This is a genomic window from Comamonas sp. SY3, assembly GCF_041730275.1.
In the GTDB taxonomy this organism is placed as follows: Bacteria; Pseudomonadota; Gammaproteobacteria; order Burkholderiales; family Burkholderiaceae_C; genus Comamonas; species Comamonas sediminis.
In genome coordinates, this window is sequence record NZ_JBGTYN010000001.1 from 1 (window position 1) to 230,686 (window position 230,686).

General features: G+C 63.9%; 190 protein-coding genes, 1 other RNA gene, 7 pseudogenes and 1 riboswitch. Of the genes and pseudogenes, 129 read left to right on the forward strand and 69 right to left on the reverse strand.

The genetic code is table 11. The features are described from left to right. Positions 1-238 precede the first annotated feature (238 nt). Complete coding sequence (locus ACCQ08_RS00005; protein WP_373448478.1) at positions 239-2,992, reverse strand: DUF349 domain-containing protein; 2,754 nt, start codon at positions 2,990-2,992, stop codon at positions 239-241. Between the two features lie 390 nt (positions 2,993-3,382). Further along, on the reverse strand, positions 3,383-7,357 hold the full coding sequence (locus ACCQ08_RS00010; protein ID WP_373448479.1) for a DUF748 domain-containing protein: 3,975 nt from the start codon (positions 7,355-7,357) through the stop codon (positions 3,383-3,385). Positions 7,358-8,558: 1,201 nt separating this feature from the next. Here ACCQ08_RS00010 and ACCQ08_RS00015 point away from each other — a divergent pair. From ACCQ08_RS00015 to nrdR, 3 genes are all read left to right on the forward strand, one after another. Further along, positions 8,559-9,530, forward strand: a complete 972-nt coding sequence (locus tag ACCQ08_RS00015; RefSeq protein WP_239811586.1) for a lytic transglycosylase domain-containing protein — start codon at positions 8,559-8,561, stop codon at positions 9,528-9,530. Positions 9,531-9,655: 125 nt separating this feature from the next. Next, positions 9,656-9,818, forward strand: a riboswitch (ZMP/ZTP riboswitch). 57 nt (positions 9,819-9,875) lie between these two features. Further along, the gene (gene glyA, locus ACCQ08_RS00020) at positions 9,876-11,120 is read left to right on the forward strand and encodes a serine hydroxymethyltransferase (RefSeq protein WP_373448480.1); all 1,245 of its coding nucleotides are present in this window, start codon (positions 9,876-9,878) and stop codon (positions 11,118-11,120) included. 20 nt (positions 11,121-11,140) lie between these two features. Continuing rightward, positions 11,141-11,632, forward strand: coding sequence for a transcriptional regulator NrdR (gene nrdR, locus ACCQ08_RS00025; RefSeq protein ID WP_312408627.1), 492 nt, complete (start codon positions 11,141-11,143; stop codon positions 11,630-11,632). 77 nt (positions 11,633-11,709) lie between these two features. On the opposite strand, the gene aroC is transcribed toward nrdR, so the two are convergent. Together aroC and ACCQ08_RS00035 are read right to left on the reverse strand one after the other, a co-directional pair. Then, a complete protein-coding gene (gene aroC / locus ACCQ08_RS00030; RefSeq protein ID WP_312408625.1) occupies positions 11,710-12,813 on the reverse strand; it encodes a chorismate synthase in 1,104 nt (367 codons plus the stop codon). 48 nt (positions 12,814-12,861) lie between these two features. Next, entirely contained in the window at positions 12,862-14,337 is a 1,476-nt protein-coding gene (locus ACCQ08_RS00035) for a CoA transferase (protein WP_373448481.1), read from the reverse strand. 204 nt (positions 14,338-14,541) lie between these two features. Here ACCQ08_RS00035 and ACCQ08_RS00040 point away from each other — a divergent pair, with 204 nt between their 5' ends. Then, complete coding sequence (locus tag ACCQ08_RS00040; protein ID WP_373448482.1) at positions 14,542-15,876, forward strand: citrate synthase family protein; 1,335 nt, start codon at positions 14,542-14,544, stop codon at positions 15,874-15,876. 99 nt (positions 15,877-15,975) lie between these two features. Here the strand turns inward: ACCQ08_RS00040 and ACCQ08_RS00045 are convergent, their stop codons facing one another. After that, on the reverse strand, positions 15,976-16,428 hold the full coding sequence (locus ACCQ08_RS00045) for a CBS domain-containing protein (RefSeq protein WP_230771119.1): 453 nt from the start codon (positions 16,426-16,428) through the stop codon (positions 15,976-15,978). 139 nt (positions 16,429-16,567) lie between these two features. Between ACCQ08_RS00045 and ACCQ08_RS00050 the strand changes: the two genes are divergently transcribed. The 4 genes from ACCQ08_RS00050 (at position 16,568) to ACCQ08_RS00065 (ending at position 20,234) form a co-directional block, all read left to right on the forward strand. Further along, a complete protein-coding gene (locus tag ACCQ08_RS00050) occupies positions 16,568-17,866 on the forward strand; it encodes an O-acetylhomoserine aminocarboxypropyltransferase (RefSeq protein WP_373448483.1) in 1,299 nt (432 codons plus the stop codon). Further along, positions 17,866-18,288: a GNAT family acetyltransferase gene (locus ACCQ08_RS00055; RefSeq protein WP_373448820.1), complete on the forward strand. Its 423-nt coding sequence runs from the start codon at positions 17,866-17,868 to the stop codon at positions 18,286-18,288. Before ACCQ08_RS00050 ends, ACCQ08_RS00055 begins: the two co-directional genes overlap by 1 nt. Before the next feature lie 17 nt (positions 18,289-18,305). Beyond that, positions 18,306-19,139, forward strand: coding sequence for an alpha/beta fold hydrolase (locus tag ACCQ08_RS00060; RefSeq protein ID WP_373448484.1), 834 nt, complete (start codon positions 18,306-18,308; stop codon positions 19,137-19,139). Between the two features lie 231 nt (positions 19,140-19,370). Then, a complete protein-coding gene (locus tag ACCQ08_RS00065; RefSeq protein ID WP_312524913.1) occupies positions 19,371-20,234 on the forward strand; it encodes a PoNe immunity protein domain-containing protein in 864 nt (287 codons plus the stop codon). 106 nt (positions 20,235-20,340) lie between these two features. On the opposite strand, the gene ACCQ08_RS00070 is transcribed toward ACCQ08_RS00065, so the two are convergent. Then, positions 20,341-21,732: a YihY family inner membrane protein gene (locus ACCQ08_RS00070; RefSeq protein WP_373448485.1), complete on the reverse strand. Its 1,392-nt coding sequence runs from the start codon at positions 21,730-21,732 to the stop codon at positions 20,341-20,343. Positions 21,733-21,752: 20 nt separating this feature from the next. Here ACCQ08_RS00070 and ACCQ08_RS00075 point away from each other — a divergent pair, with 20 nt between their 5' ends. Both ACCQ08_RS00075 and ACCQ08_RS00080 read left to right on the forward strand, forming a co-directional pair. Next, positions 21,753-22,193, forward strand: coding sequence for a DUF2069 domain-containing protein (locus ACCQ08_RS00075; RefSeq protein WP_312524917.1), 441 nt, complete (start codon positions 21,753-21,755; stop codon positions 22,191-22,193). Positions 22,194-22,225: 32 nt separating this feature from the next. Continuing rightward, the gene (locus tag ACCQ08_RS00080) at positions 22,226-23,647 is read left to right on the forward strand and encodes an FAD-binding oxidoreductase (RefSeq protein WP_373448486.1); all 1,422 of its coding nucleotides are present in this window, start codon (positions 22,226-22,228) and stop codon (positions 23,645-23,647) included. Between the two features lie 70 nt (positions 23,648-23,717). On the opposite strand, the gene ACCQ08_RS00085 is transcribed toward ACCQ08_RS00080, so the two are convergent. Beyond that, on the reverse strand, positions 23,718-24,191 hold the full coding sequence (locus tag ACCQ08_RS00085) for a hypothetical protein (RefSeq protein WP_313332493.1): 474 nt from the start codon (positions 24,189-24,191) through the stop codon (positions 23,718-23,720). Positions 24,192-24,533: 342 nt separating this feature from the next. On the opposite strand from ACCQ08_RS00085, the gene ACCQ08_RS00090 reads away from it, so the two are divergent. Then, positions 24,534-25,514 (forward strand): thymidylate synthase, encoded by a 981-nt coding sequence (locus ACCQ08_RS00090; protein WP_312834369.1) that lies wholly within the window; start codon positions 24,534-24,536, stop codon positions 25,512-25,514. 52 nt (positions 25,515-25,566) lie between these two features. On the opposite strand, the gene ACCQ08_RS00095 is transcribed toward ACCQ08_RS00090, so the two are convergent. The 11 genes from ACCQ08_RS00095 to ACCQ08_RS00145 form a co-directional block, all read right to left on the reverse strand. Further along, a complete protein-coding gene (locus tag ACCQ08_RS00095) occupies positions 25,567-25,983 on the reverse strand; it encodes a DUF4124 domain-containing protein (RefSeq protein ID WP_373448487.1) in 417 nt (138 codons plus the stop codon). Between the two features lie 62 nt (positions 25,984-26,045). Continuing rightward, a complete protein-coding gene (locus ACCQ08_RS00100) occupies positions 26,046-26,918 on the reverse strand; it encodes a tripartite tricarboxylate transporter substrate binding protein (protein ID WP_373448488.1) in 873 nt (290 codons plus the stop codon). Between the two features lie 248 nt (positions 26,919-27,166). After that, positions 27,167-28,156 (reverse strand): Bug family tripartite tricarboxylate transporter substrate binding protein, encoded by a 990-nt coding sequence (locus tag ACCQ08_RS00105; RefSeq protein ID WP_373448489.1) that lies wholly within the window; start codon positions 28,154-28,156, stop codon positions 27,167-27,169. Positions 28,157-28,276: 120 nt separating this feature from the next. Beyond that, on the reverse strand, positions 28,277-29,296 hold the full coding sequence (locus ACCQ08_RS00110) for a Bug family tripartite tricarboxylate transporter substrate binding protein (protein ID WP_373448490.1): 1,020 nt from the start codon (positions 29,294-29,296) through the stop codon (positions 28,277-28,279). Then, positions 29,293-29,991, reverse strand: coding sequence for a carboxymuconolactone decarboxylase family protein (locus tag ACCQ08_RS00115; protein ID WP_373448491.1), 699 nt, complete (start codon positions 29,989-29,991; stop codon positions 29,293-29,295). Before ACCQ08_RS00115 ends, ACCQ08_RS00110 begins: the two co-directional genes overlap by 4 nt. Beyond that, positions 29,984-31,264 carry an SDR family oxidoreductase gene (locus ACCQ08_RS00120; protein ID WP_373448492.1) on the reverse strand — a complete coding sequence of 427 codons (1,281 nt, stop codon included), beginning with the start codon at positions 31,262-31,264 and terminating at the stop codon, positions 29,984-29,986. The genes ACCQ08_RS00115 and ACCQ08_RS00120 overlap by 8 nt, the downstream gene beginning before the upstream one ends. A 12-nt stretch (positions 31,265-31,276) precedes the next feature. After that, positions 31,277-32,047 (reverse strand): glucose 1-dehydrogenase, encoded by a 771-nt coding sequence (locus ACCQ08_RS00125; RefSeq protein ID WP_312455999.1) that lies wholly within the window; start codon positions 32,045-32,047, stop codon positions 31,277-31,279. After that, positions 32,044-33,015 (reverse strand): acyl-CoA dehydrogenase family protein, encoded by a 972-nt coding sequence (locus ACCQ08_RS00130; protein ID WP_373448493.1) that lies wholly within the window; start codon positions 33,013-33,015, stop codon positions 32,044-32,046. The genes ACCQ08_RS00125 and ACCQ08_RS00130 overlap by 4 nt, the downstream gene beginning before the upstream one ends. A gap of 4 nt (positions 33,016-33,019) precedes the next feature. Then, positions 33,020-34,219 (reverse strand): acyl-CoA dehydrogenase family protein, encoded by a 1,200-nt coding sequence (locus tag ACCQ08_RS00135; protein ID WP_373448494.1) that lies wholly within the window; start codon positions 34,217-34,219, stop codon positions 33,020-33,022. 37 nt (positions 34,220-34,256) lie between these two features. Then, positions 34,257-36,392, reverse strand: a complete 2,136-nt coding sequence (locus tag ACCQ08_RS00140) for an acetate--CoA ligase family protein (RefSeq protein WP_373448495.1) — start codon at positions 36,390-36,392, stop codon at positions 34,257-34,259. Between the two features lie 2 nt (positions 36,393-36,394). After that, on the reverse strand, positions 36,395-37,165 hold the full coding sequence (locus ACCQ08_RS00145; RefSeq protein ID WP_373448496.1) for an enoyl-CoA hydratase/isomerase family protein: 771 nt from the start codon (positions 37,163-37,165) through the stop codon (positions 36,395-36,397). Between the two features lie 304 nt (positions 37,166-37,469). On the opposite strand from ACCQ08_RS00145, the gene ACCQ08_RS00150 reads away from it, so the two are divergent. Continuing rightward, entirely contained in the window at positions 37,470-38,348 is an 879-nt protein-coding gene (locus ACCQ08_RS00150; protein ID WP_373448497.1) for an SMP-30/gluconolactonase/LRE family protein, read from the forward strand. A gap of 9 nt (positions 38,349-38,357) precedes the next feature. Here ACCQ08_RS00150 and ACCQ08_RS00155 read toward each other — a convergent pair whose 3' ends face one another. Further along, positions 38,358-39,263 carry a LysR family transcriptional regulator gene (locus ACCQ08_RS00155; protein ID WP_373448498.1) on the reverse strand — a complete coding sequence of 302 codons (906 nt, stop codon included), beginning with the start codon at positions 39,261-39,263 and terminating at the stop codon, positions 38,358-38,360. Positions 39,264-39,385: 122 nt separating this feature from the next. On the opposite strand from ACCQ08_RS00155, the gene ACCQ08_RS00160 reads away from it, so the two are divergent. The 4 genes from ACCQ08_RS00160 to ACCQ08_RS00175 all read left to right on the forward strand — a co-directional run bounded on the left by ACCQ08_RS00160 (position 39,386) and on the right by ACCQ08_RS00175 (position 42,602). Next, complete coding sequence (locus ACCQ08_RS00160) at positions 39,386-40,450, forward strand: LLM class flavin-dependent oxidoreductase (protein ID WP_373448499.1); 1,065 nt, start codon at positions 39,386-39,388, stop codon at positions 40,448-40,450. Positions 40,451-40,462: 12 nt separating this feature from the next. Next, entirely contained in the window at positions 40,463-41,257 is a 795-nt protein-coding gene (locus ACCQ08_RS00165; RefSeq protein ID WP_312525043.1) for a flavin reductase family protein, read from the forward strand. Positions 41,258-41,516: 259 nt separating this feature from the next. Next, positions 41,517-42,017: an SDR family oxidoreductase gene (locus ACCQ08_RS00170; RefSeq protein ID WP_373448500.1), complete on the forward strand. Its 501-nt coding sequence runs from the start codon at positions 41,517-41,519 to the stop codon at positions 42,015-42,017. 219 nt (positions 42,018-42,236) lie between these two features. After that, positions 42,237-42,602: an SDR family NAD(P)-dependent oxidoreductase gene (locus ACCQ08_RS00175; protein ID WP_373448501.1), complete on the forward strand. Its 366-nt coding sequence runs from the start codon at positions 42,237-42,239 to the stop codon at positions 42,600-42,602. A 6-nt stretch (positions 42,603-42,608) separates the two neighbouring features. On the opposite strand, the gene ACCQ08_RS00180 is transcribed toward ACCQ08_RS00175, so the two are convergent. Genes ACCQ08_RS00180 through ACCQ08_RS00190 form a run of 3 tightly spaced genes read right to left on the reverse strand, consistent with a single transcriptional unit; the run spans position 42,609 to position 46,004 of the window. Beyond that, the gene (locus ACCQ08_RS00180; RefSeq protein ID WP_373448502.1) at positions 42,609-43,541 is read right to left on the reverse strand and encodes an N-carbamoyl-D-amino-acid hydrolase; all 933 of its coding nucleotides are present in this window, start codon (positions 43,539-43,541) and stop codon (positions 42,609-42,611) included. After that, positions 43,538-44,974: an amidohydrolase family protein gene (locus tag ACCQ08_RS00185; RefSeq protein WP_373448821.1), complete on the reverse strand. Its 1,437-nt coding sequence runs from the start codon at positions 44,972-44,974 to the stop codon at positions 43,538-43,540. The genes ACCQ08_RS00180 and ACCQ08_RS00185 overlap by 4 nt, the downstream gene beginning before the upstream one ends. Positions 44,975-45,020: 46 nt before the next feature. Continuing rightward, the gene (locus tag ACCQ08_RS00190) at positions 45,021-46,004 is read right to left on the reverse strand and encodes a Bug family tripartite tricarboxylate transporter substrate binding protein (RefSeq protein ID WP_373448503.1); all 984 of its coding nucleotides are present in this window, start codon (positions 46,002-46,004) and stop codon (positions 45,021-45,023) included. Positions 46,005-46,126: 122 nt separating this feature from the next. Between ACCQ08_RS00190 and ACCQ08_RS00195 the strand changes: the two genes are divergently transcribed. Then, positions 46,127-47,104, forward strand: coding sequence for a LysR family transcriptional regulator (locus tag ACCQ08_RS00195; protein WP_373448504.1), 978 nt, complete (start codon positions 46,127-46,129; stop codon positions 47,102-47,104). Between the two features lie 53 nt (positions 47,105-47,157). On the opposite strand, the gene ACCQ08_RS00200 is transcribed toward ACCQ08_RS00195, so the two are convergent. Beyond that, complete coding sequence (locus ACCQ08_RS00200; RefSeq protein WP_239812669.1) at positions 47,158-47,391, reverse strand: hypothetical protein; 234 nt, start codon at positions 47,389-47,391, stop codon at positions 47,158-47,160. 283 nt (positions 47,392-47,674) lie between these two features. On the opposite strand from ACCQ08_RS00200, the gene ACCQ08_RS00205 reads away from it, so the two are divergent. The 4 genes and pseudogenes from ACCQ08_RS00205 to ACCQ08_RS00220 all read left to right on the forward strand — a co-directional run bounded on the left by ACCQ08_RS00205 (position 47,675) and on the right by ACCQ08_RS00220 (position 51,935). Further along, positions 47,675-49,066, forward strand: a complete 1,392-nt coding sequence (locus tag ACCQ08_RS00205; RefSeq protein ID WP_373448505.1) for a PLP-dependent aminotransferase family protein — start codon at positions 47,675-47,677, stop codon at positions 49,064-49,066. A gap of 21 nt (positions 49,067-49,087) precedes the next feature. After that, positions 49,088-50,188: an N-acetyltransferase family protein gene (locus ACCQ08_RS00210; protein ID WP_373448506.1), complete on the forward strand. Its 1,101-nt coding sequence runs from the start codon at positions 49,088-49,090 to the stop codon at positions 50,186-50,188. Between the two features lie 218 nt (positions 50,189-50,406). Then, positions 50,407-50,487: pseudogene (locus ACCQ08_RS00215) on the forward strand (hypothetical protein); the annotation flags it as partial. 5 nt (positions 50,488-50,492) lie between these two features. After that, entirely contained in the window at positions 50,493-51,935 is a 1,443-nt protein-coding gene (locus ACCQ08_RS00220; RefSeq protein ID WP_373448507.1) for an FAD-dependent monooxygenase, read from the forward strand. Positions 51,936-51,963: 28 nt separating this feature from the next. Here the strand turns inward: ACCQ08_RS00220 and ACCQ08_RS00225 are convergent, their stop codons facing one another. Together ACCQ08_RS00225 and ACCQ08_RS00230 are read right to left on the reverse strand one after the other, a co-directional pair. Then, complete coding sequence (locus ACCQ08_RS00225) at positions 51,964-52,362, reverse strand: hypothetical protein (RefSeq protein WP_239811526.1); 399 nt, start codon at positions 52,360-52,362, stop codon at positions 51,964-51,966. Between the two features lie 21 nt (positions 52,363-52,383). Beyond that, positions 52,384-52,866, reverse strand: a complete 483-nt coding sequence (locus ACCQ08_RS00230) for a hypothetical protein (RefSeq protein WP_373448508.1) — start codon at positions 52,864-52,866, stop codon at positions 52,384-52,386. Positions 52,867-53,381: 515 nt separating this feature from the next. On the opposite strand from ACCQ08_RS00230, the gene cobW reads away from it, so the two are divergent. From cobW to ACCQ08_RS00290, 12 genes are all read left to right on the forward strand, one after another. Next, positions 53,382-54,458 carry a cobalamin biosynthesis protein CobW gene (cobW, locus tag ACCQ08_RS00235; RefSeq protein WP_373448509.1) on the forward strand — a complete coding sequence of 359 codons (1,077 nt, stop codon included), beginning with the start codon at positions 53,382-53,384 and terminating at the stop codon, positions 54,456-54,458. Beyond that, on the forward strand, positions 54,458-58,276 hold the full coding sequence (gene cobN / locus ACCQ08_RS00240) for a cobaltochelatase subunit CobN (RefSeq protein WP_373448510.1): 3,819 nt from the start codon (positions 54,458-54,460) through the stop codon (positions 58,274-58,276). Before cobW ends, cobN begins: the two co-directional genes overlap by 1 nt. Beyond that, positions 58,273-59,370: an ATP-binding protein gene (locus ACCQ08_RS00245; protein WP_373448511.1), complete on the forward strand. Its 1,098-nt coding sequence runs from the start codon at positions 58,273-58,275 to the stop codon at positions 59,368-59,370. The genes cobN and ACCQ08_RS00245 overlap by 4 nt, the downstream gene beginning before the upstream one ends. 131 nt (positions 59,371-59,501) lie before the next feature. Continuing rightward, a complete protein-coding gene (locus ACCQ08_RS00250; protein WP_373448512.1) occupies positions 59,502-60,008 on the forward strand; it encodes a VWA domain-containing protein in 507 nt (168 codons plus the stop codon). A gap of 610 nt (positions 60,009-60,618) precedes the next feature. Then, entirely contained in the window at positions 60,619-61,032 is a 414-nt protein-coding gene (locus tag ACCQ08_RS00255) for a DNA-directed RNA polymerase subunit alpha C-terminal domain-containing protein (protein ID WP_373448513.1), read from the forward strand. Between the two features lie 431 nt (positions 61,033-61,463). Continuing rightward, entirely contained in the window at positions 61,464-62,741 is a 1,278-nt protein-coding gene (locus ACCQ08_RS00260; RefSeq protein ID WP_373448514.1) for an IPTL-CTERM sorting domain-containing protein, read from the forward strand. 3 nt (positions 62,742-62,744) lie between these two features. Beyond that, complete coding sequence (locus tag ACCQ08_RS00265) at positions 62,745-63,137, forward strand: hypothetical protein (RefSeq protein ID WP_373448515.1); 393 nt, start codon at positions 62,745-62,747, stop codon at positions 63,135-63,137. A 745-nt stretch (positions 63,138-63,882) separates the two neighbouring features. Continuing rightward, the gene (locus tag ACCQ08_RS00270; protein ID WP_373448516.1) at positions 63,883-66,066 is read left to right on the forward strand and encodes a TonB-dependent receptor family protein; all 2,184 of its coding nucleotides are present in this window, start codon (positions 63,883-63,885) and stop codon (positions 66,064-66,066) included. Positions 66,067-66,149: 83 nt separating this feature from the next. Beyond that, positions 66,150-68,321 (forward strand): TonB-dependent siderophore receptor, encoded by a 2,172-nt coding sequence (locus ACCQ08_RS00275; RefSeq protein ID WP_373448517.1) that lies wholly within the window; start codon positions 66,150-66,152, stop codon positions 68,319-68,321. Positions 68,322-68,363: 42 nt separating this feature from the next. Further along, complete coding sequence (locus ACCQ08_RS00280; protein WP_373448518.1) at positions 68,364-71,036, forward strand: PepSY domain-containing protein; 2,673 nt, start codon at positions 68,364-68,366, stop codon at positions 71,034-71,036. A gap of 44 nt (positions 71,037-71,080) precedes the next feature. After that, positions 71,081-71,548: a GNAT family N-acetyltransferase gene (locus ACCQ08_RS00285; protein ID WP_373448519.1), complete on the forward strand. Its 468-nt coding sequence runs from the start codon at positions 71,081-71,083 to the stop codon at positions 71,546-71,548. Then, positions 71,545-72,084, forward strand: coding sequence for a hypothetical protein (locus ACCQ08_RS00290; RefSeq protein WP_373448520.1), 540 nt, complete (start codon positions 71,545-71,547; stop codon positions 72,082-72,084). Before ACCQ08_RS00285 ends, ACCQ08_RS00290 begins: the two co-directional genes overlap by 4 nt. 172 nt (positions 72,085-72,256) lie before the next feature. Here the strand turns inward: ACCQ08_RS00290 and ACCQ08_RS00295 are convergent, their stop codons facing one another. Beyond that, positions 72,257-72,451: a hypothetical protein gene (locus tag ACCQ08_RS00295; RefSeq protein ID WP_373448521.1), complete on the reverse strand. Its 195-nt coding sequence runs from the start codon at positions 72,449-72,451 to the stop codon at positions 72,257-72,259. Between the two features lie 297 nt (positions 72,452-72,748). Here ACCQ08_RS00295 and ACCQ08_RS00300 point away from each other — a divergent pair, with 297 nt between their 5' ends. Together ACCQ08_RS00300 and ACCQ08_RS00305 are read left to right on the forward strand one after the other, a co-directional pair. Next, complete coding sequence (locus ACCQ08_RS00300) at positions 72,749-72,937, forward strand: DUF3606 domain-containing protein (protein WP_373448522.1); 189 nt, start codon at positions 72,749-72,751, stop codon at positions 72,935-72,937. Between the two features lie 268 nt (positions 72,938-73,205). Beyond that, the gene (locus tag ACCQ08_RS00305; RefSeq protein WP_373448523.1) at positions 73,206-73,352 is read left to right on the forward strand and encodes a hypothetical protein; all 147 of its coding nucleotides are present in this window, start codon (positions 73,206-73,208) and stop codon (positions 73,350-73,352) included. A gap of 185 nt (positions 73,353-73,537) precedes the next feature. Here the strand turns inward: ACCQ08_RS00305 and ACCQ08_RS00310 are convergent, their stop codons facing one another. Continuing rightward, positions 73,538-74,128: a hypothetical protein gene (locus tag ACCQ08_RS00310; RefSeq protein ID WP_373448524.1), complete on the reverse strand. Its 591-nt coding sequence runs from the start codon at positions 74,126-74,128 to the stop codon at positions 73,538-73,540. A 430-nt stretch (positions 74,129-74,558) separates the two neighbouring features. On the opposite strand from ACCQ08_RS00310, the gene ACCQ08_RS00315 reads away from it, so the two are divergent. The 9 genes from ACCQ08_RS00315 (at position 74,559) to ACCQ08_RS00355 (ending at position 84,229) form a co-directional block, all read left to right on the forward strand. Next, positions 74,559-74,732: a hypothetical protein gene (locus ACCQ08_RS00315; protein WP_256460965.1), complete on the forward strand. Its 174-nt coding sequence runs from the start codon at positions 74,559-74,561 to the stop codon at positions 74,730-74,732. 39 nt (positions 74,733-74,771) lie between these two features. After that, positions 74,772-74,978 (forward strand): hypothetical protein, encoded by a 207-nt coding sequence (locus tag ACCQ08_RS00320; RefSeq protein WP_373448525.1) that lies wholly within the window; start codon positions 74,772-74,774, stop codon positions 74,976-74,978. Positions 74,979-75,082: 104 nt separating this feature from the next. Further along, the gene (locus tag ACCQ08_RS00325) at positions 75,083-75,331 is read left to right on the forward strand and encodes a hypothetical protein (protein ID WP_373448526.1); all 249 of its coding nucleotides are present in this window, start codon (positions 75,083-75,085) and stop codon (positions 75,329-75,331) included. Positions 75,332-75,782: 451 nt separating this feature from the next. Continuing rightward, positions 75,783-76,310 (forward strand): sigma-70 family RNA polymerase sigma factor, encoded by a 528-nt coding sequence (locus ACCQ08_RS00330; RefSeq protein ID WP_373448527.1) that lies wholly within the window; start codon positions 75,783-75,785, stop codon positions 76,308-76,310. 1 nt (position 76,311) lies between these two features. Continuing rightward, the gene (locus tag ACCQ08_RS00335) at positions 76,312-77,361 is read left to right on the forward strand and encodes a FecR domain-containing protein (protein WP_373448528.1); all 1,050 of its coding nucleotides are present in this window, start codon (positions 76,312-76,314) and stop codon (positions 77,359-77,361) included. A 223-nt stretch (positions 77,362-77,584) separates the two neighbouring features. Next, the gene (locus ACCQ08_RS00340; RefSeq protein WP_373448529.1) at positions 77,585-80,080 is read left to right on the forward strand and encodes a TonB-dependent siderophore receptor; all 2,496 of its coding nucleotides are present in this window, start codon (positions 77,585-77,587) and stop codon (positions 80,078-80,080) included. Between the two features lie 213 nt (positions 80,081-80,293). Further along, positions 80,294-81,013 carry a DUF6088 family protein gene (locus tag ACCQ08_RS00345; protein WP_373448530.1) on the forward strand — a complete coding sequence of 240 codons (720 nt, stop codon included), beginning with the start codon at positions 80,294-80,296 and terminating at the stop codon, positions 81,011-81,013. Next, positions 81,010-82,092 (forward strand): nucleotidyl transferase AbiEii/AbiGii toxin family protein, encoded by a 1,083-nt coding sequence (locus tag ACCQ08_RS00350; protein ID WP_373448531.1) that lies wholly within the window; start codon positions 81,010-81,012, stop codon positions 82,090-82,092. Before ACCQ08_RS00345 ends, ACCQ08_RS00350 begins: the two co-directional genes overlap by 4 nt. A gap of 490 nt (positions 82,093-82,582) precedes the next feature. Further along, positions 82,583-84,229, forward strand: coding sequence for an IPTL-CTERM sorting domain-containing protein (locus tag ACCQ08_RS00355; protein ID WP_373448532.1), 1,647 nt, complete (start codon positions 82,583-82,585; stop codon positions 84,227-84,229). Between the two features lie 209 nt (positions 84,230-84,438). On the opposite strand, the gene ACCQ08_RS00360 is transcribed toward ACCQ08_RS00355, so the two are convergent. Further along, positions 84,439-84,795: a PRC-barrel domain-containing protein gene (locus ACCQ08_RS00360; protein ID WP_239811495.1), complete on the reverse strand. Its 357-nt coding sequence runs from the start codon at positions 84,793-84,795 to the stop codon at positions 84,439-84,441. A gap of 696 nt (positions 84,796-85,491) precedes the next feature. On the opposite strand from ACCQ08_RS00360, the gene ribA reads away from it, so the two are divergent. The 3 genes from ribA (at position 85,492) to ACCQ08_RS00375 (ending at position 88,825) form a co-directional block, all read left to right on the forward strand. Further along, positions 85,492-86,169 carry a GTP cyclohydrolase II RibA gene (gene ribA, locus ACCQ08_RS00365; RefSeq protein ID WP_373448533.1) on the forward strand — a complete coding sequence of 226 codons (678 nt, stop codon included), beginning with the start codon at positions 85,492-85,494 and terminating at the stop codon, positions 86,167-86,169. After that, positions 86,166-87,848, forward strand: coding sequence for a WD40 repeat domain-containing protein (locus tag ACCQ08_RS00370; protein WP_373448534.1), 1,683 nt, complete (start codon positions 86,166-86,168; stop codon positions 87,846-87,848). The genes ribA and ACCQ08_RS00370 overlap by 4 nt, the downstream gene beginning before the upstream one ends. A gap of 446 nt (positions 87,849-88,294) precedes the next feature. Beyond that, the gene (locus ACCQ08_RS00375; protein ID WP_373448535.1) at positions 88,295-88,825 is read left to right on the forward strand and encodes a hypothetical protein; all 531 of its coding nucleotides are present in this window, start codon (positions 88,295-88,297) and stop codon (positions 88,823-88,825) included. Between the two features lie 1,259 nt (positions 88,826-90,084). On the opposite strand, the gene ACCQ08_RS00380 is transcribed toward ACCQ08_RS00375, so the two are convergent. Beyond that, entirely contained in the window at positions 90,085-90,234 is a 150-nt protein-coding gene (locus tag ACCQ08_RS00380) for a hypothetical protein (protein ID WP_373448536.1), read from the reverse strand. 475 nt (positions 90,235-90,709) lie between these two features. Between ACCQ08_RS00380 and ACCQ08_RS00385 the strand changes: the two genes are divergently transcribed. The 11 genes and pseudogenes from ACCQ08_RS00385 to ACCQ08_RS00435 all read left to right on the forward strand — a co-directional run bounded on the left by ACCQ08_RS00385 (position 90,710) and on the right by ACCQ08_RS00435 (position 110,497). Next, complete coding sequence (locus tag ACCQ08_RS00385; RefSeq protein ID WP_373448537.1) at positions 90,710-91,192, forward strand: hypothetical protein; 483 nt, start codon at positions 90,710-90,712, stop codon at positions 91,190-91,192. A gap of 1,359 nt (positions 91,193-92,551) precedes the next feature. After that, positions 92,552-94,690 carry an autotransporter outer membrane beta-barrel domain-containing protein gene (locus ACCQ08_RS00390; RefSeq protein WP_373448538.1) on the forward strand — a complete coding sequence of 713 codons (2,139 nt, stop codon included), beginning with the start codon at positions 92,552-92,554 and terminating at the stop codon, positions 94,688-94,690. 105 nt (positions 94,691-94,795) lie between these two features. After that, the gene (locus ACCQ08_RS00395; protein WP_373448539.1) at positions 94,796-96,952 is read left to right on the forward strand and encodes an autotransporter outer membrane beta-barrel domain-containing protein; all 2,157 of its coding nucleotides are present in this window, start codon (positions 94,796-94,798) and stop codon (positions 96,950-96,952) included. A 241-nt stretch (positions 96,953-97,193) separates the two neighbouring features. After that, positions 97,194-97,436 (forward strand): annotated as a pseudogene (locus ACCQ08_RS00400) (hypothetical protein); the annotation flags it as partial. Positions 97,437-97,460: 24 nt separating this feature from the next. Further along, a complete protein-coding gene (locus ACCQ08_RS00405) occupies positions 97,461-98,996 on the forward strand; it encodes an autotransporter outer membrane beta-barrel domain-containing protein (protein WP_373448822.1) in 1,536 nt (511 codons plus the stop codon). Between the two features lie 1,245 nt (positions 98,997-100,241). Further along, the gene (locus ACCQ08_RS00410; protein WP_373448540.1) at positions 100,242-102,182 is read left to right on the forward strand and encodes an autotransporter outer membrane beta-barrel domain-containing protein; all 1,941 of its coding nucleotides are present in this window, start codon (positions 100,242-100,244) and stop codon (positions 102,180-102,182) included. A 282-nt stretch (positions 102,183-102,464) separates the two neighbouring features. Beyond that, complete coding sequence (locus ACCQ08_RS00415; protein ID WP_373448541.1) at positions 102,465-103,250, forward strand: hypothetical protein; 786 nt, start codon at positions 102,465-102,467, stop codon at positions 103,248-103,250. Beyond that, complete coding sequence (locus tag ACCQ08_RS00420; protein WP_373448542.1) at positions 103,235-104,107, forward strand: autotransporter outer membrane beta-barrel domain-containing protein; 873 nt, start codon at positions 103,235-103,237, stop codon at positions 104,105-104,107. The genes ACCQ08_RS00415 and ACCQ08_RS00420 overlap by 16 nt, the downstream gene beginning before the upstream one ends. Positions 104,108-104,847: 740 nt before the next feature. After that, positions 104,848-108,444, forward strand: a complete 3,597-nt coding sequence (locus tag ACCQ08_RS00425; protein ID WP_373448543.1) for a response regulator — start codon at positions 104,848-104,850, stop codon at positions 108,442-108,444. Between the two features lie 7 nt (positions 108,445-108,451). Beyond that, positions 108,452-109,294, forward strand: coding sequence for a protein-glutamate O-methyltransferase CheR (locus ACCQ08_RS00430; protein WP_373448823.1), 843 nt, complete (start codon positions 108,452-108,454; stop codon positions 109,292-109,294). A gap of 72 nt (positions 109,295-109,366) precedes the next feature. After that, positions 109,367-110,497 carry a hybrid sensor histidine kinase/response regulator gene (locus ACCQ08_RS00435; RefSeq protein ID WP_312409515.1) on the forward strand — a complete coding sequence of 377 codons (1,131 nt, stop codon included), beginning with the start codon at positions 109,367-109,369 and terminating at the stop codon, positions 110,495-110,497. A 177-nt stretch (positions 110,498-110,674) separates the two neighbouring features. Here ACCQ08_RS00435 and ACCQ08_RS00440 read toward each other — a convergent pair whose 3' ends face one another. After that, positions 110,675-111,043 carry a response regulator gene (locus ACCQ08_RS00440; RefSeq protein WP_239811484.1) on the reverse strand — a complete coding sequence of 123 codons (369 nt, stop codon included), beginning with the start codon at positions 111,041-111,043 and terminating at the stop codon, positions 110,675-110,677. Positions 111,044-111,541: 498 nt separating this feature from the next. Here ACCQ08_RS00440 and ACCQ08_RS00445 point away from each other — a divergent pair, with 498 nt between their 5' ends. The 5 genes from ACCQ08_RS00445 to ACCQ08_RS00465 all read left to right on the forward strand — a co-directional run bounded on the left by ACCQ08_RS00445 (position 111,542) and on the right by ACCQ08_RS00465 (position 117,400). Next, positions 111,542-112,174, forward strand: a complete 633-nt coding sequence (locus tag ACCQ08_RS00445) for a response regulator transcription factor (protein WP_133855691.1) — start codon at positions 111,542-111,544, stop codon at positions 112,172-112,174. Between the two features lie 153 nt (positions 112,175-112,327). Continuing rightward, complete coding sequence (locus ACCQ08_RS00450; protein ID WP_373448544.1) at positions 112,328-112,840, forward strand: sigma-70 family RNA polymerase sigma factor; 513 nt, start codon at positions 112,328-112,330, stop codon at positions 112,838-112,840. Between the two features lie 4 nt (positions 112,841-112,844). After that, the gene (locus tag ACCQ08_RS00455) at positions 112,845-113,864 is read left to right on the forward strand and encodes a FecR domain-containing protein (RefSeq protein ID WP_373448545.1); all 1,020 of its coding nucleotides are present in this window, start codon (positions 112,845-112,847) and stop codon (positions 113,862-113,864) included. Between the two features lie 97 nt (positions 113,865-113,961). Further along, positions 113,962-116,574 carry a TonB-dependent siderophore receptor gene (locus tag ACCQ08_RS00460; RefSeq protein WP_373448546.1) on the forward strand — a complete coding sequence of 871 codons (2,613 nt, stop codon included), beginning with the start codon at positions 113,962-113,964 and terminating at the stop codon, positions 116,572-116,574. Between the two features lie 37 nt (positions 116,575-116,611). Continuing rightward, positions 116,612-117,400, forward strand: a complete 789-nt coding sequence (locus ACCQ08_RS00465) for a nucleotidyltransferase domain-containing protein (protein ID WP_373448547.1) — start codon at positions 116,612-116,614, stop codon at positions 117,398-117,400. A gap of 323 nt (positions 117,401-117,723) precedes the next feature. Here ACCQ08_RS00465 and ACCQ08_RS00470 read toward each other — a convergent pair whose 3' ends face one another. Beyond that, entirely contained in the window at positions 117,724-118,119 is a 396-nt protein-coding gene (locus ACCQ08_RS00470) for a hypothetical protein (protein WP_373448548.1), read from the reverse strand. Positions 118,120-120,048: 1,929 nt separating this feature from the next. On the opposite strand from ACCQ08_RS00470, the pseudogene ACCQ08_RS00475 reads away from it, so the two are divergent. After that, positions 120,049-120,594 (forward strand): annotated as a pseudogene (locus ACCQ08_RS00475) (Ig-like domain-containing protein); the annotation flags it as partial. A 91-nt stretch (positions 120,595-120,685) separates the two neighbouring features. Here ACCQ08_RS00475 and ACCQ08_RS00480 read toward each other — a convergent pair. After that, positions 120,686-120,862, reverse strand: a complete 177-nt coding sequence (locus ACCQ08_RS00480) for a hypothetical protein (protein ID WP_373448824.1) — start codon at positions 120,860-120,862, stop codon at positions 120,686-120,688. Here ACCQ08_RS00480 and ACCQ08_RS00485 point away from each other — a divergent pair. Further along, positions 120,835-121,407: an IPTL-CTERM sorting domain-containing protein gene (locus tag ACCQ08_RS00485; RefSeq protein ID WP_373448825.1), complete on the forward strand. Its 573-nt coding sequence runs from the start codon at positions 120,835-120,837 to the stop codon at positions 121,405-121,407. The genes ACCQ08_RS00480 and ACCQ08_RS00485 overlap by 28 nt on opposite strands. Before the next feature lie 307 nt (positions 121,408-121,714). On the opposite strand, the gene ACCQ08_RS00490 is transcribed toward ACCQ08_RS00485, so the two are convergent. Next, on the reverse strand, positions 121,715-122,494 hold the full coding sequence (locus ACCQ08_RS00490) for a helix-turn-helix domain-containing protein (RefSeq protein WP_373448549.1): 780 nt from the start codon (positions 122,492-122,494) through the stop codon (positions 121,715-121,717). Between the two features lie 653 nt (positions 122,495-123,147). Here ACCQ08_RS00490 and ACCQ08_RS00495 point away from each other — a divergent pair. Both ACCQ08_RS00495 and ACCQ08_RS00500 read left to right on the forward strand, forming a co-directional pair. Next, on the forward strand, positions 123,148-125,049 hold the full coding sequence (locus ACCQ08_RS00495) for a DUF11 domain-containing protein (RefSeq protein WP_373448550.1): 1,902 nt from the start codon (positions 123,148-123,150) through the stop codon (positions 125,047-125,049). A gap of 121 nt (positions 125,050-125,170) precedes the next feature. After that, positions 125,171-125,839 (forward strand): DUF4375 domain-containing protein, encoded by a 669-nt coding sequence (locus tag ACCQ08_RS00500; RefSeq protein ID WP_373448551.1) that lies wholly within the window; start codon positions 125,171-125,173, stop codon positions 125,837-125,839. A gap of 63 nt (positions 125,840-125,902) precedes the next feature. On the opposite strand, the gene ACCQ08_RS00505 is transcribed toward ACCQ08_RS00500, so the two are convergent. Further along, positions 125,903-126,424: a hypothetical protein gene (locus ACCQ08_RS00505; RefSeq protein WP_373448552.1), complete on the reverse strand. Its 522-nt coding sequence runs from the start codon at positions 126,422-126,424 to the stop codon at positions 125,903-125,905. A 96-nt stretch (positions 126,425-126,520) separates the two neighbouring features. Between ACCQ08_RS00505 and ACCQ08_RS00510 the strand changes: the two are divergent. Continuing rightward, positions 126,521-126,877: pseudogene (locus tag ACCQ08_RS00510) on the forward strand (MFS transporter); the annotation flags it as partial. Positions 126,878-126,940: 63 nt separating this feature from the next. Here ACCQ08_RS00510 and ACCQ08_RS00515 read toward each other — a convergent pair. Continuing rightward, complete coding sequence (locus ACCQ08_RS00515) at positions 126,941-128,347, reverse strand: hypothetical protein (RefSeq protein WP_373448553.1); 1,407 nt, start codon at positions 128,345-128,347, stop codon at positions 126,941-126,943. Positions 128,348-128,707: 360 nt separating this feature from the next. Here ACCQ08_RS00515 and ACCQ08_RS00520 point away from each other — a divergent pair, with 360 nt between their 5' ends. Next, entirely contained in the window at positions 128,708-130,897 is a 2,190-nt protein-coding gene (locus ACCQ08_RS00520; RefSeq protein WP_373448554.1) for a TonB-dependent receptor, read from the forward strand. Positions 130,898-130,995: 98 nt separating this feature from the next. Here ACCQ08_RS00520 and ACCQ08_RS00525 read toward each other — a convergent pair whose 3' ends face one another. Then, positions 130,996-131,292, reverse strand: coding sequence for a hemin uptake protein HemP (locus ACCQ08_RS00525; RefSeq protein WP_312463068.1), 297 nt, complete (start codon positions 131,290-131,292; stop codon positions 130,996-130,998). Positions 131,293-131,464: 172 nt separating this feature from the next. Continuing rightward, entirely contained in the window at positions 131,465-131,728 is a 264-nt protein-coding gene (locus ACCQ08_RS00530; RefSeq protein WP_373448555.1) for a YlcI/YnfO family protein, read from the reverse strand. A gap of 563 nt (positions 131,729-132,291) precedes the next feature. On the opposite strand from ACCQ08_RS00530, the pseudogene ACCQ08_RS00535 reads away from it, so the two are divergent. The 6 genes and pseudogenes from ACCQ08_RS00535 to gudD all read left to right on the forward strand — a co-directional run. Next, a pseudogene (locus tag ACCQ08_RS00535) lies at positions 132,292-132,438 on the forward strand (DUF4236 domain-containing protein); the annotation flags it as partial. 198 nt (positions 132,439-132,636) lie between these two features. After that, complete coding sequence (locus ACCQ08_RS00540; protein ID WP_373448840.1) at positions 132,637-133,395, forward strand: hypothetical protein; 759 nt, start codon at positions 132,637-132,639, stop codon at positions 133,393-133,395. Between the two features lie 277 nt (positions 133,396-133,672). After that, positions 133,673-134,618 (forward strand): annotated as a pseudogene (locus ACCQ08_RS00545) (IS3 family transposase). Between the two features lie 455 nt (positions 134,619-135,073). Beyond that, positions 135,074-136,120, forward strand: a complete 1,047-nt coding sequence (locus ACCQ08_RS00550) for a LacI family DNA-binding transcriptional regulator (protein ID WP_312463063.1) — start codon at positions 135,074-135,076, stop codon at positions 136,118-136,120. Positions 136,121-136,327: 207 nt separating this feature from the next. Continuing rightward, positions 136,328-137,290, forward strand: a complete 963-nt coding sequence (locus ACCQ08_RS00555) for a Bug family tripartite tricarboxylate transporter substrate binding protein (RefSeq protein WP_373448826.1) — start codon at positions 136,328-136,330, stop codon at positions 137,288-137,290. 74 nt (positions 137,291-137,364) lie between these two features. Beyond that, positions 137,365-138,717: a glucarate dehydratase gene (gene gudD, locus ACCQ08_RS00560; RefSeq protein WP_312834608.1), complete on the forward strand. Its 1,353-nt coding sequence runs from the start codon at positions 137,365-137,367 to the stop codon at positions 138,715-138,717. A gap of 66 nt (positions 138,718-138,783) precedes the next feature. Here the strand turns inward: gudD and ACCQ08_RS00565 are convergent, their stop codons facing one another. Further along, a complete protein-coding gene (locus tag ACCQ08_RS00565) occupies positions 138,784-139,476 on the reverse strand; it encodes an IclR family transcriptional regulator (RefSeq protein ID WP_239812667.1) in 693 nt (230 codons plus the stop codon). Between ACCQ08_RS00565 and ACCQ08_RS00570 the strand changes: the two genes are divergently transcribed. The 9 genes from ACCQ08_RS00570 to ACCQ08_RS00610 all read left to right on the forward strand — a co-directional run bounded on the left by ACCQ08_RS00570 (position 139,475) and on the right by ACCQ08_RS00610 (position 147,742). Next, complete coding sequence (locus ACCQ08_RS00570) at positions 139,475-139,732, forward strand: hypothetical protein (RefSeq protein ID WP_373448556.1); 258 nt, start codon at positions 139,475-139,477, stop codon at positions 139,730-139,732. The two genes, ACCQ08_RS00565 and ACCQ08_RS00570, sit on opposite strands and share 2 nt — an antisense overlap. A 41-nt stretch (positions 139,733-139,773) precedes the next feature. Then, positions 139,774-140,778, forward strand: coding sequence for a Bug family tripartite tricarboxylate transporter substrate binding protein (locus tag ACCQ08_RS00575; protein ID WP_373448557.1), 1,005 nt, complete (start codon positions 139,774-139,776; stop codon positions 140,776-140,778). Between the two features lie 256 nt (positions 140,779-141,034). Beyond that, a complete protein-coding gene (locus tag ACCQ08_RS00580) occupies positions 141,035-141,721 on the forward strand; it encodes an RraA family protein (protein WP_373448558.1) in 687 nt (228 codons plus the stop codon). Further along, positions 141,718-142,647 (forward strand): NAD(P)-dependent oxidoreductase, encoded by a 930-nt coding sequence (locus ACCQ08_RS00585; RefSeq protein ID WP_373448559.1) that lies wholly within the window; start codon positions 141,718-141,720, stop codon positions 142,645-142,647. The genes ACCQ08_RS00580 and ACCQ08_RS00585 overlap by 4 nt, the downstream gene beginning before the upstream one ends. 140 nt (positions 142,648-142,787) lie before the next feature. After that, positions 142,788-143,795, forward strand: coding sequence for a tripartite tricarboxylate transporter substrate binding protein (locus ACCQ08_RS00590; RefSeq protein WP_373448560.1), 1,008 nt, complete (start codon positions 142,788-142,790; stop codon positions 143,793-143,795). A gap of 15 nt (positions 143,796-143,810) precedes the next feature. After that, positions 143,811-144,803 carry a Bug family tripartite tricarboxylate transporter substrate binding protein gene (locus ACCQ08_RS00595; protein ID WP_373448561.1) on the forward strand — a complete coding sequence of 331 codons (993 nt, stop codon included), beginning with the start codon at positions 143,811-143,813 and terminating at the stop codon, positions 144,801-144,803. Positions 144,804-144,850: 47 nt separating this feature from the next. Next, the gene (locus ACCQ08_RS00600; RefSeq protein ID WP_373448562.1) at positions 144,851-145,807 is read left to right on the forward strand and encodes a tripartite tricarboxylate transporter substrate binding protein; all 957 of its coding nucleotides are present in this window, start codon (positions 144,851-144,853) and stop codon (positions 145,805-145,807) included. Positions 145,808-145,867: 60 nt separating this feature from the next. Then, on the forward strand, positions 145,868-146,767 hold the full coding sequence (locus ACCQ08_RS00605; protein ID WP_373448563.1) for an amidohydrolase: 900 nt from the start codon (positions 145,868-145,870) through the stop codon (positions 146,765-146,767). A gap of 57 nt (positions 146,768-146,824) precedes the next feature. Beyond that, positions 146,825-147,742, forward strand: coding sequence for an SMP-30/gluconolactonase/LRE family protein (locus ACCQ08_RS00610; RefSeq protein WP_373448564.1), 918 nt, complete (start codon positions 146,825-146,827; stop codon positions 147,740-147,742). Between the two features lie 57 nt (positions 147,743-147,799). Here the strand turns inward: ACCQ08_RS00610 and ACCQ08_RS00615 are convergent, their stop codons facing one another. Together ACCQ08_RS00615 and ACCQ08_RS00620 are read right to left on the reverse strand one after the other, a co-directional pair. Next, on the reverse strand, positions 147,800-148,741 hold the full coding sequence (locus tag ACCQ08_RS00615) for an alpha/beta hydrolase (protein WP_373448565.1): 942 nt from the start codon (positions 148,739-148,741) through the stop codon (positions 147,800-147,802). A 7-nt stretch (positions 148,742-148,748) separates the two neighbouring features. Further along, the gene (locus tag ACCQ08_RS00620; RefSeq protein ID WP_373448566.1) at positions 148,749-151,241 is read right to left on the reverse strand and encodes a TonB-dependent siderophore receptor; all 2,493 of its coding nucleotides are present in this window, start codon (positions 151,239-151,241) and stop codon (positions 148,749-148,751) included. A 314-nt stretch (positions 151,242-151,555) separates the two neighbouring features. Between ACCQ08_RS00620 and ACCQ08_RS00625 the strand changes: the two genes are divergently transcribed. Further along, positions 151,556-152,491, forward strand: coding sequence for a restriction endonuclease (locus ACCQ08_RS00625; RefSeq protein ID WP_373448567.1), 936 nt, complete (start codon positions 151,556-151,558; stop codon positions 152,489-152,491). Positions 152,492-152,512: 21 nt separating this feature from the next. Next, positions 152,513-153,001: a DUF4124 domain-containing protein gene (locus ACCQ08_RS00630; RefSeq protein WP_373448568.1), complete on the forward strand. Its 489-nt coding sequence runs from the start codon at positions 152,513-152,515 to the stop codon at positions 152,999-153,001. 10 nt (positions 153,002-153,011) lie between these two features. On the opposite strand, the gene ACCQ08_RS00635 is transcribed toward ACCQ08_RS00630, so the two are convergent. Genes ACCQ08_RS00635 through ACCQ08_RS00650 form a run of 4 tightly spaced genes read right to left on the reverse strand, consistent with a single transcriptional unit; the run spans position 153,012 to position 156,262 of the window. Further along, entirely contained in the window at positions 153,012-154,232 is a 1,221-nt protein-coding gene (locus tag ACCQ08_RS00635) for a pyridoxal phosphate-dependent aminotransferase (protein WP_373448569.1), read from the reverse strand. Then, a complete protein-coding gene (locus tag ACCQ08_RS00640) occupies positions 154,229-154,867 on the reverse strand; it encodes an RraA family protein (protein WP_373448570.1) in 639 nt (212 codons plus the stop codon). Before ACCQ08_RS00640 ends, ACCQ08_RS00635 begins: the two co-directional genes overlap by 4 nt. Positions 154,868-154,870: 3 nt before the next feature. Then, the gene (locus ACCQ08_RS00645) at positions 154,871-155,533 is read right to left on the reverse strand and encodes an RraA family protein (RefSeq protein ID WP_373448827.1); all 663 of its coding nucleotides are present in this window, start codon (positions 155,531-155,533) and stop codon (positions 154,871-154,873) included. A 60-nt stretch (positions 155,534-155,593) separates the two neighbouring features. Beyond that, complete coding sequence (locus ACCQ08_RS00650; RefSeq protein WP_373448571.1) at positions 155,594-156,262, reverse strand: RraA family protein; 669 nt, start codon at positions 156,260-156,262, stop codon at positions 155,594-155,596. A 119-nt stretch (positions 156,263-156,381) separates the two neighbouring features. On the opposite strand from ACCQ08_RS00650, the gene ACCQ08_RS00655 reads away from it, so the two are divergent. Next, positions 156,382-157,305, forward strand: coding sequence for a LysR family transcriptional regulator (locus ACCQ08_RS00655; protein ID WP_373448572.1), 924 nt, complete (start codon positions 156,382-156,384; stop codon positions 157,303-157,305). Between the two features lie 9 nt (positions 157,306-157,314). Here ACCQ08_RS00655 and ACCQ08_RS00660 read toward each other — a convergent pair whose 3' ends face one another. The 4 genes from ACCQ08_RS00660 to ACCQ08_RS00675 form a co-directional block, all read right to left on the reverse strand. Next, on the reverse strand, positions 157,315-157,608 hold the full coding sequence (locus ACCQ08_RS00660; protein WP_373448573.1) for a hypothetical protein: 294 nt from the start codon (positions 157,606-157,608) through the stop codon (positions 157,315-157,317). Positions 157,609-158,058: 450 nt separating this feature from the next. Next, positions 158,059-158,967 carry an ABC transporter permease gene (locus ACCQ08_RS00665; protein ID WP_312409586.1) on the reverse strand — a complete coding sequence of 303 codons (909 nt, stop codon included), beginning with the start codon at positions 158,965-158,967 and terminating at the stop codon, positions 158,059-158,061. 20 nt (positions 158,968-158,987) lie between these two features. Further along, the gene (locus tag ACCQ08_RS00670; RefSeq protein WP_239811442.1) at positions 158,988-159,848 is read right to left on the reverse strand and encodes an ABC transporter ATP-binding protein; all 861 of its coding nucleotides are present in this window, start codon (positions 159,846-159,848) and stop codon (positions 158,988-158,990) included. A gap of 82 nt (positions 159,849-159,930) precedes the next feature. Beyond that, a complete protein-coding gene (locus tag ACCQ08_RS00675) occupies positions 159,931-160,887 on the reverse strand; it encodes an ABC transporter substrate-binding protein (protein WP_312410630.1) in 957 nt (318 codons plus the stop codon). A gap of 251 nt (positions 160,888-161,138) precedes the next feature. Here ACCQ08_RS00675 and ACCQ08_RS00680 point away from each other — a divergent pair, with 251 nt between their 5' ends. Together ACCQ08_RS00680 and ACCQ08_RS00685 are read left to right on the forward strand one after the other, a co-directional pair. Continuing rightward, the gene (locus ACCQ08_RS00680; protein ID WP_373448574.1) at positions 161,139-161,816 is read left to right on the forward strand and encodes a response regulator; all 678 of its coding nucleotides are present in this window, start codon (positions 161,139-161,141) and stop codon (positions 161,814-161,816) included. Continuing rightward, positions 161,817-163,304: a sensor histidine kinase gene (locus ACCQ08_RS00685; protein ID WP_373448575.1), complete on the forward strand. Its 1,488-nt coding sequence runs from the start codon at positions 161,817-161,819 to the stop codon at positions 163,302-163,304. It abuts the gene before it with no gap. Here the strand turns inward: ACCQ08_RS00685 and ACCQ08_RS00690 are convergent. Then, complete coding sequence (locus ACCQ08_RS00690) at positions 163,301-164,218, reverse strand: LysR family transcriptional regulator (protein WP_373448576.1); 918 nt, start codon at positions 164,216-164,218, stop codon at positions 163,301-163,303. The two genes, ACCQ08_RS00685 and ACCQ08_RS00690, sit on opposite strands and share 4 nt — an antisense overlap. 149 nt (positions 164,219-164,367) lie before the next feature. Here ACCQ08_RS00690 and ACCQ08_RS00695 point away from each other — a divergent pair, with 149 nt between their 5' ends. The 3 genes from ACCQ08_RS00695 (at position 164,368) to proP (ending at position 168,246) form a co-directional block, all read left to right on the forward strand. Next, positions 164,368-165,351 carry a DUF1852 domain-containing protein gene (locus ACCQ08_RS00695; protein ID WP_373448577.1) on the forward strand — a complete coding sequence of 328 codons (984 nt, stop codon included), beginning with the start codon at positions 164,368-164,370 and terminating at the stop codon, positions 165,349-165,351. A gap of 153 nt (positions 165,352-165,504) precedes the next feature. Then, a complete protein-coding gene (locus ACCQ08_RS00700; RefSeq protein ID WP_373448578.1) occupies positions 165,505-166,530 on the forward strand; it encodes a methionine synthase in 1,026 nt (341 codons plus the stop codon). Positions 166,531-166,674: 144 nt separating this feature from the next. After that, positions 166,675-168,246, forward strand: a complete 1,572-nt coding sequence (gene proP / locus ACCQ08_RS00705; RefSeq protein WP_373448579.1) for a glycine betaine/L-proline transporter ProP — start codon at positions 166,675-166,677, stop codon at positions 168,244-168,246. A gap of 209 nt (positions 168,247-168,455) precedes the next feature. On the opposite strand, the gene ACCQ08_RS00710 is transcribed toward proP, so the two are convergent. From ACCQ08_RS00710 to ACCQ08_RS00725, 4 genes are all read right to left on the reverse strand, one after another. Then, positions 168,456-170,102, reverse strand: a complete 1,647-nt coding sequence (locus ACCQ08_RS00710) for a hypothetical protein (RefSeq protein WP_373448580.1) — start codon at positions 170,100-170,102, stop codon at positions 168,456-168,458. 149 nt (positions 170,103-170,251) lie between these two features. After that, on the reverse strand, positions 170,252-171,208 hold the full coding sequence (locus ACCQ08_RS00715) for a FecR domain-containing protein (protein ID WP_373448581.1): 957 nt from the start codon (positions 171,206-171,208) through the stop codon (positions 170,252-170,254). Next, positions 171,208-171,711: a sigma-70 family RNA polymerase sigma factor gene (locus tag ACCQ08_RS00720; protein ID WP_312462035.1), complete on the reverse strand. Its 504-nt coding sequence runs from the start codon at positions 171,709-171,711 to the stop codon at positions 171,208-171,210. Before ACCQ08_RS00720 ends, ACCQ08_RS00715 begins: the two co-directional genes overlap by 1 nt. A gap of 124 nt (positions 171,712-171,835) precedes the next feature. Continuing rightward, positions 171,836-172,498: a TetR/AcrR family transcriptional regulator gene (locus ACCQ08_RS00725; protein WP_312409595.1), complete on the reverse strand. Its 663-nt coding sequence runs from the start codon at positions 172,496-172,498 to the stop codon at positions 171,836-171,838. A 258-nt stretch (positions 172,499-172,756) separates the two neighbouring features. On the opposite strand from ACCQ08_RS00725, the gene ACCQ08_RS00730 reads away from it, so the two are divergent. The 6 genes and pseudogenes from ACCQ08_RS00730 to ACCQ08_RS00755 all read left to right on the forward strand — a co-directional run bounded on the left by ACCQ08_RS00730 (position 172,757) and on the right by ACCQ08_RS00755 (position 179,850). Continuing rightward, positions 172,757-173,833, forward strand: a complete 1,077-nt coding sequence (locus ACCQ08_RS00730; protein WP_373448582.1) for an alcohol dehydrogenase — start codon at positions 172,757-172,759, stop codon at positions 173,831-173,833. A gap of 24 nt (positions 173,834-173,857) precedes the next feature. Then, positions 173,858-175,288 carry an NAD-dependent succinate-semialdehyde dehydrogenase gene (locus tag ACCQ08_RS00735; RefSeq protein WP_373448583.1) on the forward strand — a complete coding sequence of 477 codons (1,431 nt, stop codon included), beginning with the start codon at positions 173,858-173,860 and terminating at the stop codon, positions 175,286-175,288. Positions 175,289-175,368: 80 nt separating this feature from the next. Then, positions 175,369-177,849, forward strand: a complete 2,481-nt coding sequence (locus tag ACCQ08_RS00740; protein WP_373448584.1) for a biotin carboxylase N-terminal domain-containing protein — start codon at positions 175,369-175,371, stop codon at positions 177,847-177,849. After that, positions 177,798-179,009 (forward strand): annotated as a pseudogene (locus ACCQ08_RS00745) (recombinase family protein); the annotation flags it as partial. The gene ACCQ08_RS00740 and the pseudogene ACCQ08_RS00745, both read left to right, overlap by 52 nt. Next, the gene (locus ACCQ08_RS00750) at positions 179,009-179,380 is read left to right on the forward strand and encodes a site-specific recombinase resolvase (RefSeq protein ID WP_095558464.1); all 372 of its coding nucleotides are present in this window, start codon (positions 179,009-179,011) and stop codon (positions 179,378-179,380) included. The pseudogene ACCQ08_RS00745 and the gene ACCQ08_RS00750, both read left to right, overlap by 1 nt. After that, positions 179,377-179,850: a hypothetical protein gene (locus ACCQ08_RS00755; RefSeq protein WP_373448585.1), complete on the forward strand. Its 474-nt coding sequence runs from the start codon at positions 179,377-179,379 to the stop codon at positions 179,848-179,850. Before ACCQ08_RS00750 ends, ACCQ08_RS00755 begins: the two co-directional genes overlap by 4 nt. A 306-nt stretch (positions 179,851-180,156) precedes the next feature. On the opposite strand, the gene ssrA is transcribed toward ACCQ08_RS00755, so the two are convergent. From ssrA to ompA, 4 genes are all read right to left on the reverse strand, one after another. Beyond that, positions 180,157-180,534: a transfer-messenger RNA gene (gene ssrA / locus ACCQ08_RS00760) on the reverse strand. Positions 180,535-180,546: 12 nt separating this feature from the next. Next, on the reverse strand, positions 180,547-181,212 hold the full coding sequence (gene gph / locus ACCQ08_RS00765; RefSeq protein ID WP_312409629.1) for a phosphoglycolate phosphatase: 666 nt from the start codon (positions 181,210-181,212) through the stop codon (positions 180,547-180,549). Continuing rightward, positions 181,212-181,922, reverse strand: a complete 711-nt coding sequence (ubiG, locus tag ACCQ08_RS00770; protein WP_312409631.1) for a bifunctional 2-polyprenyl-6-hydroxyphenol methylase/3-demethylubiquinol 3-O-methyltransferase UbiG — start codon at positions 181,920-181,922, stop codon at positions 181,212-181,214. Before ubiG ends, gph begins: the two co-directional genes overlap by 1 nt. Positions 181,923-182,005: 83 nt before the next feature. Further along, entirely contained in the window at positions 182,006-182,662 is a 657-nt protein-coding gene (ompA, locus tag ACCQ08_RS00775) for an outer membrane protein OmpA (RefSeq protein WP_305852716.1), read from the reverse strand. Between the two features lie 228 nt (positions 182,663-182,890). Here ompA and gyrA point away from each other — a divergent pair, with 228 nt between their 5' ends. The 10 genes from gyrA to ACCQ08_RS00825 all read left to right on the forward strand — a co-directional run bounded on the left by gyrA (position 182,891) and on the right by ACCQ08_RS00825 (position 199,135). Beyond that, positions 182,891-185,752, forward strand: a complete 2,862-nt coding sequence (gene gyrA / locus ACCQ08_RS00780; protein WP_373448586.1) for a DNA gyrase subunit A — start codon at positions 182,891-182,893, stop codon at positions 185,750-185,752. A gap of 103 nt (positions 185,753-185,855) precedes the next feature. Continuing rightward, positions 185,856-186,959, forward strand: coding sequence for a 3-phosphoserine/phosphohydroxythreonine transaminase (serC, locus tag ACCQ08_RS00785; RefSeq protein WP_373448587.1), 1,104 nt, complete (start codon positions 185,856-185,858; stop codon positions 186,957-186,959). A 99-nt stretch (positions 186,960-187,058) separates the two neighbouring features. Next, entirely contained in the window at positions 187,059-188,159 is a 1,101-nt protein-coding gene (gene pheA, locus ACCQ08_RS00790) for a prephenate dehydratase (RefSeq protein ID WP_312409637.1), read from the forward strand. 22 nt (positions 188,160-188,181) lie between these two features. Further along, entirely contained in the window at positions 188,182-189,075 is an 894-nt protein-coding gene (locus ACCQ08_RS00795; protein ID WP_239812664.1) for a prephenate dehydrogenase/arogenate dehydrogenase family protein, read from the forward strand. A gap of 147 nt (positions 189,076-189,222) precedes the next feature. Further along, positions 189,223-191,310 carry a bifunctional 3-phosphoshikimate 1-carboxyvinyltransferase/cytidylate kinase gene (locus ACCQ08_RS00800; protein ID WP_239811408.1) on the forward strand — a complete coding sequence of 696 codons (2,088 nt, stop codon included), beginning with the start codon at positions 189,223-189,225 and terminating at the stop codon, positions 191,308-191,310. 202 nt (positions 191,311-191,512) lie between these two features. Then, entirely contained in the window at positions 191,513-193,195 is a 1,683-nt protein-coding gene (gene rpsA / locus ACCQ08_RS00805; RefSeq protein WP_021027334.1) for a 30S ribosomal protein S1, read from the forward strand. 126 nt (positions 193,196-193,321) lie between these two features. After that, positions 193,322-193,648, forward strand: coding sequence for an integration host factor subunit beta (locus ACCQ08_RS00810; protein ID WP_021027333.1), 327 nt, complete (start codon positions 193,322-193,324; stop codon positions 193,646-193,648). Between the two features lie 184 nt (positions 193,649-193,832). After that, positions 193,833-195,506 (forward strand): alkaline phosphatase, encoded by a 1,674-nt coding sequence (locus tag ACCQ08_RS00815; RefSeq protein ID WP_373448588.1) that lies wholly within the window; start codon positions 193,833-193,835, stop codon positions 195,504-195,506. A gap of 115 nt (positions 195,507-195,621) precedes the next feature. Further along, complete coding sequence (locus ACCQ08_RS00820; RefSeq protein ID WP_373448589.1) at positions 195,622-197,547, forward strand: gamma-glutamyltransferase family protein; 1,926 nt, start codon at positions 195,622-195,624, stop codon at positions 197,545-197,547. A gap of 208 nt (positions 197,548-197,755) precedes the next feature. Further along, on the forward strand, positions 197,756-199,135 hold the full coding sequence (locus ACCQ08_RS00825; RefSeq protein ID WP_373448590.1) for a YdgA family protein: 1,380 nt from the start codon (positions 197,756-197,758) through the stop codon (positions 199,133-199,135). Between the two features lie 130 nt (positions 199,136-199,265). On the opposite strand, the gene ACCQ08_RS00830 is transcribed toward ACCQ08_RS00825, so the two are convergent. Further along, complete coding sequence (locus tag ACCQ08_RS00830; RefSeq protein ID WP_239811403.1) at positions 199,266-199,850, reverse strand: DUF2242 domain-containing protein; 585 nt, start codon at positions 199,848-199,850, stop codon at positions 199,266-199,268. 347 nt (positions 199,851-200,197) lie between these two features. Between ACCQ08_RS00830 and ACCQ08_RS00835 the strand changes: the two genes are divergently transcribed. From ACCQ08_RS00835 to ACCQ08_RS00845, 3 genes are all read left to right on the forward strand, one after another. Beyond that, positions 200,198-201,076 carry a peptidoglycan DD-metalloendopeptidase family protein gene (locus tag ACCQ08_RS00835; RefSeq protein ID WP_373448591.1) on the forward strand — a complete coding sequence of 293 codons (879 nt, stop codon included), beginning with the start codon at positions 200,198-200,200 and terminating at the stop codon, positions 201,074-201,076. Positions 201,077-201,364: 288 nt separating this feature from the next. Next, complete coding sequence (locus ACCQ08_RS00840) at positions 201,365-202,201, forward strand: META and DUF4377 domain-containing protein (protein ID WP_239811401.1); 837 nt, start codon at positions 201,365-201,367, stop codon at positions 202,199-202,201. A 350-nt stretch (positions 202,202-202,551) separates the two neighbouring features. After that, on the forward strand, positions 202,552-203,832 hold the full coding sequence (locus tag ACCQ08_RS00845; protein ID WP_239811400.1) for an MFS transporter: 1,281 nt from the start codon (positions 202,552-202,554) through the stop codon (positions 203,830-203,832). Between the two features lie 20 nt (positions 203,833-203,852). Here ACCQ08_RS00845 and ACCQ08_RS00850 read toward each other — a convergent pair whose 3' ends face one another. Next, on the reverse strand, positions 203,853-204,761 hold the full coding sequence (locus ACCQ08_RS00850) for an MBL fold metallo-hydrolase (protein WP_373448592.1): 909 nt from the start codon (positions 204,759-204,761) through the stop codon (positions 203,853-203,855). Between the two features lie 89 nt (positions 204,762-204,850). Here ACCQ08_RS00850 and ACCQ08_RS00855 point away from each other — a divergent pair, with 89 nt between their 5' ends. From ACCQ08_RS00855 to ACCQ08_RS00885, 7 genes are all read left to right on the forward strand, one after another. After that, the gene (locus ACCQ08_RS00855) at positions 204,851-205,174 is read left to right on the forward strand and encodes a metalloregulator ArsR/SmtB family transcription factor (RefSeq protein WP_312834707.1); all 324 of its coding nucleotides are present in this window, start codon (positions 204,851-204,853) and stop codon (positions 205,172-205,174) included. 37 nt (positions 205,175-205,211) lie between these two features. Then, the gene (locus tag ACCQ08_RS00860; RefSeq protein WP_373448593.1) at positions 205,212-205,640 is read left to right on the forward strand and encodes a YeeE/YedE family protein; all 429 of its coding nucleotides are present in this window, start codon (positions 205,212-205,214) and stop codon (positions 205,638-205,640) included. 10 nt (positions 205,641-205,650) lie between these two features. Beyond that, positions 205,651-206,064 (forward strand): DUF6691 family protein, encoded by a 414-nt coding sequence (locus ACCQ08_RS00865; RefSeq protein ID WP_373448594.1) that lies wholly within the window; start codon positions 205,651-205,653, stop codon positions 206,062-206,064. A gap of 73 nt (positions 206,065-206,137) precedes the next feature. After that, positions 206,138-206,965 (forward strand): pseudouridine synthase, encoded by an 828-nt coding sequence (locus ACCQ08_RS00870; protein WP_373448595.1) that lies wholly within the window; start codon positions 206,138-206,140, stop codon positions 206,963-206,965. Positions 206,966-207,097: 132 nt separating this feature from the next. Further along, positions 207,098-208,288 carry an MFS transporter gene (locus ACCQ08_RS00875; RefSeq protein WP_373448596.1) on the forward strand — a complete coding sequence of 397 codons (1,191 nt, stop codon included), beginning with the start codon at positions 207,098-207,100 and terminating at the stop codon, positions 208,286-208,288. A gap of 127 nt (positions 208,289-208,415) precedes the next feature. Then, a complete protein-coding gene (locus ACCQ08_RS00880; RefSeq protein ID WP_312525413.1) occupies positions 208,416-209,612 on the forward strand; it encodes a M20 aminoacylase family protein in 1,197 nt (398 codons plus the stop codon). A gap of 63 nt (positions 209,613-209,675) precedes the next feature. Then, entirely contained in the window at positions 209,676-210,797 is a 1,122-nt protein-coding gene (locus tag ACCQ08_RS00885) for a TraB/GumN family protein (RefSeq protein WP_373448597.1), read from the forward strand. A gap of 79 nt (positions 210,798-210,876) precedes the next feature. Here the strand turns inward: ACCQ08_RS00885 and ACCQ08_RS00890 are convergent, their stop codons facing one another. The 3 genes from ACCQ08_RS00890 to ylqF form a co-directional block, all read right to left on the reverse strand. Continuing rightward, a complete protein-coding gene (locus ACCQ08_RS00890; RefSeq protein WP_373448598.1) occupies positions 210,877-212,850 on the reverse strand; it encodes an AAA family ATPase in 1,974 nt (657 codons plus the stop codon). A gap of 39 nt (positions 212,851-212,889) precedes the next feature. Beyond that, positions 212,890-213,135 (reverse strand): hypothetical protein, encoded by a 246-nt coding sequence (locus tag ACCQ08_RS00895; RefSeq protein ID WP_239811392.1) that lies wholly within the window; start codon positions 213,133-213,135, stop codon positions 212,890-212,892. Positions 213,136-213,581: 446 nt separating this feature from the next. After that, complete coding sequence (ylqF, locus tag ACCQ08_RS00900; RefSeq protein ID WP_312409663.1) at positions 213,582-214,526, reverse strand: ribosome biogenesis GTPase YlqF; 945 nt, start codon at positions 214,524-214,526, stop codon at positions 213,582-213,584. Between the two features lie 70 nt (positions 214,527-214,596). Here ylqF and ACCQ08_RS00905 point away from each other — a divergent pair, with 70 nt between their 5' ends. Then, complete coding sequence (locus ACCQ08_RS00905; RefSeq protein ID WP_021027316.1) at positions 214,597-214,848, forward strand: hypothetical protein; 252 nt, start codon at positions 214,597-214,599, stop codon at positions 214,846-214,848. Continuing rightward, entirely contained in the window at positions 214,845-215,072 is a 228-nt protein-coding gene (locus ACCQ08_RS00910) for an oxidoreductase-like domain-containing protein (protein ID WP_373448599.1), read from the forward strand. The genes ACCQ08_RS00905 and ACCQ08_RS00910 overlap by 4 nt, the downstream gene beginning before the upstream one ends. A gap of 22 nt (positions 215,073-215,094) precedes the next feature. Here ACCQ08_RS00910 and ACCQ08_RS00915 read toward each other — a convergent pair whose 3' ends face one another. The 3 genes from ACCQ08_RS00915 to ACCQ08_RS00925 form a co-directional block, all read right to left on the reverse strand. Next, positions 215,095-217,470 (reverse strand): FUSC family protein, encoded by a 2,376-nt coding sequence (locus ACCQ08_RS00915; protein ID WP_373448600.1) that lies wholly within the window; start codon positions 217,468-217,470, stop codon positions 215,095-215,097. 177 nt (positions 217,471-217,647) lie between these two features. Then, positions 217,648-219,180, reverse strand: coding sequence for a glutamate--cysteine ligase (gshA, locus tag ACCQ08_RS00920; RefSeq protein WP_312409669.1), 1,533 nt, complete (start codon positions 219,178-219,180; stop codon positions 217,648-217,650). A gap of 176 nt (positions 219,181-219,356) precedes the next feature. Beyond that, a complete protein-coding gene (locus ACCQ08_RS00925; RefSeq protein ID WP_373448601.1) occupies positions 219,357-220,274 on the reverse strand; it encodes an SDR family NAD(P)-dependent oxidoreductase in 918 nt (305 codons plus the stop codon). Between the two features lie 370 nt (positions 220,275-220,644). Between ACCQ08_RS00925 and ACCQ08_RS00930 the strand changes: the two genes are divergently transcribed. The 9 genes from ACCQ08_RS00930 (at position 220,645) to tolA (ending at position 227,399) form a co-directional block, all read left to right on the forward strand. Continuing rightward, complete coding sequence (locus ACCQ08_RS00930; RefSeq protein WP_239811386.1) at positions 220,645-220,935, forward strand: 2Fe-2S iron-sulfur cluster binding domain-containing protein; 291 nt, start codon at positions 220,645-220,647, stop codon at positions 220,933-220,935. A 166-nt stretch (positions 220,936-221,101) separates the two neighbouring features. Continuing rightward, on the forward strand, positions 221,102-222,223 hold the full coding sequence (gene ribBA / locus ACCQ08_RS00935) for a bifunctional 3,4-dihydroxy-2-butanone-4-phosphate synthase/GTP cyclohydrolase II (RefSeq protein WP_239811385.1): 1,122 nt from the start codon (positions 221,102-221,104) through the stop codon (positions 222,221-222,223). A gap of 3 nt (positions 222,224-222,226) precedes the next feature. After that, positions 222,227-222,688 (forward strand): 6,7-dimethyl-8-ribityllumazine synthase, encoded by a 462-nt coding sequence (gene ribH, locus ACCQ08_RS00940; protein ID WP_230771409.1) that lies wholly within the window; start codon positions 222,227-222,229, stop codon positions 222,686-222,688. After that, a complete protein-coding gene (gene nusB, locus ACCQ08_RS00945) occupies positions 222,685-223,221 on the forward strand; it encodes a transcription antitermination factor NusB (RefSeq protein WP_312409675.1) in 537 nt (178 codons plus the stop codon). Before ribH ends, nusB begins: the two co-directional genes overlap by 4 nt. 149 nt (positions 223,222-223,370) lie before the next feature. Continuing rightward, entirely contained in the window at positions 223,371-224,555 is a 1,185-nt protein-coding gene (locus tag ACCQ08_RS00950) for a pyridoxal phosphate-dependent aminotransferase (RefSeq protein ID WP_312462982.1), read from the forward strand. Between the two features lie 102 nt (positions 224,556-224,657). Beyond that, entirely contained in the window at positions 224,658-225,071 is a 414-nt protein-coding gene (gene ybgC, locus ACCQ08_RS00955; RefSeq protein WP_239811382.1) for a tol-pal system-associated acyl-CoA thioesterase, read from the forward strand. Continuing rightward, the gene (tolQ, locus tag ACCQ08_RS00960; protein ID WP_133858039.1) at positions 225,068-225,766 is read left to right on the forward strand and encodes a protein TolQ; all 699 of its coding nucleotides are present in this window, start codon (positions 225,068-225,070) and stop codon (positions 225,764-225,766) included. Before ybgC ends, tolQ begins: the two co-directional genes overlap by 4 nt. 17 nt (positions 225,767-225,783) lie before the next feature. After that, the gene (locus tag ACCQ08_RS00965) at positions 225,784-226,218 is read left to right on the forward strand and encodes an ExbD/TolR family protein (RefSeq protein ID WP_133858040.1); all 435 of its coding nucleotides are present in this window, start codon (positions 225,784-225,786) and stop codon (positions 226,216-226,218) included. Between the two features lie 11 nt (positions 226,219-226,229). Beyond that, entirely contained in the window at positions 226,230-227,399 is a 1,170-nt protein-coding gene (gene tolA / locus ACCQ08_RS00970; RefSeq protein WP_239811381.1) for a cell envelope integrity protein TolA, read from the forward strand. Between the two features lie 122 nt (positions 227,400-227,521). On the opposite strand, the gene ACCQ08_RS00975 is transcribed toward tolA, so the two are convergent. Genes ACCQ08_RS00975 through ACCQ08_RS00990 form a run of 4 tightly spaced genes read right to left on the reverse strand, consistent with a single transcriptional unit; the run spans position 227,522 to position 230,551 of the window. Then, positions 227,522-228,247 (reverse strand): SDR family NAD(P)-dependent oxidoreductase, encoded by a 726-nt coding sequence (locus tag ACCQ08_RS00975; RefSeq protein ID WP_239811380.1) that lies wholly within the window; start codon positions 228,245-228,247, stop codon positions 227,522-227,524. A 23-nt stretch (positions 228,248-228,270) separates the two neighbouring features. Continuing rightward, on the reverse strand, positions 228,271-229,245 hold the full coding sequence (locus tag ACCQ08_RS00980; RefSeq protein ID WP_373448828.1) for a Bug family tripartite tricarboxylate transporter substrate binding protein: 975 nt from the start codon (positions 229,243-229,245) through the stop codon (positions 228,271-228,273). A 39-nt stretch (positions 229,246-229,284) separates the two neighbouring features. Then, positions 229,285-230,022 carry an SDR family NAD(P)-dependent oxidoreductase gene (locus tag ACCQ08_RS00985; protein WP_312409680.1) on the reverse strand — a complete coding sequence of 246 codons (738 nt, stop codon included), beginning with the start codon at positions 230,020-230,022 and terminating at the stop codon, positions 229,285-229,287. 1 nt (position 230,023) lies between these two features. Next, complete coding sequence (locus ACCQ08_RS00990; RefSeq protein ID WP_133858044.1) at positions 230,024-230,551, reverse strand: 2,4'-dihydroxyacetophenone dioxygenase family protein; 528 nt, start codon at positions 230,549-230,551, stop codon at positions 230,024-230,026. Between the last annotated feature and the right edge of the window lie 135 nt (positions 230,552-230,686).

Below are 230,686 nucleotides of genomic sequence, written 5' to 3' on the forward strand. Positions count from 1 at the left end.
CAGGTACTAGCGGGTAACTCCGTGGAGGTTCGAGTCCTCTCCTGGGCACCAAACATCAAGCCATTGCACCCACGTGCAATGGCTTTTTTGTTGTCTGCTCGCGAGCAGGCTGCGGGGCCGCACAGGGCTCAGCATCCAGCCACCCTACCCGCTCCCCCGAACAAGCCCATCACCAGGCCCATGAAAAAACGCCCTGGCGTTCAAGCACAGGGCGTTGTTGAGGGCCGCCGCAGAAGCTTTACTTCTTCAACAAAGCCTTCAAGGCGTTTTGCAGACGGCGGGCCGAGGCCTCGTCGCTGCTGGTGGCCAGTACCTTGGCCACATCCTGCTGCCAGGTCTCTTGCGGCGAAGGGTCATTGCGGCGCGTCAGCAACTGCAATTGCAGCGCACGGCGGGCATTGATGTGCTCAGCTGGGGTGGGCACCTCGGCGGCCATCTCTAGTCGCAGCATCGCTTCGCTGCCATCACCGGCGGCAGGCGCGGCAATGGCCTGGCTCCAGCTGTTGCGCGAGCCGCCGGCCAAGCGGCCCAGATCCTGCGCCTGCGGCAGCAGCGCAGCATCGCGCTTGCTCCAGGCCTCCATCATCTGCGTCAGTGCCTGGCCGTGGGCCTGGGTGGCCAGCTTGCGCAGCGCTGCCTGGGCGTGCTCCACCGCATCGCGCTGGGCGCGGAAGGCGGCATCGCCCAGACGCGGGCCACGGTCTTCACGCGGCGCGCGGTCCATGCGGTCACCACGGCCAAAACGGTCGTCACTACCACGGCGCTCCTGGCCCCGGTCGCTGCGCGGGCCACGGCTGTCGCGTCCATCCCGGCCGTCACGGCGGTCGCCGCCGGGCTTGCCCGTGCGGCCAGCAGCTGCGGGTGCATCACGGCGCATGCCAGGGCGGTCATCGCCGCTGCGCTGGGCAATCACGGGCTTGGGCGGCACAGGTGCGGGGGCCGGAGCCGCCACTTCTGCGCCGCCCGCATCACCACCGTCTTCAGCGGCCGCTTCCTCTGCCGGAGCCGCCTCAGCAGCAGCGTCCGTATCTGTTGCAGGTACGGCTGCTGGAGCGGGTGCAGCGGCTGCCGGCTCCGCCGACACGGGCGCTTGCTGGGCCTGCAGCGCTTGCTGCAAACCGTCCAGCGCAGCCTGGATCCGCGCGGCATCGCCGCTGTGGTTGGCCGCTTCCAGCGCCTTGGAGGCATCGAGTACGGCCTGATCGCGGGCGCTCAGCTGGTGCTGCACGCGCTCGCGCTGCTGCGTCTTGCGGGCAAAGGCTTCATCGAGCGGCTTGCGGAAGGCATCCCAGAGCTTTTGCTCATGGCGGCGGTCCATCGGCACGGACTGGGCCTCGGTCTGCCATTGGCGCTGCAGCTCACGCACGGCGTCAATGTTCAGGTTGGGCGCAGCGGCCAGTTCCACCGCCTGGGCCACCATGGCTTCGCGGCGGGCAATGCTCTGTTTCTGGGCCGCATGCAAAGGCGCAGAGGCCTCGTGCAGCGCAGCCTTCCAGGCCTCTTGCAGTTCCGCATAGGCCTTTTCGCCCACATGGCCGCTGGCGCGCCAGCGGTCACCAAACTGGAACAGGTCCCGCTGAATGCGCTTCCAGTCGGTCGAAGGCTTGTGCGCTTCCACCCAGCCCTTGAGTTCGGCGATCAGCGCTTCGCGCTCGGCGCGGTGCTTGGCGCCCTCTTCGCGCACCTTGGCCAACCAGACCTCGACATGCTTGTAGGCGGCGTTGCAGGCCTCATCAAACTTTTTCCACAGCGCATGGTTGGTGGGGCCGCTTTGGTCAGCCTTCTTCCAATCCTCGCGCAGCTGGCGCAGCGCTTCTTGCAGCTTGCGGCCACCGAGCTCCTGGCCTTCGGGGCGGGCGAGCAGGCCCTGGGCCTTGGCCAGCAACTCTTCGCGCACCTTGTCGGCGCTCCAGCGTTGCCAGCCTTCCAGTTCACCGGCAGCAATCAGCGCGGTATTGACCTGGGATTCCAGATCCTGGTCGATCAGCTTGCCATGCTGCTTGAGGGCAGCACGCAGCTGCTGCGCCGCGCTGGACGCACCCTTGCCATGGCCTTCGGCCGTGTGGGCCTGCAAGGCTTTCAGCGCTTCCTGCACCACTTGCTTGGCGCGCTTGGATTCCTGCGGGTCGGCAGCGGGCTTGGCAGCGGCCGCACGGGCGGCGGCCTGCTCCACTTCGGTCGGCAGACCGCGGCCGGCGCGGATCTCGTCCGCCCAGACGGGCACCGTGGGCAGCGGCGCCTGCGCATCGTCAGCGGCGGCCAGCGTTTGCTTGAGGGCCGACTGGAAAGCATCCCAGACCAGCAGCAGCTGCGACTTGGAGGCCTCCAGCATGCTGGGGTAGCGCGCTTCCACACTGCCCCAGCTGGCATCGCCTTCCAGCACCGCAGCCTGGTCCTGCCAATGCTGCACATCGGTGGCCAGTGCCGCCTCGGCAGACTGCGCATCCTTGTAGGATTTGGTGGAGAGCACTTCGACGCGCTGGGCCAGCAGGACTGCCGCCTCACGCTGCACCTGCACGCGGTGCTGCAGGTCTTCAATCGTCTTGACACGGTCGGCCAGCTGGGTCTTGAGCGCAGACAGCGGCTCGCGCGACAGCGGCGCACCGGCCTTGGCGGCGTCGCGCTGCCAAGCCAGGGCGTCGGCAATGTTCAGCTTGGAGGCGCCCAGCAGTTTGTCGGCCTTTTCAGCCCATTCAGCAGCAATCGCTTCCTGGCCCTTGGCGCGGCGCATCTCGTCCATGCGCTCACGGATGGCCTTGGCGGCACCCTTGTCGCGGGCAGACAGCTCCTTGAACACTTCCTGCAGCTGCTCGGCACCGGGATTGGTGGCCAGCCATTCGCGCACCTTGGCTGCACGCTCGCCCGAGGTGGCAGCCGAAAAAGCACCACCGGTGACACCATCGAGGGGATGGGGGGCAGCGGCCGCCTTGGCGGGTGCGGGTGCGGGCTCAGGGGTTTCGGGCGTCTTGTTGCGCGAGATAAAGGGGAACATGGAGTCGGTTCAGTCGTAAATACGGCCTGCATCGCGGGGCAATGCAGCCATTGGCACATAAAAAAGAGGGCAGCAGGCATGGGCCCACCGCCAGGAATCCTCTGCATCCCCCCTCGCCCAGCGGCATGGACGGGGATCGGCATGCGACTAAGCGTCATTTGCAATCCATAGCCAGACGTTGACAACAAAGCCAACGCAGCGGATCGCCCGAGTCCGGCTTCAGGCCGGGGCAGGGAGTTGTGCAGAGGGTCCCTGGGTGCTATTTTGACCCGGTTTGGCGAGGACTCCAAGCACACGGGGCATCGCTATAAGGTAATTCAACCGCAGTATGGCCAAAAACAAAGGGCTGGCACCCTGCGGCCCAGCCCTTGATCGGTGGCGTATCAGCCCTCAGCGTGGCGCCAGACTCAGCTCGGCATGCGGCGTCCAGTCCTTGTCATCGCCAAAGCCCTCGGTTTTTGCATTGCCCAGGAACAAGCGTTCCAGCTTCACGCCCTTGCCGGCCAGGTAGTCGCGCACGGTCACGCCGCGAGCCAGCGCCAGCTCGCGCATCGCGTTGTCGGGCACGCTGATGCTGGTCAGCAGCAAGGTTTCCATCTCGGCCACGGGGATGTCGCTGGCCATGCCGACCAGGTTGCGCGGCTTCTGGATATCGGCACGTTTGTACACATCCTTGAGCAAGGCGGGGTACTCGGCAGCACTCACTGCCTGCACGTCTTCGGGCTTGCCGCCGGCGCGTACCGTGGCACGGCGCTTTTGCGCCAGCACCAGGTCATCGATGCGGGCCTTGCGCCAGCCGTCCTTCTCGCGCTCCAGGTCGGCCTGGCCGGAGACGGTCAGCTGCAGCGCCGGGCGCTCTTCCAACGCCTTGGCCACCTTGTCCAGGCTTTGCTTGCTGTCCGCATCCAGCACCGCGCTGCCGGGGGCAAAAGGCACATGGCTGGCCTCGCTGCTGCCACCGAAGGCGCCCGACAGCAGCGCGAACGGCGAAGTCACCGCCTTCATGATCAGGTTGCCAATGACCTTGAAGATGATCGGCGCGAGACGGAACTGCGGATCGTTGAGCGAGCCACTGATCGGCAGATCCAGGTCGATCACCCCATTGCGGTCGGCCAGCAAGGCCACGGCCAGCTTGACCGGCAGACTCGCCGGCGCACCTTGCACGGCATCACCAAAGGTCAGCTGGTTCAGCACCAGCTTGTTGCTCGCCGTCAGCATGCCTTCGGGCGTCACGTCGTACTGCACATCGACGCTCATCTTGCCGCGCTCGATGCCGTGGCCGGCGTACTTGATGCTGTAGGGCGTCAGCGGCGAGAGCTCCAGATCGCGCACCTTGCCATGGATATTCAGCGCCAGTGGCTTGACCAGCGGATTGAGCTTGCCGGTGATCTCCAGCGACGCGGTGCCCTCGGCCTTGCCGCGCAGCTCCAGCTCTGCCAATTGCAACTGGCCAGCGGTGGGCTCAGACGAGAAGGCGCCCATGCGGCCGGCCAGCTCGGACAGGTCGGCCGAGTAGTTGGGCCGCACAAACTGGTCGCTGAACTTGACGGTACCACCTGCCAAGGTGATCGGCCCCATGTCGATGATCGGCCCCGTGGCCGGCTCCGGGCTGGCTGCAGAGGCCGGAGCGCTCACCGCTGCACCGCCCGACGCTTCCACCACCACGCCTTCAGGCGCTGCCGCCTCACCCGCTGCAGCCGCAGCACGGCTTGCGCCCAGATCCTGGAGGTTGAGCTTGCCGTTCTCCTGCACCACCAGACGGGCGTAGAAATCGGTCAAGGCCGTCTCGCCGACCTGCACCTTCATGCGCTGGCCGGGCACCATGTCCACCGCCAGCGCGCGCAGACTCAGCAGCTTCCAGTTCAGCAGGTCGTCGCCTGCGCCCATCAGCCCCATGCGCAGCGTTCCGGCACCCCGGCTGGCGGCCGGGGCAGCTGCTTTACGCCCTGCGTCGCCTGCGCCGTTGCCATTGCCATCGTCGTCGCCCGCATCGTCTGCAGGCGCCGGGGATGCGGCGGCCACCAAGGGGCGCACACGCACATCATCGAGCCCGGCATCACCTTTGACATGCACCACCGGCCCCTTGTCCGTTTGCGCAAAATCCACCGTGCCCCGGAAATTGGCATCCGCCCGCATCAGCCGCACCGGCAGCAATGCCGCCGCATAGGGCTCAAACGCATGGATGGGCAGCTGGCTCACATTCAGCCGCCCCGCCGCCGACAGCGGCGTCATACCCAGGCTGCCTTCATAGGCGACCCGGCCCGGCTCGGCCCGGCCGCTGCCAATGCGGCCCGAGAGCTTCAGTGGCGAGGGCTTGGCCTTGGCCGCCAAAGGCGCATAGTCGCGCAGCTCCAGATCCCAGCCGGTCAGGCGAAAGGCCACCTTGCGGGCCGTGGACTCGTCCTGGAAAGCCAATTGCGCACCCTTGATGCTGACCAAGCCCAGCTGCACATCCCAGGGTTTGCCGGTGGCCGCCTGGGCGGCCGGCTTGCGGTCATCGGCTTTGCGGGCCTGCGAGGCCACCAGCCAGTCCTCAAACATCATGCGGCCGTCCTTGGCCCGCGAGACGCCCAGCACCGGCTCCACCAGCTGCACCGAGCCCAGCTTGACCTGCTGGGCCTCCGTGTCCAGCACGGCATCCTGGACCAGCAACTGGCGCAGCTCCAGCAGGCTGTTCTTGCCCTTGAGGCCGATGGCCGCACCATGGGGCGGCGCACAGTTGGCCTTGCTATTGCACTGCAGCGCCACATCGGACACGCGCATCTGCGCGAGCGTCAGCTTCAACGCCGTGCCCTGGCGGCTCAGCTGCATCTCGCTGTCTATCGTGCCCAGCAGGCCCGGCTCGATCACGCCGGTCAGATAAGAAGCGCCCAGCTGCAGCGGCAGGCCCGTGGTGCGCACATCCACCTCCGCCATCTGGTCTGTCGCCTTGCCCGAGAACACCAGACGGCCGGTGGACGGCACGACCTGGGCACCCGAGAGCCCTGATGAACCCTCAAACTGGAAAGGCTCCTTGAAGGGCCAGGCGATGTGCTGCGCCTCCATGCTGAAGTCATCGAGCTGCACGCGCGCTGGCAGCGGCACGCTTTCATCCACCCACACGCCTTTGAGGCGGCTGAGCTTGAGCGCATCGATCTGCACCGACCAGCTGGGCTGGCCAGTACTGGCTTTGCCTGCGGATGCGCCAGAGTCGGCCATGGGCACCTGCGGCTCTGCCTGGTCGTCCTTGGCGTCGCTGCTTGCAGCGTCTGCACGGGCGACGGAAGGACCAGGCTCCGCCTTTTCCGTGGCAGCGGCTGCTTCAGTCCGCCCCGGCAGCGCCTGGCCCTGGGCATCGAGCAGGCTCAGCTTGCCATTTTTGCCCCGTTTGAGCGACAGCTGCGCGCCATCCAGCGCCAGCTGGGCGATATGCACCTGCCCCAACAAAGGCTGCACATCGGCCAGTTGCACATCCAGCCGCTCCCAGCCCAGCAATTCACCGTTGGCCGCATCACGCACCTGCACGCCGCTGGCATGCACTTCGCCGCTCAGGCGCACCTGGGTCTTTTCTTGCTGCTCAAAGGCGAGCGCCAGATCGGCATTGAGCACACCGGCAGCCAGCTTGACCGGCAAGGACGCGGGGAGATAGGCCAGATAAGGCTGGAGGTCGAGGTCCTTGATCGCAAACTGGGCTTCTGCCTTTCGGTCGTCGGCAAACGGCGTGGCCTCGGCATGGCTCGCAAACTGGCTGCCATTGAGCACAAAGGCCAGCTGGGGCAGCACCTTGATCTCGCGCTTGGACTCCAGATTGCTCAGAAAGGGAATGCCCAGTTGCAGTTCCTTGAGTTCGTGGGTCTGGCCCACGGTGTCGTCGCGAAAGGCCACCTGCCCGTCCTTGAGCTCGATGTTGTAGAGCGCAAAATGCGCCGTCTTGCCGTCATCGGGCTGGGGCTGCGGGCTGCGCAGCTTTTGCAGCACCTCGTCAACATCAAACTCGCCGGGTGCGGTTTGCGCCAGGCGCAGCACCGGCTTGTCGACCTGGATCGCGTCGAGCACCGGCGCCAGCCGGAAAACGGACTGGATATCGGCATCCACATAGAGGCGCTCGACCGCGAGCATGGCCGGGCTGTCGGGCTGGGGGCCCGCGATCTGCAGGTCGCGCACCGTCAGTTCCAGCGACCAGGGCTTGAACTCCACCGCGCCGATATGCACCGCCCGCCCCAGCTTTTCGGTGCCCAGCTTCTCACCCTGGGTGCGCATCAGCCAAGGCAGCAGCAGCCACGACAGCGCCCACAGCAGCAGCAGCGCCAGCAGACACCATCCCAGCCGGCGCAACCAGCGCACCGCTGCGGTCTTTTTCTTGTTTGTTTCTTGCGTTTCGCTCACGGCGACGTTCCTCAATCAGCGCCCATACGGCCACAACAAGGCCGGTTGGCAGTACCAAGAGCCATTGTGCCCAAATAAGCTGCCGCAGCGGCATTGGCTTAGCACACAAAAGCGCGATCTGTGGCGGGTTCACAATCGTTCAAAACTGGCTGGCCTGTCCCAGAAGAATGCAAGCCTGCATATATATAGAGTAAAGACCTGGTTTCCATGGAGACCTGCAAGGGCTGCAGCGCGCCGGAGCGGCGGCGCCCTGCCCTGCCGAACGCGAAGAAGCTTGGCGGTGTGACCTGGCCGGTCCGGGCGCGACCGACCGGCCTGCCCGCCCGAGTCGCCTGCGAGCCGCCTGCGTGCTGCCGCACGCGACGCGGCCCAAAGGGGACGGCAAAAACACCACGCCGATGATGAATTTGGGCGTCCGCGCTATTTTTACCCAGACACAAATACCAAAAACCTGATGGGTTTCTGGGTTATTGTGGCTTTTAACCTGGTTTTTATACAGTTTTTTGGCAATTTACTGTGAAACCGGTGGCCGCTGCGATGACCGTTTGATGACGCGAGGCCCCTGACCCAAATCAAGTCAGCAATCGCCTTGTCGGCGCGGGTCCGACAACCCTGTCAGTCCCCCGCTTCGGCTGGGCGGCTGTCACCGCTGATACGCGAATGGAACCGCAGCTTTGCATAAAAACAGAGCAGAAAAGCTGCGCGGCATTTGATAAAGATTGACTTTTCACCGAATCATTCATGCCAATCACGATATTAAAAACATTAAATACAGACTATCAAGACCGATTCCACACGCCCTGATGGCACCCAGGAGGTGGTGCTTTTTCTGCCGGACATACGGCGCGCTGCGGCCCGGTCGCCACCGACCGGATCCGCGCCGGCAGCGCGCCGCTATACACGTTTTTTTATTACTTTTTTTTCTAATTTCGCCATTCAATAGTGTTGACTGTGTATTAAGCAAGCTTCTAGAATTCAGCCCATTGCATTGATTGCTGATTTTTTAGTCAACACCCTCCCGGTGTTTTGATCGTAGCCCCTGACACGCAAGAGCGTGCATGAAACGACAAGGGCCGTCTGCTGCGCAGATGGCCTGCCGGTGGCCGCACAGGACAGTGCGGCCCCACCCTGCCAGACCCCCGCCCGACGTAGAACCTACCGGGCGCTTGGAGGTGGCGGGACTTTGAAAGGAAAAAACCCTATGACGGCTCCCGCGCAAGTGGATGCCGGTGTGCGCTCGTTGAGCGCCACCATCAGCCGTGGTCTGATGACCATGGCACACAACAGTTTTGCTTTGATCGGTCTGGTGGTGGCGTTCTGCGCCCTCACCCTGGTGTCGCGTGATGACCTTCGCCATGCGGGCGAAGCGCAGTTGCGCAGCTGGTTGCAGGCACGCACGCAGGCGCCGGCGGCTGATGCCGCTATTGCCGATGCGGACGTCAGCGCCGCCGATGATGCGGCAATGATGGCCGCCGTGGACCGCGCCACTGCCAGCAATCCCCAGCAGTTGCCCCGCAACCAGGCCAATGTCGCCTACTGGCTGGCCAAGAAATACCGGGTCGCACCCGAGCCACTGGCCGTGCTCGTCTCTGAAGCCTACCAGGTGGGCAAGGACACCAAGCTCGACCCCACCTTGATCCTGGCGATCATGGCTGTGGAATCGAGCTTCAACCCCTTCGCCCAGAGCTCGGTGGGTGCGCAAGGCCTGATGCAGGTCATGACCAAGATCCACACCGACAAGTACGAGCACTTCGGCGGCCACTTTGCGGCCTTTGACCCGGTGACCAATCTGCGGGTGGGTGTCAAGGTGCTGCAAGAGTGCATTGAACGCGCTGGCTCGCTCGAAGGTGGCCTCAAGTACTATGTGGGCGCTGCCAACCTGCCCACCGATGGCGGTTACGCCGCCAAGGTGATGGCCGAGCATTTCCGCATCAAGCAAGTCGCCGAAGGCCGCAGCAATACCCCCAAGGCACCGGTGGCTCCCGCCGCCAAGCCATCGCTGTCTGCCCAGGCAGATATGCCGGCAGCAGCCGCTACCGTGGCCGACAAGGCCAAGGCGGCCAGCAACAGCGCTGCTGCCGCTGCCGCCGAGACGGTGGCGCTGGCTGACAAGCCCGCTGCGCTGCCTGCCGCTGCCAAGGCAGAGGCCACCGCCGTGGCCATGGGCTCCTGAGCGCGGGCTTTCATCCCACCCCCTGGCAAAGCACCCCTTGAGGGTGCTTTTTGCTTGGGGCCTGGTCTTTACTGGAGAACGCGATAAACCCATTGCCTCCAGCGCGCTGTGGCCTCGGCTACACTAGCCGGGTACGCGACTGGCGATAGACATCTGTATGACCGGATTGTTGACGTGGAATGCAGGCCCGGCCTGCAGCAACCACCGGGGAGCGTACCGTGCAGTGCCAGGGCGGGCCCATCGCCCCCCGCACCCGCCACGTGTTAGCCGTGCGCCTGGGCAGCCCCTGTTTTTGCCACCCTCAACGTTGGCAGGCAGGGCTCACTTCTGACTCCAACGACCGCCATGTACCAACGCAACATCCTTGTCGAACAGACCGACGCCGAACTCTTTGCAGCCATCCAGGCCGAAAACCAGCGTCAAGAGCAGCACATCGAGCTGATCGCCAGCGAGAACTATGCCTCCCCTGCCGTGATGTGGGCCCAGGGCACCCAACTGACCAACAAGTACGCCGAAGGCTACCCCGGCAAGCGCTACTACGGCGGCTGCGAATTTGTCGATATCGCCGAGCAACTGGCCATCGACCGCGTCAAGCAGCTGTTTGGCGCTGAAGCGGCCAACGTGCAGCCCCATTGCGGCGCCTCCGCCAACGAAGCAGTCTTCCTGGCCTTCCTCAAGCCCGGCGACACCATCATGGGCATGAGCCTGGCCGAAGGCGGTCACCTGACCCACGGCATGCCGCTGAACATCTCCGGCAAGTGGTTCAACGTCGTCTCCTACGGCCTGAACGCGAAGGAAGAGCTGGACTACGACGCCATGGAAAAGAAGGCGCACGAGACCAAGCCCAAGCTGATCATCGCTGGCGCTTCGGCCTACTCGCTGGAAATCGACTTCGCCCGCTTCGCCAAGGTGGCCAAGGATGTCGGCGCGATCTTCATGGTGGACATGGCCCACTATGCCGGTCTGATCGCCGCAGGCGAGTACCCCAACCCCGTGCCCCACGCTGATGTGGTGACGACGACGACCCACAAGAGCCTGCGCGGCCCACGTGGCGGCGTCATCCTGATGAAGGCCGAGCACGAAAAGGCCATCAACTCGGCCGTGTTCCCCGGCCTGCAAGGCGGCCCGCTGATGCACGTGATCGCTGCCAAGGCTGTGGCTTTCAAGGAAGCGCTGTCGCCCGAGTTCAAGGCCTATGCCCAGCAGGTCAAGACCAACGCCCGCATCGTGGCTGAGACCCTGACTGAGCGCGGCCTGCGCATCATCTCCGGTGGCACGCAAAGCCACGTGATGCTGGTGGACCTGCGCGCCAAGGGCATCACCGGCAAGGAAGCCGAAGCCGTGCTGGGCGCTGCCCACATGACGATCAACAAGAACTCCATCCCCAACGACCCGGAAAAGCCGATGGTCACCAGCGGTATCCGTATCGGTACGCCCGCGATGACCACCCGTGGTTTCAAGGACGAAGAAGCGCGCCTGACCGCCAACCTGATCGCCGACGTGCTGGACAACCCCCGTGACGAGGCCAACATCGCTGCCGTGCGCGCAAAGGTCAATGCCCTGACCGCACGTTTCCCCGTCTACCGTTGATCTGAGCAGCGCCCGCGCCTATGAAATGCCCCTTCTGCAGCCATCCCGATACCCAGGTGGTGGAGACCCGTGTTGCAGAAGACGGCGGCTTTGTACGGCGCAGGCGCCAATGCGGCCATTGCGAAAAGCGCTTCACCACCTACGAGCGGCCCGAAGTCAGCCTGCCGGTCATCGTCAAGAAGGACGGCCGGCGCATCGACTATGACCGCAGCAAGCTGCGCGGCTCCTTCAGCCTGGCGCTGCGCAAGCGCCCGGTTCCCATTGACAAGGTGGACATGGCACTCGAGCATGTCGAAGACAAGCTGCGCACCCTGGGTGCGCGCGAGGTGCAGACCCATCTGATCGGCGAGCTGGTGATGGCCGAGCTGCAAAAGCTCGACAAGGTGGCCTACATCCGCTATGCCAGCGTCTACCGCAGCTTCGAGGACATTGACCAGTTCAAGTCCATCGTCGACGAGGTGACCACCCCGCCGCCGCCGGCCAAGAAGGACAGCGCCCGTAAAAAGGACTGAGCGATAAAAAAAGCGAACCCCAGGGTTCGCTTTTTTTCGTGGGTGCGCCAGACCGGTGCCGGTCCGGCCCCTGCGCGTCAGGACTGCGGCGCCTCCGCAGCGATCGGGCCCACATCCAGCTGCACATCGCTGTTCTGCGCGCGGTGGCGCAGCGCATGGTCCATCAGCACCATGGCCAGCAAGGCCTCGGCAATCGGTGCGGCGCGGATGCCCACGCAGGGGTCGTGCCGGCCCTTGGTGATTACTTCGGTGCTGTTGCCCTCGGTATCGATGGACTCGCGGGGGCTGATGATCGAGCTGGTCGGCTTGATGGCGATGCGGATCTCGATGTCCTGCCCGGTGCTGATGCCGCCCAGAATACCGCCGGCATTGTTGCTGCGAAAGCCCTGGGGGCTGAGCGAATCACCGTGCGTGGTGCCACGCTGGCCCACGCTGTCAAAACCAGCGCCGATCTCCACCGCCTTGACGGCGTTGAGGCCCATCATCGCGTAGGCGATATCGGCATCGAGCTTGTCATACAGCGGCTCGCCCAGGCCCACCGGCACTCCGCTGGCCTGCACCCGGATCAGCGCGCCGCAGGAGTCGCCCGCCTTGCGCAGCGCATCCATGTAGTCTTCATAGCGGCTGACATCGGCCACCGGTGCAAAAAACGGGTTGTTGGGCACATGCGCCCAGTCCTCGAACGGCAGGGCCACCTCGCCCACCTGCAGCATGCAGGCGCGGAACGCGGTGCCGAACTTCTCCTTGAGCCACTTCTTGGCCACGGCGCCGGCCGCGACGGTGGGTGCCGTCAGCCGGGCCGACGAGCGGCCGCCACCACGCGGGTCGCGGATGCCGTACTTGTGCCAGTAGGCATAGTCGGCATGGCCCGGGCGAAAGCTCTGCGCAATATTGGAGTAGTCCTTGCTGCGCTGGTCGGTATTGCGGATCAGCAGCGCAATCGGCGTGCCCGTGGTCTTGCCCTCGTAAACGCCCGAGAGAATCTCCACGCTGTCGGGCTCATTGCGCTGGGTGACAAATTTGCTGGTGCCGGGGCGGCGGCGGTCCAGATCCTGCTGGATGTCTGCCTCGCTCAACGCCATGCCCGGCGGGCAGCCGTCAATCACGCAGCCAATCGCCGGGCCATGGGATTCGCCAAAGTTGGTAACAGTAAATAAGGTGCCGAAGGTATTGCCGCTCATAGCCCGCCATTATCACTGATGCCAGTGCCCCACACAGCCCCGCAGGGCTCACCAGCAGGGCTGGTCACCCCCGGGCGGCTGGCCGGCATGGGGCCAGCCACTGGGCAGGCCCTGCAGCACTGCGCTGTGGCGCACCGCGCGCAGCCGGCCAAAGCCGGTGTCCACCGTTTCCAGATAGGCCGCTGGCGGCACGCTGGCGGGTGCCGGCGCAGCCGATACCGGCCGCTGCCCCATGGATTGCAGCCACTGCGCCACGCGCGCCAGCGATACCTGCACATGCCAGCTGCCGCCTTGCGTCACCTGGCGGTACAAGGCCGCCTGGATGCCAAAGGCCAGCAAAAAGCCCGCGCTGTAATCCAGAATCTGCAGCGGCAGCGCCCGCAGCCCTGCACTGCCAAAAGCCTGGCCCTCGGCCCAGTTGATGCCGCAAACGGTCTGCACCAGCGAATCGAAGCCACGCCGGTCGGCCCAGGGGCCGCTGCGCCCATAGGCCGACAAGCTGGCATACACAATGCCGGGCCGCAGCCGGGCGACAGACTGCGGCTCCAGCCCCAGCGCATCCAGCGCGCCAGGCCGGTAGCCTTGCAGCAGCACATGGGCCTGGCCCAGCAACGCGGCCATGGTGCGCTGGCCTGTCTGCGTTTTCAGGTCCAGCAACGCCGAGCGCTTGCCCCGGCTCATATCGGCAATGGCGTCGATATTGGGCAGGCCCGGGCCATTGACCATCAGCACATCGGCCCCTTGCGCGGCCAGGCTGCGGGCGGCCACGGGTCCGGCCAGAATGCGGGTCAGGTCCAGCACGCGCAGGCCATCCAGCGGCCGGTGCCGGGCAGGTGCAGGCCAGTCACGGGCTGCGGCGGGCTGGCCGCTGTCCAGCGGCGTGATGGACACCAGGGGCTGCGCTGCCACCGCCGCACTTTGGGGGTGGGCCTGCCAGGCCTGCGGGCTGCGGGCGGCTGAGACCACCAGACCGAGCGCTGCGGCCCGCTCTTCCACCGCCTGCGCCGTCCAGCCTTTGAGCGCATCGGCCACCGCCTGGCGCGGGGTGGCTGCGCCGGTGGGCAGGCCCAGCAGCCGCAGCACGCCATCGCGGTGGTGGTCGAAATTGGCATGGATGCGCAGCCAGCCCGGCTCGCCCAGATCGGCGCCGCAGGCATACAGGCCAGAAATGGGGGCCCACAGGTTGGGCTGCTCGCCATCTATCGTGAAATAACCGCTGCATTCGGCCAGCACATGGCCCACATCCACATTGACCGGGGGCATGGGCTGGTGCTGGCGGTGCTGGTCGATCCAGGCGCTGGCCAGGCCGCTGGCAGCCACTGCAGCCGGGGCCGCCACATCGATGCAAAAGCTCGACGGGTAGGCCGTGCCGTTGCCGCTGAGCGCCAAAGCGCTTGGCTGCAAAGCCTGCGCTGGCAGACCCGCTTGCTGCCACAGCGTGTGCACGCTGGCCTGGATGGCGGCATGCAGCGGCAGCTGCGCCAGGGTGTGGCTGGTGGCGGTGTGGTTGCTAAAAGCGTGCAAGGCGTTCTCCTGGTTGGCACATGGGCGCCATTGCATACCCGGCGTCCCCTCGGGTCAATCTTGATTGGGCCGGTACATATAAGGGGCCCTCTGCAGAACTCCTTGCCGTGGTCTGAGCGCGGTCTCGGGCGATCCACGTCCATCCCATTCGGCGAGGGTTGTGCAAAGGCTCCCTAGTGACCCCGCACTGCAGTAGCATGGCCCATGGTCCCCGCATACCCCGCCCCCACCCCGCCTTCCGAAGACGACAGCCCCTGGCTCACCAGCCAGCAGGCCGCCGCGATGCTGGGCGTGCAGCGCGCCAGCCTCTATGCCTATGTGAGCCGGGGGCTGCTGCGGGCGCACAGCCAACCGGGCACGCGCGGCCATGTCTATGCCCGTATCGATGTGCAGCGCCTGGCGCGCCAGCGGCAAGCAGTACGCAACCCCGCGCAGCTGGCCCGCTCCACCTTGGATTGGGGCACACCGGTGCTGCGCTCGGCCATCACCCAGGTCAGCCAGGGCCAGCTGTATTACCGGGGCCGCCATGCGCTGCAATGGGCGCAGCATGCCAGCCTGGAGGACACGGCTGCGCTGCTGCTGGACCAGCCCATCGCGGCAGCACCTCCCAGCGCACCCATGCCAGGCACTGCAGGCACCGAAGGCACAGCAGCCGCCACACAGCCCGTGCCACAACCCCGCCCGCCTGAGCAGGCATTGCGCGCCTGGCACAGTCTGCCTGCTGGCGAGCCCACGCTGGCCCATCCTGGCTGGCCTGGGCCGCTGCTGCTGCAGATGCTGGGGGTGCTGACCGGGTGGCCAGCCACGGATACGGCAACATCTGCGGCCGGCGGGCCCATCCACCAGCAGCTCGCAGCCCTTTGGCAAGTGGATGCAGCGGGCGAAGACACCCTGCGCCAGGCCTTGGTGCTTTGCGCCGACCATGAGCTCAATGCCTCCAGCTTTGCGGCCCGCGTGGTGGCCTCTACAGGCGCCAGCCTGCATGCCAGCCTCGGCGCCGGCCTGGCGGCACTCAGCGGCCCGCTGCACGGCGGCATGACGGCGGTGATCGACCGGCACTGGGATGCCTGGCATGCGGCGCCGCAGGCCGACGGCACGCTGCCGCCCTCACTCGCCCAATTGCTGGCCGACACCCGCATCAACGGCAGCCCCCACTACTGCGCAGGCTTTGGCCACCCGCTCTACCCGGCCGGCGACCCGCGCAGCGAGCGGCTGCTGCGCCTGCTGCCTGCCGATGCGGCCCGCAGCGCCTTGCTGGCCAGCGTCCACCGCCACACCGGCCTGCACCCCAGTCTGGACTATGCGCTGGTGGCCATCCAGCGCGGCCTGGGCCTGCCAGCGGGCGCCGCCTTTGTGCTGTTTGCACTGGGCCGCACGGCAGGCTGGCTGGCCCATGCGCTCGAGCAGCGCGCCAGCGGCCAGCTGATTCGCCCCCGCGCGCAGTATGTGGGTCTGCCGGCTGACACCGCACCCCAGCGGGCGGACGCTGGCTCCACCGGAAACCCCGCCAGCATCCCGGGGCGGATCATCCGTTTCTGACCGGCACCCAAGCCCAGGCGCAAAAAAGCGGCCTCGCAGGCCGCCCGTGTTGCAGGTGTTGAGCAGAACCAGCGCACCGCAAGCTGCGCCGGCGGTGCATCAGGAATCGGTCTCGCCTTCCACCGGCCAGTCCCGGATATAGGCCTTGAGCATCTTGTTCTCGAAGTTCTGGCTGTCGACGACGGCCTTGGCCACGTCGTAGAAGCTGATCACCCCCATCAGCATCTTCTTGTCCATTACCGGCATGTAGCGCGCATGGCGGTCCAGCATCATGCGGCGTACCTCGTCCATGTCGGTCTCCATCGTGCAGGTCAAAGGTGCGTCATCCATCACGCTGCGCACCAGGATGCTGCCGGCGGTACCGCCGTTGTTGACGATGGCGACGATCACCTCGCGGAACGTCAACATGCCCACGACGTCGCCGTGCTCCATCACCACCAGCGAGCCAATGTCCTTCTCTGCCATGGTCTGGATCGCGTCGCCCAGAGGGTCATTCACGCTGGCCGTGTAGAGGGTGTTGCCTTTGAGGCGGAGGATATCGCTGACTTTCATGGGTGTCTCCTTGTACCGTTCTCCGATGCGGGTGGGACCCGCCTGCATGCAAACGCATCGGCGACAGGCCTGCCAGTCCGGGTCTGCTAAATATAGCCGACAATGCCCGTCCAGAACGACAACATCGCGGAGATACGCCATGCCCGGTTATACCGATCCCGGCTTTGACACCCTGAGTCTGCACGCCGGCGCCCAGCCGGACCCTGCCACCGGCGCCCGTGCCGTCCCCATCCACCTGACCACGTCCTTCGTTTTCGAGTCGAGCGACCACGCGGCCAGCCTCTTCAATCTGGAGCGGCCCGGCCATGTCTACAGCCGCATCAGCAACCCCACCAATGCGGTGCTCGAGCAGCGCGTTTCCGCACTCGAAGGGGGCGTTGGCGCGATCGCGGTGGCCAGCGGCCAGGCCGCGTTGCACCTGTCGATTGCGACCCTGATGGGTGCGGGCAGCCATATCGTCGCCAGTACCGCGCTCTACGGTGGCAGCCAGAACCTGCTGCACTACACGCTGGCCCGCTTTGGCATCGAGACGACTTTCGTCAAACCCGGCGATATCGACGGCTGGCGCGCTGCGGTGCGGCCCAACACCAAGCTGTTCTTTGGCGAGACCGTCGGCAACCCCGGCCTCGATGTGCTGGACATCCCCACGGTCTCGGCCATCGCCCATGAGGCCGGCGTACCCTTGCTGGTCGACTCCACCCTGACCTCGCCGTGGCTGATCAAGCCCTTTGCGCATGGCGCCGACATCGTCTACCACTCTGCTACCAAGTTCCTCTCCGGCCACGGCACCGTCATCGGCGGCATCGTGGTCGATGGGGGCAGTTTTGACTGGGAGAAGTCTGGCCGCTTCCCCGAGCTGACCGAGCCCTATGACGGCTTTCACAACATGGTGTTCAGCGAGGAATCGACGACCGGCGCCTTCTTGCTGCGCGCGCGGCGTGAGGGCCTGCGTGACTTTGGTGCCTGCATGAGCCCGCACAGCGCCTGGCTGATTCTGCAAGGCATCGAAACCTTGCCGCTGCGCATGGAGCGCCATATGCGCAACACCGAAAAGGTGGTGCAGTTCCTGGCCAGCCACCCGCTGGTCAGCCGCGTGGGCCACCCCCTGCTCGACGGCCACCCTTCCCACGCGCTGGCGCAGAAGCTGCTGCCGCGCGGCGCGGGCTCGGTGTTCAGCTTTGACATTGCCGGCAACCGCAACCAGGGCAAGAAGTTCATCGAGACGCTCAAGGTCTTCAGCCACCTGGCCAATGTCGGTGACTGCCGCTCGCTGGTCATCCATCCGGCCAGCACCACGCACTTTCGCATGCACGACGACGCGCTGGCGCAGGCGGGCATCAGCCAGGGCACGATCCGCCTGTCCATCGGCCTCGAAGATGCCGACGACCTGATCGACGACCTCAAGCGCGCGCTCAAGGCCGCAGAGAAGGCCGCATGATGGAAATCCGTGTCTATGCATCGCAGGATGCGCCAGCAGTGGTGCAGCTGTGGAACGACTGTGGCCTGACCCGCCCCTGGAACGATCCGCACAAGGACATTGCGCGCAAGCTCAGCGTCTCGCCCGAGCTGTTCTGGGTCGGTGTCGATGAGCAGGGCGAAGTGATGGCCAGCATCATGGTCGGCTATGACGGCCACCGGGGCTGGATCAACTACCTGGCCGTGCACCCCAAGCACCAGCGCCAGGGCCATGCGCGCCAGTTGATGCAGCGCGCCGAGGCCGAGCTGACCGCGCTGGGCTGCCCCAAGCTCAACCTGCAGGTGCGTGCCGGCAACGAGGCCGTCATCGCCTTCTATGAAAGCCTGGGTTACAGCGACGACCACACCGTGAGCCTGGGCAGGCGGCTGATTGCAGACATCTAGACCATCGGAGCACAGACATGCGAATCCAAGTTCAAGGTGCCGACCTGTATGCCTACACCGGCGGCAAGGCGCTCAATGCCAACCAGCCCACTGCCCTCTTCATCCACGGCGTGCTGTGCGACCACAGCGTCTGGGCGCTGCAAAGCCGCTACCTCGCCAACCATGGCTGGAATGTGCTGGCCATCGACCTGCCGGGGCACTGCAAGAGCGGTGGCGCCGCGCCGCAGACTGTGGAGCAGGCCGCCGGCACCATCGCCCAGCTGCTCGATGCCGCCGGGCTGGAGCGCGCCGCCCTCATCGGCCACAGCTGGGGCAGCCTGATTGCGATGGAAGCGGCCGCACGCCTGGGCGAACGCATCAGCCACCTGGTGCTGGTCGGCACTGCCGATCCGATGAAGGTCGCGCCCGCCTTGCTGGAGCAAGCGTTGAACGCCACTGACCAGGCCATTGGCATGGTGCAGACCTTCTCGCGCGCGACCTTGGCCCCCCCTTCGGGTGCCGGCAGCTGGGTGTTTGGCGCAGGCATGGCGCTGGCCCGCCGCGTGCAGGCGAGCAACAGCGATACCAACCTGCTGCACACCGGTTTTGTCGCCTGCGACAGCTACCGCAACGGCCAGCCCGCCATGGCCGCGCTGGCCTGCCCGGTGCTGTTCGTGCTGGGCGAGCAGGACCAGATGACCCCGGCCCGCGCCGCGCGCAGCCTGGTGGATGCAGCCCAGGCGGCCGGCAAGCAGGTGCAGGTCCGCATGGTGCCCTGCGGTCACAACCAGATGACCGAGTCGCCCGATGAGACCTTGTTCGCCATCCATGATTTTCTCAAGGCCCCGCCCGCCTCCCAGCGCGCCGCCTGAGGAAATGCTGCGGCGCAACAAGAGCCGCTCCCGATGGCGCCACCAGTTTTGCTATGGTGTGATTGCTTTTGTTTTTATAGCAGTCTATCCCGTATGTATCTGGCGTAAGAAGGCGTAAGCCTCCGCAGAAAATGCCGCATTCTAGGCAGCAAATGCGTTAGCCTATCCACTAGGCCGATGGAGGCCCAGACAGCTGCATCTGAAAAGCTGCAGACCGGATACATACGACTTATGCAATACAAGGCCCTTCCCTGTTTGCTGCAGCACTGCCAGGCGCAACCCTGGCACCTGTTGCGGCCACGCGTGGACATGGACCTGGAGCGTTGGGCGGAGACCTGGGCGGACCAGTTGTCAAGCCTGCATGAATTCTCCAGCCATGGCTACTATGGTCTGGACGTGCAGGATCTGGACGCCGACAGCCAACGCGCAGCGCGCGCCGGCTGGTGCCGGGCTGCGCTGCAGTCGCTGGCGCTGCTGGACCTGGCCTACAGCCGTGGCCTGCCCCCGCGTGCGATGGAAGGTCTGTTCGAGCACGTGTTGCACTGGTGCAATGAATACGCGGATTTCATGCGCAGCGCTGCGGCCACGCCTGCGCAGGCGGTGCAGCCCTTCAACCCCGCCTCCAACAACTACCCGGCTGCTGTGCAACTGCTCGCTTTGCCGATCCTGCTGGAGCGCCAGGAACTGATCCCCGGCATCGTCAAACGGCTGCTGGGCAACCGCTGTGACTGCCTGCTCGACTACCTCAGCGCCGTCGCCTGCGACAAGGACGAGGCCTCCGCCCAGGTGTTCTGCCCCAAACCTTATGCCGATCTGGCCGCCTTCTTCGAGCAGACCGAGCTGGGCACCGCGCCACTGCAGCACTATCTGGAAGAACACTACAGCAGCCAGCCCCACCCGACGCTGGCGGCCATTGGCCGGCTGATCGGCATGGGCGAACACCATCCACGTTGGGCCTGGGAGGTCGCCGCGCTGGTGGTGCTGTATGAACTCGACGACAGCGCACTGACCGCCTTCAGCTGCTACCCCGCCGACATGGTGGCGCTGGCGCGCCAGCGGCTGGCATTCAACGAGGCCAGCTTCGCCGTCCACTGAAGGGCGTGTAGCGCCCCTCCGCGCAAGCGGGTGCAGGTGGCGGCCGGCGCAGGCAAGCCAGCAAGCGGTCTGAAGGTCGCAGCACCTCCGGCCCCTGAAACAACGCTCAGGCCTTGGCTTGCACGGCCTGGTCCCCCTCATCACCCGGCGCCAGCGCCTGCGCTGGCGCTTGCACCTCGGGCTCCGGTGCCGCATCAGGCAGCCACTGGCGGCGCTCCAGCAGCGCAATCAGCACCATCTGGTCCAGGCCGCTGTGCCACCACAGCGGCTCGGTGGCTTCATTGCGATCGAGCATCAGCGCAGCCACCAGCGGCGCGGCCAGGGTCTGCGCAGGCTCGATCAGCAGCACATAGCGCATGTCATGCTGGCTCTCGGGCGCACCGGTGCCGGTTCGGTGTTCATCGACATCCACCACAGCGCCCACCCAGTCGAGTTGGCACAGCACATCGAGCGCGCGATGCAGCTGCACATCCTCCACCTGCAGGCGGGTGGCAAGCTGGTGCAGGTACAGGCCCTTTTCGGGTTGGTAGCGCATCAGGTTGAGCGCGCGCAGGCATTCCAGCGCCAGCTGAAAATCCCAGCTCTGCGCCAGCGGCAGCCGCGCCACGCCTGCCAGCAGGCTGGGCAGGTACGCGGCCACCACCGCGCCCAGCAGTACGATCACCCAGGCCACATAGATCCAGATCAGCAAGATTGGCAAGGTGGCAAAGGTGCCATAGATCGTCGAATAGGTCGGCACATGCACGAGGTACAAGGTCAGCACCTTCTTGGCCACCTCGATGCCCACGGCCACGAACAGACCGCCGGCCAGCGCATCGCGCCAGCGCACATGGGTGTTGGGCACATAGCGGTACATCGCAGTCACGCCCGATGCCAGCAGCACAAACTCCAGCGAATCAAAGGCCAGCCGGATCAGGTACGGCAGCTCGCCAAAGGCGCTGCGCGAGGCCGCCACCACCGACGACGTCAGCACCAGGCTGGAGGCCAGCACCAGCGGGCCCAGCGACATGGCCGCCCAGTAGATAAGCACGCGCTGGCCCAGCGGCCGCAGCTGGCGCACGCGCCAGATGTTGTTCAGGGTACGGTCCATCGTCAGGATCAGCGCCAGCGCTGTCACCAGCAAAAAGCTCAGCCCCGCCAGGCCCAGGCGGCTGGCCTTGGACGCAAACTGCGTGATGTAGCCCAGCACCTGGCTCGCAATGGTGCTGGGGATCAGGCTCTCGATCAGCCAGCGCTGCAACTGCGCCTCGACCGTCGCAAACATCGGAAAGGCGGTGAGCAAGGCCAGTGCCACCGTGAAAAAGGGCACCAGTGCCAGCATCGTGGTAAAGGTCAGGCTGCTGGCCGTCAGGCCCAGGCGGTCCTCACCGAAGCGCGTGCGCAAGGTGTTGACGGTATTGCGCCACGGAAACGCCGCAAACTGCTGCCACCACAGCGCCCATCCCTGGCGCCGATGCACCTGCAAAGATGCCGCGTTTTTCTCATCACTTACGTACATACCGATATGATGCCATTTCCATGCCTGTATCCACCCCTGATCCTGCGGCAAATCTGCCTGAATTGGTAACGCCTGCGCCGGCCGGCGCCGCTGCGCAATATTCGCGCTGGCTGGCGGTGGCGGCGCTGCTGGGCCTCGTCGTGCTGTGCCTGGCCTGGGAGCTGTGGCTCGCTCCGTTGCGGCCGGGCGGCTCCTGGCTGGTGCTCAAGGCCTTGCCGCTGTGCCTTCCGCTGGCCGGCCTGCTCAAGCACCGCATGTATACCTACCGCTGGCTGAGCCTGCTGGTGTGGCTGTATTTTGTCGAAGGCGTGGTGCGCGCCTGGGGCGATGCCGCGCCCAGCCGCTGGTGCGCGCTGGCCGAGATCGCACTGTGCCTGCTGCTGTTTGCCGCCTGCGTGGTGCATATCCGGGGCCGCCAACGCGCCGTGGCCCCGGCGCCCCAGCCGGCCGCCGCTTCCTAGACCTTTTTTCTTTTCATGTGCTGAGACCTCCAATGACCGACCTGATAGCGAGCTTGCGCCAGATAGTGGGCGATGCCCATGTGCTTACCGAGGGCGACCTGAGCGCCTACGAACAGGACTGGCGCCGCCGCGTCCACGGCAAGGCGCTGGCGGTGGTACGCCCCGCCACGACCGAGCAAGTGGCGGCCGTCGTCAAGGCCTGCGCGGCCAACGGCACCTCCATCGTGCCCCAGGGCGGCAACACCGGCCTGGTCGTGGGCTCCACGCCCGACACCTCGGGCCAGCAGGTGGTGCTGAACCTGGGCCGCATGCAGGCCATCCGTGCGATCGACAAGGACAACCTCACCGTCACGGTCGAGGCCGGCTGCATTCTGCAAACCCTGCAGGAGCGCTGCGAAAGCCAGGGCTACCTGTTCCCGCTGTCGCTGGCGGCCGAAGGCAGCTGCACCATCGGCGGCAACCTGGGCACCAATGCCGGCGGCACCCAGGTCGTGCGCTATGGCAATACCCGCGAGCTCTGCCTGGGCCTCGAAGTCGTCAATGCGCAGGGCGAGATCTGGAACGGCCTCAAGGGCCTGCGCAAGGACAACACCGGCTACGACCTGCGCAACCTCTTCATCGGCAGCGAAGGCACCTTGGGCGTGATCACCGCCGCAACGATGAAGATCTACCCGATGCCGGCGAGCCAGCTCACCGCCTGGGCGGCACTGCCGTCGTTCGATGCCGCCGTGCGCCTGCTGGCGCTGGCCCACCAGTACCTGGGCGCGGGCCTGACCGGCTTCGAGGTGATGAACCGCTTTGCGCTGACCTTGGTGGACAAGCACATGCCCCAGCTGCGCGTGCCCTTTATCGACAACCCCGCCTTCCCCTACGCCGTCGTGCTGGAAAACTCCGACAGCGAATCGGAAGAACATGCCCGCAGCCGCTTTGAGGCGCTGATGGAAGCCGCCTTCGAGCAGGAAATCGTGCTCGACGCCGTCGTGGCCGAGAACCTGGGCCAGGCCCACAACCTCTGGCATATCCGCGAGAGCATTCCGCTCGCACAGGTCGAGGAAGGCCTCAACATCAAGCACGACATCTCGGTGCCCATCTCGCGCATCCCCGAGTTTGTCGAGCATGCCACGCAGGTGCTCAACGACAAGGTGCCGGGCATGCGCCTGGTCAATTTCGGCCACCTGGGCGACGGCAATCTGCACTTCAATGTGCAGGCGCCCGAGGGCGTCGACGCCAAGCAGTTCCTCGATGAGCATGAGCACGAGGTCAACCACATCGTCTATGACGCAGTCGCCGCTTTCGGCGGCTCCATCTCGGCCGAGCACGGCATCGGCACGCTCAAGGTCGACACCCTGCCGCAGTACCAGTCGCCGGTGGCCTTGTCGATGATGCGTGCGGTCAAGGCCGCGCTGGACCCGCAGAACATCATGAACCCGCATGCGATGGTCACACGCGGCTAAATAAGCTGCACACCACCAAAAAGGGCGGCCCTCGATGAGGTGCCGCCCTGTTTTTTAGCGCGCCGAAGGATCAGGACGCCGGCGTGCCCACCGCGTTGCTGATCATCTGGTTTACATCCTTGGGCCAGGAGAAGGCCGCGCCCGGGTCCTGCACCACGCGGGGCTGGCCGTCCTGCAGCCACCAGATGCGCATGGTGTTGCTCTTGGCATCCAGGGCCACGGCGGCGGCATTCTGGCCACCATCGTGCTGGCGGTTGCCGGTGATGTAGTAGACGGAACCCTGCTTGCTCAGCGGCCCGGTCACCTGCAGGTTCTGCATGAAGGCCGCACGGTGCTCACCCAGCAGGTGCTGCATGCGCGCAGCCATCACGCCCTGCTGCAGGAAAGCGGCATCGTGCGGATACTGGCCCACCTGGGCCTGCAGCTGATTCCAGGCCTGCTGGCCGTTGGGGTCCATGCCAGCGGGCGCCGTCTGGCAGCCGGCCAGCGCCAGCGCCGCAGCTGCGCCCAGGGCCAGGCCCCATTTCTTCGTCATCGTCCACATATCGGTGTCCTTGTCAGCGTTTGCAGCGCCCTCTCCTGCGCCCGGCAAACTGTCGATGTCCCGGCGCCCACCGGCTTGGGCCACGGCGGTGTGCCGCCGGCTCCGGTGGGCCCGGGCGCCAAAGCCGACACCCTACACCAATTTTTGCGCGGCAATGGCCATCGCAGGTATCTCCCACAGGCGCTTATCCTTACGGCCTACGCAAGCAACGCGGCCGTCGTACAGTACATCCTTTGGGCCTTGCCACCTGTCCCGCCGCCTTGGCACGCATGCCCGCGCCGGGCCAGGCGCCCGCCCCCGGGCGGCGATGCGGCCAGGCCCCCCGAACAGCCCCAGAAGAACATGAAGCAATACCTCCAACTCGTGCAGAACATCCTGGACCAAGGCTCCTGGCAGACCAACCGCACAGGCATCCGCACGCTCAGCATGCCCGGCGCCATGCTCAAGTTTGATCTGCAGCAAGGCTTTCCGGCCGTCACCACCAAGAAGCTGGCTTTCAAATCCGCCATCGGCGAGATGGTCGGTTTTCTGCGCGCCGCGCGCAGCGCCGCCGATTTCCGCGCGCTGGGCTGCAAGGTCTGGGACCAGAATGCCAATGAAAACCAGGCCTGGCTGGCCAACCCCTACCGCCTGGAGGCCGATGACCTGGGCCCCGTCTACGGCGTGCAATGGCGCCAATGGCCGGCCTACAAGCTGATCGACCTGGCCCAGCCCCACAGCCAGGCCCAGGTGGCCGACGCGCTTGCCAAGGGCTACACCCAGATCGGCGAAGTGGCCGAAGGCGGCAAACGCCAGATCGTGCTCTACAAGGCCATCGACCAGCTGCGCCAGTGCCTGGACACCATCATGACCGACCCGGGCAGCCGCCGCATCCTCTTCCACGGCTGGAACTGGGCCCAGCTCGAAGAAATGGCCCTGCCCCCCTGCCATCTGCTCTACCAGTTCCTCGTCGACCAGAGCAAGCGCGAGATCTCGCTGTGCCTGTATATCCGCAGCAATGATGTGGGCCTGGGCACCCCCTTCAACCTGACCGAAGGCGCCGCGCTGCTGCACCTGATGGGGCGCCTGAGTGGCTACACACCGCGCTGGTTTACCTACTTCATCGGTGATGCCCACATCTACGAAAACCACCTGGACATGCTGCAGGAGCAGCTCAAGCGCGAGCCCTTTGAATCCCCCAAGCTGGTGCTGTCGGACCGCATCCCCGACTACGCGGTGACCGGCCAGTACCAGCCCGAATGGCTGGAAAAGGTCGAACCGTCGGACTTCTGGCTGGAAGGCTACCAGCACCATGCGCCGTTGACGGCGCCGATGGCCGTATAAACAGAAACGCCCGCTATCGCGGGCGTTTGCTCAGGTGGGAGCCATAGGGCCTTCAGCCCCCGCAGCGCGCCTTCAGCGCCTCAAACGACGCCCGCTTTTGCTTGCGGATCGGCAGCGGCAGCGCAATCGACTCAGCTTCGATCTGCATGCTCTTCATGCGCTCCGGATCGGGGCAATCGGCCGGACGCGGCTCGGGGGCATCCGCGGGTGCTGCTGCCGGTGGTGCGGACGCCGGTGGGTTATCCGCCGGGCGGCTGGTGACCGGGCGGTCATGCTCGCGCGGGTTGATGCCCTGGCTGGACGGTGTCACGATGATGGTCTCGGCCTTCTGCCCGGCCGCGCAGGGCTCGTCCTGAAAGCTGGTGCGGCCCTGGGCATCAACGCATTTGTTGATGGCCCATGCCGGTGCGCTCAAGCAGCACGCTGCCGCGAGCAATCCGGCAGCAAAGGTGGGGCGGGCGTGGGGCATGGGGCAGTCCAGACAAATGGCGAAAAGCCCATTATGCGGCAGCCCGCCCCCGTGCCTCCGGCTCAGTTCAACTCGATGCGCACGCCGCTCTTGACCAGGGCCTGCAGCTTTTTGGTTTCGGCCTGCAGGTACTGGCCAAAGGCCTCGGGGGTGGACAGCGCTACCAGCAAACCGGTCTTGGCAATCTGCGCGCGCACTGCAGGGTCTTCCACCGCGCGGTGCAGATCGGCATTGATCTGCTGCACCACCGCATCGGGTGTGGCAGCCGGTGCCAGCATGCCAAACCAGCTGCCGCTGACAAAGTCCATGCCCAGCTCCTTGAAGGTCGGAATCTCGGGCGCGTCCGGGTGGCGCTGCTCGGAGGCCATGGCCACCGCCGCCACCTTGCCGGATTTGACCAGTGCGTACGACGACATGCCGTCAAACATGCCATCGACCACACCGGCCATCAGATCGGTCATCGCCGGGCCCTGCCCCTTGTAAGGCACATGGGTAAAGCGGATACCCGCCTTCGTCGCAAACAGCTCGGCGCCCAGATGCGGGCTCGATCCGGGGCCGGATGAGGCCAGCTTCAGCGATCCGGGCTCGGCCTTGGCGCGGTCGATCAAGTGTTGCAGCGACTGCCCGCGCAAGCGGTTGGTGACCAGCAGCACATTGTGGCTGGAGCCCAGCAGGCCCACGGGCCGGAAGGCATCGGGCCCATAGGGCAGCTGGCGGCGCAGCACCGGGTTGGAGGTGTAGGCATAGCTGGTGAACAGCAGCGTATAGCCATCGGCCGGGGTGCGTGCCACTGCGCTGGTCCCTATGATGGTGCCCGCGCCGTCGCGGTTCTCCACCACCACCGGCTGGCCCCAGAGCGTAGCGAGCTTGGCCGCCAGCGACCGGGCCAGCGTATCGGTCAGGCCGCCGGCCGAATACGGCACCACGATCGTCACGCGTTTGTTGGGGAAAGCGGCCGTCGCCTCGGCCGCGGACGCGGACGCGGCTGCAGCGCAAAAAGCCAGACCCAGCCCCAGGGCTGTAGTGCGCCAAGAATGCCTTCTAAACATAAGACCTCCCTTGCCCAGCCTGTCTGCCGGGCAATTGCCAGACCGTTGCAAAAGTGGGCTGTACCGTTGCGGCACAGAGGATCCCTGGGCAGGACTGCAGCGCCTTCAGCCCTGCAGCTTGCCCACGGCGCCGCTCAATCGACCTTGAGCTTGGCCACCTTGGCCAGCTGCTGCCACAGCGCCATGTCGCGCTTGACGACCTGGCTGAACTCGGCGGCCGACTTGTGCGCAGGGATCAGCATGTTCTGCTCGGCAAACTTGGCCTTCATCTCGGGGCTGCCCAGCGCCTGGCCCAGATCGGCATTGAGTCGGTCGATGATCTTGGGGTCCGTCTTGGCGGGTGCGAACACGCCGTACCAGCCGTCGGCGTCGAAGGTGTAGCCCTGCTCGGTCAGGGTCGGCACATCCTGCAATGCAGGGCCGCGCGCCGATCCGGAGGCTCCCAGCGCACGCAGCTTGCCGCTGCGGACATGGGGGATCGGCGAGGCAATGTCCATAAAGCCCACGCCAATCGTGTTGGCCAGCAGATCGCCCAGCTCCACAGCGGTGCCCTTGTAGGGCACATGGGGCATGTCCAGGCCGTAGTGGGCCTTGATGCCTTCCATCACCAGGTGGCCGGTCGAGCCGCTGCCCCAGGAGCCATAGGCCAGGCGGCCTGGGTTGGCCTTGGCGTACTGCACCATGTCGGCCAGGTTCTTGAAGCCGGTCGCCGGGTTGGCCACCAGCAGGATGCCTGCCGCCCCGATCTGGGCCACCGGTGCCAGGTCGCGCATCGCGTCATAGGGCATCTTGGGCTGGATGATGGGGTTGATCGCAATCGACGACGACGGCGAGAACAGCAAGGTATAGCCATCGGCCTGGGCCTTGGCCACATGGTCATTGCCGATGATGCCGTTGGCGCCGGCCTTGTTCTCGACGTAGAGGCTTTCCTTCAGCGAGCTCTGCAGCGGCGGCAGCAGCAGGCGCGCAAAGATGTCGCCGCCTGACCCGGCCGGCCCGGGCACAATCATCCGGATCGCCTTGTTGGGCCAGGCGGTGTTGGCCCACGTTGCGCCCGCGCCCGCTGCAGCGAGCAGGCCCAGCAGCATCTGCCGGCGGTTGAAGCTTGCGTATGAATCGGTCATTTTTTTGTCTCCTGTTGATCGCGGATGGCCCGGCCCTGCCGCAGCTACCCCCTGGTTCCATCGCTGGCATGTCAGCGCTGCCCGGGCTTGTCGCGCCCGGTGCAGCGGCCAGCGCGCTCGTTACGGCATCTTCAGATCGGCCAGTTTGGCCAGGCCCCCCCAGATCTTCATATCGGACTGGATGGAGCGGGCAAACTCGGCCGCCGGCTTGACGGCCGGCAGCGCCATGTTCTGGTCTTCAAACTTTTTGCGGATATCGGCGCTTTGCGCCACCTGCGCCAGGGCCTGGTTGAGCCGCTCCACCATCTCGGGGTTGGAGGTGGCGGCCGGCAGAAACACGCCATACCAGCCGTCCGCATCGAACTTGAAGCCCTGATCGGTAAACGTGGGCACCTGCGGCGTGGCCGGTGCGCGCTGCGTGCCGGTCACACCCACGGCCAGCAGCTTGCCATTGCGGATATGCGGCACGGGCGACGCGATGTCCATGAAGCCCATCGCGATGTTGTTGCCGATGATGTCCGACAGCTCGGTGGACAGCGCCTTGTAGGGCACATGGTGGATGTCGATGCCGTAATGGGCCTTGAGGCCCTCCAGCGCCAGATGGCCCGACGAGCCATTGCCCCAGGAGCCGCAGGACAGCTTGCCCGGGTTGGCCTTGGCATAGCGCACCAGGTCGGCCAGGGATGCAATGCCGGTCTCCGCATTGGCCACCAGAAAAATTCCCGACAGCCCTATCTGGCCCACCGGCAGCAGATCGCGCTGCGTGTCATAGGGCAGCTTGGGCTGGATGAACGGGTTGATGACGATGGCCGACGACGGCGCAAACAGCACCGTGTGCGCATCGCTGCTTTTGGCGACAAAGTCATTGGCGATGATGCCGTTGGCGCCCACCTTGTTTTCCACATAGAAGGGCTGGCCCAGCGCTGCCTGCAGGCCGGGCGCCAGCAAGCGGGCAAACACATCGCCGCCCGATCCCGGCGAGCTGGTCACCACCAGGCGCACCGGCTTGCTGGGCCACGGCGCGGCCGCCCGCGCCAGGGGAAGTGCGGCAGGCAGAGCGGCAGCCATGGCCGCCATCAGCAGGGTGCGGCGTTCGCTACGCAACTGGTTCATCGTTGTCTCCTTGTCGTTCGATGTCATGCCGCCTCCAGCTCAGCCAGCACCGTGATGCCCAGCGCCGTGCCATGCACCGCCAGGTGTGCACCCATCTGGATGACCTGCGCCACCGCATCGCGCGCCACGCCCAGGCCATGGGCCTGCTGCAAGGCTGCGCGCAAGGCCTCGGGCTGGTTGGCGGTAAAGCAGGCATGCAGCGCAATCGTGATCAGGCAGCGCTCACCTGCGCTCAGGCCCTTGCCGCTTTCTGCCGTGCGGGCCAGCGCCTGCAGATGGCCAAAATAGGCCGGGTCCAGCACCTGCAGCCGCGCCCACAGGTCGGGCGGCAGGTCTTCCGCCGTGGTCTCTGCGCCGGGCAGCAGACCATACACCTGGGCTACCGAATCCAGCGCCGCCGCAGTCGCGCCTGCGCCTTGCAGGCAAACCAAGGTCAGCACATCGAGCAAGTCGTCATCGCTGGCGCCGCAGGCCAGCGCCTTTTGCATGTGCAGCTTCAAGCCGCTGGCAAACAAATGGCTGGCGGAGGCATCGAGCGCCACATAGACGAGTTCCACCATGCGCTCGCTCAGGCCGCCGCTGCGTGCCGGGTAACCGGCATAGTGCGCATAGGCCTGCAAAAATGCCGGGCGGCGCGCCAGCAGCTGCGCGTTCCAGGGCCGCCAGTAGCCACGCTCCTGGCGGTACAAGGCTTCAACGGCGGCGGTGTCCCATTCAGCCATGGTGGCTCTCCTTGGTGCCTGAGATATCCAGGCACTGCCCGGTTACAAACTGCGCCTGCGCCCCGGCCAGAAAACGGACCAGCGGCAGCAGTTGCGCCACAGCCGCCCCCGTGGCCTGTTCAGGCGACAGCAGCAGCGCATTGATGCGCAGGCCCTGGGTGGCCCATTCGCAGGCCAGGGTCGCCACCAGCATGCGCACGGCAGCCAGCGCCGTCTGGTGCTGCCAGGCAGGCACGCCGTGGGGCGCGCCAGCGGGCAGCAACAGCACCAGGCTGGCATCGCGCGCATGGGCAGCCGCAAACTGCTGGCCGGCGCTCAGCACGGCCTCCAGCAGATCGCCGCCAGCAGGCGCCAGCGCCTGGGTGCTGACCACCCCTTGGCATCGCTCCCCTGTTGCAGCCGCATGCGCAGGCGCATCCGCCTGCAGCGCTTGCAACCAGGCACCATCACAGGCGGCATTGCTGCCTGCTTGCAGCTGCAGATGCAGCGGCGTCTGCAACGGTGCAGGCACAGCCGGGTTCAGCGCGCAGCGGCTGCTGCCGCCATAAATGCCCGATCCACCATCCACCGAGACGACCTGGCCCGACAGCACATGCGCCTGCGGCTGCGCCAAAAACACCAGCGCTGCGGCCATTTCCTCGGGCTCGGCCAGGCGGCCCAGCGGAATCTTGGCAACGGCATCGGCCAGCGCCAGGCGGCCTGCATCCATCAGCCCTTGCACCAGCTCAGTACGCACAAAACCGGGGCACAAGGTGGTCACACCCAGCTGCGGGTAGCGCTGCGCCAGGCTGTGCGACCAGGCAATCAGCCCGGCCTTGCTGGGGCTGTAGAGGCCGCGCCAGGGAATGGCCTTCTGCCCTGCGCCGGAGGACACATTGACAATGCGCGCATCCGGCTTCAGTCGCGGCAGGCAGGTGTCGAACAAGGCCTGCGGTGCCTGCAGGTTCAGCCGCAGCAGGCGCTGCCACTGTGCGGGCGCCTGCTCGGCCAGCGGCCGGCCGCTGCTGTCCGAGATACCGGCGTTGTTGACCAGCGCATCGAGCGCTGGCAGCGCAGCCAGCTGGCGGCCCAGCTGGGCCAGCGCCTGTGCATCGGTCAGGTCCAGCGCAAAGGCCTGCGCACGGGCGGCGCCCTGCGCCAGGCAGTGCGCAGGCAGCGCGGCAATCGCAGGGCTGATGTCGACCAGCAGGCAGTCCCAGCCCTGCTGCGCAAACTGCAGCGCGGCAGCGCGGCCAATGCCGGAGGCAGCACCGGTGATCAAGACAGCGGGCATGGAGCGGGCGCCTCAGATGTTGGTGAAGGTAATGCCGCCGTCCACCACCAGCGCCTGCGCGGTGGTGAACTGCGCAGCATCGCTGGCGAGAAAGCAGATGGTGCCGGCGATGTCGTCCACCGTGCCCAGGCGCCCCATCGGCGTCCTGGCCACGCGGCCGGCATCGCGCTCGGCATTGCGGTTGCGTTGCGTGCCCTCGGTCGGCACGGCCGAGGGGCAGACCGCATTCACGCGGATATGGCGCTCACCCAGCTCTGCCGCCGCAGCGCGGGTAATGCCCAGCACGCCGGCCTTGATGCCTGAATACACCATCGAGCTGCCGGCAGAGCGCAGCGCCGCAACCGAGGCCACATTGATGATGGCGCCACCGCGCTCGGCATCCATGCGGGCCGCAGCGGCCTGGATGCCCCAGAGCACCGCCTTGAAGCCGATGTCCAGCATGCGGTCCACCGTCTCGGGCATGATCTCGCTCACCGATTGGTAGCGCACCCAGGCGGCGTTGTTGACCAGAATGTCCAGCCGCTGGTGGCGCGCATGGGCCTCGTCCACGGCGGCGGTCATCTCTTCCCGTGTGGCCACGTTCTTCACCACACCAAAGGCCTGGCCGCCCTGCGCGGTGATAGCGGCCACGGTTTCTTCCACCAGCGCCTCCTTCAAATCATTCACCGCCACGACTGCACCGCGCGCGGCCAGTTGCAGCGCGGTGGCGCGGCCAATACCGGCACCGGCGCCGGTGATCAGGGCCACACGGCCTTCCATGTCTCTCGCGATGGCCCTTGTCATGGCGTCACCTCACAACGGTCGATAAAGTCAGCGCCCACGGCGCGCATCAGCGCACCGGCACCCAGGCTGGCGTCCAGCTTTTTGTGCTCGCGCAGGCTGCGGTGCAGCCCCAGCTCCCAGGTAAAGCCCATGCCACCATGCAGGTGGATGGCTTTTTCCAGCACCCAGGCGCCCTGGCTCAACGCAGCGGCCAACGCGCTGTCCGCCTCGCGGGGGGCATCGCATGCGTCCGCACGCAGCGCACGCCAGGCCTGGGCGCTGGATGCCTCCAGCAGCAGGCACATGCGCGCCAGGTGGTGGCGCACCGCCTGTTTGGCCGACAGCGGCCGGCCAAACTGCACACGCGCTTGCAGGTAATCGGCAGTGCGCTCCAGCGCGCCGGCGCACAGGCCGTTCACATACTCGGCCCAGAGCAGCTTGGTGTCGGCACAAAAGGCCTGCGACTGCTGCGCATCCAGGCTCAGCAGCGGCGCGGCACCGGCGGTCGACACCCACAGCTGGGGCACTTCCGGGTCCAGCATTGCTTCGGCCTGGCAGCGCAAGTCCGCCTTGTCGTAGAGCGCAAAACCGGCACCGGTCTGCACCAGCGCATAGTCGGCCTGCTGGCCATTGCGCGCCACCCCGCTCCAGCCGCCAGCGGCCTGCGCAGCCATCACCACGCACAGCGATTTCTCGCCACGCAGCAGCTGGCCGCCGGCCTGCGTGCCCTGCAGCGCCTTGCTGGCGGCCATCTGCTCAGGCAGGGGGTAGGACAGTTGCATCTGCCCCGCCACGCGCACCACCGGCATCGCAAATGCCAGCGGCAGGCCCAGGCCGCCCTGCGCTTCATCGGCGCAAATGCCGAACAGGCCGGCATCGGCCATGGCGGCGGCCGCCTCGGACGGGCCTTGCCCTTGCAGCGCCGCGATGACCGCCTGCGCCGCCTGCCCAAACTCCTCGGGCTGCAGCTCTTCACTTTGCATCGTCATCCCCTCAGTCCTTGGTCAGCTGTTGAATGCGCTGGGCAATGACGTCCAGCTGCACTTCGGTGGTCCCGGCATAGATGCTCTCGGCGCGCGAGAACAGGTAGGCCTGCGTGAAATGGGCCTTGGCGCGTTGCGCCAGCGCGCTGTGGCCGGGGTTGATATCGGCCACCAGCGCCAGCGCCAGCGACGCAAAGGCCTGGTGGCATTCGGACCAGTACAGCTTGGTGAGCGATCCGCGCGCACCAATCGGCTCGCCGGCGTGCAGCTGCTCCACACTGCGCTCGACCAGGCCCTTGAGGCCATCGATCTGGCTGACCACCTGGCCAATCGCCTGGCGCAGGCCCGGCTCTTGCAAGCGGGCGCGCAGCGCGGGCTCGGACTGGTAGGCCCGCACCAGCTGGCGCAGCTCGCACTCAAAGCGCCAGGCGCGGTACATGCGGTTGGTGGCACGCTCGATCGACAGCACGCGAATCGCCGCGCTCCAGCCTTCATCGGCAGCGCCCAGGCGGGCCGAATCGGGCACGCGCACCTGGTCAAAAAACACCTCGGCGAACGACCGCTTGTTGTCGATGGAGCGGATCGGCACCACGCGGATGCCGGGCGTGTCCATCGGCACCGCAAACATCAGCAGGCCCCGGTGCTTGTCGGCCACCGTGCCGGTGCGGGTCAGCAGCAGGCAGTAATGGGCCTTGGCGGCGCCGCTGGTCCAGATCTTCTGGCCCTGGATCAGCCAGTCATCGCCATCGGGCGTCGCCTTGGTGCGCAGCCGCGCCAGGTCCGATCCGGCCTCGGGCTCGGAAAAGCCCTGGCACCAGTACTCGCGCATCTCCAGAATCGCGGGCAGAAAGGCCTGTTTTTGCGCCTCGGTGCCCACGGCCATGATGATGGGGCCGGCCAGCTCCTTGCCGATCGAGCTGACGCTCTCAGGCATGGCCAGCGCGCCCACTTCCTGGTTCACCGCCAAGTGCTCGCGCAGGCTCAGACCATGGCCGCCATAGGCGGCCGGCCAGGTCATGCCGGCCAGGCCCGCCTGGTACATGCGCGCTTCCCAGTCGCGGCACTCGTCCAGGCTGGGCGTGCGGTAGTCCACGCTGTCGGCGCGCATATGGGCGGGCAAATGGCTGTGCAGCCATTCACGCGCATATTGCCGGTAGGCGCCCGGGCCCGATGCGGCATCGGGGCGGGCGAAATTCTCTTCCTGTTTCATCGCATAGTTCCGATCAAAGTCTCCGTCGCGCTGTGCATCAGGCCTGCGGCGGGGCGGCCACCATCAACGCATCGACCGCAATCACGCCCTCCCCGGCGGGTTGGACCAGCACCGGGTTCAGGTCGATCTCGGCGATCTCGCCGGCATAGGCCAGTGCCAGCTCCGACAGACGCGCCACCGTGGCGGCCATGGCCTGCACATCGGCAGCGGGCTGGCCTCGCACCCCTTGCAGCAGCGGGTAGAGCTTGAGCGAGGAGATCATCTGCAGCGCCTCGGCCTGCGTCACCGGCGCCACCTGCACCGCCACGTCCTTCAGCACCTCGGCATAGATGCCACCCATGCCCACCATCACTACCGGGCCAAAGGCCGCGTCCTGCGAGATGCCGGTGATCATCTCGACACCACCACCCACCATCGGCGCCACCAGCACGCCATCGATCTGTGCCTGCGGCGCGCGCTCTGCCACCCGCGCCAGCAGCTGTGCATGGGCCGTGCGGGCCTGTGCGGCGCTGCGGATGTGGAGCTCGACGCCACCGACTTCGGTCTTGTGGGCAATGTCGGGCGAGACGATCTTGAACACCACCGGGAAACCGATCTGCTCGGCCGCAGCCACCGCTGCATCGGCGGACTGCACCACCTGCTCCTGCGTCACCGGCACACCGGCCCGCGCCAAAAAGGCCTTGGCATGGAACTCGTTGCGGAAAACTTGGGCATCCAGCGCCTCCCAGTTCTGCGCGGCAGCGGGCGCGGCTGGCGGCCGGCCCAGCGTCTGGCCCAGGCGCACCATACCGGCCAGCCCACGGGCTGCCGCATCAATGGTCGGGAAGATCGCAATGCCCGCGTTGGCAATGCGCTCGGTCACATCGGCTGGGCCCTGGCCGATCAGCACGATCAGGCGGTCGGGGTAGTCGCGCCGGATCTGGGCCAGCGCCTCCTGGTACACACCGCTCAAACGCGGGTTGTGCAAGGACAGCGACAGCAGCAGCACCAGGGTGCTGAGCGATGCGTCCTCCAGCAAGGCCGTCAGCAGCTTGTACAAGATATCGGGCCGGCTGGACATCTGCGCCGTCGCATCGACCGGGTTGCGGGTGCCGGCCACCGGCACGGCTTCCTGGATACGGGCACGGGTGGCGTCTGACAGCTCGGGCAGGTCCAGGGCTGCCTGCACCATCGCATCGGCCATCATCACGCCAAAGCCGCCCGATGCCGCCACCAGGGTCACGCCCCGGTTGCGCGGCAGCAGTGCCTGCGGCACCACCGACAGCGCCGCCGTCAGCTCCACCATGTCTTCGATGGATTGCACCGTCAGCGCACCAGCGCGGGTCAGCGCCGCCTCGATCACCGCGTTCGATCCGGTCAGCGCGCCGGTGTGCGAGGCGGCAGCCGCCTGGCCTTGCTCGGTCGCACCAATCTTGAGCACCACCACCACCTTGCCGGCAGCGCGGGCCGCTTCCAATGCCTGCAGCAGCTGGCTGCCATCGCGGCAGGTTTCCATGCAGCACAGGATGATGCGGGTCTGGCTGTCGCGGGCCAGCGCGGCAATGCCGTCGGCAATGTCCACATCCGCTTCGTTGCCCGTTGCCATGAAGCGGCTGATGCCCAGGCCCCGGCGCACCACCGATTGCATCGTGAAGCTGCCCAGGTTGCCCGACTGCGAGACGATGCCCACATGGCCTGCGGCGGGCAGCTTCTCTTCCAGCGCCACCGAGAACGAGCCAATCACGCGCTCCTCGATGCCCACCGCACCCAGGCAATTGGGGCCCAGCACGCGGATGTGGCGCTCCCGCGCAATCTGGCTCAACTGGCGCTGCAGTGCGGCGCCCTCTTCACCGGCCTCGATAAAGCCTGACGACAGCACAATCGCTGCCTGCACGCCTTTGTCAGCGCATTCGCTCAGCGCAGCGGGCGCCATGGCCGCCGGCACCGCGATGATGGCCAGCTCAGGCACCTGCGGCACATCGCGCACGCTGGTATAGGCGGGCAGCGACTGGATGCTGCCGCCCTTGGGGTTGATGGGGAACACCGCGCCGGCAAAGCCATGCTTTTGGAGCAGGTGGACCGGCCGCCCACCAATCTTGGTGGGGTCGTCGGAAGCCCCAATGATGGCAATCGCGCTTGCACTAAAAAACGGATCAAGGCCTGCACCAGGCTGCAGGCGGGTGGTCTGCAGCATGCTCAGCGTCCTTTGAAAACAGGGGCGCGCTTTTCCAGGAAGGCCATGCGCGCTTCCTTGGCGTCGTCGGTCTTGGCCAGCGCCATCGTGAACTCCTGCTCAAAGCGGTAGGCATCGCGCTGGGGCATCAGGTCCACCATGTTGGCGGCACGCTTGGCGTAGATCACCGCCAGCGGTGCCTTGGAGGCAATCTCGCGCGCCATCTCCATGGCCTTGGGCAGCAGCGCTTCGGGCGCCAGCACTTCTTCAACCACATTGCGCTGCAGCATCTCCTGGGCCGTCAGGCGCTGGCCGGTAAAGAACATGCGGCGCATCGTCGAGCGCCCCAGCAAGGTCTTGAGCATCGATGCCCCGCCCGCCAGGCCCACATTGATCTCGGGCATGCCAAAGGTCGCGTTCGACGAGGCATAAAGAATGTCGCAGGCCGCAGCCAATCCCATGCCGGCGCCCAGGGCCGTGCCGTTCACTGCTGCAATCACCGGCTTCGCGCATTCCTTGATCGCATTGCCGGTTTCACGGGTGACGCGGTTGTGCTCCAGAAAGTCGCCCGGCACATCGGCGCTGGGCCGGTCCTTCAAATCAGCACCAGCGCAGAACACCGAGCCGGCGCCGGTCAGCACCGCGCAGCGCACATCGTCACGCTCGGAGATGGCATCGAAGATCGCCACCAGCTCGCGCCGCATCGCCCGGTTGAGGGCATTGACGGGTGGGCGGTTCAAGGTCACCAGGGCCACGCCATCGGCGACTTCCAGCAAAACGGAGGGCTCAGACATGGCGGCCTCCCCGGGTGTGGGCCGCTACCGCAGTAGCCAGGGGGCGGACGGCGGCGCAGCGCGCAGCCTGCGCAATAGGCGCTATCACTTGCATGTTGTCTCCTTGGATCTTGGCCGCTCATGGCGAGCGCCTGTTTCGAATCTGTGTTTGATTCTAGGAAGGAACCCTGCAAATGATTTCCCCCCGATTGGTTGAATCTGTTCTGCGTTCCCCGGGATAGTGGCGCCCTGGGGCAACCCTATGATGGACAGCAACCTACGTGCAGCGCGGCTCCATCCCCGGAGCCCCAACCTGAAGCCCCCCATGCATATCGAGCCCCTGATCCCGCAACGCCTGGCCCTGGGTGAATGCCCCAACTGGGATGCCGCCACCGGCCAGCTCTGGGCCATGGACTGCCGGCGCGGCCATCTGCTGCGCATCGACCCGGCCAGCGGCCAGACCGAACTGCACCTGCTGCCAGCGCCCACGGGATCCTTTGCGCTGAATGCCGATGGCAGGATCGTCATCGCGATGAAGGAGGCGCTTGGCTTGTACGACCCTGCCAGCCGCCAGCTGCACACCCTGGCCGAGCTGGACGAGCACCTGCCCCATCTGCGCCTGAACGATGGCTGCGCGCTGCCCGATGGCCGCTTTCTGGTCGGCAGCATGCATCTGCATCTGGAAGCAGGCGAAGCGCCCAAGGGCGGCATCTATGTGTTGGAGCGGGATGGCCAGCTGGCGCGCATAGGCCCGGCGCTGAAGACCGCCAATGGACCGCTGATCCACCCCCACAACGGCCGCCTCTTCATTGCCGACAGCGCCGCGCAAAGCATTTATTCGTTCGATATCAGCAGCGGGCAAGCACAAGACCAGCAGCTGTTCATCAGTACCCAGCCCCAGCAATCGGCCCCCGATGGCTGCTGCTGGGACAGCGATGGCGGCCTGTGGACCGCCCTGGTGCGTACCGGCCAGCTCGCCCGCTACGATGCCCAAGGGGCGCTGAGCGAGCTGATCAGCCTGCCGGTAGCCCACCCCAGCGCGCTCTGCTTTGGCGGGCCGGATCTGGCGGAGCTGTATGTCACCAGCATCTCGGACAGCGGCCGCCTGCGCGCCAGCGGCCCGCTGGGCGGCGCCATCCTTCGCATCACCGGCCTGGGCTACCGGGGGCTGGCCAAGCCCCAGGCACGCATCCTGAACGATTAAAGCGACCAGTCACTGGGGCAGCGCAAAGCGCTGCGCCTCCCCCGCCACCTGGCTGGCGACAAAATCCAGAAACAGTTTGACCTTGGCCGGGATAATCGCTGAATCCACAATCGTGGCAAACATACCCTCCTCAAAGGTGGTATTGCTCACCACATAATCCGGTAAAAGCCGCACAAGATGGCCGGCCGCCAAATCGGGATAAACGGTGTAATCATCGAGCAGTGCAATCCCCTCACCCAACTTGGCCAATTCCAACAACGCAATGCCATTATTCGTCAAATGCCGGGGCGAAAATTGGATATCTTCCATGCCCGCATCATTCTTAAAATGCCAGATATGGTCCCGGCCCGGCAAATAATAGGCTAGGCATTGCGCCTGCAATAAATCAGCCGGCTTCTGAATGGCTGGCACCTTATCGACATAGGCAGGCGACGCCACCAAATAGCGCTGGCTGTGGAACAGCATGCGCCGTTTGACGCCCGCCTCGACCGGCGGCGATATTCTGAAATCAATATCGATATTATTCTTGACCAGGTCCACCTTGGTCTCGGACAGCAGCAGCTCCACCAGAATTTCCGGGTGGGCCTGGCGGAAGCGGGCGATCAGGCCGGGCAGCACGCGCTGGCCGAACATCGTGCGGGCGTGCACGCGCAGGCGCCCCTGCGGCGCCGAGCTGATGGCGGTGATGCGGGTGTGCGCCTGGTTGATGGTCCAGAGAATGCCTTCCAACTGGGCCGCGTACTCCTGGCCCGATTCGGTCAGCGACACCTGGCGCGTGGAGCGCAGCAGGAGCTTGACCTGCAGCCCGTCTTCAAACTCGGTAATCATTCTCGACACCGCGGTGGCCGAGATGCCAAACAGGCGCGCCGTCTCTGAAAAACTGCGGGTCTGCGACACCGACAGGAACAGCTCCATCGCTCTCAGACGGTCCATGATTCCTCCAGTTTGCGCAGTACTGAATCTCGAATTTCACGCATACAGATCTCCTGACCCCACCCCTAGAATGATTCCATATTGCCCATCATCAAGGAGACATCATGGAATTTGGCGTATTCATTCTGGCGCAGCAGCGCGGCTACCACCAGCGCTCACAGGACGTTATCAACAACTCCATCGAACAAACCGTGGTGGCAGAACAAGCGGGTTTCAATACCGCTTGGTATGCCGAACACCATTTCAATAATTATTCGCTGTCGCCATCGCCATTAATGACCGTGGCCCATGCAGCAGCGAAAACCAAAACCATTCGCCTGGGCACGGCGGTATGTATTTTGCCACTCTACCACCCGGCCCGCTTCCTGGCCGAGGTCGGCTTTGTCGACACCGTGTCCAATGGGCGACTCGAACTGGGCGTGGGCTCGGGCTACCAGCAATTTGAATTTGAGCGCTTTGGCGTCGAGATCGCCAATTCCGGCGCGATCTTCAACGAGTTTCTCGACATTATTCCCAAGGCCCTCACGCAAAAAATATTCGAATACCAGGGCGAGTTCCTGAATATCCCCCCCAGCTCCATCGCGGTGCGCTGCGTGCAAGACCCGATGCCCCCGCTGTGGGTCACCTCGGGCAACCCGGTCACCCTGGGCCGGGGCGTGCGCGAAGGCCACAACCTGTTTGTCACCGCGCTGCTCAACGGCAACGACGCCATTGCCGGCCTGCGCACCAAGCTGGAGAACATTGCAGCGGCCGAAGGCAAGGACCTGGACAACGATGTGAAGTTCGGCTTTCTGCGCTGCGGCTATGCCTCGGACAATGCATCGGAAATCAACGCCTACCTCGACTGCGCCCGGTTTCAGCGCCGCATTTCGGAGAGCCTCAAATTCCGCCGCGCCCAGTCCGAAGACGGCTACATGGTCAAGGAAGTGGCGACCGACACCGACCCGACCTTCGAGCAGCTGCGCAAGAACCTGCCCGTTGGCTCGGTCAACGAAGTGATCGACAAGCTGCTCGAAGAGATCAGCATCCTCAAGCCCAAGCACATTGCACTGCAGACCCAGCTGGGCGACTTCGACCAGAAGACCATGCTCAAGCAGATCGAGCTGTGGGGCGACAAGATCATTCCCGCTGTGAAAAAAGAAGTGGGCCAGGCCGTAGCGCTGGCTTGAGGAGACAGGGCCATGCGCGTTCACCTCAGCAACTGCGGCTCCATCAGCCTGATGGATGCCCACAATTTTCGGGCACTCGATGTGCTGATCGACCCCCAGCCAGAGCCCCAGCTCGCGCAGGCCCTGACCCGCATCGGCACGCGCGACGGCGACAGCCATGTCTGGCTCTTCCCCCAGGTGCTGCGCTTTTTGGCCGGCCAGGCTGCAGACAGCGCATGGGACACGGGCTTTGCCGCCATGCTGGCCTATGCGCAGCAGCACGGCTGGGTCAACGGCCAGGGCCAGGTGCGCGCGCATATCACCTTGGCTGCGGAAGACCAGGTCGTCTCGGTCGCCGACTTCAAGGCCGCGATGCGCGCGCTGCCAGCCGGCATCAGCGCCGTGACCACCGGCCAGGGCAAGGATGTCGCCGGCATGATCGTCTCCAGCCTCACTTCCATCTCGGCCGAGCCGCCGATGGTCGGCTTTTTTGCACACAGCGCCTCGTCGATGGGCGACACCTTGCTGCAAACCGGCAAGTTTGTGGCCAATGTGCTGGGTGAGGAGCACAGCCAGATCATCGCCAGCTTTCTGAGCCAGCCGCAAGGCGAGGCCCGCTTCAAGGAAGGCCGCTGGCACAGCAGCGAGCACCAGTTGCCGGTACTGAGCGATGCGCTGGCCAGCATGGAATGCGACATCGTCTGCACCCACACCCTGGGCACGCACAAGCTGGTGGTCGGCAAGATCCGCAAGTCGTCCTGCAACAGCGCGAGCCCGGTGGTCAACTTCAACGCCAGCACCCACAAACTGGTGCCCTTGGCGGCCTGATGCAGACCAGAAAGGCCCACGACATGGATTGGTTGCAATTGGACCAACGCATCTGCATCGTCACCGGCGGCGCCAAAGGGTTCGGGGATCCTCTGCAGAACTTCCTGCCGTGGTCTGAACGCGGACTCGGGCGATCCGCTACGTTGTCTTTCTTGTCAATAGCTCGCTATTGACTGCGAAAGACGCCTTGCGCCTCATCCCGATCCGCGTCCATCCCATTGGGCGAGGGTTCTGCAGAGAATCCCCAGGCTCCGGCATCATGCAAGCGCTGCTGGCCAGCGGCTGCCGTGTGGCCGTGCTCGACCACGACAGCGATGCGCTGGCGCAGCTCGCCGCCACCCATCCCGATGCCCGGCGCCTGCTGCCCATCCGCGCCGATGTCTCATCGCCCGCGGCCGTGGAGGCCGCCTTTCAAACACTGCAACAGCACTGGAGCGCCGGCCCCAGCGTGCTGGTCAACAACGCCGCCATCACCAGCGCCGCGCCGCTGGCCGAGCTGGATCCTGCTGTCTGGGAGCGACAGCTGCAGATCAACCTGGGCGGCTACCTGCGCATGGGCCAGGCCTTCTACCGCCATTCTGACGCCAGCCGGCCGCGCGCGATCGTCAACATAGCCTCGATCTCCGCCCAGAACGCCCAGCCGCTGAGCGGCGGCTACAGCATGAGTAAGAACGTGCTTACGATCTCCTCGCGCCGCGACAGTGGTTTTGCGGGATGGGATGCGAGGGGGGCGCCCAGCCGCGCAACACCGCAGCAATAGCCGCGCTATTGCGAGGATTTGCAACGACGCAGACCGCCCCTAGCCGGGCGCCCGCAAAACCACTGTCCCTACGGGTTGGAGTGAAATCGGGCGATTTCTGCGCGCTGGCCCTTGCTTGCACCCCGGTGCAAGCTGCGGACCATCGCTTCGAACTCATCCCGATTGCACTCCAACGCGGCTGCGTAGAGATCGTAATCACGTTCTCGGGCCGGTATCCGCATGCTGACTGCGCAAATGTGCCTGGAATGGGGCCCCGCCGGCATCCGTTGCAACACTGTCAGCCCCGGCCTTTTTGTGACCCCGCTGAGCGAGCGCTTCTACCGCAACCCCGACGACCGCGCCCGCCGCGAGCAGGTGGTGCCGCTGCGCCGCATCGGCCAGATCGACGAACTTGCCCAGGCGGTGGTCTTCCTCGCCAGCCCCAGGGCCAGCTATATCCATGGTGCGGATCTGGTGGTTGACGGTGGTTTCAGCCATTCGCTGATGACGCATATTCCTCGGGCTTATGGGCAAGGGGAGTGGAGCGCTGGGAAGGCGCAGCCTGGCTTGGAGCAAGCCACCAGTCCAGGTGTCAGCAACAGGTGATACCGGTCAGGGCAGCGGGTCGCCCGCACCCACCCGGTCCACAATCAGGCGGTAGTGCTCAGGCCTGCGGTGCTTGGCAAAATTGAAGACATGCTGGCGGAAATGTTCACCCAGCGACAGATCGGCGCTGACGCAAATCACCTCATCGTCCTCGGTCAGCGTGCGTGCCACAATCTCGCCGGTAGGTGCAACGATCACCGAGCTGCCGATCATGTGGTGGCCATCTTCCGAGCCGCATTTCCCAGCCGCTGCCACCCAGATCCCATTTTGGTAGGCATTCGCCTGCAATGAAACCAGGTGGGTGGTCGTGCGCAGATGCACTGGCTCATTCCAGTGGATATTGAGCGACGGGGTGTTGTAGCCCAACATGACCACCTCTGCACTTTGCAAAGCCATCACGCGGTAGGTCTCCGGCCAGCGGCGGTCGTTGCACAGGCACATGCCGTACTTCACGGATTCGGACTCGAACACCCTGAACCCCAGGTTGCCCACATCGAAGTACTTTTTCTCCAGATGCTGGAATGGCGCCTCCGGCTTGTGCTCCATATGGCCTGGCAAATGGATCTTTCGGTACTTGCCGGTGATTTCTCCCTTCCGGTTGACCAGTACCGCTGTGTTGTAGGGCCGCCCGTCTTCTGCCAATTCCGCATAGCCCAGATAGAAGCCCACGCCCAACTCACGGGCGGCATCAAACAGCGGCTGTACCTCCGCGTTGGGCATCTGCGCTTCGAAGAATCTCGCTTGTGCTTCCGCTTCTTCCATCCAGTAACGCGGGAAGAACGTCGTCAGTGCCAATTCAGGAAACACCACCATCTCAGCGCCACGGGCCTTGGCCTCGCGCAGCATGGCCACCAAGCGCCGGACCACGGCGCCTCGGCCATCCGACAAATGCACTGGCCCCATCTGAGCCACAGCCAAACCTAGTTTTCTCGTTGTCATTGCACGCACTCCTTTTGCGTTTTCTCTTGAGGCTCTGTTCGGCGAAGTACTTGCCCTGGGCGCGCACCTGTGGGTTGGCGGCCATCCCACACCTGGCGGCCATTGACCCAGACTTGTTCGATGCCCTGGCTGGCCTGCACTGGCGCTTCAAAGGTGGCCTTATCCGTCACACGCTGAGGATCGAACACCACCAGGTCGGCAAACCAGCCGGGAGCCAACCGCCCGCGCTGCTCCAATCCATATTGCTCTGCTGCCAGCCCCGTCATGCGATGGATGCCTTCCTCCAGCGACAGCAATCCAAATTCGCGCACCATGCGCCGCAGCACACGGGTAAAGGCGCCCCACTGGCGTGGATGGGGATGCGGATCAAAAGGCAGGCCATCGGATCCGACCATCGTGAGTGGGAACGCAAAGATGCGGTCCACATCGTCCTGGTCCATCAAGAAATAGATGGCCCCGGCCGGTGACAGCCGCGTCAGCAGCGCTTCATCGTCCAAGTCCCATTCCTTCTGCAGGTCGGCAAAGTCCCGCCCTTTCGCTTCAGGACAAGCGCTGGACCAGGTGATCATCGTGCGGCTTGCAAGCCGCACCCGGTCGAGCCGCAGCATGGTGGACGTGGCGGGATAGGGATGGCAGTCCATACAGACGGGTTGGTGACCGCTGGCCTCCCGGATCAGCGCCAGCGTCTCCTCCGACCGGCCATGGTTGCGCTCACCGGCCAGTTTGTGATGGGAGAAAACCACGCGGCAGTCTGCCTCGCGTCCCACCGCCAATGCTTCTTGCATCGCGGGGACGATGTCATCCGCCTCATCCCGCAGATGGGTGGCATACACGGCCTGCCGACCTCGCAGCGGCTGGCAGACCTCCAACAGTTCTCGTGTTGAGGCGTGGCGTGCTGGCGGGTAGAAGGTACCGGTCGAGATGCCGAAAGCGCCCTCATCCAGCGCTTCCGTCAGCAGGTCACGCATCTGCGCACATTCGTCATCGGTGGCTTCACGCTGGTGGTCGCCCATCACCTTGACGCGCAAGGTCGTATGGCCCACCAAAGGAACCACGTTCACTGCAGCCGGCTGCGCTTGCAAAGCTTGCAGCCACTCCCCAAAACGCCCAAAGCGAAACAGCTCGGGAGGTCCCAGCAAGTCCAGCGGCTGCGGCAGGCTTTGCTGCACCAGCGGCGCGAGGCTGATGCCACAGTTGCCGGTGACCACGGTCGTAATACCTTGGGAGACTTTGGGCACCATGTCGGGATGCACCAACAAGTAGCCATCGTCGTGGGTATGTGAATCAATAAAGCCCGGTGCAATGGCCAGCCCCTGCAGGTCGATAACGGTATCACCGGCTTGGGCCTTTACCGCTCCCACCTGGGCAATTCGGTCCCCATCGACCGCAAGGTCTCCGCTGAACGCCCGTTGGCCAGTCCCGTCGATCACCATCGCATTCTTGAATATCAGCACGTTTGCCTTCTCTTTCAGGGGCTGATCAGTTCAGCTTCTCGATCTTGCTGGACTGGATGATGTCCGTCCATTTCTTCGTCTCGCGGGCAATCAGTTGCTTGAAATCTTCGGGCGTGCCCCCTACCGGCTGGGCCCCCAGGCCATTGAGGCTGTCCCGCACAGTGGGCGTCTTCAACACCTTGTCCAGGTCGGCCGCCAGCGCCTTGGCTTGCTCGGTTGTCATCTTGCGATTGCCCACCACGCCGCCCCAGGAGACGATCTCGTAGCCCTTGACACCCGCCTCGTCCATCGTCGGCACATCGGGCAGTTGCTCGATACGCTTGCCCAGCTGGGTCACCGCCAACGCACGGACCTTGCCCGACTTGATCAGCGGCACTGCTTCAGAGCTATTGATGAACATATAGTCCAAGCGCCCGCCCATCAGATCCTGCAGTGCAGCCGGCCCACCTTGGTAGGGAACAAAAACCGTGTTCAGCTTTTCCAGGTGGTTGAGCAGCTCACCGCTCATGTGGCCAGTGGTGCCGACGCCCGATGCGCCGTAAGAAAGCTTGCCAGGGTTCTTGCGCGCTTCTGTCAGCAAATCCTTGACGGATTGGGCGCTGGATGCCGCTGGAACGATCAGTACGTTGTAGAGGTTGAAGAGATGCGACACCGGGACCACGTCCTTGTCCACGTCATAAGGCAAGGTGGAGAACAGCGCGCGATTCACCGCGAGGGTGTTGATATTTCCATAGCCCACGGTGAGCTCGTTGCCCCGGATCACCTGCACCATGCCGATATTGCCTGCTGCTCCAGGCTTGTTTTCGACAATCACGGGACGGTGGGCGTTCTGCGACCATTGGTTGGTGATGATGCGGCTCAGCACGTCCGGAGAGCCGCCGGCAGCGGAGGGCACGACAAAGGTGATGGCTTGGCCAGCGTTACCCTGGGCAGCGCTAGGGCCAGACTGCACAGCCCATAGAACAAGGGGCAACAGCAGGGCAAAACGGTTCAGAAGGCGGCGGTTCATGGCTTGGTTCTTTCATGGGTCTGAATATTGCTTGCAGCGTAAAGGACAAGCCCAGCACACCCAAATTGAAAAATGTCGGTGCATTCACAAACAAAGTTATATCGACCAGGGGTTAACACCACATGCCAAGCCATTCGCCGGAAGCCAGCACGCCCGCCATCCGCGCCCGCGCACTCAACATGCGGCAGCTGGAGGTGTTCCACGCCATCATGACCACGGGCACCATCAGCGGTGCAGCCTTGGCCTTGCATGTCTCGCAGCCGGCCCTGAGCCGCGCGCTCGCGCACTGCGAAGCCCGCCTGGGGTATTTGTTGTTTGAGCGGCAAGGAAGGCGGCTGCAACCCACGCCCGAAGCCCAGCGCCTGCACGAGGAGGCGCGCGATCTGTACCGAGGTCTGGACCGCCTCAATACCCTGGCCCAGCGCATCGGTCAGGCGGGTGTGGCCACCTTGCACCTGGCCTGCAGCGCCACGTTTGCCAACACCTTGATTCCGCAGGCGCTGCAGCAACTGATGCGCTATAGCCCACAGTTGCGCGTTGACTTTCGCACCGCGACCTATGACGAATTGCCGGAGTATTTGCTGTCTGGGCAGGCCGATGTCGGCGTTTCCCTGGTGGAGTCCAACCATCCAGGCTTGAAATCCCGCTTTATCGGGCGCCAGCACCTGGTATGCGTACTTCCGCCACAGCATCCGCTTGCGGACAGGGCGCTGGTTGATCCCGTGGAGCTGTGCGAGACGGCATGGATCGGATACCCCCCAGACACCCCGCTGGGACGGCTTTGTGCCTCAGCGCTAACTATGGATGTCAGCTCGGCGAGTATTCAGGTACGGTCGCCCGCCATTGCACTCAGCTGCGTACAGACCGGCTTGGGGGCCGCCATCGTGGACGCTTCGTGCATCCCACCCATTCCCCGAGACGACATCGTCGTCAGGCCGTTGACGGCTGATGTGTACTCCGACATCTGGGCCATCACCTCCGCCCGGCAGCCTTGCGCGGCAGCAGGCCAGCAGTTCATCGACGCGCTGCATGCGGTACTCAGGCAGCTGAGTGCCTCTGCACCTCAACCGCCCGCAGCCAGGAGGCCGGGCACTGCCTGAGGATTTTTTCAGGCCCCCGCGCCGGGATCGAAGGAGAGGCTCGGGGCTGGGCATCAAGAAAATGTCAAATCCAAGCCCATCGTTCGTACCAGGGTGAAAGTCAGCAGCCCCAGCAACATCAATGCCGCCATGAAAATGGCCGCCACCTTGCCACCAGCGCGCAGCACCGCGCGCGGGTTGCCGCCTTTTTTGCCCTGGTCGTAATGCCACTTGATGGCAAAGAACATGCAGGTGCTGAACATGCCCAGCTTGAAGATCACGAAGACTACGGGGATCCAATCGATCATTTTGCGAATTTCCAGCCAATGACTTGGCACTGTCCGGGCCTCTGCGAAGCAACAGGCCTCCACGCCAGCGATTGCCATACCAGCATGGGCCGCTGCACGTTCTGGTGCATATTACGCAAAAGCAATTTCCATACATGCGGACAAATTGTCCCAGGGACCGTTTGCAGTACCCTTGCCAAACGGAATGGAGCGGATCGCCGAGACCGCGTTCAGACCGGGGCAGTGCGTTTTGCAGAGGATTCCTGCACCCATCCATACATCCATACATTCGCAGAGCAAAACCATGCAAGAAGACGACACCCTCCGCTGGCTGCCGCGATTGGCCGCGCGTGGCGGGCCGCGCTTTTTGCAGATTGCCGATGCCTTGCAGAGCGCCGTGGCCGATGGGCTGCTGAAACCCGGGGACCGGCTGCCGCCGCAGCGCCACCTGGCAGCCTTGCTGGACGTGGACCTGACCACCATCACCCGTGCTTACGGCGAGGCCAGGCGCCGCCATCTGCTTGAAGGGCGTGGCGCCCGGGGTACCTATGTGGCGGCCCCCAAGGTCGAACTGACGGCGGTGCTCGACCTGGGCATGAACACCCCGCCGCCGCCAGCGGGCCTGGCTTTTGACGACCTGCTCAAACAAGGCCTGTCGCAGGTGCTGATGGGGGCAGATGCGGCCCTGCTGATGACCTACCACCTGGGCGGCGGCAGTGATGTGGACCGCCAGGCCGGCGCCCAGTGGCTCCAGCCGATGTTCGGGCCGGTCGATGCCGAGCAGCTGGTCGTCTGCCCCGGCGCGCAGGCGGCGATCGCTGCGTCGATTCTGGCGCTGACCGAGCCCGGCGATGTGATCCTGGCCGAGCCCGTGGGCTACCCGGGTCTGCGGTCGGCTGCCACGCAGTTGGGCCGGCAGCTCGTCGCCGTGACCACTGACCAGCATGGCATGCGGCCCGATAGCCTGGAACAGGCCTGCCGCCAGCACCAGCCGGCCCTGCTCTACCTCAATCCCACGTTGCAGAACCCCACCGCCATCACGATGCCGCTGGCCCGGCGCCAGGCGCTGCTTGCCATCGCGCAGCGCTGCAAGGTGCGCATCGTTGAAGACGATCCCTACTGGCTGCTGGCCGAGGCGCCACCGCCGCCGCTGGCACGCCTGGCACCGGAGCAGGTGCTCTATATCTCCACCCTGTCCAAATGCCTGACCCCTGGGCTGCGCGTGGCCTTTGTGCTGGTGCGCGATCCTGTGCTGCGCGAGCGCTTCCAGGCAGCCCTGCGCTCCTTTGCGCTGATGGTCTCGCCGCTGTCGGCCGCGCTGGCCACACAGTGGATTCTGGGCGGCTCGGCCTACGGGCTGATGGAGGGGGTGCGCAAGGAAGCGCGCCTGCGCCACCGCATGGCGCGCGATCTTCTCGCCGGCCGCTACAGCGGCGCGGGCGATGGTCTGCATGTCTGGCTGGAACTGCCCGGGTATTGGAGCCCTTCCCAGCTCGCGCAAGCGGCGTACAGCGAGGGCATCGCCATCACCCCGGCAGAGGCCTTCGCCACCGATCCAACCGACACCCACACGGTCCATGCCATACGCATCTCGCTGGGCAGCATCAAAGACAGGAGCCGCCTGCAGGCCGGGCTGCAGCGCCTGTCGCAGCTGCTGGCACGGCGGCCGGATGCGTTCAGCGCTGCCGTGGTTTAACGGCCTATCCAACCCAATCCCATGAACCTGCGCCCCGCCGATCACAGCGATCTTCCCACGCTCTTTGCCATCCACCGGTCGGTGTTCCGCGCGCACATCGAGCAGCTCTGGGGCTGGGATGAAGCCTGGCAGCGCCAGAACTTTGTGGCCGAGTGCGCAGCAGCCGTCACCTCGATGGTCGAGGTGGGTGGCCAGACCATCGGCTACCTGCAGGTCGTCGAGCAGCACAGCCACATCCACGTGCAGAACATCGCCTTGTCTGCGGACCACCAGGGCCAAGGCATCGGCAGCCAGTTGTTGAAAGACCTGCAATCGCAGGCCGCTGCCCGCCACTTGCCGCTACGTTTGGGCGCCTTCCGCACCAACACAGCGGCGCTCCGGCTGTACCAGCGCCTGGGCTTTCGGCAGACAGGCGAGACACCGACGCATACGGAGATGGAGTGGACCGCAGACGAGCCAGACATGCCCGCAGCGGAAGACAACAACGCCGTGCTCCAGCACTACTTCAACGCCTCTGCACCGCTGCTTGCACGCCACCCCCAGCTGCTTGCACCCAGTGAAGTGCTGGAACAAACCGCGCAACTCGGCTTCCACCCGCTGGTCCAACAGCTGGGCTGCTACGTGCTGGACGATGCAAACACCAGTGACCACCACTTTCTGGCCACCCGCTCACCACTGGCAGGCTGTGTGGTCTTCCTCAGCCACGATGGCGATACGCGTGCCGTCTTCGATTCGGCAACTGGTTTTCTCGCAGCGGTACAACAGGCACAAGCCAGCGGCCGTGAGGTTTCGGACCTGCATCCGGCGCTGTCCCCGCTGGCCCCGGACCAGGCTGCATTGGCGGCGTTCATACACCAGCTGCTGGACGAGGAGACTTGCAATGAGGTGGTGGCCGCGCTGATCCCCTCCCTCGACCTCGAAGACCACCACCTGCTGCGCAGGATGCTGGACGATGAGGACTTCTATCTCGGCGAGGCCGTGGCGATGGCCATCGAAAAACGCCCTAGCCCAGCACTGCTACCACTGGCCCACCAGGCCGCAGCGCATGCACACCCACAGGTTGCTAGGGCGGGAAAGATTGCCGTTCAACGGATCCATCAGCTGGGCCAGCGCCCTCGGTAAATCGCCTCTGCACTGCCAACGCTATAATCTGCCCGTCGAAAAAGGCAGACTTGGTTTGGTAAGCCCAAGTCCTTCCACACGGAAGCGCTGACTCTGCCCGCGCATGGGTCCCCGCGACGAACTTGCACCGCATCTCCATGCGGCCATCGGTTCGTCCCAGGGGTTCTCAAGACAAGGAATCACTCCGGCCGAACGGTCAACCGAGCGAGGACATGTCCATGCCTACGATCTCCCATTACGACGTCATCATTGTTGGCGCAGGCCCCGTGGGCCTGCTGCTCAGCTGCGAGCTGCGGCTCGCCCATTGCTCCGTGCTGCTGCTGGAGCAAGCGCCCGATCCGTACTCCCCCTCAAGCAGGCACCCTTTGGCATTCGCGGCCTCAACATCCCCTCGCTGGAGGCGCTGCAGCGCCGGGGTTTGCTGGATGCCGTTACCGCCCCCGTGCACAGCGACAGCGCCCCTTCTGCATCGCGCCCCCACTGGATGCAGCATGTGCGCCGGCCCGGCGGGCACTTTGCGGGCATGCAGTTCTTCCAGGACCAGATCGACTCCGCCGCCTGGCCCTACCGCCTGCCCAGCCGCGCCAGCGAAAGCATGCCCACAACGATGGAGCGCCTCGAATCGGTGCTGGCGCAGCGTGCGGCAGAACTGGGCGTCGAAGTGCGCCGAGGGGTGCGCGTGACCGATATGGCGCAGTGGCCCGACGGCGTGCAGGTGCAAGCCGGTGGTGCGCAGCTGCAAGGCCACTGGCTGGTCGGCTGCGATGGTGGCCGCAGCCTGGTCCGCAAAGCCGCCGGTTTTGACTTTGCCGGCACCGGGCCCGAGTTCACCGGTTACTCGGTAGAAGCCACGCTGGACAACAGCACCGGCCTCATGCCCGGCCGCCATTACACGGCCACGGGCATGTACACCTTCCAGCCGCCCGGCACCATCGCGATGGTCGATTTTGATGGCGGCGCGTTCCACGGCGGCACCCCCATCACCGCCGAGCATGTGCAAACGGTGCTGCGCCGGGTCAGCGGCATGGATGTCCGGGTCCCATCGCTGCAACTCGCATCCACCTGGACCGACCGTGCCCGCCAGGCCACAAGCTACCGCCAGGGCCGCGTGCTGCTGGCGGGAGATGCCGCCCATATCCACTCGCCGTTGGGCGGCCAGGGCCTCAACCTCGGCATCGGCGATGCGATGAACCTGGGCTGGAAGCTCGGCGCCACCGTCCGTGGCGGTGCGCCAGCAGGCTTGCTGGACAGCTATACCGCCGAGCGCCACCCCGTTGGTGCCCAGGTGCTGGACTGGTCCCGCGCCCAGGTCGCGCTGATGCGCCCCAGCCCCGCCACACGCGCCCTTGCCGATATCGTGCGCGACCTGATCGCCACCCGCGATGGCGCCACCTACTTCGCCGACCGCGTCTGGGCCGCCACCCTGCGCTATGACCTGGGCGACCCCCACCCCTTGGTCGGCCGCAGTGCGCCAGACTTTGCGCTGGCCGATGGCTCGACCCTTGCGAGCCATCTGCAGACTGGTCAAGGGCTACTGCTGGACTTGGATACCGCTGCACCTTTGCGTGGCCTGGCCATGGGATGGCAGGGTCGCCTCCGCTATATCGCCAGCCCTGCAGCTGATGAACTGGGCTTGAGATCGCTGCTGGTCCGCCCGGACGGTATTGTGGCCTGGGTGGCTGACGGTGGGGCGCAGTCGGAACCAGCCGCAGCAGCTATCCAGCGCTGGTTTGGCACCACCCCATAGCGCTACTGCACTGGCTGTGAGCCGGACCTCAATCCGGCTCCGGCCAGAACATCTTTCTGACTTTGTCGTTGAAGTAAGGCAGCATCAAGGTCAACCCACCCAAGGCATTGGCCAGAAAGTCCAGCACCTGGGCCCAGGACGACTCCACCGACAGCCAGTTGTTGCCGACGATGAACAGCAAGCCGCAGGCGGTCGTGACCAGGTTGAGCGCAGGCGCCCAGGGGCGAAAGCGCATGCAACCATAAAAGCCGGCGGTCCAACCCACGATGATCAGGCACAGCAGCACCACCATCTCCCCCTCCAGCGCCATCGGGTCCCGCAGCGGGTGTTGTGAGGACAGCAGCTCGGTGCGGAAATCCATGCGGATCGACAGCACCAACAGGAGGACGGTGGCGATGACGAGCAGGCGGTAGCGGTTTTGGGTCATGGGGTTCCATGTTGGGCTGGCTTATAGCTCGCAGGCATTCTTAATCCATTGCAGTGCTCGTTTGGAGCCTCGCATGTCCTGCGTCGCATCGACTGTACCAACAGAAATCATCACCTTGTTCGACGCCACCGCCTTGGCAAAGGCAGCCCCCTCCAAAGTCAGCACCCCAAAGTTCCGGGTGATGCCAGCAGCGTCATCCAATGGTGCAGGGAATGGCACGTCATCAAAGACAATCTTCAACACGCCATCCGATGGGACCGATTGCATAGGCGCACCCGCAATCGTCAAAGACCCATGCCTGAGCGTCGTCGCGCCCCCCACATGCCTCGCTACACAGTCCTGCTTGCCTGTTGCCGGGTCCATTGAACGCGCGAGCGTCCACCAACCCACTTTCTCAAGCGACTCTGCAGGCGCCGAATAGGCGCCTTGCACAAAGATGGCGATCACCACTGCGATGCCCATTCGCCCCATGGCAACTCCTCCGTAGTCAATGACAGCGGACATTGTGAAGGATGGGACTAGCGCCCAAAGCCTAAAACCAGCCATCCAGATACCCCGCGAGAACCCATTCCCGCGGCCATGGCGAGCCGCCGTCCCCCAAGGCAAAGGCAGTAGAATGGCCCGCACTTGTTGCAAAGAAGCCGGTGACAATCCGGCACGGTCGCGCCACTGTATCGCTGCCGCAGGCCCCGGGCTCGCCCCAGGTCTGCGCTGCCAAGTCAGACCTTTGTGCCAAGCCACCCCCTGAACCAGCTCCCACCGGCATCCGCCCGCTGGTTTGCCTAGGACGCGTTTTTCCTGGAGTTCCGATGCAGACACCTGCCCCCAGCCGCCGCTTGGCGCTGCCCCTTCCCCCTGCGCTTTGGCGCACCAGCCTGGCCTTGCCGTTGGCCCTGCGCTGCGGCCGTTAGGCCATCCGCGCCTCCCTTTTTTGTTCCAGACTGCCGCGCGCACCACGCCCACCGGCCCCGCCCCAGGCTTGCCCGGCAGCCCGCCCCCCTTTCCTTGGAGACCTCCCCATGCGCACCAGCCAGAAGATCCCTGCCACCATCGTCACCGGCTTTCTGGGCAGCGGCAAAACCACCTTGCTGCGCCACATCCTGTCCAACGCCAACGGCCGCCGCATTGCGGTGATCGTCAATGAGTTTGGCGAGCTGGGCATCGATGGCGAGATTCTGCGCGGCTGCGGTATTGGCTGCGATGACGACGGCGCCGAGCAGGCCGGCCAGCTCTATGAACTGGCCAATGGCTGCATGTGCTGCACCGTGCAGGAAGAGTTCTACCCGGTGATGCGCAAGCTCATCGAGCGCCGTGGCGATATCGACCACATCCTCATCGAGACCAGCGGCCTGGCGCTGCCCAAGCCCCTGGTGCAGGCCTTCAACTGGCCCGAGATCAAGAATGCCTGCACGGTCGATGCAGTGATCACCGTCGTCGATGTGCCCGCCGCCGCCGCCGGCCAGTTTGCCGCCAACCCCGCTGCGGTCGATCTGCAGCGCAAGCAGGACCCGAACCTCGACCACGAATCGCCGCTGCACGAGCTGTTTGAAGACCAGCTCATCTCCGCCGACCTGGTGGTGCTGAGCAAGCTCGACCAGGCCAGCGCCGCCGACCGCGCGGCCGTCGAGGCGCTGGTGCGCGAAGACATTCCAGCCGCTGTCAAGATCGTCGCTGCCGACCATGGCCGCATTGACCTGGATGTGGTGCTGGGCCTGTCCAGCGCGTCCGAGGAAAGCATCGAGTCGCGCAAGGGCCACCATGAGCACGAAGCCGGCCATGTGCATGACGAGCACGACCATGATGATTTCGACTCCGTCGTCGTGCAGCTGGGCGAAGTGGACCGCGAAGCACTGCTGGCCCAGCTGGCCGAGGTGGTTGCCGGGCAGACCGTCTACCGCATCAAGGGTTTTGTGGCCCTGCCCGGCAAGCCGATGCGCCTGGTGGTGCATGGCGTGGGCAAGCGCTTTGACAGCTACTTTGACCGCCCCTGGCGCGCCGATGAAAAGCGCGGCAGCCACCTGGTCTTCATCGGCCATGACCTGGACGAGCCAGCGATCCGCGCCCAGCTCGCCGCCAGCCCGGTCGGAGCGCGCTGATGCATTTGCTCGCGGTCCAGCCCGGTGGTTTTGTCGACGACGAGGCCTTTGTCTCCAGCCTGGGGCAAAGCCCGGCCGACATCGTGGTCCTGAGCGCCGCAGACACCACCCTGGCCCTGCTCGCGCAAGCTTATGAGCAGCTGCGGGCCGGCATGGATGGCGAGCAACTGCCCAGCGTGCGGCTGGCCAATCTGATGTACCTGCGCCAGCCCGCATCGGTCGATCTGTATGCCGATGAGGTGCTGCAGCATGCCAAGCTCATCATCATCGACCACCTGGGCGGCGAGAGTTACTGGCCCTACGGCACCGAGCGGGTCATGTCGCTGTGCCGCGCCCACAAGATTGCGCTGGCCATGTTCTCGGGCGACAGCAGCGAGGACCTGAACCTGCTGCAAAAAAGCACGGTGCCGCAGCAAGACTGCCGCACCCTGTGGCGCTACCTGCGCGAAGGCGGCCTGGCCAATGCGCGCGAGCTGTTCCGTTTTGTCTGGCACGGCCTGCTGGGCGGCCCGCATGCGGCGCTGCCGCCCCGCCCCTTGCCGGCGGTGGCCGTCTACCACCCCGGCAGCGACGAGGCCACGGCCGCCACCTGGCAGCAGCCGGGCCCGCTGCAGTGGCAGCCCGGCGCGCCGGTGGTCATGGTGCTGTTCTACAAGGCGCACCTGCAGTCGGGCAACACCCAGGTGTTTGCCGACCTGTGCCAGGCCTTGCTTGCCAAAGGCATGAACCCGCTGCCGCTGGCCCTGCAGTCGCTCAAGGATGCCGGCTGCCTGGTGGCCCTGCAGGCGCTGTGCGCCAGCGAAGAGGTCGCACTGATCCTCAACACCACCGCCTTCTCGCAGGCTTCGCTCGATACCCCGGGCGACCATGCGCTGGCCGGCGATATCCCCGTGCTGCAGCTGATCCTGTCGGGCAGCAATGAGCAGACCTGGCTGGACAGCACCCATGGCCTGCAGCCGCGCGACATTGCGATGCATGTGGCAATGCCCGAGGTCGACGGCCGCATCATCACGCGGGCCATCAGCTTCAAGGGCCTGGCTCACCGCAGCGATTTGACGCAGTCCGATGTGGTGCAGTACCAGGCCCATCCCGAGCGCATGGGCTTTGTCGTGGAACTGGCCCAGCGCTGGTGCCAACTGCGCCGCAAACCCAATGCCGACAAGCGCCTGGCCTTGGTGCTGGCCAACTACCCCAGCAGCGAAGGCCGCATTGGCAATGGCGTGGGGCTGGATACCCCCGCCTCCGTGATCGAAATCCTGCGCGCGCTGGCGGCCGATGGCTATGCCGTCGATGCGATGCCCGCCAACAGCCAGGCGCTGATGGAGCTGCTGCAGCAAGGCATCACCAACGCGCCCGATTCCTGGGCCACGCGCGCCGCCTGGCAAAGCCTGAGCCTGGACGACTACCTGCAGTACTTCAGCACCCTGCCAGCGGCCAACCAGCAGGCCATCACCGAGCGCTGGGGCGCGCCCGCGCAAGACCCGATGCTGCGCGAGGGCCGCTTCATGGTGTCCGGCCTGCGCCTGGGCCAGATATTTGTCGGCGTGCAGCCAGCACGCGGCTACCAGCTCGATGCGCTGGCCGCCTACCACGACCCGGATTTGGTGCCACCGCACTACTACCTGGCCTTCTACCACTGGCTGCGCAGCCAGTGGCAGGCCGATGCGATGGTGCATGTGGGCAAGCATGGCAACCTCGAATGGCTGCCCGGCAAGAGCGTGGCGCTGTCAGCCAACTGCTGGCCCGATCTGGTGCTGGGCCCCCTGCCCCACCTCTACCCCTTTATCGTCAACGACCCCGGCGAAGGCACGCAGGCCAAGCGCCGTGCGCAGGCCGTGATCATTGACCACCTGATGCCCCCGCTCACCCGTGCCGAGAGCTATGGGCCCACGCGCGATCTGGAGCGCATGGTGGACGAGTACTACGAGGCTGCGACGCTGGACCACAAGCGTGCGCAAATCCTGCGCCAGCAGATCCTCGCCCACATCGTGCAGCACGACCTGCACCAGGACCTGGGCCTGCAGGCCCCCGGCAGCGACGAGGAAGAGCAGCAGCTGCTCAACCGCACCGATGCCTATCTGTGCGAGCTCAAGGAAAGCCAGATCCGCGACGGCCTGCATATCTTCGGCGTCTCGCCCGCCGGCCGGCTGGAGACCGACACCCTGCTCGCGTTGGCACGCCACCCGGTGGGCGGTGGCAAGGGCGCGAACCAAAGCCTGGTGCGGGCGCTGGCCCGCGATCTGGGCCTGGACTTGGACCCGCTCGATGCCGACTGGGCCGCAGCCTGGACCGGCCCGCGCCCCGCCCTGCTTCAAGACCTCCAGGATCTGCACGACCAGCCCTGGCGCCACCACGGCGACACGCGCGAGCGCCTGGAGCTGCTGGCCTTGCAGATCCTGGCCCCAGGCGCCGCCCTGCCGCCAGTGCTGGCCGAGCTGACCGACGGCCACACCCAGGCCGTGCTGCGCCGGGTGCAGCAGGATCTGCGCCCGCGCCTGGCCGCCTGTGGCCCGCAAGAGCTGCAGCAACTGCTGCGCGGCCTGGCGGGGCGCTTTGTGCCCGCCGGCCCCAGCGGCGCGCCCACACGCGGGCGGCCCGATGTGCTGCCCACCGGCCGCAATTTCTTCTCGGTCGATACCCGGGCCATCCCCACGCAGACCAGTTGGGGCATGGGATTCAAATCTGCGCAATTGCTGGTGGAGCGCTATACCCAGGAGCATGGCGAATACCCCGTCACCATCGGCCTGTCGGTGTGGGGCACGGCCACCATGCGCACTGGCGGCGACGATATCTCGCAGGCCTTTGCGCTGATGGGCGTGCGCCCCACCTGGGCCGATGGCAGCTGGCGGGTCAGCGATTTTGAAGTGCTGCCGCTGCATGTGCTGGGCCGCCCCCGGGTGGATGTGACCCTGCGCGTCTCGGGCTTTTTCCGGGACGCATTCAGCAATGTGATCCGCCTGTTTGACGCCGCCGTGCAAAAAGCGGCGGCGCTGGAGGATGAAGACGCCGCGCAGAACCCGATCCGCGCCCGCGTGCTGGCCGAGGCCGCGCAACTGCAGCAGCAGGGGCTGGACGCCAAGGAGGCACGCCACCAGGCGGGCCTGCGCGTGTTTGGCGCCAAGCCCGGCAGCTATGGCGCCGGCCTGCAGGGCCTGATCGACAGCGGCCAGTGGCAAAGCGATGAAGACCTGGCCACCGCCTACCGCAACTGGGGCGCCTATGCCTACGGCCAGCACGACGAAGGCAGCCAGGTGCCCGAGACCTTTGTGCGCCGCCTGTCCGAGATGCAGCTGGTGCTGCACAACCAGGACAACCGCGAGCACGATGTGCTCGACTCCGGCGACTACTACCAGTTCCAGGGCGGCATGGCCGCTGCCGTGCGCCACTACAGCGGCCAGCAACCGGCCATGTACTTTGGCGACCACAGCAACCCCGAGTCGCCACGCATGCGCAGCCTGCAAGAAGAGATCAGCCGCGTGGTGCGCGCGCGTGCCACCAACCCCAAGTGGATCGAAGGCGTGCAGCGCCATGGCTACAAGGGCGCGTTCGAGATTGCCGCCACGGTGGACTACCTCTTCGCCTTCGATGCCACCGCCCGCGTGGTGCGCGATGACCAATATGCCCGCGTGACCGATGCCTTTGTCGCCGATGCCACGACGCGCGCCTTTATGCAGCAGCACAATCCGCAGGCCTTCCACGGCATGTGCGAGCGCCTGCTTGAAGCGATACAGCGCGGCCTGTGGCAGGAGCCCGGCGACTACCCCCAATTGCTGGAGACCCATTTGCTCGACACCGAACACCTGCTGGAGATGCGATGAGCACCCCCACTGATCTGCATTTTCCCTTCAGCGCCATCGAAGGCCAGGCCGCACTGCAGCAGGCCTTGCTGCTGCTGGCGGTCGATCCGCAACTGGGCGGCGTACTGGTCGAAGGCCCGCGCGGCACCGCCAAATCCACCAGCGCCCGGGCGCTGGCCGAGCTGCTGCCCAGCGGCCATTTTGTCAACCTGCCGCTGGGCACCACTGAAGAACAGCTGCAAGGCGCGCTGGATCTGGAAGCTGCCTTGCAATCGTCTGCCGTGCAGTTCCGCCCCGGCCTGCTGGCCCAGGCGCACCAGGGCATTCTGTATGTGGACGAGGTCAACCTGCTGCCCGATGGCCTGGTGGACCTGCTGCTCGATGTCAGCGCCAGCGGCACCAACCGCATCGAGCGCGATGGCGTCTCGCACCAGCATGCCGCGCGCATTGCGCTGATTGGCACGATGAACCCCGAAGAAGGCCAGCTGCGCCCTCAGCTGCTGGACCGCTTTGGCCTGTTTGTGCGCCTGCCCAATGTGCCCGATGTGGACACGCGCAAGCGCATTGTGCGCACCCGCATGGCCTTTGATGCCGACCCGGCCCGGTTCTGCGCCCAGCATGCGCAGGCCCAGACGCAGTTGCGCGCGCAGATTGCGGCCGCACGCACGCAGTTGCCCCATGTCGTCTGGCCCGATGCGGTGTTTGATGCCGTTGCGCAGCGGTGCCAACAATCCGGTGCCGAAGGCGTGCGTGCCGACCTGGTGATGCTGCGCGCCGCCCGCGCACAGGCAGCGCTGGCGGGCCATGACCAGGTGAGCCTGGCCGATGTGCAGGCTGTGGCGGAGTTGGCACTGGCCCACCGCCGCAGTGCCGATGCGGCGCAGCCGCCATCGCCCACCGGCCAGGCCAACGACCCCAACGGTCAACAAGACCAACATCAACTACCGCAGCGGCAACAGCCCAACCAGGCACCAGCCAGCAATACAGAGGCCGCCAGCAGCAGTAATAACGCCAACCACAGCCAGCCCGATGGCTGGGGCGGCATGGCCGCGCCGCGCTACACCGGTATCGAGCCCGTCAAGGCCCTGCGGCCCTTTACCGCAAAAAAAGCCTGACGCGCCCCAGCCTGGCCGGCCAGGCCAAGCTGGGGCGCGCGCAGAGCACGCAGCGTGCCGGCCGCCTGCTGGCAACGGCCAGCCAGCGCATCGACTGGCCCCGCAGCCTGGCCGCCAAAGGCCAGGCGCCATTGGCGCGCCCGCACCTGCGCTACCGCAAGCAACCGGCCGGTGCGCAGCTCATGCACTGCGTGCTGCTCGACACCTCCGCCTCCATGCTGCGCGGCCAGCAGCTCGCCCGCGCCAAAGGCTACCTGCAGGCCATTGCCGCGCAGGCCTACCGCCAGCGCGACCAACTCTGCGTGCTGGGCTTCAGCGGCGACAGCGCCTATGTGATCCAGGCAGGGGCCAAGGCGCAAGCCTTTAACGACGGCTGGATCCGCCCGATTGCGGGCGGCGGCGGCAGCCCGCTGGCCAGCGCCATCAGCTTGCTGGAGCGCCTGCTGCAGCACGCCCGCCTCCAAGGCCCCGTGCATGCCTGCGTCTGGCTGCTGACCGATGGCCGTTTCGCCCAGGTGCCCGAGCGCCCCAACGGTGCCGGGCAGATCACCGTCGTCGGTTTTGACCGGGGTGGCCTGCCCTTGCAGCTGAGCCAGCGCCTGGCAGCGCGCTGGCAGGCCGATTGGGTGCCGGCCTGAGCCAGTGCGTTGCGCCGCCATAGCGGCTCATTGGCCTTACTAATCCTGTTGCTGCATGCAAATGGAGAACCGACGCTCACGCTGCTATCGGTTCTTTGTGCGTGTCAGTTCTCCGTGGGTTTTGAATTCTTCTCACTGAAGTTTGAACTTGGAGCGCTTTGAGCTCACCCAGAGGGCATGCCGGGGCGACTTTCAGCCTGTCGCGGCCCGTGAGGTTGCAGCGAGGCTGCTGTTTCGCTTGGTCAATTTGAAGGTGGGATGGCTGCTATCGGCCAAGAGCGGTCAGCCGCTTGGTTCACTTCAAAGGCTGATGCAGGCTGATCGCAGTCTATGGACTCAATGAGTTCAATGACTGGTGACATACAGAGCAGTCATTGCAGTGAGTCCTCCTTGTATGGATGCTCTCGCTGGGCCGATGCGACTTGCCTAAATGGGCATTTCCCTAATTATTCTGCTGTGTTAGCCACACAACCTCGAGTCTGCTGCTATGGCTGCTCAATGTGCCCACAAACGAAAAAGAGCCTCCCCGGTGCCGTAGTGGCGCCGGGAGACTTGTTTCCTACGCGCACTCGCCTGTCGCAGCGTTCGCGACACCCCTATGATTCTCAACATGGCAGATGAACTTGAAACCGAAAGGCCCCTGGGCGACTTACTGCCCCTCCGAGTAAAAGTCCTCATTCAAAGGAATGGAGTCCACACGGTAGATGATGTGCGCAAGGCCTACCCGCATCAACTGCTCAAGATGTGGGGCATGGGGATGGTCCGGTTCAAGCAGATCGAAGCAGTCTTCTTCTTGGCCCAGTCGTTCACACCCAAAAGGGTCTACGCTCCGCTTCCACACATCAAAGGCTCATCTCTTAAGGGCACCCCTCTCCCCCGCCGCCGTCCGAGCCTCGGCGCGCGGGGGATTACTACTGTGGATCAACTGCTTGCCGCGGAGCGAAAGGATCTGATGAACATCAAAGGCCTCGGCGCGCTCAAGTTGAGAGAGATCGAGAAAGCGCTTCATCAGCGAATGGACTGAGTTTCCTTAACGCTCCTTCGATCAATCTGCTGAACAAGCCAGCGGAGGCAGAAGCGGCGCACGGCACCTTCGTCTCAATCTAGCACCACATCATTAAGTAGGTCGATACTAGCCTGGCTTCCCCTCGTCAACTAGATGACCGTATAGTTTCATAAGCCGGATGTGAGCAGAAGTCTTTGCATTTCAAAATTGTGCCGCAAGTAGAATAAATTTATCGGAATTTTTATCTATCGCAAATATCAGACATACGCAACTCCCAAAGAGCGGCGCAAGCAACATTTCGCCAAAAAAACTCAAAAATAAACCGCTAAGATCACAAAGCAAAAAAGATTTGTTTTTTCCAAAGAATTGCAATTTTCAACACTGATGAAATGTCAGCAGTGGGATATACGTTTTGCTGTTGTAACTTTGAAATTGCACTAAGGAAAACCATGCAAGCTGCCATCAATCATTTAACCAAAGCGGCGACTATTTCCATACTTGGGGCTACGGCACTTTATGCCCATTCCGCCCCAGGTATTCCACAAGCTCCAACAACGATTTTTACCGAAGACTTTCAGAATCAGCCCCCAGCTACTAGTGGCACGATCCTATCGGATTATATTGGCGCTACTGGACAAACGTACACAGCAAACCCTGCTTGGCTAACCGCTTGCAACGGTCTACTCTCCTCAGCAGATCAACCGCAAGCTGGCGCAGACGGACAAACAACAAGCTGTGGGTCCCAAGAGGCATGGAATGTTACACAGCAGCTGGCAAAAACTTTGGGGGCATACCAAAGCAGTGCAAATTCAGATTCAAATTTTGCTGTTTCCGCTTATACGTCGGCCGATCCTGGCGCCAATTTGGTAGAGTTTGAAACCGAAAATACCATTCCCTTGTCGAGTGCAAAACGATTCGTTGCCGCCAGCATTGATGTTGCTGCTGCCAATTGCTATAGAGCGAGTGCCCCCCTACTTCAATTTTATCTGTTAGATGGAGGAATTCCGTCTGCTGCGGGCAATCAGGTAGATGGTTGTACCGGTAGCCTAGCTGATATGCCCGCTCTAGGTGCTGCTGCCGCATCTACGGGCAGCCAGGGCGCAAGGGTGGGCACGTATCGAAGTGGAGGCGTTTTAGTGGAAGCTACCGCAGTTGGCCTTCGCATCACTAATGCCAACGGCAGCGGTACTGGAAATGATCATGCTTTTGACAATATTCTTTTATTAGATGTATCTCCAACACTTGATAAGGCGTTCAACCCGATCAGTCAGAATGTAGGTGGGAACACAACCTTAACATTTACCATAACCAATACGAGCGAACTCGGGCAAAAAGCGGGTTGGTCATTCACCGACTCATTACCATCAGGATTAGTTGTTGCCACTCCCCCAGCCATTTCGACTTCCTGCGCTGATTCAGTGGTGGCAGCTCCTGCAGGTGGATCTAGTATTGTTGTAGAGGCGACCCTGTCAGAAGGTATGAGTTCATGCAATGTTTCCGTAAATGTGACCTCAGCGACAGCTGGCAGCTATACAAACGGACCAGATAATATTGTCTCGGCCGGTCTGAATCCACCTCAAGTCTCGGTGGTTACCTTCACCCCACCAGTAGTGGTGAACCCACCATCTCCAACTCCTGTTCCGACGTTAGAACAATGGGGTTTGATCAGCCTAGGTTCGCTGTTGGCCATATTTGGAGTCAGCCGCTTGCGTAGGCGTCAAGGGTAAATAATGCAAACTTTGGGTTGCTATATGCAAAGGCGTTCGCAAATTCCGAGCGGGTTGCTGTATCTTCGCCCAGAAACTCCATCCCTAACCGCCTACGGGCGGTTTTTTAACGCTCGCGGCAGGCCAGTCTCTATCGACACCGTTCAGCCGTCGCTCGATGTTCACCTGGTCGCACAGTGCGGCTACTTCGGCATTCCGTCGCCAAAGATCGCCTCCGAGGTTTGCGACCACGCTGAGCCCTTCTGCAAGCTTGCGGTCGAGGGCTGCGGCATTATCTGCAAGATCGCTGCGGGCAGCGGCGTCGGTTTTGGCTTGCGCGCGATAAGTGTCGGCTCGGCTGTCGGTGTCGCTGCGCAGGCGCTCAGCACGGGCAAGCTCAACGCGCACATCAGCTAGTGTTGAGGTTCGCCAGTCGATCGGAGTTGTAGATCAAGTCTTGGACATGCTTGCTTTCCTTGATCGCGTTTTGGGTTTTCGTCGCTGCGTGTAGCTTCGACTCGTTCGACAGCAACCGCTAGTGGATTCAACTGATCAACGCAACTGACTCATTGAACATTTCAACAGCGGGTCAGTAGCGCCTATTTATCCGTTGCGATATTGGACTTCTAGCATTTACCTAAAGTGTCCTGACGGCCAGTGTCGGCTGCTGCTCTGAAAACAGCCCCAGAGTCGGTTCGAACATCGGTGAGCGGATGACCGCTATGCGATGCTGATGGGTCACGGACGATGGATCGATGGGCGGCAGCAACCGCCGCAAAGCAGGTATTGGCTGCTGAGTTGCCGATGACCACAATGGGTCGCAAGCCGCCATCGGAACGAGCTCGGCCAGCTGGCCAGGTGGATAGGATCTTTACGCAAGCTGACATCGACCAGTCCGTTGCCGCCCTGCCCTGGCACCCTGCTAAGAGTAGGGAAATGCCTGCCTAGTTGCTGCAACGCAACATGCCGCCCTGGCTACCCGCAGGTATCCACCCGGGATCCGCGCTTTTTCGGCGCCAGCGGGGCCGGACGTGTAGGACAAGCCCCGCTTTTAAATACAATTCGTTCTCATTCCTAACACCACCCCCTTGGCAAAACTCACTACGGCGCCTCCGGCTATCGGCGTTGCGTTGTGTGTGCCTCGTTGTTCGCTGCCCTCACCATGTCCGCATTCACCCGCACCTCGTGCACACCATCGGGCGCCCGTCCAGCGCTGAGCAAGATCACCGCAGCCATCCTGATCAGCCTGCTGCCGGCCGCCAGCGCGCTGGCCCAAACGGCCGAAGCAGCGGCTCCCGAAGCAGCGGCTGCCGATGCAGCGGCTGCCGATGCAGCGGCTGCCGACGCAGCGCCAGCCGCAGAAAGCACGTTGGAGACCATCCAGGTCTCCGGCGATCTGCTGGGCAGCGGTCTGCAAAACCAGCTCAAGACCTTTGCAGGGGCACGCACCATCGTCGACAAGGATGTGATCGAGAACAGCGGCGCCGCCAGCATTGGCGATGTGATGCGCCGCATCCCCGGCGTGCAGAGCAGCGACAACTCCGGCACCGCAGGCAGCGCGGTGTCGCTCAGCATCGGCGTGCGCGGTTTGACCGGCCGCTACTCGCCCCGCTCCACCGTGCTGCTCGATGGCGTGCCGCTGGCCGTGGCGCCCTATGGCCAGCCCCAGCTGTCGTTTGCCCCGGTGAGCCTGGCCAATATCGAATCCATCGACGTGGTGCGCAGCGGCGGCGCGGTGCGCTACGGCCCGCAGAACGTGGGCGGCATCATCAACTTCAACACCCGCGCCATCCCCACCAGCAAGGACATCACCGGCGATGTGACCCTGCGCTACAACGGCTTTGGCAAGGGCGGAGAGAACAACACGCTCTACAGCACCTTCCTGGGCTCGCAACTGGACAACGGCCTGGGCTGGGCGCTGCTGTACTCGGGCATGACGGGCTCCGAATGGCGCAAGGACAGCGATGAGCGTTTGAACGATGTGGCGCTCAAGTTCCGCTATGCGCTGTCGGGTACTTCCGAGGTCTACGGCAAGCTCTCGTACTACGATGTGCGCTCCAACACGCCTGGCGGCCTGACGGTGGCCCAGTACAACGCCAACCCCTTCCAGAACACCCGCCCCACCGACATGTGGGATGGCGAGCGCAAGGGCCTGGACCTGGGCTATATCAACACCCTGTCGGACACGCAGGAGTTCGAGATCCGCGCCTACTACAACGACAGCGCGCGCTCCAGCCGCCTGATCAATGCCGCGCAGACCCAGATCAACTACCAGCCGCGCAGCTACCAGACCCTGGGCATCGAGCCCCGCTACACCCAGCGCTTTGCGCTGGGCAGCAGCAGCCATGACGTGACCGTGGGCTACCGCTACATCCGCGAGCGCGGCGACGACAACAGCAGCCTGCTGAACCTTGCCACCGGCGTGATGGGTGCCACCACCTCGTTCGACAACGCCACCGATGCCCATGCCGGCTATATCGATGACCGCATCGCCATCGGCGCCTGGCGCATCACCCCCGGCGTGCGCTTTGAGCACATCCAATCCGAGCGCGATGACCGCAGTGCCGGGCAAAGCTTTGACACGCGCAACAACAAGTGGCTGCCCTCGGTCAGCGTGTCCTACCTGGTCAACCCCGCCCTCACGCTGTTTGCCAACTACACCACCTCGTTCGGCCCGGTGCAGAACCTGCAGCTGAACTCGCAAACCGCCGCCAACCCGCTGCGCCCCGAAGTCGCCAAGACCAAGGAGCTGGGTGCCCGCTGGCAAGACAAGCAGTGGCGCGCCGAGGCCACGGTGTTTGACCTGCGCTTTGACAACCAGATCCTGCAGACGCCCGGCGTCGTGCCGGTCACCTTTGCCAATATTGGCGCCACCAAGCACCAGGGGCTGGAGCTGGCACTGGAATACCGCTTTGACAAGGCCAGCGCGCTGGCAGGCACCACCGTCTACGGCAACTACACCTACACCAAGGCGATCCAGCAATCCGGCACCACCGCTGGGCTGGACGTGCCCTTCTACGCCCGCAACACCGACACTGTCGGCGTGCGCTATGAGCGCGATGCCTGGGGCTTCAACCTGTCGAGCACGCACCAGAGCAAGCAGTACGCGGACCTGGCCAACACCGAGGCCGAATCGGCCAATGCCAATGTGGGCCGCATCCCCGGCTTCCGGCTGTGGAACGCCCAGGTCAGCTGGAAAGTGCCGCAGTACAAGGGCAGCGAAATCATGGTCGGCGTGAACAACATCGCCGACCACCGCTACTACACCCGCAATGTCGACGGCAACCCCGGCCGCATGGTCGGCGCGCCGCGCACCTTCTATGTCCAGGGCCGCTACGCGTTCTGATCCACCTATACCTGGCCTCTGCAAAACAAGACCCTCGATACGGGTCTTTTTTGCCGGCGGTCCCGCCTGTTTGTGACCCTCTGATGACCCTTTCCCGCACCTCCGCCCGCTCCGTTTCCATCCACCCGCTGAGCTGCCTCAGCGCCATCCCGCTGGCGATCTCGCTGGCCATCGCCGCCTGGCCTGCAGCCGCCCAAACCGCGCCCGATGCCGCCGCCCCCGCCCCGGCCGCCGAAGCCGTGCTGCCCCAGGTCATCGTGCAAGAAAAGGCGCAGGAAGTCGGCTACCAGCCCAAGCGCGCCACCACGGCCACCCGCAGCGATGCCGCGCTGCGCGACGTGCCCCAGGCCATTGCCGTGGTGCCCGCCCAGGTGCTGCAGGACCAGCAGGTGCGCTCCATCGACGAGGCGCTCTACAACGTCAGCGGCATCACCCAGGCCAACACCCTGGGCGGCACGCAGGATGCGGTGATCAAGCGCGGCTTTGGCTTCAACCGCGATGGATCCATCCTGCGCGATGGCATCCGCACCGTGCTGGCCCGCAACCTCACCTTCACGACCGAGCGGGTTGAGGTGCTCAAAGGCCCCAGCTCGGTGCTCTACGGCACGATGGACCCGGGCGGCGTGATCAACATGGTCACCAAAAAGCCCCAGCTCAGCTTTGCCGGCCAGGTGGGCGCCTCGCTGTCGAGCTACGGCGGCGGCGGTGCCTCGGTCGATCTGACCGGCCCCCTCGGCGAGCAAGGCCTGGCCTACCGCTTCATTGCCGATACCAGTGATGTCGACTACTGGCGCAACTTCGGCAAGAACCGCCAGACGGTCATCGCCCCATCGCTGGCCTGGTATGGGCGCGACACCTATGTGCGCATGTCCTACGAGCACACCGACTACGAGCAGCCCTTTGACCGGGGCACCGTGATCGACAGCCGCACCGGCCGCCCGGTGGCCACCGACCGCCGCGAGCGCTTTGACGAGGCCTACAACCGCACCCTGGGCGATTCGGACTTCTTCACCGTGCAGGCCCAGCACCGCCTGAACACGCAGTGGAAGCTCAATGCCGCCTACAGCTACAACCGCAACGGCTATGACGACTACCAGGCCCGGCCGGTGTCGCTCAACCCCACGACCGGCATCCTCACGCGCCGCCCTGATGGCACGCGCGGCGCACTCAGCCAGCAGCATGTGGGCCAGATCAACCTGGAAGGCAAGCTGCAAGCGGGCGGCATGGCGCACGAGATCCTCGCCGGCTTCGACGCCGAGGACAGCAATATCTTCCGCCGCGACATCATCCGGGGCAGCAACAGCGGCGGCTTCAATGTCTACGACCCGGTCTACGGCAACCTGCCCAACGCCACCAGCATCGACGAAGCGCAAAGCGCCCAGAGCGACAAGATCCGCCAGCAGGCGCTGTTTGCGCAGGATTCGATCCGCCTGTCGCCGCAGTGGCTGCTGCAGCTGGCCGGGCGCTGGCAGCACTACGACCAGATAGCAGGCAAGGGCCGGCCCTTTGTGGTGGGCAGCGAATCGGATGGCAGCAAGTTCGTGCCGCGCGCCGGCCTGGTCTGGCAGCCCAGTACCGAATGGTCGGTCTATGGCAGTTACAGCGAATCCTTCAAGCCGCAAAGCAGCATTGGCAATGTCATTGGCACCTTGCCGCCCGAGACCGCCAAGGCCTGGGAGCTGGGCACCAAGTGGGAGTCGCCTGCCGGCATCACCGCTACTGCGGCGCTCTACGACATCCGCAAGCGCAACGTGGTGGTCAGCGAGACCATCGACGGCCAAAGCTATGCCCGCGCCGTCGGCGGTGCCCGCTCACGCGGCCTGGAGCTCGATGCCGCCGGCCGCCTGGGCAAGCAGTGGCAGTTGATCGGCACCTATGCCTACACCGATGCCGCCGTCACCGACGACCCGCAATACCAGGACAACCGCCTGGCCAATGTGGCCCGCCACACTGCCTCGCTCTTTGCCGCCTATGATTTTGCCGCCAGCAGCAGTGGCCGCTGGCGTGCCGGCGCCGGCCTGCGCCATGTGGGCCGCCGCGCCGGTGATGCGGCCAACAGCTTCAACAACGCCGGCTACACGGTGGCCGACAGCTTTGTGAGCTGGGAGCGCCCCTGGAGCGGCCGCATCGTCAAGCTGCAGCTCAACATCAAGAACCTGTTCGACAAGAACTATGTCAGCTCCTCGGGCAGCCCCATCTATGTGTCACTCGGCGAGCGCCGCCAGGCCCTGCTGCGCGCCGTCGTCGATTTCTGATCCATCGCCGACAATCAGCAGCTATTGATAACAAAGACAGGCATGTGGAGTTTTAAAAATATCTGGTTCCAGATCCACTGGCTGATCGGCATCACCGCAGGCACGGTGCTGATCGTCATGGGCCTCACCGGCGCGACCTACTCTTTCCAGGAGGAGGTGCTGGACTGGGCCAACCCCGGCACCGCCAGCGTTCCGCTGCAGCCCGGCCCGGCACTGACGCCGCCCCAGCTGGTGGCAGCGCTGCAGGCCGCAGGCGAGCAGCGCCGCATCGACCGCATCACCCTGTATGCCGAGCCCGGGCGCAGCGCCCAACTGGCCTTTGTGCCAGAAAAAGGCGAGCGCCGGGGCCAGAGCGTCTACCTCAACCCCTACACCGGCGCGCTGCTGCCGGCACAGCGCGGCCGCGAATTCTTTGAATGGAACGAACGCCTGCACCGCTGGCTGCTGCTGCCGCGCGACGATGGCAAGCCGATCACCGGCAGCCTCTCGCTGTGCCTGCTGCTGCTGTCGCTGTCAGGCCTCTACCTGCGCTGGCCGGCCAGGCCACTGTCCTGGCGCAGCTGGCTCACCTTCAACGTGCGGCGCAAGGGCCGGCCCTTTCTCTGGGGCCTGCACTCGGTGGCCGGCACCTGGGTGCTGGTCGTCTATGTGATGCTGACCCTCACCGGCATGTACTGGGCCTTTGATGCAGTGCGCACGCCGGTGGACCGCTGGATGGGCGCGCCGTCCCGCGCGGCCGCCCGCGCCGAGCAATCGGCCGCGCAAGAGGCCGCTCGCAAGGCCCCGCCGCTGGAGCTGGCGCCAGCCACCCTGGCGCCCGCCTGGCAAGGCTTTGCGCAGCTGGCCAGTGGCTGGCAGTTCGTGCAGATGCGCCTGCCCCAGCGGGCCGACCAGCCGCTGCAGTTCAGCTGGTGGGCGGCCAACGCCCCGCATGACCGCGCCCGCAACCAGCTCAGCCTGAACCTTGATGGCGCGGTGCTGCGCGATGACCGCTTTGCCGATCTGCCCGCAGGCCGCCGTGCGCTGGCGGCGATCTTCCCGCTGCACACCGGCACCTATTTTGGAATCACGGGCCGCATCATCGTCACCGTTGCGGCGCTGATGATGCCGCTGTTCGCCATCACCGGCTGGCTGCTCTACCTGCAGCGGCGCCGCAGCTCGCGCGCCGCCGGCCAGGCCCAGCGCGCGCTGCTGGCGGGCGATGGCCCGCAGCCAAGCCCCGCCACCGGTGCCCCCGCTGGCGCCAGCATTGCCGTGGTCTATGCCAGCCAGGCAGGCCATGCCCAGCAACTGGCGGTGCGCACCGTCGCGCGCCTGCGCAGCGCAGGGCTTGCCGCGCAGCTGCTGCCCGCTGCCAGCCTGGACATGGCCCAGCTGCAGCCGCAGCGCCAGCTGCTGTGGGTGGCCAGCACCTTTGGCGAAGGCCAACCGCCCGACAGCGCCCGCCGCTTGGCCCGCCTGCTGCAACAGACCGAAGGCAAGCCCCTGGCCCACCAGCGCTTTGGCATGCTGGCCTTGGGCGACCGCCAGTACAGCCAGTTCTGCGGCTTTGGCCTGGCACTGGCTGCGCAGCTCGAACGCCTGGGCGCCCAGCCCGTGTTCGCCCCGATCACGATGGACGCTGAAGACGACGCCGCCTGGCAGGCCTGGCTGCAGGCGCTGGCCGCGCATTGGGGCGTGAACGCTGCGCCCGCCACTGCGGCAGACAACGCCGCTGCCAGCGTGGCCGATTCCGATGCGCCCGATGCCCTCTTCCTGCCCGCCCAGCTGATCAGCCGCCACCACCTCAACCCCGGCAGCAGCGGCCAGCCGCTCTACCAGGTAGAGCTGGGCTTTGCGCCCGGGCAAGCGCCGCAGTGGCAGGCCGGTGCGCTGGTCGAGGTCAAGGCTGCGCACGCGCCCGCCCAGGTCGATGCCTGGCTGCAGGACCACCAGCTCGACGGCAACGCCGCCGTGCAGTGGCGCGGCAGTGCCAGCAGCCTGCGCGATGCGCTCAGCGCCTCCGAGCTGCCCACGCTCGCGGCCCCTGCAGCATCTGTCCAGGCCGTCGCCGACCAGCTGCACCCGCTGGCCCCGCGCAGCTACTCGCTGGCCTCCTTGCCCGCCGATGGCCGCATTCGCCTCTATGTGCGCCAAACCCTGCGCGCGCAGCCAGGCGCCGCCCCGCAGCTGGGCCTGGCCTCGGGCTGGCTCACAGTGCATGCGGCGTTGGGCAGCAGCATCGCGCTGCGCCTGGTCGACAACCCGGGTTTTGCGCCGTTGCCCGGCGATGCGCGGCCAGCGATCTTCATGGGCAATGGCTCGGGTTACGCCGGCCTGCGCGGCCACCTGCGCCACCGCATCGCCCAGGGCCAGTTTGACAACTGGCTGGTCTTTGGCGAACGCCGCCGCGCCCACGACTCCTATGCCGAAGACGAGGTCTGCGTCTGGCAGGCCCATGGCCAGATCGCGCGCGCCGACTATGCCTACTCGCGCGACGCCCGTGATGCCAGCCACCAGGCCCCTGGCCAGGGCCCGCACCGCTATGTGCAAGACGCGCTGCGCGCCGCCGCCGAGCCCCTCAAAGACTGGCTGGCCCGGGGCGCCGTCATCTACGTCTGCGGCAGCTATGACGGCATGGCCACCGGCGTGGACCAGGCACTGACAGAGCTGCTCGGTGAGGACGGGCTGAACGCCTTGAACGACGAGGGGCGGTACCGGCGGGATGTGTACTGACATAAGATGGCTGGCCCGCTGCGCTCGCAAGGGCCACCATCGCCATGCACCCCACGCCACCTCCTTTCGCCATCCGCCCCCTTGCCGCATCTGACCTGGCCGCGCTGCTCGCGCTGTACACCCATCTGCATGCGGCAGACGATGCGCTCCCCCCGCAGCCAGAGGTTCAAGCCATCTGGCAAGGCTTGATGGCGGACCCCCACCACCTGTATCTGGGCGGCTTTGCCGGTGCGCAACTGGTCAGCAGCTGTGTGGTGCTGGTGGTCCCCAATCTCACGCGCGGCTGCCGGTCCTATGCCTTGATCGAGAACGTCGTGACCCATGCCGGCTACCGCCAGCGCGGCTATGGCAGGGCGCTGCTGCATGCAGCCTTGGCGCATGCCTGGGGCAGGAACTGCTACAAGGCCATGCTGATGACCGGCAGCAAGGACGAGAACACCTGGCGCTTTTATGCCGGCGCGGGTTTTGATGCGCATGACAAGCAGGCCTTCGTAGCGCGGCCTCCCGCATGAGACCTTCCGCCCCCATCGTCCTCGCGGCCAAGGTGTTTGCGCTGGGCTTTATCGGCCTGACGGTGTACTGCGCTGTGGTCTACCTGCTGCTGCGTGATGTTGTCGGGCTGCGCATGGTGTTTGGCGGGCTCTACCGCATGTTCATGTACCACGCGCAACACCCCATGCAATACATCGCCCTCTTCTGCGCGGTGTATGCGGCTGGCCTGGCGTTGATCTTGGGTGCCTGGCCAACGGCCAGGCGGTGGCCGGCGTGGGTGCTGACGACTCTGGTGCTGCTGCTCACCGTACTGCTGGGCTCGGCCTTGGGTGGTGCGCTGTGGGCGCTGCACGATATGCAGGCGGGCTATTTTCCGCCCGGCGACCGCCGCTGGCAGCACATGAGGTGGGGCATGCAAAGTGGCCTGGAAGTCGGCTGGCTGGTGCTGCTGCTGTCGTTGCCGTTCAATGTGCTGTCTCTTCCGGCGTTTTACGCGGCTGGCCGTTATGGGTCACGGCAGTTTCATCGGCTCAAGCCTGAGCCACCTGCTCCATAGCGCGCGGCCTGGTCGTGAGGCCTGGCGGGGGTGCAGACAAGGCGTGGCACCATGGTGTCCACGCCTTTTGACGAGGGGCATCCCAAGCTCTGTGGGCTGCCCTCTCCCTCCAGGTCGGTGATGGCAGCACGCTTGCAGCGCAGTGGGCCTGCTGCCCGAGCCCTCGGCCCGCTCAACCCTCACGCGCCCCCCAACCCCCAGCCGTGAACGGGCGGGTCAGCTGGTCGATCTTCGCATCAATCACCGACAGCCGTGCTCTTGCATGCACATCGTCCTTGCCCGCATGCATCAACAGCTCGGCGCCTTCCGCCTTCAACGCCTTTAAATAGGAGTCCGGCGTTCCCTCATCTTCAGCAGAATCTGACATGCTTGTCTCCCAGGTCCCATCGTCAGAAATGTTAACGGGCCTGCAACAAAATACAAGCATTACGCACACGAAATTTAAGTTAAATCAATAACTTATTTCATTCCTAATTGCTCGACAATCGCTGCCGTTTGTCCGGTCGAAACCATTTGCTTGCGCAACAATCTGCAACGTCAACAGGCCCATCTGTAGGTATCTGCTGGCAATGGAATGGTGGCCCCTCTGGCCGCTGCAGCCCTACACACCGTGGAGGATGTGATGGAGCATGGCATTCCAAGCCATTGATAAAGGAGACCCTTCATGTCCGACGACAAGACCAAGCCCGGCGGCCAAGACCGCACGCGGATCAATGTAAACGAAGACTACGAACTGCGCGACTGGTCGAAAAAATTCAACGTCAGCCCTGAACAGCTGAAGGCAGCCGTCCAGGCAGTGGGAACCAGCGCAGCGGCGGTGGAGCAGCATCTGAAGCAGTCCAAAAAGGGATGACACCTGAAGGCGGCCGGTGACCGCCGGTACGCGCGCCGGCTGCAAGGCCGGCGTCCTTGCGTTCCACTGTGAAACGCAGTCCGTAGCCCCGATGCGGCCGCACACCAGGTTTCCTTGCAGGTCAGCCGTTCTTCGCCGGTGAAGTGAAGGCACACGGCAGCTTCCCCACGCATCAGCTCTCTAAAATGGCCGGACGTTCAGCATTTGGCCTAGCGGCAGCAATCACCATGCCCACTCCAACATGGGTTTTTTCGGGAGCATTCACCCGATGAAGGCCGTGCGGCTCATCGCTTTGCTGGTGGGTGCTGTTGCGCTTGTGGCCGTGGTTGTGGTCGTGGTGAAAGGGCTGCATTCCGCATGGGCTTTGCTGGAGCTGGCCTGGTCGGCGGTTCTGCGCTTTGCAAATCTCTTTTGATGTGAGGGGACGACAGTTTCCCCTCCCTATCCCCAACTGCCGTTGCGCGACACGGCCGTCTGGCAGACCCTCTGGACCTGGCCATGGCGGCCTCCACCGCTTCAAAGGCAGCGTGCGCGGGGTGGAGCTGCACGCATTCGGCAGGGGTGTCCACGCAAGGGATGCGGGCCGGGCACCTTCACTCGTCACACGTTTCGGCGGCGATAGGCGAGGACACCAAACAACGTCATCAACAGACCGATGCCCCATGTGCCCAATGCCGGCACCGCCTTGACACCGCTGACGCTTGGCGCTTGCACTGCGGTGATGGTAATGCTCTGCACCACCTGGCTAGCTGCCGGATACGTGACGCCTCCTACGACTCCTCCGGGTTGGTCGGCCGCCACCGTGCAGGTGCCAGCGGCCAATGGGGTCACGACATGGCCTGCGACGGTGCAAATGTCAGGGCTGAGACTGGTGTAACTAACAGGCAATCCCGCGCTGGACGTGGCGGCAAATTCGATCGGAAATGGGCCACCGTCTGTCTGGTGAGCAGTGGGTTGCGGCGGAAAAGTAAGGGTCTGGGCGCCAGAGAAGCTGATCTTCACCAGGCCCGGCTGACCCGGCTGGCCGCCCGCGCCGCCGCTGCCGGCGTCCGCACTGGGGCCTCCCGCACTGCCTCCATAGGCGCCAGCACCATCGGCGCCGCCCAGTCCTTCACCGCTGCATGCCTCCACCGCCAGCGGCCCTGCCAGGGTCTCGCCGTCAGCGCCTGCGGTGCCAGGTGTGCCGTCCATACCTGGATTGCCGTTGGGCCCCCACCCCTCCCCTGGGGAGCCTTCACCCCCTGTCCCCCCCGATCCGCCAAATCCGGCTGTTCCTCCGGCACCGCCTGCGCCGGGAACGGTACCAGCGCCCCCTGGGCCCCCATCGCCGCCATCGCTACCATCTCCTCCATCCCCACCCGCAATACCTGGGCCTATAAACACCCCATCCCAAGGTCCTCCGTCAGACCCCTGGCCACCATTGATTCCCACGCCACCCCTGCCCCCTACCCCTCCGGTAGCGCCTGCTCCGCCGCCTCCGCCAGGAGCCGATTTGTACGGACCGTTGTTGCCTCCATCACCTCCTGCGCCTCCGCTCACTGCAGTTGCACCGCGTCCTGGTTGGCCTCTCCCAAAATCGTAGTCGCTCCAAACCGTGCTTCCACCACCGCCACCTCCCCCATTGGCTGTCACACCACTGACACCCACACCGGTAACGGCGGAAAGCCCGCCACCGGTACTGGAGGTGCCAGGGCGCATCCAATCACCCGTGCTGGGCATACCGGCAGTGCCGCCCGTGCCTACCCGCACCGTCAACGTGCTCCCCGGCGTGACCTGGGATGTCACCTTGCAGTAGGAGCCCCCTCCACCGCCAACACCATTGCTTGGCTGGCCAATGGAATTAGCGTCCTTCGATCCGCCCCCGCCGCCGCCGCCCCAAACCTCAAAGACGGCTGTGGTGGCGCCCGCAGGCACGGTGCAGGTGCCCTCGGCGTTCATGCCGATCACGCAATCGGCAGCCCATGCCTGGGAAGCGGCCCCCAAAGAAAGCAATATAAAAACCTTTGAAAAACTGGTATTCATCATTTTTCCTAGCATTTGAGTTTCGCGGCAACGAAAACCATTCCACTGCTGGCGCGCTGGCCAAGCCTACCGATGGAGTGATATATATCAAATGCGTAGAAATTTGCAACAATCATTTAATAAATGTTGAAAACCCCCTGCCTCGGCGGGAATAAATACAAAGATTTATTAATAAAAGCAAATATTCTCCTACCACCGGGCGGTCACCACCATGGCGTGAATGCGTCGTCACGGTTGGTGCCACCGGACGCAGCGAAGCTGGCCGGGGCACCAACCTCGCTATATGCCATGCCGTTTGATCAGGCCAGTACGGTCGCGGTCAAGCTTTGCAGGACCGGCTTTTATCATTTGCTTTTTTTAATTTCTCATTGATTTATGAAAAATTCTAAAAAAGGATCTATTGAGGGAATGAAGTGCCATTTCTACCTGTTTGTTTTGGTTAACGGAAAGAATCCATGGTAGGGGGTGGCGCGCGGCAAAATGCAGCGCGCCCATGCGCAGTAATCGCTTGCGCCATCGCCAAGCCCTGGCAAGCACTGCAAATCCGTTGCAAGGGGCGTGGCTGTGTCATTAGTGGGCGTCAACATAGGGCGCACCCCGGCATGCGCCATGGACTGCGATAACCGTTTGGGAGGGTTCATCCAGCCGCACGGTTGCGCGGACGGGCAGCCACCAGCAGCAGGCCGTCACCTCCCAGTATTCCCGTAATCCCCATCCGCCGCCGCCGCGCACCCGGTGCAGACCGCCATCGACGCGTGTGCAGGCCAAACCTGGAGATGCCTATAATAAGAACCATTCTCATTTCGTAACCACCCGCCCCACCATGCCCTCCCGCAGCGGCCACCCGCCCTCTCCTTCCGTCGATCCGGTGCAGGCCCTGTACGAGGCGCACCACAGCTGGCTGGTCGCCAGGCTGCGGCGCAAGCTGGGCTGCGCCTGGGATGCGGCCGATCTGGCGCAGAACACCTTTGTGCGCGTGCTGGGCACCCAGCGCCAGCCACTGCAAGCGCTGCTGGAGCCGCGCGCTTACCTCACCACCATTGCGCAGCGCCTGCTGTCCAACCACCTGCGGCGCCGGCAGATCGAGCGCGCCTACCTCGATGCGCTGGCCCTGCTGCCAGAGCCCGTGGCCCCGCCGCCCGATGCGCAGCTGATGGTGCTGGAGACCCTGGTGGCGATTGACCGCCTGCTCGGCGGCCTGCCTGTTGTGGCCCTCCAGGCCTTTTTGCTGTGGCGGCTGGAGGATTTGACGCAGGAAGAAATTGCCCAGCAGCTGGGCATATCGCGCACCAGCGTGCGCCGCCACCTGGCCGCAGCCGCAGAGCGCTGCTATTTTGCGGACCAGGCCTGAGATGGCCGCACCCGACCACCTGCCCGGCGCGCTGCCGCTGGGCGCAACCCCGATGGCCGGTGCCATGCCAGCCACCATCCCCCCAGCCGTCGCCCGGGCCGCCGTGCGCTGGCTGCTGGATCTGGAGCCCGGCGACAGCTCCACCGCCCGCCGCAAGCGCCAGCAATGGCAAAGCTGGCTGGACGCGGACCCGCTGCATGCCCAGGCCTGGCAGCGCATCGCGCAGGTCGATGGCCAATTGCGCGGCGTGCCCACTTCAGTGGCGGTGCAGACTTTGGCCTCGCCCGCCTTGTCGCGCCGCCATGCAGTGCGTTTGGCGGTGGCGATCGGTGCCGGTGCCGGCGGCTTGCTGGCCCTGGGCCAGAGCCCGCTGGGCCAGCAGGCCTGGCGCAGCGCCAGCGCTGATCTAGCAACCGCCACTGGCGAGCAGCAGCGCACGGTGCTGGCCGATGGCACGCGCCTGCTGCTCAATACCGCTACCGCCGTGGACCTGCGCTACAGCAGCAGCGAGCGTTTGATCGTGCTGCGCGCCGGTGAGATCCAGATTGAAAGCGCTGCCGACCCCAGCCCCGACCCCGCGACTGGCCAGGCCCGCCCTCTGCGCGTACGCAGCCGCCATGGCTGGGCACGGGCCATTGGCACCCGCTTTACCGTGCGCCAGTATGCGGACGGCACCCTGGTGCAGGTGCAAGAGGGCCAGGTAGAACTGCAGCTGCGCAATGACATGCGCCAGACCTTGCGCCTGGCCGCCGGCGAGCAAGGCCGCATCACCGCCCAGCATCTGCTGCGCGAGGCCGCCGCCCCCGCTGCCGGCCTGGCCTGGACCCAGGGCATGCTGGTAGCCGACGATATGCGCCTGGGCGACTTCATCGCCGAGCTGGCCCGCTACCGCCCGGGCCATCTGCACTGCACACCCGAGGCCGCCGCGTTGCGCGTATCGGGCAGCTACCCATTGGCAGATACCGGCCAGGTGCTGGCAGCGCTCAGCCGCACCTTGCCGCTGCGCATCAGCAGCCGCACGCGCTGGTGGGTGACGGTCGATAAAAGCTAGGGACCCTTTGCCAAACGCCCTGCCAGGGTCTGAACGCGGTCTCGGGCGATCCGCGCCCATTCCGCTTGGCGAGGGTTGCAGATGATCCCTCGTTTCCCCACGCTGCCATTGCGCATTCAAAAAAAGTGGCCAATTGGCCCCGCCTGCGTGTCAAGCCCTGCAGAAGCGCCGCACAACCATTGCGGCGCGCTGTCAGCAGCTAGTACAACCCGGGACCCTCCGCATGCTCCGCCCTCGCTCCTTCGCCACCGCCCCCGCCACACTCCGTGGCACCGCGCTCTGCGCCCACCTGCTGTGCCTTGGTCTGGCCGCCCTCCCGCACACCGCGCAGGCCCAGCCCTCCGCCAGCACCTCTTCCAGCGCCACTGCCAGCGCTCCAGCCACCCGCAGCTACGCCATCCCCGCCGGCCCGCTGGCTGCAGCGCTCAACCGCCTGGGGCAAGAATCGGGCACCTTGATCTCCTTCGCGCCCGGTACCGTGGCCGGCCTGCACAGCCCCGGCCTGCAAGGCGCCACCGATGTAGGCCAGGCGCTCGGCAGCCTGCTGGCCGGTTTGCCGCTGCAGGCCCAGCGCGATGCCAGTGGCAGCTATCTGGTGCGCCGCGTGGCACAAGCCGCACCCCAGGCCGCAGCAGCAACAAGCGCCGCAGAAGGCGCAGACGGCGCGCCCAGCACCACCTTGCCCGAGCTGCGAGTGACCGCCCAGGCCGAGCGCAGCGCCACCACCGAAGGCACCGGCAACTACACCATCCGCAGCACGGCGGCGGCCACCGGCCTGCAGCTGTCGCCGCGCGAAACGCCACAATCGGTCAGCGTGCTCACCCGCCAGCAGATCGAGGACCAGGGCATCACCAGCCTGGGCGAGGCCGCGCGCCACATCACCGGCATCTCGGCCATCAGCTCCGACAGCGACCGCACCGATCTGGACGCGCGCGGCTTCTACATCGACAACTACCAGTACGACGGCGTGCCGACCTATGTCGCCAATGACTTCTTTGGCGCCTCGATGCTCGACCCGATCCTGTATGACCGCATCGAAGTGGTGCGCGGCGCCACCGGCCTGATGACGGGCGCCGGCAACCCCGGCGCCTCCGTCAACCTGGTGCGCAAACGCGCCAGCAGCAAAACCTTTACCGGCTCGGCCACGGTCAGCCTGGGCTCCTGGAACGAGCGCCGCGCCACCCTGGACCTGAGCACGCCGCTGGCGGATGACGGCCGCATCCGCGCCCGCGTGGCGGCGATGGCGGACGAACGCAACTCGCACCTCGACCGCTACCACACCCGCAACCGCGCGCTGTTGGCCACCGCCGAGGCCGATCTGACCCCCGACGCCACCGTCTGGATCGGGCTGGAGCACCAGGCCAAGCGCCCCACTGGCGTTACCTGGGGAGGCCTGCCGATGGTCTACCAGGATGGCAGCGCCACGCACTGGCCACGCTCCTTCAGCATTGGCGCCGATTGGACCGAGTGGAACACCACCAGCAACACCATCTACGCCGGGCTGGAGCAGCGCTTTGACAATGGCTGGTCCATCAAGGCCAACGCCAGCCGGTTGGATGCGGACTACACCTCCAAGCTCTTCTACCTGCTCGACGAGCCCGACAGGAACACCGGCCTGGGCCTGGGCCCCTACCCCAACTACTCGCGCCAGAGCTTTGCGCAAAACAGCGGCAGCCTGCAGGCCACCGGGCCTTTTGGTCTGCTGGGCCGCCAGCACGAGGCCGTCGTGGGCCTGACCGGCAGCCAATCCAACTACGCCTATGGCAACCATGCCTACACCGCCACCCCGGTAGGCAATATCTTTGAATGGGATGGTTCCTACCCCGAGCCGGTCTGGGGCGCCTTCCGCCCGCTGGGCGATGACCGCACCCGGCAGACCGCCGTCTACGGCGCGCTGCGCCTGTCGCTGGCCGATGGCCTCAAGCTCATCATCGGTGGCCGTGAGACCCGCTGGCAAAGCCAGAGCCTGACGGAGACCCGCAAGCACAATGTCTTCGCGCCGTACGCGGGCCTGCTGTATGACCTCAACCCCACCTACACCGTCTACGCCAGCTATACCGATATCTTCCAGCCGCAGAACTACCAGGACAGCCAGGGCCGCTACCTGGACCCTGTCACCGGCAAGTCGTACGAGGCCGGCATCAAGGCCGCCTACCTGGATGGCAAGGTCAACGCCTCGCTGGCTGTGTTCCGCATTGCCCAGGACAATGTCGCCGTGCAAGACGGTGACCACCTCGTTGGCGGCACCGGCAACCCCGCCTACCGGGGCGAGAAAGGCGTCACCAGCAAGGGCTTGGAGGCAGAAGTATCTGGCGAGCTGGCCCGGGGCTGGCAGCTGATAGCCGGCTTTGCCCGGGCCGATGCCCGCGCCGCGGACGACTCGCGCCTGCAATCGCAGCGCCCCAACAACATGGCCCACCTCTACACCACCTACCGCCTGCCAGGCCACTGGAACGCCCTCAAGGTCGGCGGCGGCCTCACCTGGAAAAGCGGCACCTACGCCACCACCACCACCACCTCGACCGATGTGCAAGCACGCCGCGACCAGGGCGCCATCACCTTGGCCAGCCTGATGGCCAGCTACGACATCTCGCGCCAGTTCTCGGTGCAGCTCAATATCAGCAATTTGTTCGACAAGACCTACTTTGACTTTGCCGGCAGCCAGATCTACTACGGCGCGCCACGCAAGTTCACGTTGACGGCGAAGTACGAGTTTTAAACGCCGATCCAGCGGAGGGCCAGACACCCTCCGTTGGATGGAGCCGAGTCTGCTCCGTCCATTCGGCCTTTGTGTTCATGGCTGCCGCGAGACGTATCAGCGACCGCCCCATCCAAAAGATGAGCCTCAAATGTCCGAAATATACATACAAATTTCGGACATTTTATTGACTGTTGTCCGAAATTTGTCTACAAATCCAGGACAGGAGGCTATATGCCAGCACTCAAACTTCATATCTCCGCACTGGTGAAGGCGGCGCAGACCGGACAGGTCTGGGTTCCTACCGACTTCGCGCACTTGGGTAACCGCGATGCCATCGACAAGGTTCTTCAGCGCATGGTGCAAGCAGGAGAGTTGCGTCGGATCGATAGAGGTTTATACGACAGACCCACGATCAACAGCCTGACCCAGCGACCAACGACTCCAGATTACCGGGCCGTTGTGGAAGCTATCGCTCGCCGAGATCAGCTACGGCTGATGGTAGACGGGATGACTGCCGCCAATGACCTTGGCTTGACCGATGCGGTGCCTGCCCATGTCACCATTCATACCGACACCCGCAGGCGTTCCATTCAGCTCGACAATCTGACCATCACGTTCAAGCAAACTGCGCCCAGTCGGCTCTACTGGGCAGGGCGACCAGCAATGCGCATCGTGCAAGCCCTGCACTGGCTAAAAGACACGCTAGCCACAGAGCGCACCTCCATTCAGAACAAGCTGGCCCAAGTAATCGCCCAGCCCGTTCATGGCCCATTGATCCGCCAGGATCTGTCCGAAGGATTCCATGCATTACCCGCTTGGATGCAAAGTGTAGTTCGCGAGCTCCCTGGTTGCGACCCACAAGCTGCGAGTACTGTTTCACCAACAAGCCTCAGCACGCTAAATCCTACACCTGCGCGCCGCCGATCACACCACGATGGGGAGACCGTGTGAATACCGCATTCAATACGATCATTGCAGCAAACGATGCCGAGCGCCGCGATTTGTTTCTGGGCGCCTCCACTCGTCTAGGTACTGCAGTGCAAAACATCGAGAAGGATTTCTGGGTCTGCTGGACACTCGATGCATTGTTTAACGGCATGGAAGCGGGTAGCCCGCGTTTGCTGTTCAAAGGAGGTACCTCGCTTTCCAAAGCCTTTGGGCTCATTGCACGCTTCTCAGAAGACATCGATGTCACCGTATTTCGTGATGATCTGGGACTAAGCACTCAGGTCACAGAACTGGATTCCTTAAGCGGCAAGCAGCGCCGTGCACGCTTGGATGCCATCCGTAATGCTTGCCAGGTTTACGTGGCAGGGCCATTGGCCTCGCGGTTCACCCAGATCGCCGCTTCTGTCATTCCCGAGCAGCGTTTTAGGATTGAACTGGATCCCGACGACAAGGATGGCCAGAGCCTGTTGTTCTGGTATCCCGCAGTCACAGGCACGCACAACGACTACATTCGCTCGGCAGTCAAAATCGAGGCAGGAGCCAAATCTGCACTTGATCCAAACATCGCAGCATCAGTCACTCCTTACATCCAACAAGAGCTGCCTGATCTGGACTTGGCAGTATCGAGCGTCATGACTGTGAAGCCCGAGCGGACCTTTTGGGACAAGGTCATCATCTTGCATGGACTACGCCAATGGCATGACTGCCGAGGGCAATTGCGATACGGTGGGCAACGCGTCTCGCGTCACTACTATGACCTGCACCAGCTGATGCAATCGCCATCAGGTGAGGAATGGCAAACCAACTACGAGCTTGCCAATGATTGCTCTCAACACGCGAGGCTATTCTTTGGCAGCCCAGATTTGGGGCTTGGCATTGCTATCCCCGGCACGTTCACCCTCACCCCCAGTCCAGCTATGCGAGAAGCACTGGAGAGAGACTATGAGGCAATGGCTGGAATGATTTTTGGCAACGTTCCCCGTTTCCAAGATGTCATGCAAAGTGCAGAGCACTTTGAGCAAATCGTCAACAGTGCCACGGGCACTACCAATAACGGCAAAAAAGGCAGTGAAGCTGAGTAGTTACGGCGCGCCACGCAAATTCACGTTGACGGCGAAGTACGAGTTTTAAAGGCCCTGCGGCCACACAACCGCCCGCTGAGAAACCAGGGGCTGACCCATCAGCGGGCTGATGGGCTGCCGCCGATAAAGCACAGTTTCAGCGCAGAGTTTCTCGCGCAACGGAGCCAGCGGCGGGTCTCGGAGGCGGGATACAAATCAGAGTTTCGCAGCATTACAGTCATTTTCATAATGGACGCCACCATTTGCTGCTTGCAAAATGGCGCATATGCTGGAGATACTGAATAGCCGCCGCACCCATAGCAGAAATAACACCAGCCTCATGCTTAAACATTTTGAATAACCAATATTCTTATAAAACTGCGTTTTGGATAAAAACCATAAGACTGACTTATGATTATCCACAAACGAAACCAATCGTTTAGCGGTTGATGCAGAAATTCCCATCCAAAATCAAGTCCTTGCAGAAATCTATAGCGCTTGCTATATCACATTGATTGCCACTGTTTTCATCTATTACACCGCAGAGGTTCAGGGTGGCATATGTTGGTATAAAACACATATCCGTTTGCCGCAGCCGTACAACGCTGTGTATAAATCTAAGGCGAAGGCGACCAGGAGCGCGCAACATATTCAACAGTGGCCAATTATCAATATAGACAATTGGTATCACCAGAACCTTGCCGCATCCCAGAATGCATGTCACCTCGATCGCAATCTTTTGAAATCTCCAAGGAAAGATATGTCATTCAACTACTTCAAGAAACATGTGCTGTTGGCTGGGATTGCATTTTTACCAGCGATAGCTTGGTCCCAGTTTGTCGTTCCACCCGCCTTCCGAAACGCCAGCGAGCCCCAATGGGAATTGACGGGTTCGGCGCGGCTGACGGCTGCGACGCCCCCGGGGTATGACGCCATTGGCTCGGGGTGGCTGCGGTTGACAGAGAACCTTGTATTGCAAAACGGTTCAGCGCTATACACAGGCGCAACTTTCTCTGCCGAGGAAGGCGTCATCATTGATTTTGATTACGTCATGTGGATGAAATACCCCAGTAACAACTTGGCTGCCGATGGCCTCTCCTTCTATCTTTATGACGCGGCGCTGGGTATGGGAGGGTCGAACGCGGGAGGAGATCTAGGGTATTGCGGGGGGGAAGGTGGTTATCTGGGTGTCGGCTTCGATGCTTTTGGCTATTTCTCAACCGATGCATCTTGCGGCGGTCCAGGTGGCCAGGATGTTCAACGCATACCCAATACCATCGCAGTTCGAGGGCCGGCATCAGCTGGCAACCCCTTTGTCGCCAACGTAGGGGTACCCGCGTTGAATAATCCAGATGCAACAGCACGCCCGGCGGACCGGTCTGCACGCATTATCTTGACCCCAACCGGCGACTCCAACTCTCCATTTTTAATCAGCGTGCTGGATGGCCCTTCTGGCATACCCGCTCCAGTCATTACCAACCAGCCCTTTCCCTATGCAGCACCTGCGCAGCTCAGCATCGGGTTTTCTGGCTCCACCGGTGGGGCGACCGAGATCCATGAAGTGCGCCTCAACAGGGTGGCGGTACCCGCCGATGTACAAATCGACCTGGCCATGACCAGCCCCAGCATCCGGCGCCGGGGGGATACCGTCAGTTATTCGCTCAGCGTCAAAAACAATACTTTGAGCAATTCTCCGCTGTCCGCCAAGATCGACGTTCCCGCCAGTGCGCCGCTGATCAATGACCGCGTTGACGCGCTCGTCAACAAAACCTGGACCTGTACCGCCACGGGCGCTGATACCAGCTGCCCTGCAGCCAGCGGCAGCGGTGATATCGCTGACCTCGGCCATTACACGATGGGGCAGGATGGAGCGCTGAACTTTGTCTTCCAGGGCGAGGTGGACCAGGACGCTGCCTGCAATGCATCGGTAGGCAATAGCGCCACCATCCACTTCGCAGACGACGCCGGCTTTATTGACCAGGACCTGAGCAACAACCGGTCCAGCAGTGCCGCGTTCGTGGTTGACTGCACAGCGCCACCCATCACCGTTAAGCCACCCCAGCCTATCCCCACCGTCGGCACCTGGGGATTAGGTCTGCTATCGCTGGGTCTGATGGGATGGGGTCTGCACAGCCAGCGCCGTGCGCGCAATCGCTGAGTACGTCCCAATGATCCCGTCTGACCATTGAGCACCCACGGAAAAAGCCCGCTGAAACAATCAGCGGGCTGTGGTGCAGAGGGCTCCAAGCAAATGCCCTACCCAGTCAGGGAACGGAGACAGCCCCTCAGACTAGGCGCCCGGGTATAGGCAGTACGGCCTATCGCAGCCCGGACAGCGGTGTACTAAATGCGGTGAGCCCCGCCACCTTAGATCCAAGGCACGCCGTAGTACTCATTAACCTTGCGGCCATACTCGTCGTTGTAATCCTGCGTGGTTTCACGCGCATAACGGGGAGCGCCTTCCAGCTGTTCCTTGGTCAGCGATACGACATAGCCGCCCAGGCCGGTGTCGTACTTCAGGGTTTCCCATGGCAGGGGGTACACATCGGTGCCCATGCCCAGAAAGCCGCCAAACTCCATCACCGCGTAGCGGACCTTGCCGGTCAGCTTGTCCAGCAGCAGGCTTTCCACCGAGCCCAGCTTGTCGCCATTGGGGTTGTAGACCTTGGTGCCTTGCACCTTGTCCGAAGAGATCACGCTCGATGCAGTGTTTACGGTATTCATATCGTTCTCCTGTGTTGGAAAGAGTGATTGCAAAAGGGGCCGGCGGGGGGGCTTCGTGAAGCGGTTCCGCTGTGTGCCGGCCTTGGAATCAATGCTAAACAGCTGCCTCAGTGTGGCAGGTAGTCATCGCCGTCCGATAGCCGTAGGACGGGCCGCACCCGGTTTGCAGGACGGCCAAATCCACCCGGTGCACAGCGGTCGGGATAGACGCAGAACACGTGGACGCCGGCCGATGCAGCCTTCGCTGAAGCTGCAAAGCCGACACGCATGCACGCCCCATGGACCAGGCAAGCCGTGTGCCTGCGATGCTTCACACGCGTCAGGGCAAGCGCCTGCGCACCGCCAAGGCTGCCGTTGCCCACTGCGCCAGCCGCTGCCCTCTCGGCCTGACCCACCCCACAACGCATGGCACCACCTGCTGGATGGGCGTCTGCCCGTTCCCGACACCCCATCCCGCGTCCTGCCAGGGTGAATGGTCAGTGGTGAATGGTCAGTGGCCATAGGTTATCGACCCGCAGAATATCCACCCGCCGACTGTTAATTCCAGTGTATATATAAAAGCAGACGCCAACATTATCATTAAAGCGCAGCAGAAATAATTTAACGGTAGCCCATTAAATCCGCCGGTGTTATCTTGGCCTTTCACGATCCCCCACCCGGTTCATAACCCCATCCACTTCAAGAAAGAAGATTATTATGAATTCATACGGAATAGAGAAGAAACGCCCGGATAAACCCGAGCGCCCCAAAAATACCGCCGTCATTCGCAGCGTTGCACGCCTGCCCATTTTGCTGGCCGATGGCGCAGCGGCCCATGCCAAAATCATCAGCTTTCGCCATTTAAGCGATAACGGCGAGCATTTTGCCCTGCAGTTTGAGCGCTTGACCACCGATGTACCGCTGGTGCGCCTGCATTCCGAATGCCTGACGGGCGACGCGCTCGGCTCCGCACGCTGTGACTGCGGGCCGCAGCTCAACGAAGCACTGCAGCGCCTGCACCAGGAGGGCGGCCTGCTGCTGTACCTGCGGCAAGAAGGCCGGGGCATTGGCCTCTACCGCAAGCTCGAGGCCTACTGCCTGCAGGAGCAAGGGCTCGATACCTTCAGCGCCAACCGTGCGCTCGGCCACAAAGACGATGAACGCAGCTACCAGGTGGCGGCCGACATGCTCCATGCGCTGGATATTCCCAAAATACGGCTGTTAAGCAATAACCCCGACAAAGCCAACCAGTTAATGGATGCAGGCATCCATATCGCCGCCTGCCTGCCCACCGGCGTTTACTGCAATGCCGACAACAGCGATTACCTGTCCTCCAAAGTCAGGTTGACATCGCATGCGATGGAATTACCCCGCATTTACAAGGACACGCCATGATTGCCCACCAATCCCCGATCAGCGGCGTTGCCGCCTATAACGGCCAATGGGTGGCCACCGCCGGTTATGACAACCAGATCATCCTGTGGGATGCAGCGCACAAAATAGCACTGGCACGGGTGTGGCATGACCACCTCGCCAACCAGCTGGCTTTCAGCCCCGGCGGCCAATACCTCGTCAGCGCCTCCAGCGATACCAGCGCCCGGTTATGGTCGGTACCCAGCCTCAAACTCATCGCGGTATTGTCCGACCATGACGACGATGTCGAAATGGCCGCTTTCCACCCCACCGCAGCGCTGATTGCCACCGCGTCCCGGGACCACCTGGTGCGCGTATTCGACTTTGAAGGCCGGCTGGTGGCCCGCTTTGCAGGCCACACCGCCGATGTGATCTCCATCGCCTGGACCCAGGCCGGTGATGCGCTGATGTCATCGAGCGACGACGGCACGCTCAAACAGTGGTCACTGGCCACGCAAACGCTGGTCAGCGACATCGACCTGGGCGGCATCGAGACCGACACCATCGCCATCGCCAGCGGCGGCACCATCTACGCCGGCAATGACGAAGGCCAGATCATCGTGCTGCAGGGCTCCGGCGCCCATAGCATCGCCGCGCACGACTCCGGCATCAAACAGCTCACCTATGACGAAGGCGAGAAACTGCTGGTCAGCCTGAGCTATGACCGCTTGCTGAAGCTATGGCACTGCGATGCGGGCCGCATCGATCCGGTCACGCAGTCGGCCATCCCGCCGCAGATATGGCCCCGGTCCTGTGCGTTCCTCGACAGAGACACCCTGGTCTTCGCCACCTTCGGGTCGTCCTACGCCAGTTTTGACATAGGCAGCGGCACCTGGGACCTGCGTCTGGTCGAACCCACCCAAGGCGTCAATGCGGTGATCGCGCAGCAGGCTGACTGCATCAGCATCGGCGATGCGGGCATCCTGCGCATCAACGGTGAGCCCAGCAGCCACACCGGCAGCCTCTGCAACTTCCTCACCGCTGCCGGCGGCATGCTGTTTACCGGCGGCCAGACGGGGCAGCTGTTCAATGCCCGCACCGGGGAGGTCGTGCACCAGCACAAGTCGCCGTTGAACTGCGGCGCCGCCTTCACCCGCCACGGCGTGCCCCATATCGTCATCGGCACCTACACCGGCGAAGGGCTGGTTTTTTCCGTATCCGGGCAAGGCGGCGCATCGCTGGTGGCCCGCTTGCAGCTGCATGACAATGCCGTCAAGGCCGTCGCCGCCTCCGACAGCCTGCTTTTCTCGGTCTGCGCCGATACCAGCGCCGCGTGGTTCCAGATCGGTGACCTGCAGGAAAAAGCCAGAAAAAACCAGGCCCATGGACGCATTGCCAACGGCTGCGCGGCCTTGCCGGGCGACCGCTTCATCAGCATCAGCCGCGACCGGCAACTGCGCATCTGGGAGGACTTCACCGCCACCGCTATCCCCACACCCCACAGCCATTCGATCAAGTGCGTGGCCGCATCGGCCGATGGCCGGTACATCGCATCGGGCTCCTACGGCGGCTGCGTGGCTATTTTTGACAGGCAGCACCGGCACTGGCTGCCCTACGCCCGCCCCACCGCTGCCGGTATATCGTCGCTGTGTTTTGATGGCGACGGGCGGCAATTTCTGGCAGGCTCGTATGACGGGCAGATTTACAAGCTCAAGATTTAACCAGGGCCAGCACCAGGATCGGCACCGCCACCCAGGCCAAGACCGCAGACGCAACCAGCAAAGGCCGCCCGCGCCACCGCCCTGCCATCCCTCACATCTACATCAACACCCCACAACACCCCCCACAACACAACGGGCAGCCCAAAGCTGCCCGTTGTGTTATACGGTCGTGCTGCCGGCGCGATCAATACGGCACAAAGATCGCTATCAGCAGAAAAGCCAAAATCACCGCGCCAATGATGGCAAAACGCTTGTTGGCGAATCGCCCAGCGCGGGTGTGGGAATTGGTAGGCTTGGTAGGTTTGGGGTCTGGTGGGTTCATAGCTGTGAATCTATCCAAGCGCCTGGCGCGTGTGCGTCAGACAAGGGGCAGAAAACATGCCAGCCCGGCAGTGGCTGGGCATGTCGGCAGCGGGGCCGTACACACCCGGCAGAGGACAGAGAGAATGCGCAGTTGGACGATAGCGGCAGCACTGCTGCTGGGCTTGGCAGCACAGGCAGGCATGGCGGTTGCCAGCGATGCGGCGGGCCAGCGCGGCCGGCAGCCTGAAACGCCCGCTGCAGGCTCCGCGCCTGCGTCCGGCGCTGCCCGCAGCTCTAACCCCAGCTCCACGGCCCCTTCCCGCTCGGATTCCCCATCCCGCCCCGATTCCGCATCCACATCCCCGTCCCATTCCGCGAGCGGCGACGCAGAGCCCGAGGCCGATGGCGCCGATAGGGCCGATAGGGCCGATGGTGCCGATAGCGCCGATGGCCGGCGGGCGCCGCGCACCGAGCGCTCCAGCCCCGCTGCCAGCCCGGCCACCGCTGCACCGCCTCCAGCGGTGTTCATCATCAGCTGCAATGCCAGTGGCTGCAATGACAACCAAGGCCGGTTTCTTACCCGCTCCGGCCCCCAGCGCCTGGTGGGGCCCAATGGCCTCAGCTGCCAGCTGATGGGCGGCAACTGGCAATGCAGCCCCGGCACCCCGCCTTGACGCTGCCTGCCTGGCAAAGTTGCTGGGGATAGCGGTCAGGCCCTCCCGGTCGCCCTGCCCGCACAGCCAGGCTCTTCTCATCAACCCCTTGCGCAGGTCACGGCGCCGCCCATCGGCTGCGCCCGCCCCGCGCTACGGGGCAGTACCAGCACACAGCCCCTCTCATCCCCTGTCACCCTTTCAGCCCCTCTCAGCCCCGGTTAGCGCCTGCCAGCCGCAGCGGTGGCAACAGTGGCAGCGCCCCATGCTGCAGCAGCACTGCAGCGCTCTGAATTACTTCATATGCTGGGCTTTGTCTGTGGCTGTTACAGGCATTTTCATCAGCGCCTTCGCCACCACGCCTGTCCACCCCGCTGGGTGGTAGCGCATCGCATCACGCGGTGGCACCAACCGCTGCCTGGCCTGCCCTCACCCAGTTACTGGCGCAACCACGCTATTCGTGGCGGGTCCCGCCATCGCGCCAGCGCAGGTGTAAGCCTATCGCCACGCGCTATAAACGGCCCTGTTTATGGGGATGGACAAAAATTAATCCTTACAAAAAATCGCCTTATAAACCCATTCTCACCGATAGTGATAATCTATGTGCATCCGCTTGGTTTGCATACAGTTTGTGCACACAGCAATTGCGGCCCGGGTGCAGGTGCCGGTAAACGCTTGCCACCGCTGGTAGCAGCCTGACTGCCTCCAAACAGCACCCCTTTTTTGCGGGCTGCCAGGTACGGTATCGCCAGCCATCAGCCCCCCACGCCATGCAGCGCTTGCTCCACCAAGGCGCAATGCGGTCATTCAATAGCCACTGACAAAGTAAATTTCCATTGTCTATAAATCCACGCTATTTATAAAACCTCGTTAAACCCCTTATCGCGCCCTACTTTTACCCTCCGCACCATCGATGCCTCCAAATAAAAATACATCCTCTCCAAGTAATGAAACATAGTGAAACAAAATACCCGCTACCCCTGCGGCATCACGCACGCAGTTATCGGCCCCTTACCACCCTCCTTTGCGATGCATACGTTGGCCGTGATGCGCATGGTTTTGACACTCCGCAATACATAGCAATAAATCTCCAAAAACAGGCTCGCATCGCCAAAAACTATCGCTTTAAATAATCCCATATCTACAACATTTGACATTTGCGAATGACATTAATTATTAATTAACGTTTATTGTTGATTTGCAGCCATTTTGCCTGGGAGGTGAAGCTGTAGGCCTCTTATAGTTCGCACATCGATGCGATCAAACCCATAGTTTTTATTTTAGATGGAGAGAAAAATGCCAATCCCGTCCTTCAACGTATTGCGCCGATATGCCGTTATCGGTTTTATGGCCTGTGCTGCATCTTGGGCGCCTTTGGCGTCGGCGCAGCCTGCGCCTACACCGATCGTGGTAATGAACAGTTTGCCCATAGAGGAACCATCCTCCTATACGATCTATGACGAAGCTAAACGTGGCCCAGCGTTTCAAACAGGGTCGGAGCCTACGCGCATTGTTGAGCTTTCTTTTGGCTTGGACTTGGCAGCATTACCGACCACAGCCACTTTGAGCCTATTTAACCTAGACGACACCACCGGATTTCCTACAGGCACGGCGCTGGCATCTACCACCCTGAATATGATTGGTGGGGGCCCCAGTGTGGTGACTACAGTCCATACCTACTCCGCAGCTGATCTTGGAGCCATCGCCACCACAACGCTACTGGCAGGGCAGAAATATGGGTTGATCATGGGCAATGCCAGCGAGCCAATGGGTATCACAAATGATGACACTCGTGAAAATGCGTATATCTATGCAGGTGGCTTTAGTGCCGTGTTGAACGGGAACATCGGACAATTTAGTAATGCGCAAGGCTGGGATCAGAACGATGGAACCCTTGCCTTCAGCATGACGGTCGTCCCGTTTGCAGATCCAGTCCCCCCCACCGCCACCCTCACCTGCACCCCCACCGAGCTGCTCGCCGTTGCCGGCCAGGTCTCCACCTGCACCGTCACCCTCAGCGCCCCCTCCACAACAGACACCCCCATCAACCTGACCTTGCCAGCCACCAACCCAGGCTATACGACCACCTGCACCTCGCCACTGGTGGTTCCCGCCAATGCTACCCAGGCCGCCTGCACGATCACGGCCGTGGCCAACACCACGCCGGGCGCACCCGATGTGACCGCTGACTTGGCGATTGCCCCGCCCACGACGCCGGATGCCTATACGGTCGAAGGCCCTGCCGCACAGATCACCATCCGCAGCAACGGCACCGTCGTGCCTCCCGCCAACCCCACGCCCGTTCCCACCTTGGGCGCTGCAGCGTTGGTATCGCTGGTCTCCGTCATGGGCCTGCTGGGCCTGCGCCGCACGCGCAAATCGGCCTGATAAGGCAGATCCCCACTACCCCAGGCGCATGGCGGTGGCCATGCCCCTGGGGTTTTTTGCGCTCCACGTGCGGTGTGGCAGTAGATCTGCCGGGCAGCGTATCTGCTGGGCAGCATATGCCGGGCAGCGCAACTGCCGGGCGGCGTATCCGCTGGGCAGCATTCGCTGCTCGGTGCAACGCACCCAGCGTGAAGCGTGCAGCGCGCAGATGCGCCCCCTGCCAGTCCTCGCCCTTCTCCGGGGGCGCCCAGCAAAACGCCCTGCCGGGGGCTGAATGCCCGTTGGGGCGTTCATGTCTGTTCATCCTGGTCAACCGCTGCCGCTGGGTGGCACACAAGCCTGCGGCTCCGCGTGATCCACCTTTCTACTGTTGGGCGGCGGTGGTGCAGAAGCGCGCCCAGCATCGCGCGCCCCACCGCCGATAGTAGGCAGCGCCCCTTAAGTGCGCGCTCGCTTAACGCACCACTCACTGCTGTGTCGCGTGCTGTTACCTGCCTTTTCATCTACTCCGTTGAAGTGCGTCCCAACTTGCTGCCAATGCCACCAACACCCGGCGCTGCCGGTACCAACCAGCAATGGCGGGTGCGCAGACGCCTTGCCCAGAACCTCTGGCCAGCAATGCGTTCGGCACCTCGCCGCAAATCAGTCCATTTCATAAAACTATAAGCACCGCTTTCAAGAAGACTCAGCGAAAGCAATATCCTATTCAAAATCCTGTTTTTATAAAAAATAACAATTCATAGTGATAGCCTATGCGAGACTTTGATCAGCTTGCATACATCAGTTGTCCGCATGCAGCATTGTGCTGGCGCATGGCGAGGTTTGATAAATATCCACAGTCCGCCGGTATCTGCATCCGATTTGATTTATAGCAATCATTCTCAATCAGGGCTTGGTCTGCAGCAGGTGCGCCCACTTTCGCAACCACCAACGTTTTCTAACGAGGAGGTCCATTGGCATTCTTAATCTCAGTAATAGCTTCGGCATAGCAACACTGGCTGCTAGATACACGTTTGTTATCAATCGCATATAGGTAATTGCCCTAATCTATACACCTCATTGCTTTACATGGGCCTGCGGGGAATGGTGATTCCGCCGCAGCACACCTCGATAGGAAACATCATGAAGAAACAATTTCTCGATAACGCCTGGCGCCCCTCCAAGGGGATACCGCGCTTTAACAGCTGGGAATGGGCCCTGGCTGGCGCTTCTGTGTAGAGCGCGCAAAGCAACTTTTAGCGTGGGCGCGCCAGCGCTCTTCTTTCAACGACTACTCCTCCCTCCAGATGAGTGAGCGATGCAGCCAGAGAAGGCATAAGCCTCCGGTTGCATAGCTTTCTACAACACAAAAAGCAAAACATGATTAAAAATCCGATCCTCCCTCTGAGCCCCTGTGCGTTGCTGGTCGCCTGCTTTATCGCAGGCGCTGCACAGGCCCAAAGCATTACCTTCAGCGGCGATTCCACACCGGTAGGCAGCATGGCCGACCAGTACGCCACCGTCGATATCACGGTCGGCAACACCGGTACTGGCGCACTCGATGCCAACGCCAATGCCCGCTTCGGCAATAGCGGGCTGGCGGTCATCGGCGCAAATGCAGGCAGCTCCGGAACCGCTACATTGAGCAACGGTGTGAGCTGGGGCGCCCGTGAAATCACCGTGGGCCAATCCGGCACCGGCACGGTCAATGTCAAGGATTCGTCCGTCAGCTCTTCGCTAGCCATCATTGGTCAAAACGCTGGCAGCATCGGCACGGTGACCGTGGATGGCGCCAATGCGAGTTGGAACATCCCACCGCTTTACCAATCGGACTTGTCCATCGGCAGCAATGGCGGCTCTGGCACGCTCAATGTGCGCAATGGCGGCATGGTAGCCACCACCGCCAGCATCACCACAGCAGCCACTGCAGGCTCTGCAGCCACCGTGCTGGTGGATGGAGCCAACTCCCAACTTAAAGCCATCTACCAATGTTCGCTGGGCATGAAGGATGTGTCCACAGTACAGATCACCAACGGAGGCCAGGTGCAGTGCTACCAAGGCGCCTACCTGGGCTTTGGCAGCGTTTCGCTCGATGGCGCCGGCTCCAAGTGGGTCGTGGGTGCGGACCTCGACATTGGGTATACCGAAAACGCCAGCCAGGCCGTGTTGAACATCGGCGAGGGCAGCCTGGTGGAGGTTGCAGCCCATCTGCGGCTGCCGAACGCAAGCAGCGCTTCTGCAGACAGCACCGGCACGATCAATATCGAAGGCAGTACCACCCCAGGCGCACTCACCGTTGGCAGCTTTGAATTTGGCGCCAATGGTCTGGGCGTGATCAACTTCAACCATACCGATGCATCGGGCAACTACCAGTTCGCCATGCCCCTGACCGGGACCGGCACGGTGAATGTCAGCAACGCCGGCACCACGGTCATCACGGGCAACAATACCTACGCAGGCAACACCGCTGTGAAGGCTGGCACCCTGCGCGCGGGCTCTGCCACCGGCCTGAGCGCTGCCTCCGACTTTGTCGTGGCCAGCGGCGGCACGCTCGACACCAACACCTACAGCCCCACCGTCAACAGCCTGCGCAACGATGGCCTGGTGACGATGCTGGCAGGCGGCACCACAGCGGTGTTGACGGTAGCGGGCAACTACGCCGGCAATGGCGGCAGCATGGCGCTGAACACCGCCCTGGGCGGCAGCAACTCGGCCACGGAGAAGCTCATCGTCAACGGCGATACCAGCGGCACCACGACGTTGAACATCACCAACCTGGGCGGCGCGGGCGCCGCCACCACCGGTGAAGGCATTCTGGTCGTGCAGGTCAATGGCGCATCGAACGGCACCTTCAGCCTGCCAGCGCCAGGCTATGTGCAAGCGGGCAGCTTCCGCTACGACCTGGTCAAGACCGGCAACCACTGGTACCTGGTCAGCGAATCGCGCGCCGAAAGCGCACCCACTGTCAGCGTGGTCTGCAGCCCGGCCGAGCTGAGCGATGCAGCCGCCGAGACTGCCACCTGCAAGGTAACGCTGAGTGCAGCGCTGACGACCGACCTGGGCGTGAACCTGACCCTGCCCGCCACGAGCGGACGCTACACCACCACTTGCACCTCGCCGATCGTCATTGCCGCGAACGCGACCGAGGCATCGTGCACGATCACCTCGGTGCCCAACAACACCGCCAACAATGGTGATGTGATTGCGGAACTGGGCATTGCACCGCCCACCACCGCAGATGCCTACACGCCAGGCCCTGCTGCCCAGGTTCTCATCAAGGACAAGGACAAAACCGGTGGCGACAACGGTGGTGGCGATAACGGCGGCGGAAACGGCGGTGGCGACAACGGCGGCGGCACTGCGGTGCCACACAAGGTGCCGACGATGGGCGCCATGGGCCTGATGGCGATGGCATCGGTCCTGGGCCTGCTCGGTGTGCGCCGCACCCGAGCCTCGGGGACGCCTCAGTCGGGGACGCCCCAGTCTGGTACGCGCCGCGCGCCAGGCACCTCGGCCTAAAAGGCCCTCCTCTCTCCTCCCTCCAGAAGAGCCTGAGCTTCCGGTGCACAGAAGGCACAAGCCTCTCACCGGATAGCTTTTTGCAGCCCACACAACCAAAACACCATGAAAAACCCGATCCTCCCTCTCAGCCCCTGTGCGTTGATCGTCGCCTGCTTTATCGCAGGTGCCGCGCAGGCCCAAAGCATTGACTTCAGCGGCGACACCCTACCGACCGGCAATATGGGCGCTGAACTCAGCACCCGCATTGTCATCGTCGGAGGAAACGGCACTGGCACGATGACTATGTCCTCCGGGGCCGTGCTGAACGATATTGACGGTGCAGTCATCGGCTCAAGGGGCGGTCAAGGGTCGGTGACCCTGTCGTCCAGTTCCGTCTGGAACTCGCAAGCTACCACCGTGGGCAGTATTGGCACGGGCGAGCTGCGCATTGAAAGTGGCGCCAAGCTGATCACCCGTGGAGCGGTACTGAGTGCCAATGCCGGAGGCAAGGGAAGCGTGACGGTCGACGGCCCCGATTCTTCATGGGAAGTGGCAACCGCCAGTGCGACGCGGCTGACCGTGGGATATGCTGAATCCGGATCGCTGCGCGTGACCAATGGCGCCAAGGTGTCAAGCCGCCACCAGTTCCGCACGGCGGAGCTGCCGGGTTCCACCGGCTTGGTCGAGGTGGACGGCGCCAACTCGTCGGTGAACGCAGACAGCTGCCACCTCAGCGGCGCCGGGCTCTCTACGATCCGCATCACCAATGCGGGCCTGGTCCACTGCGCAGGCAGCGGCACGCTGCGGCATGGCACGATGGTATTGAGCGGCGCGGACTCCAAATGGTCCGTAGGCAATGATCTCTATGTGGAGGTCAGCGATGCGCCGGTGGATGCCACCATCCACCTCGGCGATGGCACGGTGATGGAGGCGGGCAGAAGGCTGCTGCTGGCATCGGCCGTGCAACCTGAATACCGCAGCGCAGCGACGATCAATATTGCGGGCAGCACCAACCCGGGCGCCGTGCTCGCGCCCACCCTGGTCTTCGGCCGGTCCCAGCGTGGGGTGATCAACTTCAACCACACCGACGCTTCGGGCAACTATGTCTTTGCCCCATCGATGACGGGCACTGGTACTGTCAATATCAACGAGGCAGGGACGACGCGCTTTGCAGGCAACAATGTCTACAGCGGTACCACCAGCGTCAACGCAGGCGTGCTGCGTGCCGGCTCCGATACGGGATTCAGTGCGGCATCGGACTTTGTCGTGGCCAGCGGCGCCACGCTCGACACCGATACCTTCAGCAATACGGTCGGCAGCCTTTCCAACGCGGGCGCGGTCACGATGGCCGCTGGCGGTACCAGCGGGGTGCTGACCGTCGCCGGCAACTACAGCAGCAACGGTGGCAGCCTGGCGCTGAACACCACGCTGGGTGACAGCGATTCGCCCACCGAGTTGCTGGTCGTCAACGGAGACACCAGCGGCACCACCACCTTGAACATCACCAACCTCGGCGGCACGGGCGCGCCCACCTCCGGCCTGGGCATCATGGTGGTGCAGGTCAACGGCGCATCGAACGGCACGTTCCGCCTGCCCGCACCGGGCTACCTGCAGGTCGGCAGCTTCCGCTATGACCTGGTCAAAACCGGCAATCACTGGTACCTGGTCAACGAATCGCGCGCTGAAAGCGCTCCTGCGGTGGGTGTTGTCTGCACCCCTGCCGAGCTGAGCGATGCAGCCGGCCAGGTCGCCACCTGCAAGGTGTCGCTGAACGCCGCGCTGACGAGCGACCTGAGCGTCAACCTGGCCTTGCCGGCCGCCAGCGCCCGCTATACGACGACCTGCAGCTCGCCCATCGTCGTGCCAGCCAATGCGACCGAGGCATCGTGCACGATCACCGCCGTGCCCAACAACAACGCCAATGATGGCGATGTGACGGCCACCTTGGCGATCGCGGCGCCCACGGTGGCCGATGCCTATACCGTCAACGGCCCGGCCGCGCAGGTGCTGATCAAAGACAAGGACAAGACCGGTGGTGACAACGGTGGTGGTGATAACGGCGGCGGAAACGGCGGCGGTGACAACGGCGGCGGAAACGGTGGCGGCGACGGCGGCGGCACTGCGGTGCCGCACAAGGTGCCGACGATGGGCGCCCTGGGCCTGATGGCGATGGCATCGGTCCTGGGCCTGCTCGGTGTGCGCCGCACGCGCCGGTCGGGGACGCCCCAGTCGGGGACGCCTCAGTCTGGTACGCGCCGCGCGCCAGGCACCTCGGCTTAAAAGGCCCCTGCTATCTCTCTCTTCCTCCCTCTCTCCTCCCTCCAGAAGAGCCCCGCTATCCCGTGCACAGAAGGCACCAGCCTCGCACCGGATAGCTTTTTACAACCCTTCAAACTTATTCATGATGAAAAAGGCGATCCTCCCTCTGCGCCCTTGCGCGCTACTTGTTTCTTGTTTTATCGCTGGTTTGGCGCAGGCGCAAACCATCTCGATCACCGGAGATTCCACGCCGGCAGGCGAGATGGGTGCCAGCTACGATACTGCCCGCATCATTGTCGGTAACACCAGCGCGGGGGCATTGGATATACGCGGTGGCGGCAAGTTGACGTCTACTGATGTATTGCTGGGCCAGGCGCCCGGCGGCAATGGCACAGCGACGGTGGATGGCGCCGGCTCCTCGTGGGCGATCTCTGTGCCCTTTAATACAGGTTTAGTCATTGGTCAGGGACAGGGCTCAGGCACCTTGAGGGTTACGAACGGCGGATCGATAACCAATAACAGAGACCTGATGACCTCGAATTCTCAAGATTCGGTTGCGGTGATCGAGGTAGATGGTGCAAATTCGACGCTGTCCAATGATGGGTTTTGCGCCATGGGCGGATCGGACACCACGACCATGCGCATTGCCAATGGCGGCACGGTTCGTTGCGGCCAGCATGGTGTTATTGGATTCGGCAGCGTCACACTGGCAGGGGCCAGTTCAAAATGGGTGATCGGCACCGACCTCTATATGGCTGGCAGCACCGATATGCACTCCACCCTGAATATTGGCGAAGGCAGCGCGGTAGAGATGGGCGGCACGATGGAAGTGCCAAGTTTTGCGGATGCGACGATACCGACCAGCGCCACCATCACTATTGACGGCAGCACCACACCCGGAGCGCTGACCGCATCCAGCCTGGTATTTAGCCCGAATGAATCAGGCGTTATCAATCTCAACCACAGCGACACATCCGGCAACTACCAACTTGCCACGCCGATGACAGGGCCGGGCAAGGTCTATGTGCGGGGCGGCGGGACGACCCGACTGGCAGGAGATAACAGCTACAGCGGCACCACGTCGATCGAAGCGGGCACTTTGCGCGCAGATTCACCCACGGGGTTCAGCGCTGCGTCTGACTTTGTGTTGGCCAGCGGTAGCACCCTGGATACCCATACCTTCAGCCCGACGGTGAAAAGCCTGAGCAATGCGGGTACGGTGACGATGACCGCCGGCGGTACGACTGGCACGCTGACCGTGACTGGCAACTACAGCAGCAATGGCGGCAGCGTTGCGTTGAACACGGCCCTGGGCGACAGCAACTCGGCCACGGAAAAGCTGATCATCAACGGCGACACCAGCGGCACCACCACCTTGAACATCACCAACCTGGGCGGTACGGGCGCTGCCACCAGCGGTGCAGGCATTCTGGTCGTGCAGGTCAATGGCGCATCGAACGGCACGTTCAGCCTGCCTGCGCCCGGCTATGTGCAAGCGGGCACCTTCCGCTACGACCTGGTCAAGACCGGCAACAACTGGTACCTGGTGAGCGAGGCGCGTGCTGAAAATGCACCGGCCGCCAGCGTCGTCTGCAGCCCTGCCGAGCTGACCGATGCAGAGGGCCAGGTCGCCACCTGCACGGTGTCGCTGAGCACCGCGGCCACCGCTGACCTGAGCATCAACCTGACCGTGCCCGGCGCCAACCCGCGCTACACCACCACCTGCACCTCGCCCATCGTTGTGCCGGCCAATGCGACGGAAGCCTCGTGCACGATCACCGCCGTGGCCAATACCACCGCAGACGATGGCGATGTCACCGCTGAACTCGCGATTGCACCGCCCACTGTTGCCGATGCCTACACCGTCACCGGCCCTGCAGCGCAGGTGGTCATCAAGGACGACGACCGCTCCGATGGCGGCGGCGACAACGGCGGTGGTGACAATGGCGGTGGCGCCGTGCCGCACAAGGTGCCGACGATGGGCGCCGCAGGTCTGATGGCGATGGCGTCGATCCTCAGTCTGTTGGGCCTGCGCCGCGTGCGCAAGGATCGCACACCGGTGTAACCGCTGCGCTGGCTTCGTCACTGATCAGCACTGGCGCTGGTGGCTGGCTGATATATAGCCAGCCTCTATAGCCCGCTTTTGAGCCCCGTTGGATACGGGGCTTTTCTTTTGCCACCCTCACCCCTGCCCTCTCCCGCCAGCGGGAGAGGGAGTTTGGGAGAGATCTGGGCTGGTTTTTACCCTCACCCCCGCCCTCTCCCGCAAGCGGGAGAGGGAGTTTTGGAGAATCTTGGCTGGTTGTCTCCCCTCCCGCTAGCAGGTGAGAGAGTTTGGGAATGGGGATTGGTTTTCTCCCCTCTCCCGCGCGCGGGAGAGGGCTAGGGTGAGGGTGACTTCAAGGGTAAGTGCCAGGGCAAGCGTAATGACAAGGCAGAGCAAGTCTCTGCACTGCAGTTCGGGCTTTGGTGCGCTGGCCATTTATCGCACTTTCCACACAGCAAGCACCCTGGCTGTTGCGGCCCTGCCCCATGCACTAGGTTGACGCGGTTACAGCCTTTTGCAGAGATGTAAGCAATTCGCGCCGCTCCCCCTCGGTTAATCACACCTTCTTGTCCGCAGACGTAGCAAATTCTGCGCAACGCCCATCCAGCGATTCCAGAAATACCCTCTACCGAGGGCCCATACACGCGTCACGCCTTACCCATTGACACCCCTCAATTTATCAATATTGAATCATTTGATTTGCGCTCTTTATTAGCACCAGAACTGCCTATCTCTGCACTGCGCATTAGTCCATCAAATTAGTAAAATTTATAATTTTTATCAATAACGAGTGTTAATCTTTGTCCCCATGCATGACTTGCATGATTCTGTGCATGACATGCATCAAACATGTCTATATTTCCATTCAAGAAATAGAACTTTTATGATGAAAAACAAATATGTCGATGTGAGGGAAAAGGCGGTGATGGTGGGTGCAGTGCACCTGAGGAGAGGGTTGAAGTTAAGTTACTTATAAATTTATCTAACTTTCTTACTTTTACACAATTGAACAGTCGAATGACTTTATTGAAGAAATTTGAGCACAAGCCACAGCCCACATAATCCAATAACTCTTTTTATGACGCCCAGGCTCTTTGTGGGCAGTGCTAAGTCCATAGCGCCATTTAGACCCAACCAGACCTCGGCAGTCATCCTCATATATTTCCAATAATCCAGCTACCCTACCGCTCCGGCCCGTTGCCAAACATGCTGCAAAAGCAACGTCAATCCCGTCGATAGCTTTTTACAACATCAAAATTAAATATGATGAAGAATTTGAAATTATCCCAAACCCCGATACTGCTTGCCTGCGCATTGATTGCAGGCGGCGCCAGCGCCCAAAGCATCACTTTTTCTGGGGACACCTTCCCTAGCGGAGATTTTGATGGGCGGCAAGACCTGAACCAAAGTCTTATCATTGGTGACCTTGACGTTGGGAATCTTGCGCTCAGTGCAGGCGCAGTGCTCAACACGGGCATCAATCAAACAACGATCGGACAAACCGCGGGAAGCACTGGAACAGTGACAATATCAGACGGTAGCCAATTAAATGCGTCCCAAATATATATCAGCCGGTCTGGCAATGCGGTCTTCAATATTTTGAGCGGCGGCAAACTCATAACACACCATGCTTCGGTGGGTCAATCCGTGGGTGGCACCGGTTTGGTAACCGTCGATGGACAAGGATCATCTTGGAGCATCTCGCCTGGCACTACCGGCGGCATTACTTTAGGCATGAATGGAGGAACAGGCACACTGAGAATCATTAACGGCGGAACAGTATCTGTACACAACAGCCTTCTCACATCACGTGACAGTGCCAGCACTGGGCATATTGAGATTGATGGCGCCAACTCCAGCTTGCAAGTTGCCAAGGAATGCGCTTTGGGTCCGCTAGGCGCAACCTCAGTAAAAATCACCAATCGCGGCTTATTTCGCTGTGGACAAGACAATTATCTGCATTCGGGAGTGGTTTCTCTGAGCGGAGCAGGTTCCATGTGGGTAGTAGGCTCAGACCTAGACGTCGGAAATAAGGCCATTGGATCTCGCGGTGCCCGAGGGGAGCGTGGTGAAAAAGCCGAGCTGAATATTGGCGATGGCAGCGTGGTCGATTTGGCCGGCAACCTGCGCTTGGCTGTGGACTCGTACGGTTCTTGGGGTGGAAGCGGCACCCTCAACATCGAGGGTGCGGGTACTCCAGGAGTATTAAAGACACAAAACGTAGTCTTCGGTAATTACGGCGTAAGTATTATTAACTTCAAGCACTCCAATTCTTCGGGCAACTATATATTCACCCCTTCCATTAGCGGCACTGGCTCCATCAACGTCGTTGGCACTGGCACCACGGTTCTGACAGGCAACAACACCCACAGCGGACAGAGCAGCATTCAATCCGGAGTGCTGCGCGCTGGCTCTGCGGCAGCGCTGGGCAGCGCGTCGTATGACGTCAGCCGTGGCGGTACGCTGGATATGAATCGATTCAGCCCTGCTTTAGTCCGTTTGCGTAATGCTGGAACCGTGATCTTGGGACAAGGGAATACCAGCGCGGTGACCACTGCCAGCTATTACCAGGGCTACGGTGGAAATATTCATATCAATGCTGCATTAAGCGGCAACGCTTCTCCGACGCAAAAGCTGTTAGTTAGGGCTGACACCAGCGGAACCTCCACGCTGCATATCCGCAATCTAGGCGGCACCGGCGCGCAAACCACCGGCAATGGCATTCTGGTCGTGGAGGTTGGGTTGGCGTCCAACGGCCAGTTCACCCTCCCCGCCCCTGGCTATATCCAGGCAGGCGCTTACCGCTATACCTTGCACAAGGTCGGCCGCAACTGGTACCTGCAATCGGCGCCCGCCAATGCCAAAGCGGCAGCGGCCGATGACAGCGCTGCCTGCGTAGCTGACCCGCTGGCACAGGGCTGTGCGTTGGCAGCCGGCCAGGGCGCAGTGGCAAAGGCCCTGCCGGCAGCATTGAAGGCGGGCACCGCGAACGCGGCGGCGGCCGCAGAGGCAGAGGCAGCAGCGCCTGCGGCAGATGCCTCGGCGCAGCGGGAGGCAGCGCTGGGCGCAGACGACCTCAAAGACGATGGCGCCGTAGGCTTTGCCGGTGCGGTGCCGGTGCCTGGTTTGGGCATGGTGGGGATGGTGTCGCTCTCGTCCCTCATCGGCGTGGCGGGCCTGCGCCGCAGCCGCAAAGCGGTGTAAGCCACCCAAGGTGACGGCCCTGCGGTCACCGTGGTAGAGAGCCAGGCCAGCTGGGGCGATGGCCCCGTTGGCCGGTGGCCCCAACAAAAGCTGGCTGCATCTGCAGCCAGCTTTTTTTTGTGGCGTCAGCATGGCTGCACCCCCATGCTGCACCACAGGGGACGGTTCTGCGCTTCAATGCCTGGTGCCAGCCGTTTCCTTTTCCCTTTGCCTGTGCCTTGGTTGGCACGGCTGCTGCTTGCACCAGGCAGCGATCCGGATGCAACAACCATCCAGCAACGCATGCCCAAAATCCCTTCGCTCCTGTGCCCGCCACCACGGGCGTTACTGCTGCCCGTTCAGCTGCTCGCTCCGCTGCTCATTCCGCTGCTGGTGCCGGCCACTGCTCATGGCCAGGCGGTGGTGCTGGCAGGCGATACCCGCCCAACCGCCTTTGTGGGCAGCTTGGGCGCCCCCTTCAACGCTGAGCAGCTGGTGGTGGGCAACACCGGCAGCGGCAGCTTGCAGATGCGCTCGGATGCGGGGGTGTTGCACACCGACGAAGCGGTGGTGGGCGCCCAGGCGGGCAGCAGCGGGCTCGCAACCCTTGCCACCGGGGCGCAATGGCATTCCCCTCTGATAACGATGGGTGATGTGGGCAGCGCAACGCTGCACATCCACAGCGGTGCCCAGCTTTTCTCGCGCGAGGCCATCATCGGCCACCGTGCCGGCAGCCAGGGCCTGGTGACCGTGGCGGGCCGCGCATCGGCCTGGCATAGCCATGCGCGGGCAGGCTTGTTGGTGGTGGGCGATGCGGGCCAGGGCACGCTGAGGGTGCTCGATGGTGCGGCCGTCTCCAGCAGCCACCATCTCAGCACCGCCGAGCAGCCAGGCGCCACCGCCCGCGTCGACGTGGATGGCGCCGATTCAACCCTGGCTGCCGGCTACTGTTTTTTCAGCACCCAGGGGGTATCGGCGGTGCGGGTCAGCCGGGGCGGGCGCATCCACTGCCGCAGCGAGGCCTGGCTGCGCTTTGGCGATTTTTCTGTGCAGGCGCGGGTGCGGCATGGGCCGTGGGCACGCACCTGACGGTGGGGGCCGACAGCGGCCCCGCCGCTGCGGTGCTCCGCATCGGGCAAGGCGGCGTGGTGGAAGCGGGCACGGCCCTGCGGCTGGCGCACAACCCGGGCCACCGGCCGGCTGGCCGGGGAGCCATCCATCTGGAAGGCACGACCGCACCGGGCCGGTTGCTGGCGCCCCAGGTGCTGTTTGGTGCGGATGGGCTGGGGGCGGTGCACTTTGACCATCGCGACCGCTCGGGCAGCTATGTGTTTTCGCCCTCACTATCGGGTCCCGGCAGGGGCGAGGTATCGGTCAACCAGCCCGGCATGACCACGCTGACGGGCGATAACGATTACACGGGTGTGACGCGCGTCCAGGCCGGGGTGCTGCGTGCCGGCGCTGCCACGGGCTTGAGCCATGCATCGGACTACACCATTGCCAGCGGGGCCACGCTGGACACCCAGGGCTACAGCACGCGCCTGAACAGCCTGGCCCATGCAGGCACCGTCACCACCGGGGCCAGCGGCACCAGCGCTACGCTGACGGTGCGCCACCACTACCGGGGCGACGGGGGCCGCATCGCACTGGGTACGGCCCTGGGCGGCAGTGATGCAGCCACTGAACGGCTGCTGGTGCTGGGCGATACCAGCGGAACCACCACCTTGCACATCCGCAACCTGGGCGGCAGCGGCGCCCAAACGACGGGGGCCGGCATCTTGGTGGTGCAGGTAGACGGGGCATCGAATGGCAGGTTCCGATTGCCCAACCCAGGCTATCTGCAAGCCGGCGGTTTTCGCTACCGGCTTATTCAGCAAGGCAAAAACTGGTACTTGCAGTCCGAAGCCGAGGCACCCCAGCCTGCTCCGCATCACGGCGCCCACTGAGACCCGTCTGCCGATCCGGTGGGCCGCCCCGCCCCGGCTCGCGCGCCACCCGTGGAACCGTGCCCCAGGCACACCTTTGCTTGCATACCCAGGTAGCGCATCTACAACAGTCAGTTTGCAATTGCGCTGCCTTGCCGGCTGCAGGCCTAAGGCGTTGATCCGCAAACGTTTGCGGGCCCCCAGGAAGGGGCTTTACGGGGCGGGGGCGGCATTTTAGGCCGTTTACCTTACAAAAAACTTACATAATTCATAGCTATTGCCCGTGGTTAGTAATAATTTTAATTTATTATCGAACTTCCTCTGGAGGGAGGAAAAGTGCTTCTTAGGAAGACGACCTTTGGGCCCGCCTTGTGCGGGCCCCTTTTTTACCGCCTTGGTTGCGCATACAACTAGCTACATCCGTACATCTGCATACGGCTCGGCAGCCTGGCAGATGCGGTAGGCTGGGGCAGCCCTGCAAAAACACCTGCGCGACGCCGCCCGCGTTGCAGTGCTGGATGGCCGCTTGCCGATAGGCGCATGGCGCCGGCACCTATGCAGCGCAGCTGCAAAGCCCGGGTGTGCCTCCGGCCGGGCAGGTCCGGCCGGGGAGGCCCTGCCGGACAGTCCCACGCGGTGGGAGCACCTGCTGGTTTGTAGGAACTCACTGACATCTTTGTAAACAATGGTACAAGTACAATTTGCGCGGCCCGCCCGCGCTTTGCGGCGGCCTGTTCCTGCCTTACCTCCTCCCTCCTTCCATGCCCCACTCCTCTTCTCCGCAGCCGCGCAGCCTGTTTCCCTTGCCGCTGCCGATGCTGCTGGGGTTTGCCGCTGCGGCCATCGCCGCGCTGGTGATCGCCATCGTCAATGTCTACTCGGCCGATGTGCGCGCCCAGGCGGTAACCAGTATTGGCCGCATGACGGCGGCGATGCGCCAGCTCAATGAGTTCTCCGCATCGCTCAAGGATGCAGAAACCGGCCAGCGCGGCTTTTTGCTGACCGGCGACCCCGCCTACCTGGCGCCCTACCGCCGCGCGCAGGACGCGCTGGAGAGCCAGTTGCGCGGGCTCGCGGCCAGCAACGACAATGCGCCGCTGCGCCAGGAGCGCGTGCAGGCCATCGATACGCTGGCGCACCAGAAGCTGGCCGAGCTGGAGGCCACGATCGACCTCAAGCAGGCCGGCCGGGGCGATGAGGCGCTGGCGCTGGTGCGCACCGACAAGGGCAAGCAGGTGATGGACAACCTCAACAACGAGGTGGCCGACCTGTACCTGCTGCAAAACAATGAGCTGGACCTGCGCCGCCGCGCCTGGGCGCAGGCGGCCACCACCTCGACCTATATCACCTGGGGCGGCTCGCTGGTGATGCTGGCGCTGGTGCTGGCGTCGGCGGCGGTGTCGATGCGCGAGTTCCGCGCCAAGGCGCGCCAGACCTGGGTGTCCGACGGGCTGTCGGGCCTGGGCCAGCGCCTGCAGGGCGACCATGGCCTCGAAGAAGTGGGCGCGCGGGCGCTGGATTTTCTGGCGTCGTACACGGGCGCCAAGGTGGGCGCCGGCTATGCGCGCCATGGCATGGATGACCGCTACCAGCTGTTTGGCGGCTATGCGCTGCCCAAGGATGCACTGCAGGAGCATTTGCTGGCCGGCGAAGGCCTGGCCGGGCAGGTGCTGCGCAGCGGCAAGCTGCTGCGGGTGGGCGGGCTCGACCAGAGCCACTTGAAGATCAGCTCCAGCACCGGGCAGTCGCAACCGCTGGAGCTGGTGCTGGCGCCGGCCGTCGAGAACGGCAAGGTGCATGCGCTGATCGAGCTGGGCTTTGTGCGCCCGACCACGCAGGCGGAGCTGGAGCTGCTCGAAGGCGCGTCGTCGATCCTGGCGGTTGCAGTGCGCTCGGCGCTGGACCGCACGCGCCTGGAGAAACTGCTGGAAGAGACGCGCCAGCAATCGGAAGAGCTGCTGGTGCAGCAAGAGGAAATGCGCGCCAGCAATGAGGAGCTGGAGCAGCAAAGCCAGGCGCTGCAACGCTCGCAGGCGCAGATGGAGCAGCAGCAATCGGAGCTGGAGCAGACCAATGCCTACCTGGAAGAGCAGACCCAGAAGCTGGAGCACCAGCGCGAGCAGCTGCTGCGCGCCAAGGATGCATTGACCGACAAGGCGCGCGAGCTGGAAGTGGCCAGCCAGTACAAGAGCGAGTTCCTGGCCAACATGAGCCACGAGCTGCGCACGCCGCTGAACTCCACGTTGATCCTGGCCAAGCTGCTGGGCGACAACAAGCCGGGCAACCTGACGGCCGAGCAGGTCAAGTACGCGCACACGATCTACGCGGCCGGCAACGACCTGCTGGCGCTGATCAACGACATTCTGGACCTGGCCAAGATCGAGGCCGGCCAGGCGACCGTGGTGCTGGAGCCGGTCAATCTGGCCACGGCGATGCAGTCGCTGATCGAGCCGCTGCGCCCGATGGCCCAGCAAAAGGGGCTGGCGCTGACCTGCCATATTGCGCCCGGCGTGCCGGCCTACACGCAGACCGATGGCCAGCGCCTGGGCCAGATTCTGAAGAACCTGCTGTCCAACGCGATCAAGTTCACGGACCGGGGCAGCGTGAACCTGCAGCTGACGCAAAACCAGCCCGGCACGTTGACGTTTGCGGTGCACGACACCGGCATCGGCATTCCCGAGCACCAGCAGCAGCTGATTTTTGAAGCATTCCAGCAGGCCGATGGCAGCACCCACCGCAAGTACGGCGGCACGGGCCTGGGCCTGTCGATTGCGCGCGACCTGGCGCAGCTGCTGGGCGGCCAGATCACCGTGCAGAGCACGCCGGGCCAGGGCAGCGTGTTCAGCTTCCACATGCCGCTGGTCAAGGCCGGCACGCCCGCAGCAGAGGTGCCGATGGCACCGAAGGCGGCCGATGCGCTGCGCTCGGCATCGTCAGCGCTGGCGGCAGCCGGAGCTGCGGCAGCTCCGCTGGCGGCGCCGGGCAAGAGCGGAGCGGCCGCTGTGGCCCCCCGCGCCACGGCGGCGTTCCAGCCCGCCAACACCGCAGATACTGCAACGGCCTTTGCAAGCACATCGGCCACCGCCAGCACGGCGACCTTGGATGCGGCCGCGCACAGCATGCCTGCCAGCGCCCCGGCCACGGCGGCGGCGGCCGTGCTGGAGCTGCCGACGATCATCCAGGGCCGCCACCTGCTGGTGGTCGAAGACGACCCGCGTTTTGCCGACATCCTGCAGGAGCTGGCGCGCGAGATGGGCTTTAGCTGCCAGGTGGCGCGCAATGCGGCCGAGGGCCTGGCCGCTGCGGTGCAGTTCCTGCCCAATGCGATCGTGCTGGACATCAACCTGCCCGATTTCTCGGGCCTGGGCGTGCTGGACCAGCTCAAGCGCAACCCGGCCACGCGCCATATCCCCGTGCATATCGTCTCGGTGGCCGACTACTCGCAAGAGGCACTGGTGCGCGGCGCGCTGGGCTACGCGCTGAAGCCGGTGCAGCGCGAGGAACTGGCCCAGGCCCTCAAGCGCCTGGAGGCCAAGTTCACGCAGAACATCCACCGCGTGCTGCTGGTGGAAGACGACGAGCGCCAGCGCGACAGCGTGCACAGCCTGCTGGGCAACAGCGAGGTCGATGTGGTCTGCGCCGGCACCGCCGGCCAGGCGCTGGAGTACCTGGCCCAGGGCACCTATGACTGCATGATCATGGACCTGAACCTGCCGGACATGAGCGGCTTTGCGCTGCTCGAGCGCATGTCGGAGCAGGATGGCGTGTCCTTCCCGCCGGTGATCGTCTACACCGGCCGCGCGCTGTCGCGCGACGAGGAGACGCAGCTGCGCCGCTTCTCGCACTCGATCATCATCAAGGATGCGCGCTCGCCCGAGCGCCTGCTCGACGAGGTGACCCTGTTCCTGCACCAGGTCGAGTCGCGCCTGTCGCCCGAACACCAGCAGATGCTGGCCCAGGCACGCAGCCGCGAGGCGGCGCTCGAAGGCCGCAAGGTGCTGGTGGTGGAAGACGATGTACGCAACGTGTTTGCGCTGACCAGCATCCTGGAGCCGACCGGCATCAGCGTGGACATTGCCCGCAATGGCCGCGAAGCGCTGGAGGCGCTGGACCGCGAGGACAGTGCCGTGGACCTGGTGCTGATGGACATCATGATGCCGGAGATGGACGGCTATACCGCCATGCGCGAAATACGCAGCCGCCCGCATTTGAAGCGCCTGCCGATCATTGCGCTGACCGCCAAGGCCATGAAGGACGACCAGGAAAAATGCCTGGCCGCCGGTGCCAACGATTACATTGCCAAGCCGCTGGACGTGGAGAAACTGCTGTCCCTGGTGCGGGTGTGGATGCCCAAGTAAAACGCCGATGCCATTACGCAAGAAGGCCGAGACTGCCGAGATTGAGCAGCGCCTGCTGCTCGACGGTATTTATTACCGTTACCACTATGATTTTCGCGGTTATGCGCAGGGCTCGATCAAACGCGGGCTGGAGGCAGCGCTGGTCTCCTTTGGCTGCAAGACCCTGTCGCAGCTGCAGGACCGGATCATGCATGACCCGGCGGCGTTCACCGCGCTCCTGGGTTATCTGACGGTGCAGGTCAGCGACATGTTCCGCGACCCGGCGTATTTTCTGGCGCTGCGCCGCGAGGTGGTGCCGCTCTTGCGCACCTACCCGTCGCTGAAGATCTGGGTGGCGGGCTGCAGCACCGGCGAGGAGGTGTACTCGCTGGCGATCCTGCTGCACGAGGAAGGCCTGCTCGAGCGCAGCCTGATCTATGCGACCGATATCAACTCGCAGGCGCTGCGCATGGCCGAGCAAGGGATTTTTGCGATCGAGCGCGCCGAATCGTTCTCGCAGAATTACCTGCGCGCGGGCTGCAAGCATTCGCTCGCCGATTATTACACCGCGCACTACGGCCATATTGTGCTGGACAAGGAATTGCGCAAGAACATGGTGTTTGCCGACCACAGCCTGGCGACCGACAGCGTATTTGCGGAAATGCATTTGATATCCTGCCGCAATGTGCTGATTTATTTTGACTCGGATTTACAGAACCGGGCGCTGGACCTTTTCCGGCAGTCGCTGTGCCATCGCGGTTTTCTGGGCCTGGGGATGAAGGAATCGCTGCGTTTCTCGAACCAGGCAGCGGCATTTGAAGATGTGGCGACGGTTGAAAAAATATACCAAAAGAAACCAACCCTTGAGTAGTTTATAAAATATCCCCCGGGGCGGGCAGCAGGCGCTGCAGGGTGCTGCGGGGATTGTTTTGAGTTGTAGTTCATGAACACCACTGACGGCATCAAGTGCCTGATCGTTGACGACATTCCGCAGAACCTGGTCGCGCTGGAAGCGCTGCTCCAACGCGATGGGGTGCAGTTCCTCAAGGCGCACTCGGCCCGCGAGGCGCTGGAGCTGCTGCTGCAGCACAGCGATATCGCGCTGGCGCTGCTGGATGTGCAGATGCCCGAGATGAACGGCTTTGACCTGGCGGCGCTGATCCGGGGCAGCGAGCGCACGCGCCATATTCCGCTGATCTTCATGACGGCGGGCACGCACGAGCAGAACTGGCAGTTCCAGGGCTACGAGAGCGGCGCGGTCGATTTTCTGTACAAGCCGATCGACCCGGACATGCTCAGTGCCAAGGTCAGCATCTTCTTTGAGCTGCACCGCCGCAAGCAGGAGCTGGCCCAGCAGTTGCAGGAGCGTACCGAGGCGCTGCGCGTCAACGAGATGTTCATGGCCGTGCTCAGCCACGATCTGCGCACGCCGCTGCAGTCGATCAAGGTGACCGCCAGCCTGCTCAAGCGCCAGCCCGATGCCAGCAGAAACGAGGAACTGGCCGAGCGGCTGCTGAGCAACAGCCAGCGCATGGGACGCATGGTGGAGGACCTGCTCGATGTGACCCGCATCCGCCAGGCCGGCGGCCTGCGGCTGACGCTGACCGACATGGACCTGGCCAGCCTCTGCGCAGCGGCGGTCGATGACGCGCGCCACAGCGCGGCAGACCGGGTGCTGCACTACGAGGCGCTGGGCGGCACCGAAGGCCGCTGGGACAGCGAGCGCCTGGCGCAGGTCATCGGCAATATTCTGGGCAATGCCCTCAAGCATGGCACGGCAGACGAGCCGATCACCGTGACCATCGATGGCAGCGCAGCGGCGGAGGTGGTCGTGGGCATCGAGAACGGCGGCACGATCCCTGCGGCATTGCTGCCCGATTTGTTCAAACCGTTTCGCGGCGGGGAGCGCCAGCCCGGCCAGAGCGAAGGTCTGGGTCTGGGCCTCTATATTGCGCAGCAAATTGCGCGGGCGCATGGGGGCGGCATTCAGGTGCAGTCCGCAGACGGGCGGACCCGCTTTGAGCTGCGGCTGCCGCGCCAGCCGCTGGCATCGCACCGCCAGGCGCTGCTGTAGCGCGCCTGGGCGCTATGCGCTGCGCTGGCCTGAACAGGGGTTCGGGCCAGCGGCGGTCATTCGGGGGGTGGGGAACGCAAGCGGCTGGGAGGCGGCAGGTCCGTCGCGGGTGGCGCCCTGTGATTGGGCGGGCGCCGCACCGGGCGCCCGGCTGGACCGGTGCGCTCCGGCTGGTACTTATTGTAGGGTGCCGGTGTGCTGGGTCTGGATGTGGCCCAGCAGATCTTCCAGCTCTTCGATCTCGAACGGTTTGAGCAAGGTGCGCACGTTCGGGCCCCACTGGCTGGGGTAGTGCCCCAGGTCATAGCCGCTGCACAGCACAATCCAGCGCTGGGGCGCCTGCTGAAGCAGACTTTGCGCCAGATCGGTGCCCGATTGGCCGGGCAGGCTGACATCGGTCACCACCAGGTCAAACGGCGCTTGGCCATCGAGTTGCAGCGCTTCTTCTGCATTGGCGCAGCAGGTCACGCTGCGGCCCGGCCCTTCCATGAGACAGCCAATCGTCTCTCGCAGTTCATCGTTGTCTTCTATGTAAACTATTCGCATTGCAAACCCAATAATCAATGTGTATTGCAATAAAAGCTATTGCAGTCTGAGATTTGCATGAAGAAATTTATCCTTGTAGGACATTTTCTTTTTATGCCGCTGGAATATAGCACAGGACGGTTTCAGAAAATATGCGTGGTACCCCGAAAACCCCTGGCAAAAATCGGATTTGGGGCTGTAGTCCTATTCTGACAATGACCGTTTGCGCGCACCCACAAGCAGTTTGCAAACCATCGTTAAAATGAGGTTCTGGCCATTGAGGCTTTTGAATAAGGGTATTCACCTGACCATTGCGGCAGGTCAATACCCGATATCAAATTTATAAATAAGCAAGACGGCTCTGGATATTCTCGCAGCGCGTAATATTCGCATTATCTGCAGGCCGCATTCACAAGGCTTGCTGTATCCCACCTGCGGTTATCCGGTCCGGTTGCGCCGTTTCAAAGAAGACCGCGAGCAAGCCAGCCAACGCTGTGCTGCCGCCACCAAGGAAGACCAATGATCAACGTAGGACTTGTCGATGACCACGCCATCGTTCGCTCGGGGCTGAAGCAATTTCTGGCGGATTTCGTAGATATCCGCGTCGTAGGAGAGGCTTCCAACGGACGGGAAGCCATTGACCTGGTACGCAATGAATCGATTGACGTGCTGGTGATGGACCTGTCGATGCCGGGCCAAAGCGGTATTGATGCACTGACGATGTTGCGCGCCAAGGAGCCCGACATGGGCATTCTGATCCTGAGCGGCTACCCGGCCGAGCATTACGCGATCAACCTGATCCGCCAGGGTGTCAACGGCTACCTGAACAAGGAATGCGACCCGAGCGAGATTGTCGAAGCGATTCGCACCATCTCGCTGGGCAAGCGCTACCTGACCCCGATGGTCGCCAACCTGCTGGCCCAGCAGCTGGGCCGCAAGGACGATGCGCCGCCGCACGAGCACCTGTCCGAGCGCGAGTTCCAGGTGTTTCTGAAGCTGGCCCAGGGCGAAACCGCCAGCAATGTGGCCGAGCAGCTGTCGCTGAGCGTCAAGACCGTCAGCACCTACCGCACCCGCCTGATGGAGAAGATGACCCTGAACTCCAACAGCGACCTGACCTACTATGCGCTGAAGAATGGCTTGATCAGCTGATCGCCCTCCCCTCCCCGCTCCAACACACGCCACCTTCGGGTGGCGTTGTCGTTGGTGGGGCGCGGCGCTTGCTTGGCCCTGTGCCGCACGCTGCCTTGCAGAGCTGCATACAATGCGATTAATTCTCATTTGACATTGCTTGGTGCTGCGCGCATGCCCTCCCCGGATCTCTCCATCGACGATGACTTGAGCGGCCTCTACGCTGCGCACAGCACCTGGCTGCAGCAGTGGCTGCGCAGGCGTCTGGGCGACAGCTTTGCAGCGGCCGATCTGGCGCAGGACACCTTTGTCAGCCTGCTGTCCAGCGCCACCCCCCGCGAAGCGATCCGCGAGCCCCGGCCTTTTCTGGCGACCATTGCCAAGCGGCTGGTGGCCCACCGCCACCGCCGGCAGCTGCTGGAGCGCGCTTACCTGGAAGCGCTGGCCTGCTTGCCCGAGGCGCTGGCCCCATCGCCCGAGACCCAGCTGATCGCAGTGCAAAGCCTGCAAGAGATAGACAGGGTGCTGGACGGCCTGCCCCCCAAGGTGCGCGAGGCCTTTTTGCTGGCCCACCTGGCCGGGCTGAGCTATGCCGAGATTGCCGGCAAGCTGGCGGTGTCCACCAGCTCGGTCAAGCAGTACCTGGCCCGGGCCAACCGCGAATGCCTGTTTGCGATGGCGCTGTAGCCGCATGCCTGCCTCCCCCACCGTAACCCTGCCCGGCGGCCGCGTGATCAGCCGGGCCACGGCCGATGCCGCTGCGGACTGGCTGACCGTGTTGATGTCCGGTGATGCCGGCACTGAAGAGCAGCAGCAGTGGACCGCCTGGCGCCAGGCCCATGCCGACCATGAGGCCGCCTGGCAGCATATCGAAGCCGTGACCGGCCGCATGAAGGCCTTGGGCCCGCACCCGGCCTACACCGCGCTGACGGCCAGGGGCGAGCGCAAGCCGGTATCGGACGCGCGCCGGCGTGCCACGCGCCTGCTGCTGTGGGGCGGCCTCGCTACTGGTGCGGGCCTGCTGGCATCGCGCACCACCGCCTGGCAGCGCCAGGTGGCCGATTACCGCAGCGCCACCGGCGAGCAGCGCCAGCTGGTGCTGGCCGACGGCACCCAGCTGCTGCTGAACACCGGCAGCGCGCTGAACCTGCGCTTTGACGCAACAGAGCGCCGCCTTGTGCTGGTGGCCGGGGAGATCATGGTGACGACCGCCCATGCGCTGGGCGCTGCCGCCGATCCGCGCCCGCTGCTGGTGGAGACAGCCCAGGGCAGCATTCGCGCGCTTGGCACCCGGTTTACCGTGCGCCTGCAGGCAGCGCACACGGAGGTGGCGGTGCTGGAGAGCGCGGTAGAGATCCGCTGCCGCGATGGCGCGGGCGGCACGCGTTTGCTGCAGGCGGGCGCGCAAACCCGGTTCAGCCACAGCGCCATCGATGCACCCAGCGCGGTAGATGCGCAAACGCAGGCCTGGACTCGGGGCCAGCTGATGGCCGATGCGCAGCGCCTGGACGACTTTCTGGCGGAGCTGGGCCGCTACCGGCCGGGCGTGCTGCGGGCCGATCCGCAGGTGGCGGGGCTGCGGCTGTCGGGGGTGTTTCCGCTGGGCAATACCGACCGCATTCTGTCCACCTTGCCCAGTGTGCTGCCGGTGCAGGTGCGCACGCGCAGCCGTTACTGGGTGACCGTACTGCCGGCCAACGCGTCCGCTTGAGAAAAAACATTTGCGCTCCACCCTGCCCGATTCGCTGGCTTGCGGCACCTAGCTGATGAGGGACCTGCATTTGCCCAGGCCCGCCCAGAGGAACCACATGCCGACATTGCCACCCGCCCGCCACGCAGGGCGCCCCCACCCCACCCCTATCGCGCTGGCCTGCCTGGCCATGGCGCTGGGCTTGAGCGCTGGTGCGCCAGGTCTGGCGAGCGCGCAGCCCAGCACAGCGAACGCCCCTACAGACAGCAACACCGCCGCCACGGCCACCGCCGAGCTGCACATTCCCGCCGGCCCCTTGGCCCCTGCGCTGCGCCAGCTGGCCAGCAGCACCAACACGATGCTGAGCTTTACCGCAGCGCAAAGCGATGGCAGGCAGACCGCAGGCCTGAGCGGCCGCCACACGGTGGCCGAGGCCTTGGCCTTGCTGCTGGAAGGCACGGGCCTGCAGGCGGTGCAGCTGGACAATGGCGCCTATGTGCTGCGGGCCACTGGCACGGGCAGCACGGGCAGCACGGGCAGCACGGCAAGCGCGCCAGCGGCTGCAGCAGCCAGCGCCGATGCAACTGCCAGCTACACCTTGCCGCAGATCACCGTGACCAGCACGGCCCCAGGCCTGGGCAGCAGCGATGGCCGCACCGAGGGCACGCAGTCGTACACGACAGGCAGCATGCGCACGGCAACGCGCCTGAACCTGTCGATGCGCGAGACGCCGCAGGCGGTGACCGTGGTCACCCGCGAGCGCATCCAGGACCAGGGGCTGGCAACGGTCAATGATGTGGTGCAGACGGCGCCCGGACTGACCTACCGGCGCTTTGGGCCCGAGCGCGCGTCGTTCTTTGCGCGCGGCATGTATGTGGACAACATCATGTACGACGGCCTGCCGGTGAGCCTGGACAGCTCCAACCTGTCGCAGGACCTGCTGGCCACCGACATGGCCATTTACGACCGGGTGGAGATTGTGCGCGGCGCCACCGGCTTGTCGCAGGGGGCAGGCAACCCGTCAGCCGCGATCAACCTGGTGCGCAAGCGGCCCACCCGGGAGCGGCAGATATCGGCGAGCGTCAGCGCCGGCAGCTGGGACCGTTACCGCGCCGAGCTCGATGCCGCTGGGCCGCTGTCGGACGACGGCAGCCTGCGCGGCCGGCTGGTGGCGGCCACGCAGGACTACGGCAGCTACAAACGCGGCGAAAGCAGCCAGGGCCAGACCTTGTACGGCATTGTGGAGAAGGACCTGACCGCCCGCACCACGTTGACCCTGAGCGCGCTGCACCAGGAGAGCAAGCTGCATGGCAATGGCTTTACCGGCCTGACGGTGGCCAGCGATGGCAGCGACCTGGGCCTGCCCCGCTCCACCTCGTACGCCAATGACTGGGAGCACTGGGACAAGACCACGAACTCGGCGTTCCTCGGGCTGGACCACCGCTTTGACAATGACTGGCGCCTGCAGCTGTCGGCCTACTACGCACAGGCCGAGATGGACATGCAGGGCCACTACCTGAGCCACAACCTGACCACCGGCCTCTACAGCCAGCTGGGCGCGCGCAATGCGCACCAGGAAAAGCAATCGAGCATCAACCTGTATGCCAACGGCCCGTTTGCGCTGCTGGGCCGCCAGCATGCGCTGGTGCTGGGCGCCAGCTACCGCCATATCGACTTTAATGGCAACAGCCGCCAGGGCCTGGTGCTCAACAGCAACCTCGATCTGCACAGCTTTAACCCCGGCGCCGTGGCCGACCCGAAGATTCCGCTGCGCGACTGGATGGACGCCAAGATCACCCAGCAAAGCCTGTACGCCACCACGCGGCTGAACCTGGCCGACCGCCTCAAGCTCATCGTCGGTGGCCGGGTGGACTGGTTTGACTACCGGGACACTGTCAACACCTACCCGAACTTTGCCGCGAACACGCCATCCGTCAGCGCCCACAACCGCTACGAGATCGAACACCGCCTGAGCAAGTACGCCGGCCTGGTCTACGACCTGAACGACCAGCATTCGCTGTACGCCAGCTACACCGATATCTTCAAGCCACAGAACTATCTGGATGCAAGCAACCAGCTGCTGAGCCCGGTGGTGGGCCGCAACTATGAGCTGGGCATCAAGGGCGAGTACTTCAACGGCAGCCTGAATGCGTCGGCCGCCGTCTTCCGCATGGACCAGCAAAACCGCGCCTACCGCGCCAGCGACCAGACCCAGTGCGCCAGCTACCCCGCCACCACCTGCTATGCCGCTGCTGGCGAGGTGCGCAGCCAGGGTGTGGAGCTGGAGCTGCAAGGCGCGCTCACCCCCAACTGGCAGCTGGGCGCCGGCTACACCGTGGCCATTGCGCGCTACCGCAAGGATGCCACCGCCGCCAATGTGGGCGCGCTGTTTGATACCGACACACCCCGGCATTTGTTCAAGCTCTCGACCATGTACCGCCTGGCGGGCGCGATGCAGGGCTGGCGCATTGGTGGCACGGTCTACCGCCAGGGTGGTATCTACAACCAGGGCACCACGAGCGGCGTGCCCTTTAACATCCGCCAGCATGCCTATGCCATTGCCGACCTGGTGATCGGCTGGCAGGCCACGCCACAGCTGGACCTGCGCCTGAACATCAACAACCTGTTTGACAAGACCTACTACAACGCCTTGTCCGGCACGGCGACGTTCCCCAGCAATGTCTATGGCGAGCCGCGCCATGTGATGCTGACTGCGCGTTACCAGTTCTGAGGCTGGCGGATAGCCGCTCTGCGCTATGCTGCCCCGCATGACCCGCGCACCTGACAGCTCCTGCGCCACGACGATTGACCTGCTCCCCTCCCGCCCGCTGCAGCCGGCGTTTGTAGCATTGGTAGAGGATGCGCTGGCCAGCCTGCAGCAGGCGCTGGGGCCATTGCTGCACAGCGTCTACCTCTACGGCAGCGTGGCCCGGGCGCAGGCCAGGCCTGGCGTCTCAGACTTGGATCTGACCTTGGTGTTGACCCGGCCGCTGGCAGCCGACGAGGCGGCTTTGCCGGAGCAGCAACGCCTGGCGCTGCAAGCGTGCCACCCGGAAGTGAGCAAGGTCGATTTCGATATCGGCGTGCTGGCCGATATACGCAATCCCGCCCATTTGTATAGCTGGGGCTACTGGCTCAAGCATGAATGCCGCTGCATCCATGGCGCGGATCTGGGCCTGCAGTTTGCGGCTTTTGCGCCATCTGCTGCAGTGGCCCGGGCCGTCAATGGCGACTATGTGCAGGTACTCCAAGGCTACATCGCCAGCATCGCTGCCGCGCAGGAGCTGGCGACCCTCCGGCGGCTGCAAAAGGAAGCCGCCAGAAAACTGGTCCGCGCCACCAATGTGCTGCGCCCTGCAGAGGGTGGCGGCTGGCCCCGGTCGCTGGAGGACTATGTGCGGTATTTCTCGGAGCGCTTTCCGGACATGGCCGAGCGGGCCGCGTTCTTTTTGCGGCAGGCCGAGGCGCCGACCGCATCGACGGAGGACTTCAATGCGCAGTTGGAGGCCTTCATCGCGTGGATGCAAGGGCAGGCGCAAGCACCTGCTTGTGCCTGATCTGACCTGCAGCCGCCTGGCTCAGCGCATGCGCCAGGCGCGCAGTTTGCTGTTGACCAGCAAGCCATGGTCCGCCCCGTGTTTGGCAACATCCAGCAGACTGTGCAAGGGCCCGTCAGCCTCGCCTCCATCCGCGACAAAGAGCTCGGCCTCGCTGGGGGATGTAGAGCGGTGTGGCTCGGCGTTATCGGCCCCTTGGTAGCCCATGCCTGGGCGTTAAGCACCCTCTGCGAAACTCCCTGCCGTGGTCTGAATGCAGGCTCGGGCGATCCGCATCCGTGCCGCTTGGCGAGGGGTCGGCAGAGCATCCCCAGCGCTGAGATTTATGCTGCGCTGCCTCTGGGCGCTTCGGCAGCTTTCTCATGGGCACGGTGCAGCACCGCCTGGGCATCCTCGGTCAAGGCATACAAAGCGCTGTGCAGTCCCCCTTGCAGCCACCGGCTCAGCTTGAATGCGCCCTCCTCATCGGCGCCCACCAGCAGCGCCGCTATCGCACTCATGCCATACAAGCGTGTGTTGATCGCTTGGGCTTCGCACTCGGTCAGCGCCAGGTCTTCCGTCAAGCCGCAGGCCCTGCGGCGCCTGCAAATGTCGTGAATGTCCAAAGGCGGCTCGCCCTGGTCTGCGATCGCCTGGAGGGCAGCGGCATGGGCCGTATCCAAGCGGGAGGTATCCGAGCTGGCATCCGCACACGCGGCGGTTGTGGTCGAGCTGTTCATGAGGACGCCTCCTGGCTCGGGATGCTTGCGGTGGAACCGCCAGGTTGTGGCGGGCACAGCTGGTAGATGGCCCTATTCAACGCGTTGTGCGCGTCGGCATGCCGTTGGATGTGGGCGGTCTCGCCTAGGGAGATGGGCGCGGAGATGCGCCCAGGAGAAGAATGAGCCATGGTGGACTCCAGGTGGTTCGGTTTGCTAAAACCACCACTTCCCACGCCAATGGAAGGCGGTGGCTCGAACAGGTTGGCGTACCGGGAACCTCCTGCGAGAACCGGCGGAGCTTTCGCTCCCCCATCCGAGCCACCATAAACTGGGGCACAGACAAGGAAGCCGCAGACTCTGCGAAATAGAGACCACGGCCTACGTCGTGGAGATTCAACGGGACGCCAATCCCGGCTGCGCTTTACTGGCGCAGCGGCACAACTGTAGCACGGCAGGAATGGCATTGTCTGCCCAGGTCTGCAGTGCGGGTCTGCGCTTGTTCTTTTGGTATCCGAGCTGGTAGCTGCACAGGCGGCAATGTTGGGCTTGCTAGTCATGATGACGCTCCAATCAGGCACCGGTTGCGGTGTGCGTGCAGTGGGTTTGCAGCCATATTCAGCGCGTTGCGCGCGTCGGCATGCCGTTGGATTTGGGCAGTTTCGCCTACGGAGAAGATGGGCGCGGAAATGCGCACAGGAAAAGACTGAGCCATGGTGGACTCCAGGAGGGTTCGGTTTACAAAAACCACCACTCCGAGACCAATCAGGGCGGCAGCTCGACAGGTTGGTCTACTGGGAACCCTCTTGCGAGAACCAGCCAGGCTTGCGCCTGCCTGTCGAGCCGCCATAAAAGGGGGCACGACTGACAAAGCCGCATTCCATTGCGGGTACTGCGGCTTACGTCGCAGAGGATTCAACGGGAGACCAATCCCGGCTGCGCTTTACGGGCGCAGCGCCATGACTGTAGCACGGCAGAAATGGCATGGCTTAGCCAGGTCTGCATGTAGCGGCTGGGCGTTTTTGGTCATGCCTGTGCACCCTTGGCTTCGGCCCGCGCCGGCAGATGGATGGCCAGTTCGCGCAGGCTCGATCGGGAAGCGGCATGGTGCTGGTGGGCGCAGGCGTTCACCTTACACCTTTGTGTAAATTTTGTCATTAAATGTGATTTTTGTTTTAAAATTGCTTTTTTCGATGGGCCTCTCCCTCCGGGCATGAGCGCTGGCGCCCCGCCAGCCCAGCGGTGATGCCGCTTTTAACCGGATCCGGCGCCTCGCTGGTTCGACCCACCCCACCCCTTTTGGCGCCCTATTGACGATCGCTCGCCTGCCTCCGCGCGAGCGGGTTTTTTTCGCCCACATCGATACACATAAACGATCAGCACCGGGTGCTCTCTTTTTAATAATTTATGCGTTCTATAAGAAAAGTTTGCCAGGCTTCGTCCCTGGTCTGCCTTGCAGCGCTGGGCCTGAGCAATGCCCAAGCCAGTGAATTGACCCTCTACATTTCCCAGCCTGTGCGCAACGCGGACCTCAACGCCGCCGTGCCCGAGGGCGCGCTGCCGTGGTCAGACACTTACGGCGAGTCGTACACCATCGAAACCTTCAACGGCGAGACGCTGGGCACGAAAACGTCCGGCAACTGGGCCATCGGAACCTACCAGGTGGGCACCGGCGGCAACACCAATGTGGCCGCTGCCAATGTGTATGGCGGCGCAGGCACCGGTACGGCAGTGGGCAGCGGGGGTTCCAACTTCCTCAATGCAGGGACGACCGGCAACCCGTTAGGTGTCACGGTCACGTTGACCAACCCGGCGCGCTATGTCGGCTTCTGGTGGTCGGCAGGCTCGAACGGCAACAACGTCGAGTTGCTCGATGAGAACGACAACGTTTTGACGGCGATGACCACCGACGGTCTGATGGCGTTTTTGAATTCGCCGTCCAACCGCACGATGAAGGCATTGGACGGTACCACCACCTACAGCCGCGCCCAGTACAACGGCAATCCCTTTATCGAGGGCAACAACGGTGAGCCCTATGTCTATCTGAACTATGTGCTGAAGGACACCACGGCATTCGGCTCCACGACGATCAAGAAGATCCGTTTCTGGGGGGCGGGCTTTGAGCTGGACAACATTGCAGTGCGGGCAGAAAAGCTGCCCGGTCTGCCGGCAGAAACGGGGCTGCCGCCCAGCTGGGTGCCGACTGAGATCAAGAATGTTTTTGCCGATCCGCCGGCCACCGCCGACGACAACGCGAGCACGCGCATCAACACGCCCTCTGCGCCATTGGACCTGACCGCCAACGATCCCCATGCGCCAGCGGGCAGCTCGGTGACGCCACAGGCGTCGTCTGCCCACGGCGGCACGATTGCGGCCGATCCCGCCCATCCTGGCCAGTTCATCTACACGCCTGCCCCGGGTTTTGTCGGCACCGATACCTTCAGCTACCAGGTGTGCCTGGCGGCGCCCGACCAGACCAAATGCGCGACGTCGCTGGTCACGATGACGGTCACGGCCCCGGATCTGGCCATCGACCTGAGCGGCATCGTGGCGACGGCGACCGTAGGTGTGCCGTACCAGGGGCAATTCAGCTGCACGAACCGGGGCAATGCGGATGCGCTGTCTGACACCACCTGCACCATCGGCGCGCTGCCAGAGGGTCTCCAGGTTCAGGCTTGCACGCTGAGCCCGGACAACAGCGCCTGGACCGCTGGCAACCCGATAGCGCAAGGCGCGATGGTGACCTGCACGGTCGGTGGCACACCGGCGAATGTGAAGAAAACGACGACCACCACCGGCACGACCGGCACCACCGGCGACAGCGACCTGCGCAACAACCTGGCGAGCCAGGACATCACGGTCGTGGGCGCCCCAGCCATCGCCATCGACCTGGGCGGTTTGCCAGCCACCGGCACCATCGGCACGCCCTATAAAGGCAGCTTTACCTGCACCAACCAGGGCAGTGGCGACCAGCCCGATGCGGCTTGCACGGTCTCGGGCCTGCCAGCGGGCATCCGCCAAGGCGCTTGCACCATCGTGACGCCAGCGGTACCCGCTGCCAGCAGCTGGACATCGCCCTCTGCGATCCCCGAAGGCGCGGTGGTGACCTGCCCCGTGGAAGGCAAGCCGACCGAAGCTGGAACGTCATTGGTCAGCGGCTCGGGCCTGACGAGCAAGGCGAGCCGGGACATCACCATCACGGCCGTCCCCGTGCCCACCCCGGTTCCATCGCTGTCCACGTGGGCGCTGATGCTGCTGGCCGCCTGCCTGGGCGTACTCGGCATTGGACGCGCACGCAAGCAGCGCTGATCCGCGCGCCGCTGCCAGACACACGCCAGTCAGTGCAACGCTGACTGGCGTTTTTTTGCGCGCTATGGGCTGGCTGCACTGCACACGTCAGGCCGCTAACTGCGAGCCCCTTCCACCTGGCAAAAAACCGGGCGGACAACGCGATGCACGGGGTTTTTGCAAAAAAGCAAAGCTTTTTCAGATAAACCAAATACAACACCGACGGGCTCCAACAGCGGGCCACAAGCGTCGTTGAACGCCCGCTGCAGCGCACCCTTGAAAAGCGCACCTGGACGCTGCTTGCGGAACACGCGGCGGCTCACCCCGCTCAGGCTGAACCGTCGCCAGGGGCGCCATCCCGGTTGTCCTCGGCGGGCGGCTGGGCAGCAGCGCTGCGGTGCCAGGCCACACGGTACTGCTTGGGTGACTTCTGCCAGAACTTCTTGAACTCGGTCGAGAAATTGGCCGAGTTCGGGTAGCCCACCTCGGTCGCGATATCGGCAACGCCCAGCGTGGTTTGCTCCAGCATGCGCGCCGCCCGGGTCATGCGCTCGTTGCGGATGAACTCGAACACGGTGATGCCGTCGACAGCTTCAAACACCATGTTCAAGCGGTGCATCGACAAGCCCAGCGTCGCCGCGACACCGCTGCCTTTGAGCGCCGAATCACTGATACGGCTCAGGATGAATTCCGTCGCAATCTGCCTGATGGTCAGATTGGCGGGCAGCAGCTCCGACACCGGCTGCGGCGCGGTGGGGCTGGCACCGCGCAAAGCCGCCGCACGTTTTTGCGCCAACGTGATGTGGATGTGAATGCGCTCCTGGACTTCCTCGACATAGTAGGGCTTGAGGATGTAATCCACCGCCCCGGCCCTGAGCCCCATGACCCGGTCGTTTTCTTCATAAAGCGATGACAGAAAAATAAGGGGTATGTGGGTGGTCGCGGGGTTTTCCTTCAGCATGCGGGCGACTTTGAGGCCCTGGCGCTCCGGCAAGCGCAGATCCAACACGATCAGATCCGGCAGCTGGTACTGCGCACGGCTATAGGCCTGATTTTCATGCTCCAGCACCGTGATGTCATAAGGAATACTGCGAAGCGCCGCAACCAAAGGGCGGAGCTACTGCAAATCACGGTCAACGATCAGTACATGGGGTATTTTGCCCGCGTTATTACTCATATATTTTTATACAGAACCATGGCTACAACTGCAGCCATCCTCTGAAATGAATATCTGAGTTTCCAACCCCCTGCGCTAGATTCGAATCCATCCCATTTCAGCGCCATGCGATGGCGCATACAAAACCGGTTCGGCACAGAATATCCACCACCTTTTCAGCAGATGGCCCATTAATCATGGCGGTCTAAATAGCAAAAACGACGAAAGCGAGGCGAGTGCACACCGGCGAGCCATGCACTGGCGGGAGGGGGTGGCTGACCGGCAAATCAGAAGAGGTGCAGCGATTCGCGGTCAATATAGGGGGAGTCAGGCCACTAACATTACTATTTTAAAAATTACAATCAGAGACAGTCACCCATCGAATAATTAAATAGCAATAAGCAAAAATGCGGCAAGAAACCAAATTAATTTAGATTTAAACAAAAAAACATTTTAGATTTCACTGCTAGATTGGGATGCGTTTATGCATAACCAAACGCCCCATAGAAATTTCAAATGATCACCTTTCAGTGATTGTGTGGATTGTTATGGGCGCGGACTTTCCTTTTATTTGTCCTGGCGATGGAGTTTTATAGATGAGAACAATGAATAAACAAACTGCATTTTTTGCGGTGACGGTGGTGGCGCTGGGCGCTGCCAGCAGTGTGCAGGCGGCCACGCTGGCCTGCGGCACGCCATTGCGGGTGAGCACCGCCAATGTGGCGAACTGGTCCACCGATGCACGCTATGTGAGTGCTCCCACTGGCGCACCCGCAACCATCCGCGATGACTACAAATGGAACGGCTGGTTTGATCCCGCCACCCAGACGCATGGCGCCAGCTCCGGCTCGCTCAATGGCCAGCCGTTTGCGGGCAAGTGGTTGTCCTTTGGTGATTCTTCGTTTGTGGATGGCGCTGCCAACGGTGGCAATACCGGCAGTGGCACCTATCCGGCCGTGATTACCAACGGCGATACCGACAACGGAGCATGGGTTGCGGGCCGCGTGACCTTTATCTACAACGAGCCCATCAATATCGCCAGCAACGTTAACCTGTCCACTATTCGTATCCGGGGTGCGGGCGGCTTTGACGACAATACGCAGTTGGTGGTGCGCCCTGCCACCCCGCCATCAGGCGCTACCGACTGGCTGAGAATGCAGAACCTGGGCGGCTCCTACGCTGCGCCTGGGATCGTGAATGAGGATGGCAGCCAGGTAGGCCTGGGCTTTTACTACGGCGACAACACCCTTGGTTTTGCGGTACAGAATACTTTTTCGGCCCCCACCACTTCGCAAGGCAATCCCACCGGTCTGATGGCCGATATTGAGATCACCGCCGATTGCGCAACCGAACCCGCTCCTCAGCCCACCACCATTCTGGCCTGCCCCGCAGGCAGCCAGGCCGGCGATGAAGTGCGCGTGGGCCCGTTCACCACCAATGCACGCGACTGGAAATGGACGAAGCGCACCAACGCCGGTGCTTTGGAAAATGTGGACCTGCCGCTGTATGACAGCTACCGCTACCGCAGCTATTTCAACCCTGGCACGCTGTCCGAGGCCACCACTGCCCGATGGATCAGCCCTGGCACCACCGATCCTGCCAGCACGGATATCCCGGGCGTACCCTATCCAGCTGCCACTGGGCAGTCCAATGGCGGGGTGGACGGATCCACGTTTGTCATGAACCAGTCCATCAGTGTGGGGACCAACGTCGATCTGGCCAGCATCAAACTGGATGGACGCTTCGCCTTCGATGACTACGGAAACTCTGTCTATGTGAAGCCGGCAAGTGGCACCGAATCCTTTGGTGGGACCTATCTATCCAATGGCTACGGAGCTTTTACGTCCTTGACAACGCCTGCTATTCCCGGCTTTGAGCGTGGTCAGAACACCATCGGCTTTATGGTAGATGGGGGGCAAAATGCCAACAGCTGCGCAGGAGGCACCTGTGCCTTAGGCGCCATTGCCGACTTCTATGTGACCGCAGCCTGCACCGGCGAGCCACCGAGCGCGGACCTGTCCATTACCAACACCAGTGCCTCCACCAGCGTGGCCCCGGGTGCCACGGTGACCTACACCATCACTGCAAGCAATGCCGGCCCGACGGATGCCACCGGTGCCACGGTGACCGCCACGCTGCCAGCCGCATTGACCGGCGCCACGTGGACCTGCGCCGGCGCGGGCGGTGGCACCTGCGCCGCATCAGGCAGCGGCAATATCAGCGACACGGTGAACCTGCCGGTGGGCGCCACCGTGACCTACACGGTGACCGCCAAGGTGGCCGCCACTGCATCGGGTTCGCTGACCAGCACCGCCAGCATCGCCGCCCCCGCAGGCGTTGATGACCCCACCCCCGCCAACAACAGCGCGACCGCCAGCAGCGCGGTGGCCACGCCGGGCGCTGCGACGCCCGTGCCGGCCCTCGATCTGGCCGCGTTGGCCCTGCTGGGCAGCCTGAGCGCAGGTATCGGCGCCTTCGCGCTGCGCCGCCGCCAACGCGGACAGTGATCGCCCTGCGGTACGGGCCGGCCAGCCCGTAATGCCGGCTGCGAACCGCTTCCTTCGGGAGGCGGTTCTTTTTTTATACTCGCCGGTGGTGGGGCCAACTCTGGCCCCGGAAAGGCAAACCATGCAGCGCAACGGCCAGGCCGTCGTCGGTTCTCCGATCGCCGATGTGATTTTTGAAGACAAACGGGTATTGCTGCTGCTGGAGGATGGCCGCCAGCTGGCCGCACCGCTGTCCTGGGTGGGGCCCAAGGTAGTCGCGATGAACGCGCAAGAACGGTCGCAATGGGTGGCTACCGCAGACCGGCGCGGTGTCAACTGGCCCGGCGCCGGCCAGACCTCTGCCGATGGTGCGCTCCATGTCTGGATGCTGGAGCAGGATGCACTGTTTGAAGCGGCGCTGGCGGAGCTGAAGGCCTTGGACTGGAAGACAGACCAGCTCCCTCACCGCAGCCGGGCGCTGGTGGCGCTGTGGCGGCTGGTGGCCGATGGCTATAACGGCGGGCTGCTGCAGTTTCTGGGCAACTGGGGCATCGCGGAGATGGAGGTGGTGCTGGCCGCGCTGGCGGAGATTCAGGCCCGCGCGACGCTCGATGTGGTGACGGAGTTCTGGCGGCTGGTGGGCCCGATTGCGCGCTCGGACGAGGTCCACAGCATCGATGATGTGTACCGCGCTGTGGCGGGTGCGCTGTCAGAGCGGATCGAGGAACTGGACGAACAGTTCTGGGAGGCGGCTGAGGAGCTGGTCAAGCGGGTGCCGGCGTTTTTTGGGCCCGCGCCGTCGGCTGCCTGATTCGCGACCAAGCACAAACCCACAGCCCTCAACATGAAGTGAGGGCTGTTGTGCGCCTGGGCGCTACTTGTCATCGTTGGCGCTCAGGTTGTCCAGCAGGTCATCGAGCGACTTGAATTCGATGGTCTCCACACCGTCGTCCTCGTCGATGGAGATATCTTCCAGCGCCAGTTCTTCGCACAGCTGCGCGCGTACCCAGCACTGCGGAAACTGCTTGGGCGCGACAAAGGACAGCAGCACGGCATCGGCGAACACGGCCACCGAATGCAGGCTCAGGTCATCACGCAGGTCGGTAGGCTCTTCGACCTCGTCTTCTTCCACGGCCTCTTCCACCTCCACCGCAATATCGTTGATCAGCCGCTTCCAGTCGTCGGCCGGCATGGCCAGAAAACGCTGGGTATTGGCGATCAGGGCCTCCACATCCATCTCGGGGTTGTCGGCCAGCTCCGGATCGACATTGACATGGATATCGGCACCGGCCGCCTGGAAGTGCACGCTGCCAACCACAAAGCCGTCGTCGGCCTGCACGTCGTTGAGCAGCTGGCTCGCTGCCATGGCGTCACGAAGATGGGCAATCTGGGTCATGGGGGCCGTCCTTGCGTTGGAGTGAAGGGCCATCATAAGCGGCTGCTGGCGATGTAGCCACCGTGACCGTGAATGACTGTCATTCGGCGAACTGGCATCGGCCGCAAGGCCGTTATCTGGATCTCGTTCCTGGGCGTGGCGCCGTTTGCGCTGGCCCTGCCCTATGTGGCCCTGGTGTGGACCGCTGTGCTCGCCATCGTCATCGGCCTGGTGATGTCGTCGGCCTTTGCCGCGCTGGTGGTCTAAGCGCAAGAGGCCTTGCCCTGCCGGGTGGGCCTGGTTTCTGGCTTGATGTTTGGGCTGATGTTAGGCATGGGCGGCGTCGGTGCCGCTGGCCTGGGTGAGCTGGCCGATGCGCATGGCATCGTCTGGGTCTATGGCCTGACCTCGTTCCTGCCGCTGCTGGGGCTGGCGACGGCGTTCTTGCCGGATACGCGGAAGAAGCGGCAATAAGGTTTTGGCGCGCGCCTGGCATCAGGTGCGAGGGGCTGGTTGCCCAGCCCCTGATCGTTGGTATCACTGCAAGGGAACGTCGCCCAGGCCCATCAGGTTGCCATGGCGATCGCGGACTTGCAACGAATACGCGCTTCGGTTATTGGCCTCCTGGAACAAAGTCGCCTTGTAGGCCACACCGTCCCGGTTCCACACGCAAATCGCTTGGGCAGGGGACTGCGGGTTGGAGCGTGAGCAGCGCACCGCTCCATCGGCGCTGACGGCCTCGTCTGCCTCCACCCGCGACAAGGTGACGGCTTCCACCACCCGCTTATTGCTGTCTGCGACAAATCGCAGCCACCATTGTCCCAACAGCCCCTGCGCATCCGATGCACCGGGCTCCAACGCCATGCGGACCATCGGTTTGGGAGATTCGTTGGGGAACGCCACCTGGCCCAGAACACGCGAGGACACCCATTGGGGAAACGCACCGCTCCGAAACGTCAGCGCCAGGGTACCCGTGGCCTCGGCCAACTCCCCACTGGCGGGTGGACCGCCCAAAGTGCGACCGCCCTCGTAGCGGTTCAAGGCCAAGCTGGCCTCTACCCCTTGGTAGCTGGTGCTCCCCATATGGAAGGTGGGCGAGCCATCTGGAAGATAGTTGAAGATCTGAGCCAATGCCATGCCATTTTGCGCATCAATGGCGATGCCGCGCCCAGGCTTGAAGGTCAGCTCGTCCTGCACCACCCAGGTTCCACTGCTGGGTCTCACCGGGCCAGTGCAATGGCCCATATCGCCCACGTACAAATCTGCCCAGGAGGTGCAAAAACCGATGGTCACGACACTGCCCCCGCTTACCGCAGTGCCCATCAGGGTGTAGGTCTGTAATGCACCCTGGTTCAGCACTTCTACCTGCCCCGCCAGATCAACGTTGGCTATATGCAGTTTCATGGATTGCACAAGTGGGGTGGGGCCACCCGATTGCGAAGCTTGCCCAGTGGTGCAATGGTATTCATCCTTGCCCACGACCCGGCTGCAATCGAGCGTCTGCGTTGCAGCGTCTTGCAAGCCCTCTATCCGTACATGCCACTGCAAGGTTTCTGATGCCTTGTACACCGAGATATTGGCAAATCCATGGGGGTTCTGGTCGGCATCCAGCAGGGTGCCTAAAAACGACCGACGCACGCCTTTTTCCCAATAGCTGGAAACATAGTCATTACTGCGCATCTCGAAGCGTTGCATCGCCCTCACCGGCTCACCGGGAAACTGCACTGTGCCCTGCAGCCCATTGCTAAAACTGACGGTCACATTGCCCGGTGATCCCAGCACTTCCGCATCCCGCGCGTCACTGCCAAAGCTGCGTCCGCCTTGGTATTGCATCAGCGGCACGGTGATGGAGTCACCATCCAGTTGCCCCGTGGCCGTGTAGAAAGTGGCATCGCCATTTGGCGCGTAGCCAAACACCTGCATAAAGAAGGTATTGCCTTGCACGTCGATCGCCAGGCCCCGGCCTGGTTTGCCATCCAGTTCTTCGGTAATGGCCCAGGTGCCTGCCTGGGGGGTAAAACTGCGCGCAGCCCACGTGGCGGCGCACGATAAAGCCAGCACGGAGGCCGTGACTGTAGAGCTGATATATCTCGTTTTATTCAATGCTGTCTCCTGGTATGCGAGTCAGTATATGGAGCGATCCCCTTCCTATCCTTACAGAAACTGTCCAGTCTGCAGAGAGCTCCAGCATTGGGAGCGTCGCTTGAGTAGATGCCTTAAATACAACAAAAAGTTGCAAAGGCAATAAACGATGAATACGATTGAGAATGATTCTTGTTTGATTTTTATAACATCGTCACTCTCATGTCACATACCAAGCAACGCAGACTCCAAGCCAACCGGATCGTGATGGCTCTGATGGCGGCAGCCGCCACGGCCAGCGCATCTGCCCAACAAACCCAGCCCACGCAGCAAGGACAAGAGGCAGGCACCACCGCAGAGACCACCGCCAGCCCATCGGTCAACCTGCCCCAGGTAACCGTCCGCGACCGCTATGAGCGCGAAGACCTGCCCGCGCTGGCCCCGGGGCGCAAGGCGGCCAAGGGGGCGCGGCTGGGCATTCTGGGGGCGACCTCGATCATGGAAGCGCCGGTCCATGTCAATGCCTATACCCGCGAGCTGGCCGAGGACTGGTCGGCGCTGTCGCTGCAGGATGTGCTGGAGAACGATGCGGCGGTGGTCTTCACGACCAACAAGGGCCACTTGCTGCAGAACTTCAACCTGCGCGGGCTGGATGTGACGGCGATGGACATAGCGACCAATGGGCTCTACGGCATTGCGCCGGCCAACTCGGTGCCGATCGAGATGTTTGAGCGGGTCGAGGTGATGCGCGGCCCCAATGTGCTGCTGTCCGGCATGCCGCCGCTGGCCAGCGTGGCAGGCTCGGTCAATATGGTGACCAAGCGCGCACTGGCCCAGCCGATTGCCGACCTGACCGCCACCTATGTCTCCGATTCCTATTACCAGCTGCATGCCGATGTGGGCAAGCGCTTTGGGCCGGAGCAGCGCCTGGGCCTGCGTTTCAATGGCGTTTACGGATCGGGCGATATGGGTGCCGAGGACGAAAGGCAGAAACGCAATGTCGGCGCGCTGGGCCTCGATTACCTGGGCGACCACTACCGCCTCTACCTGGATGTGTACAACAGTGTCAACAAGATCGACGGTGGCAGCCCCGGCATGTTCAGCTTTCTGGGCAGTGCGGCCATCCCCGGTGTGGGTTACCTGCTGTCGCCGCCCGACGGCGATGTGAACCTGTTCAAGGGCACGCATGGCAAGTACGACAACAGCGGCTTGCTGGCGCGGGCGGAGTTCGATTTCAACAAAACCTGGCAAGGCTATGTGGCGGCCGGCGGCTCGGAGGCCGAAGGCCAGGGCCTGCTGTTTGGCACGCGCGCCATCGTGACCGGCGCTGACGGCACCACGCGCGGCGCGATCTACAACGTACACACCCAGTCGGAGCGCCGCACCGCCGAGGCGGGCGTCATCGGCAAGTTCGGCACCGGCAGCGTGCAGCACCGCCTGCAGCTGTCGTTCAACATCCTCAAGCACAAGGAAGGCACGGTCAACACCGCCTGCAACTACTGCTACACCACCAATATGTACCGGCCAACCGAGCCGGCCTTCCCGGCCGCGCCAACCTGGAAGGACTACACGACGGAGAACGAATTCCGCTCGTTGGCGATTGCCGACACGATGGGCTTCTGGGAGGAAAAACTGCTGCTGACCCTGGGCCTGCGCCACCAGACGGTGAAGACCCCGCTGGTCAATGGCGTTGCCTCCAACTACAGCGAAAACCGCGTCTCGCCGATGGTGGCCGCCGTGGTGCGCCCCTGGGGTGACCACATCGCGCTGTTTGCCAACTACACCGAAGGCCTGGAGCCCGGCCGCACCGTGGGCGCGGGCTATGCCAATACCGGTGACACGCTGGCCCCCATGCAGACCAAGCAGGGCGAAGTGGGGGTGAAGCTGCAGGCGGGCGAGACCACGCACACCATCAGCGCATTCCAGATCAAAAAGCCGTCGATCGTGACGAACGGCGCCAACTTCCAGGTGCTCGATGGTGAGCAGCGCTTGCGCGGCCTGGAATGGAGCGCCTTTGGCAAGCTGAGCGAGACGGTGGCCTTGCTGGGCGGAGTGGAGTACATCCAATCCAAGCAGATCAACACCGGGCTGGAGAACTACGGCGTGCCCAAGCTGCGCACCCGCATCGGGCTGGACTGGGACACCCCCGTGCAAGGCCTGTCGGTGGGCGGGCGCCTGTTCCACACCGGCTCGCAATGGGCCGATTCGGGCAACCGCCTCAAGGTGCCATCGTGGAACCGCATCGATGCGATGGCCCGCTATGCCACCAAGTTCGGATCAACGCCTGTGCGCTTCAACGCCAGTGTGGAGAACCTGACCAACAAGAACTACTGGATCGGCATGTTCAACGATGGCTTTGTGATGCCCGGCGCGCCGCGCACCTACCGCCTGTCGGCCACCGTGTCGTTCTGATCACCACCAAGGCTCTGGCTATGGCCAGGGCCCACCAACACCACAGCCCGCTGGCACGTGCATGCCAGCGGGCTGTTTTTATCAGCGGTGTGAGCGCTTTACTTGGTCAGGATCAGCTTGCCCAGCTTGGTGGCCTGCAGGGTGTAGACCGAGCCGTTATGGGCAATCTGCACAGTCTTGTGGCCGGCCAGCAGGCTGGCGCTGTCAACGCTGCGCACCTGCAGGTTGGCATCGTTCAGCGGCCGGGGCTGCAGCGCGATGGTGAGGGGCTCGGCAGCATGGGACCCGGCCTCGCAGGCAGCGGGCGTATCGGCTGCGTGCTGCGGCTGTGGCACAGCGGGGCGGCGGAGTTGCAAGGTACGGCGGGCGCTGGTGGCGGCATGCAGAGTGGTCATGGTGGCGCTCATGGCGGGTTGGAAGGTGGTCAGGCACATTACTGGGAGCGAGTCTAGCATCAAATGAGATTGATTATCATTCATAACCATGCCAACGAAGCAGTTTGAGGTCCGTCCCATCCCCTCGGCGAGACCCGGCAGCCCGCTGCGCCAAATCTTGCGGGTCACCGGTTCATTTGCGCTGCCTGGCAGCAACCAGCTTGGCCTCCAGGCGGGCGATTACTGTTTCTGCAGGGATGCCTGCAGCAGCGCGATGGTGCCGCGTGGCGGCCGCCCCCCGCTGCAGCCATCCAGCCTGTGCTTGCCGCTGCTGAATCTCATGGCGGACAGCGGTCTCGACAAAAGACGCCAGGCTTTCGTTCGGATCCAAGGCACGCTCCACCTCGTTCAGGAAAGCGGGCTCGACGCAAATGGATGGGATGGTGGCGGTCTTCATGGAGAGATCGTGGAGTACGGGCGTGTCGGTTCTCAGTGATCTTGCAATTTTCTCACTGCATGCAAATTGGGAACCGACTGTCAGGTCTCCGTGAGCTTTGAATTTTTCTCACTGTAATTTGAACTTGAGGCGCTTTGAGCTCAACCAGAGGGAGCCGGGGCGGCTTCCGGTCTTACGCGGGCCCGTGAGGCTGCTGTTGCGCAGGGTCAATGCGAAGGCACGATGGCGGCACACGGCCAGTATCAGCCCTTGGAGCTGTTCCTGCAATGGACTGCTTTTAACTGTGTAAGCGGTCTGTCGCAGGATGGAGCAACGCGATAAACCGCGTACACGCATGAGCGGTCCTTCTTGACGGCCCAAGATCGGCCCGTTGAGGCCATTCGGGCATGGGAAATGAGATCGTACTTTGTAGTTAACTTCCGGTCAGATTGGACTACCCACTATGACACAGCCAATTGAGGCGAGATGGGTGAGAGATGAAATGTTTTCTTAGAAACCAATAGCATAAAAGGTGACAATTCTGTAACCAGATGCGACAATCCACCTTAAAAGGAGGAATCACAATGGGAGTTACGTTCGCCAAAAGTGTGAAGGTAGGCGCACTTCGATTTAATTTTTCGGGTCGAGGTATTGGTGTCTCGGCTGGTATTCCAGGTCTTCGCATCGGCATTGGACCCCGTGGGGCCTACATAGGTGGGGGTGCTTACGGGTTTCGGTATCGACAATCACTACCGTTGAAGTCCACGCCTAAAAAGCAGTATGGGAACACCGCATCTCCTTCAGTTCCACTGGATAAGCCGATCTCAGAATCGTACACGCCATATGACCCGAATATCGTCTCACAGCAGACGCACGATGATCAGTGCGTGCTACAGCTCAGCGATTGCACAGACCAAACATTACTGTCCATGCTCAATGAGCAAAGGAACAAGTCGTCGACGTGGCCGGTAGCCGCATTTGCCTCTGCCGCCGTTTGGATCGGATTTGTTGCCTCGGCATTACCCTCATTTATTTCGTGGATCGTTTTTTTCATTGGCTGTGCATTCACGTACTGGGTCCATCTCAATGATGTAGCTAAGAAGACCGCGGTTCTGTTCTTTGATCTGGATGATAGAGCTGAAGCGCGATTCGAGAATCTGTGCAATGAAATCCGCAGCTTGTCTGGTGTGAGCAAGTTGCAAGCTATTAAGTCAACGGCACAGTATCTAGATACGCGCTACACAGGCGGCGCCGGCCAAGGGGTATCACTGGTAACAGGTTCTGTGACGTTTGGTGATATGCCCGGTGTGAGCGCGAATGTAGCAATTCCACAGATTTCATCGGATACAACAACTATTGCTTTCTGCCCTGACAGAGTTCTACTGTTCCAAAAAAACGGTGTTGGAGCAGTGGAGTACAAGAACCTGTCCCTTGATGTAGCTGATACAAGATTCCACGAAGACGGCGTCGTTCCTAGGAATGCGACCATCGTAGGCAATACTTGGCGCTTTGTGAACAACAACGGTACACCTGATCGCCGCTTCAAGGACAATAAAGAGATTCCGATATGCCGATATAGCAACCTCCAGGTGGCTACAAGGCAGGGAGGATTAGATGTTCGCTTCCTTGCATCCAAGAGCGGGGCCTTTGATGGCTTGCCAGAGCGAGTTGCCGAAATGGAGATCTAACCACCCTCTGTATGACTGGCCAACCATAGGAGTACTGAGGAAACTCTGCAAAACTCGCAGCCTGCCCCATCGCATAGGATGATCCACTCATGAAGCAAATGAGCCTGGCTACCGGATCCAAGAAATAGTCCAAACGCACGCGCAAGCGTGAGTTCCTCGATGAGATGGATTAGCCGTTCCCTGGCATGAGCTGGTGACGCTCATCGAGTCACACTGACCCTGCCTCGATTTCACGTACAGCAAAAAGTTGATAACTTCAGCTGTATAGAGAATCGAGATGCAAATTAGCAAACTGCCCAGGCGGCGGTACACGGAAGAATTCAAAGTTGAGGCGCCAGGCTGTCCGAATCTGTTAGCGGCCATTACGCGGCGCGCCGATCAGGTGTACCAGTTCCGACGCTAAGTAACTGGTAACTGGACGCGACATTTTGTCGCCGCCGCTAAAAACGTACCTGATATGGACGTTGGGCTCTGCAGCGGTGCCCACGCGCTGGCCTGTGAGCGAGCCGGAGGCCGAAAACAGCCGACTGAGCCGGGAGTCGGCCGGCGCGAAACTGGACGTGGAAATATTGCGAGAAGCGACGGCCAATGCATAAGCGCCGACCGGGTGCGCCAAAGTCTTTAGCGCCAAGCGCTGCCTCCGGTGTACCGCCGGGCGTATGTGATCACCACCGATTCTGATCACCCGCAGCCGGTGCCGCCAACATTCTGCAGCGACGCTTTAACGGCCGGCAGCTTAACCAAGCATCGGCCGGCGACATCTCCTATATAGCGACTGGCGAGGGTTGCCTGTACCTTGCCGTGGTGATGGATCTGGCGAGCCGCAGAATCGTTGGCTGATCGATGTCAGAAGGGATGGATGCAAAACTGGTGTGCCCGGCCTTGCAATTGGCGTACGGGCAGCGCAAGCCAAGGCCGGGACTATTGGTGCATAAAGATCGTGGAAGTCAATATGCAAGCCATGATTACCAGCGCTTGGCGGGCGGCTTTGGCATCGCGATGTCGATGAGCAGACGGGCGAATTGTTGGGATAGCGCGGCCATCGAGAGTTTCTTCAAAACACTCAAAGGCGAGCGGATCTACCAGGTACGCTATGACACCCGGGCTCAGGCACGATTGGACAACGCGGACTGGATCGAGGGCTTTTACAACCGGGTGCGCATGCACACGCCATCGGGTACATGGCCCCCGCCACAAAGGAGCGCAGCCTGTTGGCTGCATGACTTGGTGTACGTGGAACCGAGGCAGGTTGTTCCGTCCACAGATCACTCCTGGCTTGGTCTGCAGGATCTTCGCAAAAGTGTGAGACTGGCTGGATCAACCGTTCTCACTGATTCTGAAAATATCCTCGATCTAAGAGGACACGAATTTGCAAGATCAATAAGAACCTACAGGGCGGGGGGATGCCCAGCCATCAAACCATGGAGTGATGGCTATTGGCACCGAACGACTACCACCACTCCAATATCGTCCAAATACCGACCAAATCCCGCTGCACCGCCCCGCAGCACCCAGGGTTCTTCTGCATAACTCCCTGCCCTGGTCTGACCGCGGATTCGGACGATCCGCTGCGTTGTCTTTCTTGTCAATAGCCGCTACTGACTGCAAAAGACGCCTTGCGTCTCCTCCCGGTCCGCGCCCATCCCATTGCGCGAGGGTTTTGCAGAGGATCCCTAGCATGGACTACGATAGCGGCACTTTCAGCCACCTTCCCCACCAGCCCGTGCAAGCCAGCAACCGACCGTCCAAGATCCAAGATGTAGCCCGCGCTGCGGGCGTGTCTGCGATGACGGTGTCGCGGGCGATCAACCACCCCGAGCGGCTCAACCCGGAGACCTTGCAGCGTGTGCGCGATGCCATCGCCAGCATGCGCTATGTGCCCAATGCGCTGGCCAGCGGGCTGCGGCTGTCGCGGGCGCGGCTGGTGGCGGCCTTGCTGCCGACCTTGGTGGGGCCTGTGTTTCAGGAGCTGATCCAGTCGCTGGACCATGCACTGAACCAGCACGGCTACCAGCTGATGATTGGCCGCACCGGCTATGACGCTGCGCAGGAGGCGGACCTGATCCGGGCCATCATCCAGCGCCGGCCCGATGGCATTGTGATGATCGGCATGGCGGCATCCGAAGAAGGCCGGGCGCTGCTGCAGGCCTCGCGCATTCCGGTGGTGGAGACCTGGGATTTGACCGATTCGGCGATCGACATGCTCGTGGGCTTTTCGCACAGCGCGATTGGCCACGCGGTGGCGGCGCATTTCATCGCCAACGGGCACCGGCAGCTGGGCATGGTGAGCGGCGATGATGCACGTGCCCGGGTGCGCGTGGCCGCCTATGCACAAGCAGCGCAAGCGGCCGGTCTGCCTGAGGTGACGGTCGCCTACACGCCGGCGCCCAGCACCTTGGGTGGCGGGCGGCGAGGATTGGCCGAGATCCTGGCCCAGCGCCCCGAGGTGACTGCCGTTTTCTGCAGCTCGGACACGCTGGCCCTGGGCGCCTTGGTCGAGGCGCAGCACCAGGGCCTGCAGGTGCCGCAACAGCTGGCCGTGGTGGGCCTGGGCGACCAGGAGTTTGCCAAGGACACCGACCCGCCGCTCACCACCGTGCGGCTGGATGGCACGCGCATTGGCCAGCTGGCCGCCGACATGATCGTCGCCCGCACCTTGGACCAGCCGGTGGATGCGCCGCGTGTCGATATTGGCTTTTCCATTACCCAGCGCAGCAGCGGCTAAACAGCTCCCCGACACAATTCTCTGCCCCGCCCCACAGGAAATTTCGGGTAATTACTGATTTCTCAGCCAAAGTTAACGTTAACAATACGGCAAATTCAAATGTTAACGTTAACTATACGAAGCGAACCATCGCTCAGCCAGATTTCAGCAACGCCTTGAAAGCAGGAGACAAACGTGACCACCACCCCCACCACCGGATGGAGAAAAATAGCGGCACTCGTCTGCGCCAGCGCTGCGGCCCTGGCCGCCAGCCCGAGCGCCTGGGCCTGGCCGGACAAGCCGATCACCATCATCGTGCCCTTCCCCGCAGGCGGCGCGACCGACACGGTGGCGCGCGCGATTGGCAACAACCTGGGCCAGCAGTGGGGCCAGTCGGTGGTGGTGGAAAACAAGGCCGGAGCCACCGGCAGCATTGGCGCCGCGCAGGTGGTGCGCGCCCCCGCCGATGGCTATACCTTGCTGGTCTCGTCCTTGGCACCGCTGGTCGTCGCGCCCCATCTGATCAAGGGCCTGCCCTATGACCCGACGCGCGACTTCAGCTACATCACCGTGGCGGTACAAACGGCCAATGTGCTGGTGGTCAACCCCAGTCTGGCGCCCAAGTTCAACAACGTGCAGGACGTCATCGCCATGCTCAAGGCCAAGCCCGACACGGTCAGTTTTGCGACCTCGGGCGCGGGCTCGTCGGACCACTTGACCGCCGAGCTGTTCTGGCAGAAGACGGGCACCAAGGGCCTGCATGTGCCCTACAAGGGCGGCGCGCCGGCCACCGCCGATCTGCTGGGCAGCCAGGTGGACATGTCGTTCCAGAACGTGAACAGCGTGTTCCCGCACATCAAGTCGGGCAAGCTCAAGGCGATTGCGGTGACGGGCAACAAGCGCTCGGCCGTGCTGCCCGATGTGCCGACGATGGCTGAGGCCGGCATCGATGGCATGGACGTCTATGCCTGGCAGGCCTTTGCCGCCCCCAAGAATCTGCCGGCCGATGTCAAGGCCAAGCTCTACGACGGCATTGTCAAAGCGCTGCATGACCCTGCCGTCAGCAAGCAGTTCACCGACATGGGCCTGGAAGTGGTCGGCAACAGCCCCGAGGTCTTCACCGAGTTTCAGCGCAAGGAGTTTGCGCGTTGGAAGCAGGTGATCACCACCGGCCACATCACCGCACAATAAACACGGAACTGCCCCCGCAGCGGGCCAGCCCATCCGCCCGCTGCGCAACTCCCAACTTTTCATCTTTGCCCACCATGCAAGCCACCCCCACCGCCTCCCCCAGCTCCACCCCCCGCATCACCGGCTACCGCGTGGTGCCCGTGGCCGGGCATGACAGCATGCTGCTCAACCTGAGCGGCGCCCATGCGCCGTTCTTCACCCGCAACCTGCTGATCCTGACCGACAGCGAAGGGCACACGGGCGTCGGCGAGGTGCCCGGTGGCGAGAGCATTCGCAACACCCTGGAAGATGCACGCGAGCTGATCCTGGGCCAGCCAGTGGGCCACTACAACGCGATGCTGAACGCGATGCGCAGCAACTTTGCGAACCGCGACAGCGCTGGCCGGGGTCTGCAGACCTTTGACCTGCGCACCACCATCCATGCGGTGACCGCTGCCGAATCGGCCCTGCTGGATTTGCTGGGCCAGCACCTGGGCGTGCCAGTGGCGGCGTTGCTGGGCGAAGGCGTGCAGCGCACCTCGGTGCAGATGCTGGGCTATTTGTTTTACGTGGGTGACCGCAACCTGACCGACCTGCCCTACCAGAGCTTTCCCGACGAGGCCGACGACTGGAAGCGCCTGCGCCATGAAAAAGCCATGGACCCGCAGGCCATCGTGCGGCTGGCCGAAGCCGCCTATGCACGCTATGGCTTTGAAGACTTCAAGCTCAAGGGCGGCGTGCTGCGCGGTGAGGACGAGGTCGAGGCGATCCGCGCGCTGCACGAGCGCTTTCCCAAGGCCCGCATCACCCTGGACCCCAATGGCGGCTGGTTGCTCAAGGATGCAGTACGCATCACACGCGACTTGCACGGCATCCTCGCCTATGCCGAAGACCCCTGCGGTGCCGAAGAAGGTTTCTCCGGCCGCGAGGTGATGGCCGAGTTCCGCCGTGCGACCGGTCTGCCCACGGCGACCAACATGGTCGCCACCGACTGGCGCCAGATGGCGCATTCGCTGTCGCTGCAATCGGTCGATATTCCGCTGGCCGACCCGCATTTCTGGACCCTGTCGGGCTCGGTACGCGTGGCCCAGCTCTGCCAGGCTTTTGGGCTGACCTGGGGCTCGCATTCGAACAACCATTTCGATGTGTCGCTGGCCATGTTCACCCATGTGGGCGCGGCCGCGCCCGGCAAGGTCACCGCCATCGACACGCACTGGATCTGGCAGGACGGCCAGGGCCTCACCAAGCAACCGCTGCAGATCAACGGCGGCTACATCGCGCTGCCGCAAAAGGGCGGCCTGGGCATCGAGCTGGACATGGATGCGGTGGAACGCGCCCACCAGCTCTACCTGCAGCATGGCCTGGGCGCGCGCGATGATGCGATCGCAATGCAGTACCTGGTGCCCAACTGGCGCTTTGACAACAAGCGCCCTTGCATGGTGCGCTAAGCCGCTGCGGCAATCCCCCGTTCGGCAGGCAGCACGGGGGATGCGCCACGGGCATCCGCGCGGGAATCAGGGGTGCCAGTGGCTGGCCCGGACCAGGCTTGCCGAAGGCCCCGCATTGCCTGCCAATTCGTAGGAGATCTGATTGGCGGCCGCGATGACGGTCTTGGACATCTCTTCCAGCTTGTGCTGCGGCAGGCGCGATGCAGGACCGGACACACAGACGGAGCCCAGCAGCCGCCAGTGCTTGCCGAACACCGGCGCAGAAATGGTGGCCACACCCTGCTCGCGCTCGCCAATCGACCAGTGGTAGCCGCGCTGGCGTATGGCTTCGTACAGATCCCCCGGCTCGCCGGAGAACGCCAGAATCACCCGCCCGGGAGAGCCTTTGTCCAACGGCAGGCCCTCGCCCATGCGTGCATGGTGGCGCAAGGCCTGCGGCCCTTCGACCCGCACCAGGCAGGTGCGTACATTGCCTTCGCGCACATAGAAGGCAGCGCTCTCGCCGCTCGCCATCGTCAATGCGCGCAGCGCCGGCTCCAGCACGTTCTGCACATCAAAACCGGCCTGGTAGCGCGCCCCCAGCCAGCCCGCTGCCGGGCCCAGGCGCCAGTCGCCATCGTCGCGCTGCACCAGGTAGCCCGCCTGCGCCAAGGTGCGCGCAATGCGCAGCGCCGTGGTCTTGTGCAGGCCGCAGCGCCGGCTCATCTCGGCCAGTGGCAGATGGGATTCGCCCAACGCAAAGGCGTCTATCAATTGCATGGCACGCAGCACCGCCGTGACGGTGCTGGTGGACGACGCGCCCTCTTCTGGCACGGCCTCGGCGGGAGCCGGTTCAGGCACCGGCGGCGGCGCAGCAACGGGCGCGGTTGGGGCCCTGGAACGGGGGCTTTTGGGGCGCAGAGAAGGGTTGCTCATCATGCAATGTGTTTCATTGGTTGAAACGGCATTGTATCCCTTGAAACTTTTTTTTAAAGTGGCGCACCGATTGGTCATCGAGGCTTTGAACAGGTTTTGAACCAAAAGGAATAAATCAACAGAACGATACGGAGACAAGGTATGACGATCACGACACGAGCGATTTCGATCTCGGCGCGCCTGGGCAGACTGGTGCTGGGTACGGCAGTGCTGGCGGCAGCAACCACCGGCGCCTACGCCCAAAGCAACTACCCGGCCAAGCCGATTCGTTTGCTGGTGCCCTTTCCGCCTGGCGGCGGCACCGACATGATCGCGCGCGCCGTCGCCCAAAAGATCACCGAGAAAAACGGCTGGAGCATCGTCGTCGACAACCGGCCCGGCGCCGGTGGCAACCTGGGGGTGGATGCCGCCGCCAAGGCCGCCCCCGATGGCTACACCCTGGTGATGGGCCAAACCAGCAACCTGGCCATCAACCCGGCGCTGTACAAGAAGCTGCCCTACGACCCGCTGAAGAACCTGACCCCGGTGGCCCTCGTCTCCTCGTCGCCGATCCTGATGGTCAGCGGCGCCGGCACCTCGCTGCATACGATTGCCGAAGTGCTGAAGGCCGCCAAGGCCAAGCCCGATACCGTCACCGTCGGCTACTCCGGCAACGGCACCGTCGCCCACCTGGCCGTCACCCAGGTTGAGCAAGCCGTGGGCATCAAGCTGCGCCATGTCCCCTACAAGGGCATTGCGCAGGCCATCACCGACCTGTCGGGCGGGCAGATCGACCTCTTTGTCGGATCAATCCCCTCGCTCATCGGCCAGGTGCGCAACGACAAGCTCCAGCCGTTGGTGGTCACGTCCAGGCAGCGCTCGGGCGAGCTGCCCTCCACCCCGACGATGGCCGAATCCGGCAGCGCGGGCTTTGAGGCGATCACCTGGTTTGGCATCCTCGCGCCAGCAGGCACGCCCGACGCCGTGGTGCAAAAGCTGAACCAGGCCATCAATGCCGCGCTGGCCGAGCCGGATGTCAAGGAAAAGCTGCGCTCCGAAGGCGGCGACATCCTGGGCGGGAGCTCGGAAGACTTCGGCAAGCTGATGCGCGCCGAAGTACCCCGCTGGGCCAAGATCGTCAAGGACTCGGGCGCCAGCCTGAACTAAGACTGCCGCACAGCCGGTCCGCACCACCGCCCCCTCCACCCTAGCCGCTGAGAGACCGCGCCATGCATTGCGCCAGCTTGGCTGTGCCCGTCCGTTTCTCGGCGGGCAGCCCAGCGCCCTGCCCCCAAGCGCTGGGTGCTCTGCAAAACGCCGGCTCCGCCAACGCAGTGCAGGCCATCCACCACGGAAAGACCCATGCAGCGCCCAGCGCCAGCCCAACCCCTTTTTTCTCCATCCCTCCCAACGGACCCACACCATGAGCCAACTTCCCGACATCATCCGTGACATCGAGCGCGTCAGCGCCGAGGTCGTTGCCAAGGCCGGCAGCTTCCAGGCCGCCATTCTGGCCGACGTGGCCGGCCGCCGCGGCACCATGCATGCGCGGGTTGCACCGGTGCAGCACAACATGCAGGTCGCCGGCCCGGCCTTCACGGTCGAAGTGCGCCCCGGCGACAACCTGATGATCCACGCCGCCATTGCGCTGGCCCAACCCGGCGACGTGCTGGTGATCGATGGCAAGGGCGACCAGACGGCCGCGCTGATGGGCACCTTGATGCTCAGCGCCTGCAAGAAGCGGGGCCTGGCCGGCGTCATCGTCGACGGCGCCATCCGCGACAAGCTCGAAATCCTGGCGCTGGACTTTCCCGTGTTCAGCGCCGGCTTCAACCCCGCCGGCCCCACCAAGTTTGTGCCTGGCCGCATCAACCACCCCATCTCGGCCGGCGGCACCACCGTCAACCCCGGTGACCTGGTCGTCGGCGACGCCGATGGCGTGGTCGTGATCGAGCGCGCCAAGGCGCCTGCGATGCTGGCGCTGGCCGACAAGAAGGTCGCCGATGAAGCCGCCCGCATCGACGCGATTGCCCGTGGCGACACCGCATCGGCATGGCTGCCCGCTGCACTGCGTGCGGCCGGCGTGCTCAAGGAAGGAGAATCGCTGTGAACCCCCGCATCATCGTGACTGGCGCCGATCTGGCGCAGCAAGCGCTGGACCTGCTCGGCGGCTACGAGATCATCTACGCCGGTAAAACGCCGACCGAAGACGACCTGGTCGCACTGGCCAAACAGCATGACCCGGCCGCCATCATCGTGCGCTACGGCAAGGTGGGTGAGGCGGTGATGGATGCGGCGCCGTCGCTCAAGGTGATCTCCAAGCACGGCAGCGGCACCGACACCATCGACAAAGTCGCGGCCAAGGCGCGCGGCATTGAAGTCGTAGCCGCCGTGGGCGCCAATGCTGCGGCCGTGGCCGAGCAGGCCTTGGCGCTGCTGCTGGCCTGTGCCAAGTCGGTCGTCGCGCTGGATGCCCGCATGCATGCCGGCCACTGGGACAAGGCCACGCACAAGAGCCTGGAGCTGGGTGGCCGCACCGTCGGCCTCGTGGGGCTGGGCGCCATCGGCCTGCGCTTTGCCAAGATGGCCGATGCGCTGGGCATGCGCGTGATCGGCTTTGACCCCTTTGCGAAGAACCTGCCGGCCTATGTGCAGAGCGTGGACCTGGACACGATCTGGCGCGAGGCCGATGCGATCTCGCTGCACTGCCCGCTGACCGACGAGAACCGGGGCATGCTCAACGCCACCACGTTGGCGCAGTGCAAGCGTGGCGTCATCGTCGTCAACACCGCACGCGGTGGCCTGATCGACGAGGCCGCCTTGCTCGATGCCGTGCGCGCCGGCCAGGTAATGGCTGCCGGCCTGGACAGCTTTGCGGTGGAGCCGATGGTCGCCGGCCACCCGTTCCAGCGCGAGCCGCACTTTATCCTCAGCCCCCACATCGGCGGTGTGACCAGCGATGCCTACGTGAACATGGGCGTGGGCGCGGCGCAGAACCTGCTGGCGGTGCTGGCCAAGGCGCCAGCCACCGCCTGAAGCGCTGGCGGGAGCACGGGCAAGCCAGCGTTGTTTGCCCGTGCTGCAAATCGGGCCGGGCATGGTCCCGGTCCACACACACCAAGAGGCTGCAAGCATGCGGCCCGCTACCGAACCCCTGAGCCACACAGGAGACAACCATGAAGCAGGTTTTTAACCGCCGCTGGCCGATGGCGCTAGCGACCCAGGCGCTGGCGGCCGCCGCCTTCACTGCAGGCATTGCCGCTGCGCTGCCCGCCCAGGCGCAGAGCCCCTGGCCCGACAAGCCCATCAAGCTCGTCGTGCCCTACCCGCCCGGCGGCAATGCCGACAACACTGCGCGTCTGCTGGCCACGCAGCTGGGCAACCGGCTGGGCCAACAGGTAATAGTAGACAACCGCCCCGGCGGCAGCGGCACCATTGGCGCGGCGGCCGTGGCCAAGTCTGCGCCCGATGGCTATACGCTGCTGCTCGATGCGACGGCCTTTACCGTCAACCCCAGCCTGTTCGCCAAACTGCCCTACCAGCCGGCCAGGGATTTCGCACCCATCTCGCTGATCAACCAGGTGCCCTTGCTGCTGGTGGTGCCGGCCAACTCGGCACTGCATTCGGTGGCCGACCTGGGCCGCGCCGCACAAGCCGCACCGGGCAAGCTCAGCTATGCCTCGGCCGGCAACGGCGGCGCGCAGCATCTGGCCGCCGAGCTGTACAAGCAAGGCGCCAAGCTGGAGATGACACATATCCCCTATCGCGGCGGCGCACCGGCGCTGACCGACCTGATCGGCGGCCAGGTGGATGTGATGTTCAGCGCCACCACGGCCAGCGGCCCCTTTGTCAAAGGCGGCAAACTGCGCGCGCTGGCGATCACCTCGGCCCAGCGCAGCGAAGGCTGGGAGCCAGTGCCGACGATGGCCGAATCCGGCCTGGCCGGTTTTGAGGTGAACGAGTGGAACGGCCTGTTCGCCCCTGCTGGCACGCCCCAACCGGTGCTGCAGCGGCTGGAGGCCGAAACCCGCGCCATCGTGGCCAGCCCCGAGATGCAGAAACGCTTTGCCGAACTGGGGGTACAAGGCGTAGGCTCCAGCGCGCAGGCATTCACGAGCTTTGTGCAGGCCGAGACCGCCAAATGGGCCGGTGTGGTCCGCGCCAGTGGCATTCGCATGGATTGAGAAAGAGACAAGCACATGTTCAATAAGAGAAATCTGCCCGCACTGGCGCTGCCTACGCTGGTGGTAGCGGCAGCGCTGGCGGCCGGCGCCAGCTTTGCGCAAACCCCTGCCTACCCGGCCAAGCCGGTGCGGCTGGTGGTGGGTTTTGCGGCCGGCGGCCCCACCGATGTGGTGGCCCGCGCCTTTGCCGACTACGCAGGCCGCAACTTGGGCCAGCCTTTTGTGGTGGACAACAAGCCTGGCGCCAACACCATCCTGGCCGCGCAAGCGGTGGCCAGTGCGCCGGCCGATGGCTATACCTTGCTGTTTGCTGCGACCAACCACACGATGATTCCGGGCCTATACAGCGGCCGGGTCAAGTTTGATGCGGTCCAGTCGTTCCTGCCGCTGTGCACCGTCAGCACCAGCCCGACGGTGTTGGTGGTGCAGCCGGGCTTGCCGGTCAAGAGCCTCGCCGATTACATGGCCCGCGCCCGCAAGGAGCCCGGCCGCACGACGGCCGGCACCGCCGGCATGGGCAGCTCCGGCCACTTTGCGACCGAGATGTTTGCCCGCGCCAATGGCCTGCAACTGAACCATGTGCCTTACAAGGGCGCCGCCCCGGTGGTGACCGATCTGATGGGCGGGCAGCTCGACAGCTCGTTTGCGACCCTGGGCTCGGTGCTGCCGCAGATCAAGAGTGGCAAGCTGACCGCGCTGGCTGTGGCATCGCCCAAGCGGTCTTCGCTGCTGCCCGATGTGCCCACCTTTGCCGAGGCCGGTGGCGGCAAGTATGCAGCCGATGTCTGGTACGGCGTGATGGCGCCTGCCGGCCTGCCCGCCGCCATTGCCCAGCAGCTGGAAAAAGCCGCCCGCGACTTTGCCGGCAACGCCGCCACGGTGGAGAAGCTGCACAGCCTGGGCCTGGATGCCGACTCGATCTGCGGCCAGGCCTTTGGCAGCCAGATGGCGCGCGAAGTGACGACCTATACCCAGATTGCCCGTGACCTGAACCTCAAAGCCGATTGACCCAGACCTCGCACCCCAGACATACCTAGACCCCTTCAGGAGACAACATGCCCCGCTTTATCCAACCGCTGATCGCCGCTTGCGCACTGGCCGCCACGATGGCGCATGCCGCCTTCCCCGAGCGCCCGATCACCATCGTCGTGCCCTACGCGCCGGGCGGCGCAGCCGATGCGGTGGCCCGCGTGCTGGCCACCCGCATGGGCGCCAAGCTGGGCACCAGCGTGATCGTCGAGAACAAGGCCGGCGCCAGCGGCACCATTGGCGCGAGCTTTGTGGCCAAGGCCAAGGCCGATGGCTACACCATGCTCTATGACGCGACGCCCTACTCGGTCAACCCGCATCTGTTTGCCAAGATGCCCTACGCCGCCAATGCGTTGCAACCGCTGTCGCTGGTGCTGCTGGCGCCCAATGCGCTGGTGGTGAAGACAGAGTCGCCGCTGAAGAACGTCAACGACCTGATCGCCAAGGCCAAGGCCGAACCGGGCAGGATCAACTTTGCATCGGGCGGCAGCGGCACGGTGCAGCGCCTGGCGGCCGAGCTGTTCCGCCAGAAGCTGGGCCTGGACATGGTGCATGTGCCCTACAAGAGTGGTGGCCCGGCGATTGCCGATGTGATGGGCGGGCAGGTGGACTTCATGTTCGCCACCGTGGCCGCCTCCTCCCCATTGGTGAGCGGTGGCAAGCTGCGTGCGCTGGCCGTCTCTTCGCCCCAGCGCTCGGCCCGCCTGCCCGATGTGCCCACGGTGGCCGAGACCGTCATCCCCGGCTACGAAGCCTATGAATGGAATGGCGTGCTGCTGCCCGCTGGTACGCCAGACGCCATCTCCCAGCAACTGCACCAGGCGGTTGCCGAGGTGTTGAAGGAGCCTGAGGTGCAGCAGCGCCTGGCAGACCTGGGCGCGCAGCCCGTAGGCTCGACGCCGGCAGAGTTCAGCGCCTTTCTGAAAAAGGAAGATGCCAAATGGGGCGAGGTGGTGAAAAAAGGCAATATCAAACTCGATTAAGCCAGCCCACTGGCTGCTGCTGCAGCGGCCAGCCCGCCTTCATGAAACGCCTGCACTGCGATGACCTTGCCTGATCTCTCCACCCCTGTCCCGCATTCGGTCGGCCTGAACCGGCCCGTGCGCAGCCTGCCGGCGCTGGCCTGCGACAGCCATATGCACATCTTCGACACGCGCTTTGCGCCGTCGGCACACTGGCCGCGCAGGCCGCCTGATGCGCCGGTAGCCGCCTACCGCCAGCTGCAGCAGCGCCTGGGCACCTCGCGCACAGTGGTTGTCACGCCCTCCACCTATGGCACCGACAATGCCTGCACCTTGGATGCCCTCGACCAACTGGGCGGCAGCGCGCGCGGCGTGGCGGTGGTGGATTCCGATGTGGGCGATGCCGAGCTGGCCCGCCTGGCCACGCGGCGCGTCTGCGGGCTGCGGGTGAACTTTGTCTCGCCCCAATCCTGGGGCACCACCACGCCCGGGATGCTGCAGACCCTGGCGCAGAAGCTGGCGCGCCACCCGGACTGTGCCGGCTGGCATATCCAGGTGTTTGCCGAGGCGGCGCAGATCATCGAACTGCAGCCGGTGCTGCAGCAGCTGCCCGTACCTTTGGTGATCGACCATCTGGGCCGCATGGATCCGGCCGAAGGCCCATCGGCCGAGGCCTATGGTGTGCTACGCCGCTTGCTCGATGGTGGCCGGTGCTGGGTCAAGCTCTCTGGCGCCTATATGCGCTCCCAGGTGCAGGGCCCCAGCTATGCCGATACCGTGCCACTGGGCCGCGCCCTTGTGCAGGCCGCGCCCGAGCGCCTGGTGTGGGGCTCGGACTGGCCGCACACCACCGAGCGGCCGGGCACCGTCAACGACACGGACCTGGTCAACCTGCTGCAGGCCTGGTCGGCTTCGGATGCGATGATGGACCGCATTCTGGTGGACAACCCCGCCCAGCTCTACGGCTTTCAGCCTTGCTGAACCCTGGCAAGATCCTGCTCCCCCACCAACCGTTTTTGATGCCAAGAAGGCTAGCCCATGTTTCTGCTGCAATCCCCTGAAGTCCGCACCCTGGAGACCTTCAGCGCCATGCCCGAGTCCTTTCGCCGCCGCGAGCGCAGCGCCTGGGCCGATGCCAACCGAGCCGGCACGATTACCGATTCGTTTCTGGAAGGCCCGGTGTTTGACGAGGCCGGCAACCTCTATGTCAGCGATATCCCCTGGGGCCGCATTTTTCGCATCGATGCGCAAGGCCAGTGGAGCCTGGTAGCCGAGTATGACGGCGAGCCCAATGGCCTGAAGTTTCTGGCCCCGGGCAAGCTGCTGATCACCGACTACAAGAACGGCCTGATGCAGCTGGAGGTGGCCAGCGGCGCGGTGACGCCCTATCTGGAGCGCCGCAACAGCGAGCGCTTCAAGGGCGTGAACGACCTGATTTTTGATGCTGACGGCAACCTGTACTTTACCGACCAGGGCCAGAGCGGCCTGCATGACCCGAGCGGCCGCCTGTACCGCCTGCGGCCCAATGGCCAGCTCGATCTGCTGCTGAACCATGTGCCCAGCCCCAATGGCGTGGCGCTGTCACCCGATGGCCGCGTGCTGTATTTGGCGGTGACCCGGGGCAACTGCGTCTGGCGTATGCCCCTGCTGCCCGATGGCAGCGTTGCCAAGGTGAGCCAGTTCTTCACCTCGTACGGGCCCAGCGGCCCTGATGGCCTGGCCGTCGATGCCCAGGGCCATGTGCTGGTGGCCAACCCGGGCCTGGGCTATGTCTGGGTGCTGAACCACCTGGCCGAGCCGGTGCAGGTGCTCTGCGGCATCAAGGGCAGCTCCACCACCAACCTGGCCTTTGGGGGTGCTGATCGCAAACAGCTGTTTGTCACGGATTCCACCTATGGCCGCATCTTGACGGCAAGCATGGCCACCGCCGGCCTGCCGATTCACCAGGGGGTCTGAGCGCGGCCTCGGGCGATCCGCGTCCATCCCACTGAGGGCAGGTTTAGCTTTAACACCCTAGCGCAAGGTAAACGCAAAGCGCAGCGTGTCATTGGCCGCCTGCGCGGGCACGCTGGCATGCACCTCGTTGGGATAGCGCTGCAACCGCACGCGCAGGCCCCAGCCGGACAGCGCTTCCAGGCGCCCGGCCAGCGTGCGGGCCGATTCGGGATCGCCATCGGCATCGCGGTCGCCCACGACCACCATCAGGCGGCTGGTGGCCCCCACCTTGCCGGCCTGCACCTTGTCGCGGAACGCGCGCTCCTCGTCCAGAATGCTCTGGCCGTTCCACTCCATCGAGGGGCTGGCGGCCACAATCGCCTCAAAGGCCTGGGGACGCTCGTACAGCGCGTAGAGCGCGAACAGCCCGCCAAATGAATGGCCGAACAGCGACTGGCGCTCCAGGTTGACGGGGTAGCGCTGGGCGATTTCGCTGCGCAGCTTGCCGGTCAGGAAATCCAGAAACGGCGCGCGCGCACCGCTTTTGTATTGGGCAAAAGGGCGCACTTCGGGCGACAGCGGCTCGCGCAGCTGCGCCGTGTAGTCGGCCATGCGGCGCACATCCCAGGGCTTGTCGCCCGGGTAGCCCACGCCGACGATGATGGCCTTGCCAACAGGCAGGTAGTCCTGCACCCAGCGCGCATGCGCGAACGAGCCAAAGTAGGCATTGCCATCGAGCACATAGAGCACCGGGTAGCCGCCCTTGGGGGGCTCGCCTTTCTCAGGCGCGGAGACAAAGATGCGGTAGAGCTCGCCGTTGTCCGATGGCATGTCCCAGACCTGGGTGGCGGGCATCACATAGGGGCTTGCGGGGGTAGCTGCGTTGCTGGGCGTGGCCGCAGCGGCTGCATCGGCTGCAGCGCCCTGCTGGGCGGTTTGCGCCCTCGCCTGCGGCGCCGTGGCCAGCAAGCCGGCCAGCAGCGCCGCGCAGGCGCCTTGGTGGAGGGTGGACAAGCGCATGGCTGGCTTAGAAATCATGGCGCAGGTTAGCACTGAACTTGCGCGGCTCGCCAAACGGCGCGTACTCGCGGCCATACAGGTGGCGGTAGCTGCGGTCCGTCAGGTTGCTGACGACCAGATTCAGCTGGGTCTTGGGGGTGATGCGGTACTTGGCGTTCAGGCCCACCAGCACCAGCGCGCCCTGCTCGATGGTCCAGGCATTGGCGCCCGAGCCGCCGTTTTTATAGGCCTTGCTGGTGGCAGACACATTGCCGCCCAGCGACCACTGGGTGCCCGGCAGCTGGTAGTTCGCGGCCAGACGCATGCTGTGGCGCGGCTGCTCAGTGCGGAAGCGCTGGTCCTTTTGCGGGCCGGCCACATACTCGGCCGAGGTATAGGTATAGCCCGCTGCCAGGTTCAGCGCGCGGCTCACCTGGCCGTTCACGCCCAGGTCAATACCCTGGCTGACGACCTTGCCCGCTGCGGTGTAGCAGGCACCACCGCAGGCATTGCTGGGGTTGTTGGGCACCGAATCATCAAGCACCGCCAGGTTGGACTGCGCCAGGCGGAACAGCGCGGCCGACACATTGAGGCGCTTATTCAGCAGCTCGCCCTTGATACCCACTTCGTAGTTGGCACCCACCACCGGGTCGAGCACATTGCCATCCTGGCTGCGGTTGGTCTGGGGGTTGAAGATGTCCGAGTAGCTGAAATAGGCCGAGTACTGCGCATTGATGTCATAGACCAGCCCTGCATACGGCGTGACCACGCCCTTTTCCTTGGGGGCCACGACGCCGGTCAAGCTGTTCTTGCGTTCGTAGTTGCTGATGCGGGTGCCGGTGATCAGCTTGAGCGAGTCGGTCAGGCTCCAGCGCGCGACACCATAGACGCCCAAATTGCTGGTCTTGGTCTTGCTGGTCGATGCGCGCAGGCCATCGGGGATGGGGCCCAGGCCTTCGGGGTCAAAGCGGTAGACATTGATCGGCGTGGTGGACGAGTAGCCGGTGCCGGCGTTCTCGTCGCGGTAGCTGGTGCCGTTGACGCCCAGGGTCAGCGCATGGCGGCGGCCCAGAAAATCAAAGGGGCCGGTGGCATAGACATCGACCACATTGGCATGCATCACCGAGGTGTAGTTGCGCTGGCGGCTACCGATGAAGAGGCCATCGCCGGTAACAGGGTTCAAGCTGCCCGAGAGGCTGCTGAAGTTGTCGATGTCGTTATTGGTCTTCTGCCAGGCGTAGTTGGCCTTCAGGCTCCAGGCGCCGGCCAGTTGCTGGCTCAGGCCCACGGTGTAGATGTTGTAGTCGCGCACCGAGCGGTGGTCGGCATCACCCCAGAAGGACGAGCGCGACAGGCCGGCGTCGCTGCCATCGGCCGCCAGCGGCACGCCAAAATGGCCCCGGCTGGTGTCCTTTTGCAGCTGCACGCTGGCGCTCAACGTGGTCGTGGGGCCCAGGTCGGCCTCGACAATGCCGTAGCCCGCATAGCGGTCGCGGTAGACATAGTCGGTGAAGGACTCGCTGTTATCCGACACGGCCACCAGGCGGCCCCGGATCACACCCGAGTCAATCAGCGGGCCGGACACATCGCCCACCAGGCGCCGCTCCTTCCACGAACCCAATTGCACCTCGCCCTGCGCCTGGAAAGTATCGGTCGGGCGCTTGAGCACCATGTTGACCGTGCCGCCCGGGCTGCCTGCGCCGGCCGGCAAACCGGCCGCGCCTTGCAGCACCTCGACCCGGTCGACAAAGGCACTGTCGAACTTGGGCGAGCGGTTGCCGCTGTCGATGCCCGAAGGCGTGGCCATGCCATCGACCTGGGCCTGCATGCTAAAGCCCCGGCTGTAGTAATTGCTGCCAATGCTGCCGCCATCGACCGCAAACACGCCGCTCACTGCGCGCAGCGCGTCATCGACCGAGGTCATGCCGGCATCGTCCATCTGCTCGCGGGTGATCACCGTCAGGGTCTGCGGGGTTTCGCGTTGGCTCAGGTTCAGTTTGGAGCTGGTGCTGGACTGGGTTGCCGCATAGCTGCCGGTACCTTCGGTAGTGCCGCTGCGGTGGGCCGCTGCCGTCACGGTGACCGTGTTCAGGGTCATGTCCGATGCCCCCGTGCTGGCCGCTGCCCCCGTGCTGGCAGCCGGCAGCTTGCGCAGCACATAGGTCGCGCCACCTTGCTTGACCACCTCAAAGCCACGGCCGCGCAGCAGCTGGGCAAAGCCCTCCGCCTCGCCATAGCTGCCTTGCAGGCCACTGCTGCGCAGGCCCGCCAGGGTGGACGGCTCAAACACCAGCTGCACACCGGCCGTTGCCGCGTACTGCGCCAGCACATCGGACAGCGGGCCCGCTGCAATGGCGTAGTGCCTGGCGCCGGCTGCCGGCTCTGCCGCCAGGGCCCAGGGTGCCGCCAGCGCCAGGCCTGCAGCGCTGCCCCCAGCCAGGGTGGCGCGGATTGCGCCGTGCAGCAAAGCCAGCGCAAAGCGCTCGCGGTGCCGGCGGCAGCGGTGGGAAGAGAGAGTCATGGGTCGTCGTCCTGGTGATGGTCTGGGAAAAGAAAGCGGCACTGCATGGCGCCATTGCCCTGTACACCGAACGAGATCCCAAAAGTGATCACCTGCACTGAAAAATAGTTGAAAAAATTTTCCCATCCCCAACACCAGCCGTCGTTGCGCCCTCTGTCCCCCAGGCGATGCCCCAGGCCAGCGCGTCAGCCAAGCGTAAGACCACAAAGATACATTTTGTAATACAAGGCGCCTGGTGGTCTGCGCGCAGCGTTTCACGCCGTGCACTCCCATCCAGACAGGCATCCATCAGCAAACAACGACAGGGGGACACTATGGCAAGACGCAAGAAAAGCAGCGGGTTTGAAGACATGCTGGATCTGCTGGCGCTGCTTCCCTGGTGGATCTGTGTGGCACTGGCGGCGGCCAGCTATGTGTTTCTGCACGGTCTGGCGGTGGTGCCGCCAACGGCAGAGCTGGCAGGCCGCCCCAGCGACATGGTGGTGGCTACCGTTCAGAAGGGCCTTATCTTTGGGCTCGCTTCGATCGGCCAGTACCTGCTGCCGCTGATGTGCCTGATAGCTGCCGCGATGTCGGCCTGGCGCAGAAAGCAGCGCAAGGCCCTCGTCAGCACGGTGGCACAGGCGCAGGACGCCGCCGCGCTCGACGGCATCAGCTGGCGCGAGTTTGAATTGCTGGTGGGCGAGGCCTACCGCCTGCAGGGCTTTCGCATCATCGAGCTGGGCGGCAACGGGCCCGATGGCGGCGTGGACCTGGTACTGCTCAAGGGCAGCGAAAAATTTCTCGTGCAGTGCAAGCAGTGGAAGGCCCAGCGCGTGGGCGTTGCCACCGTGCGTGAGCTGTATGGTGTCATGGCGGCACGGGGCGCGACAGGCGGCTTTGTGGTCACCTCCGGGCGGTTCAGCAACGATGCGCGGGACTTTGCACGGGGCCGCAATATCAGCTTGGTCGATGGCCACCAGCTGTTTGCGATGGTGCAGCAAGCGCGGCAATCGCTGGTGAAGGGGCCCAAGGCGGCCCACGCCAGCGGCACCCCGGCCGCTGCGCCCGCAAGGGCCGCCGTTGCGACTGCCTCTGCCACAGCGCCTGCAGCGCCCGCAGCGCCAAGCCTGGCGCCGGCCCCACCGGCCTGCCCGCGCTGCAGCGCCGCGATGGAGCTGCGCACCGCACGCCAGGGTGCCCATGCCGGTAAATCCTTCTGGGGCTGCTCGACCTTCCCGGGTTGCCGTGGCACGCTTGCGGCAGCATGAAGGCTAGCTAAAGGTCTATCGATGCGCTTGTTGTCCAACCGTCGCCATGCAAGCCTTGGCCAATCCACGCGCTCGCTGCTATTGCTGGCCCTGGTCTGCTGCGCCGCGCCTGCCTTCGCGCAAAACCCGGTCTACCGCTGCGAAACGGCCGGGCGCGTGAGCTACTCGGATGCGCCCTGTGTAGGCGCGACGGAAATCGACGCCACTCCTACCCAGGGCATGGACAAGATGACCGGCAAGAGCCGCAAGGGCCAGGACGTGCAGCGTGCCGAACGCAACGCTGCCTTTGCGGAGGCCTTCCAGCCCCTGACAGGAATGAACGCCGATGAGTACCGCGTCTACCAGCGCCGCTTCAAGCTCAGCCCCGCAGACAAGCTGGAATGCGCGCGTTTGGACAACCACCTGCCCGGGCTCAAACAGGCCGTGCAAACTGCGGCGGCCAACGACCTGGCCCAAGCCGAGGTCGATCTGTACAAGGCGCGCAAGCGCTTCCATGATCTGAACTGCTAACCGCCAGGACTTAGTTGCTGAGCGTCCTGCAGAACTGGGCAATGGCCTCGCCCGCCTGCCGCAGTGCCGCATCATCCAGCGCATAGGCCACACGGACATACGGCCCCATGCCAAAGGCACTGCCATGCACGGCCGCCACGCCGGCCTCATCGAGCAGCGCGTTGACAAGGTCTTCATCGCTGCGCAGCAGGGTGCCAGCGCGGGTAGTTTTGCCGATCAGCGCCTCGCAGGAGGCAAACGCATAGAACGCACCCTGCGGTACGTCGCACTGCAGGCCTGGGGCCTGGTTCAGCATCTTCACCACCAGGTCCCTGCGCCTTTGGAACACCGCACGCGCGCCGCGCACAAAATCCTGCGGCCCCGTCAACGCGGCCAGCGCCGCATGCTGGGAGATGCTGCAAGCGCCAGAGGTCTGCTGGCCCTGCAGCTTTTCCATGGCCTCGATCAGCCAGGCCGGGCCCGTGCAAAAACCGATGCGCCACCCCGTCATCGCATAGGCCTTGGAGACACCGTTCATCGTCAGCACCCGGTCGCGCAGAAGCGGCTCCACCTGGGCTATGGTGTGAAAGGCGATGCCGTCAAACACCAGGTGCTCGTAGATATCGTCGGCGATCACCAGCACTTGCGGGTGGCCCAGCAGCACTTCTGCCAGTGCCTGCAGCTCGGCACGGCTGTAGACCGCACCGGTGGGGTTGGAGGGCGAGTTCAGGATCAGGCAACGGGTACGGGCGGTGATCGCGGCTTCCAGCGCATCGGCGCTGAGCTTGAAACCGGTCTGCGCCGTGCAGGGCACTGCTACGGCCTTGCCGCCACAGAGCTGCACGATTTCGGGGTAGCTGACCCAGTACGGTGCAGGGACGATGACCTCATCGCCCTCGTTCAACGTGGCAGCCAAGGCGTTGAAGATCACCTGCTTGCCACCGCTGCACACCAGGGTGTTGCGCCGCCAATCCACGGCCAGTCCATTGTCCTGCTTGAACTTCGCAGCCACCGCTTCGCGCAGATCGCGCAGGCCAGCCACCTGCGTATAGCGGGTGTGGCCGGCACGGATGGCGGCAATGCCTGCCTCGCAGATATGGGCCGGCCTGTCAAAGTCGGGCTCACCGGCGCACAGCGATATGACCTGCGCGCCGGCGGCGCGGCGCATTGCCACACGGTCCATGACCCGGTAGGTGGCCGATGGTTTGGCCTGGGCCAGGAAGCGATTCAAACCATGCACAGGGGTATTCATTGCTGCACCCTCCAGCGGGTCAGGCCCATCAGCTCCAACGTGGATTGCCCGCCTTGCAGCGCCTGCATCATCCGCGCTTCCTTGTCGGCACGCAATTGGCCCTGGGCCAGGCAGCGCTCGGCGTGGGCAGCCGGTATCACCAGCACCCCATCGTCATCGGCCACGACCAGGTCACCGGCTGCCACCGGCGTGCCAGTAAAGCTGATGGGCTGCCCGACCGACGGCGCACTGGCCTTGATGGTGCCGCGCATCGAGATGCCGCGCGAGAACACCGCGAAACGCCGGGCTGTAAGGGCCGCAATGTCGCGTACGCCCCCGTCAATGACCAGGCCGGCAATACCTGCAGCCTCTGCCGCGACGGTCAATACCTCCCCCCAATAGCCAGCGACAAAGCCACTGGTAGAGATCACAAGGATGCTGCCACGCGGCGCCTGCTCCATCGCAATATGGATGGACAGGTTGTCGCCAGGTGCGCATTCCAGCGGATACGCGGGGCCGGCCACCGACGCACCCGCCCATATGGGACGGATGGCGGCATCGGCGGCGCTGGTGCTCAGGCCCGAGGCCTCGAACAACGTGGAGGTTCCCAGCGTGCAGGCCTGGGCCAGCTGCTCTGCTGCGTAAAGCGTGGTCATGGCTCAGTCCTTGGTTTGCAGTTGGTGGTAGCCCAGCGCAGCACGCGCCTCGCCCAAGGACGTGCCCCGTGCGATCTGCGCGCGGATGCGCGATTCGCTCTCCTCGATCTTGCGGGCTGCAGCCGCCACATCGCGGGCGCGGTGGCGCGGCACAATGACGACACCATTGGCATCGGCGACCACGATGTCGCGCGATGCCACCCGCACCGTCCCGATGGCCACCGTGGTGTTCAGCGACTCGACCTGCACCCGGTCCTTGCCGGTGCGCATAAAGCGGCCCACGCTGAAAATCGGGTAGTTATCGCCCAGGGCCTTGCCCACATCGCGGCATACGCCATCGATCACCGTCGCTGCAATACCGCGCAGGCCGGCGTACTGGGTCATGATGTCGCCCCACACGGTACAGTCGCTGCGGCCATCGTTGTCGATCACCACCACATCGCCTGGAGCGACGTCATCGATGAAATCACCCACGGTGCCAGGCGGGTGGCTGGCCGGCACGTATTTGACGGTAAAGGCCGGGCCGACCACCGTTTTGCTGTAGTTCGCCAGCGGCATGATGCCCAGGGCCTGGCCGTGCAGGCCCAGCTTGTCCATGGCATCGGATACGCCGGGCGTATCCAGTCCTTCAAACAGGGCAACCAGTGCCTGGTCTTCCGGGCGCATCTTTGGGGGAAGGTTCATGGTGTGTATCGCTCGATAAAGAAAAGGGCCATCGCCTGGCGCTCACTGCGGCTGCGCGGCAATGGCTTCAAAATGCCGGTCGTGCATGACCTCGGCCACGGAGCGACCCGCGCGCACGGCGGCCACCATGCCCTGCTGGCGAAGGGCAATGCGCTCGCTCAGGCCCAGCACCTCGCCGATGCGCCCCGCCGGGATGAAGACCGTGCCACAGCGGTCGGCAATCACATAGTCGTCCTGCTGCACGGTGACACCGGCCATTTGCACAGGCTGGGCCGCATGCAACTGCACCACGCGGTTGCGGGCGCTGACCATGGTCAGCCCCCGCCCATAAACGGGATAGCCAATGTCTGCGCTGCCATCGATATCACGGCTCAAGCCATCGATGACCGTGCCGCGCACCTGCCTCGCAACCGCCGCATTGGCCAGGATGTCGCCCCAGCAGGAGATGCCATCGGCCCCGCCGGCAACCACGAGCACGCGGTCGTCGGAGACCACGGCATCGATGACCGGAGAGATCAAGTGCACGGCAGGCGCGGCATCGCTCTTGGGTCCCAGCTGGATGGTGCTGGCCAGGCCGACGATCTTGGGGCAGTGCCACAGCGGCAGCAGGCCAACGGTGGCACCGGGCAGGCCGAGGAAATCGAGCGCATCGGAGACGGTATTGGTGTCCAGCGCGCTGAGGCGTTCAAGGTGGAGATGGGAGTGGGTCATCGCGTGCATTCCAGGAAAGTGCTGGCATCATCACGGCCGCCTTCTGATATGTGAAATACTTATCAGATATCTCTGTGATACGAATACCAGAACAGCCACCTCTCCCCAGGAAACGCACCATGAGCCATATCGACTTTCGCCTGATTCGCCAGCTGTGGATGTTCCTGGCCGTCGCTGAGGAGCAGAACTTTGGGCGCGCCGCCGCCCGCCTGTCCATGTCACAGCCGCCGCTGACCGAGCAGATCAAGGTGCTGGAGCACTCGCTCAAGCTGCAGTTGTTCGAGCGCTCCCGGCGCGGCACCAAGCTCAGTCCTGCGGGTGCGGCCATCTTGCCGGCGGTTCGGCAGTTTGCGCTGCAGGTCGAGCAGCTCGAGCGCGTGGTGCGCGAGGTGGCAGCCGGACAATCGGGCGTGCTGCAGGTCGGCGCCATCACCTCAGCGATGCTGGACACCGTACCGCCGTTGCAGGACTACATGCGCCGCCAACACCCGCATGTCACCGTATTTGTACGCGAGATCGACAGCGCCGATGCCATTCCTGCGCTGCAGGCCGGCGATCTGGACCTGGCCTTTGTCCGGCTGGAGGGCGATGTAGGCCAGGGCATTGCCACTTTGCCGATGATGGAAGACCGCCTGGCCGTCGCGTTGCGCAAGGACCACCCCCTTGCGGGCCAATCCCAGGTCCGCCTCAAGTCACTGAGCCATGAGCCGATGGTGATGCCGTCGCGCCAGGTCAGCCCGGTCTACTTCGACATGCTGGTGGGGCTGTGCCGCGCCCAGGGCTTTGCGCCGCGCGTGATGCATGAGGTGCGCTCGGTCTCCTCACAGATCGCCTATGTGAGCTGCGGCCAGGGCGTGGCCCTGGTGCCTGCCTCCATGCGGCGCCTGGCACCCGAGAACGTGGTCGTCCGCCCGCTGCGCGAGAAAACCATGGTGGTCACCGCAGCCGCAGCCTGGAATGCGGAGCGCCACCATCCGCTGCTGGACGAGGCAGTCGCCTGGCTGCAGGCGCAACGCCCCTCCAGGATGACCCATGCAGCCTAGGCGGCCTTGTCAGCGCGTCACCTGGCTGCGCGGTGGCCCGTCAAAAGCCGCTGACGCAACACCGCGGACCAAAGGGTTGTAGGGCGAGGCTTCCAGCAGGCCCCAGCGTTGGGGCAGGGTTAGCGGCGTGCTGCGCCAGTTGTGCACCTGGAACTCGATCCAGCGCCCGGTTCCTCCTGTCTGGTCGATGCCGGCCTCGACACCAAAATGGGAGCGCGCATGGCCGGTGAGCTGCAACTGGCGCGCGCCTTCAAAGTCCCGAAAGACCAGGTCACAGCGCGGCTTCAGCCCTAGATTGCCCAAGGTGAGCCAGTCTCCTGAGAACCCGCCCGCGACCTCCAGACAAAAAAACGCCAGCTCGGTTGGCGGAGCTGGCGTAAGAACCTGTTCAAAGTCTCCTCGCGCCGCGACAGTGTCTTTGCGAGATGGGATGCGAGGCGCAACACCGCAGCAATAGCCGCGCTATTGCGAGGATTTGCAACGACGCAGACCGCTCCCTACCCGGGCAGCGCAAAGCCACTGTCCCGAAGGGTTGGAGTGAAATCGGGCGATTTCTGCGCGCTGGCCCTTGCTTGCACCCCGGTGCGAGCTGCGAACCAGCCCTTCGAACTCATCCCGATTGCACTCCAACGCGGCAGCGTAGAGACTTTGAACAGGTTCTATGACCGGTAAGCGAAAGAGCGCTTTTTCCACCGGCGAGGAGACGGGCAAGCGGCCTCCGGGCAGCGCTTGCATAAGGGTCAGGTCAGGGCATCAGAAGGCGGCAGGCCGCCATTTGAGCAGGCGTTTTTCCAGGCGGGTCAGCAAGAAGTCGGCGCCCAGGGCCACCACGGCCAGCACGATCATCGCGGCGAACACACCGCTGGCGTTGAAAGCGCCCTGCGCGGTGGAGATCAGCAGGCCGATGCCCTCCTTGGCGCCGAGGAACTCGCCCACCACGGCGCCGACCAGTGCAAAGCCAAAGCTCACATGCAGGCTGGCCAGAATCCAGGACATGGCCGAAGGAATCACCACCGACATGGTGACCTGGCGCGGTGATGCACCGAGGATCTGGGCATTGGCGATCATGTACTTGTCGGCTTCACGCACGCCCTGGAAGGCATTGGCAAACACCACAAAGAAGACCATCACGACAGCCAGTGCCACCTTGGACGCCATGCCCAGGCCCAGCGCAATGACAAACACCGAGCCCAGCACCACACGGGGGATGGAGTTGGCGATCTGGATGTAGATGGAGAACACATCGGACAGCAGCTTGTTGCGGCCCAGCACAATGCCGCAGATCACGCCAGCGATGGAGCCGATCAGAAAGCCGATGACCGTCTCTTCCAACGTGACCAGCACCTGCTGCCACAGCGGGCCTTGCGATGTGCCGTCGCGCACCCATTCCACAATCTGGTTCCAGATCATCGAGGGCATCGAGTAGAAGAAGGGGTCGATCCACTTCATGCGGGCCGAGACTTCCCAGCCGCCCAGCACGGCGACCAGCACCAGCAGGCGCAGACCGATGATGACGGCCTTGCGGCGTTTGATGGCCGCTTGCGCGGCCACCGATTCCTGCGCGAGCGCAGCGTCGCTCACGGCAGCGGGGGTGTGGTCTGGCGCAGCCGGTGCGGGTGGCGGGCTGCGGGTGGCAGCGGGGTTCAGGGTGAGTTCAGACATGGTGTGTTCCTTGCCTTGTATTACTGGATATGGACTTCTTCGCGCAGGTCATCCCAGATGCGCTTGGACAGGTCGATGAACTGCGGGTCGTAACGCACTTCGCTCATCACGCGGGGGCGTGGCAGGTCGATCTCGTACACGCGCTTCAACGTGGCGGGGCGGGCCGTCAGCACAAACACGCGGTCGGCCAGCGCAATCGCCTCTTCCAGGTCATGGGTCACGAACACGACCGATCCCCCGGACGCCGACCACAGTCGCAGCAGCTCGTCCTGCATCAGGGTGCGGGTCTGCATGTCCAGCGCCGAGAAGGGCTCGTCCATCAGCAGGATTTCCGGCTGGTTGATAAAGGTCTGCGCCAGTGCCACGCGCTTGCGCATGCCGCCCGAGAGCTGGTGCGGGTAGTGGTTGCCAAAGTTGGCCAGGCCCACGCGGTGGATCCACTCGTCGGCCAGCTTGAGCGCCTGCTCGCGGGGGGTGCCGCGAAAGATGGGGCCGGCGGCCACGTTGTCGCGCACCGATTTCCAGGGGAAAACGGCATCGGCCTGGAACACGAAGCCGATGCGCGGATCGATCTGCTCGACCTTCTTGCCCATCACGCGCACCTCGCCCACCGTTGGTTGCAGCAAGCTGGTGATCAGGTTCAATGTGGTGGATTTGCCGCTGCCGGTGGGGCCGACGATGGCGATGAATTCGCCCTTGGCCACCGACATCGAAAAATTGCGCAGCGCCAGGGTGGCCGTGCCGTCTGGCGCAATAAAGCGCAGCGACACCTTGTCGAATTCAATGGCCGCATCGGCTGATTTTGCAGAGGCAGCGGCATTTTTGGGCTGCAGGCTGCTGGACGGTTGCTGGCTGGCAACCGCCTGGGTGGCGTAGGACATGGTGGTCTCCCGGATGTGGGTGGTGGGGCGCGCGGGCTGCAGCACGGCGGGGCCGCGCTGCGGGGCGGGTTGCGCCGCTTTTTTACTTGGCGCTCAGGTAGGCGTTGGAATAGGTCTTGGCCAGGTCAATGTGCGCGCTCTTCACATTGGGCTTGTAGGCCGACAGCACCTTGAGCACCGTCTCGGGGCCGCCTTCGGGCATCTTGCCGTCCTTGGTGTACATCGGCAGCGAGGCCTTCAGCGCCGCCACATACAGCTCCTTGTCATTGCCGTAGTAGTCCTTGGGCATCTTGTCGGCGATGTCTTCGGCGCTGTGGCTGCTGATGTACTGCATGGTCTTGCCAAAGGCGCGGGCCAGCTTGGCCGCCTGGTCCTTGTGGCTGGCGGCCCATTCGTTGCGCACATACAGGCTGGCGGCAGGGTACAGGCCGCCCAGTGCTGCCTGGGTGCCCTCTTCGCTGCGCATGTCGACGAGCACCTTGGCGTCGCCGGTCTTGAGCATTTGCGACACGGTTGGCTCGGTGGTCATGCCGGCCTGGATGCGGTCCTGCTTCATGCCGGCGATAAACGAGTTGCCAGCGCCCACGGGCAGCAGCGAGTAGTCCTTGCTGGCCACACCCTGCTTGTCGACCAGGTAGCGGGTCAGGAACTCGGTCGACGAGCCCAGGCCGGTGACGCCCAGGGTCTTGCCCTTGGCATCGGCCATCGACTGGAAGCCGCCTGCAGCCGCCTTGGTGGATACCAGTTCCACCTCACCGGGCACCTTGCAGAACACCGCAATGGCCTGGATCTCCTTGCCCTTGGCCTGCAGGTCGATGGTGTGGTCATAGAAGCCCACCACGCCTTGCACGGCCCCTGCGATCAGCTGGTTTTCCGCATCCACGCCGGCCGGCTGCGATTGCAGCTCGACCTTCAGGCCCTCTTCCTTGAAGTAGCCCAGCGACTCGGCCAGCTTGGCGGGCAGGTAGATGATCTTGTTGATGCCGCCCACCATGATGGTGACGGTGTCGTCGGCTGCCTGGGCAGCCGTGCTGGCCATGCAGCAGACAGCGGCAGCGGCAATGGCGGCCAGCGCGTTGCGGCGGGTAGCGTGGAATAGGGTCATGCAGTGTCTCCTTGACGTTGTGGTCCTGGCACCTTCAGCAGCATCGCCCTGGGCGACCGCATAATGCACCGGATAGGAACAGAGTCTAGAAACTGCACCCTTTCAGTGCGCTTTCGCTGCACTGCAGCATTTTTAGTGGTTATCCCTGATCTTTTTTGCTGGCCTTTGGTGCGCCACCCCCTCCGATGAAGATCCTTCTGGTCGAAGACAACCTGGAACTGGCCCAGTCTCTGGCCGGGCTGCTGCGCCAGCATGCCTTTGTGGTGGACCATGTGGACCGTGGCGACGCCGCTGACCAGCTGCTGAGCCAATCGCACTATGACCTGCTGCTGGACCTGAACCTGCCCCAGCTCAGCGGCAAGGCGCTGCTGCGGCGCCTGCGCGAGCGCGGTGACAGCCTGCCGGTGATCGTGCTGACGGCGAGTGATTCGCTCGACCAGAAAGTGCTGTGCCTGGAGATTGGCGCCGATGACTACCTGGTCAAACCGGTGGAGGTGCGCGAGCTGCTGGCGCGCATGCAGGCCATTGCCAGGCGCCAGATGCCCGGGCGTGAGAACCATGTGCGCTGCGGCAACCTGCAGCTTGATCTGCGCACCCGCTTGTTCAGCGTGGCGGGCGAGGAGCTGGCCCTGCCCCCGCGCGAGCGCAGCGTGCTCGAAGCGCTGATGCTGCACAACGGCAGCGCCCTGCCCAAGCAGCGTTTGATGGATGTGATCTACGGCATGGACGAAGAGGCCAGCGCCGACGCGGTGGACCTGTATGTGCACCGGCTGCGCAAGAAACTGCAGGCGAGCGACACGACCATCATGACCTTGCGCGGCGTGGGCTACCTGCTCAAGCAAAAACTGGCCGGCGGGGACTGAATGCTGCACAGCCTGCGCGCACGCCTGGCCCTGTGGCTGCTGCTGCCGCTGGCGGTGCTGGTGGGCCTGTGCGGCTGGTTTGCCCATGAGCATGCCGAGGACGCGGCCGACTATGTGCAGGACCATGACCTGCTGTCATCGGCCAAGATCCTGGCCGACCGCCTGATCTGGGAGGACGGCGATGTACGCGCCAGCGTTCCGCCCTCGGCGCTCAGCCTGTTCATGTCGCCGGCGCGCGACCATGTCTACCTGAGCGTGATGGACGCGCAAGGCCAGCTGCTGGCGGGCCAGCAGAACTTTCCGCAGCCGCCGCAACTGACGCTGAGCGGCAGCGACAACGCCCAGTGGTATGACGCCCTGTGGCAAGGCCAGCCGATCCGTGCCGTGATCACGCGCCGGGCCATGTATGACGTGGCCGGCGCGCGCGAGATCACCATCCTGGTCGGCAAGACCACGCACAGCCGTGACAACATGGTCCAGACCTTGTGGTGGCCGACGATGGAGTACCTGCTGTGGGCGCTGGCCGTGGCTGTGCTGGTGAGTGCCACCGCGTTGACCCTGGAGCTGCGCCCGCTGCTGCGCATGGCGCGCCAGCTGGCCGGGCGCCCGGCTGGGGATGTGGATTTTCACCTCGACTCGCGCCAGCTCCACCAGGAGCTGCGGCCGCTCGCCGATACCGTCAACCAGTTTGCCCGCACCATCCGCGCGCAGGTGGCGCGCCAGCGCCAGTTCATCTCGGATGCAGCGCACCAGCTGCGCACGCCGCTGGCCATCCAGGCCCATACCTTGGAACAGGCCTTGGGCCAGACGCCCGCCGAGTTGGCGGCCCTGTCGGTTGCGCAGCGCCTGGCCGTGCTGCAACGGCTGCAGCGCAGCAACCAGCAATTGCTGAATGTGGCCAACCAGCTGTTGACCTTGGCACAGGCCGAGGCCGGCAATGCCGCACACGCGGCCCAACCGCCGCAATGGGTGGACCTGCGCGCGCTGTGCCTGCAGTGCCTGGAGGCGATGGCGCCGGCGGCCGACCTCAAGCAGATCGACCTGGGCTGGGAGGAAAGCCAGGCAGCTGCTGCTGCGCCGGCAGATGCGGCCACCCGCGCTGCCGACCCGCATGTGTTTTCGCTGTACACCAGCAGCCGCCTGCTGCCCGAGCTGATTGCCAACCTGGTGGACAACGCCATCCGCTACACCCCGCCGCAAGGCCAGGTCACGCTGGGCCTGGAGGCCAGCGCCGACAGCCTGCTGTTATCGGTGCAGGACAATGGCCCGGGCATACCGGCCCAAAGCCGGGATCGGGTGCTGGAGCGCTTTTACCGCCTGGCCCACGACACGGCAGGCACCGGCCTGGGCCTGGCGATTGTGCAGGAGGTGGCGCAGGCGACCGGCGCCAGCCTGCAGCTGGCCGATGCCCAGCAGCGCTATACGCCGCCCTTTGGCCCGGGCCTGCGCATCGGCGTGCGTTTTGTGCGGGTGGCCGGCCCCGGCTAGGCTTTGTTGGTTGTAGCAGAAGAGGTGGTAGCGCGCGGCTGGCGCGCCAGTTCGATAAAGGCGCGCACATAGTCGATGGCCACATCCGATTCCCGCGCGCCCAGAAAAATCTGCTTGGCAATGCCGTGCGGGCCCAGCCGCACCGGCACCACTGCCATCCTCGCAGCGTACTCCTCGACCAACCAGCGCGGCAAGGCCGCCACACCCCGGCCGCTGGCGACCATCTGCACCATGATGTCGGTGGTCTCAATCGCCTTGTGGCGGCGCGGCGTGACCCCGGCGGGCAGCAGGAACTGGTTGTAGATATCGAGCCGTTCGATGTCTACCGGGTAGCTGATCAGCACCTCTTGCGTGAGTTGCTCGGGCTTTACATAGGTGGCAGAGGCCAGCGCATGGCCACGGGGCACCACCAGCACCTGTTCATAGTCAAACACAGGCTCAAACCGCAGCCCGGGTTTGAACAGCGGATCAGGCGTGACCAGCAGGTCAATCTCGTAGCCGAACAGCGCACCAATGCCGCCGAACTGGAATTTCTGCTTCACGTCCACCTCCACATCCGGCCACGCGGCCAGATACGGCGAGACGACCTTGAGCAGCCACTGGTAGCAGGGATGGCATTCCATGCCAATGCGCAGCGCCCCGCGCTCGCCCTGCGCAAACTGGCCCAGACGCTCTTCGGCCAGATCCAGCTGTGGCAGCACGCGGTTGGCCACCGCCAGCAGGTACTGGCCGGCCTGCGTCAGGCGCAGGCTGCGGCCCTCCCGCAGCCATACCGCGGTGCCCAATTGCTGCTCCAGCTTTTTCATGCTGTGGCTCAGCGCGGATTGGGTCAGGTTCAGCACACCTGCAGCGGCCGTGAGCGAGCCCTGCTTTTCGACCTGCTGGACGATGCTGAGATGGATACGTTCAAGCATTCAAATGAACCATATTCATGGATATATGAGATAAAACCATTTTACTTCATGGATTGCACGTTCTAACATCCGGCCCATCGACCTGAGCGGCGTGGGCTGAAACAGCCCATACGGCCCGAAGGCCCGCAGACATCCACGATCGGACCCGCATGAGCAGCGACTTTTCCTTCAGCATCGAGCGCCTGCGTTTTGATGAGCACTACCGGCCATCGGACAGCACACGCATCACCACCAACTTTGCCAACCTGGCCCGGGGCGAGAACCGGCAGCAGAACCTACGCAACACCTTGCGGATGATCGACAACCGCTTCTACGCGCTGGCGCACTGGGACAACCCGGAGGCCGACCGCTATGCGGTGGAGCTGGACATCGTTTCCGTGGCACTGCACTGGGACACGCAGCAGCACGGCGAGACGTTTCCGCTGATCGAGATGCTGCAGACCCACATCCTTGACCAGCACACGGGCCAGCGCAGCGACGGCATCGTCGGCAACAACTTCTCGTCCTACGTGCGGGATTACGATTTCAGCGTGCTGCTGCCTGCGCACAACCTGAACCGGACCGGCTTCAGCACGCCCGCGCATTTTGGCCATCTGCATGGGCAGCTGTTCCAGCAGTTCATCAGGTCGGACACGTACCAGGCCAGTTTCCGCAAGGCGCCGGTGATCTGCATCAGCGCGTCGACCAGCAAGGTCTACCAGCGCACCGGCAACCAGCACCCGGTGCTGGGCATCGAGTACCGGCAAAACGAGGCCTCGCCGACGGACCACTACTTTGCCAAGATGGGCATGCAGGTGCGCTTCTTCATGCCCGCCCACAGCGTGGCGCCGCTGGCCTTCTACTTCCACGGCGACCTGCTGGGCGACTACAGCAACCTGGAGCTGATCGGCACCATCAGCACGATGGAGACCTTCCAGAAGATCTACCGCCCGGAAATCTACAACGCCAATGCAGCCGCCGGCGCGCGCTACCAGCCCAGCCTGAAGCACGAGGACTACTCGCTGACGCAGATCGTCTATGACCGCGAAGAGCGCAGCGCGCTGGCTGTCAAACAGGGCCGATTTGCCGAAGAGCACTTCATCAAACCCTACCAGCGCATGCTGCAGCAAGCGAGCGCTGCGGCAACCGTCTGACGGCAGCGCCCGGCGCGCTGGACCAGCCGCATCGCCTTGCCCTTCCCTGCCCTGCCCGGTGTCACCTATGGCTCCCGGTTGCGCGACCGGGTCAGCACAATGCGCTGCACACAGGCCTGCCTGACTCCCCATTTTTTTGAAAGGAAATCCCCCATGTTCGAAACCTCCATTGCCGGCAGTCTGCCCAAACCCGCCTGGCTGGCCGAGACCAACAAGCTCTGGCCCCAGTGGATGGCAGAAGGTGATGCGCTGCGCCAGGCCAAGGCCGATGCAACGCTGCTGTGGATCAAGGCCCAGGAAGATGCCGGTCTGGACATCGTTGGCGACGGCGAGCAGGCACGCCAGCACTTTGTGCATGGCTTTCTGGAGCAAGTCGAGGGGATCGACTTCGACAACAAAGTGAAGATGGGCATCCGCGACAACCGCTACGACGCGATGGTGCCGCAGGTGGTAGCGGCCTTGCGCCTCAAGGGGCGCGTGCATGCGTTCGAAGCGCAGCTGGCACGCGCCCATACCCGGAAAAAGCTCAAGTTCACCCTGCCCGGCCCGATGACGATTGTGGACACCGTGGCGGACCGCTTCTATGGCGACAAGGTCAAGATGGCCATGGCCTTTGCCGAGTTGCTCAACCAGGAGGCGCTGGCCCTGCAGGCCGATGGCGTGGATATCATCCAGTTCGACGAGCCGGCCTTCAACGTCTATATGAAGGACGCAGCCGACTGGGGCGTGCAGGCACTGGAGCGCGCCGCGCAGGGTCTCAGCTGCACCACCGCCGTGCACATCTGCTACGGCTACGGCATCAAGGCCAATACCGACTGGAAGAGCACCTTGGGCGATGAATGGCGCCAGTACGAGACGGTGTTCCCCGCACTGGCGCGCAGCAGCATCGACCAGGTCAGCCTGGAATGCATCCACTCGCATGTACCGCCTGACCTTATGAAGCTGCTGGCCGGCAAGGATGTGATGGTCGGGGTGATCGATGTTGCCAGCGACTCCATCGAGACGCCCGAGGAAGTGGCCGACACCATCGCCCGGGCACTGGAATTTGTGCCCAAGGAACGCCTCTTTCCCTGCACCAATTGCGGTCTGGCACCGATGTCCCGTGACGTGGCCTGGGGCAAGCTCAAGGCGCTGGCGGCGGGCACACGGCTGGCCAAGGAGCGCTTGTCGGCCGCTTGACCCCAGCCTAGCCTGCCGATGTCGGCCGGGCGATAGCGCAGCAGACACCAAGCGGGTTTTGGAGGCAGTGAAGCCCAGCCTCGTCCTACAGACGCTGGCAGGGCAATTGGCGAAGATGGCGGCCCACCATCACCGGGGAACCGCATGGATACCATCAACAACAACACCGCGGCCGATCCGACGCCTCCTTCGCCGCCCCTGATACCGACACAAAGCGGCACCTTGGAGCTGCACGACATCACCATCGTCGACAAGGTCAAGCTCAAGAAAGCCATCTCCGCAGCCGCATTGGGCAATGCGATGGAGTGGTTCGACTTCGGCGTCTACGGCTTTGTGGCCTTTGCACTGGGCAAGGTGTTCTTTCCCGATGCCTCGGCCAGCGTGCAGATGATTGCCGCGCTGGGCACGTTCTCGATTCCGTTCCTGGTGCGGCCGCTGGGCGGTCTGTTCTTTGGCGTGATGGGTGACAAGTTCGGCCGCCAGAAGGTGCTGTCGGTCACCATCATCATCATGGCCGCCAGCACCTTCTGTATCGGCCTGATACCGTCCTATGCCAGCATAGGCATCTGGGCGCCCATACTGCTGCTGCTGTGCAAGCTCGCGCAAGGGTTTTCGGTCGGAGGGGAATACACCGGCGCTGCCATTTTTGTCGCCGAGTTTGCGCCGGACCGCAAACGCGGCTTTCTGGGCAGCTTTCTCGACTTCGGCTCGATCGTCGGCTTTGTCACCGGTGCCGGCGTGGTGGTCTTGCTGCAAAGCCTGCTGAGCGAAGCGCGCTTTCTGGAATGGGGCTGGCGGGTGCCGTTCTTCCTGGCCGCACCGCTGGGGCTGGTAGGCCTGTATCTGCGCCATGCGGCCGAAGAGACCCCTGCGTTTCAGCAGCAGCTCGACCAGATGGAAAAGGACGACCAGGAGGATGTGGAAAACCGCCCCCGCATCTCGTTCAAGGAAATCGCAACGCGTTACTGGCGCCCGCTGCTGGTGTCCGTGGGTCTGGTGCTCACCACCAACATCACGTACTACATGCTGCTGACCTACATGCCCAGCTACCTGTCGCATAACCTGCAGTACTCGGAGGACCACGGGGTGCTGATCATCATCGCGGTGATGATCGGCATGCTGTTTGTGCAGCCGGTCATCGGCCTGGCCAGCGACCGCTTCGGACGCAAGCCCTTTGTGATCTTCGGCTCCATCGGCTTGCTGGTGCTGGCCATCCCCGCATTCAAGCTGATCATCAACGGCCAGATCGCGCTGATCTTTGTCGGCCTGTTCATGCTGGCCATTGTGCTGAACTGCTTTACCGGTGTGATGGCGTCGACCTTGCCGGCCATGTTCCCCACCCGCATCCGCTACAGCGCGCTGGCAGCATCGTTCAACATCGCCATCATCGTCGCCGGTCTCACGCCCACGATCACCGCTGCACTGGTCGATACCACCGGTAGCCTGTACCTGCCGGCCTATTACCTGATGTTCGTTGCGGTCATCGGTATCATCACCGGCATCTTCATGAAGGAAACCGCCAACCGCCCGTTGCGCGGCGCCACCCCGGCAGCCTCCAGCAAAAAAGAGGCCAGGGAGCTGCTGATTCAGACGCTGGACCATATCGAGCAAAGTGTCGAGGAGATCGATGGCGAGATCGCGAAGCTGCAAGCGCAGATCGCTGAGCTGGAGTTGCGCAAACAGAAGTACATCGACCTGCACCCTCGCCTGGATTGACAGCAGGCACTGCGCGTGGCGCGCAGTGGCCCGGTACCGCTGGTGGCAGATGCGGCGGTCGCTCAGCGATGGCGGCCTGATGGCCAGCGTGGGCAATGGCTGCGGCAACCGCTTTGAAGGCGGCGTGCGGGCCATCATCATGCGCTGCGCAGATGTTAGGTATCGTCGCCAACGCCCCTAGACCGCAAAGGCGCGCGCCTGCTGCACCATCAGTCCGGCGCACCCAGCCCCGTCGCATTGCCAAATCGGTCGCGCAGGCGCAGGAATGGTCCTGAACGCCCCATGTCTGGCAGGTAGGTGGAATAGTGCGAACGCCACTGGTTGCCATCCGGCTCGCCACAGCTCATGTTGGCGCCGGGTATCAGGCCCACAGGCAGACACAGAAGTTTTCCATCCGCAGTGATGACACCCTCGCCTTGCACACGATCAAACCGGGTAACGACCTCGCCGCTTCGGGCATACCAGTCACCAAACATGCGTTCAGCAAAGCTGGCTGGCACATCGGTTTGCAGACGCCGGATCTTGACGGGCGGCTCACCGGGCAGTTGCAACTGCCCCTGCGTCCACCAGACATTGCGGTCTATGGCTCCGCTCTCCAAGGGGGGGCTGTAGAACTCCACAATGGCATTGCCAGCCTCGGCCTCCAGCTCGGCCGCCTTTGCTGGGCCGCCCAGGCTGCGCCCGCCACGATATTCCCGCAAGGGAATCGTTGCCACGCTCGCCCGGCTGCCTGCACCTTTGCCCTGATAAATGGCGCTGCCCATGTGGAAAGTAGGCTGGCCATCTGCACGGTAATGGAACAGCTGCAGGATGACGGTATCACCTTGCACATCCAGCGCAATGCCACGACCGGGCTTACCCGTCAATTCATCTTCCACCACCCAGGTACCGTTCATCGGCATCAGGATGTTGGTCGTGACGGACGCATCACAGTACACCTGGCAGACAGGACCGTACCCGAAATTGGAAGCCAAATAGCTATGGTGCTGCACCGGAGTGATCGTGGTGCGGCCTTCAACGTAGGAGGCTTCACTCAGGGAAGCGCCCAGATCAAAACCAGTGATGATCCGGGTATGGGGATGGCTGCCGCCAATGCGCAACTCGCCTTGAATATCAAAGCCCGCAAACAACAACTCCATGCTCTCGATATCAGCGATGTCGGCAGGTCTTTCAGCGTCCTTTGGCGTGCATTGCATGCGAGCCGTTCCTGGCAGCACACCACATTGGAACAGGGGTTGGTAGACAACCATTCCAATGACGCTGGGCTTGAACCAGCCCACCTGGGTGATGCCATCGTCCGTTCGCCAAAGCTGCGCCTGGGTCGTGTAATCAGGCTGCCCTTGTGCATCCAGCGTAAACAGCCGCAACGAGCGCCCGCCTTGTTGTGCCAGAGGGTTGGTGACGCTCGCTGCATCACTGGTCACTAAGAGGCGCTCAATCGCCACCGCTGACTCGCCCGGGAACTGTAGCGTTCCCCTCAGGCCATTGCGAAAGCTGACGGTTACCTGCCCTACGCTCCGGTCTTCCACGGCTTCCTGCATCGGCCCGGCGAGGCTGCGGCCATTCTTGTAGCGCATCAGCGGAGCGGTAATGCTATTGCCCTCCATCTGGCCCGTCGCAGTGTAAAAGGTCGCGTCGCCATTTTTCTCGTATCCGAAGACCTGCATAAAGAAGGTATTGCCCTGCACATCGATGGCTAAACCTCGGCCGGGTTTGCCATTGATTTCACTGCTCACGATCCAGGTGCCTGATTGCGGGGTGAAATCCCGGCCTGCCCAGCTGGAAGAGGCGTAAAGAGTCGATGCAGATATGGCGAGAATGGACGCCAAATACGGAATGTGCTTGGTTTTTGCCACCGGGTCTCCCTTGATTTTGTGACAGTATATTCACCAAACAAATAATGACTTAATCCTGAATTTCGTTTATTCAGATGAAAAGCATGGACTTGGGCATTGCAACGTCGCCATTTGTTGGACGCAGATCCATAGGAGCGGCTAGAAAAATCTCAACGCCCCACCACCCTCACCACCCCATGCGCCTCTCGCTCGATCCGCACCGGCAGCGATTGCGCCAGCAGCGCCAGGCTGGCATCCGTGTCTTTGAGCGACAGGGCGCCCGATAGCCGCAGCTGTGCCACGGCGGGATCGCAGTGCACAGGGGCCATCCGATACCGGGCGATCTCGGCCACAACGTCGGCCAACGGCATGTTCTTGGCCAGCAGCATGCCCTGCTCCCACAGCGCGGCGCTGGCTTGCACATCGGTTGGCGGGCCGATGCTTTTGTTGCTGAAGTCAGCGGTGTGTCCCTCTTGCAGCAACTGGGTGGCGCCTTGCTGGTTGGTGATGACGACGGTGTGGCTGAAAACAGCGACACGGCTGGTGTCCGCATCCACCCGGCGCACGCTAAAGCGCGTGCCCAGCGCCTGCACGGTGCCTTGCCGTGTTTCCACGACAAAGGGGCGGTAGCGGGGCGATGGGTCGGCATGCGTGGTCACCAAGATCTCGCCCCCCAGCAGCCGCACCCGGCGCTCTTGCGCGTTGAAGCGGATGGCGACCGCGCTGGCGGTGTTGAGCGTCAACGTAGAGCCATCGGGCAGCAGCAGCGAGCGTGATTGCCCCACAGCGGTGGCCTGGTCGGCCATCCAGTCGCGCCAGGACAGCTCACGCCAGGCCAGCCAGCCGGCGGGAGCCGCCACCAGCAGGCCACCCAGCCAGGCCAGGCTTTTGCGCCGGTCGGGCCGCTGCACGGCATTCAAGGTTTGCTGGCAGACCTCGGCAGGCACTTGGGCAAACACGCCCAGCATGGCTTCGGCCTTGTGCCAGGCCGCCTCATGCGCAGGGCTTTGGCTGCGCCATTGTTCAAAGCGCGCCTGCTCCTTGGCAGTGGGCGTTTCATAGCGCAGCCGGATCAGCCAGTCGGCCGCTTCGCTGAGCAAGCTGTTTTGCGCGGCAACGCCTGCCATCACGCGGCCTCCAGGCAGCGCAGCAAGGCCTTGTGGATATGGCGGCGCACGGTGATCACCGGCATGGCGACCTGGTCGGAGATCTGCTGCAAGCTCAGGCCATCGAGCTGCGCCAGCAAAAACACCTGGCGCGTGCGGGGCGCCAGGCCTGCCAGCAGCCGGTCGATCTGCACCAAGGCCTCGATGACCTGCAGCTGGGTCTCGGGCGATGGCGCATGCGGCTCGGGCAGGGCCTGCAGGGTCTCCAGGTAGGCGCGCTCGATCTCGCGCCGGCGCCATAAATCCACCACCAGGCCTTTGGCGACATGGGTCAGGAAGGCCCGCGGTTCATCAGCAGCGTCCACGTTGCGGGGTGCCAGCATGAGCCGAATGAAGGTGTCATGGGCCAGGTCGGCCGCATCGCCCGCATGGCCCAGACGGCGCCGCAGCCAGGACTGCAGCCAGGCATGGTGGTTTTTGTAGAGCGCTTCGATGGGCGAAGCCAAGTATCCGGGAGATGCCATGCGATGTCCGCGCCCTGCTGCAACAGTCAATAGTTGAGAATGACTCTCAATTATATTCAATGGCAAAGACCGTCTTTACACAGGACTTTCGAGGCCATCCGGCGCGCCCCATGCGCCCGGCAGGTCAGCGTTGCGGAGCAGGCGGCGCGGGCAGCACGTACTGCCCTGTCCAGCCGACCAGACGCAGCGCCATCTGCGTCATCTCCTGGCACAGCGCCTCGATGGACAGCTTGCCGTTGGGCTGGTACCAGCGGTGCGTCCACTGCACCATGCCGCTGATGGCAAAGGCCGTTACCTTGGGATTGCTGACGTTGAAGACGCCGGCTTCCACGCCATTGACGATGAGCCGCGTCACCAGCGCATCAAAGCCGTGGTATTTGCTGCGGATATCGCTGATTTTCTCGGGGCTCAGGCTTTTTTCCTCTTCGAGCAGGATGGCCGAGAAGCTGCTCAGCTCGATCTTGCGGCGCGTATAGGTGTCGATAAAAAACGCAAAGCGCCGCACGGGATCCTTGTCTTCCAGCTGTTCGCACTGGCTGACGGCCTCATAGAGCCCAGCAAACACCTTGTCGAAAAGCCGCTCCAGCAGCTCGTGCTTGGACTTGAAACGCTTGTAGATGAAGGGCTTGGTCACGCCGATCGAGGCTGCAATGTCATCGAGCGTCGCGCTCTTGAAGCCGCGCTTGTAGAACAGCTCGGCAGCGGCATTGATGATCAAGGTGTCCTTGTATTCCTGGATCTGGTTCTTGGCATCGCCTGCGTTGGTGTCGGTGGGTGGTAGCTGCACTGCTGAAGGTCTCCTGGTGGACGTGGGGCTGCGGCCGTAGCGCGCGCCGGCACGCTGTACACATGGCCCCAGCATAGTGGAAAGGCGGGCCGTTTTGCACAAGATGCCACCCCGCCATCCATGCGTGAAATCCCCAATAGTACCAATCGATACTGATCAGTATCTTTGGGTTTTTCCAACGCTGAGCAGCCGTTTCAGGCCCCTGCCAAAGCGCCGCGCCAGCAGCCATTGAGCCCCATTGATTGAGGAGACAAGCGCATGTCGAACGCAACCGCCAGCCCTGGCGAACAGCTGAGTTACCAGGTCGTCGATTTTGGCCAGCCGCTGCAACTGGCGCGCCGCGCCATTGCTGCGCCTGAGGGCAGCGAGGTGCTGGTGCGCATCAGCGCCTGCGGCGTCTGCCACAGCGACCTGCACATGGCCGAGGGCTTTTTTGACCTGGGCGATGGCCGCCATTTCGGCCTGGAAAAAGTGCTCAAGCCGCCCCGCACCCTGGGCCATGAGATCGTCGGCACCGTGGCCGCCAACGGGCCCGATGCCGAAGGCGCGCTGGGCCGCTCGGTGATCGTCTTCCCCTGGATTGGCTGCGGCCAGTGTGCGCTCTGCGCCCGGGGTGATGAACACCTGTGCGCCCGCCCCGAGAGCCTGGGCACCACGCGGGATGGCGGCTTCAGCACCCATGTGCGCGTGCCCCACCCGCGCTACCTGATCGACCATGCCGGCATTGACGCCGCCTTTGCCGCCACCCTGGCCTGCTCGGGGCTGACGGCCTACTCGGCCCTCAAAAAAGTGGCGCCAGCGACCGAGCAGGCGCCGCTGGTCATCATCGGCGCGGGCGGCGTGGGCCTGGCGGCCGTGGCGCTGGCCAAGGCCCTGCATGGCCTGGGGCCCATTGTTGTCGATATCGACCCGGCCAAGCGCCAGGCCGCGCTGGAGGCCGGCGCCAGCCGCGTGGTGGACCCGGCCGAGGCCGATGCCGCCAAGACCCTGGCGCGCTCCAGCGCCGAAGGCGTGTCGGCCGTGCTCGATTTTGTCGGCTCCACACGCAGCTTCGAGTTTGCCAATGCCGTCGTCGGCAAGGGCGGCAAGATCCTCATCGTCGGCCTGTTTGGCGGCAGCGCCAGCATCCAGCTGCCGCTGATCCCCATGCGTGCCATCTCCATCGGCGGCTCCTATGTGGGCTCGCTGGCCGAGCTGCGCGAGCTGGTGGCGCTGGCTCAGCAAGGGGTGTTGCCGCCGTTGCCGCTCAGCAGCCGCCCGCTGGGCGAAGTACAGACCGTGCTGGACGAGCTACGTGCCGGCAAGGTCACCGGCCGCGCCATTTTGCAAAGCTGACGCCAGAAAAACCAGGAGCACCGCATGAACTACCAAGTCCCATTGCTGATCGACGGCCAGTGGCGCGACAGCAGCAGCCAGGAATGGCTGGACATCATCAACCCCGCCGATGAAAGCAGCATTGGCCGCGTGGCCAAGGCCAGCCGCGCCGACCTGGATGCCGCGCTGGCCGCGGCCCAGACCGGCTTTGCCGCCTGGCGCAAGACCTCGGTGATGGAGCGCTCGGCCTATCTGCGCAAGGCCGCGGCGCTGGTGCGCGAGCATGCCGAAGAGATGGCGCTGATGCTGGTGCACGAGCAAGGCAAGCGCCTGACCGAGGCGCGCATCGAGCTGTCGGGCGCCAGCGAGGTGCTGGAATGGTTTGCCGAAGAGGCACGCCGCTGCTACGGCAGCATGATCCCCCCGCGCTCGCCCGAGCTGCGCCAGTATGTGCAGCATGAGCCGGTGGGCCCGGTGGCGGCGTTCACGCCCTGGAACTTCCCGATCAACCAGGCCGTGCGCAAGATTGCCGCCGCGCTGGCTGCCGGCTGCTCGATCATCGTCAAGGGGTCGGAGGAAACGCCCGTAGCGCTGGCCCGCTTCATCCAGGTGCTGGAGCAGGCCGGCCTGCCTGCCGGCTTGCTGGGCCTGGTCTATGGCGTGCCAGGTGATATCTCCGAGCACCTGATTGCCTCCCCCGTGGTACGCAAGATCTCGTTCACCGGCTCGACCTCGGTGGGCAAACTCCTGAGTGCCCAAGCGGGCGCCGCGATGAAGCGCGTGTCGATGGAGCTGGGCGGCCATGCACCCGCCATCGTTTGCGACGACGCCGACCTGGCGCGCAGCCTGAAATTGCTGGGCGTGCAGAAGTTCTGGAACGCCGGCCAGGCCTGCATCTCGCCGTCGCGCTTTCTGGTGCAGGCGCCGTTGTATGACGAAGCCATTGCCGGTTTTCAGCGCATTGCCGAAGGCTATGTGATGGGCAATGGCCTGGACAAGGCCACCCGCATGGGCCCGCTGGCCAACCCGCGCCGGGTGGCCGCCATGCAGGCCCTGGTGGATGACGCAGTGGCCAAGGGCGCCCGCGTGGTGACGGGCGGCAAGGCGCCTGAGGGCAAGGGCTACTTTTTTGCGCCCACGGTGCTGGCCGATGTGCCGCAGGATGCGCGCATCTTCAACGAAGAGCCCTTTGGCCCGATTGCCGCGTTTGCGCGCTTTGACAGCGATGCGCAGGCGCTGCAAGAGGCCAACCGCCTGCCCTGGGGGCTGGCGGCCTATGTGTTCACCGGCTCGGCCACGCGCGGCGAGTGGTTCAAGAACGGGATCGAAAGCGGCTTGGTCGGCATCAACTCGATCGCGATGGGCTACCCCGAGCAGCCGTTTGGCGGGGTCAAGGATTCGGGCTATGCCAGCGAGGGCGGCGCCGATGCGCTGGCCTTCTACCTCAGCAGCAAGTTCGTCAGCCAGACCATTTGAACGCGCAGGCCGGCGCCCAGAGTATGCCGGCCCGCTGCCGCGCTGATGCGGGCAGCGCGATCGCAGAGAGAAGGATATCCATGCACAAGGTATTGATCGCCAACCGAGGGGAGATTGCGGTGCGCATTGCGCGCACGGCCGCAGACCGGGGCATCGCAAGCGTTGCGGTCTACGCCAGCGACGATGCAGCCAGTCTGCACCGCCGCACTGCCGACCAGGCACGCGCACTGGGCGCCCAGGGCGCAGCCGCCTATCTGAACGGCGCGCACTTGATTGAAATTGCACACCAGGAAGGCTGTGACGCCATCCACCCTGGCTACGGCTTTTTGAGCGAGAACGCCGCATTTGCGCAGGCCTGCGCGGCCGCCGGCCTGCGCTTTATCGGCCCCTCGGTCCAGGGGCTGGAGACCTTTGGCGACAAGGCCCGGGCGCGTGCACTGGCCCAGCGTGAGCAGGTACCGGTGGCACAAGGCACGCACAGTGCCACCAGCCTGGCGCAGGCCCAGGCCTTCATGCAGCAGCTGGGCGGGCCGGTGATGCTCAAGGCTCTGGCGGGTGGCGGCGGGCGGGGCATGCGCGCGGTGATGCACGCCGCAGACCTGGCAGCAGCCTTTGACCGCTGCAGCTCCGAAGCGCTGAGCGCCTTTGGCCGCAGCGATCTGTATGTGGAGCAGCTCGTCAGCGGCGCCCGCCATATCGAAGTGCAGATCGTGGGCGACGGCAGCGGCGCGGTGCAGCACTTGTTTGAGCGCGATTGCACCTTGCAGCGCCGCCACCAGAAGCTGCTGGAGATTGCGCCCAGCCCCTTCATCAGCCCCGCGCTGCGCGCGCAGCTGGTGCAGCATGCCTGCCGCCTGGGCGCCGCGATGCACTACCAAGGCCTGGGCACGGTGGAGTTCCTGGTCGACAGCCGCAGCGGGCAGTGCATCTTTATCGAATGCAATCCGCGCCTGCAGGTGGAGCACACCGTCACCGAGGCCATCACCGGGCTGGACCTGGTGGCGCTGCAGTTCGCGCTGGCCGACGGAGCCAGCCTGCAGGACCTGGGCCTGGACCAGGCACTGCCACTGCCCCGCCAGCTGGCGCTGCAGGCGCGTGTGAACATGGAAAGCATGCAGCCCGATGCCCAGGCCCTGCCCACAGGCGGCACCCTGGCGCTCTATGAGCCGCCCACCGGCCCGGGCGTGCGCGTGGACAGCTTTGGCTATACCGGCTACGAGACCTCGGGCAACTACGACTCCTTGCTGGCCAAGGTGGTCGTCAGCGGGCCCAGCCAGTTCGAGGTGCTCTGCGCCAAGGCCGATCGCGCGCTGGCCGAGTTCCATATCCAGGGCGTGGAGACCAACCTGGACTACCTGCGTGCGCTGCTGCGCGACGCACAGGTACAGCACGGCAAGATCGACACCACCTATGTGGAACGCCAAGGCCCGGCGCTGCATGCGGCAGCCACAGCGCTGGCAGCACAGCGCCAGCCTGGTCCTCAGACCGCCGGCCAGAACCCTGTGCCCTGCAGCGCCAACGACGAGCCCGCGCTGCCCGAAGGCGCAGATGCGGTGCGCGCTGCGATGCGCGGGCGCTTGATTGCGCTGGAGACCGATGCCCATACCGTGCTGGCCAAGGGTGCATCGGTGGCCGTTTTGGAGGCCATGAAGCTGGAGCACAGCGTGGCCCTGGGCCAGGGCGGCCGCTTTGTGGCGCGCAGCGCGCTGCTGGGCGAGGTGGTGGCGACAGGCACCCTGCTGGGCTGGGTGCTGCCCGATGCATCGGCCGATGCGCTGGCCAGCGGGCAGCAGCAAGCTGACCTCGATGCGATACGCCCCGATCTGGCCAAGGTGCTGCAGCGCCAGCAGGGCTTGATGGATGCGGCCCGCCCCGAAGCGGTGGCCAAGCGCCGGCGCCATGGCAAGAACACCGCGCGCGAGAACCTCGACCAGTTGCTGGATGCTGGCAGCTTTGTCGAATACGGCGGCCTGACCCTGGCGATGCAGCGCGGCCGCCGCAGCGAGGAAGAGCTGATTCGCCTCAGCCCGGCGGACGGCACCATCACCGGCCTGGGCCGCATCAACGGCCTGCAGTTTGGGCCCGAGCAGTCGCGCTGCGCTGTGATGGCCTATGACTACACGGTGTTTGCCGGCACGCAGGGCTTTATGGCCCACCGCAAGATGGACCGCATCGTGCACACCAGCGAACGCCTGGGCCTGCCCTTTGTGCTGTTTGCCGAAGGCGGCGGTGGCCGGCCCGGTGACACCGACTACGTGGGCGTGTCGGGGCTGGAGTTCACCACCTTCACGCACATGGCGCGGCTGTCGGGCAAGGTGCCGACGATTGGCGTGGTCTCGGGCCGCTGCTTTGCCGGCAATGCCGCCTTGCTGGGCTGCTGCGATGTGATCATTGCGACGCAGGATGCCAGCATCGGCATGGCCGGGCCGGCAATGATCGAAGGCGGCGGCCTGGGCGTGGTGGCGGCCGACGAGGTGGGACCGGTGGCCGTGCAGATGCGCAATGGCGTGATCGACCTGACCCCGGCTTCTCTGGCGGCAACACGGATCGGCCGGGGCTGAAACGCCTGATGGCGGATATCGAGCGCGGCCAGATCGACATCGTGGTGGTCTACAAGATCGACCGCCTGACGCGCAGCTTGGCCGATTTCTCCAAGATGGTCGAAGTGTTCGAACGCCACGGGGTGTCCTTTGTGTCGGTCACCCAGCAGTTCAACACCACCACTTCGATGGGTCGGTTGATGCTCAACGTCCTGCTGTCCTTCGCCCAGTTTGAGCGCGAGGTCACCGGCGAGCGCATCCGCGACAAGATCGCCGCCGCCAAGCGCAAGGGGATGTGGATGGGTGGCGTCCCGCCCCTGGGTTACGACGTCGACAACCGCCTGTTGGTCATCAACGAGGCCGAGGCGGCAGTGGTGCGTCGCATCTTCGAGGAGATGCTGACCATTGGTTCTCCAACCCAGATCGCCGTCAATCTGACTGCCGACGGCATCACGACCAAGGCCTGGACGACGCAGGAGGGCCAGACCCGCAGCGGTACGCGCATCGACAAGAAGTACCTGCACAAGCTGCTGCGCAACCGCATCTACCTGGGGGAGTTGTCGCACAAAGGGAACTGGTACCCCGGCGCTCACCCGCCGATCATCGACCAGGAGCTTTGGGACAAGGTCCACACGGTGCTGGCCAGGGATGGGCACACCCGGTCGGTGGAAACCAAGATCCGGTCGCGCACCGACGCTTTGCTGCGCGGCCTGCTGTACGCCCCCTCGGGAGAACGGATGTACCCGACCTACTCGCGCAAGAACGGGCGCAAGTACCACTACTACGTGTCCAAGTCGGAAAGCCGGTTCGGGGCACCGGGCAAGAGCTACGAACGCCTGCCTGCACCTGAGATCGAGGCGGCGGTGGTGGCCCAGATCCGCACGGTGCTGACCAGCCCGGAATCCATCGCATCGGTGGTGCGCCACATCCAGCGCAACGGCGGTCAGATCGACGAGGCCACCACGGTGATGGCGATGGGACGGCTCAACGACGTGTGGGATCAGTTGTTCCCGGTCGAGCGTCACCGCATCGCCAACCTGATGATCGAGCGCATCGACCTCGTCCACGTCGGCGAGGTGCAGGGCATCAAGGTGAAGTGGCGGGAACTGGGCTGGGACGCCCTGATCGGTGAGTTCGCCCCAAGGGGCATCGGCGCGGAACTGGTGGAGGTCGAAGCCTGATGGACGACACACTGGAAACCTTCGTGCCCCTGACGTTTCGCCGCCGGGGCGCGCGGCGGGTGGCAGCCGACGAGCGCCACGTTCACGATGTGACGCTGCTGGAGGGGGTGGCACGCGGTTTCTACTGGCAGCACCTCGTGGACACCGGTGTGATGAAGAGTGGATCAGACATTGCCCGGGCCGAAGGACTGCACCCCTCGGTGCCCAACGAGCTGATGCGCCTGACCCTGCTCGCGCCTGACATCCTCGAACTGCTGATGGCCGGGCGGCAGCCTCGCCGGATGAACCTGATCTGGTTCCAGCGCAACCCGCTGCCGGTGGATTGGGAGGCGCAACGCCAGATCGTGAAGCGCTTTGAGGAGGACGCATGAGCAAGAAGCACCGGGGCCGGTTCAAGGGTGATCCGGTCACCTATCAACTGCCGAACCCGGCAGGAGGCGTGCAACTGGAAACCTTCGTGCCCTGGACGCTGGTGAAGCGGGGGCTGAAGAAGCAGGTCATCACGCCCTTGGACGCGCCGCAGGAATTTCTGTCCGAGGCCACCCGGGAGCGGGAAGCCCGGTCGGCCGCGCAGGACACCGCGTTGATGCGGGCGCTCGGACTGGCGCACCACTGGCAACGCCTTCTGGATGAGCAGCGGGCGGCATCAGTAGCCGAGATCGCCGAGGCCGAAGGCATGGACGTGACACAGGTGCGCCGGGTCATGCGGCTGACGCTCCTGGCCCCGGAGCTCGTGGAACGGCTGGTGGGCTCGCCCGATGCCGTGCTGGAAAAGGTGATGCGCAGACCTTGGCCAAACGGCTGGGGCGACCAGATGCGCGTGCTCGCGCCACCTGGGTGAGCGCGTCGCACCCAGCGCCAGCAACCGCCTGCGGGCGGTTTTTTTGCGGCCGCTCGGCACTCGGTCGCCACCGCTACAGGAGTTGCCAGCCACAACTGACCGCCTCTAAACCCGCGCCAGCAAAGGAAATGGCCTCGAGAACGCTCGCGTGGCCACCAGAGAAAACGGAGAACAGAGAGGCGTCGGTGGGGGCAAAAAAGACGACTTCGCAGGGGCGGCGCTCGCGAGGCCAGGCCCGAAAACCGCGCCAACACTGGGGGAACGGGCAAAAAAATCCCAACCGATGAGGGTTGGGATTTTGGGTATTGGTGGAGCTGGCGGGAATTGAACCCGCGTCCGTCAGCCTTCGTCGAGCAGATCTACATGTTTAGTGTTCTGGTTTGAATCTCGCCTGCAAAGCCGCGCAGACACACGCTGCATTGCAAGCCAGTACCCTTAGATCTTGCCATCTACCAAGGTACCCGGTAGACGGCCAGCTGATGTAAATTCCCTTGCAGCCGGGAGGTATTGCTACCCCCTTGCCCAGCCCATCAACATACTGTTGCAAGGCTCACCGGATTTAAGCGGCGAGTGCGAAACGTTCGTCGTTTGCAGTTAGTTTTTTGAACGGAGATTTACGAGCATCATTCAAGCTCGACATGCACCACACCGATCCCGAACCCACGTCGAAACCAGGACAGCCCCATGGCATCTATTTTAGGCCAGTTTCAGACGTTTCAAGAGCTCGTGTGGAGAATTGATGACATCGTCGGCTTCCCAGTGCGCGACCGACTGCTTTTCGCCCAGGTAGCCGTACACGGCTGCCACGGTATGCATGCCGGCCGCCTTGCCGGCAATGATGTCGCGCTCGTCGTCGCCGACATAAACACAGTCCTGCGGAGCCACGCCGATGCGGCGCGCTGCTTCCAACAGCGGCTCGGGATGGGGCTTGGCATGCGGCGTCGTGTCGCCACTCACCACCGCACCGGCGCTGGCAAACAAGGCCATCTGGCGCGACAGCGGCTCGGTAAATCGCTTGGACTTGTTGGTCACCACGCCCCAGTGCAGCTGGCGCGCCACAATGCTGGCGAGCATGTCGGAGACGCCGTCGAACACGGTCGTGTCCTGCGTCATGCGGCGTTCGTAGTTCTGGAAGAACTCCTCGCGCATCGTGGGAAACTCGGCATCCTCGGGCTGCATGCCAAAGGCCACGCGCAGCATGCCACGCGCGCCCGATCCGGCAAACGGCCGGTAGTCGGCCATCGGCAACGACGGCAAGCCCCTGGCTACCCGCATCTGGTCTGCTGCTGCGCCCAGGTCGGGTGCGCTGTCAATCAAGGTTCCGTCCAGGTCGAACAGAATGGCGCGTATCGATCTTTGCATCAGCCGGGCTTTCGGGTAGCGATCATGTAGTTGACGCTGGTGTCTTCATTGAGCCAGTAGCGCTGCGTCAGCGGATTGAACTGCAGGCCCTTGCTGTGCTGCTGCACCAGGCCGGCACTGCGGCAGTAGTGGGCCAGTTCCGAGGGCCGGATGAACTTGGCAAACTCATGCGTGCCCTTGGGCAGCATTTGCAGGATGTATTCCGCACCCACAATCGCCAGCGCAAAGGCCTTGGCATTGCGGTTGATCGTGGAGAAGAACACCCAGCCACCGGGTTTGACCAGGTCATGGCAGGCCTGAACCACCGAAGCCGGATCGGGCACATGCTCGAGCATTTCCATGCAGGTGACGGTGTCGAAGCTCTCGGGCTGCAGCTGTGCCAGGGTTTCGACAGCGATTTCCTGGTAGCTGATATTAGGAGTCTGCGCTTCCAGTGCATGGAGCTGGGCCACGCGCAGCGCCTTGGTGGCCAGGTCGATTCCGGTCACGGTGGCGCCTTTGCGCGCCATCGAGTCACTCAGAATGCCGCCGCCGCAGCCCACATCGAGCACCTTCTGGCCATTCAACGGGCTGATGCCATGGATCCATTCCAATCGCAGTGGATTGATCTGGTGCAAGGGTTTGAAGTCACTGTCCGGATCCCACCAGTGCATGGCGAGTTCGGAAAACTTGGCCAATTCGGCCGGATCGGCATTCACAGTCTGGTTCATGGCCTGATTGTCCACCATCTGCAGCCGGATTCGGGCATAAAAAAAGCCCCACGAATGGGGCTTTTTGCGCAGGGGCAGAAGAATTACTTCTGGGTGCCCACCACTTCGATTTCCACGCGACGGTTCTTGGCGCGGCCAGCTGCAGTCTTGTTGTCTGCCACTGGTTGCTTTTCGCCCTTGCCTTCGGTGTACACGCGGCTCTTGTCGATGCCCTTGGACACCAGGTAAGCCTTCACAGCTTCAGCGCGACGCACGGACAGCTTCTGGTTGTAAGCATCGGAACCGATGGAGTCGGTGTGACCCACAGCGATGATCACTTCCAGGTTGATGTTCTTCACCTTGGAAGCCACATCGTCCAGCTTGGCCTTGCCTTCTGGCTTCAGCACCGACTTGTCGAAGTCGAAGAATGCGTCAGCAGCGTAGGTAACCTTTTGGGTCTGAGCGACTGGAGGAGCCACTGGAGCAGGTGCAGGAGCAGCTGGAGCAACAGCAGGTGCTGGAGCAGGTGCAGGAGCAGCCTTCACCAGGGCACCGTCGCAGCCTTCAGCAGCGGTAGCAGGGGTCCAGTTAGCATCGCGCCAGCACAGTTCGTTGGTACCGTTCTTCCAGACCAACTCACCGCTGCCGTTTTGCCAGTTGTCAACAACGTTGCCGCCGTCAGCAGCCTTAATTTGTGCTCCAGCGGCGGTTGCAAGCGCTGCAGAGGCAAACAACATCGCCACTTTGTTCAGTTTCTTCATGGTTCTCCTCTTGGGGAAAAAGCCGCAGCCGCGCTGCGAATCAAGACGTCGTCAGTGACCATCACCAAAAACGTTCTTACTTATTGTGCCATAGGCGTACCGGATCGCCATAGTTATCTGTAGCGCCAACGGTAAGACAAAAGCGCTTTGGGCCTAGAATGTTGCCGACATGCAACATCAGCTTGCGCCTAAAATGCCTCTTGTACTTCGTCACCCTATGCCAGCACTATGACCCAGTTTGCTAAAGAAACATTGCCGATCAGCCTGGAAGAGGAAATGCGCCGCAGCTACCTCGATTACGCGATGAGCGTGATCGTCGGCCGGGCTCTGCCAGATGCCCGAGACGGCATGAAACCGGTGCACCGCCGGGTTCTCTATGCGATGCATGAGCTGAACAACGATTGGAACCGCCCTTATAAGAAGAGTGCGCGTATTGTCGGTGACGTCATTGGTAAGTACCACCCGCACGGTGACATCGCGGTGTACGACACCATCGTGCGCATGGCCCAGGATTTTTCGCTGCGCCATATGCTGGTCGACGGTCAGGGTAATTTCGGGTCGGTGGACGGTGACAGTGCTGCGGCCATGCGTTATACCGAAATCCGCCTGTCCAAGATCGCCCATGAGATGCTGGCCGATATCGACAAGGAAACCGTCGACTTTGGCCCGAACTATGACGGCTCGGAGAGCGAGCCGCTGGTGCTGCCCGCGCGCGTACCCAATCTGCTGATCAATGGATCGGCCGGTATTGCGGTGGGTATGGCCACCAATATTCCTCCGCACAACCTTAATGAAGTGGTGGATGCGTGCCTCCATCTGCTGCACCACAGCGATGCCACGGTCGATGACCTGATGGAAATCGTGCCCGCGCCCGACTTTCCAACGGCCGGCATCATCTACGGCATCAATGGCGTCAAGGAAGGCTACCGCACCGGCCGGGGCAAGGTGGTGATGCGCGCCAAGGTGCACTTTGAAGATATTGACAAGGGCCAGCGCCAGTCGATCATCGTTGACGAGCTGCCCTACCAGGTCAACAAGAAGACCTTGCAGGAGCGCATGGCCGAGCTGGTGCACGAGAAGAAGATCGAAGGCATCAGCCATATCCAGGACGAGTCGGACAAGTCCGGCATGCGCCTGGTGATCGAGCTCAAGCGCGGTGAAGTACCTGAGGTGGTGCTCAACAACCTGTACAAGCAGACCCAGCTGCAGGACACCTTCGGCATGAACATGGTGGCCCTGGTCAATGGCCAGCCCAAGCTGTGCAACCTGAAGGACCTGATCAAGGTCTTCCTGGAACACCGCCGCGAAGTGGTGACGCGCCGTACCGTCTATGAGCTGCGCAAGGCACGCGACCGTGGCCATGTGCTCGAAGGCCTGGCCGTTGCGCTGGCCAATATCGACGACTTTATCGCCATCATCCGCAACGCCCCCACCCCACCGGTGGCCAAGGCCGAGCTGATGGCCAAGAGCTGGGACAGCAAGCTGGTGCGCGAGATGCTCACCCGCACGCGCACCGATGGCGGCGTCGTCAATGCCGACGACTACCGCCCGGAAGGCCTGGAAGTGGAATTCGGCATGCAGCAGGACGGCCTCTACCGCCTGTCCGAGACGCAGGCGCAGGAAATTCTGCAGATGCGTCTGCAGCGCCTGACCGGCCTGGAGCAGGACAAGATCGTCGCCGAGTACAAGGACATCATGGCGGTCATCGAAGACCTGCTCGACATCCTGGCCAAGCCCGAACGTGTCTCGACCATCATCGGCGAAGAGCTGGTGGCCCTGAAGACCGAGTTCGGCCAGACCAAGCTGGGCGCACGCCGCAGCCAGGTGGAATACAGCGCGCAAGACCTGTCGACCGAAGACCTGATCACCCCGACCGACATGGTGGTGACCCTGTCGCATACTGGCTATATCAAGAGCCAGCCGCTGAGCGAATACCGCTCGCAAAAGCGCGGCGGGCGCGGCAAGCAGGCCACGGCGACGAAGGAAGACGACTGGATCGACCAGCTCTTCATCGCCAACACGCATGACTACCTGCTGTGCTTCTCCAACCGCGGTCGCCTGTACTGGCTCAAGGTCTGGGAAGTGCCTGCCGGCTCGCGCGGCTCGCGTGGCCGCCCCATCGTCAACATGTTCCCGCTGCAGGACGACGAGAAGATCAACGTGGTGCTGCCGCTGACCGGCGAGTACCGCAGCTTCCCGGCCGATCACTATGTCTTCATGGCCACCCGCATGGGTACCGTCAAGAAGACCTCGCTCGACGAATTCAGCAACCCGCGCAAGGCCGGCATCATTGCCGTGGGCCTCGATGATGGCGACGTGCTGATCGGCGCGGCACTGACCGAAGGCCGGCATGACGTGATGCTGTTCAGCGACGGCGGCAAGGCCGTGCGCTTTGATGAAAACGATGTCCGCCCGATGGGCCGCAATGCCCGTGGGGTGCGCGGCATGAACATCGACGAGAACCAGAACCTGATCGCGATGCTGGTCGCAGAGCAGCACCCTGCAGAAGTCGAGGCTCGCAAGGCCAAGGATGCGCTGGACAATCTGCAGATCCGCGACAAGGAGCTGCAGGACGCCCAGGCCCCGGCCGCCGATATCGAAGCACTGCGCAAGCAGATCGACGAGGCACGCGCCGCGCTGGAAGCGGCTGACCTCGCCGCCATTGCGGCACTGGGCGAGATGCCGCGTGAGACGCTGCACAGCGTGCTGACTGCCACCGAAAACGGCTACGGCAAGCGCACCTCGATCGCCGAGTACACGCGCCATGGCCGAGGCACCAAGGGCATGATTGCGATCCAGCAGTCGGAGCGCAACGGCAAGGTCGTGGCTGCCACCCTGGTGAGCCCGGATGACCAGATCATGCTGATCACCGACACCGGCGTGCTGGTGCGCACCCGGGTGGCCGAGATCCGCGAGATGGGCCGCGCCACGCAGGGCGTCACCCTGATCGGGCTGGACGCCGGCGCCAAGCTGAGCGGCCTGCAGCGCATCGTGGAGAACGATGCACAGGCTGACGAAAACGCCGAAGCTGCCGATGGTGCAGAAGCGGCGGACGGCAACGACGCCCAGAACCCCGCAGACGGCTCCTGAGCCCCCACCGAAAAAGCCATGTTGCGACATGGCTTTTTCCTGCCCATTTTTGCTCCTTTTTCATAGCTATCACTGCTCGCTGCGCGAGCCAACGAGGCCTTCCATGCAACGCCCCTATAACTTCTCGGCCGGTCCGGCCGCCATCCCTGAAGACGTGCTGCAGCAAGCAGCCAGCGAGATGCTGGACTGGCGCGGCAGTGGCATGAGCGTCATGGAGATGAGCCACCGGGGCAAGGAGTTCATCTCGATCTGCGAGAAGGCAGAGGCTGACTTCCGCCAGCTGTTGGCAGTGCCGCAGAACTTCCACATCCTGTTCATGCAAGGCGGTGGCCTGGCGGAAAACGCCATCGTGCCGCTGAATCTGTCGCAAGGCGGCGCGGTCGATTTTGTCGTCACCGGCAGCTGGAGCCAGAAGTCGACCAAGGAAGCGGCCAAGTTCTGCAACGCCGCCGTGGCTGCGACCGACGAAGCCCAGGGCTTTACCCATATCCCCGACCCCGCCAGCTGGAAGCTGCGCAGCGATGCGCGCTATGTGCACATCTGCAGCAACGAGACCATCAATGGCGTGGAGTTCCAGCAGCTGCCCGACCTGGCCAGCCTGGGCTGCCAGGCTCCGCTGGTGATCGACTTCTCGTCGCATGTGGCGTCGCGCACGGTGGACTGGAGCCGCGTGGGCCTGGCCTTTGGTGGTGCGCAGAAGAACCTGGGCCCGGCAGGCCTGACCATGGTCGTCGTGCGCGATGACCTGCTCGGCCACGCGATGGCCATGTGCCCCAGCGCGTTCAACTACCGCCTGGTGGCAGACAACCAATCGATGTACAACACGCCGCCGACCTGGGGCATCTACATCGCCGGCCTGACCTTTGAATGGATCTTGCGCCAGCAGGAAGGCGGCGCCAGCGGCGTTGCCGCGCTGGAGGCCCGCAACACCGCCAAGGCCGAGCTGCTCTACCAGGCCATCGATGGCTCGCAACTCTACGAGAACCGCGTCGCACGTGACTGCCGCTCGCGCATGAATGTGCCCTTCTTCCTCAAGGACGAATCGCGCAACCAAGCTTTCCTGGATGGCGCCAAGGCGCGTGGTCTGCTGCAGCTCAAGGGCCACAAGTCCGTGGGCGGCATGCGCGCCAGCATCTACAACGCCATGCCACTGGCCGGCGTGCAGGCGCTGGTGGACTACATGCAGAGTTTTGAAAAACAAGGCTGATCCCCAGCGTCCCCGGTTTGTACCGGGAAACACTCTTACGTTATCCTTACTGGTTGGCAGCCTTCTGAGGCGCTGCCCGCACTGCACACCCAGGCCACCATGAGCACTTCACCCCAAGCGTCCCCTGAACTCGCCGCGCTGCGCGTCCAGATCGACAACCTCGACACGCAACTGCTGACCCTGCTGAACCAACGCGCACTGGTCGCCGAACGGGTGGGCGAGCTGAAAAAACGCGAAGGCACGCCCTTCTTCCGCCCGGACCGGGTCGCCCAGGTCATCCAGAAGATCGAGAACGCCAACCCCGGCCCACTGAAGGCGGCCCATGTCTCGGCCATCTGGCGCGAGATCATGTCCGCCTGCCTGGCGCTGGAGTCCCCCCAGCGTGTGGCCATCCTGGGCCCGGCAGGCACCTTCTGTGAAGAGGCAGCGATCCAGTACTTCGGCGGTGCCGCCGATATCAAGTACTGCAACAGTTTTGAAGAGGTCTTCCACTCCACTGCCGCCGGCAGTGCGCAGTTTGGCGTCGTCGGTGTGGAGAACTCGAACGAAGGCGTGGTCACCCGTTCGCTGGACATGTTCCTGCATACACCCTGCCACGTCGTGGGCGAGGTGAGCCTGCTGATCCGCCATAACCTGATGCGCACGACCAACTCGCTCGATGGCATCGAGGTTGTGGCCGCGCACCCCCAGGCGCTGGCCCAGTGCCAGGGCTGGCTGTCCAAGCACCTGCCCCATGCCGAGCGCCGCCCGGTCGAGAGCAATGCCGAAGGCGCGCGCCTGGCGGCGCTGCACCCCAACATTGCCGGCATCGCCAGCGAGCGTGCCGCCCAGCAATACGGCTTGCACATCATCAGCCACGCGATCCAGGATGACGCCTACAACCGCACGCGTTTTGCGATCATCTGCCTGCCCCACACCTTGGCCACGCCTGAGGCCAGTGGCAAGGACTGCACCAGCCTGGTCGTCTCGGTGCCCAACCGCCCAGGCGCCGTGCATGAGCTGCTGATGCCGCTGAGCAAGCACGGCGTGTCGATGACGCGCTTCGAATCCCGCCCGGCCCGTACGGGCCAGTGGGAATACTATTTCTATATTGATCTGGACGGCCACCCGTCGCAGCCCCATGTGGCCAAGGCCCTGGAAGAGCTGCGCGCGCTGTGCGCGTTCTACAAGGTGCTCGGCGCCTACCCTGTCGGGAGTTGAACCGGTGAAAAAGTTTGAACATATGGCGCTGATCGGCTGCGGGCTGATGGGCGGCTCATTTGCCCTCGCAGCCAAGCGGGCCGGGCTGGTCAAACGCATTGTCGGCTACAGCAAGTCGCCATCCACTACCAGCCGTGCGCGCCAGATGGGCGTCATCGATGAAGAAGCCAGCTCGGCGCTGCAGGCCGTCTCGGGCGCCGATCTGGTGCTGCTGGCCATCCCGGTCGCATCGACCGAGTCCACGCTGGCCAATATCAAGCACCTGATCAACCCCGACACGCTGGTGATGGATGTCGGCTCCACCAAGATGGATGTCGTGGCAGCCGCGCGCCGTGCGCTGCGCGACCGCTTTGGTTGCTTTGTGCCGGCCCACCCCATTACCGGCAAGGAAGTGTTTGGCGTCGACCATGCCGATGTCAACCTCTACCGCGATGCCCAGGTGGTGCTCACCCCGACCGAGTTGACCAAGGTGGCCCAGCTGCGCCAGGCCGAAGCCATCTGGAAAGCGATTGGCAGCCATGTCACCAGCATGGCGCCCGAGCAGCATGATGCAGCGCTGGCCGCCAGCAGCCACGCGCCGCATCTGGTGGCCATGGCCTACATCAATTCGCTGCTGTCGCAAGACGGTGCGCACCGCATGCTGTCGCTGGCCGGACCGGGTTTTCGCGATTTCACCCGCATTGCTGCGGCCGAGCCGCAGATGTGGCGCGACATCTTCCTGGCCAATCGCAGCGAGATCCTCAAGCAGATCCAGTCCTTGCAGCATATGCTGGGCAGCTACGAAGCGGCGTTGCTGACCGACGATCAGCCCGCACTGGAGCAGCTGCTGCGCGAGGCCAGCAGCACGCGCGCCCAGTGGAAGCAAGGCAAGCTCTACACCCCCGAGTCGCTCTCCAAGCACAAAACCACCGTCTGATCCGCCTACCAAAGGTGCCGGCGCAGCCGGTGGACCGATAATAGCCAGTGGCGCTGCCTGAGAACACGGGTAGCGCCACCTTCTTTTTGTGACACAGCGCCGCCTGCACTGCAGGCCAGGCGCCACCATCCCACCGCAGAGCCCGCCATGTTCTCCACTGCATTTCTCGATATCCCCGCCTTGCAAAGCGCCCATGGTGAAGTGCAGCTGCCCGGCTCCAAGAGCATCTCCAACCGGGTGCTGCTATTGGCCGCATTGAGCGCGGGCACGACCACCATCCATGACCTGCTGGACTCCGACGACACCCAGGTGATGCTGCGCGCGCTGGAACAACTGGGCTGCGCCGTGGTGCGCAGCACCGATCCGGCCCACCTCAACAGCTACCACATCACCGGCATTGCCGGCCAGCTGGCGCCTGCGCTGGCGGCCCGCAGCACCGCGCTGTTCCTGGGCAATGCCGGCACGGCCATGCGGCCGCTGACCGCTGCGCTTGCCCTGCTGGGCGGCCACTTCGAGATGAGCGGCGTGCCCCGCATGCACGAGCGCCCCATTGGCGACCTGGTCGATGCGCTGCGCCAGCTGGGCTGCCAGATCGACTACCTGGGCAACGACGGCTTTCCGCCGCTGCGCATTCAGCCGGTAACAGCCGCGCAGCTGCAGCTGAACACGCCCATCACCGTGCGCGGCGATGTCTCCAGCCAGTTCCTCACCGCGCTGCTGATGGCACTGCCCTTGGTGGCCACGCGCCAGGACATCGTCATTGAAGTGGCCGGCGAGCTGATCTCCAAGCCCTATATCCATATCACCCTGGAGCTGCTCAAGCGCTTTGGCATCCAGATCAAGAACGAGCAGTGGCAGCGCTTTACCGTGCTGGCCGGCAGCCGTTACCAGTCCCCGCACGAGATCCATGTCGAGGCCGATGCCTCGTCGGCCAGCTACTTCATCGCGCTGGGCGCCATTGCTGCCAGCAAGGGCAGCAAGCCCAATGCGCAGGGCGGCACCTCCACGGTGGACCGGGTCGTCAAGGTCATGGGCGTGGGCGCGCAATCCATCCAGGGCGATATCCGCTTTGTCGATGCCGCGCGCGCGATGGGCGCTGCCATCACCAGCGGCCCCAACTGGCTGGAGATCCGCCGGGGTGCCTGGCCGCTGCAGGCCATCGACATGGATTGCAACCACATCCCCGATGCGGCGATGACCTTGGCGGCAATGGCGCTGTATGCCAACGGCACCACCACCTTGCGCAATATTGCCAGCTGGCGCGTCAAGGAAACCGACCGTCTGGCGGCGATGGCCATCGAGCTGCGCAAGCTCGGCGCCGTGGTCGAAGAAGGCGCGGATTATCTGCGCATCACGCCGCCGGCCAACCGCGAGGCCTGGAAGCCCGCCAGCATCCACACCTATGACGACCACCGCGTGGCCATGTGCTTCTCGCTGGCCGCCTTCAACCCGGCCGGCCTGCCGGTGCGCATTGAAGACCCCAAGTGCGTGGCCAAGACCTTCCCTGGTTACTTCGAGGCCATGTTCTCGGCCGTGCGCGCCGTGCCCGGCTCGGTCCCGGTGATCTGCATCGACGGGCCCAGCGCGTCGGGCAAGGGCACGGTGGCCTCGGCCGTGGCACAGCAGTTGGGCTACCACCTGCTCGACTCAGGCGCGCTCTACCGCATCACCGGGCTGGCGGCCCTCCGCGCCGGCATTCCGATCGATGCCGAGCATGCCAGCCAGATTGCCGCGTTGATTTCGCAGATGGATATCCAGTTCGGCGCCGACCAGCGCGTGCGCCTCGATGGCGAGGACATCAGCCTGGCCATCCGCAGTGAAGAAGCGGGCACCAACGCCTCCCTGGTCTCCGCGCTGCCCGCCGTGCGCCAGGCGCTGGTACAGGCCCAGCACGATTTTCGCCAGCTGCCGGGCCTGGTGGCCGATGGGCGCGACATGGGCACCGTGATTTTCCCGCTGGCCCCTTTGAAGGTCTACCTGACGGCCAGTGCAGCCAAGCGCGCCGAGCGCCGCCATAAACAGTTGATTGAAAAAGGAATACCGGCTACAATAGCCGACCTTCGTGCTGACTTGGAGGCACGCGATGCGCGCGACATGAACCGCGCCACCGCCCCCTTGCATGCAGCGCAGGATGCATTCTTGCTGGACAACTCCGAGATGAGCGTGGACAACGCGGTCGCTCAGGTGCTGTCCTGGTGGGAAAAGCGACAGCCGTTTGGCAAAGAACAGGCCTGATGAAGCGCCCAGCGCCCCTCAGCTGCCTTCGCTGACGGTATTACCCGCCCCTGCAGCCTTCTACTGGTGGATCTAGCCGCCATGGGTTGCCGGGTTGTTTAACTTTGAACCCCGTGGCGTCACAACCACACAACCTGCACGGCCAGCCTTAAAAACGTCAGCAATGGTGCTGCCGGAAACCTGCTCGTGTCTAAGGAAATACATGTCTGAATCTTTTGCCGCCCTTTTTGAAGAGTCGTTGACACGCACCGAAATGCGTCCTGGCGAAGTGATCACTGCTGAAGTCGTGCGCGTTGAGCACAACTTCGTGGTGGTGAACGCCGGCTTGAAGTCCGAAGCCTATGTGCCAATCGACGAATTCAAGAACGACCAGGGCGAAATCGAAGTCCAAGTGGGCGACTTCGTGTCCGTGGCCATCGGTTCCATCGAAAACGGCTACGGCGACACCATCCTGTCGCGCGACACCGCCAAGCGTCTGGCTTCCTGGCTGGCCCTGGAAAAGGCGCTGGAATCGGGCGAATTCGTGACCGGCACCACCTCCGGCAAGGTCAAGGGCGGTCTGACCGTTCTGGTCAACGGCATCCGCGCCTTCCTGCCAGGCTCGCTGATCGACACCCGTCCGATCAAGGACCTGACCCCTTACGAAAACAAGACCCTGGAATTCAAGGTCATCAAGCTCGACCGCAAGCGCAACAACGTGGTGCTGAGCCGCCGCGCTGTGGTGGAAGCCTCGATGGGCGAAGAGCGCGCCAAGCTGATGGAAACCTTGAAGGAAGGCTCCATCGTTCAAGGCGTGGTCAAGAACATCACCGAATACGGTGCGTTCGTGGACCTGGGCGGTATCGACGGCCTGCTGCACATCACCGACATGGCATGGCGCCGCGTGCGTCACCCATCCGAAGTGGTGACCGCTGGCCAGGAAATCACCGCCAAGATCCTGAAGTTCGACACCGAAAAGAACCGTGTCTCGCTGGGTCTGAAGCAAATGGGCGACGATCCATGGATGGGCGTGTCGCGCCGTTATCCATCGAGCACCCGTCTGTTCGGCAAGGTCACCAACATTGCCGACTACGGCGCGTTCGTGGAACTGGAACCAGGCATCGAAGGTCTGGTGCACGTGTCCGAAATGGACTGGACCAACAAGAACGTTGCTCCTTCCAAGCTCGTGACCCTGGGCGACGAAGTCGAAGTCATGGTTCTGGAAATCGACGAAGACAAGCGTCGTATCTCCCTGGGCATGAAGCAGTGCAAGGCCAACCCATGGCAGGAATTCGCGCAGAACACCAAGCGCGGTGACCGCGTCAAGGGCCCGATCAAGTCGATCACCGACTTCGGCGTGTTCGTGGGCCTGGCCTCCGGCATCGACGGTCTGGTGCACCTGTCTGACCTGTCGTGGAACGAAACCGGCGAAGCCGCAGTTCGTAACTACAAGAAGGGCCAGGAAGTGGAAGCCATCGTGCTGGCCGTGGACGTGGACCGTGAGCGTATCTCGTTGGGCATCAAGCAGCTCGACAGCGATGCATTCACCACGTTCGCTACCGTGAACGACAAGGGCCAGATCGTGACCGGCAAGGTCAAGTCTGTGGATGCCAAGGGCGCTGAAATCGACCTGGGCGACGACATCGTCGGCTACCTGCGTGCTTCCGAAATCTCGGTGGACCGCGTGGAAGACGCACGTTCCGTGCTCAAGGAAGGCGATGAAGTGACCGCCGTGGTGACCAATGTGGATCGCAAGAGCCGCAGCATCTCCCTGTCCATCAAGCAGAAGGACCACGCTGAACAGCAAGAAACCATGGCTTCGCTGTCGCAGCAATCGTCCAAGGAAAATGCTGGTACCACCAGCCTGGGCGCACTGCTGCGCGCCAAGCTGGACGCCGACAAGTAATTGACGGCTCCGCTACCGACCCATGCCTTGCCAGCCTTGGTATAGTCGGTAGCTTGCAGACAAGGTGGGCGCCCAGTGCGCCCACCAACGCTTTGACTATTTGATTCACGAAGATTCCACATTCGTATGACCCGATCCGATCTGATTGAAGAGCTTGCCGCTCGCTTCCACCAGCTGACACAGCGGGATGCGGAGCAGGCCGTCAAAACGATTCTGGAGGCCATCGAAGACTCGCTGGTACGCGGACAACGCATCGAGATCCGTGGCTTTGGCAGCTTCACCATCACCCACCGCCAACCCCGCCTGGGCCGCAACCCACGCAGCGGCGAAGCCGTGCAGGTGCCCGCCAAGCGCGTCACCCATTTCAAGCCCGGCAAGGCCTTGCGCGAATCGGTGGACGACCCCAGCAACATCCTGACCTCGACCGCCAGCCCCAAGAACAACGACGAATAAGCGCTGGCTGAACCACCGGATGGCCCATCTACCCCAGGCAGTTAGAAGCTAAACCAACAAACGCTCCCTCGAGGAGCGTTTTTTATGCTCGCCATTCCCCACGCTGCACTGATGTCACCGAGGTACCTGTGCAGCATGCTGCGGATCGGCGCCAGCGCTATGCTGGGCTACCCACCGTCACCTTATGCTGCAGCAACCACCACCCGGCCGCCCGACCCAAGATGGGGACCCAAACCTGGCCCAGCACCCCAACCGGCGCCAATGGCTGCAAAGCCTGGGCGCCTTGGGCTTGGCCGCCCAGTTGCCCGCCATCGCGCAAGCAGGCAGCAACGCCCCGCTGCCCATGGCGCCTTGGCCGGTCTCGGAGCAGCTGTTTGGCCTGGGCGTGGCCAGTGGCGAGCCCGATGCCAGCAGCGTGGTGCTGTGGACGCGGCTGCTGCCCAGTGCCAGCACACCCCTGCTGCGCCCGATGGAGGTGCACTGGGAATTGGCCCATGATGCGCAGTTCCGCCAGATCCTGCGCCAGGGCGACGCCATGGCCAGCCCTGACGGCGGCCACAGCGTGCATGTGCTGGCCCAGGGCCTGGAGGCCGGCCGCTGGTACTACTACCGCTTTCACTGCCAGGGCCAGACCAGTGCCACCGGCCGCACCCGCACTGCGCCTGCCGCCGGTGCTGCGGTGGCGCAGCTGCGCCTGGTCTACGCCTCCTGCCAGCGCTGGGAACATGGCTACTACGCCGCCTGGCGCCATGCCCGCGAGGACGATCCCGATCTGGTGGTCTTTCTCGGCGATTACATCTACGAATATGCCTCGCCCGCATCTACGGCCAAGCAAAAAAGCAGCCGTCTCGCGCGGCTGCAGCCGCTTGTCCATGCCGCAACACTGCAGGATTACCGCGACCGCTATGCGCTGCACAAGAGCGATCCGGATCTGCAGGCCATGCATGCCCACTGCCCCTGGCTCGTGACCTGGGACGACCACGAGGTCGAAGACAACTATGTGGGCGACTATGGCGTGGGCCAGATCCAGGCCTTTGTCGCCAAGCGCATGGCCGCGTACCAGGCGTTTTACGAGAACATGCCGCTGCGCGCCTCGGTGGCCTGCAAACAGGCGGGCCTGGCCCTGCCCCCTGCCCACACGCCGCTGTACCGCCAGCAAAGCTGGGGCGCGTTGGCCGATATGTGGGTGCTCGATGCACGCCAGTACCGCGATGCCCAGGCCTGCCGCGCAGCGACAGAAAAAAGTCCGGCCTCGGTCAAGGCCGCAGACTGCGCCGATCTGGCCCGCAACAGCCGCAGCTTTCTGGGCTGGGAGCAAGAGCGCTGGCTGGCGGCGCAGCTGGCGGGCAACCGCGCGGACAAGCCCCAGAGCCGGCGCTGGAGCGTTATCTGCCAACAAACCCTGTTTGCCGCGCGTAACTTTGCCAGCGGCCGCAGCAGCGCCGATACCTGGGATGGCTACCCCGCCGCGCGCCAACGGCTGCTGCGTGCGGTGGCTGAGGCGCAGCTGCGCAACACCGTGCTGCTGGGGGGCGACATCCACCAGAACTATGTATGCCGCATCCAGGACCTGGAGAGGGCCACCCCAGAGCGCGTGCTGGCCAGCGAATTCTGTGGCACCTCGATCAGCTCGCACTCCGGCACCACCCAGGCCCGGGTCGACGCCATCGTGGCCCGCAACCCCCATGTCTTGCTGGCCCGCTGCGATGAACGCGGCTATGGGCTCTGCGATATCACCCCCAAACTCTGGACCACCCAGCTGCGCGTCATTGACCAGCCGCAGTACGCGAACAGCGGCGCACACACCTTGGCCCGCTTTGTGGTGGAGGATCAGGTGGCTGGGCCGCAATGGGCCTGATCCTGTAGTCCTGCGCGGCCAACATTCTGCAACGTCCCAGCCGCTCTGTCAGCTACGCCTGCGGCGGCAAAGCGGTTAGCATGCCAGACATTGCCGCCACAACAAGGAGATCGCCATGCCACGACTGTCCCCGGGGTCACGCACCCGCCGCCCGCATCTACTGCCATCCCGCACGACGGCCAGCCGCTGGTCGCTGTCTCTGGCAGCAGTGGCAACGGCAGCGCTGCTGGCCGCCTGCAGCAGCCAGCCCCAGCTGCAATACCAGCCCCCGTCCGCATCTGACCAGCCCGAAGGCAGCTCTGGCTGGACCGACAAGCCCGGCTGGGCCACCGAGCAGTATGCGGTAGCTGCTGCCAACCCCTTGGCCACCGATGCCGGCTACCAGGTGCTGAAGGCCGGGGGCTCGGCGATCGATGCAGCCATTGCCGTGCAACTGGTGCTGGGCCTGGTCGAGCCCCAGTCGAGCGGCATCGGTGGTGGCGCCTTCTTGCTGCATGCACAAGGCAGCCAGGTCGAGGCCTATGACGGCCGCGAGGTCGCACCGATGGCGGCCGATGAGAACCTGTTCATGCGCGATGGCAAGCCCATGGCCTTCCACGACGCCGTCGTGGGCGGCCGCTCGGTCGGCGTGCCCGGCGCCATCCGCATGCTGGAGATGGCGCACAAGGAGCATGGCAAGCTGCCCTGGGCGAGCCTGTTCGAGCCCGCCATCCGCCTTGCTACCGATGGCTTCAAGGTCAGCGCACGGCTCAACGCGCTGACTGCGCAGGAAAAGTTTCTGGGCCAGGACCCGGTGGCCAGCGGCTATTTTCTGGATGCCCATGGCAAGCCCTGGCCCGTAGGCCATCTGCTGAAGAACCCCGAGTACGCCGCGGTGCTGCGCGATATCGCCCAGCACGGCTCCAAGGCCTTGCTGGAAGGGCCGGTGGCCGAGGCCATCGTGCGCAAGGTGCAAGGCCATGCCACCAATCCCGGCAAGCTCAGCCTGGCCGATCTGGCCGCCTACCAGCCCGTCAAGCGCCAGGCGCTGTGCAGCGATTACTCGCCCAGTGCCGCTGGCGCCCCGGCCAGCCAGCCCGCATCCACCCGCAGCTACCGGCTCTGCGGCTTTCCGCCCCCCAGCTCGGGCGGCATCGCGGTGGCGCAGATCCTGGGCATCATGGCCAACACGCCGGCCGGGCAAATGGGCCTGGACGCCGGCGGCCTGCCCAGTGCCGACTGGCTGCACCTCTACGCCGAGGCCTCGCGCCTGGCCTTTGCCGACCGCAACCAGTACGTTGCCGACCCGGCCTTCGTCGGCGCACCCGCCGGTGACTGGTCCAGCATGCTGCGCCCGGACTACCTGGCCCAACGCGCCGGGCTGATCGGCGCGCGCAGCATGCAGCAAGCCCAGCCCGGGCGGCCAGGCAGCGTTCAGCTGGCCTATGCCAGCCAGCCCTACCAGCAGGAATACGGCACCAGCCACATCAGCATCGTGGACCGCTACGGAAACGCCATCGCGATGACCACGACCATCGAAGACCAGTTCGGCTCGCGCCAGATGGTCAACACCGGGCGGGGCCTGGCCGGCGGCTTCCTGCTCAACAACGAACTGACCGATTTCAGCCTGGCACCGCGAGATGCGCAAGGACAGCCCATCGCCAACCGGGTCGAGCCCGGCAAGCGCCCGCGCTCGTCGATGGCGCCCACCCTGGTGTTCGACAAGGCCACCGACCGTCTGGTGATCAGCGCCGGCAGCCCAGGCGGCGCCTGGATCATCCACTACACGACCAAGACCTTGTACGGCATGCTCAACTGGGGCTTGATGCCGCAGCAAGCCATCAACCTGCCCAACTTCGGCAGCCTCAACGGCCCCACGGTGCTGGAGGAAAAGCGCTTCCCCGCTGCCACCGTGCAGGCCCTGCAGAACCGTGGTGCCGAAGTCAAGGAGCAGAACCTGACCAGCGGCCTGCAGGCCATCTCGCGGGGCGAGGCGCATGGCAAGTCCTGGTGGTTTGGTGGTGCTGACCCACGCCGTGAGGGCATTGTGATGGGCCAGTAAGCGGGCCGCATGGGGTGTACAACGGGCCGCTTGCGGCCCGTTGGGGTGTCTGGCCATCAAGGATCGCTACACCTGGTCACATTGGCTGCGGGCTGTGCATTGCCGGGGTTGCGAGCCGCCCTCTACAATGCGGGCTCCACGCAAGACGCAGCATCCAAGCACTACACAAGCTGCGCCAACACAGTTTCAAACCGCAGAGGGGAAATACATGAAAAAACTAGGCATCGGCATTGCCGCAGCCGTGGCCGTGCTGGCCGCGGGCGGAGCCACCACCGGCTACCTGGTGGGCAGCCGTATCGAAGAAGGCTTTGCCACCGCCGCCAAGGAGTGGAGCAAGCCGCCGCTGCTGGTGCAGGTGCAGGATTACCAGAAGGGCATCTTCTCATCGACCGCCCGCACCTTGTGGACGGTGGATACCGGCGAAGAAAAGCTGCAGTTCACCGCCCAGCATGACATCAGCCACGGCCCGCTCCCGATTGCGCACCTGGCCGAAATCGTCTCCACCTTTGCGATCAATCCCGATGCCTCGCCTGAGTGGGTGGTGGCCTTCAAGGACAAGGCACCGCTGGTCTGGAAGAGCAAGGTGGGCTGGTCCAAGAGCACCCAGAACGAGGTGACCTCGCCCGCCTTCAATGGCGAATTCGGTGGTGACAAGCTCGCATTTGGCGGCTTCAAGTCCGATTTCGAGATGTCCTCCGATTTCAGCCGCATCAAGGGCGATGCATCGATGCCCAGCCTGCTGGTGCAGCCCAAGCCCGGTGAAGAAGATGACGGCCAGACCGCCGATATGCTGATGAGCGGCAACACCATGCGCTTTGACATGCACCAGCCCAAGGGCCAGGAGTTCATGGTGGGCAGCATCGAATGGGCGCTGGCCAGCCTCAAGCTCACCCCCAAGAGCGGCGAAGGCCCGGCCGAGCTTGCCGACCTGAAGCTGGCCGCAGACACCCAGCTGCAAGGCGAGGTGGTCAACACCACCATCAACACATCGATCAAGTCCTTTGTGCAGAAGGACCACAAGATCGACGACATGGTGATGGACCTGGGCCTGCACAACCTCGATGCCGGCTGGCTGAACCAGTTCACCAAGGAGTCGCAGAAGACCCAGGGCGATCCGCAAGCCATGCAGATGCTGCTGATGCAGGGCATGCAGCAGCTGCTGGCCCGCAAGCCCGAGCTGGAGGTCAAGCGCATCAGCTGGCGCACCGCCGAAGGCACGGCCGAGGTGGCCGCATCGCTGTCCTACCAGGGCGATGCCGCCAAGCCGCTCAACCCGATGACCGATTTCAAGGCGCTGCTGCGCCTGGACATGCCCAAGCCCGTGCTGCAGTCGCTCTACGCCAGCAAGGTGCGCGAGACCTATGTGCTGGAGAACGAAGGCTCGGACGGCATCGATGACAAGCAGATCGACAGCGCCGTGCAGCAGGATGTGGACGCGCGCCTGGCCGGCCTGGTGGACGCGGGCTTGTTGGTGGACAACAAGGACCGCATGGCCAGCGAGCTGCAATGGGCCGATGGCAAGCTGCAAGCCAATGGCAAGCCGCTGGACCAGAACGGCATGATGGGCCTGCTGTCCGCGATGCCCTGAGCGACGGGGAACGGCGAAAAGCGGCGAGGCCAGCAATGGCCACTGCAAAAGACAAGCCCGCCATCTTCCACGATGGCGGGCTTGTCTTTTTGCTGCTTTGGCGACGCGGCACACGGGCCGCTGCGCCGGATTACTCGACGAACTCTTCGTCGCCGGTCAGGCTTTGCTGGCGCAATTCATCGTCCTGGCGCAGGTAGGATTTGATCAGGTCAAAAAAACTGTCGTAGAAGGTGGCTGAGCTCACGGTCTCGCTGGCCACCTTCACCATCGAATCGTTGCCGGCGGAAAAAGGCAGCGACAGCGAACCCAGGGCACCGACTCCCACGCTGGCAGAGTTGCTGCTCTTCTTGAGGTTGTAGGTGTCCTTGAGCGCCGACACAAAGCCCAGGGTCACCTTGCCGTCCTTGCTGTCGGCTGCGCAGACCACGCGAATGGTGATGATCTGGTGGTTGTCCGTGGCTGGCTGGAAGCTCTTTTGCCCCTCCACCTCTTTGCCCTTGGCCACATTGATCAGGTATCCCTGGCTCAGCAGCGCACGGCGGGCGGCCTCGCAGGCCCGCTCGGGCGGTGCATCAAAAAGGCGCGAATAGGTGGACGACGATCCGAAGGTTTCGTGGGCTACGACGTTGTAGCGATGGCTGTCGGTGTCGCGGTCGAGGCTGCCACAACCCGAGACCGCAAGCGCCAGTGCCGCCACCAACGACCAGCCCGCCAAAGGGCGTTGAAGTTTGCAGCGGGTGGATGCAGCAAGTAAAAGTAGGTCTGAATGCTTGCCCAACATGAACGAAACGAACTCCCGAAACAACATGATGACCTGGATGACAGAGACAGGCCCAAGCGCACCACTGTAATGGATAGAGCCGGTGCAGCCTGTCAGCCAACGTCTGTATAGCACGCCCGGTGCGAAGGGCAAAGCGGCATGCTACCAGCCGTGTCCCAGGGCGCTTATAGCGGCGCTCTGGTTTACCAAATTTTGCATATTATGCGCGGCATTTGCCCAGGATGGAAAAGCACAACGCGCTATGCTTTTAAAAGCACATGCCACCACCTAGAACAACACCCATGCCCATGCCAGAACCTGCCCGCCCTACCGAGTCACCGCGCCTGCAGCGCCGTCTTTTGCTGCAGGCCGGCAGTGGCCTGGCGCTGTTGCCCTGGCTGCCCAGCGCACAGGCTGCGGCAACCGATGGCTGGCCTGCCGACTCCCGCGTTCCCGGAGGCGTCGCGCGCCTGTCGCTGGGCCCTGCGGCTGAGCGGCCGCAGGCCTATGCAGGCGATATTCCGCTGCTGGTGCTGGGCGATGCCATCGAGTGGACGGCGCTCGTCGGCATACCGCTGTCGGCCCCCGCGGGCCCGGCAGAGATCAAGCTGCAAACGGCCAGCGGGCCACGCAGCATCGCCTACACCGTGCGCGACAAGAAATACAGCGAGCAGCGCCTGAAGGTTGCCCCCAAGACGGTCGACCTGTCTGCCGCCGACAATGCCCGCTATGAGCGCGAACGTGACCACCAACAAACGGTGATGGCCACGTTCAGCACGCCGCTGCCCGCGCAGATGCAACTGCCGGTGCCGGTGCCCGGCCGGCGCTCGAGCTCCTTCGGGCTGCGCCGGGTGTTCAATGGCCAGTCACGCAATCCGCACAGCGGCATGGACATCGCAGCGGCCACCGGCACGCCGGTCAAGGCGCCCATCGATGGCAAGATCATCGATGTAGGCGACTACTTCTTCAACGGCCACACCATCTGGATGGACCACGGGGGCGGCTTTCTGACCATGTACTGCCACCTGAGCGCCACCCAGGTGACCGTGGGCCAGAGCGTACGAGCCGGCGAAGTCATTGGCAAGGTCGGCGCGACTGGCCGGGTGACCGGCCCGCACCTGCACTGGGGTGTGATGCTCAACCGCAGCATGGTCGACCCTGCGCTCTTCCTGACGGCCTGACAACCCGCCTGTGGTTATCCCAGATATCTGTGGGTCAGCATGTGGACAAGGCTCTGGACAAGATGGCAACCCATTGACTGGCCTGGATATTTTTCATACGCCTAAGTTTTAGGCAGACACGGCTGCGACAGCCCGCATGGACTGGCTGCCAAGCGACAAGCTTGGCCTACATCCGCGCCTGCAGGCAGCCTCTACGATAGCAAGCTGAGATCGTAAACACGTTCAAGGTTTGCTTTCACCCACTGCAGCGCGCGCCCAGTGCGCTGCCTCTAATAAGGAAAACTTCATATGCAACGTTGGAAACTGATGAGCCTCAGCGCCGCGGCTGCCATGGCCCTGGCCGCCTGCAGCAGCAACCCATCGTCCACGCCTGCGGCACCTGCCCCAGGCAGCACCGCACCCGCCATGAACGCATCCTCCGCTGAAAAAACCCTGCAGGCCTACCACTGGGATCTGGAGCGTGCCGAAGACCAATCCGGCCGCCCACTGCCTGCCTTCACCGCACTGGCACCGAAGAAGGTGCTGCGCCTGGGCTTCAGCGGCGATGCCAAGACGGCGCACCGCGTGAGCATTGGCAACCTCTGCAATGTCATGGGCGCCGGCTACCAGCTCGATGGCGACAAGATCAGCATCACCAACCCGATTGGCACGATGATGGCCTGCGAGCCACCCCTGATGCAGCTGGAGCAAGCGGTGAGCGCACAGATCACGCGCGCCGAGAGCCTGCGCATCAGCCAGGACAACAACGCACCGCGCCTGACCCTGCAGTTCAACGATGGCAGCCGTTGGCTGTTGAAGTCGGTGCCCACCAACGAAACCAAATATGGTGGCGCGGGTGAGACCATGTTCTACGAAGTCGGCCCCCAGACCAAGCCATGCAACCACGGCGTTGCCAAGGGCGTGCAATGCCTGCAGGTGCGCGAGCTGCGTTATGACAGCAATGGCCGCAAAACCGTGGCCGGCGATTGGCAGCATTTCTACGGCAACATCGAAGGCTACCAACACGAACCCGGCTACAGCAATGTGCTGCGTGTGAAGCGCTACACCATTGCCAACCCGCCTGCCGATGCCTCGCGCTACGCCTACGTGCTGGACATGACCGTCGAGACCGCCAAGGCCCCTTGATGGGGCAAGCGGGTGCTGCTGACAGCGCTCGCTTACTCACCTGACATGGAGGTTTGGCAGCCCGCAGCTATCGCAGGTTGAAAGCGTCAAGCTCCATCTTCATCCCCCGCCCCCAGTCGCCCAACAGCGGTGACTGGGGGTTTGGTTTTTGCAGGCCGCATTGATTAGCGTGATGCCTGCACCCCAACGCCCGCGCACCGATGCCCCGCTTTTGGGCATGGCCTGCTTGCCGCATGGATAAGCCCAACTCTTATATAAGAGTTGGGCAGGCATGGCAGAATGGCGCCACAAACACCTATAGCCACTCAGCGGTTGCAGCAGCTGTATCTCTGCAGGCTGCGCCCCACTCCATGCCAGCGACCACTCATCCTGCCCCTCCGCCGCTGCTGCGCGACCAGCACAGCGGCTTTCTTATTTTTTTGATAGCGCGGGTCTTCGCTGTCGGCGCCACCCAAATCCAGGCCGTGGTCGTGGCCTGGCAGGTCTATGACCTCACGCGCAACCCCATGGCGCTCGCCTTTGTCGGCCTGGCGCAGTTCATTCCGATGCTGCTGCTGCTCTTGCCTGCAGGCGAGTTGATTGACCGGCTGCCGCGCAAGAAGGTGCTGGCCACCAGCTGGGCGCTGGGCAGCGTCTGCAGCGCGCTGCTGCTGTGGCTGTCGGGCCATGGAAACGCAGGGGTGGCCGGCATCTATGCGGTGCTGGTACTGTATGGCGCCACACGGGCCTTCTCGGGCCCGGCGCTGCAAAGCCTGTTGCCGCAATTGGTGCCGATGGCGCTGCTGCCCAAGGCCATCGCCACCAACAGCGTGGTGATGCGCTGCTCGGCCATTGGCGCGCCGATGCTGGGCGGGTTTTTGTATGCGGCTGGCGGGGCGGTGTGGACCTATGGCGTCTGCATGCTCGCATTTGCGATCGGCACCGGGCTGCTGCTGCGCGTCAAGGTGCTGTATGCGGCGCCCAAGGCCGCCACCGAGCCGGGCGCTGCACGCGACACGATCTGGCAGCGCTTTGGCGCGGGCATCCGCTTTATCTTTGGCCGCCCCATGGTGCTGGGCACCATCTCGCTCGACCTGTTCGCTGTGCTGCTGGGCGGCGTGGTGGCACTGCTGCCCATATATGCCCATGAGGTGCTGCACACCGGCCCCGAGGGCCTGGGCCTGCTGCGCAGCGCCATGGCCATCGGCGAAGTTTGTGCAGGCCTTTACCTGAGCAGCCGCCCCTTTGGCACCCACGTGGGCCGCCGCATGATGCTGGCGGTGGCCGTGTTTGGCATCGCCAACCTGGTGTTCTCGCTGTCGCACTGGCTGTGGCTGTCCTGCCTGGCGCTGGCCATCGCCGGCGCTGCGGACATGGTCAGCGTCTACGTGCGCGGCTCGCTGCTGCAATTTGCCACACCCGACAACATGCGCGGCCGGGTCAACGCGGTCAACATGCTGTTCATCGGCTCGTCCAATGAGCTGGGCGAATTCCGCGCTGGCAGCAGCGCAGCCCTGCTCGGCGCCGTGCCCGCTGCGGTGGCGGGAGGCCTGTGCTCGCTGGCGGTGGTGGCGTTGTGGACGCGGCTCTTCCCCAGCCTGTGGAAGGTGAACCGCTTCGAAGATGCGCAATACCAGTCTGCGGGCCGCTAAGACCGGACGCCACTGCCCCCTCAGAGCGCATCGACCGGCAGCTTGAGAAAACGCCGGCCCTGTGCATCGGCATCGGGCAGGCGGCCTGCGCGGATATTGACTTGCACCGAGGGCAGCATCAGCTGCGGCATCGCCAGGGTTGCATCGCGCGCCTCGCGCATCGCCACAAAGGCCGCCTCATCCACGCCATCGTGCACATGGATGTTGTGCGCACGCTGCTCGGCCACCGTGCTGCACCAGGCAGCGGCACGGCCGGCAGGCGGGTAATCATGGCAAACATACAGAGTCGTTTGCGGCGGATGCGCCAGCAGCCGGCCAATGGACTGGTAAAGCGCACGCGCATCACCGCCGGGAAAGTCACAGCGCGCGGTGCCCACATCGGGCATGAACAAGGTATCGCCCACAAAAATGGCGGCCACTGCACCTTCAGCCTCTACCGCATAGGCCAGGTCCGCCGGGGTATGGCCGGGCACACCGAGCGCACGAATGCGGGTTGCGCCCAGCGCCAGCACATCGCCATCGCTGAGCAGGCAGTCAAAGTCTGCGCCTTGCGGGGCAATGCAGTCTTCCATGCCATAGATACCGCCAAATACCTTCTGCACCTGCGTGATCTGACGGCCAATGACCACCGGCGCGGCGATGCGCACTGCCCCTGCGGGCATTCGTGTGCGCAGCCACTGCGCGGCAGACAGGTGGTCGGCATGCGCATGGGTTTCCAGCACCCAGCGCAAGGTCAATTGCTCGGCATCCAGGTAGTCAGCAAGGCGCTGGGCCGATGCCGTGCTGGTACGGCCACTCTTCGCATCAAAGTCCCAGACCGGGTCGATGACGGCGGCCTCACGGCTGGCCGCATCGTGCAGCACATAGCTGACGGTGCCGGTCACTGCGTCAAAAAAGGCCTGAACACCAAAAGAAGTGGCAGAGTGCATGGTCAAACACATTCACACAAAACAATATATCTTTTAATATAATAAAAACCACCCTGTTCGGCAAGCCCGCTGTACCAAGTCTTCTGCCCATGTCTGTAAATACCAAGGCCGCCCCTTCCCCAGAGGCCATGCGCGAGGCCGCGCAGCATGCCGTATCCGCCCTCAAGCTGCTCGGCAATGCAGACCGCTTGCTGCTGCTCTGCCACCTCAGCCAGCGCGAATGCTGCGTCAGCGATATGGAGGCACAGCTGGGCATTCAGCAACCGACCTTGTCGCAGCAACTGGCGGTGCTGCGGCGAGAGAACGCGGTCAGCACCCGGCGCGAGGGCAAGAACATTTTTTACCAGGTGGCCGATGCGCGCCTGCTGGCGCTGCTGCAGACACTGTATGCACAGTACTGCCCGGCAGCCTGAGGCGGCGCCTTCACCCTCGTCTCCAGAAAGCCTTCCTATGTCGATCGATCTGTCTGCCTTTACGCCCCTGACCGCCCTCGCTGGCGGTGCCTTGATTGGCCTGGCTGCCGTGCTGCTGGTGCTGTTCAACGGCCGCATTGCCGGTATCAGCGGCATCGTGGGCGCGCTGCTGCCACCGCGCTCCCAGCGCGGCGCCTGGCGCCTGGCCTTTGTGCTTAGCTTGCTGGCGGCCCCTTGGCTTTACCAGTGGTTTGCACCGCTGCCAGCGGCCGCCAGCCCTGCCGCCTGGCCGCTGCTGGTGCTGGCCGGCCTGCTGGTGGGCTTTGGCACGCGCCTGGGCTCGGGCTGCACCAGTGGGCATGGCGTTTGCGGGCTCTCGCGCCTGTCGCTGCGCTCCCTGGTGGCCACCTTGGTCTTCATGGCCACCGGTTTCGCGACGGTGTTTGTGGCGCGCCACGTTTTGTAAGGAGAGAACGATGACTATCCTCATGGCAGCCCTCGCAGGCCTGGTCTTTGGCCTGGGCCTGCTCGTGTCCGGCATGGCCGATCCGCAGAAGGTGCTGGGCTTTCTGGATATTGCCGGCACCTGGGACCCTTCATTGGCGCTGGTGATGGGCGGCGCAATCGCACTGGGGTTGCCCGGTTTTGCACTGGCCCGCAGGCGCAGCCGCAGCCTGCTGGGCGCGCCCATGCAATTGCCCGCGCGCCAGACAATAGATGCCCCGCTGCTGTTCGGCTCTGCGCTGTTTGGCATTGGCTGGGGCCTGACCGGCTACTGCCCCGGCCCGGCGCTGGTGGGGACGGCGGCGGGCCTGGGTTCCGCAGCGATTTTCAGCATGGCCATGCTGGCAGGCATGCTGTTGTACGGGCTATGGTCAAACAGGTCTTGAAACCCGGCCACTATAAAATCCATAGCTGAACATCCCAGCACCATCGCTCCACCTTCCCCCTCCCCGCGCTCCCATGTCTCTCGCCATCGACCCTGCTGTTGCACATGCCCATGCCCAGGACTGCCCCCTGCCCGTGCTGTGGCGCGACGAGCATCTGGTGGCCATCTACAAGCCCGCCGGATGGCTGGTACACCGCACAGGCCTGGATGCGGGCGAGACGCGCTTTATCGTGCAGACCTTGCGCGACCAGATGGGCCAGCATGTGTTTCCGCTGCACCGGCTCGACAAGGGCACCTGCGGCGTGCTGCTGCTGGCACTGCATGCCGAGGCAGCCAGCCGCACGCGCCGCCAGTTTGAAAACCACCAGATGGACAAGCGCTACCTGGCCATGGTGCGCGGCTGGGCGCCGCTGCATGCGGAGGTGGACCACGCACTGCGCCCCGACGATGCCCCGCAAGACGCGCCCGCCCAGCCGGCCCAGACCCGCTTTGCGCGCCTGGCCACGCTGGAGCATCCCGAGGCTTACGACGGCCGCTTTGCCGGCACGCGGCTGTCCTTGGTGCAGGCCGAGCCACTCACCGGGCGCCGCCACCAGATCCGCCGCCACCTCAAGCACATCGCCCACCCCATCATTGGCGATGCGACGCATGGCAAGGGGCCGCTGAACCGCTGGTGGGCCGAGCGCCTGGGCCTGCAGCGGCTGTGGCTGCATGCCTGGTCGCTGTCCTTGCTGCACCCCTACACGCAGGCGCCCTTGCATATCGACAGCGGACTGCGCTGGCCGAACGCAGAGCCGGCAGCGGGCACCTCCGAGCCGCAGTCTCACCCCAGTCTGCAGCAATGGCAGGCGCTGCTGCGCAGCCCGGACTGGTTGCACGACGACCCGGGAATGGCGCGATAGCAGCTGCGCCAAGACCAGGGGCGCACATTGTTTTTCTGATGCGCGCACACTCACGCTGTGCAAAATCAACCAACAACAACTTCTCCCGCCCGCCCGGGCCCAGCCGCTTCCGCCACAACGCTCAGCCCTGCCGTGCTGCTGCTGATGGCCACCGCCTGCGGCCTGTGCGCAGGGGCCAACTACTTCAACCAACCGCTGCTCAACTCCATCGCCCATGCGCTGCAGGTGAGCGAGAGCACGGCCGGCATTCTGGTCACCTGCGCCCAGGTGTCGTATGCCATTGGCCTGCTGTTTCTGGTGCCGCTGGGCGATATGCTGGAGCGCCGCAAGCTGACCGTGGGCCTGATGCTGCTGGCCGCACTGGGCCTGCTGGTCAGCGGTTTTGCGGGCCTGATGCCCTCGCCCTTCATCGCGCTGGTGCTGGGCACCTTGGTGACCGGCCTCTTCTCGGTCGCGGCCCAGGTGCTGGTGCCGATGGCTGCCAGCCTGGCCCCGCGTGAGTCGAGCGGCCGCGCCGTGGGCCTGGTGATGAGCGGCCTGCTCACCGGCATCCTGCTGTCACGCACCGTTGCCGGTCTCTTGTCGGCCGTGGGTGGCTGGAGCCTGGTCTACAAGGTCGGCGGTGTCGCGATGGTGCTGGTGGCGCTGGCTCTGTACCGGGTGCTGCCCAAGGTGGCGCATAGCGGCGCACGCCTGCCCTATGGCCAGGTGCTGGGCAGCATGGCCACGTTGATCCGCACGCAGCCCCGTCTGCGCACCCGCACCTTGCTGGGGGGCCTGGCCTTTGCGTCGGTCAGCGTGCTGTTTTCTACGATGGCCCTGATGCTCGGCGGCCCGGAGCACGGTTTGAGTGATTCGTCGATCGGGCTGATTGGCCTGTCCGGTGTGGCCGGTGCGTTGATGGCCAATGCCGCAGGCCGGCTGGTCGACAAGGGCCTGGAGCGCCCGACCACCGCCTTCTCGGTGCTGCTGCTGGTCGTCAACTGGGCGCTCTTGTGGTACAGCCAGCACTCCGTATTTCTGTTCATCGCCGGCATGCTGGTCATCGAGCTGGCGCTGCAAGGCACCCATATCTGCAACCAGAACGTCATCTACCGGCTGGCCCCCGAAGCGCGCTCGCGCATCAATGCCTGCTATATGACGGGCTACTTCATCGGCGCATCGGCTGGCTCGGCCATCGGCGCCTGGGCCTGGCACCACGGCGGCTGGACGGGCGCCTGCATCGCCGGCACGGTGCTGGCCCTGCTCAATGTGGCGGTCTTGCTGGCGGACCGCAGGCTGTCCCATCCGGGCGCAGCGGCATCCCCGGCCAGCGCAGCGTGAAGACTCGCCTGCGACTGTCCGTTCGGCCATGTTGCCGGCAAGCGCTGGACTGATACGAGGACAATGGTAGGCTTGCAGTCCCTGCATGGCGGTCCGTCGCCGCCCGCATCGATACGAGAGAGAGACCATGTACCTCGACCAGCAACAAGCCCCCAATATCAACCAGCTCACCGCATTCCGCCGCGATCTGCACATGCACCCGGAGCTGAAGTACGAAGAGAACCGCACCGCCGACAAGATCGCAGCCTATTTGACGGCGCTGGGCATCCCGATGGTGCGCGGCCTGGGCACCACCGGCATTGTGGCCAGCATCCATGGCCGGGGGCGCGATGCCAGCAACCCCGGGCCTGCCATCGGCATCCGTGCCGACATGGACGCGCTGCCGGTGCAGGAGACCAACCAGTTCGGCCATATCAGCCAGTACCCGGGCCGCATGCATGCATGCGGGCACGATGGCCACACGACGATGGTGATGGGTGCGGCCGAGCTGCTGGCCGGCCAGCGTGATTTTGACGGCACCGTGCACCTTATCTTTCAGCCCGGCGAAGAAGGCGGTGCCGGCGCCCGCGCGATGATGAACGACGGGCTGTTTACCCGGTTTCCCTGCCAGGCCGTGTTTGCGCTGCACAACTGGCCCGCTCTGCCGCAAGGCCAGATGGGGGTGCGCGTGGGGCCGATCATGGCGGCCGCGCTGCGCTTTGAGATTGTGGTGCGCGGCCGGGGCGGCCATGCGGCCTTGCCCCATACCACGGTGGACCCGATTCCGGTGGCCTGCTCCATCGTCGGCCAGCTGCAGACCCTGGTCTCGCGCGGCACCGATCCGCTCGATGCGGCCGTGCTGACCGTCGGCAAGATCGAATCCGGTACGGTGGAGAACATCATCCCGGATGAGGCGCGCATCTACGGCACCTGCCGCAACCTGACCCTGGCCTCGCAGCAGTTCCTCATCGATGGGCTGCACCGGGTCTCCAGCCACATCGCCGAGGCGCACTTTGCCAGCGCCGAAGTCATCATCAAACCCGGCTACCCCAACACCACCAACCACCGCAAGGAAGCGCTCTTCATGGGCGAGGTGATGCGCGAGATGGTGGGCGCCACCCATGCCCACACCGATGTGCTGCCGGCCATGACGGCCGAGGACTTTGGCTTCATGCTTGAAGAAGTGCCCGGTGCCTATGGCTGGATCGGCAATGGCGCCGATGGCCAGCCTGGCGTGGGACTGCACAACCCGGGCTATGATTTCAACGACAACAACATCGCCCTGGGCGCCAAGTTCTGGGATCGCCTGGCACGCCGCTGGTTCGATACCCAGGCGCAGCGCTAAGGTCCCATCGCTGCAAGGGCGCGCACATCCGCAAGCCCTTGCGGCCATGATCTGGAGCCCGTTTTGCAGCGTTCAGCCACTCTCTCGCCCCTCCCCCACCGCCGCGCACGCGGCCTGCGCCTGCTGCCACCGCTGCTGCTGGGCCTGGCCTTGCTCGCCGGCGGCCATGCCGCCCAGGCCCGCACGCCGGCAGCAAGCTCGGCCACGCCAGCACCGCAGCTGGCACCAGCGGACAACCCCTCGTGCCCGGCGCCAGCCGCCAAAGATCCTGCGGTCTACCAGGCGGAATCGCGCAAGCCCCACCCGGACCGGGGTGTGCTGTGGGAACTGCGCAAAGGCGATGATCTCGCCTATCTCTGGGGCAGCATCCATGTAGGCCAGCTGCCCTGGATCTTTCCCGGCCCGCGCACCGCGCAAGCGCTGCGCGCAGCCCCCGCGATTGCGCTGGAGCTGGACCCGCTGGACCCCGCCACCCTGAAGGCGCTGACCGAGGCGATGCGCGAAGACAGTGACCGGCAAAAGCTGGTCATGCGCCAGAACCCCGAGCTGCAGACACGCATGGGCCGCATGGCCTTCGAATCCTGCGTGGACCAGACGACCTGGCACACCAATGCCGCCACCCTGGCCCGTCTGATCGCGCTGGGCATGCAGGACATGGCGCGCAGCGGCTACCACCCGGCCTACGGCATCGACCTGAACCTGGCAGCGATGGCGCATGCCGTCGGCAGGCCGGTGCAGGCGATCGAGACGGCGCAGGAGCAGTTGCTGGCCATGGGCCTGGGCGGCGGCGGGGTGCCCGCGCAGCTGGCCACGCCCGACGACATCCGCAAGGCGCTGAACGACATCGACAGCGGCAAGAACCGCCTGGTCGCCCAGCAGCTCGCGACCTATTGGGAAAGCGGCGACCTGGCCGCCCTCAAGCAGCTGATGCAGGACTGCCAATGCCTGGGCGATGTAGGCATGCAAGCGGCGCTGCTCGATACCCGCAACCAGCGCATGGCCGAGCGGCTGCCGGCGATGATTGCCGCGCAGCCCAATCTCTTTATCGCCGTGGGCATGCTGCACATGGTGGGCGACAACAACCTGCTGCAGCTGCTGCAAAAGCAGGGCTTCACGGTGCGGCAGTTGACGGGCAAGGGGGCCGATGCCCCAGCCGTTGCCGGCACGCCAGCCAAGGCCCGGTAAGCGCAGACCAGCGCCCATAAAAAACGCCGCCTGCTTTACAGCAGGCGGCGTAAAAACATCTGCGTCAATGCTGGCGTACTCAGGCCATATGGGGGCGCTGATCGTGCCTGGCCAGCATCTCTGCATAGGGCTCCAACACCCATTTTTGTTCGGCAGCGTCCGGGATCTGCGCCGCACTGGCGAGCACCACCTGGCCATGCTCGGCACACAGCTGCGCCATCGCGGCCGGGCTGATCAGGCCCTCCCGCAGCAGCAAGGCGGTCATTGCCATCAGCAAGGCGTTGTGCTGCACCAGCAGGTCCTGCGCACGCAGCATCTGCGCTTGCAGCAAGGCTTCGATACCGGCATTGGTAGGGGCCACTTCGGTATTGGTGTTGTCGCCCGGCTCCTGGGCCACATCGGTGCGTGACAGGCGCGCGCCAAAACCCAGGTGGCGCAGATAGCGTGCCGCGTCCGCCGTGGCCTGCCGGATGTCCTGCTCGGCGCCGGTGGTACAGGCCTCCTGGCCGAATACATGGCGCTCGGCCGCACGGCCGGCCAGACCCACGCAGACCATGTCCAGCATATTGCGCCGCGAGGTGGCCTGCAGCTCGGTAAAGCTGTTGTAGCCGCCTTCGAAGGTCGCGATATTGATCTTGAGCTCCTGCGGGGTGCGGCCAAACAGCAGCGCATAGACAAGACCATGGCCCGCCTCATGCACCGCCAGCAGCGCGCGGAAATCCGCGCTGGTGCGCTGCTTGACCTTGTTCAGATCCAGCGGCACCGCAAAGCACTGCTGCAGCACCTCGGGCGCATCCGGCAGCGCCAATTGCACCTGCAGCTGGGCCGCGCCAGCGGCCATCTGCACCTGCAATGGCTGGCCGGCCTGCGCGCCCTGCTCCAACGCCCACAGCGCCGCATCCACCAGCGCACTCGAGAGGATCGTGTGCACCGACGAGAACAGCGGCCGCGTCCCCTGGGTGGGGAAGACGGCGTTCTGGTAGATCTGCGCCAGCACATCGTGGCCGATGACAAAGCGCAGCCCGCAGTTGGCCTCGATGCCCTGCACATAGTTGTGCACCGTGGTCGCAATCAGCTGCTCGTAGGCCGCACGGCTGAACGACGGGTAGATCACATGCTGGTTGCCCAGCCGCGCGATCTGCTCGGGCTTGAAGCGCTCGGCCAGCGCACGCTTGACATCGATCAGCGACAAGCGGCTGGTGAGCCGGTGAAAAATGTCGGCGTCGGTGTCGCAGTCCTCGACGCGGCTGGCCGTCTCCGTGTACATCTCATCGAGGTTGCCACAGACAAAGACCAGCAGCTTGCTGTAATCGGTCTCCCAGGATTTCTGGGAGCTGCGAAACTGGATCAGCAATTGGTGAATGTAGTCATTGCTCCACTGCATGATCTCGAGCAACGGCGCATCGAGCTTGAGGCTGCGCTTGAGTGCCTGCGCGTCCCAGGCATCGATCTTGTAGCGCATCTTCTGCTTTTTGTGCCGCTCCTGCGCATCGTCCTCGTCGGCCCGTTCGGCGTCGTAGAGCGCGTCCGCCAGCTTGCGCTCGATGCTGTGCAACTCCGACAAGGCAGGCGGCAGCTTGCCATCCGACAACAAGGCCCAGACATCCTGGTAGCGCTCGACCTTGCTGTCATCGCCACGGCTGCTCACCGTGCGGTAACGCTGGAACTCATCGAGCACCAGGATGCCGGGCGCAGCTTCCACCAGCCCGGCACTCTCGAGCGTGCCGGAGATGGTCGATGCGCCATAGCTGTCACCGTTCTGGCTGAAGCCGTCCATCTGGACTTCGACAAAGCGATCATAAAAACCCAGCAGCTGCGCCAGGCGGCGCGTCAGCTGGGTCTTGCCCGTGCCTGTCAATCCCCACAGGCACACGATCACGGGGCGGGTAATGAGCTGGGGCATCACATACCAGGCGCGCACAGCGCCCGTCACACGGTCAATCACGTCATCAATACCGATCAATTCGGTTTTCAGCTGGGCCGCAATGGCCTGCAGGTTTTGCTGACGCTCATGCATCTGTACGCGAAGCAATAGCTCCGGGGAGGTTTTCATTTCTTTCATCTGATGGTTCTCTTCATCCGGCGCGGCCGCTCAATCCCCGCAGTCGGCGCGGCGCGTCATCTGTTGCAAGGCCATCCGGTCGGCACGGCGCTGGGCGCCTTGGCTGCGGATGTGCTTGCCCGCAGCGCCGGACAGACGCCGCTGGGCCATGGCCTTGGCAACAGGGTTGAAAGGAGTGGCATCGGCCACGATCAGCAACGCAATTGGTTGCTTCATGCGGCGCAAGGCCTTGACCCGGCCCTCTTCAAAGGCGCGGGAAACAGTTTTTGCACTCATCTGTGCGGTTCCTCAGGGGCCTCGCACGCCAATGGCCTGGTGGCTGGCGCAGCAAAACCCCAAAACAAAAAGCCCCGGCGCAGTAGCCAGGGCTTTTGTCGATCCCGGCTGCAGTGTGCAGGCGGCGATCTGGGCCAAGGCTAAACCATATGAACATGGTTTAGCCGGGGCAGAAACCGTGTTCAGTGGAGAGGGTTGAACATGAAACAGGACATAGCAAAAACTCCCAATGGTGCGCTGCAGAAGGTCATTCGTTACTGCAGCGATAAGAAGACGAAGGGTGGACTATAGCGGTAATTTGTTAATTACGCAAGCCCCATATGCAGGCTGTTGCATAAAACTGACCGTCAACCGCTGGCTTCGGCCTCTTTTGCGTGGCTTTTTGCGCATAAAACGCGGCAACACGCCAACCGGGGGAGCCAACCACGGCCGGCGCAGCAGACGGGTCAGTAACGCTTGCGGCCAGCCTTGCGATGCTTGGCGTGCTCGGCCTTCTTGGCCTGCTGCAAGGCCTCGGCCGCCTCGCCGACAGCGCGCCATTGCTCAAACTCTGCCGGGGTCTCCAAGGTAATGCGGCCCAGCATCTGGGTGCGAAAGTCGGTGATCAGCAGCTCAGCCGCCTTTTGCATGTTGATGCGCCCGCCGCTCATCACTGCGCCGCGCTTCTTGCCAATCAGGGTCAGCAGCTCGTCATCCGCGAGCGCCGCCATTTCCTCGTCACCCAGGCCCAGCTTGTAGCGCTCGTCCAGCTGGCGCGCATAGTGCTTTTGCAGGTACAGCAGCAGCTCCAGCGCCACCAGCTCGTCGTCATAGGCATTGCGGCCCACCGATCCGCAGGCCGCCAGGTTGTAACCCGTCTCCGGCACGATGATCTTGGGCCAGAGCATGCCGGGGGTGTCCCAGAGGTAGAAGTCATCGGCCAGCACAATGCGCTGCTCGTCCTTGGTCACACCAGCCTCGTCGCCGGCCTTGGCCTGGCCCTTGCCGCTCATGCTGTTGATCAGGGTGGACTTGCCCACATTGGGCACGCCGCAGATCAGCACGCGCATGGGCTTGGCCAGGCCGCCGCGCCCGGGGGCCAGCTGGCGGCAGGCTTCCACCAGGCGCTTGGCAGGGGCCGGCTCACTGGCATCCAGCGGCAAGGCCTTGGTTTCGTGCTGGGCCTCGTACCAGGCCACCCATTGCGCGGTGCGGCTGGCATCGGCCATGTCCTGCTTGTTGATGATCTTGAGCGTCGGCTTGTGGCCGGTCAGCTCGGTCAGCGCCGGGTTGGCGCTCGATCCTGGCATGCGCGCATCCAGCACCTCGATGACGACATCGATGTCTTTGATGCGCTCGGCAATCAGCTTGCGCGTCAGGTGCATATGCCCGGGGAACCATTGGATACTCATACTCTTGCTTTCGGGGGGAATGGCAGGCAGGCGGTGCGCAGGCAGGCGCGCTGTGCCGGATAATGCTGCCATGTCTTCTTTATCTCAACGCCAGTGGGATGCGCAGCGCAAATCCGATCAGGACCTGCTCATCAAAGGCATCATCTTGGTCTTGATAGGGCTGGTGATCGTGGTCTCGCCCTATGTCGCTCAGGGCGATATTGTGCAGGGAGTTTTCGCCAAGGCGCCGGCAGTGGGTTGGTTTTCCCTGGTATTGGGCGCGGCTTTTGTGCTGCGCTTTGGCCTGCGCCGCAAGGCCGTGCCACCCCGGCCCGAGCAGTGAACCCGGCCATCCCCCGCATCCAGCCACTGAGCAGCTTGCGGCAGGCGCGCCAGTGCTTTGCCGCGCTGCAGGCCAGTGCCAGCGCCCGGCAGATCAGCCTGCGCGAGCCGCCTGCAGCCCCCACCACCTGCTGCGGCCGGGGCTGCAATGGCTGCGTCTGGGAAGGCTTTTTTGCCGCTGCGATGTACTGGCAGGAATGCGCGCTGGAAGCGCTGCAGCCTTAAAGCCGCTGGTCCGCTAGAACCCTCAGGTCGATGAGGCCTGCGCAGGCTCGGCCTGCACAGGAGGCAAGGTCTCCTCACGCGCCAGCAACTGGCGGATCTGCGCTGCATCCTGCTGCAGCTGGCTGGCCAGGATGCGTGCAGTAGCCAGGCGCCGCATCAGCCAGGGAATGAGCTGGTCGCGGTCTTCGGGGCCCGGCACACGTTCGGGCGCCGGCATCTTGGCGGGGCGCGGGGCCTCGCCTTCGACAACGGCCGGTTGCTGAGGCGCCTGCAGCAGGCAGGCGTCGATGGTGGCCGCCGTGTCCTTGAGCTGCTGCACCGCAAACGGCGACGGGGTCTGGCCCCGGCGCATCATCAGCATGATCTTGACCGAGGACATCTGGCCCAGCAGCTGGTAGCAATGGGCCTGGAACAGCTCCAGCGCCTGCAGCGGTGGCTGCACGGCGCGCGGCTCCTTGAGCGAACGGTCCACGGCCTGGATCAGTGCAGACAGGCTGTCGTAGGCCTCGCGCCGGGCCAGGCGCCAGGCCAACTCGGGGGCATTGTCGACGGCCTGCAGCTGGTCCACCGCCAGCGAGGTGCTCGCATGCGCCGCCTGGGCCTTGAGCACGCGCTGCACCAGCGCCGGCAGCTGCGAGCGCTCCCAGGACGGCAGCACGTAGGCGAAGGCCCAGGCAATGCCGGTGCCGATCAGGGTATCGACCACGCGCTCGAACATATGGAAGGTGGTGCTGCCACCGGCATGCAGCATATGGGCCTGCACCAGGCCCAGCACCGTGGCGCCCATCGCGGTGAACAGGTAACGGCGCAGCGCAAAGCCGTGCGACACGCCCTGGGCCAGGGTCAGGCACAGAATCAGGCCCAGCGGTGACAGATGCGCCGACAGAATGGCCAGTGCCGCTACGCAGCCCAGCAAGGTGCCCAGCACCCGCACCGTGCGCCGCTCCAGGGTCTGCGCCAGGCTGCCGCGCAGCACCACGACAATCGTCAGCAGCACCCAGTAGGCATGGGCATTCCAGGGCAGGACCTGCACGACCAGGTAGCCCACCGCAATGGCCAGCGCCGCACGGATCGCATGGCGCAGCGGAGGCGCATCCCAGCTCATCAGGCCCTTGAACGGCGTCCAGGACCAGGCAGTGGGGCTGACAAACATCTGCCAGCTGGCGCGCACCACGGCCAGATCGGGCTCGATCTCGTCGCGGCCCAGGCCGATCAAACGGTTGACCTCTTCATGGATGCGCACAATGCGTTCGCTCAGCTCACGCGACAGCGCCTGGGGCGACACATCCGTGTCGTAGTGGTCGGGCAGCGATTCCTCCAGCCGCTGGGCTGGCAGCTGGCTGGCCATCTGCATCGGGCGCAGCAAGGCATCCAGATTGCTCATCGGCCGGGGCTTGCGGCCCAGCAGCAGGCTGTCGGCCAGGTGCACCACCTCCATCGCCAGCGCACGCAGCATGGCCTGCTGGGCCAGCAGCATCGGCGCCTGCTCGGGCGCCTTGCGCAAATGCTCCAGATCCAGCTCGCAGGCAAGCAGGTGGTCGCGGATCTCCAGCATCTGCATCAGCATGCCGGCCAGGCGCTGGCGGCGTGGCGTGCGCGGGCTCTCCAGCACAATGTCGCGGGCGGCCTGCAACTGGTCTGCAAAGGCCGCGTGCCGGGCCATCAACTGGCCCATGTGCTGCAGCGGTGCACTCCCCCGCGAGAACTTGCCAAAATTGCGGTCCGCCAGGTTGTCGCCATAGGCCTCACCGTCGACCGTCTCGCCTTCCAGGCCGACATGGCGGGCCGCTTCGGGCAGCACCATGCGGGCCTGCTCCAGCATCAAGGCAGCGAGCGACAGCACGGTATCGGCAATGAACTGCACGCGGTAGCGGAAATTGAGCAAGGTGTTGGCGATGACCGCATACACCAGGAACATGCCGGCACCGATGCTGAAGAACATCGTCGATTCGGCCGCTGCGGCCAGCAGCTGCCCCTCGGCCGGCTTGGGCACCGACATGCCCAGCACCATGGCCAGCACCACCGCAATCGCAATCGGCGCGCCGCGCTTGCCCCAGGCCATCCACAAAAAGCCCAGAAAGGTCGACACCACGGCCACCAGGCCCAGCAGCACCAGGTGCTGGTGCATCAACTGCACCATGAAAAACAGCGGCGCGCCCAGCAAGGGCGCGGGCAGCATGCGCCAAAACTTGCCCCGGCGCGGGGCCGGATTGTCGACGACGATGGTGACGATGACCCCAACCGAGGCCGCCGCCGCATGCTGGGTGCCCCAGATCAGTTGCACCAGGGTTGTGACCAGAAAGAGGCCCAGCGCCACTTCCAGCCCGTTGAGCACATAGTGGTTGAGCAGGCCACGCTTGAAGGTGCGCCAGCTGCGGTCGGAAGAGAAATGCGCCATGGAACAACAATATGAGAAATCAACACCGAATGATGTCGGACAAATGATAGCCAACGCGGGAAGCTATCAAATCAGAAGCACCCAGACTCATGCAAACGTTTGCATTCTGACCGCATCCGCTGCGGTATGCCAGCCACAAAAAAGCCCGCATCAGCGGGCTCTGGGGCAGCAGACCGGTCAGGACACGACCAGGTGCTCAGGCGACATATAACACTGGCGCCATTCCTCAAACGGGCCCGTGTCGGCCGCTTCCATGTCTTTTTGGGCCTGGATCGATTCGGCCGCCCGCTGCTGGTACTTGGCTGTCAGTGCATCGTTCCAGGGGCGGGCCAAGGTCTGCTCGCGGGCCCATTGCGACTGGGCAGCGCCAAAGGCCTTGAACGAGGCGCCGAACTGTTCGCTGACCGCCGCCAGCACCTGGGCCGAGGGTGTTTGCTCAGGGTGGGCCAGCAGATGCTGGGAGTGCTTGAGCGCCTGGCTGTAGTCGGTGGTGCCATGGGCCTGGTCCAGCGCCGCGGCAATCGGCTGGCAGGCTTGCAGAACCTCCTGGGCCCAGTCGGTCAGCAACACCTCCTTGCCTTGGCGCTGCAGGTGCAGGCCAGGCTCACGGCCGCGCTCGGCCACCATGTGCTGGTTGTGCTTCATCTCGGCGATTTCAGCCGGCGAATCGGGCGGGCTGTCGCTCAGCAGGCAGTGCAGCAGGAAGATGTCGAGCAGGCGCATGGTGGGAGCGGAGATGCCCATGCTGTCGAACGGATTGATGTCCATCAAGCGCACTTCGACGTATTCCACCCCACGCTCGCGCAGCGCATGCAGCGGACGCTCGCCGCGCTGCACGGTGCGCTTGGGGCGGATGGTGCCGTAGAACTCGTTCTCGATCTGCAGCAGGCTGGTGGCCAGCTGGTTGTACTCGCCACCGGGATTGAGGATGCCCACCTTTTCATAGGCCGGATAGGGCTGGGTCAATGCACCGTAGAGCGAATCGGCATAGCCCTTGAGGTGGTTGTAGCTGACGTTGATGGATGCCTGGGCATCGCTCTGGTAACCCAGGCGCCCCATGCGCAGCGAGGTGGCATGCGGCAGGTGCAGCGCGCCCTGGCCGTCGCCCAACGGCTGCAGCTGGTGCGGGCGGCCCTGCACGAAACAGGGACAGAGCACCGGCGAGGCACCAAAGAGGTAGAGCAGCAAAAAGGCCTGGCGGCGGAAATTGCGGATCAGTCCGAAGTATTCCTCACTGCCGACGCCGGGCAGCGACCAGTTGTAGTGGATGCCCGAGATGGTCTGCATGCGGCGGCCATAGCGGTGGCCCAGGCCCATGCGGTAGATGCTTTTGGAGCGGCCGATGTGCGAGGTGCCGAAACGGCCCAGCGGAATGTTCTCATCCGACGGCAGCGAGCAGGGCATGCTCGAGATCCACAGGCGCTCGTCGTTGGTCTGCAGCACCTGGTAGACGTACTGGTGCACCTCGGCGAGCTCGTCGAGGCAGGCCTGCACCCCTTGGTGCACGCCGGTGATGATCTCGATCTGCGACTCGCTGAAATCGGTCGTGATGCTGCTGTGCGTGAGCGCCGAGCCCAAGGCAGCCGGGTGCGGCGTGAGGGCCAGCGCGCCGTCATCGTTCACGCGCAAGCCTTCTTTCTCGATGCCGCGACCCATCTGCAGCAGGCGCTGCGCGCCAATGGCATCAATACGTTGTTGGATATGGTTCATCTGCGTTGTTCTTGTCAAAGCCGGGCTGCACGATAGCAGGTTGCCCGGCGACTGGCAGAGTATTGCACGCTCAGCCTGACCGGCCTTCGGGATTTAACCCAGGGACTGACGCATGCCCCGGCAAGTCATAGTAAGAAGCTGTTGCAATCGCGCTATCTGTTGCTTTATGCGCAAGCTCAGTGCAGCTTTTGCTGTGCCTTGCGGATTTCCAGATCGCCTTGCACAAAACCATTGTCCGGCACGATGTCGCCGCGGCGGTCGGTCAGCTCGGCCCACTGCTGGGCCAGGTGGCTGTCCATCTCATCCACCGGCACACTGTCGGCGCTCAGGTGGACCCCGCGTGTCATCGTGATGTGCGCGGCTTCGAAACTGCCCGCGCCCGCGCAGACAATGGCCCGTGTCGGTGCGCTCTCGTGCACCAGGGCCAGCATCGCGGGGCTGACCAGCTCGGGCCGCAGCGCACGCAGCATCTCGGGCGCCAGCAGGCCATCGGTCATGCGCGTGGCAGCCGTCGGCGCCAGCGCATTCACATGGATGTTGTACTTGGCCCCTTCCAGCGCCAGGGTCTGCATCAGGCCCACCAGCGCCATCTTGGCGGCGGCATAGTTGCTCTGGCCGAAGTTGCCAAACAGGCCCGACGACGAGGTCGTCATCAAGATGCGGCCATAGTTGGCCGCCTGCATATGGGGCCACACGGCCTTGCAGCAGTGCACGCTGCCCATCAGATGCACTTCCAGCACCGCGCGGAAGTCGTCCATCTCCATCTTGGCAAAACTCTTGTCGCGCAAGGTGCCGGCATTGTTGACCAGCACATCCACCTGGCCCCAGCGTTCCATCACCTGGGCGACCATGGCCTGCACGGCCGGCCAGTCGGTCACCGAGGCATGGCTGGCAATGGCGATGCCGCCCAGCGCCTCAATCTCACGCACCACCTTTTCAGCGGCGGACGAGTTGCCCTGGCCATCCACCGCGCCGCCCGGGTCGTTGACCAGCACCTTGGCCCCGCGCCGGGCCAGCGCCAATGCATGTTCACGCCCCAGCCCGCCGCCGGCCCCCGTCACAATCGCTACCTTGTCGCTGAAATCCAGACCCATACATTCGCACCTTTACGCCATGCGGGCGCTTTTGGCGCCCAATATTGGAAGAGGCCTGCTGCCTCTGATGCATTCGCACTGTACGTGTTCACATTTGCTTTGCACGGCGCTTGGGCGACAGACGCGGGGGAGACAACGCCGGCCGAGGCCGGCTACACGCTAGGGTTATCCCGAAAATGGCTGAACAACCATGTGGATAAGTGGCCATCGCGGGCCATTTAACCCGCTAAGCCCATGTTTTTATTAGCCACGTGTTACATTGCCCGCAATTTCAGCAAAACTGGCCTCATCCTTGCTTTCCAGCATCCATGCTTACCACACATGGCTGGGCAGCTATGCTTTTGATACAGGCTCCACTTTTCACACCGCCATGCCCATCACCCCCGAGCTCTACAACGCCCAGATCGACAACGAAGACATCCAGGTCGATGCCTGGGCAGATACGCCGCTGCTGCAGTCGCTGGAAGAAGGCGGCGTGGACTGGCCCAGCTCCTGCCGCAACGGCACCTGCCGCACCTGTGTCGGCCGGCTCAAATCGGGCAGCGTCCACTATGAGATCGAGTGGCCCGGGCTCAGCGCCGAGGACAAGGAAGCGGGCTGCGTCCTGCCGTGCGTGGCCTATCCGGATGGCAATGTCGTGCTATTGCGCGGCGAATACTGAGCGCTGCCCGACAGCCAGGCTCGGCCGCAATTGACCCGGCACGCTACTCCCCAGAAGCGGCAAAGCCGCCCAGCAGGGGAGCAGCTGGTCTAAAATTGGGGTTTTTACTGTCTGACCTGCTGCAGATCTGCGGCCAGACATGACACAAGTTCTTTAAAGGCATTCCATGAGCAGCCCCCTGATCCCTGCGCCGATCTCTCCGGTGGAGGACATTGTTGCCGAGATGCGCGCTGGCCGCATGGTCGTTCTGGTCGATGAAGCCGACCGCGAAAACGAAGGTGACCTGGTACTGGCGTCCGACCATGTCACGCCGGAAGCCATCAACTTCATGGCCAAGTGGGGCCGGGGCCTCATCTGCCTGACCTTGACCCGCGAGCGCTGCGAGCGCCTGCAGCTGCGCCAGATGACCGCCAACAACGGTGCGCCGCTGTCCACCGCGTTCACCGTCTCCATCGAGGCGGCCGAAGGCGTGACCACCGGAATTTCCGCCGCCGACCGCGCCCGCACCGTACAGGCTGCGGTGGCACCCAATGCCCAAGCCAGTGATCTGGTGCAACCTGGCCATATCTTCCCGTTGCAGGCAGTCGATGGCGGCGTGCTGATGCGTGCCGGCCATACCGAAGCCGGCTGCGACTTGGCGCGCCTGGCAGGCTGCTCGCCCTCCTCCGTCATCTGCGAAGTGATGAAGGACGACGGCACGATGGCCCGCCTGCCCGATCTGCAGCTGTTCTGCGCAGAGCATGGCATCAAGATCGGCACCATCGCCGACCTGATCGAATACCGCAGCCGCCACGAATCGCTGGTCGAGCGCATCAGCAGCCGCCCGCTGCAAACGGCGCATGGCGAGTTCACCGCCCACCTCTACCAGGACCATGCCAGCCACGCCGTGCACATGGCCCTGGTCAAGGGCAGCGTGCAGGCCGACAGCGATGTGCCCGTGCGTGTGCACGAGCCCCTGTCGGTGATGGACCTGCTCGAGACCGGCCGCGCGATGCACAGCTGGACCCTGGACGCCAGCCTGGCCTACCTGCAGCAGCAAAGCTGTGGCGTCGCCGTGCTGCTCAACTGCAATGAAAGCGCCTCACAGCTGATCCGCCAGTTCGACGGCAAGGCACGCGCCGCGCAAGCCCCCGAGCGGGGCCGCATGGATCTGCGCACCTACGGCATTGGCGCGCAGATCCTGCGGGACTGCGGCGTGCAGAAGATGCGCCTGATGGGCGCGCCCCGCCGCCTGCCCAGCATGGCCGGTTACGGGCTTGAGATCACCGGATACATCAACAAGGAATAACACATGTTTGGAGCAGAAAAAGGCAGCGCAGCAAACCTGGACGGCAGCGCGCTCGCCATCGGCATTGTGCAGGCCCGGTTCAACGAAAGCATCACCGACAGCCTGGCCCAGGCCTGCCTGCAGGAGCTGGCCGCGATGGGCGTGCAAGCCGAGAACATCCGCCATGTCAAAGTACCCGGCGCACTCGAAGTGCCCGTGGCGCTGCAAGCGATGGCCGAATCCGAAGAATTCGATGCGCTGATCGCGCTGGGCTGCATCATCCGCGGCGAAACCTACCACTTTGAACTGGTGGCCAACGAATCGGGCGCAGGCGTCACGCGCATCGGGCTGGATTTCCAGATCCCCGTTGCCAACGCCATCCTCACCACTGAAAACGAAGCCCAGGCCATTGCCCGCCAGGTCGACAAGGGGCGCGATGCCGCCATCGTCGCCGTCGAGATGGCCAATCTGCTGAAAACACTATGAACGAAAACGACCAGAACGCGCCCTCCTCCAGCCCGCGCCCTCCGCGCCAGGCCCGCAAGGGCCTTACCTCCACCGGCGCGCGCAAGGCTGCCTCCAAGTCCACCCGCAGCCGCTCGCGTGAGTTCGCGCTGCAGGCGCTCTACCAGTACATCCTGAGCGGCAACAGCGCCACCGAGATCGACCTGTTCACGCGCGACCTGGCTGGCTTTCACAAGGCCGATGCCGCCCATTACGACGCGCTGCTGCACGGCTGCATCGAATCGGCCGAGCAACTCAATGCGCAGATCGTCCCGCACCTGGACCGCAAGATGGACGAGATCTCGCCCATCGAGCATGCCTGCATGTGGATTGGCGTCTATGAGTTCCAGCACTGCCTGGATGTGCCATGGCGCGTGGTCATCAACGAGAGCATCGAGCTGGCCAAGGAATTTGGCGGCACCGACGGCTACAAGTATGTGAACGCGGTGCTCAACGCGCTGGCCCCGAGCCTGCGCGCCGTTGAAGTGGCGGCCGACCGCAACAACGCGGCCTGATCGCGCTGACAACCGATGCCCATGCCTGCGCGCTGGCATCGGTTTTTTCTAAGGGCTTAGCCGCCGCCAGTTATACTTTTGATAGCACACTCTGTGCTGGCCCATACGCCGCCAACGCTGTGGGTGCCCTCTGATCCAAGCCGAAGACCATGAAAATCGCCACCCGAGCCGAGCGCATTGAGCCGTTTTATGTGATGGAGGTCGCCAAGGCCGCCCAGGCACTGGCGGCCCAGGTGGCGGGCAGCGCGGAGCCGATGATCTTTCTCAACATCGGCGAGCCGGACTTCACCGCGCCAGCGCTGGTGCAGCAAGCCGCCGACCGCGCCATCCGCGAAGGCCGCACCCAGTACACACCGGCGCTGGGCATCGAGCCTTTGCGCCAGGCGCTGTCCGATTGGTACCAGCAGCGCTTTGGCGTCGATGTGCCAGCGCGCCGCATCGTCATCACCGCCGGCGCATCCGCTGCCTTGCAGCTGGTCTGCCTGTCGCTGATCAACGCCGGCGACGAGATCCTGATGCCCGACCCCAGCTACCCCTGCAACCGCCACTTTGTCAGTGCGGCAGAAGGCAGGGCCGTGCTGCTGCCCACCACGGCCCAAGAGCGCTTTCAGCTGAGCGCCGACAAGGTGCAGGCCGCCTGGAGCGACCAAACCCGTGGCGTGCTGCTGGCCTCGCCCTCCAACCCCACCGGCAGCTCGATTGCGCCGCAGGAGCTGCGCCGTATCCATGAGGTGGTCAAGGCCCGCGATGGGGTGACCATCATCGACGAGATCTACCTGGGCCTGTCCTATGACGAGGCCTTTGGCCAGACTGCGCTGGCGATCGATGACAACATCATCTCGATCAACAGCTTCAGCAAGTACTTCAACATGACCGGCTGGCGCCTGGGCTGGGCCGTGGTGCCCGAAGCGCTGGTGCCTGTGGTCGAGCGCGTGGCGCAGAACCTGTTCATCTGCGCCAGCACCATTGCCCAGCATGCGGCACTGGCCTGTTTTGCGCCCGAGAGCATGGCCGAGTACGAGCGCCGCCGCGCCGAGTTCAAGGCCCGGCGTGATTACTTCATCCCGGCGCTTGAAGCACTGGGCCTGCCCGTGCCGGTCGCACCCGATGGCGCCTTCTACGCCTGGGCCGACTGCAGCGAGGCTGCCAGGAAGCTCGGCGTTGAAGGCTCCTGGGACTTTGCCTATGCGGTGATGGAGCGGGCCCACCTGGCGATCACCCCGGGCCGCGACTTTGGCAGCCATGACACCGGCCGCTTTGTGCGCTTTTCCACCGCCAACTCGATGGAGCAGCTGCAAGAGGCCATTGCCCGGCTGCGCAAGCTGCTGGCCTGATGATGACCGCTGCGCGCCGCTCTCTGTCAGCATCCTCGCACGAGGATCCGCGCGGCACTGCGCTGTTTCTTCGTTATAGAGCCAATTTGAAAGGCTATATCCATGGCCTTTGAGTTCCCCATCCGCATTTACTGGGAAGACACCGATGCCGGCGGCATCGTCTTTTACGCGAACTACCTCAAGTTCATGGAGCGGGGCCGCACCGAATGGCTGCGCTCGCTGGGACTGGAGCAGCAGCGCCTGCGCGAGCAGGTCGGCGGCATGTTCGTGGTCAGTGAAGCGACTATCAAATATTTACAACCTGCTCGCCTGGACGATGAACTCATCGTCACCGCAGAACTCCAAGATGCGGGGCGCGCCTCCATGCAGATCACACAGCGGGTGCTCTTAAAACAGAAGCAACCAACAGATACACCTCAACTGCTGTGTGAGGGCACAATTCGTATCGGCTGGGTCGACGCTGTCAGCATGCGCCCGGCAAGAATTCCTCAAACCCTGATCCAAACCATCTCATGAATTCCCAAGAAATGTCCATTGCCAGCCTGGTCTTGCATGCCAGCTGGGTGGTGCAACTCGTGATGCTAATCCTGGTGGCCGCCTCGGTCGCCTGCTGGGCAACGATCCTGCGCAAGGTCGGCATGCTCAAAGCCATCAAGAACAAGAATGAGACCTTCGAGAGCGACTTCTGGTCCGGCTCCAGCCTCAACGAGCTCTACCAGAACGCGATGCACAACGTCAAAGCCTGCGGCCCGATGGAACGCATCTTTGCCAGCGGCATGCGCGAGTACCAGAAACTGCGCGAGCGCCACATCACCAACCCCGACACCTTGCTGGACGGCACCCGCCGTGCCATGCGCGCGAGCTTCCAGCGCGAGATGGACGAGATCGAATCGGGCCTGTCGCTGCTGGGAACGATCGGCTCCGTCTCTCCGTACGTCGGCCTGTTCGGCACCGTCTGGGGCGTGATGCACGCCTTCACCGGATTTGCCAGCATGGAGCAGATCACCCTGGCTACCGTTGCGCCCGGCATTGCTGAAGCCCTGGTGGCCACTGCGATGGGTCTGTTCGCGGCCATTCCCGCCGTGACCGCCTACAACCGCTTCTCCAGCGGCATTGACCGCATCGCCAGCCAGCAGGAAACCTTCATCGAAGAGTTCTCCAACATCTTGCAGCGCAACCTGGGCGCCCAGCCGCTGCACGCAGCGCACTAAATACAAAGGAAACAGCCATGCCGGCCGTAGCCTCTCGCGGTAAACGCAACCGCCGCACCGTCAACGAGATCAACATGGTGCCCTTCATCGACGTGATGCTGGTGCTGCTGATCATCTTCATGGTCACCGCCCCCATGCTGACGCCGGGCGCCATCAACCTGCCCAAGGCAGGCAAGAGCGAGCGCCCGCCCACCAAGAACATCGCCCATGTCCTGCTGGACAAGGACGGCTCGATCCAGCTCAAGACCGGCAATGTCACGCAGACCGTGGCCGCTGGCGATCTGGCCGACCGGGCCAAGGCCTGGCAAGCGGACAACCCGCCTGAGGACAGCGCGATGCTGATCGTGGCGGACAAGGACCTGACCTACCAGAAGGTGATCGATACGATGTCGACCCTGCAGAAGGCCGGTGTCAAACGTGTTGCCCTGCAAGTGGCAGGCGGCAGCCAATAAGAAGAGTCGCCATGTCCCCTCGTCAAGAGCGCGATCAGCTTGCTCCACCCCGTCCACCGTCCCGGACCAAATCCTGGGCGGTGGCGACTGCCGCCCACCTGCTGGTGGTCGTCGCCCTGCTCTGGACCGTGCGCAACCCGCGCGACAGCGATCAGCCCTCGGTCGAGGCCGAGCTATGGGCGCCCACCAATGAGCAGGCTGCGCCCGCACCACTGACGCCGCCCCCACCGCCTCCGCCCGTGGCACCGCCACCACCGGCACCGGTGCCGCCGCCTCCCCCGCCCGCACCCGCCCCGGCCGTGACCACGCCCAAACCCGTGGCCGCCGTGCCGGACGAGGATGACCGCGAGTCCGAGATTGCGCTGCGCAAGAAGAAGGAGCAGGAAGCCAAGCAGCGCGAGCAAAAGGAGCGTGAACTGGCCCAGCGCAAGGAAGCCGAGCGCAAGAAACAGGCCGAGCAGGACAGGAAGGAGCGCCTGGAAGAAGAGCGCCAGGAACGCCTGCAAAAGGAAAAGGACGCCCGCGAAAAAGCCGAAAAGGCGGAGCGGGACCGCAAGGAAGCCGACCGCAAGAAGCAGGCCGAGCAGGACAAGAAGGACCGTCTGCAGAAGGAAAAGGACGCCCGCGAGAAGGCGGAGAAGGACAAGGCCGAACGCGAGAAGGCAGAAAAAGCCAAGGCAGAAGCCGACGCCAAAGCCAAAGCTGCAGCCGACGCGAAGGCCAAGGCTGCCGCCGATGCCAAGGCCAAGGCCGCTGCAGACGCCAAGGCCAAGGCAGCAGCGGACGCCAAGGCCGCCGAAGCCCAGCGCCAGGCCAATCTGGCACGCATGGCGGGCATGGCCGGTGCGGCAGGCGCCAGCGGCAGCAGCCAGGGCGGCTCGACCTCGGGCACCGCCAGCGGTCAGGGTGGCCCATCGGCCGGCTATGGCGGCAAGGTGGCCGCCAAGGTGCGCCCCAACATCACCTTCCCGGATGACATTCAGGGCAATCCGCGGGCCGAGCTGGAAGTGCGCGCCGCCCCGGATGGCACCATTGTGGGTGTGCGCGTCACCAAGTCCAGCGGCAACAAGGCCTGGGACGATGCCGTCGTCCGTGCCATGCACAAGACGGAAACCCTGCCGCGCGACACCGATGGCCGGGTGCCTTCCAGCCTGGTCATCGGCTTCCGCCCCAAGGACTGAAGACCTGTTCGTCTTCCTGAAAAAAATGCCCTCGGCCACCTTGGCCGAGGGCATTTGTCCTTTGAAAGGAAGCGTGCAGGCACCGCCCTTGCGGGCGCCCGCCATGGAAGGTGTTTACGCGCTCAGGTCACCATGTAGCCGCCATCGACCGGCAGCACCACCCCGGTCATAAAGCTGGCTGCCGGCGTGCAGAGGAACACCGCTGCCTGCGCCACATCCTGCGGGGTGCCCCAGCGCCCCAGGGGCGTGCGCGCGAGGATGGGGCCTGAACGGGCCGGGTCGTCCTGCAGCGCCTGGGTCAGCGGCGTCGCAATCCAGCCTGGGGCAATCGCATTCACCCGGATGCCGTCGGCCGCATAGGCAATCGCGAGCGACTTGGTCAGCTGGCCAATACCCCCCTTGCTGGCCGCATAGCCGGGCACCAGGCCGCCGCCGAAGAAAGTCAGCATCGATGCGGTGTTGACAATGCAGCCGCGCCGGGCACGCAGCTTGTCGCGCGTGGCGGTGCAGACCCGCATGGTGCCGGTCAGGTTCACCTCCAGCACGCGCTGGAAAACCTCCACATCGTGCTCCAGGCCGCGCTTGATGATGCCCGCGCAGTTGAAGACGATGTCGAGTTCGTCCAGATCGGCCAGCGCCCCATCCAGATCGGCCTGGCGGGTGACATCGGCCTGGCGCACTTCCACCCCGGCGTCCAGCGTGCCGTCGCCGTCGCCCAGGCCCAGCGCAATCACCCTCGCGCCCAGCGCGGCCAAATGGTTGGCAATCACCGCGCCAATGCCTTGGGTGGCCCCAGCCACCAAGGCAGTCTTGCCTGTCAACAGGTCTTTCTGGTAGGTCGTAGTCATCACTCGCATCACTCGCTTGGGGCTCAGTTCTTCATGTCCAGCAGTTTGATCAGGTCAGCGAAATAGCTCGCATCCTTCATCATCTGGTTGCGGAAACCCTGGTCGTCGGCATAGACAAAGCCCAGATTCTGCTTGGCCAGCACTTCCTGGAAGGCGGGCTCATCCACCGTCTTCTTGGCGGCCGTCTTGAGGTAATCCAGCACATCGGCCGGCAGCTTCTTGGGGCCGGCAATGCCGCGCCAGGTGCCAATGCTCAGATCGATGCCCTTTTCCTTCAACGTGGGCACCTTGTCAAAGTTCTTGACGCGCTGGTCGGCCATCACGGTCAGCATCTTGAGCTTGCCTGCCTGCAGTTGCTGGGCCACTTCGGCCGGGCTCACCGCCACCGCATCGACGTGGCCGCCCATCAGCGCCAGCACGGCCGGGCCTGCCCCCTGGAATGGAATGTGGTTGAACTTGATGCCGGTCTTGTCGCCCAGCGCGGTGGCTGCAAAGTGCCAGATCGAGCCATTGCCGGCATTGCCCACGCCCATCTTGCCGGGCTCCTTCTTGGAGGCGGCGAGGAACTCCTCAATCGTGTTCCACGGCGCATCGGCGCGCACGGTGATCGCGGCCGGGTCGGCGTTGAACTGGATGATGGGCTGCACATCGTCGTACGAGAACTTGGCCAGTCCCATCGGCTTGAGGGTGACCAGCTCCACCGTCACCACGGCCAGCTTGTAGCCGTCGGGCTTCGCATTGATCATGTCGGTCCAACCGATGGCGCCGCTGGCTCCGGGTTTGTTGATCACCACCACGCTTTGCGGAATGTGCTTGCGCGCCGCCTCACCGAAGGCGCGGGCCACGCCGTCGGTGCCGCCACCAGGCTGGAAGGGCACGATCAGCTCGATCTGGCGCGCCGGAAAGTCCGCCGCCGCCGCCCAGCCGCTGATGCCCATCAGCACAGCGCTGGCACCGGCGGCGACAAAGCCCATGGCGCTGCGGCGCGTTTTGTTCATGTTCATACCGTCTCCTGCTTTTTACTTTGTCGTGCAGTTTCAATAGGTCGCACGTCCACCGGATACATCAAACACCGCGCCTGTGCTGAATGAGCAGGCGTCCGACGCCAGCCATAGCACCTGGGCGGCAATCTCCTCGGGCTCGCCCAGGCGCCCCATCGGACTCTTGGCGACCATCGTGGCTACATGGTCGGGGGCCATCTGCTCCAGAATGGGCGTGCGCACCGCCGCCGGCGCTACCGCATTGACCAGCACACCACTGCCCGCCAACTCCTTGCCCAGCGACTTGGTCAGCGCCAGCACCCCGGCCTTGGCCGCGCTGTAGGCCGATGCATTGGGCGTGCCTTCCTTGCCCGCGAGCGACGCGATGTTCACCACCCGGCCATAGCCCTGGGTGCGCAGCACCGGCACCACGGCCTTGCAGACGTTGTAGACGCCCACCAGGTTGATCGCAATCACCCGCTGCCAGACAGCATCGTCAAACGCATCCAGTGCCATCGTGGGCCCGGTGATGCCGGCGCTGTTGATCAGCATGTCCACACGGCCCAGGCGGGCCAGGGTCTGCGCCAGCGCAGCCTGGATGCTGGCTGGCTCGGTCACATCGACGCGGCAGAACAGCGCGTCGCCGGCGCCTGCTGCGGCAGGCGGCTGCAGATCCCAGACCGCCGCCCGCGCGCCCGCCTGCTGCAAGGCCTGCACCAAGCTGGCACCAATGCCGCTGGCGCCACCCGTCACCACGGCTACACGGCCGCCAAATTGGTAGCTGCAATCGGCCATGTCAGCGAATGAACTGGTTGGTGTAATCCGCGCCCAGGCCAACGGCCTCGAAGTGCTTGCGGCACATCTCTATCTTGGTGAACACGTCCTCAAAGCCCATGCCCTTGCCCCAGGGATCGGTGTAATACATGACACCGTTGACCTGGAAGTAGGTGATCATTTCCTCGCAGTCTTCTGGCACGTACAAGGTGTGGGTCTCGCCGGGGGGTTCGAACACATAGCTGCCTTCCTTGGCCCACCAGTCGTGTTCCAGGTATTTCCAGCGGCCCTTGAGCACAAAGCCATGCACCGCCTGCGGGTGGCGGTGGCGGCTGAGCACGCCGGACTTGCGCACCTTGAGCAGGTTCATCCAGTAGCCCTGGCTGGCATTGAGGCACAGGGGACGGAACCAGACATTCTCCGCCTGCGGCACCCACAGCCGGTCATCGGTGGGGATGGCGCTCTCCACCACGATCTCGGGCAGCGCATCGGGCGGGTTCGGGTACTGGTAGGGCATCAACGGGGTCTGGTCGGGGCTTTCTACGGGCATTTATCCACCATATGGACAGAAGTTCATAATATGGATAATTGTAGAGATCACCGAAAGACCTGCAGCCCAGGCAAACCCCAGGCCTTGGAGGGCACAGACATGTTGGCGACACAGACCCGACTGCATCAGCGAGCA

What these genes read in the sequence shown, in the direction of transcription:
- ACCQ08_RS00895 (WP_239811392.1), bottom strand. Translation starts at nt 213,135, where the DNA reads ATGAGTGCAAAAACTGTTTCCCGCGCCTTTGAAGAGGGCCGGGTCAAG.
- ACCQ08_RS00580 (WP_373448558.1), top strand. Translation starts at nt 141,035, where the DNA reads ATGAGCCAACTTCCCGACATCATCCGTGACATCGAGCGCGTCAGCGCC.
- ACCQ08_RS00410 (WP_373448540.1), top strand. Translation starts at nt 100,242, where the DNA reads ATGATGAAGAATTTGAAATTATCCCAAACCCCGATACTGCTTGCCTGC.
- ACCQ08_RS00120 (WP_373448492.1), bottom strand. Translation starts at nt 31,264, where the DNA reads ATGCCCGCTGTCTTGATCACCGGTGCTGCCTCCGGCATTGGCCGCGCT.
- ACCQ08_RS00085 (WP_313332493.1), bottom strand. Translation starts at nt 24,191, where the DNA reads ATGTGGACGATGACGAAGAAATGGGGCCTGGCCCTGGGCGCAGCTGCG.
- ybgC (WP_239811382.1), top strand. Translation starts at nt 224,658, where the DNA reads ATGGCCTTTGAGTTCCCCATCCGCATTTACTGGGAAGACACCGATGCC.
- ACCQ08_RS00360 (WP_239811495.1), bottom strand. Translation starts at nt 84,795, where the DNA reads ATGAATACCGTAAACACTGCATCGAGCGTGATCTCTTCGGACAAGGTG.
- ACCQ08_RS00860 (WP_373448593.1), top strand. Translation starts at nt 205,212, where the DNA reads ATGTCGATCGATCTGTCTGCCTTTACGCCCCTGACCGCCCTCGCTGGC.
- ACCQ08_RS00565 (WP_239812667.1), bottom strand. Translation starts at nt 139,476, where the DNA reads ATGCAATTGATAGACGCCTTTGCGTTGGGCGAATCCCATCTGCCACTG.
- ACCQ08_RS00150 (WP_373448497.1), top strand. Translation starts at nt 37,470, where the DNA reads ATGCATATCGAGCCCCTGATCCCGCAACGCCTGGCCCTGGGTGAATGC.
- ACCQ08_RS00320 (WP_373448525.1), top strand. Translation starts at nt 74,772, where the DNA reads ATGGAATTAGCGTCCTTCGATCCGCCCCCGCCGCCGCCGCCCCAAACC.
- ACCQ08_RS00695 (WP_373448577.1), top strand. Translation starts at nt 164,368, where the DNA reads ATGAGCAGCGACTTTTCCTTCAGCATCGAGCGCCTGCGTTTTGATGAG.
- ACCQ08_RS00450 (WP_373448544.1), top strand. Translation starts at nt 112,328, where the DNA reads ATGCCCTCCCCGGATCTCTCCATCGACGATGACTTGAGCGGCCTCTAC.
- ACCQ08_RS00330 (WP_373448527.1), top strand. Translation starts at nt 75,783, where the DNA reads ATGCCCTCCCGCAGCGGCCACCCGCCCTCTCCTTCCGTCGATCCGGTG.
- ACCQ08_RS00160 (WP_373448499.1), top strand. Translation starts at nt 39,386, where the DNA reads ATGGAATTTGGCGTATTCATTCTGGCGCAGCAGCGCGGCTACCACCAG.
- ACCQ08_RS00635 (WP_373448569.1), bottom strand. Translation starts at nt 154,232, where the DNA reads ATGAATACCCCTGTGCATGGTTTGAATCGCTTCCTGGCCCAGGCCAAA.
- ACCQ08_RS00005 (WP_373448478.1), bottom strand. Translation starts at nt 2,992, where the DNA reads ATGTTCCCCTTTATCTCGCGCAACAAGACGCCCGAAACCCCTGAGCCC.
- ACCQ08_RS00415 (WP_373448541.1), top strand. Translation starts at nt 102,465, where the DNA reads ATGCCCAAAATCCCTTCGCTCCTGTGCCCGCCACCACGGGCGTTACTG.
- ACCQ08_RS00295 (WP_373448521.1), bottom strand. Translation starts at nt 72,451, where the DNA reads ATGTCAGATTCTGCTGAAGATGAGGGAACGCCGGACTCCTATTTAAAG.
- ACCQ08_RS00800 (WP_239811408.1), top strand. Translation starts at nt 189,223, where the DNA reads ATGTTCTCCACTGCATTTCTCGATATCCCCGCCTTGCAAAGCGCCCAT.
- ACCQ08_RS00850 (WP_373448592.1), bottom strand. Translation starts at nt 204,761, where the DNA reads ATGCACTCTGCCACTTCTTTTGGTGTTCAGGCCTTTTTTGACGCAGTG.
- ACCQ08_RS00615 (WP_373448565.1), bottom strand. Translation starts at nt 148,741, where the DNA reads ATGCGCTTGTCCACCCTCCACCAAGGCGCCTGCGCGGCGCTGCTGGCC.
- ACCQ08_RS00460 (WP_373448546.1), top strand. Translation starts at nt 113,962, where the DNA reads ATGCCGACATTGCCACCCGCCCGCCACGCAGGGCGCCCCCACCCCACC.
- ACCQ08_RS00810 (WP_021027333.1), top strand. Translation starts at nt 193,322, where the DNA reads ATGACCCGATCCGATCTGATTGAAGAGCTTGCCGCTCGCTTCCACCAG.
- ACCQ08_RS00455 (WP_373448545.1), top strand. Translation starts at nt 112,845, where the DNA reads ATGCCTGCCTCCCCCACCGTAACCCTGCCCGGCGGCCGCGTGATCAGC.
- ACCQ08_RS00575 (WP_373448557.1), top strand. Translation starts at nt 139,774, where the DNA reads ATGACGATCACGACACGAGCGATTTCGATCTCGGCGCGCCTGGGCAGA.
- ACCQ08_RS00870 (WP_373448595.1), top strand. Translation starts at nt 206,138, where the DNA reads ATGTCTCTCGCCATCGACCCTGCTGTTGCACATGCCCATGCCCAGGAC.
- rpsA (WP_021027334.1), top strand. Translation starts at nt 191,513, where the DNA reads ATGTCTGAATCTTTTGCCGCCCTTTTTGAAGAGTCGTTGACACGCACC.
- gshA (WP_312409669.1), bottom strand. Translation starts at nt 219,180, where the DNA reads ATGAACCATATCCAACAACGTATTGATGCCATTGGCGCGCAGCGCCTG.
- ACCQ08_RS00280 (WP_373448518.1), top strand. Translation starts at nt 68,364, where the DNA reads ATGTGGAGTTTTAAAAATATCTGGTTCCAGATCCACTGGCTGATCGGC.
- ACCQ08_RS00930 (WP_239811386.1), top strand. Translation starts at nt 220,645, where the DNA reads ATGCCCATCACCCCCGAGCTCTACAACGCCCAGATCGACAACGAAGAC.
- ACCQ08_RS00755 (WP_373448585.1), top strand. Translation starts at nt 179,377, where the DNA reads ATGAGCAAGAAGCACCGGGGCCGGTTCAAGGGTGATCCGGTCACCTAT.
- ACCQ08_RS00610 (WP_373448564.1), top strand. Translation starts at nt 146,825, where the DNA reads ATGTTTCTGCTGCAATCCCCTGAAGTCCGCACCCTGGAGACCTTCAGC.
- ACCQ08_RS00685 (WP_373448575.1), top strand. Translation starts at nt 161,817, where the DNA reads ATGCTGCACAGCCTGCGCGCACGCCTGGCCCTGTGGCTGCTGCTGCCG.
- ACCQ08_RS00070 (WP_373448485.1), bottom strand. Translation starts at nt 21,732, where the DNA reads ATGTACGTAAGTGATGAGAAAAACGCGGCATCTTTGCAGGTGCATCGG.
- ACCQ08_RS00690 (WP_373448576.1), bottom strand. Translation starts at nt 164,218, where the DNA reads ATGCTTGAACGTATCCATCTCAGCATCGTCCAGCAGGTCGAAAAGCAG.
- ACCQ08_RS00265 (WP_373448515.1), top strand. Translation starts at nt 62,745, where the DNA reads ATGCAAACTTTGGGTTGCTATATGCAAAGGCGTTCGCAAATTCCGAGC.
- ACCQ08_RS00645 (WP_373448827.1), bottom strand. Translation starts at nt 155,533, where the DNA reads ATGCGCCCGGAAGACCAGGCACTGGTTGCCCTGTTTGAAGGACTGGAT.
- ACCQ08_RS00290 (WP_373448520.1), top strand. Translation starts at nt 71,545, where the DNA reads ATGAGACCTTCCGCCCCCATCGTCCTCGCGGCCAAGGTGTTTGCGCTG.
- ACCQ08_RS00270 (WP_373448516.1), top strand. Translation starts at nt 63,883, where the DNA reads ATGTCCGCATTCACCCGCACCTCGTGCACACCATCGGGCGCCCGTCCA.
- ACCQ08_RS00045 (WP_230771119.1), bottom strand. Translation starts at nt 16,428, where the DNA reads ATGAAAGTCAGCGATATCCTCCGCCTCAAAGGCAACACCCTCTACACG.
- ACCQ08_RS00440 (WP_239811484.1), bottom strand. Translation starts at nt 111,043, where the DNA reads ATGCGAATAGTTTACATAGAAGACAACGATGAACTGCGAGAGACGATT.
- ACCQ08_RS00190 (WP_373448503.1), bottom strand. Translation starts at nt 46,004, where the DNA reads ATGAACCGCCGCCTTCTGAACCGTTTTGCCCTGCTGTTGCCCCTTGTT.
- ACCQ08_RS00305 (WP_373448523.1), top strand. Translation starts at nt 73,206, where the DNA reads ATGAAGGCCGTGCGGCTCATCGCTTTGCTGGTGGGTGCTGTTGCGCTT.
- nusB (WP_312409675.1), top strand. Translation starts at nt 222,685, where the DNA reads ATGAACGAAAACGACCAGAACGCGCCCTCCTCCAGCCCGCGCCCTCCG.
- ACCQ08_RS00430 (WP_373448823.1), top strand. Translation starts at nt 108,452, where the DNA reads ATGCCATTACGCAAGAAGGCCGAGACTGCCGAGATTGAGCAGCGCCTG.
- ompA (WP_305852716.1), bottom strand. Translation starts at nt 182,662, where the DNA reads ATGAAGAAACTGAACAAAGTGGCGATGTTGTTTGCCTCTGCAGCGCTT.
- ACCQ08_RS00345 (WP_373448530.1), top strand. Translation starts at nt 80,294, where the DNA reads ATGCCAGCACTCAAACTTCATATCTCCGCACTGGTGAAGGCGGCGCAG.
- ACCQ08_RS00730 (WP_373448582.1), top strand. Translation starts at nt 172,757, where the DNA reads ATGTCGAACGCAACCGCCAGCCCTGGCGAACAGCTGAGTTACCAGGTC.
- ACCQ08_RS00135 (WP_373448494.1), bottom strand. Translation starts at nt 34,219, where the DNA reads ATGAAACAGGAAGAGAATTTCGCCCGCCCCGATGCCGCATCGGGCCCG.
- ACCQ08_RS00815 (WP_373448588.1), top strand. Translation starts at nt 193,833, where the DNA reads ATGCTGCAGCAACCACCACCCGGCCGCCCGACCCAAGATGGGGACCCA.
- ACCQ08_RS00915 (WP_373448600.1), bottom strand. Translation starts at nt 217,470, where the DNA reads ATGGCGCATTTCTCTTCCGACCGCAGCTGGCGCACCTTCAAGCGTGGC.
- ACCQ08_RS00650 (WP_373448571.1), bottom strand. Translation starts at nt 156,262, where the DNA reads ATGACCCACTCCCATCTCCACCTTGAACGCCTCAGCGCGCTGGACACC.
- ACCQ08_RS00985 (WP_312409680.1), bottom strand. Translation starts at nt 230,022, where the DNA reads ATGGCCGATTGCAGCTACCAATTTGGCGGCCGTGTAGCCGTGGTGACG.
- ACCQ08_RS00155 (WP_373448498.1), bottom strand. Translation starts at nt 39,263, where the DNA reads ATGGAGCTGTTCCTGTCGGTGTCGCAGACCCGCAGTTTTTCAGAGACG.
- ACCQ08_RS00530 (WP_373448555.1), bottom strand. Translation starts at nt 131,728, where the DNA reads ATGAAGACCGCCACCATCCCATCCATTTGCGTCGAGCCCGCTTTCCTG.
- tolQ (WP_133858039.1), top strand. Translation starts at nt 225,068, where the DNA reads ATGAATTCCCAAGAAATGTCCATTGCCAGCCTGGTCTTGCATGCCAGC.
- ACCQ08_RS00425 (WP_373448543.1), top strand. Translation starts at nt 104,848, where the DNA reads ATGCCCCACTCCTCTTCTCCGCAGCCGCGCAGCCTGTTTCCCTTGCCG.
- ACCQ08_RS00255 (WP_373448513.1), top strand. Translation starts at nt 60,619, where the DNA reads ATGGCAGATGAACTTGAAACCGAAAGGCCCCTGGGCGACTTACTGCCC.
- ACCQ08_RS00670 (WP_239811442.1), bottom strand. Translation starts at nt 159,848, where the DNA reads ATGTCCTACGCCACCCAGGCGGTTGCCAGCCAGCAACCGTCCAGCAGC.
- ACCQ08_RS00720 (WP_312462035.1), bottom strand. Translation starts at nt 171,711, where the DNA reads ATGGCATCTCCCGGATACTTGGCTTCGCCCATCGAAGCGCTCTACAAA.
- ACCQ08_RS00200 (WP_239812669.1), bottom strand. Translation starts at nt 47,391, where the DNA reads ATGATCGATTGGATCCCCGTAGTCTTCGTGATCTTCAAGCTGGGCATG.
- ACCQ08_RS00495 (WP_373448550.1), top strand. Translation starts at nt 123,148, where the DNA reads ATGAATAAACAAACTGCATTTTTTGCGGTGACGGTGGTGGCGCTGGGC.
- ACCQ08_RS00980 (WP_373448828.1), bottom strand. Translation starts at nt 229,245, where the DNA reads ATGAACAAAACGCGCCGCAGCGCCATGGGCTTTGTCGCCGCCGGTGCC.
- ACCQ08_RS00750 (WP_095558464.1), top strand. Translation starts at nt 179,009, where the DNA reads ATGGACGACACACTGGAAACCTTCGTGCCCCTGACGTTTCGCCGCCGG.
- ACCQ08_RS00820 (WP_373448589.1), top strand. Translation starts at nt 195,622, where the DNA reads ATGCCACGACTGTCCCCGGGGTCACGCACCCGCCGCCCGCATCTACTG.
- gyrA (WP_373448586.1), top strand. Translation starts at nt 182,891, where the DNA reads ATGACCCAGTTTGCTAAAGAAACATTGCCGATCAGCCTGGAAGAGGAA.
- ACCQ08_RS00520 (WP_373448554.1), top strand. Translation starts at nt 128,708, where the DNA reads ATGTCACATACCAAGCAACGCAGACTCCAAGCCAACCGGATCGTGATG.
- ACCQ08_RS00140 (WP_373448495.1), bottom strand. Translation starts at nt 36,392, where the DNA reads ATGCTGCAGACCACCCGCCTGCAGCCTGGTGCAGGCCTTGATCCGTTT.
- ACCQ08_RS00715 (WP_373448581.1), bottom strand. Translation starts at nt 171,208, where the DNA reads ATGGCAGGCGTTGCCGCGCAAAACAGCTTGCTCAGCGAAGCGGCCGAC.
- ACCQ08_RS00665 (WP_312409586.1), bottom strand. Translation starts at nt 158,967, where the DNA reads ATGTCTGAACTCACCCTGAACCCCGCTGCCACCCGCAGCCCGCCACCC.
- ACCQ08_RS00015 (WP_239811586.1), top strand. Translation starts at nt 8,559, where the DNA reads ATGACGGCTCCCGCGCAAGTGGATGCCGGTGTGCGCTCGTTGAGCGCC.
- ACCQ08_RS00625 (WP_373448567.1), top strand. Translation starts at nt 151,556, where the DNA reads ATGGCAAGACGCAAGAAAAGCAGCGGGTTTGAAGACATGCTGGATCTG.
- ACCQ08_RS00110 (WP_373448490.1), bottom strand. Translation starts at nt 29,296, where the DNA reads ATGACATCGAACGACAAGGAGACAACGATGAACCAGTTGCGTAGCGAA.
- ACCQ08_RS00855 (WP_312834707.1), top strand. Translation starts at nt 204,851, where the DNA reads ATGTCTGTAAATACCAAGGCCGCCCCTTCCCCAGAGGCCATGCGCGAG.
- ACCQ08_RS00390 (WP_373448538.1), top strand. Translation starts at nt 92,552, where the DNA reads ATGATTAAAAATCCGATCCTCCCTCTGAGCCCCTGTGCGTTGCTGGTC.
- pheA (WP_312409637.1), top strand. Translation starts at nt 187,059, where the DNA reads ATGAGCACTTCACCCCAAGCGTCCCCTGAACTCGCCGCGCTGCGCGTC.
- ACCQ08_RS00525 (WP_312463068.1), bottom strand. Translation starts at nt 131,292, where the DNA reads ATGACCACTCTGCATGCCGCCACCAGCGCCCGCCGTACCTTGCAACTC.
- ACCQ08_RS00965 (WP_133858040.1), top strand. Translation starts at nt 225,784, where the DNA reads ATGCCGGCCGTAGCCTCTCGCGGTAAACGCAACCGCCGCACCGTCAAC.
- ACCQ08_RS00105 (WP_373448489.1), bottom strand. Translation starts at nt 28,156, where the DNA reads ATGACCGATTCATACGCAAGCTTCAACCGCCGGCAGATGCTGCTGGGC.
- ribBA (WP_239811385.1), top strand. Translation starts at nt 221,102, where the DNA reads ATGAGCAGCCCCCTGATCCCTGCGCCGATCTCTCCGGTGGAGGACATT.
- ACCQ08_RS00180 (WP_373448502.1), bottom strand. Translation starts at nt 43,541, where the DNA reads ATGACAACGAGAAAACTAGGTTTGGCTGTGGCTCAGATGGGGCCAGTG.
- ACCQ08_RS00445 (WP_133855691.1), top strand. Translation starts at nt 111,542, where the DNA reads ATGATCAACGTAGGACTTGTCGATGACCACGCCATCGTTCGCTCGGGG.
- ACCQ08_RS00735 (WP_373448583.1), top strand. Translation starts at nt 173,858, where the DNA reads ATGAACTACCAAGTCCCATTGCTGATCGACGGCCAGTGGCGCGACAGC.
- serC (WP_373448587.1), top strand. Translation starts at nt 185,856, where the DNA reads ATGCAACGCCCCTATAACTTCTCGGCCGGTCCGGCCGCCATCCCTGAA.
- ACCQ08_RS00370 (WP_373448534.1), top strand. Translation starts at nt 86,166, where the DNA reads ATGATTGCCCACCAATCCCCGATCAGCGGCGTTGCCGCCTATAACGGC.
- ACCQ08_RS00925 (WP_373448601.1), bottom strand. Translation starts at nt 220,274, where the DNA reads ATGGGTCTGGATTTCAGCGACAAGGTAGCGATTGTGACGGGGGCCGGC.
- ACCQ08_RS00380 (WP_373448536.1), bottom strand. Translation starts at nt 90,234, where the DNA reads ATGGGCAAACTGTTCATTACCACGATCGGTGTAGGCGCAGGCTGCGCC.
- ACCQ08_RS00040 (WP_373448482.1), top strand. Translation starts at nt 14,542, where the DNA reads ATGGTCCCCGCATACCCCGCCCCCACCCCGCCTTCCGAAGACGACAGC.
- cobN (WP_373448510.1), top strand. Translation starts at nt 54,458, where the DNA reads ATGCATTTGCTCGCGGTCCAGCCCGGTGGTTTTGTCGACGACGAGGCC.
- ACCQ08_RS00185 (WP_373448821.1), bottom strand. Translation starts at nt 44,974, where the DNA reads ATGGTGATCGACGGGACTGGCCAACGGGCGTTCAGCGGAGACCTTGCG.
- ACCQ08_RS00125 (WP_312455999.1), bottom strand. Translation starts at nt 32,047, where the DNA reads ATGACAAGGGCCATCGCGAGAGACATGGAAGGCCGTGTGGCCCTGATC.
- ACCQ08_RS00640 (WP_373448570.1), bottom strand. Translation starts at nt 154,867, where the DNA reads ATGACCACGCTTTACGCAGCAGAGCAGCTGGCCCAGGCCTGCACGCTG.
- ACCQ08_RS00195 (WP_373448504.1), top strand. Translation starts at nt 46,127, where the DNA reads ATGCCAAGCCATTCGCCGGAAGCCAGCACGCCCGCCATCCGCGCCCGC.
- ACCQ08_RS00825 (WP_373448590.1), top strand. Translation starts at nt 197,756, where the DNA reads ATGAAAAAACTAGGCATCGGCATTGCCGCAGCCGTGGCCGTGCTGGCC.
- ACCQ08_RS00300 (WP_373448522.1), top strand. Translation starts at nt 72,749, where the DNA reads ATGTCCGACGACAAGACCAAGCCCGGCGGCCAAGACCGCACGCGGATC.
- ACCQ08_RS00060 (WP_373448484.1), top strand. Translation starts at nt 18,306, where the DNA reads ATGCGAATCCAAGTTCAAGGTGCCGACCTGTATGCCTACACCGGCGGC.
- ACCQ08_RS00145 (WP_373448496.1), bottom strand. Translation starts at nt 37,165, where the DNA reads ATGTCTGAGCCCTCCGTTTTGCTGGAAGTCGCCGATGGCGTGGCCCTG.
- aroC (WP_312408625.1), bottom strand. Translation starts at nt 12,813, where the DNA reads ATGAGCGGCAATACCTTCGGCACCTTATTTACTGTTACCAACTTTGGC.
- ACCQ08_RS00225 (WP_239811526.1), bottom strand. Translation starts at nt 52,362, where the DNA reads ATGACCCAAAACCGCTACCGCCTGCTCGTCATCGCCACCGTCCTCCTG.
- ACCQ08_RS00170 (WP_373448500.1), top strand. Translation starts at nt 41,517, where the DNA reads ATGCAAGCGCTGCTGGCCAGCGGCTGCCGTGTGGCCGTGCTCGACCAC.
- ACCQ08_RS00865 (WP_373448594.1), top strand. Translation starts at nt 205,651, where the DNA reads ATGACTATCCTCATGGCAGCCCTCGCAGGCCTGGTCTTTGGCCTGGGC.
- ACCQ08_RS00470 (WP_373448548.1), bottom strand. Translation starts at nt 118,119, where the DNA reads ATGAACAGCTCGACCACAACCGCCGCGTGTGCGGATGCCAGCTCGGAT.
- ACCQ08_RS00175 (WP_373448501.1), top strand. Translation starts at nt 42,237, where the DNA reads ATGCTGACTGCGCAAATGTGCCTGGAATGGGGCCCCGCCGGCATCCGT.
- ACCQ08_RS00835 (WP_373448591.1), top strand. Translation starts at nt 200,198, where the DNA reads ATGCCCATGCCAGAACCTGCCCGCCCTACCGAGTCACCGCGCCTGCAG.
- ACCQ08_RS00095 (WP_373448487.1), bottom strand. Translation starts at nt 25,983, where the DNA reads ATGCCCCACGCCCGCCCCACCTTTGCTGCCGGATTGCTCGCGGCAGCG.
- ACCQ08_RS00700 (WP_373448578.1), top strand. Translation starts at nt 165,505, where the DNA reads ATGTTCGAAACCTCCATTGCCGGCAGTCTGCCCAAACCCGCCTGGCTG.
- ACCQ08_RS00880 (WP_312525413.1), top strand. Translation starts at nt 208,416, where the DNA reads ATGTACCTCGACCAGCAACAAGCCCCCAATATCAACCAGCTCACCGCA.
- ACCQ08_RS00375 (WP_373448535.1), top strand. Translation starts at nt 88,295, where the DNA reads ATGCGCAGTTGGACGATAGCGGCAGCACTGCTGCTGGGCTTGGCAGCA.
- ACCQ08_RS00090 (WP_312834369.1), top strand. Translation starts at nt 24,534, where the DNA reads ATGAAGCAATACCTCCAACTCGTGCAGAACATCCTGGACCAAGGCTCC.
- ACCQ08_RS00080 (WP_373448486.1), top strand. Translation starts at nt 22,226, where the DNA reads ATGACCGACCTGATAGCGAGCTTGCGCCAGATAGTGGGCGATGCCCAT.
- ACCQ08_RS00260 (WP_373448514.1), top strand. Translation starts at nt 61,464, where the DNA reads ATGCAAGCTGCCATCAATCATTTAACCAAAGCGGCGACTATTTCCATA.
- ACCQ08_RS00340 (WP_373448529.1), top strand. Translation starts at nt 77,585, where the DNA reads ATGCTCCGCCCTCGCTCCTTCGCCACCGCCCCCGCCACACTCCGTGGC.
- ACCQ08_RS00840 (WP_239811401.1), top strand. Translation starts at nt 201,365, where the DNA reads ATGCAACGTTGGAAACTGATGAGCCTCAGCGCCGCGGCTGCCATGGCC.
- ACCQ08_RS00065 (WP_312524913.1), top strand. Translation starts at nt 19,371, where the DNA reads ATGCAATACAAGGCCCTTCCCTGTTTGCTGCAGCACTGCCAGGCGCAA.
- ACCQ08_RS00500 (WP_373448551.1), top strand. Translation starts at nt 125,171, where the DNA reads ATGCAGCGCAACGGCCAGGCCGTCGTCGGTTCTCCGATCGCCGATGTG.
- ACCQ08_RS00385 (WP_373448537.1), top strand. Translation starts at nt 90,710, where the DNA reads ATGACGGTCGTCCCGTTTGCAGATCCAGTCCCCCCCACCGCCACCCTC.
- ACCQ08_RS00600 (WP_373448562.1), top strand. Translation starts at nt 144,851, where the DNA reads ATGCCCCGCTTTATCCAACCGCTGATCGCCGCTTGCGCACTGGCCGCC.
- ACCQ08_RS00130 (WP_373448493.1), bottom strand. Translation starts at nt 33,015, where the DNA reads ATGACGATGCAAAGTGAAGAGCTGCAGCCCGAGGAGTTTGGGCAGGCG.
- ribA (WP_373448533.1), top strand. Translation starts at nt 85,492, where the DNA reads ATGAATTCATACGGAATAGAGAAGAAACGCCCGGATAAACCCGAGCGC.
- ubiG (WP_312409631.1), bottom strand. Translation starts at nt 181,922, where the DNA reads ATGAACCAGACTGTGAATGCCGATCCGGCCGAATTGGCCAAGTTTTCC.
- ACCQ08_RS00655 (WP_373448572.1), top strand. Translation starts at nt 156,382, where the DNA reads ATGAGCCATATCGACTTTCGCCTGATTCGCCAGCTGTGGATGTTCCTG.
- ACCQ08_RS00740 (WP_373448584.1), top strand. Translation starts at nt 175,369, where the DNA reads ATGCACAAGGTATTGATCGCCAACCGAGGGGAGATTGCGGTGCGCATT.
- proP (WP_373448579.1), top strand. Translation starts at nt 166,675, where the DNA reads ATGGATACCATCAACAACAACACCGCGGCCGATCCGACGCCTCCTTCG.
- ACCQ08_RS00395 (WP_373448539.1), top strand. Translation starts at nt 94,796, where the DNA reads ATGAAAAACCCGATCCTCCCTCTCAGCCCCTGTGCGTTGATCGTCGCC.
- glyA (WP_373448480.1), top strand. Translation starts at nt 9,876, where the DNA reads ATGTACCAACGCAACATCCTTGTCGAACAGACCGACGCCGAACTCTTT.
- ACCQ08_RS00675 (WP_312410630.1), bottom strand. Translation starts at nt 160,887, where the DNA reads ATGGCCAGCACGGCTGCCCAGGCAGCCGACGACACCGTCACCATCATG.
- ACCQ08_RS00245 (WP_373448511.1), top strand. Translation starts at nt 58,273, where the DNA reads ATGAGCACCCCCACTGATCTGCATTTTCCCTTCAGCGCCATCGAAGGC.
- ACCQ08_RS00285 (WP_373448519.1), top strand. Translation starts at nt 71,081, where the DNA reads ATGCACCCCACGCCACCTCCTTTCGCCATCCGCCCCCTTGCCGCATCT.
- ACCQ08_RS00275 (WP_373448517.1), top strand. Translation starts at nt 66,150, where the DNA reads ATGACCCTTTCCCGCACCTCCGCCCGCTCCGTTTCCATCCACCCGCTG.
- ACCQ08_RS00570 (WP_373448556.1), top strand. Translation starts at nt 139,475, where the DNA reads ATGGCACGCAGCACCGCCGTGACGGTGCTGGTGGACGACGCGCCCTCT.
- ACCQ08_RS00465 (WP_373448547.1), top strand. Translation starts at nt 116,612, where the DNA reads ATGACCCGCGCACCTGACAGCTCCTGCGCCACGACGATTGACCTGCTC.
- ACCQ08_RS00540 (WP_373448840.1), top strand. Translation starts at nt 132,637, where the DNA reads ATGCTCAATGAGCAAAGGAACAAGTCGTCGACGTGGCCGGTAGCCGCA.
- gph (WP_312409629.1), bottom strand. Translation starts at nt 181,212, where the DNA reads ATGCAAAGATCGATACGCGCCATTCTGTTCGACCTGGACGGAACCTTG.
- ACCQ08_RS00630 (WP_373448568.1), top strand. Translation starts at nt 152,513, where the DNA reads ATGCGCTTGTTGTCCAACCGTCGCCATGCAAGCCTTGGCCAATCCACG.
- tolA (WP_239811381.1), top strand. Translation starts at nt 226,230, where the DNA reads ATGTCCCCTCGTCAAGAGCGCGATCAGCTTGCTCCACCCCGTCCACCG.
- ACCQ08_RS00055 (WP_373448820.1), top strand. Translation starts at nt 17,866, where the DNA reads ATGGAAATCCGTGTCTATGCATCGCAGGATGCGCCAGCAGTGGTGCAG.
- gudD (WP_312834608.1), top strand. Translation starts at nt 137,365, where the DNA reads ATGCAAGCCACCCCCACCGCCTCCCCCAGCTCCACCCCCCGCATCACC.
- ACCQ08_RS00405 (WP_373448822.1), top strand. Translation starts at nt 97,461, where the DNA reads ATGACCTCGAATTCTCAAGATTCGGTTGCGGTGATCGAGGTAGATGGT.
- ACCQ08_RS00680 (WP_373448574.1), top strand. Translation starts at nt 161,139, where the DNA reads ATGAAGATCCTTCTGGTCGAAGACAACCTGGAACTGGCCCAGTCTCTG.
- ACCQ08_RS00905 (WP_021027316.1), top strand. Translation starts at nt 214,597, where the DNA reads ATGTCTTCTTTATCTCAACGCCAGTGGGATGCGCAGCGCAAATCCGAT.
- ACCQ08_RS00950 (WP_312462982.1), top strand. Translation starts at nt 223,371, where the DNA reads ATGAAAATCGCCACCCGAGCCGAGCGCATTGAGCCGTTTTATGTGATG.
- ACCQ08_RS00605 (WP_373448563.1), top strand. Translation starts at nt 145,868, where the DNA reads ATGACCTTGCCTGATCTCTCCACCCCTGTCCCGCATTCGGTCGGCCTG.
- ribH (WP_230771409.1), top strand. Translation starts at nt 222,227, where the DNA reads ATGTTTGGAGCAGAAAAAGGCAGCGCAGCAAACCTGGACGGCAGCGCG.
- ACCQ08_RS00310 (WP_373448524.1), bottom strand. Translation starts at nt 74,128, where the DNA reads ATGGACGGCACACCTGGCACCGCAGGCGCTGACGGCGAGACCCTGGCA.
- ACCQ08_RS00230 (WP_373448508.1), bottom strand. Translation starts at nt 52,866, where the DNA reads ATGTCCGCTGTCATTGACTACGGAGGAGTTGCCATGGGGCGAATGGGC.
- ACCQ08_RS00620 (WP_373448566.1), bottom strand. Translation starts at nt 151,241, where the DNA reads ATGACTCTCTCTTCCCACCGCTGCCGCCGGCACCGCGAGCGCTTTGCG.
- ACCQ08_RS00795 (WP_239812664.1), top strand. Translation starts at nt 188,182, where the DNA reads ATGGCGCTGATCGGCTGCGGGCTGATGGGCGGCTCATTTGCCCTCGCA.
- ACCQ08_RS00595 (WP_373448561.1), top strand. Translation starts at nt 143,811, where the DNA reads ATGTTCAATAAGAGAAATCTGCCCGCACTGGCGCTGCCTACGCTGGTG.
- ACCQ08_RS00990 (WP_133858044.1), bottom strand. Translation starts at nt 230,551, where the DNA reads ATGCCCGTAGAAAGCCCCGACCAGACCCCGTTGATGCCCTACCAGTAC.
- ACCQ08_RS00050 (WP_373448483.1), top strand. Translation starts at nt 16,568, where the DNA reads ATGCCCGGTTATACCGATCCCGGCTTTGACACCCTGAGTCTGCACGCC.
- ACCQ08_RS00505 (WP_373448552.1), bottom strand. Translation starts at nt 126,424, where the DNA reads ATGACCCAGATTGCCCATCTTCGTGACGCCATGGCAGCGAGCCAGCTG.
- ACCQ08_RS00205 (WP_373448505.1), top strand. Translation starts at nt 47,675, where the DNA reads ATGCAAGAAGACGACACCCTCCGCTGGCTGCCGCGATTGGCCGCGCGT.
- ACCQ08_RS00210 (WP_373448506.1), top strand. Translation starts at nt 49,088, where the DNA reads ATGAACCTGCGCCCCGCCGATCACAGCGATCTTCCCACGCTCTTTGCC.
- ACCQ08_RS00485 (WP_373448825.1), top strand. Translation starts at nt 120,835, where the DNA reads ATGGTGACCTGCACGGTCGGTGGCACACCGGCGAATGTGAAGAAAACG.
- ACCQ08_RS00845 (WP_239811400.1), top strand. Translation starts at nt 202,552, where the DNA reads ATGCCAGCGACCACTCATCCTGCCCCTCCGCCGCTGCTGCGCGACCAG.
- ACCQ08_RS00550 (WP_312463063.1), top strand. Translation starts at nt 135,074, where the DNA reads ATGGACTACGATAGCGGCACTTTCAGCCACCTTCCCCACCAGCCCGTG.
- ACCQ08_RS00590 (WP_373448560.1), top strand. Translation starts at nt 142,788, where the DNA reads ATGAAGCAGGTTTTTAACCGCCGCTGGCCGATGGCGCTAGCGACCCAG.
- ACCQ08_RS00165 (WP_312525043.1), top strand. Translation starts at nt 40,463, where the DNA reads ATGCGCGTTCACCTCAGCAACTGCGGCTCCATCAGCCTGATGGATGCC.
- cobW (WP_373448509.1), top strand. Translation starts at nt 53,382, where the DNA reads ATGCGCACCAGCCAGAAGATCCCTGCCACCATCGTCACCGGCTTTCTG.
- ACCQ08_RS00075 (WP_312524917.1), top strand. Translation starts at nt 21,753, where the DNA reads ATGCCTGTATCCACCCCTGATCCTGCGGCAAATCTGCCTGAATTGGTA.
- ACCQ08_RS00115 (WP_373448491.1), bottom strand. Translation starts at nt 29,991, where the DNA reads ATGGCTGAATGGGACACCGCCGCCGTTGAAGCCTTGTACCGCCAGGAG.
- ACCQ08_RS00975 (WP_239811380.1), bottom strand. Translation starts at nt 228,247, where the DNA reads ATGACTACGACCTACCAGAAAGACCTGTTGACAGGCAAGACTGCCTTG.
- ACCQ08_RS00435 (WP_312409515.1), top strand. Translation starts at nt 109,367, where the DNA reads ATGAACACCACTGACGGCATCAAGTGCCTGATCGTTGACGACATTCCG.
- ACCQ08_RS00335 (WP_373448528.1), top strand. Translation starts at nt 76,312, where the DNA reads ATGGCCGCACCCGACCACCTGCCCGGCGCGCTGCCGCTGGGCGCAACC.
- nrdR (WP_312408627.1), top strand. Translation starts at nt 11,141, where the DNA reads ATGAAATGCCCCTTCTGCAGCCATCCCGATACCCAGGTGGTGGAGACC.
- ACCQ08_RS00325 (WP_373448526.1), top strand. Translation starts at nt 75,083, where the DNA reads ATGTTGAAAACCCCCTGCCTCGGCGGGAATAAATACAAAGATTTATTA.
- ACCQ08_RS00890 (WP_373448598.1), bottom strand. Translation starts at nt 212,850, where the DNA reads ATGAAAACCTCCCCGGAGCTATTGCTTCGCGTACAGATGCATGAGCGT.
- ylqF (WP_312409663.1), bottom strand. Translation starts at nt 214,526, where the DNA reads ATGAGTATCCAATGGTTCCCCGGGCATATGCACCTGACGCGCAAGCTG.